The 230,686-nt window shown below is 61.2% G+C and carries 208 protein-coding genes and 1 riboswitch (1 of these 209 cut by a window edge); of the genes, 129 read left to right on the top strand and 79 right to left on the bottom strand.

Going from position 1 to position 230,686, the window contains the following annotated elements; translation table 11 throughout:
• Positions 1–819: the 5' portion of a mechanosensitive ion channel family protein gene (locus JMV15_RS15205; RefSeq protein ID WP_014719419.1), read on the bottom strand. 474 nt of this gene lie to the left of the window's left edge; the window shows 819 of its 1,293 coding nt (coding positions 1–819); the start codon lies at positions 817–819; the stop codon falls past the left edge of the window.
• Positions 820–1,010: 191 nt separating this feature from the next.
• Here JMV15_RS15205 and JMV15_RS15200 point away from each other — a divergent pair, with 191 nt between their 5' ends.
• On the top strand, positions 1,011–2,357 hold the full coding sequence (locus tag JMV15_RS15200; RefSeq protein WP_201491710.1) for a DEAD/DEAH box helicase: 1,347 nt from the start codon (positions 1,011–1,013) through the stop codon (positions 2,355–2,357).
• Positions 2,358–2,421: 64 nt separating this feature from the next.
• Here the strand turns inward: JMV15_RS15200 and JMV15_RS15195 are convergent, their stop codons facing one another.
• A complete protein-coding gene (locus tag JMV15_RS15195; RefSeq protein ID WP_014719417.1) occupies positions 2,422–2,691 on the bottom strand; it encodes a hypothetical protein in 270 nt (89 codons plus the stop codon).
• Between the two features lie 153 nt (positions 2,692–2,844).
• Here JMV15_RS15195 and JMV15_RS15190 point away from each other — a divergent pair, with 153 nt between their 5' ends.
• The 5 genes from JMV15_RS15190 to copD all read left to right on the top strand — a co-directional run bounded on the left by JMV15_RS15190 (position 2,845) and on the right by copD (position 7,229).
• Complete coding sequence (locus tag JMV15_RS15190) at positions 2,845–3,234, top strand: hypothetical protein (RefSeq protein WP_014719416.1); 390 nt, start codon at positions 2,845–2,847, stop codon at positions 3,232–3,234.
• 127 nt (positions 3,235–3,361) lie between these two features.
• Entirely contained in the window at positions 3,362–5,077 is a 1,716-nt protein-coding gene (locus tag JMV15_RS15185) for a copper resistance system multicopper oxidase (protein WP_038451094.1), read from the top strand.
• A gap of 10 nt (positions 5,078–5,087) precedes the next feature.
• On the top strand, positions 5,088–5,915 hold the full coding sequence (locus JMV15_RS15180; RefSeq protein WP_014719414.1) for a copper resistance protein B: 828 nt from the start codon (positions 5,088–5,090) through the stop codon (positions 5,913–5,915).
• 49 nt (positions 5,916–5,964) lie between these two features.
• A complete protein-coding gene (gene copC / locus JMV15_RS15175; protein WP_003193103.1) occupies positions 5,965–6,351 on the top strand; it encodes a copper homeostasis periplasmic binding protein CopC in 387 nt (128 codons plus the stop codon).
• Positions 6,348–7,229, top strand: a complete 882-nt coding sequence (copD, locus tag JMV15_RS15170; RefSeq protein WP_038451092.1) for a copper homeostasis membrane protein CopD — start codon at positions 6,348–6,350, stop codon at positions 7,227–7,229. The genes copC and copD overlap by 4 nt, the downstream gene beginning before the upstream one ends.
• Here copD and JMV15_RS15165 read toward each other — a convergent pair.
• The 3 genes from JMV15_RS15165 to JMV15_RS15155 form a co-directional block, all read right to left on the bottom strand.
• Positions 7,226–8,092, bottom strand: coding sequence for a DUF6279 family lipoprotein (locus tag JMV15_RS15165; protein WP_038451090.1), 867 nt, complete (start codon positions 8,090–8,092; stop codon positions 7,226–7,228). The genes copD and JMV15_RS15165 overlap by 4 nt on opposite strands.
• 66 nt (positions 8,093–8,158) lie before the next feature.
• Positions 8,159–8,881: a TorF family putative porin gene (locus JMV15_RS15160; protein ID WP_019820453.1), complete on the bottom strand. Its 723-nt coding sequence runs from the start codon at positions 8,879–8,881 to the stop codon at positions 8,159–8,161.
• Positions 8,882–9,093: 212 nt separating this feature from the next.
• Positions 9,094–9,273: a hypothetical protein gene (locus JMV15_RS15155; protein ID WP_003193095.1), complete on the bottom strand. Its 180-nt coding sequence runs from the start codon at positions 9,271–9,273 to the stop codon at positions 9,094–9,096.
• Between the two features lie 323 nt (positions 9,274–9,596).
• Here JMV15_RS15155 and JMV15_RS15150 point away from each other — a divergent pair, with 323 nt between their 5' ends.
• Together JMV15_RS15150 and JMV15_RS15145 are read left to right on the top strand one after the other, a co-directional pair.
• The gene (locus tag JMV15_RS15150; RefSeq protein ID WP_019820451.1) at positions 9,597–10,433 is read left to right on the top strand and encodes a CvfB family protein; all 837 of its coding nucleotides are present in this window, start codon (positions 9,597–9,599) and stop codon (positions 10,431–10,433) included.
• 111 nt (positions 10,434–10,544) lie between these two features.
• Entirely contained in the window at positions 10,545–10,943 is a 399-nt protein-coding gene (locus tag JMV15_RS15145) for a DUF2177 family protein (protein ID WP_058410744.1), read from the top strand.
• On the opposite strand, the gene JMV15_RS15140 is transcribed toward JMV15_RS15145, so the two are convergent.
• Positions 10,887–12,065, bottom strand: coding sequence for an MFS transporter (locus JMV15_RS15140; protein ID WP_014719410.1), 1,179 nt, complete (start codon positions 12,063–12,065; stop codon positions 10,887–10,889). The two genes, JMV15_RS15145 and JMV15_RS15140, sit on opposite strands and share 57 nt — an antisense overlap.
• Before the next feature lie 104 nt (positions 12,066–12,169).
• Between JMV15_RS15140 and ptrR the strand changes: the two genes are divergently transcribed.
• Complete coding sequence (ptrR, locus tag JMV15_RS15135) at positions 12,170–13,063, top strand: putrescine utilization regulator PtrR (RefSeq protein WP_032903115.1); 894 nt, start codon at positions 12,170–12,172, stop codon at positions 13,061–13,063.
• Between the two features lie 142 nt (positions 13,064–13,205).
• Positions 13,206–13,328: a PA1414 family protein gene (locus JMV15_RS28610; protein ID WP_003193089.1), complete on the top strand. Its 123-nt coding sequence runs from the start codon at positions 13,206–13,208 to the stop codon at positions 13,326–13,328.
• Positions 13,329–13,505: 177 nt separating this feature from the next.
• On the opposite strand, the gene JMV15_RS15130 is transcribed toward JMV15_RS28610, so the two are convergent.
• Complete coding sequence (locus tag JMV15_RS15130) at positions 13,506–14,888, bottom strand: sodium:solute symporter (protein WP_014719408.1); 1,383 nt, start codon at positions 14,886–14,888, stop codon at positions 13,506–13,508.
• A gap of 162 nt (positions 14,889–15,050) precedes the next feature.
• Entirely contained in the window at positions 15,051–16,001 is a 951-nt protein-coding gene (speB, locus tag JMV15_RS15125) for an agmatinase (protein WP_014719407.1), read from the bottom strand.
• Between the two features lie 186 nt (positions 16,002–16,187).
• Between speB and JMV15_RS15120 the strand changes: the two genes are divergently transcribed.
• The 7 genes from JMV15_RS15120 to JMV15_RS15090 all read left to right on the top strand — a co-directional run bounded on the left by JMV15_RS15120 (position 16,188) and on the right by JMV15_RS15090 (position 23,971).
• Entirely contained in the window at positions 16,188–17,081 is an 894-nt protein-coding gene (locus tag JMV15_RS15120) for a LysR family transcriptional regulator (RefSeq protein WP_014719406.1), read from the top strand.
• 7 nt (positions 17,082–17,088) lie between these two features.
• A complete protein-coding gene (locus JMV15_RS15115) occupies positions 17,089–17,688 on the top strand; it encodes a tRNA-uridine aminocarboxypropyltransferase (RefSeq protein ID WP_014719405.1) in 600 nt (199 codons plus the stop codon).
• A 105-nt stretch (positions 17,689–17,793) separates the two neighbouring features.
• Entirely contained in the window at positions 17,794–18,696 is a 903-nt protein-coding gene (gene cysM, locus JMV15_RS15110) for a cysteine synthase CysM (RefSeq protein WP_003193080.1), read from the top strand.
• Positions 18,696–20,048, top strand: coding sequence for a 23S rRNA (uracil(1939)-C(5))-methyltransferase RlmD (rlmD, locus tag JMV15_RS15105; RefSeq protein ID WP_038451087.1), 1,353 nt, complete (start codon positions 18,696–18,698; stop codon positions 20,046–20,048). Before cysM ends, rlmD begins: the two co-directional genes overlap by 1 nt.
• A gap of 120 nt (positions 20,049–20,168) precedes the next feature.
• A complete protein-coding gene (relA, locus tag JMV15_RS15100) occupies positions 20,169–22,412 on the top strand; it encodes a GTP diphosphokinase (RefSeq protein ID WP_005790193.1) in 2,244 nt (747 codons plus the stop codon).
• A 154-nt stretch (positions 22,413–22,566) separates the two neighbouring features.
• Positions 22,567–23,400 carry a nucleoside triphosphate pyrophosphohydrolase gene (gene mazG / locus JMV15_RS15095; protein ID WP_014719403.1) on the top strand — a complete coding sequence of 278 codons (834 nt, stop codon included), beginning with the start codon at positions 22,567–22,569 and terminating at the stop codon, positions 23,398–23,400.
• A 25-nt stretch (positions 23,401–23,425) separates the two neighbouring features.
• Positions 23,426–23,971 (top strand): DUF2058 domain-containing protein, encoded by a 546-nt coding sequence (locus JMV15_RS15090; protein ID WP_014719402.1) that lies wholly within the window; start codon positions 23,426–23,428, stop codon positions 23,969–23,971.
• A 60-nt stretch (positions 23,972–24,031) separates the two neighbouring features.
• On the opposite strand, the gene JMV15_RS15085 is transcribed toward JMV15_RS15090, so the two are convergent.
• From JMV15_RS15085 to purM, 7 genes are all read right to left on the bottom strand, one after another.
• Positions 24,032–26,152, bottom strand: a complete 2,121-nt coding sequence (locus tag JMV15_RS15085) for a TonB-dependent receptor (protein ID WP_038451083.1) — start codon at positions 26,150–26,152, stop codon at positions 24,032–24,034.
• Complete coding sequence (locus JMV15_RS15080; RefSeq protein WP_019820433.1) at positions 26,149–27,375, bottom strand: MFS transporter; 1,227 nt, start codon at positions 27,373–27,375, stop codon at positions 26,149–26,151. Before JMV15_RS15080 ends, JMV15_RS15085 begins: the two co-directional genes overlap by 4 nt.
• Positions 27,365–29,290 (bottom strand): IucA/IucC family protein, encoded by a 1,926-nt coding sequence (locus JMV15_RS15075; RefSeq protein WP_038451081.1) that lies wholly within the window; start codon positions 29,288–29,290, stop codon positions 27,365–27,367. Before JMV15_RS15075 ends, JMV15_RS15080 begins: the two co-directional genes overlap by 11 nt.
• A 186-nt stretch (positions 29,291–29,476) precedes the next feature.
• Positions 29,477–29,665 (bottom strand): hypothetical protein, encoded by a 189-nt coding sequence (locus JMV15_RS15070; protein ID WP_003193064.1) that lies wholly within the window; start codon positions 29,663–29,665, stop codon positions 29,477–29,479.
• 364 nt (positions 29,666–30,029) lie between these two features.
• Positions 30,030–30,743: a DUF3108 domain-containing protein gene (locus JMV15_RS15065; protein ID WP_014719399.1), complete on the bottom strand. Its 714-nt coding sequence runs from the start codon at positions 30,741–30,743 to the stop codon at positions 30,030–30,032.
• An 8-nt stretch (positions 30,744–30,751) separates the two neighbouring features.
• On the bottom strand, positions 30,752–31,402 hold the full coding sequence (purN, locus tag JMV15_RS15060) for a phosphoribosylglycinamide formyltransferase (protein ID WP_003193061.1): 651 nt from the start codon (positions 31,400–31,402) through the stop codon (positions 30,752–30,754).
• Positions 31,402–32,460 carry a phosphoribosylformylglycinamidine cyclo-ligase gene (purM, locus tag JMV15_RS15055; protein WP_014719398.1) on the bottom strand — a complete coding sequence of 353 codons (1,059 nt, stop codon included), beginning with the start codon at positions 32,458–32,460 and terminating at the stop codon, positions 31,402–31,404. Before purM ends, purN begins: the two co-directional genes overlap by 1 nt.
• Before the next feature lie 341 nt (positions 32,461–32,801).
• On the opposite strand from purM, the gene JMV15_RS15050 reads away from it, so the two are divergent.
• From JMV15_RS15050 to JMV15_RS15030, 5 genes are all read left to right on the top strand, one after another.
• Positions 32,802–33,842, top strand: coding sequence for a DUF2066 domain-containing protein (locus JMV15_RS15050; RefSeq protein ID WP_014719397.1), 1,041 nt, complete (start codon positions 32,802–32,804; stop codon positions 33,840–33,842).
• A 55-nt stretch (positions 33,843–33,897) separates the two neighbouring features.
• A complete protein-coding gene (locus JMV15_RS15045) occupies positions 33,898–34,971 on the top strand; it encodes an AI-2E family transporter (protein WP_014719396.1) in 1,074 nt (357 codons plus the stop codon).
• Between the two features lie 205 nt (positions 34,972–35,176).
• The gene (gene hda / locus JMV15_RS15040) at positions 35,177–35,881 is read left to right on the top strand and encodes a DnaA regulatory inactivator Hda (RefSeq protein WP_014719395.1); all 705 of its coding nucleotides are present in this window, start codon (positions 35,177–35,179) and stop codon (positions 35,879–35,881) included.
• A 209-nt stretch (positions 35,882–36,090) separates the two neighbouring features.
• A complete protein-coding gene (locus JMV15_RS15035; RefSeq protein WP_003193051.1) occupies positions 36,091–36,720 on the top strand; it encodes a C40 family peptidase in 630 nt (209 codons plus the stop codon).
• 144 nt (positions 36,721–36,864) lie between these two features.
• The gene (locus JMV15_RS15030) at positions 36,865–37,404 is read left to right on the top strand and encodes a C40 family peptidase (RefSeq protein ID WP_003193049.1); all 540 of its coding nucleotides are present in this window, start codon (positions 36,865–36,867) and stop codon (positions 37,402–37,404) included.
• A gap of 123 nt (positions 37,405–37,527) precedes the next feature.
• Here JMV15_RS15030 and JMV15_RS15025 read toward each other — a convergent pair whose 3' ends face one another.
• Positions 37,528–38,841 carry a PQQ-dependent sugar dehydrogenase gene (locus JMV15_RS15025; protein ID WP_032903123.1) on the bottom strand — a complete coding sequence of 438 codons (1,314 nt, stop codon included), beginning with the start codon at positions 38,839–38,841 and terminating at the stop codon, positions 37,528–37,530.
• A gap of 99 nt (positions 38,842–38,940) precedes the next feature.
• Positions 38,941–39,187, top strand: a riboswitch (cobalamin riboswitch).
• Positions 39,188–39,266: 79 nt separating this feature from the next.
• Between JMV15_RS15025 and cobO the strand changes: the two genes are divergently transcribed.
• The 13 genes from cobO to JMV15_RS14960 all read left to right on the top strand — a co-directional run bounded on the left by cobO (position 39,267) and on the right by JMV15_RS14960 (position 50,985).
• Complete coding sequence (gene cobO / locus JMV15_RS15020) at positions 39,267–39,878, top strand: cob(I)yrinic acid a,c-diamide adenosyltransferase (RefSeq protein WP_005790169.1); 612 nt, start codon at positions 39,267–39,269, stop codon at positions 39,876–39,878.
• Complete coding sequence (locus JMV15_RS15015) at positions 39,875–41,266, top strand: cobyrinate a,c-diamide synthase (protein ID WP_038451077.1); 1,392 nt, start codon at positions 39,875–39,877, stop codon at positions 41,264–41,266. The genes cobO and JMV15_RS15015 overlap by 4 nt, the downstream gene beginning before the upstream one ends.
• Positions 41,263–41,913 carry a 5,6-dimethylbenzimidazole synthase gene (bluB, locus tag JMV15_RS15010; protein ID WP_014719391.1) on the top strand — a complete coding sequence of 217 codons (651 nt, stop codon included), beginning with the start codon at positions 41,263–41,265 and terminating at the stop codon, positions 41,911–41,913. The genes JMV15_RS15015 and bluB overlap by 4 nt, the downstream gene beginning before the upstream one ends.
• A complete protein-coding gene (gene cbiB, locus JMV15_RS15005; protein WP_038451075.1) occupies positions 41,910–42,818 on the top strand; it encodes an adenosylcobinamide-phosphate synthase CbiB in 909 nt (302 codons plus the stop codon). Before bluB ends, cbiB begins: the two co-directional genes overlap by 4 nt.
• Positions 42,811–43,800, top strand: a complete 990-nt coding sequence (gene cobD, locus JMV15_RS15000) for a threonine-phosphate decarboxylase CobD (RefSeq protein ID WP_032903127.1) — start codon at positions 42,811–42,813, stop codon at positions 43,798–43,800. The genes cbiB and cobD overlap by 8 nt, the downstream gene beginning before the upstream one ends.
• Positions 43,797–45,248: a cobyric acid synthase gene (locus JMV15_RS14995; protein WP_038451074.1), complete on the top strand. Its 1,452-nt coding sequence runs from the start codon at positions 43,797–43,799 to the stop codon at positions 45,246–45,248. The genes cobD and JMV15_RS14995 overlap by 4 nt, the downstream gene beginning before the upstream one ends.
• A gap of 448 nt (positions 45,249–45,696) precedes the next feature.
• Positions 45,697–46,218 carry a bifunctional adenosylcobinamide kinase/adenosylcobinamide-phosphate guanylyltransferase gene (gene cobU, locus JMV15_RS14990; RefSeq protein ID WP_038451072.1) on the top strand — a complete coding sequence of 174 codons (522 nt, stop codon included), beginning with the start codon at positions 45,697–45,699 and terminating at the stop codon, positions 46,216–46,218.
• Positions 46,215–47,270, top strand: coding sequence for a nicotinate-nucleotide--dimethylbenzimidazole phosphoribosyltransferase (cobT, locus tag JMV15_RS14985; RefSeq protein WP_014719386.1), 1,056 nt, complete (start codon positions 46,215–46,217; stop codon positions 47,268–47,270). The genes cobU and cobT overlap by 4 nt, the downstream gene beginning before the upstream one ends.
• Entirely contained in the window at positions 47,267–47,842 is a 576-nt protein-coding gene (gene cobC, locus JMV15_RS14980) for an alpha-ribazole phosphatase family protein (RefSeq protein WP_014719385.1), read from the top strand. Before cobT ends, cobC begins: the two co-directional genes overlap by 4 nt.
• Positions 47,843–47,844: 2 nt before the next feature.
• Positions 47,845–48,573 (top strand): adenosylcobinamide-GDP ribazoletransferase, encoded by a 729-nt coding sequence (locus JMV15_RS14975; protein ID WP_038452232.1) that lies wholly within the window; start codon positions 47,845–47,847, stop codon positions 48,571–48,573.
• A 42-nt stretch (positions 48,574–48,615) separates the two neighbouring features.
• Entirely contained in the window at positions 48,616–49,020 is a 405-nt protein-coding gene (locus JMV15_RS14970; protein ID WP_014719383.1) for a MarR family winged helix-turn-helix transcriptional regulator, read from the top strand.
• 54 nt (positions 49,021–49,074) lie between these two features.
• Positions 49,075–50,283: an MFS transporter gene (locus tag JMV15_RS14965; protein WP_014719382.1), complete on the top strand. Its 1,209-nt coding sequence runs from the start codon at positions 49,075–49,077 to the stop codon at positions 50,281–50,283.
• A 150-nt stretch (positions 50,284–50,433) separates the two neighbouring features.
• Positions 50,434–50,985, top strand: a complete 552-nt coding sequence (locus JMV15_RS14960) for a glutathione peroxidase (protein WP_014719380.1) — start codon at positions 50,434–50,436, stop codon at positions 50,983–50,985.
• A 64-nt stretch (positions 50,986–51,049) separates the two neighbouring features.
• Here JMV15_RS14960 and JMV15_RS14955 read toward each other — a convergent pair whose 3' ends face one another.
• The 4 genes from JMV15_RS14955 to JMV15_RS14940 all read right to left on the bottom strand — a co-directional run bounded on the left by JMV15_RS14955 (position 51,050) and on the right by JMV15_RS14940 (position 54,207).
• Positions 51,050–52,327 (bottom strand): OmpP1/FadL family transporter, encoded by a 1,278-nt coding sequence (locus JMV15_RS14955; protein WP_003193026.1) that lies wholly within the window; start codon positions 52,325–52,327, stop codon positions 51,050–51,052.
• A gap of 145 nt (positions 52,328–52,472) precedes the next feature.
• A complete protein-coding gene (locus JMV15_RS14950) occupies positions 52,473–52,955 on the bottom strand; it encodes a hypothetical protein (protein ID WP_201491701.1) in 483 nt (160 codons plus the stop codon).
• A 278-nt stretch (positions 52,956–53,233) separates the two neighbouring features.
• Positions 53,234–53,458, bottom strand: a complete 225-nt coding sequence (locus JMV15_RS14945) for a hypothetical protein (protein ID WP_003193022.1) — start codon at positions 53,456–53,458, stop codon at positions 53,234–53,236.
• Between the two features lie 443 nt (positions 53,459–53,901).
• On the bottom strand, positions 53,902–54,207 hold the full coding sequence (locus JMV15_RS14940) for a hypothetical protein (protein WP_014719378.1): 306 nt from the start codon (positions 54,205–54,207) through the stop codon (positions 53,902–53,904).
• A 457-nt stretch (positions 54,208–54,664) separates the two neighbouring features.
• Here JMV15_RS14940 and JMV15_RS14935 point away from each other — a divergent pair, with 457 nt between their 5' ends.
• A complete protein-coding gene (locus JMV15_RS14935) occupies positions 54,665–54,988 on the top strand; it encodes an SEL1-like repeat protein (RefSeq protein WP_038451067.1) in 324 nt (107 codons plus the stop codon).
• Positions 54,989–55,163: 175 nt separating this feature from the next.
• Entirely contained in the window at positions 55,164–56,528 is a 1,365-nt protein-coding gene (rmuC, locus tag JMV15_RS14930; RefSeq protein ID WP_169918249.1) for a DNA recombination protein RmuC, read from the top strand.
• Between the two features lie 48 nt (positions 56,529–56,576).
• Here the strand turns inward: rmuC and JMV15_RS14925 are convergent, their stop codons facing one another.
• From JMV15_RS14925 to JMV15_RS14915, 3 genes are all read right to left on the bottom strand, one after another.
• Complete coding sequence (locus JMV15_RS14925; RefSeq protein ID WP_038451065.1) at positions 56,577–60,047, bottom strand: hybrid sensor histidine kinase/response regulator; 3,471 nt, start codon at positions 60,045–60,047, stop codon at positions 56,577–56,579.
• 119 nt (positions 60,048–60,166) lie between these two features.
• Entirely contained in the window at positions 60,167–60,550 is a 384-nt protein-coding gene (locus JMV15_RS14920) for a YbaN family protein (RefSeq protein WP_019818414.1), read from the bottom strand.
• Between the two features lie 20 nt (positions 60,551–60,570).
• A complete protein-coding gene (locus JMV15_RS14915; protein WP_019818413.1) occupies positions 60,571–61,158 on the bottom strand; it encodes a UPF0149 family protein in 588 nt (195 codons plus the stop codon).
• A gap of 277 nt (positions 61,159–61,435) precedes the next feature.
• Here JMV15_RS14915 and recQ point away from each other — a divergent pair, with 277 nt between their 5' ends.
• Together recQ and JMV15_RS14905 are read left to right on the top strand one after the other, a co-directional pair.
• Positions 61,436–63,565, top strand: coding sequence for a DNA helicase RecQ (gene recQ / locus JMV15_RS14910; protein WP_014719373.1), 2,130 nt, complete (start codon positions 61,436–61,438; stop codon positions 63,563–63,565).
• Between the two features lie 121 nt (positions 63,566–63,686).
• Entirely contained in the window at positions 63,687–64,121 is a 435-nt protein-coding gene (locus JMV15_RS14905) for a MarR family transcriptional regulator (RefSeq protein ID WP_003193007.1), read from the top strand.
• Between the two features lie 120 nt (positions 64,122–64,241).
• On the opposite strand, the gene JMV15_RS14900 is transcribed toward JMV15_RS14905, so the two are convergent.
• Positions 64,242–66,431, bottom strand: coding sequence for a patatin-like phospholipase family protein (locus tag JMV15_RS14900; protein WP_032903134.1), 2,190 nt, complete (start codon positions 66,429–66,431; stop codon positions 64,242–64,244).
• Between the two features lie 83 nt (positions 66,432–66,514).
• Between JMV15_RS14900 and JMV15_RS14895 the strand changes: the two genes are divergently transcribed.
• Complete coding sequence (locus JMV15_RS14895) at positions 66,515–66,802, top strand: SelT/SelW/SelH family protein (protein ID WP_014719371.1); 288 nt, start codon at positions 66,515–66,517, stop codon at positions 66,800–66,802.
• Between the two features lie 2 nt (positions 66,803–66,804).
• Here JMV15_RS14895 and JMV15_RS14890 read toward each other — a convergent pair whose 3' ends face one another.
• Both JMV15_RS14890 and JMV15_RS14885 read right to left on the bottom strand, forming a co-directional pair.
• Positions 66,805–67,686: a DMT family transporter gene (locus JMV15_RS14890; RefSeq protein ID WP_019818408.1), complete on the bottom strand. Its 882-nt coding sequence runs from the start codon at positions 67,684–67,686 to the stop codon at positions 66,805–66,807.
• 100 nt (positions 67,687–67,786) lie between these two features.
• Positions 67,787–68,536, bottom strand: coding sequence for an AraC family transcriptional regulator (locus tag JMV15_RS14885; RefSeq protein WP_014719369.1), 750 nt, complete (start codon positions 68,534–68,536; stop codon positions 67,787–67,789).
• A 137-nt stretch (positions 68,537–68,673) separates the two neighbouring features.
• Here JMV15_RS14885 and JMV15_RS14880 point away from each other — a divergent pair, with 137 nt between their 5' ends.
• On the top strand, positions 68,674–69,483 hold the full coding sequence (locus JMV15_RS14880) for a UDP-2,3-diacylglucosamine diphosphatase (protein ID WP_201491698.1): 810 nt from the start codon (positions 68,674–68,676) through the stop codon (positions 69,481–69,483).
• Between the two features lie 176 nt (positions 69,484–69,659).
• Here the strand turns inward: JMV15_RS14880 and JMV15_RS14875 are convergent, their stop codons facing one another.
• The 3 genes from JMV15_RS14875 to phhA all read right to left on the bottom strand — a co-directional run bounded on the left by JMV15_RS14875 (position 69,660) and on the right by phhA (position 72,099).
• A complete protein-coding gene (locus tag JMV15_RS14875) occupies positions 69,660–70,853 on the bottom strand; it encodes an amino acid aminotransferase (RefSeq protein WP_038451061.1) in 1,194 nt (397 codons plus the stop codon).
• Positions 70,853–71,209, bottom strand: coding sequence for a 4a-hydroxytetrahydrobiopterin dehydratase (locus tag JMV15_RS14870; RefSeq protein WP_003192995.1), 357 nt, complete (start codon positions 71,207–71,209; stop codon positions 70,853–70,855). Before JMV15_RS14870 ends, JMV15_RS14875 begins: the two co-directional genes overlap by 1 nt.
• Before the next feature lie 98 nt (positions 71,210–71,307).
• Positions 71,308–72,099 carry a phenylalanine 4-monooxygenase gene (gene phhA, locus JMV15_RS14865; RefSeq protein WP_014719366.1) on the bottom strand — a complete coding sequence of 264 codons (792 nt, stop codon included), beginning with the start codon at positions 72,097–72,099 and terminating at the stop codon, positions 71,308–71,310.
• Between the two features lie 257 nt (positions 72,100–72,356).
• Here phhA and JMV15_RS14860 point away from each other — a divergent pair, with 257 nt between their 5' ends.
• From JMV15_RS14860 to flhB, 35 genes are all read left to right on the top strand, one after another.
• On the top strand, positions 72,357–73,922 hold the full coding sequence (locus tag JMV15_RS14860; RefSeq protein ID WP_014719365.1) for a sigma-54-dependent phenylalanine hydroxylase transcriptional regulator PhhR: 1,566 nt from the start codon (positions 72,357–72,359) through the stop codon (positions 73,920–73,922).
• A 974-nt stretch (positions 73,923–74,896) separates the two neighbouring features.
• The gene (locus JMV15_RS14855) at positions 74,897–75,637 is read left to right on the top strand and encodes a flagellar basal body rod protein FlgF (RefSeq protein WP_003192988.1); all 741 of its coding nucleotides are present in this window, start codon (positions 74,897–74,899) and stop codon (positions 75,635–75,637) included.
• Between the two features lie 62 nt (positions 75,638–75,699).
• Positions 75,700–76,485, top strand: a complete 786-nt coding sequence (flgG, locus tag JMV15_RS14850; protein ID WP_003192986.1) for a flagellar basal-body rod protein FlgG — start codon at positions 75,700–75,702, stop codon at positions 76,483–76,485.
• A 52-nt stretch (positions 76,486–76,537) separates the two neighbouring features.
• On the top strand, positions 76,538–77,233 hold the full coding sequence (gene flgH, locus JMV15_RS14845) for a flagellar basal body L-ring protein FlgH (RefSeq protein ID WP_014719364.1): 696 nt from the start codon (positions 76,538–76,540) through the stop codon (positions 77,231–77,233).
• 6 nt (positions 77,234–77,239) lie between these two features.
• Entirely contained in the window at positions 77,240–78,349 is a 1,110-nt protein-coding gene (locus tag JMV15_RS14840) for a flagellar basal body P-ring protein FlgI (protein ID WP_161981170.1), read from the top strand.
• Between the two features lie 4 nt (positions 78,350–78,353).
• A complete protein-coding gene (gene flgJ / locus JMV15_RS14835; RefSeq protein ID WP_038451059.1) occupies positions 78,354–79,613 on the top strand; it encodes a flagellar assembly peptidoglycan hydrolase FlgJ in 1,260 nt (419 codons plus the stop codon).
• Between the two features lie 10 nt (positions 79,614–79,623).
• Complete coding sequence (flgK, locus tag JMV15_RS14830; RefSeq protein ID WP_032904972.1) at positions 79,624–81,669, top strand: flagellar hook-associated protein FlgK; 2,046 nt, start codon at positions 79,624–79,626, stop codon at positions 81,667–81,669.
• 14 nt (positions 81,670–81,683) lie between these two features.
• Entirely contained in the window at positions 81,684–83,294 is a 1,611-nt protein-coding gene (locus JMV15_RS14825; protein ID WP_014719360.1) for a flagellar hook-associated protein 3, read from the top strand.
• A gap of 276 nt (positions 83,295–83,570) precedes the next feature.
• Complete coding sequence (locus JMV15_RS14820; protein WP_014719359.1) at positions 83,571–84,500, top strand: ketoacyl-ACP synthase III; 930 nt, start codon at positions 83,571–83,573, stop codon at positions 84,498–84,500.
• Positions 84,501–84,764: 264 nt separating this feature from the next.
• Entirely contained in the window at positions 84,765–86,504 is a 1,740-nt protein-coding gene (locus tag JMV15_RS14815) for a flagellin N-terminal helical domain-containing protein (protein WP_019818394.1), read from the top strand.
• 76 nt (positions 86,505–86,580) lie between these two features.
• Positions 86,581–86,928: a flagellar protein FlaG gene (locus tag JMV15_RS14810; protein ID WP_014719357.1), complete on the top strand. Its 348-nt coding sequence runs from the start codon at positions 86,581–86,583 to the stop codon at positions 86,926–86,928.
• An 82-nt stretch (positions 86,929–87,010) separates the two neighbouring features.
• Entirely contained in the window at positions 87,011–88,378 is a 1,368-nt protein-coding gene (gene fliD, locus JMV15_RS14805; protein WP_019818392.1) for a flagellar filament capping protein FliD, read from the top strand.
• Between the two features lie 128 nt (positions 88,379–88,506).
• Entirely contained in the window at positions 88,507–88,896 is a 390-nt protein-coding gene (gene fliS, locus JMV15_RS14800; protein WP_020302689.1) for a flagellar export chaperone FliS, read from the top strand.
• Between the two features lie 25 nt (positions 88,897–88,921).
• The gene (locus tag JMV15_RS14795; protein WP_014719354.1) at positions 88,922–89,218 is read left to right on the top strand and encodes a hypothetical protein; all 297 of its coding nucleotides are present in this window, start codon (positions 88,922–88,924) and stop codon (positions 89,216–89,218) included.
• 169 nt (positions 89,219–89,387) lie between these two features.
• Complete coding sequence (locus JMV15_RS14790; protein WP_038451056.1) at positions 89,388–90,860, top strand: sigma-54 dependent transcriptional regulator; 1,473 nt, start codon at positions 89,388–89,390, stop codon at positions 90,858–90,860.
• 110 nt (positions 90,861–90,970) lie between these two features.
• Positions 90,971–92,182 carry a sensor histidine kinase gene (locus JMV15_RS14785; RefSeq protein ID WP_019818388.1) on the top strand — a complete coding sequence of 404 codons (1,212 nt, stop codon included), beginning with the start codon at positions 90,971–90,973 and terminating at the stop codon, positions 92,180–92,182.
• 7 nt (positions 92,183–92,189) lie between these two features.
• Complete coding sequence (locus JMV15_RS14780) at positions 92,190–93,566, top strand: sigma-54-dependent transcriptional regulator (RefSeq protein WP_019818386.1); 1,377 nt, start codon at positions 92,190–92,192, stop codon at positions 93,564–93,566.
• A 131-nt stretch (positions 93,567–93,697) separates the two neighbouring features.
• Positions 93,698–94,027: a flagellar hook-basal body complex protein FliE gene (fliE, locus tag JMV15_RS14775; protein WP_003192959.1), complete on the top strand. Its 330-nt coding sequence runs from the start codon at positions 93,698–93,700 to the stop codon at positions 94,025–94,027.
• Between the two features lie 16 nt (positions 94,028–94,043).
• Positions 94,044–95,819: a flagellar basal-body MS-ring/collar protein FliF gene (gene fliF, locus JMV15_RS14770; RefSeq protein ID WP_014719351.1), complete on the top strand. Its 1,776-nt coding sequence runs from the start codon at positions 94,044–94,046 to the stop codon at positions 95,817–95,819.
• A complete protein-coding gene (gene fliG / locus JMV15_RS14765; RefSeq protein WP_003192957.1) occupies positions 95,812–96,828 on the top strand; it encodes a flagellar motor switch protein FliG in 1,017 nt (338 codons plus the stop codon). The genes fliF and fliG overlap by 8 nt, the downstream gene beginning before the upstream one ends.
• Before the next feature lie 10 nt (positions 96,829–96,838).
• Positions 96,839–97,603: a flagellar assembly protein FliH gene (gene fliH, locus JMV15_RS14760; protein WP_020302693.1), complete on the top strand. Its 765-nt coding sequence runs from the start codon at positions 96,839–96,841 to the stop codon at positions 97,601–97,603.
• Positions 97,593–98,951: a flagellar protein export ATPase FliI gene (fliI, locus tag JMV15_RS14755; RefSeq protein WP_003192955.1), complete on the top strand. Its 1,359-nt coding sequence runs from the start codon at positions 97,593–97,595 to the stop codon at positions 98,949–98,951. The genes fliH and fliI overlap by 11 nt, the downstream gene beginning before the upstream one ends.
• Before the next feature lie 3 nt (positions 98,952–98,954).
• Complete coding sequence (gene fliJ / locus JMV15_RS14750) at positions 98,955–99,404, top strand: flagellar export protein FliJ (RefSeq protein WP_003192954.1); 450 nt, start codon at positions 98,955–98,957, stop codon at positions 99,402–99,404.
• 183 nt (positions 99,405–99,587) lie between these two features.
• Positions 99,588–99,893 carry an STAS domain-containing protein gene (locus tag JMV15_RS14745; RefSeq protein ID WP_014719349.1) on the top strand — a complete coding sequence of 102 codons (306 nt, stop codon included), beginning with the start codon at positions 99,588–99,590 and terminating at the stop codon, positions 99,891–99,893.
• The gene (locus JMV15_RS14740) at positions 99,890–101,608 is read left to right on the top strand and encodes a fused response regulator/phosphatase (RefSeq protein ID WP_014719348.1); all 1,719 of its coding nucleotides are present in this window, start codon (positions 99,890–99,892) and stop codon (positions 101,606–101,608) included. The genes JMV15_RS14745 and JMV15_RS14740 overlap by 4 nt, the downstream gene beginning before the upstream one ends.
• 30 nt (positions 101,609–101,638) lie before the next feature.
• Positions 101,639–101,986 carry an Hpt domain-containing protein gene (locus JMV15_RS14735; protein WP_014719347.1) on the top strand — a complete coding sequence of 116 codons (348 nt, stop codon included), beginning with the start codon at positions 101,639–101,641 and terminating at the stop codon, positions 101,984–101,986.
• An 84-nt stretch (positions 101,987–102,070) separates the two neighbouring features.
• Positions 102,071–103,375 carry a flagellar hook-length control protein FliK gene (locus tag JMV15_RS14730; RefSeq protein ID WP_038451052.1) on the top strand — a complete coding sequence of 435 codons (1,305 nt, stop codon included), beginning with the start codon at positions 102,071–102,073 and terminating at the stop codon, positions 103,373–103,375.
• Between the two features lie 210 nt (positions 103,376–103,585).
• Positions 103,586–104,086 carry a flagellar basal body-associated protein FliL gene (gene fliL / locus JMV15_RS14725; protein ID WP_014719345.1) on the top strand — a complete coding sequence of 167 codons (501 nt, stop codon included), beginning with the start codon at positions 103,586–103,588 and terminating at the stop codon, positions 104,084–104,086.
• 9 nt (positions 104,087–104,095) lie between these two features.
• Positions 104,096–105,064, top strand: a complete 969-nt coding sequence (gene fliM / locus JMV15_RS14720; RefSeq protein WP_014719344.1) for a flagellar motor switch protein FliM — start codon at positions 104,096–104,098, stop codon at positions 105,062–105,064.
• 43 nt (positions 105,065–105,107) lie between these two features.
• Positions 105,108–105,575, top strand: coding sequence for a flagellar motor switch protein FliN (fliN, locus tag JMV15_RS14715; protein WP_003192941.1), 468 nt, complete (start codon positions 105,108–105,110; stop codon positions 105,573–105,575).
• A 1-nt stretch (position 105,576) separates the two neighbouring features.
• Positions 105,577–106,011, top strand: a complete 435-nt coding sequence (gene fliO, locus JMV15_RS14710; RefSeq protein WP_014719343.1) for a flagellar biosynthetic protein FliO — start codon at positions 105,577–105,579, stop codon at positions 106,009–106,011.
• Positions 106,011–106,754, top strand: a complete 744-nt coding sequence (gene fliP / locus JMV15_RS14705) for a flagellar type III secretion system pore protein FliP (RefSeq protein ID WP_003192937.1) — start codon at positions 106,011–106,013, stop codon at positions 106,752–106,754. The genes fliO and fliP overlap by 1 nt, the downstream gene beginning before the upstream one ends.
• A gap of 4 nt (positions 106,755–106,758) precedes the next feature.
• Entirely contained in the window at positions 106,759–107,028 is a 270-nt protein-coding gene (gene fliQ / locus JMV15_RS14700; protein ID WP_003192936.1) for a flagellar biosynthesis protein FliQ, read from the top strand.
• 4 nt (positions 107,029–107,032) lie between these two features.
• Entirely contained in the window at positions 107,033–107,818 is a 786-nt protein-coding gene (fliR, locus tag JMV15_RS14695) for a flagellar biosynthetic protein FliR (RefSeq protein ID WP_005790062.1), read from the top strand.
• A gap of 3 nt (positions 107,819–107,821) precedes the next feature.
• On the top strand, positions 107,822–108,958 hold the full coding sequence (flhB, locus tag JMV15_RS14690; protein WP_019818363.1) for a flagellar biosynthesis protein FlhB: 1,137 nt from the start codon (positions 107,822–107,824) through the stop codon (positions 108,956–108,958).
• A 33-nt stretch (positions 108,959–108,991) separates the two neighbouring features.
• Here the strand turns inward: flhB and JMV15_RS14685 are convergent, their stop codons facing one another.
• A complete protein-coding gene (locus tag JMV15_RS14685; RefSeq protein ID WP_044483349.1) occupies positions 108,992–110,104 on the bottom strand; it encodes a hypothetical protein in 1,113 nt (370 codons plus the stop codon).
• A gap of 282 nt (positions 110,105–110,386) precedes the next feature.
• Here JMV15_RS14685 and JMV15_RS14680 point away from each other — a divergent pair, with 282 nt between their 5' ends.
• Entirely contained in the window at positions 110,387–110,563 is a 177-nt protein-coding gene (locus JMV15_RS14680) for a cold-shock protein (RefSeq protein ID WP_014719340.1), read from the top strand.
• A 385-nt stretch (positions 110,564–110,948) separates the two neighbouring features.
• Complete coding sequence (locus JMV15_RS14675; RefSeq protein ID WP_014719338.1) at positions 110,949–111,152, top strand: cold-shock protein; 204 nt, start codon at positions 110,949–110,951, stop codon at positions 111,150–111,152.
• Between the two features lie 112 nt (positions 111,153–111,264).
• Here JMV15_RS14675 and JMV15_RS14670 read toward each other — a convergent pair whose 3' ends face one another.
• Positions 111,265–111,519 carry a DUF6124 family protein gene (locus tag JMV15_RS14670; RefSeq protein WP_014719337.1) on the bottom strand — a complete coding sequence of 85 codons (255 nt, stop codon included), beginning with the start codon at positions 111,517–111,519 and terminating at the stop codon, positions 111,265–111,267.
• 402 nt (positions 111,520–111,921) lie between these two features.
• Between JMV15_RS14670 and flhA the strand changes: the two genes are divergently transcribed.
• From flhA to yegS, 15 genes are all read left to right on the top strand, one after another.
• The gene (gene flhA / locus JMV15_RS14665) at positions 111,922–114,036 is read left to right on the top strand and encodes a flagellar biosynthesis protein FlhA (protein ID WP_019818353.1); all 2,115 of its coding nucleotides are present in this window, start codon (positions 111,922–111,924) and stop codon (positions 114,034–114,036) included.
• A gap of 11 nt (positions 114,037–114,047) precedes the next feature.
• Positions 114,048–115,364, top strand: coding sequence for a flagellar biosynthesis protein FlhF (gene flhF / locus JMV15_RS14660; RefSeq protein WP_014719335.1), 1,317 nt, complete (start codon positions 114,048–114,050; stop codon positions 115,362–115,364).
• A gap of 105 nt (positions 115,365–115,469) precedes the next feature.
• The gene (gene fleN, locus JMV15_RS14655) at positions 115,470–116,303 is read left to right on the top strand and encodes a flagellar synthesis regulator FleN (RefSeq protein WP_003192912.1); all 834 of its coding nucleotides are present in this window, start codon (positions 115,470–115,472) and stop codon (positions 116,301–116,303) included.
• Entirely contained in the window at positions 116,300–117,040 is a 741-nt protein-coding gene (gene fliA, locus JMV15_RS14650; RefSeq protein ID WP_003192909.1) for an RNA polymerase sigma factor FliA, read from the top strand. Before fleN ends, fliA begins: the two co-directional genes overlap by 4 nt.
• Positions 117,041–117,207: 167 nt before the next feature.
• Positions 117,208–117,582 (top strand): chemotaxis response regulator CheY, encoded by a 375-nt coding sequence (locus tag JMV15_RS14645; protein WP_003192908.1) that lies wholly within the window; start codon positions 117,208–117,210, stop codon positions 117,580–117,582.
• Between the two features lie 18 nt (positions 117,583–117,600).
• Positions 117,601–118,389, top strand: a complete 789-nt coding sequence (locus tag JMV15_RS14640; protein WP_003192906.1) for a protein phosphatase CheZ — start codon at positions 117,601–117,603, stop codon at positions 118,387–118,389.
• 11 nt (positions 118,390–118,400) lie between these two features.
• Positions 118,401–120,605, top strand: a complete 2,205-nt coding sequence (locus JMV15_RS14635; RefSeq protein WP_014719334.1) for a chemotaxis protein CheA — start codon at positions 118,401–118,403, stop codon at positions 120,603–120,605.
• Positions 120,606–120,653: 48 nt separating this feature from the next.
• Positions 120,654–121,784: a protein-glutamate methylesterase/protein-glutamine glutaminase gene (locus tag JMV15_RS14630; RefSeq protein ID WP_003192904.1), complete on the top strand. Its 1,131-nt coding sequence runs from the start codon at positions 120,654–120,656 to the stop codon at positions 121,782–121,784.
• On the top strand, positions 121,784–122,524 hold the full coding sequence (locus tag JMV15_RS14625; RefSeq protein ID WP_003192902.1) for a flagellar motor protein: 741 nt from the start codon (positions 121,784–121,786) through the stop codon (positions 122,522–122,524). Before JMV15_RS14630 ends, JMV15_RS14625 begins: the two co-directional genes overlap by 1 nt.
• Before the next feature lie 16 nt (positions 122,525–122,540).
• Positions 122,541–123,428, top strand: coding sequence for a flagellar motor protein MotD (gene motD, locus JMV15_RS14620; RefSeq protein ID WP_014719333.1), 888 nt, complete (start codon positions 122,541–122,543; stop codon positions 123,426–123,428).
• A gap of 51 nt (positions 123,429–123,479) precedes the next feature.
• Positions 123,480–124,268 (top strand): ParA family protein, encoded by a 789-nt coding sequence (locus tag JMV15_RS14615; RefSeq protein ID WP_014719332.1) that lies wholly within the window; start codon positions 123,480–123,482, stop codon positions 124,266–124,268.
• Positions 124,268–125,059 (top strand): CheW domain-containing protein, encoded by a 792-nt coding sequence (locus JMV15_RS14610; RefSeq protein ID WP_014719331.1) that lies wholly within the window; start codon positions 124,268–124,270, stop codon positions 125,057–125,059. Before JMV15_RS14615 ends, JMV15_RS14610 begins: the two co-directional genes overlap by 1 nt.
• 79 nt (positions 125,060–125,138) lie before the next feature.
• Positions 125,139–125,621, top strand: a complete 483-nt coding sequence (locus tag JMV15_RS14605) for a chemotaxis protein CheW (protein ID WP_003192896.1) — start codon at positions 125,139–125,141, stop codon at positions 125,619–125,621.
• Positions 125,622–126,014, top strand: coding sequence for a DUF2802 domain-containing protein (locus tag JMV15_RS14600; RefSeq protein WP_014719330.1), 393 nt, complete (start codon positions 125,622–125,624; stop codon positions 126,012–126,014).
• 933 nt (positions 126,015–126,947) lie between these two features.
• Positions 126,948–127,868, top strand: a complete 921-nt coding sequence (yegS, locus tag JMV15_RS14595) for a lipid kinase YegS (RefSeq protein ID WP_014719329.1) — start codon at positions 126,948–126,950, stop codon at positions 127,866–127,868.
• On the opposite strand, the gene JMV15_RS14590 is transcribed toward yegS, so the two are convergent.
• The 3 genes from JMV15_RS14590 to JMV15_RS14580 all read right to left on the bottom strand — a co-directional run bounded on the left by JMV15_RS14590 (position 127,827) and on the right by JMV15_RS14580 (position 130,083).
• Positions 127,827–128,486, bottom strand: a complete 660-nt coding sequence (locus JMV15_RS14590) for a response regulator (RefSeq protein ID WP_014719328.1) — start codon at positions 128,484–128,486, stop codon at positions 127,827–127,829. The genes yegS and JMV15_RS14590 overlap by 42 nt on opposite strands.
• Complete coding sequence (locus JMV15_RS14585; protein ID WP_014719327.1) at positions 128,483–129,376, bottom strand: sensor histidine kinase; 894 nt, start codon at positions 129,374–129,376, stop codon at positions 128,483–128,485. The genes JMV15_RS14590 and JMV15_RS14585 overlap by 4 nt, the downstream gene beginning before the upstream one ends.
• 260 nt (positions 129,377–129,636) lie before the next feature.
• Complete coding sequence (locus JMV15_RS14580; protein WP_014719326.1) at positions 129,637–130,083, bottom strand: hypothetical protein; 447 nt, start codon at positions 130,081–130,083, stop codon at positions 129,637–129,639.
• A gap of 548 nt (positions 130,084–130,631) precedes the next feature.
• On the opposite strand from JMV15_RS14580, the gene JMV15_RS14575 reads away from it, so the two are divergent.
• Together JMV15_RS14575 and JMV15_RS14570 are read left to right on the top strand one after the other, a co-directional pair.
• Positions 130,632–131,567: a chemotaxis protein CheV gene (locus JMV15_RS14575; RefSeq protein ID WP_003192887.1), complete on the top strand. Its 936-nt coding sequence runs from the start codon at positions 130,632–130,634 to the stop codon at positions 131,565–131,567.
• Positions 131,568–131,605: 38 nt separating this feature from the next.
• Positions 131,606–132,412, top strand: a complete 807-nt coding sequence (locus JMV15_RS14570; RefSeq protein WP_014719325.1) for an MOSC domain-containing protein — start codon at positions 131,606–131,608, stop codon at positions 132,410–132,412.
• 49 nt (positions 132,413–132,461) lie between these two features.
• Here JMV15_RS14570 and ppnP read toward each other — a convergent pair whose 3' ends face one another.
• From ppnP to JMV15_RS14530, 8 genes are all read right to left on the bottom strand, one after another.
• A complete protein-coding gene (gene ppnP / locus JMV15_RS14565; RefSeq protein ID WP_014719324.1) occupies positions 132,462–132,746 on the bottom strand; it encodes a pyrimidine/purine nucleoside phosphorylase in 285 nt (94 codons plus the stop codon).
• 222 nt (positions 132,747–132,968) lie between these two features.
• A complete protein-coding gene (locus JMV15_RS14560) occupies positions 132,969–133,511 on the bottom strand; it encodes an exonuclease domain-containing protein (RefSeq protein WP_014719323.1) in 543 nt (180 codons plus the stop codon).
• Between the two features lie 74 nt (positions 133,512–133,585).
• Positions 133,586–135,469, bottom strand: coding sequence for an acetyl-CoA carboxylase biotin carboxylase subunit (locus JMV15_RS14555; RefSeq protein WP_201491696.1), 1,884 nt, complete (start codon positions 135,467–135,469; stop codon positions 133,586–133,588).
• Between the two features lie 109 nt (positions 135,470–135,578).
• Positions 135,579–136,340, bottom strand: coding sequence for an enoyl-CoA hydratase/isomerase family protein (locus JMV15_RS14550; protein WP_102666530.1), 762 nt, complete (start codon positions 136,338–136,340; stop codon positions 135,579–135,581).
• On the bottom strand, positions 136,337–137,494 hold the full coding sequence (gene atuD / locus JMV15_RS14545) for a citronellyl-CoA dehydrogenase (protein WP_073454666.1): 1,158 nt from the start codon (positions 137,492–137,494) through the stop codon (positions 136,337–136,339). The genes JMV15_RS14550 and atuD overlap by 4 nt, the downstream gene beginning before the upstream one ends.
• Before the next feature lie 93 nt (positions 137,495–137,587).
• Complete coding sequence (atuC, locus tag JMV15_RS14540; RefSeq protein WP_014719319.1) at positions 137,588–139,201, bottom strand: geranyl-CoA carboxylase subunit beta; 1,614 nt, start codon at positions 139,199–139,201, stop codon at positions 137,588–137,590.
• A 4-nt stretch (positions 139,202–139,205) separates the two neighbouring features.
• Positions 139,206–140,078, bottom strand: a complete 873-nt coding sequence (locus JMV15_RS14535) for an SDR family oxidoreductase (RefSeq protein ID WP_201491694.1) — start codon at positions 140,076–140,078, stop codon at positions 139,206–139,208.
• A 12-nt stretch (positions 140,079–140,090) separates the two neighbouring features.
• On the bottom strand, positions 140,091–141,869 hold the full coding sequence (locus JMV15_RS14530) for an acyclic terpene utilization AtuA family protein (protein ID WP_014719317.1): 1,779 nt from the start codon (positions 141,867–141,869) through the stop codon (positions 140,091–140,093).
• A 153-nt stretch (positions 141,870–142,022) separates the two neighbouring features.
• On the opposite strand from JMV15_RS14530, the gene JMV15_RS14525 reads away from it, so the two are divergent.
• Together JMV15_RS14525 and JMV15_RS14520 are read left to right on the top strand one after the other, a co-directional pair.
• A complete protein-coding gene (locus JMV15_RS14525; protein WP_014719316.1) occupies positions 142,023–142,646 on the top strand; it encodes a TetR/AcrR family transcriptional regulator in 624 nt (207 codons plus the stop codon).
• A gap of 92 nt (positions 142,647–142,738) precedes the next feature.
• Positions 142,739–143,506 (top strand): substrate-binding periplasmic protein, encoded by a 768-nt coding sequence (locus JMV15_RS14520; protein ID WP_201491692.1) that lies wholly within the window; start codon positions 142,739–142,741, stop codon positions 143,504–143,506.
• Positions 143,507–144,020: 514 nt separating this feature from the next.
• Here the strand turns inward: JMV15_RS14520 and JMV15_RS14515 are convergent.
• Entirely contained in the window at positions 144,021–144,572 is a 552-nt protein-coding gene (locus JMV15_RS14515) for an RNA polymerase factor sigma-70 (protein WP_014719314.1), read from the bottom strand.
• Positions 144,573–144,873: 301 nt separating this feature from the next.
• Here JMV15_RS14515 and JMV15_RS14510 point away from each other — a divergent pair, with 301 nt between their 5' ends.
• The 4 genes from JMV15_RS14510 (at position 144,874) to JMV15_RS14500 (ending at position 161,439) form a co-directional block, all read left to right on the top strand.
• Positions 144,874–145,626, top strand: coding sequence for a thioesterase II family protein (locus JMV15_RS14510; protein ID WP_201491689.1), 753 nt, complete (start codon positions 144,874–144,876; stop codon positions 145,624–145,626).
• Between the two features lie 51 nt (positions 145,627–145,677).
• The gene (locus tag JMV15_RS14505; protein WP_201491687.1) at positions 145,678–158,574 is read left to right on the top strand and encodes a non-ribosomal peptide synthetase; all 12,897 of its coding nucleotides are present in this window, start codon (positions 145,678–145,680) and stop codon (positions 158,572–158,574) included.
• A gap of 151 nt (positions 158,575–158,725) precedes the next feature.
• Positions 158,726–159,436: a hypothetical protein gene (locus tag JMV15_RS28380; protein WP_235991955.1), complete on the top strand. Its 711-nt coding sequence runs from the start codon at positions 158,726–158,728 to the stop codon at positions 159,434–159,436.
• Between the two features lie 20 nt (positions 159,437–159,456).
• Entirely contained in the window at positions 159,457–161,439 is a 1,983-nt protein-coding gene (locus tag JMV15_RS14500; protein WP_235991954.1) for a hypothetical protein, read from the top strand.
• 63 nt (positions 161,440–161,502) lie between these two features.
• On the opposite strand, the gene dsbG is transcribed toward JMV15_RS14500, so the two are convergent.
• From dsbG to dsbD, 3 genes are read right to left on the bottom strand one after another with little or no spacing between them, the layout of a single operon-like run.
• A complete protein-coding gene (dsbG, locus tag JMV15_RS14495) occupies positions 161,503–162,264 on the bottom strand; it encodes a thiol:disulfide interchange protein DsbG (protein WP_201491685.1) in 762 nt (253 codons plus the stop codon).
• Entirely contained in the window at positions 162,240–163,085 is an 846-nt protein-coding gene (locus tag JMV15_RS14490; protein WP_014719309.1) for a TlpA disulfide reductase family protein, read from the bottom strand. The genes dsbG and JMV15_RS14490 overlap by 25 nt, the downstream gene beginning before the upstream one ends.
• Positions 163,085–164,812, bottom strand: coding sequence for a protein-disulfide reductase DsbD (gene dsbD / locus JMV15_RS14485; RefSeq protein WP_103452144.1), 1,728 nt, complete (start codon positions 164,810–164,812; stop codon positions 163,085–163,087). The genes JMV15_RS14490 and dsbD overlap by 1 nt, the downstream gene beginning before the upstream one ends.
• Before the next feature lie 175 nt (positions 164,813–164,987).
• Between dsbD and JMV15_RS14480 the strand changes: the two genes are divergently transcribed.
• From JMV15_RS14480 to JMV15_RS14460, 5 genes are all read left to right on the top strand, one after another.
• A complete protein-coding gene (locus tag JMV15_RS14480; RefSeq protein ID WP_014719307.1) occupies positions 164,988–165,668 on the top strand; it encodes a response regulator in 681 nt (226 codons plus the stop codon).
• Positions 165,668–166,987, top strand: coding sequence for an ATP-binding protein (locus tag JMV15_RS14475; RefSeq protein ID WP_014719306.1), 1,320 nt, complete (start codon positions 165,668–165,670; stop codon positions 166,985–166,987). The genes JMV15_RS14480 and JMV15_RS14475 overlap by 1 nt, the downstream gene beginning before the upstream one ends.
• Positions 166,988–167,110: 123 nt before the next feature.
• The gene (locus JMV15_RS14470) at positions 167,111–167,884 is read left to right on the top strand and encodes an N-acetylmuramoyl-L-alanine amidase (RefSeq protein ID WP_191949366.1); all 774 of its coding nucleotides are present in this window, start codon (positions 167,111–167,113) and stop codon (positions 167,882–167,884) included.
• Between the two features lie 260 nt (positions 167,885–168,144).
• The gene (locus tag JMV15_RS14465) at positions 168,145–169,545 is read left to right on the top strand and encodes an aspartate aminotransferase family protein (RefSeq protein ID WP_102666875.1); all 1,401 of its coding nucleotides are present in this window, start codon (positions 168,145–168,147) and stop codon (positions 169,543–169,545) included.
• An 82-nt stretch (positions 169,546–169,627) separates the two neighbouring features.
• Complete coding sequence (locus tag JMV15_RS14460; RefSeq protein WP_003192847.1) at positions 169,628–169,852, top strand: MbtH family protein; 225 nt, start codon at positions 169,628–169,630, stop codon at positions 169,850–169,852.
• A gap of 51 nt (positions 169,853–169,903) precedes the next feature.
• On the opposite strand, the gene JMV15_RS14455 is transcribed toward JMV15_RS14460, so the two are convergent.
• The 8 genes from JMV15_RS14455 to minC form a co-directional block, all read right to left on the bottom strand.
• Positions 169,904–171,250: an amidohydrolase gene (locus JMV15_RS14455; protein ID WP_201491682.1), complete on the bottom strand. Its 1,347-nt coding sequence runs from the start codon at positions 171,248–171,250 to the stop codon at positions 169,904–169,906.
• Between the two features lie 16 nt (positions 171,251–171,266).
• Entirely contained in the window at positions 171,267–173,432 is a 2,166-nt protein-coding gene (locus JMV15_RS14450; protein WP_191949367.1) for a mechanosensitive ion channel family protein, read from the bottom strand.
• Positions 173,433–173,504: 72 nt separating this feature from the next.
• A complete protein-coding gene (locus JMV15_RS14445) occupies positions 173,505–173,672 on the bottom strand; it encodes a hypothetical protein (protein ID WP_014719301.1) in 168 nt (55 codons plus the stop codon).
• Positions 173,673–173,871: 199 nt separating this feature from the next.
• Positions 173,872–175,161: a M18 family aminopeptidase gene (locus JMV15_RS14440; protein ID WP_014719300.1), complete on the bottom strand. Its 1,290-nt coding sequence runs from the start codon at positions 175,159–175,161 to the stop codon at positions 173,872–173,874.
• Positions 175,162–175,356: 195 nt separating this feature from the next.
• Complete coding sequence (locus JMV15_RS14435) at positions 175,357–175,992, bottom strand: RluA family pseudouridine synthase (RefSeq protein WP_003192838.1); 636 nt, start codon at positions 175,990–175,992, stop codon at positions 175,357–175,359.
• A 106-nt stretch (positions 175,993–176,098) separates the two neighbouring features.
• On the bottom strand, positions 176,099–176,353 hold the full coding sequence (gene minE / locus JMV15_RS14430; RefSeq protein ID WP_003175252.1) for a cell division topological specificity factor MinE: 255 nt from the start codon (positions 176,351–176,353) through the stop codon (positions 176,099–176,101).
• A 3-nt stretch (positions 176,354–176,356) separates the two neighbouring features.
• Positions 176,357–177,169 (bottom strand): septum site-determining protein MinD, encoded by an 813-nt coding sequence (gene minD / locus JMV15_RS14425; protein WP_003192835.1) that lies wholly within the window; start codon positions 177,167–177,169, stop codon positions 176,357–176,359.
• A gap of 199 nt (positions 177,170–177,368) precedes the next feature.
• Positions 177,369–178,106: a septum site-determining protein MinC gene (minC, locus tag JMV15_RS14420; RefSeq protein ID WP_014719299.1), complete on the bottom strand. Its 738-nt coding sequence runs from the start codon at positions 178,104–178,106 to the stop codon at positions 177,369–177,371.
• 119 nt (positions 178,107–178,225) lie between these two features.
• Here minC and JMV15_RS14415 point away from each other — a divergent pair, with 119 nt between their 5' ends.
• The gene (locus JMV15_RS14415) at positions 178,226–179,161 is read left to right on the top strand and encodes a lipid A biosynthesis lauroyl acyltransferase (RefSeq protein WP_019818602.1); all 936 of its coding nucleotides are present in this window, start codon (positions 178,226–178,228) and stop codon (positions 179,159–179,161) included.
• A 30-nt stretch (positions 179,162–179,191) separates the two neighbouring features.
• Positions 179,192–180,340 (top strand): patatin-like phospholipase family protein, encoded by a 1,149-nt coding sequence (locus tag JMV15_RS14410; protein ID WP_073845512.1) that lies wholly within the window; start codon positions 179,192–179,194, stop codon positions 180,338–180,340.
• Between the two features lie 108 nt (positions 180,341–180,448).
• Here the strand turns inward: JMV15_RS14410 and JMV15_RS14405 are convergent, their stop codons facing one another.
• From JMV15_RS14405 to puuE, 8 genes are all read right to left on the bottom strand, one after another.
• Positions 180,449–181,234 carry an outer membrane protein OmpK gene (locus JMV15_RS14405; protein WP_003192827.1) on the bottom strand — a complete coding sequence of 262 codons (786 nt, stop codon included), beginning with the start codon at positions 181,232–181,234 and terminating at the stop codon, positions 180,449–180,451.
• A 23-nt stretch (positions 181,235–181,257) separates the two neighbouring features.
• Positions 181,258–181,626: a hypothetical protein gene (locus JMV15_RS14400; protein ID WP_201491679.1), complete on the bottom strand. Its 369-nt coding sequence runs from the start codon at positions 181,624–181,626 to the stop codon at positions 181,258–181,260.
• A 44-nt stretch (positions 181,627–181,670) separates the two neighbouring features.
• Positions 181,671–183,014 (bottom strand): nucleobase:cation symporter-2 family protein, encoded by a 1,344-nt coding sequence (locus tag JMV15_RS14395; protein ID WP_014719296.1) that lies wholly within the window; start codon positions 183,012–183,014, stop codon positions 181,671–181,673.
• 195 nt (positions 183,015–183,209) lie between these two features.
• The gene (locus JMV15_RS14390; RefSeq protein ID WP_003192825.1) at positions 183,210–184,493 is read right to left on the bottom strand and encodes a urate hydroxylase PuuD; all 1,284 of its coding nucleotides are present in this window, start codon (positions 184,491–184,493) and stop codon (positions 183,210–183,212) included.
• Positions 184,494–184,544: 51 nt separating this feature from the next.
• The gene (locus JMV15_RS14385; protein WP_014719295.1) at positions 184,545–185,048 is read right to left on the bottom strand and encodes an ureidoglycolate lyase; all 504 of its coding nucleotides are present in this window, start codon (positions 185,046–185,048) and stop codon (positions 184,545–184,547) included.
• Positions 185,049–185,183: 135 nt separating this feature from the next.
• Complete coding sequence (gene alc, locus JMV15_RS14380; protein ID WP_014719294.1) at positions 185,184–186,179, bottom strand: allantoicase; 996 nt, start codon at positions 186,177–186,179, stop codon at positions 185,184–185,186.
• A 41-nt stretch (positions 186,180–186,220) separates the two neighbouring features.
• Positions 186,221–186,736, bottom strand: a complete 516-nt coding sequence (gene uraD / locus JMV15_RS14375) for a 2-oxo-4-hydroxy-4-carboxy-5-ureidoimidazoline decarboxylase (protein WP_014719293.1) — start codon at positions 186,734–186,736, stop codon at positions 186,221–186,223.
• Complete coding sequence (gene puuE, locus JMV15_RS14370; protein ID WP_014719292.1) at positions 186,733–187,659, bottom strand: allantoinase PuuE; 927 nt, start codon at positions 187,657–187,659, stop codon at positions 186,733–186,735. The genes uraD and puuE overlap by 4 nt, the downstream gene beginning before the upstream one ends.
• A gap of 441 nt (positions 187,660–188,100) precedes the next feature.
• On the opposite strand from puuE, the gene uraH reads away from it, so the two are divergent.
• Both uraH and JMV15_RS14360 read left to right on the top strand, forming a co-directional pair.
• Positions 188,101–188,454 (top strand): hydroxyisourate hydrolase, encoded by a 354-nt coding sequence (gene uraH / locus JMV15_RS14365; protein WP_014719291.1) that lies wholly within the window; start codon positions 188,101–188,103, stop codon positions 188,452–188,454.
• A 148-nt stretch (positions 188,455–188,602) separates the two neighbouring features.
• A complete protein-coding gene (locus JMV15_RS14360; protein ID WP_235991953.1) occupies positions 188,603–193,888 on the top strand; it encodes a dermonecrotic toxin domain-containing protein in 5,286 nt (1,761 codons plus the stop codon).
• Here JMV15_RS14360 and JMV15_RS14355 read toward each other — a convergent pair.
• The gene (locus JMV15_RS14355; RefSeq protein WP_014719289.1) at positions 193,872–194,510 is read right to left on the bottom strand and encodes a LysE family translocator; all 639 of its coding nucleotides are present in this window, start codon (positions 194,508–194,510) and stop codon (positions 193,872–193,874) included. The two genes, JMV15_RS14360 and JMV15_RS14355, sit on opposite strands and share 17 nt — an antisense overlap.
• A gap of 66 nt (positions 194,511–194,576) precedes the next feature.
• Positions 194,577–195,923: an NCS2 family permease gene (locus tag JMV15_RS14350; RefSeq protein WP_014719288.1), complete on the bottom strand. Its 1,347-nt coding sequence runs from the start codon at positions 195,921–195,923 to the stop codon at positions 194,577–194,579.
• Between the two features lie 290 nt (positions 195,924–196,213).
• Here JMV15_RS14350 and JMV15_RS14345 point away from each other — a divergent pair, with 290 nt between their 5' ends.
• A complete protein-coding gene (locus tag JMV15_RS14345; RefSeq protein ID WP_014719287.1) occupies positions 196,214–196,816 on the top strand; it encodes a glutathione S-transferase family protein in 603 nt (200 codons plus the stop codon).
• A gap of 102 nt (positions 196,817–196,918) precedes the next feature.
• Here JMV15_RS14345 and JMV15_RS14340 read toward each other — a convergent pair whose 3' ends face one another.
• The gene (locus JMV15_RS14340) at positions 196,919–197,815 is read right to left on the bottom strand and encodes a LysR family transcriptional regulator (protein WP_014719286.1); all 897 of its coding nucleotides are present in this window, start codon (positions 197,813–197,815) and stop codon (positions 196,919–196,921) included.
• A gap of 125 nt (positions 197,816–197,940) precedes the next feature.
• Here JMV15_RS14340 and JMV15_RS14335 point away from each other — a divergent pair, with 125 nt between their 5' ends.
• From JMV15_RS14335 to JMV15_RS14325, 3 genes are read left to right on the top strand one after another with little or no spacing between them, the layout of a single operon-like run.
• A complete protein-coding gene (locus JMV15_RS14335) occupies positions 197,941–199,233 on the top strand; it encodes a CitMHS family transporter (protein ID WP_003192804.1) in 1,293 nt (430 codons plus the stop codon).
• Position 199,234: 1 nt separating this feature from the next.
• On the top strand, positions 199,235–200,560 hold the full coding sequence (locus JMV15_RS14330; RefSeq protein WP_201491674.1) for an acyclic terpene utilization AtuA family protein: 1,326 nt from the start codon (positions 199,235–199,237) through the stop codon (positions 200,558–200,560).
• On the top strand, positions 200,557–200,877 hold the full coding sequence (locus JMV15_RS14325) for an AtuA-related protein (protein WP_014719284.1): 321 nt from the start codon (positions 200,557–200,559) through the stop codon (positions 200,875–200,877). Before JMV15_RS14330 ends, JMV15_RS14325 begins: the two co-directional genes overlap by 4 nt.
• Positions 200,878–200,992: 115 nt before the next feature.
• Here JMV15_RS14325 and JMV15_RS14320 read toward each other — a convergent pair whose 3' ends face one another.
• The 5 genes from JMV15_RS14320 to JMV15_RS14300 form a co-directional block, all read right to left on the bottom strand.
• Positions 200,993–201,364 carry a glutathione S-transferase N-terminal domain-containing protein gene (locus tag JMV15_RS14320; RefSeq protein WP_014719283.1) on the bottom strand — a complete coding sequence of 124 codons (372 nt, stop codon included), beginning with the start codon at positions 201,362–201,364 and terminating at the stop codon, positions 200,993–200,995.
• 101 nt (positions 201,365–201,465) lie between these two features.
• Entirely contained in the window at positions 201,466–202,011 is a 546-nt protein-coding gene (gene folE, locus JMV15_RS14315) for a GTP cyclohydrolase I FolE (RefSeq protein WP_014719282.1), read from the bottom strand.
• Positions 202,012–202,089: 78 nt separating this feature from the next.
• On the bottom strand, positions 202,090–202,647 hold the full coding sequence (locus JMV15_RS14310) for a Smr/MutS family protein (protein ID WP_003192796.1): 558 nt from the start codon (positions 202,645–202,647) through the stop codon (positions 202,090–202,092).
• 75 nt (positions 202,648–202,722) lie between these two features.
• Positions 202,723–203,043, bottom strand: coding sequence for a hypothetical protein (locus tag JMV15_RS14305; protein WP_014719281.1), 321 nt, complete (start codon positions 203,041–203,043; stop codon positions 202,723–202,725).
• A gap of 136 nt (positions 203,044–203,179) precedes the next feature.
• Positions 203,180–203,770: a cysteine hydrolase family protein gene (locus tag JMV15_RS14300; protein ID WP_014719280.1), complete on the bottom strand. Its 591-nt coding sequence runs from the start codon at positions 203,768–203,770 to the stop codon at positions 203,180–203,182.
• Between the two features lie 240 nt (positions 203,771–204,010).
• Between JMV15_RS14300 and prmB the strand changes: the two genes are divergently transcribed.
• Entirely contained in the window at positions 204,011–204,919 is a 909-nt protein-coding gene (prmB, locus tag JMV15_RS14295; RefSeq protein WP_014719279.1) for a 50S ribosomal protein L3 N(5)-glutamine methyltransferase, read from the top strand.
• A gap of 128 nt (positions 204,920–205,047) precedes the next feature.
• On the opposite strand, the gene JMV15_RS14290 is transcribed toward prmB, so the two are convergent.
• Positions 205,048–205,851 carry a hypothetical protein gene (locus tag JMV15_RS14290; RefSeq protein WP_019818578.1) on the bottom strand — a complete coding sequence of 268 codons (804 nt, stop codon included), beginning with the start codon at positions 205,849–205,851 and terminating at the stop codon, positions 205,048–205,050.
• 99 nt (positions 205,852–205,950) lie between these two features.
• The gene (locus JMV15_RS14285; RefSeq protein WP_038450997.1) at positions 205,951–206,913 is read right to left on the bottom strand and encodes an alpha/beta hydrolase; all 963 of its coding nucleotides are present in this window, start codon (positions 206,911–206,913) and stop codon (positions 205,951–205,953) included.
• A 143-nt stretch (positions 206,914–207,056) separates the two neighbouring features.
• Between JMV15_RS14285 and aroC the strand changes: the two genes are divergently transcribed.
• The 4 genes from aroC to JMV15_RS14265 all read left to right on the top strand — a co-directional run bounded on the left by aroC (position 207,057) and on the right by JMV15_RS14265 (position 210,394).
• A complete protein-coding gene (gene aroC, locus JMV15_RS14280) occupies positions 207,057–208,148 on the top strand; it encodes a chorismate synthase (RefSeq protein WP_014719276.1) in 1,092 nt (363 codons plus the stop codon).
• A 76-nt stretch (positions 208,149–208,224) separates the two neighbouring features.
• Positions 208,225–209,388 (top strand): MFS transporter, encoded by a 1,164-nt coding sequence (locus tag JMV15_RS14275; protein ID WP_038452229.1) that lies wholly within the window; start codon positions 208,225–208,227, stop codon positions 209,386–209,388.
• Positions 209,385–209,915 (top strand): 1,2-dihydroxy-3-keto-5-methylthiopentene dioxygenase, encoded by a 531-nt coding sequence (locus JMV15_RS14270; protein ID WP_032903740.1) that lies wholly within the window; start codon positions 209,385–209,387, stop codon positions 209,913–209,915. The genes JMV15_RS14275 and JMV15_RS14270 overlap by 4 nt, the downstream gene beginning before the upstream one ends.
• A 209-nt stretch (positions 209,916–210,124) precedes the next feature.
• Positions 210,125–210,394 carry a response regulator transcription factor gene (locus JMV15_RS14265; protein WP_014719273.1) on the top strand — a complete coding sequence of 90 codons (270 nt, stop codon included), beginning with the start codon at positions 210,125–210,127 and terminating at the stop codon, positions 210,392–210,394.
• 59 nt (positions 210,395–210,453) lie between these two features.
• On the opposite strand, the gene JMV15_RS14260 is transcribed toward JMV15_RS14265, so the two are convergent.
• Positions 210,454–210,732 carry a DUF3509 domain-containing protein gene (locus JMV15_RS14260; protein ID WP_003172952.1) on the bottom strand — a complete coding sequence of 93 codons (279 nt, stop codon included), beginning with the start codon at positions 210,730–210,732 and terminating at the stop codon, positions 210,454–210,456.
• 468 nt (positions 210,733–211,200) lie between these two features.
• Here JMV15_RS14260 and JMV15_RS14255 point away from each other — a divergent pair, with 468 nt between their 5' ends.
• From JMV15_RS14255 to JMV15_RS14235, 5 genes are all read left to right on the top strand, one after another.
• On the top strand, positions 211,201–213,027 hold the full coding sequence (locus tag JMV15_RS14255; protein ID WP_014719272.1) for a long-chain-acyl-CoA synthetase: 1,827 nt from the start codon (positions 211,201–211,203) through the stop codon (positions 213,025–213,027).
• 106 nt (positions 213,028–213,133) lie between these two features.
• Positions 213,134–213,649: an ankyrin repeat domain-containing protein gene (locus tag JMV15_RS14250; RefSeq protein WP_014719271.1), complete on the top strand. Its 516-nt coding sequence runs from the start codon at positions 213,134–213,136 to the stop codon at positions 213,647–213,649.
• A 41-nt stretch (positions 213,650–213,690) separates the two neighbouring features.
• Positions 213,691–214,221, top strand: a complete 531-nt coding sequence (locus tag JMV15_RS14245; RefSeq protein ID WP_032903736.1) for a hypothetical protein — start codon at positions 213,691–213,693, stop codon at positions 214,219–214,221.
• Between the two features lie 67 nt (positions 214,222–214,288).
• Positions 214,289–214,480 carry a PLDc N-terminal domain-containing protein gene (locus JMV15_RS14240; RefSeq protein ID WP_003192770.1) on the top strand — a complete coding sequence of 64 codons (192 nt, stop codon included), beginning with the start codon at positions 214,289–214,291 and terminating at the stop codon, positions 214,478–214,480.
• Positions 214,481–214,828: 348 nt separating this feature from the next.
• Complete coding sequence (locus JMV15_RS14235) at positions 214,829–216,916, top strand: LTA synthase family protein (RefSeq protein WP_014719269.1); 2,088 nt, start codon at positions 214,829–214,831, stop codon at positions 216,914–216,916.
• Between the two features lie 99 nt (positions 216,917–217,015).
• Here JMV15_RS14235 and JMV15_RS14230 read toward each other — a convergent pair whose 3' ends face one another.
• A complete protein-coding gene (locus tag JMV15_RS14230) occupies positions 217,016–217,168 on the bottom strand; it encodes a DUF3309 family protein (protein ID WP_003192767.1) in 153 nt (50 codons plus the stop codon).
• A 329-nt stretch (positions 217,169–217,497) separates the two neighbouring features.
• On the opposite strand from JMV15_RS14230, the gene JMV15_RS14225 reads away from it, so the two are divergent.
• Entirely contained in the window at positions 217,498–218,313 is an 816-nt protein-coding gene (locus JMV15_RS14225; protein ID WP_014719268.1) for an SDR family oxidoreductase, read from the top strand.
• A 127-nt stretch (positions 218,314–218,440) separates the two neighbouring features.
• A complete protein-coding gene (csrA, locus tag JMV15_RS14220; RefSeq protein WP_038450996.1) occupies positions 218,441–218,644 on the top strand; it encodes a carbon storage regulator CsrA in 204 nt (67 codons plus the stop codon).
• 7 nt (positions 218,645–218,651) lie between these two features.
• Here csrA and JMV15_RS14215 read toward each other — a convergent pair whose 3' ends face one another.
• From JMV15_RS14215 to mnmC, 5 genes are all read right to left on the bottom strand, one after another.
• Positions 218,652–218,879, bottom strand: coding sequence for a YheU family protein (locus JMV15_RS14215; RefSeq protein ID WP_003192759.1), 228 nt, complete (start codon positions 218,877–218,879; stop codon positions 218,652–218,654).
• Between the two features lie 72 nt (positions 218,880–218,951).
• Positions 218,952–220,136 carry an osmoprotectant NAGGN system M42 family peptidase gene (locus JMV15_RS14210; RefSeq protein ID WP_014719266.1) on the bottom strand — a complete coding sequence of 395 codons (1,185 nt, stop codon included), beginning with the start codon at positions 220,134–220,136 and terminating at the stop codon, positions 218,952–218,954.
• Positions 220,137–220,271: 135 nt separating this feature from the next.
• Positions 220,272–222,017 (bottom strand): N-acetylglutaminylglutamine synthetase, encoded by a 1,746-nt coding sequence (gene ngg, locus JMV15_RS14205; protein ID WP_014719265.1) that lies wholly within the window; start codon positions 222,015–222,017, stop codon positions 220,272–220,274.
• A gap of 3 nt (positions 222,018–222,020) precedes the next feature.
• Positions 222,021–223,793, bottom strand: a complete 1,773-nt coding sequence (locus tag JMV15_RS14200; RefSeq protein ID WP_201491670.1) for an N-acetylglutaminylglutamine amidotransferase — start codon at positions 223,791–223,793, stop codon at positions 222,021–222,023.
• 136 nt (positions 223,794–223,929) lie between these two features.
• Complete coding sequence (gene mnmC, locus JMV15_RS14195; RefSeq protein WP_038450992.1) at positions 223,930–225,930, bottom strand: bifunctional tRNA (5-methylaminomethyl-2-thiouridine)(34)-methyltransferase MnmD/FAD-dependent 5-carboxymethylaminomethyl-2-thiouridine(34) oxidoreductase MnmC; 2,001 nt, start codon at positions 225,928–225,930, stop codon at positions 223,930–223,932.
• A gap of 154 nt (positions 225,931–226,084) precedes the next feature.
• Between mnmC and pap the strand changes: the two genes are divergently transcribed.
• The 3 genes from pap (at position 226,085) to JMV15_RS14180 (ending at position 230,466) form a co-directional block, all read left to right on the top strand.
• Entirely contained in the window at positions 226,085–227,599 is a 1,515-nt protein-coding gene (pap, locus tag JMV15_RS14190; RefSeq protein ID WP_020302249.1) for a polyphosphate:AMP phosphotransferase, read from the top strand.
• A 92-nt stretch (positions 227,600–227,691) separates the two neighbouring features.
• Positions 227,692–228,876, top strand: coding sequence for a thiolase family protein (locus JMV15_RS14185; RefSeq protein ID WP_038450990.1), 1,185 nt, complete (start codon positions 227,692–227,694; stop codon positions 228,874–228,876).
• A gap of 633 nt (positions 228,877–229,509) precedes the next feature.
• On the top strand, positions 229,510–230,466 hold the full coding sequence (locus tag JMV15_RS14180) for a DMT family transporter (protein ID WP_014719260.1): 957 nt from the start codon (positions 229,510–229,512) through the stop codon (positions 230,464–230,466).
• The last annotated feature ends 220 nt before the right edge of the window (positions 230,467–230,686 follow it).

The following is a 230,686-nucleotide window of genomic DNA, read 5'->3' as shown; positions in this document are numbered from 1 at the left end:
GTCGATGTACAGGCTGCGCTTGATACGGCGCCCACCGGAGGCCTGCATGCCACGCCAGTTCTTGAACGACTCGGACATCAGGCGCCAGGTGGGGATGGAGACGATGGTCTTGTCGAAGTTCTGCACCTTCACCGTGTGCAGCGTGATATCCACCACATCGCCATCGGCCCCGACCTGGGGCATTTCGATCCAGTCACCGACGCGCAGCATGTCGTTGCTGGTCAATTGCACACTGGCGACGAACGACAGCAGGGTGTCCTTGTACACCAACAGAATCACCGCCGACATCGCACCCAGGCCTGAGAGCAGCAACAGTGGCGAGCGGTCGATCAGGGTGGCGACGATGATGATCGCGCCGAACACGAACAGCACCATTTTCGCCAATTGCACATAGCCCTTGATCGAGCGGGTGCGTGCGTGTTCGGTGCGTGCGTAGATATCCAGCAGCGCGTTGAGCAGGGCACTCATGGCCAAAACCATGAACAGAATGCTGATCGCCAGGGCGACGTTGCCGATGAACAGGATGGCGGTCTTGCTCAGGTCCGGCACCAGGTACAGACCGAACTGGACCACCAGCGACGGCGTCATTTGCGCCAGGCGATGGAAGACTTTGTTATGCCGCAGGTCGTTCAGCCAGTGCAGGGCCGGCTGCCGGCCGAGCAATTTGACCGCGTGCAGGATGAGGTAACGGGCGACCCGTCCCACCACCAATGCCACCACCAGCAACACCAGCAAGCCGAGGCTGGAATGCAGGACCGGGTGTTCATCTAGGGCGCCCCAAAGGTCTTGGACGTTGAGCCAGAGCTGTTTGATATCCATGCGTGAACCGATTCTTCTGTAAGACAACACGGGGCGATTAGAGCATTTAAGTGCAACAAAGTTGACGCTCTGGACAAAATCGCTGACAAAAAAGCAGCTGATTAGCCCCGTTCGCGTAAAGAAACTCGGTTTGGGCGCCCGAAACCGGTAACCTATGCAGCTGATATTTGTATTTCTTCGAGGTAGCACCCGTGTTTTCCCAATTCGCCCTGCACGAACGCCTGCTTAAAGCCGTGGCCGAGCTTAAATTTGTCGAGCCTACGCCTGTGCAAGCAGCGGCCATCCCGCTCGCGCTGCAAGGGCGTGACCTGCGGGTGACGGCGCAAACCGGCAGCGGCAAGACCGCCGCTTTCGTCCTGCCGGTACTTAACCGCCTGATCGGCCCGGCCAAGGTGCGCGTCAGCATCAAGACCCTGATCCTGCTGCCGACCCGCGAGCTGGCCCAGCAAACCCTGAAGGAAGTCGAACGCTTTTCGCAGTTCACCTTCATCAAGTCCGGCATCATCACCGGTGGCGAAGACTTCAAGGTCCAGGCCGCGATGCTGCGCAAGGTGCCGGACATCCTGATCGGCACCCCAGGGCGCATGATCGAGCAACTCAACGCTGGCAACCTTGATCTCAAGGAAGTCGAAGTGCTGGTGCTCGACGAAGCCGACCGCATGCTCGACATGGGCTTTGCCGATGATGTGCAACGTCTGGTCGGCGAGTGCGTCAACCGCCAGCAGACCATGCTGTTCTCCGCCACCACCGGTGGTTCGACCCTGCGCGACATGGTCGCCAAGGTGCTGAACAACCCTGAGCACTTGCGGGTCAACAACGTCAGCGACCTGAACGCCACCACGCGTCAGCAGATCGTTACCGCTGACCATAACGTGCATAAAGAACAGATCCTGAACTGGTTGCTGGCCAACGAGACCTACCAGAAGGCCATCGTGTTCACCAACACCCGTGCCGCCGCCGACCGTATCTACGGGCGCCTGGTTGCGCAGGAATACAAGGCGTTCGTGCTGCACGGCGAGAAAGACCAGAAGGACCGCAAGCTGGCCATCGACCGTCTCAAGGCGGGCGGCGTGAAGATCCTGGTGGCCACCGACGTTGCCGCGCGCGGCCTCGACGTGGACGGCCTGGACCTGGTGATCAACTTCGACATGCCCCGCAGCGGCGACGAATACGTGCACCGCATCGGCCGTACCGGACGGGCCGGCAACGATGGCCTGGCCATCTCGCTGATCTGCCACGGCGACTGGAACCTGATGTCGAGCATCGAACGCTACCTGAAGCAGTCGTTCGAGCGCCGCACCATCAAGGAAGTCAAAGGCACGTACACCGGGCCGAAGAAGGTCAAGGCGTCGGGCAAGGCCGTTGGCGTGAAGAAGAAAAAGACCGACGCCAAGGGCGACAAGAAAAAAACCGCCGCCAAGTCACCGACCAAGCGCAAGATCGCCAACCGGCCGAAGACCGACAACCTGTCGCTCGTCAGCAAGGACGGCATGGCCCCGCTCAAGCGCCGCAAGCCAGAAGCTCCGGCTGCCGAATAAGCAGGCGGGCCTAAAAAAACCGGACGATGTCCGGTTTTTTTTCGCCATCAGCGTCGCGCTGTGCTCAACGCTTCCCCGCAGCTTCTCTGAGCTCCTTGAGCCGCGCATCGATCAACTGGCACTTGTCGGGAAACTCGGCGCTTTCGGTATCCAGGTCCATCTTCTGTAACTGGTCATTCATCTCCTTGGCCTTGGTCGGGTTCTGCTCGGTGAGCTTGGTCACTTCCTTGGCCAGTTCCTCCCGCTTGGTCGTGGCCTCCTCGGGCGTGCAGCCCCAGGCGGGCAGGGCGCTTATCAGCGTGGCGGCGAGAGTCAGCTTCATCAAGGTTTTCATGGTCGGACTTCCTTGGCAGTGATGTGCAGTTGAGGTGGCAAACCTCTGCAAAGTTCAGAGAAATGACGCCCGTCCGTTTGGTTGAACGGCCCGTGCCGGAACGTGTCACTCCCTAAGACGGGCTAACTCCATCGGCCTGCAGGAGGAATCAGGATGACGACTTACAATTGGGATCTGATCGAACGTCTGCTGCATGAAGTGCAGAACGGCGAGGGCAGCTTTGCCCCGCGCAAATACGCCGAACAGGAAGCGGCCGAGAAGGCGACGGCCGGCGAGGACACTGGCAACCTGGACGCGCTGAAGAAGACCGCTGCCGACTACGAGGCGCTGCTGTTCAAGCGTGGCTTTATTGAGTCGCGGCCTGAGGAAGAGGGCGGCAATGGCGAGAACTTCATCCTGACGGCGCTGGGGGCGCAATTGCTGGCGCTGATCGACAGTTCGATTCCGGGCAATGATCATCCGCGTCAGGTGTTGGATGAACAAGCGGATGCGCTTGATCCGGCAACGTTCGCGGAAGTGGCCTCAAAAGCCCAGATCGCCTGATCCTCTTATGCCCCCGGCGCCCCTGAGGGTGCCGGATGAACCTGTCGAATCGGTAATCTGCCGCTAAGGTTGCTGACAGCCGGCGACTCCTAATCTGCTGCCATTCAACTCACGGACTTGAATCGGCATGCACTCCACAACCTCCAGACGCACATTCGTCAAAGGCCTGGCCGCAGGCGGCCTGTTGGGCGGGCTCGGGCTTTGGCGCCCCCCTGTGTGGGCACTGATCAGCCCCGGCCAGCCCACGGTGCTCGCCGGCAGCGAGTTTGACCTGTTTATTGACCAGACCCCGGTCAACCTGACAGGCCAACCGCGCACCGCGTTGACCGTCAACGGCAGCCTGCCCGGCCCGCTGTTACGCTGGCGGGAGGGCGACACCGTGACCCTGCGCGTGAAAAACCGCCTTGGCGAGCCCACTTCGATCCACTGGCACGGCATCCTGTTGCCATCGACCATGGACGGCGTGCCCGGCCTGAGCTTCAAGGGCATCGAACCGGGCGGCCTTTACGTTTACCAGTTCAAGGTCAAGCAGTACGGCACCTACTGGTACCACAGCCATTCCGGGCTTCAGGAGCAGCAGGGCGTGTACGGTCCGCTGGTTATCGATCCCAAGGAACCCGAGCCTTATAGCTACCAGCGCGATTACGTGGTGATGCTGTCGGACTGGACCGACGAAGACCCCGTCGCCCTGATGAAAACCCTCAAGAAGCAGTCCGATTACTACAACCTGCACAAACCCACCCTGGGCGATTTTATCCGGGATGTGGGCAAGCAGGGCTGGTCGGCCACGGCTGCCGACCGGCTGATGTGGGCGCAAATGAAGATGAACCCCACCGACCTTGCGGACGTCAGCGGCGAGACCTACACCTACTTGCTCAACGGCCAGCCGCCTGGACAGAACTGGACCGGAGTGTTCAAGGCGGGGGAAACGATTCGCCTGCGTTTTATCAATGGCTCGGCGATGACCTATTTTGATGTGCGCATTCCAGGGTTGAAAATGACCGTCATCGCCGCGGATGGTCAGCCGGTAAAGCCGGTAAGTGTCGACGAGTTCCGTATCGCCGTGGCGGAAACCTACGACGTGCTGGTCGAGCCTGTGGCAGAGGCTTACACCCTGTTTGCTCAGTCCATGGACCGCACAGGCTATGCCCGTGGCACCCTCGCCCGGCAGATGGGAGCGACCGCCTCAGTTCCACTGCTTGATCCGCGCCCGTGGCTGACCATGGAGGACATGGGCATGGGCGGCATGGACCACGGTGCCATGGCCGATATGCCGGGCATGGAAGGCATGGATCACAGTGCCATGGGCGCGATGGCCATGCAGAAACACCCCGCCAGCGAGCAGAACAACGCGCTGGTAGACATGCAGGCGATGAACCCGGTGCCCAAGCTGGACGACCCTGGAATCGGCCTGCGCCACAATGGCCGCCGGGTGCTCACCTATGCCGACCTGCGCAGTACCTTCGAAGACCCCGATGGCCGCGACCCCTCCCGCACCGTCGAATTGCATCTCACCGGGCATATGGAAAAGTTCGCCTGGTCGTTCAATGGCGTGAAGTTTTCCGATGCCGAGCCCTTGCAACTGACTTATGGCGAGCGCGTGCGGGTGGTGCTGGTCAACGACACCATGATGGCCCACCCGATTCACCTGCATGGCTTATGGAGCGACCTGGAGGACGAAAACGGCCAGTTCCTGGTGCGCAAACACACCATCGACATGCCACCGGGCTCCCGTCGCAGTTACCGCGTCACCGCCGATGCCTTGGGGCGCTGGGCCTATCACTGCCACCTGCTGTACCACATGGAAATGGGCATGTTCCGCGAGGTGCGCGTGCATGAATAAGGAAGCGAGCATGAACCGTTGCGTCTCGTCCCTTTGCATCGCTTTCGCCACGCTGGGGTTCGCCCCATGGGCGTTGGCGGCCGAGGATGAACTTCAGGGCATGAGCCCGGCGACGCCAGCGCTGGCGCAAAGCCGTACGCCGATTCCGGCGCTGACCGACGCAGACCGTGCAGCGGTCTACAACGCGCCGGGAGGGCATCAGGTGCACGACAGCGGCGTCAACTCGATGCTACTGGTCAACCAGTTGGAATGGCAGGGTGGCGACGGCAACGCGCAGACTTGGGACATCAAGGGTTGGGTCGGCGGTGACATCGACCGGTTGTGGCTACGCAGTGAAGGCGAACGCAGCGCCGGCCGCACTGAAAGCGCCGAAGCCCAAGCGTTATGGGGGCACGCAATCAGCCCGTGGTGGGATGTGGTCGGCGGCGTGCGCCAGGACTTCAAGCCCGGTGCCAGCCAGAGCTGGGCGGCCTTTGGCCTACAAGGCATGGCGCTCTACAACTTCGAGGCCGAAGCCACGTTGTTTGTCGGCGAATCGGGGCATACCGCCGCACGCCTTGAGGGTGACTACGACATTCTGCTCACCAATCGCCTGATCCTGCAGCCGACCGCCGAACTCAACTTCTATGCGCAGAACGATCCGCAACGCGGCGTTGGTTCGGGCTTGGCGGAAAGTGAACTGGGCCTGCGCTTGCGCTACGAAGTTCGCCGCGAGTTTGCGCCTTATGTCGGTCTCAGCTGGAACCGCACTTATGGCCAGACCGCGCAATACGCACGGGACGAAGACGAAGACATCAATCAACTGCGCTGGGTCGTCGGCGTGCGCTTGTGGTTCTGACGGGTTTCCCTTTTTATTATTCGCCGCCTGGCGCGGCCTGGAGTCTTGCATGTCTATGTTGAAAACCACGCTGCTGGGTGCTGCGCTGTGGGTAGGTTTAAGTCTTAGCCTGCCCGCTTCGGCCCACCCCAAGCTGCTGTCATCCATTCCGGCGGCAGGCGCACAGGGCGCCGCTCCCGCAGTGATTGAATTGCATTTCTCAGAAAACCTGCTGACCCAGTTTTCCGGGGCCAAGTTGATCATGACCGACATGCCGGGCATGCCCAATTCGCCGATGCCGGTGAAGGCCAGCGTGTCGGCGAGCAGCGACCCCAAGGTGATGTTGATCAAGCCGGTCTCCGCACTTACCACCGGCAGCTATCGGGTGGATTGGCGTGCCGTGTCGTCCGATACACATCCGATCACCGGTAATGTGGTGTTCAGCGTGCAGCCATGAGTGAGCTGATCTCCATCGCATTGCGCTTCGCGCTCTATCTCGACCTGATGATGCTATTTGGATTGGGACTGTTCGGCGTTTATGGTCTGCACGCTGAGCAACGTAGATGGCTCAATCTAAGGGCATGGATGGGATTGACGGGCGGCTTGGGGCTGGCGTTTTCGGTGGCGTCGCTATTGGTCATGACCCAATCCATGAGCGGCGCCACTGATTGGCAGGCGCTATGGCCGCATGTGCAGATGATGCTGTGGCAGACCGACTTGGGGCTGACGTGGTGGGTGCGTATCGCGGCGCTGGTCCTGGCGGCACTGAGCACTCATCTGGCGCTGGCCACGCTGTCGGCTGGCGTGGCGTTGGCCACCCTGGTGTGGACAGGGCACGGCGTAATGCACGAAGGCGTGCAAGGTGTGTGGCATATCGTCAGCGACAGTGCACACCTGTTGGCAGCGGCGGGTTGGGTGGGGGCGTTGGCGGCATTCGGTTTGTTGTTGATGCCTGCGCCGTTGCCACAGGATGATCGAGTGCAGGTTCTGGCCAGCGCATTGGCAGGCTTTGAGCGCATTGGCGCGGGATTTGTCTTGGTGCTGATCTGCACTGGCGTTGCCAATTATCTGTTTGTTGTCGGGCCGAATCTGGGGGGCATCAACGGCGGAGTCTACGCGGTGCTGCTATGCCTGAAGCTGGGGTTGTTCGGCGTGATGCTGGCCTTGGCGGCGCTCAATCGCTTTCACCTGACGCCGCTTCTGCAACAATCTATCGCGGCGGGCGATTATAACGTGGCGATCCGTGCGTTACGGCGCAGCATGGCCCTGGAGTTTGGCGCTGTGGTGCTCATCCTTGGCCTGGTGGCCTGGCTGGGCACCTTGGCGCCTGACTAAGACTGTGCGCTTTTCAGGCATTTAAGCGCCTGGAAGTCGCTGCGGACCTTGTCGATTTTTTGGGTGAGTTTCAGGCGCTGCGCTGGGGAGCTTTGGGCCATCACGTCCACGAGCAAGCCGCGCGCGGCGGCTTCGGTCTGTGCGTAGGCGGCGCGGTATTGCGGGGTCCACAGGCTTTCGCGATCCACCAGCAGTTGCTGGATTTTCTGCGGGAAATCGGCATTGTGGCGTTGTTGCAGCGCCTCGATAAATTGCGCCTGCCAATGGGCGCGGTTGCCGATCCACGCTTGGTTTTGCGCGCCCAACTCGGCCGACCAGGCCGTGACGCGGTTTTGCTGGCCTGGGCTCAACGGGCCGATCCAGGCGTCCAGGCGCTTGCTCATACGCTCGGCGCGTTCCTTGATTTGTTGAGCCAGTGGTGGCTTGAGGTATTCGTCCTGGCGCTTGCGCAGGTCCTTGGCCAGAGCATCGCTCATGTCTTTGACCTGCTGATCGTCCAGGCCTTGCAGCAATTGCACAGCTGAGGGCGTGATTTCCCGAGCAATCTCGGCAATTGCCTGTTTGGCTTCGACAGTACGGGTTTGCAATGCGGCGTCGGTGACCTGGTTACTGTCGACCATCTGCTGCAGGCGGTCGAGCCAGTCCAGGTAGCCAGGCAATTGCGTGGTGCAGTGCCAGGCCAGGTGTTCCTTGAGGGTGTCGTTGAACCAGCTCTTTTGCCCGGCATTCATGTCCAGGTAGTCGTTGAGGGTCCAGGGGATGATCACGTCGAGGTTACGGTAGGCCAGGCCCACGCGATTGCAGCCGGCGAGCACCAGGCTCAGAGTCAGCAGTACCATCAGGAATTTGAGCCGGCGCAACATGGGCAGGTCCTTGCATGGAGGGCGTTAATGCATGTGAACCTGCGCGGGGTGCGACAGTTCAGCCCATCAATAAAACGACCGCGCGGCCTTCAAGGTCAACAGCCCATCACATTGCGAGTTGTGTCCGGAGTAGGCCGAGCAGTCACTGCCGCTGAGGCTGGAGCCGCTGTAGATCAGGTCCAGGTCAATGCCTTTCCAGGCCCGGGAAAACTGCACCGACCAATCGCTGAAACTGCTGATGGCGCCGTTCTCTACCGAGACCGGTGTGCCCAGTTGATGGGTGGTGTACTTCATGCTGACGCCGATGCCGAAAGGCTGGGTGCCGCCCAGGTCGGCAAACAGGGTACTGTCCTGGCGGTCGGGGTCGTTGCTGAAGGACACGCCAAAGCGGTTGCCCAACAGGTTCAGCCCGCCGTAGAACTCCTGGCTGTCGAGGGGGCTGACCTTGGGGTAGCTGTAGTGGATCAAGCCGACTTCGTAGCCCAGGGTCTGGTCGAACGGACGCTTGAAGCCCATGTAGGAGTCGACTTCAAGGTTATTGGCCGACGACAGGCCCATGTTTGGGGAAAACTGGCCGAAATACAGGCCGCTGTCGTGGGTAAGGTCCAGGCCACCGTGGAACGAGTCGCTGCCAGGGGCGGTCGGCTTGACCAGGCCCTGGGCCATGGTGCGGCTGGGGGTGGTGCCTAATTTCAGGTCGAAGTCACCCAGTTCACGCTGGAAGATATGCGCTTGGGCCAAAGGGCTGGCGACCAGGAGGCTGACCACGAAAATACAGCGTTTAAGCATGCTTCACTCCATGAAAAGCGAGGAGCAGTAACGGAAAGATTCAGGCGGATGCCCGTGCTAGACGTGTGCAAGGATACCGGCGAATGCCTGGCGTTGAGGCCCGTTCGTCGATTAGCTGCGTATTGAAGGTGTGAGGAGGGGGTTGCAACTCTAGTCCTAGCGCCTTGAAGGCAAGACGCTTAGGGACCAGATACAGTGCGAGGGTATGACTATTACTTCTTGCCCAGGCTGATCTGCTTGGACGGGCCGAAAGTCTGGCCGCTCACGCCCTTGGCAATTTGCTGGATTTCGCCGCCGGACTTGAGGAACGCAGCAATCTGGCTATTGATCGATTCGCTGGTTTCAACGGCGGGAGCTGGCTTTGCTTTGCTGTTGGATGCTTTTACACGCATGGCGGCCACTAACCTGTAGAAAATTAACTTGGCCAGGCATCGTACAGGAAATACTTGACAATTGCTTGGCAAATATCCCTCAGGATTAATACGCAGCGCTGGAAATAGCCGAAGTTCAACGCCGAAATAAAGCGCTAACTTACTGTTTTAGCTGGAAACCACAGGCCGGGTGGCCCGCTGGTGGCCTGCTCAAAGTGAACCGAACGATCAGACGAGTGGGGCGCTGCCATTGGAACGCCATGCCAGCCCGCGATTTTTCAGGCGCGCGCGCGTGCAGGGCCCAACTCGGGTAGAATGCCGCCCACGCAATGAGGGTATTGGAAATGGCTTTAGTCGGGCGCTACAACAGCTTGCAAGTGGTCAAGCACACTAACTTTGGTTTGTACCTCGATGGTGCGCAAGATGGGGAAATCCTCTTGCCTAATCGGTATATCCCTAAAGATATTCCCAGTGAAGATGAAGACTGGCTCAACGTTTTCATTTATCTGGACAGCGATGACAAACTTATCGCCACCACCGAAAAACCCAAAGTTCAAGTCGGTGAATTCGCCAGTTTGAAAGTTGTGGAAGTCAACAGCATTGGCGTATTCCTTGATTGGGGTTTGCCCAAGGATCTGCTGCTGCCGTATTCGGAAGAAAAACGCCAGCTGACCGCAGGTGAGTATTGCGTGGTGCACGTCTACCTCGACAAGCACACCAAGCGCATCACCGCCACCGCTCGCCTTGACCGTTACCTGGACAAGACGCCAGCCAACTACCAGGTGGGCCAGGAAGTTGACCTGCTGGTGGCCGAAGCCACCGACATGGGCTTCAAGGCGATCATCAACAACAAGCACTGGGGCCTGATCCACAAGAACGAAGTGTTCAAGTTCCTGCGTCCGGGCAAGGAAGAGAAGGGTTTCATCAAAGAGATCCGCGCCGATGGCAACATCAGCCTGAGCCTGCAACCGGTGGGCCAGGAAGCGGCCTCCAGCCTGAACTCGAAGATCCTCGCCAAGTTGCGTGACAACAACGGCACCCTGCCGGTCAGCGACAAAAGCGACCCGGCGGTGATCAGTAACTTGTTCGGCGTGAGCAAGGGCAACTTCAAGAAGGCCATTGGTGCGCTCTACAAGCAAGGGCAGATCGTGATTCATGCGGACCGCATTGAACTAAGCTGAGTACAGGCTGCTCTCCTGTAGGAGCGAGCTTGCTCGCGAAAATATTCCAGGCGCAGTGTGGCGTCGGATGTACGTTTTTCGCGAGCAAGCTCGCTCCTACAGGGTTGTGTCATGTCGAAAAGAACGGTTTTTGCCTACCTCGGCACCTTGCTCGCCTTCCTGGTCCTCGACGGCCTCTGGCTTGGCGTGCTCATGGGCTCCACCTATAAATCCCTGCTCGGCACGCTGATGCTTGATCAGCCACGCCTGTTGCCTGCGATATTGTTCTATCTCCTGTATGTCCTCGGTTGCGTGGTGTTGGTGATCTTGCCCAGCGCCAGTTGGCAGCGCGCTGCGCGTTTGGGCGCCTTGCTTGGCTTGGTGGCCTATGGCACCTATGACCTGAGCAACTGGGCCACGCTTCAAGGCTGGTCCGCCGGGTTGGCGCTGATGGACATGGCGTGGGGCACGTGCCTAACCGCCATTTGCTGCACCGCTGGCCACTTGTGTGCAAATCGGCTGCGGCGGTAGAGGGCGGTTGATCAGTACTGAACCGGCTAATAACAACCCGGTACCGGCAGCGACCAACGCCGGTTGCAGGCCGCCACTGAGGTGGCTGCTGACCGACGCCAATAGTGGCCCGCTCAATTGGCCGACGGCGAAGCTGGCGGTCAGCAGCCCCGTGCTGCGTTGGTAGCCATGGGGTGCGACCTCCCTTAATCGCGCCATCACCAACTGCATGCAGGCCAAAAATGGCGCACCGCACAGCAACACGCCCAGCGCCAAGCCCCAGCCATTGCCCAGCAGGCAGGCAAATACCCCGGCCGCTTGCAGCCATAAAGTCGCCATCAGCCAGCGACGGGTGGTGTTCGGGTGCTTGCGGCGCAGGCTGGCCACCCCCACTCCCAGCGCGGCCGCCAGGCCAAAGCAGGGCCAGAACAGATCGGCCTGCCAGGCCCCGTTGAATTGAGCGCTGGCCATCTGCGACAGAAAAGTCGCCGGGATGATGTAGCCCAGGCCGTACAGGAAATAAATCCAGCACAGGTGCGCGATGCTGCCGTTGCTCCCCGCGCTGGAGACCTGGGTAACAGTGACGGCCGGCTTGGGTAAAAACGGCAGGATCGCCAGCAGCATCACCAGCGCTACCGTCCCGTAGAGCAACCACAGCGTGGCAGAGCTTTGCCCTAATAGGTTGGAAACCAACGCCAGCAGCCCCGTCAGCACAATCCCCAACCCCGGCCCGGCAAACACCAACGCACCCAGGCGCGGGCGGCCTGCGGCAGTCGCCAGTGGCTGGCTCAGGCTGGTAATCATCACCAGGGCCCAGGCACTGGCGACCCCGGTGCCAAAGCGCAGCAACAAGTGCGGCCAGAACCCGTTAGCCCAGTAGGACGCCAGGGTCAGCAATACGCACAGCCACAACCCGCCGTAGAGGCGCCCGCGCACATGCTGATGGCTACGGGCAAAGATCGAGTCCACCGCGCCGACGAAATAACCCAGGTAATTGGCGGCAGCGAGCAGGCCGGCGCCGGTCAGGTCGATCTGGCCTTCACTGAGCAAATGCGGCATTTGCGGAGTCAGGGCGAAGCGGCCAATGCCCATGGCCATCATCAGGGCGACGGAGCTGGCGAGTAAACGAATCAGCGGGGACATGTTCAGGTTTCCTGCAAAGAAGCGAATGCCTTGCAGGCTAAGACGGATTGACTTTCTGTAAAATTGAATAATAGTGAGTAACTTGTTCAGTTTTGGAGAAAGTAATGGAGTTCAGTCAATTGCGCATTTTCCAGGCTGTGGCGGAAGAGGGCTCCATTACCCGTGCCGCCGAGCGCCTGCACCGCGTGCCGTCCAACCTGTCGACCCGGCTTAAACAAATGGAAGAGCAATTGGGTGTCGACCTGTTCGTGCGCGAGCGCCAGCGTTTGCAGCTTTCTCCGGCGGGCAAGGTACTGCTGGACTACAGCACTCGCCTGCTGGCGCTGCATGATGAAGCACACGGCGCCGTACAAGGCGGGCAACCGGCCGGTGATTTCGTATTGGGCAGCATGTACAGCACCGCCGCAGTTCATTTGCCGAAGCTGCTGGCGCGCTATCACAAGACTTACCCCATGGTGAACCTTCAGGTGCAGTCGGCACCCAGTGGGGAGTTGCTGGAAGGGCTGATTACCGGGCGCCTGGACGCAGCCTTCGTCGACGGCCCGCTGACCATCACCACCCTGGATGGCGTACCGCTGTGCGAAGAGCGCCTGGTGCTGATTTGCGAGGCCGATCATCCGCCGGTGCGTGGCCCCCAGGATGTGGCGGGCCGTGCGGTGTTCACGTTCCGGCGCAGTTGCGCCTACCGCACGCGCCTGGAAACCTGGTTTTCCCATGAGCGAGTGGCGATGGGGCGGGCGATCGAGATCGAGTCCTACCAAGGCATGCTCGCTTGCGTGATCGCAGGTTCCGGCGTGGCGTTGATGTCTGAATCCATGCTCGCAAGCCTTCCCGGCAAGGACAGCGTATCCGTTCATCCGCTGACTGGGCCTTTTGCCACTGCGACCACCTGGCTGATGTGGCGAAAGGGTATGCTCGGCGCTAACCTCAATGCATGGATCGACCTGCAGCAAGACGGCAACCCACTGTGCGTGCAAGACACTCGCGCGATTGCTTGAACGATCCGTCAGGATTCGGATCAATTCAGTAATAGTTCGTTGTGGTTTCCTTCAAGCATTACCTAGGACTTAGGGCTACTATCACTGTAGGAAACGGCGACAGAACTCACGCCGGCCAGCACTACCCTCAAAGGGGGCAATCATGAAAGAGAAAATCCAAAACTGGCTCCACGACCTTGGCGTTGCGTTGGGCTTGATCGAGCCTCCGCTGCAACCGGTGCCGATTCGCACGGATGACGAGCAACGTCGGCCCCGTCGCCGCTAAAAAATGTGGGAGCGGGCTTGCTCGCGAAAGCGGTGTATCAGCCAACGGAAAGGTTGAATGACACACCGCTTTCGCGAGCAAGCCCGCTCCCACAGTTGTATTGCACTAGGCGAAAAAAACGGGCGCGACCTCCGACGTCGCGCCCGCTGAAGAAAATATCCTCGTCCCTGTTATAGCTCAAACCACCGCAGCCGCCACCTTGGCCGGCCGACGCGACAGCAAACTCACCAGTACAAAGCTCACCAGCGCCACTGCCAGGCTGTAGTAGATCGGCGTGTTTGCATCCAGCCCATCCTTGAACATAAACACCAGCGCGGTCACAAAGCCCAGGCTCATGGACGTGATTGCGCCCGAGGTGGTCGCGCGCTTCCAGAAGATCGCGCCGATCAAGGGTACCAACATACCGCCCACCAACAGGTTATAGGCCAGGGTCAGGGCGCTGATCACATCGTTCACCACCAATGCGATACCCAGCACGGCAATGCCGGTCAACAGGGTGAACAGCCGGTTGATGCGCAGGCTCGACGCCTTGCCGCCGCGCAGGCGGGGCAGCAGGTCTTCGGTCAACACAGTGGAGGCGGCGAGCAGGCCGGCGCTGGCGGTGGACATCATGGCGGCCAGCGCGGCGGCGATGACCAGGCCGCGAATGCCGTCCGGCAGCGAAGCTTTGACGATCGCGGCGAAGGCATTGTTGACGTTGTCCAGGTCCGGGATCAGCACATGGGCAGCCATGCCGATCAGCGCACAGGCCAGGCCGTACAGGATGCAATAGAAGCCGGCGAAAGTGCCTGCGTACTGGGCGACCTTTTCGTCACGGGCGGTGAAGACCCGTTGCCAGATATCCTGGCCGATCAGGATGCCAAAGAAGTAGATCATGAAGTAGGTGATGATCGTGTCCCAGCCGATAGCGGTGAAGCTGAAGTTCGACGCCGGCAGTTTGGCCACCAGTTCATCCCAGCCACCGACGCGGTACAGGCAGATCGGCAACAGGATGAACATCAGGCCGACGGTCTTGATCACGAATTGCACAATATCAGTGAGGGTCAGCGACCACATGCCACCGATGGTCGAATACACCACCACCACGCCGCCGCCCACCAGTACCGACATCCAGAACGGCAGGTCAAACAGCACTTGCAGCACGGTGCCAATGGCCAGGATCGAGGTCACGCCGATCATCAGCGCGTAGGCCAGCATGATCACCGCGCTGGCCTGGCGGGCCATGGGGTTGTAGCGTTTTTCCAGGACCTGGGTGACGGTGAAGATTTTCAGCTTCAACAGCGGCTTAGCCAGGAACAGGTTCAGGGCAATGATGCCCGCGCCGAGCGCGGCGCACAGCCAGAAACCCGAAATACCATGCACATACCCCAGGCGCACGGTGCCGACGGTGGAGGCACCGCCCAGCACCGTAGCGGCCATGGTGCCCATGTACAGTGACGGGCCGAGGTTACGGCCGGCGACCAGGTAGTCTTCGTGGGTTTTGGCGCGACGCATGCCGTAGTAGCCGAGCACCAGCATGCCGGCGGCGTAGATGAGTACGACGAATAAATCCAAAGCCATGACGGCGGTTCTCCGATTATATTTTTTATGGGCGATCAGGCGGCAGCTGGCTCGGTAAACACGCGAGCGAAAGTCAGGTACATCGTTGTCGGGGATCTGTGCGATCCCCTTGGTTGTGAGTGTGAAGACGCGGTTTTTATTGTTCTCAGCGCATTCGCCTTATCAGCGATGCGCGACGCCAGGCAGTACGCAGAGCATCTCGTACAGCAAGTTGGCGCCCAGCAACGAGGTATTGCCGGTGGTGTCGTAAGGCGGCGAAACTTCTACCAGGTCGCAACCAATCAGATCGAGGCCCTGGCAGCCACGGATGATTTCGATGGCCTGGATGGTGGTCAGCCCGCCGATTTCAGGGGTGCCGGTGCCGGGCGCCCAGGCGGGGTCGATGCCGTCGATGTCAAAGCTCAGATACACCGGGCCGCCGCCGACTTTTTCCCGCACTTCGGCCATCAGCGGCGCGAGGGAGTGATGCCAGCATTCTTCGGCCTGGACCACACGGAAGCCTTGCTTGCGGCTCCAGTTGAAGTCTTCGGCGGTATACCCCTGGGCGCGCAGGCCGATCTGCACCACGCGGTCGCAATCGAGCAAGCCCTCTTCCACGGCGCGGCGGAAGGTGGTGCCGTGGGCAATTTTCTCGCCGAACATATGGTCGTTGACGTCGGCGTGGGCGTCGATGTGCACCAGCCCGACCTTGCCATGTTTTTTGTGGATCGCCCGCAGGATCGGCAGGGTGATGGTGTGGTCGCCACCCAGGGTCAGGGGGATGACGTTGTGCTCGAGGATCTCGTCGTAGGCTTCTTCGATGATGCGCACCGCGTCGAGCAGGTTAAAGGTATTGATCGCCACGTCGCCGATATCGGCCACCGACAATGAGTCGAAGGGGGCAGCGCCGGTGGCCATGTTATAGGGGCGGATCATCACCGACTCGGCACGGATTTCCCGTGGGCCGAAGCGCGTACCGGCGCGCAGCGAGGTGCCGATATCCAGAGGCACGCCGACGAAGGCGGCGTCCAGGCCCTTGGCGGTTTGCAGGTGGGGAAGACGCATCATGGTGGCGATGCCGGCGAAGCGCGGCATTTCGTTGCCGCCCAGTGGTTGGTGGAAAATCTTGTCCACGGGATTGCCTCATCGTTGTTTTGTTTATTGATGGCCGATTCTGCGAAAAGCCTGGCTTAGGAAGAATCGGCAGCGGCAAATACTTAGTTCAGATTTTTCTAAACTAAAGCCTGGGGTAAACTCCATTCAAATGTGGGAGCAGGCAAGCCAGCGCCCACAATTTAGTGTGCCCCCCCTGGAGCCCCCATGGCCAACGCCTTGCCCGACCTGAAACTCCTGCGCATCTTCGTCAGCGTCGTGCGCCACCAAGGGTTTGCCAACGCCCAGCACGAGCTCAACCTGTCGACGTCGGCCATCAGCACCTACATGAGCCAACTCGAGTCAGCCTTGGGCCTGGTGCTGTGCCATCGTGGCCGTGGCGGCTTCAGCCTGACCAGCAAGGGCGAGCTGTTTCATCAGGAAACCCTGCGCCTGTTGGGCGAACTCGAAGGTTTCGAGCAATACGCCGCTGCGTTGAAAGGCGAATTGCGCGGCACCCTCAAGCTCGGGGTGCTCGACTCCACCGTCAGCGACAAGGCCTTGCCGTTCGCCGAAGTGATTGGCGCCTACAGCCTGGAGCACCCGGCAGTGCATTTACACCTGTCGGTGATGAGCCCCTACGAATTGCAACTGGGGGTCCAGGACAATCGCCTGGACCTGGCCATCGGTGCGTTCTCCAACCGCATGAGCGGGCTGGTCTACATGCCGCTGTACCGCGAACAGCACTGGTTGTATTGCAGCAACCGGCACCCATTGTTCAACGAGCGGCGCATCCCGGAACAAGTGATCACCCAGCAACGCATGGTCGGGCGAGGTTACTGGAGCCAGGCCGAGCTGGCGCGCCACGGCTTCAAGCACAGCGCTGCCACGGTGGAAAGTATGGAGGCGCAACTGATTCTGGTGCTGTCGGGCGCTTATATTGGCTACCTGCCCGAACACTACGCCCAGGCCTGGGCTGACAAGGGCGACCTGCGCGTTTTGCTGCCGGCCACCTTCGGCTACCAGGCGCCGTTTTCGCTGATCATGCGCCGTGGCCGCAGCCGCGAGCCCCTGATCCAGACCTTCCGCGATTTGCTCAAGACCCAGCTCAACCAGGCCTGAACACACCATGTCCCGACCCCATTGCCCGCGCTGCCTGCGCCCGACCACGCACTGCCTGTGTGCGCTGATCCCCCACCTCGACAGCCGCACCCGCGTGTTGGTGTTGCAGCACCCGAGCGAGGTCGGCCATGCGCTCAATACTGCGCGGCTGGCGGCGTTGGGCCTGAACAACGCGCAGTTGGTGGTGGGGGAGGTGTTTGATGACCTGGCGACGCTATTGAACCCGCCTGGCTATCGGGCACGCCTGTTGTTTCCGGCGGATGAAGCCGAGCCGCTGCACGCCTACGCACCTGACGATCAGCCACTGTTGTTGGTGGTTCCCGATGGCACCTGGCGCAAGGCGCGCAAACTGCTGCACCTCAACCCCTTGCTGGCGGCGTTGCCCCGGGTGACATTGGCCGAAGGCGGCGTTTCCCGCTATCGCTTGCGCAAGGCGCCGGGGCCTGGCGCCTTGTCGACGGTCGAAGCAATCACGCAAGCGTTGCAGGTATTGGAAGCGCCGACGTCGTTTGAGCCACTGCTCAAACCCTTTGAAGCGCTGATCGAAGGGCAGATTGCTGCGATGGGCGATGAAGTATTCCAGCGCAACCATGGCGACCCGACATAAACCCGGCTTATGCCTTTAAGCCATAAGCACCACACTTTGCGTGATATGGCCCGCCGGCCTTTCCCGGTATGATGTGCGCCCCGCAGTCTGGATTGCGAATACGCCATGACCTTGCAGTACCCAACAATCGCCGATTGTGTCGGCAACACGCCCCTGGTCCGCTTGCAACGCATGGCGGGTGAAACCAGCAATACCCTGTTGCTCAAACTCGAGGGCAACAACCCGGCCGGCTCCGTCAAAGACCGCCCGGCACTGTCGATGATCGCCCGCGCCGAGTTGCGTGGGCAGATCAAACCCGGCGACACCCTGATCGAAGCCACCTCCGGTAACACCGGGATCGCCCTGGCCATGGCCGCAGCGATCAAGGGTTACAAGATGGTGCTGATCATGCCCGACAACGGCAGTGCCGAGCGCAAGGCGGCGATGACCGCCTATGGTGCCCAACTGATCCTGGTGACTCAGGAAGAAGGCATGGAAGGCGCCCGCGATCTTGCCGAGCGCATGGCCGCCGAAGGCCGTGGCGTGGTGCTCGATCAGTTCGCCAACGGCGACAACCCCGAGGCGCACTACACCAGCACCGGCCCGGAGATCTGGCGCCAGACCCAGGGCACCATCACCCACTTCGTCAGCTCCATGGGCACCACCGGTACCATCATGGGCAACTCGCGCTACCTCAAGGAGCAGAACCCAGCGATTCAGATCGTCGGCCTGCAACCGATGGAAGGCGCGGCCATCCCGGGTATTCGTCGTTGGCCCGAAGAATATTTGCCGAAGATCTACAACGCCACGCGGGTAGACCGCATCATCGACATGGCCCAGCGCGAAGCCGAAGACACCACGCGCCGCCTGGCCCGTGAAGAAGGCATCTTCTGCGGCGTGTCCTCCGGTGGCGCCGTGGCCGGTATGTTGCGCTTGTCCAAAGAAGTGGAAAACGCGGTGATCGTCGCGATCATCTGTGACCGAGGCGACCGTTACCTGTCGACCGGCATTTTCGACGAACCCAACTGATGGCCAAGCACGAGAGAGGCTTGCGCTTCCAGCCAACGGGCGGCAGCCGGGCCCCGCAGATCCCGGTGGGCAAGAAACAACGCCTGACCATCGAGCGCCTGGCCAATGATGGCCGAGGCATCGTGTTCTTTGAAGGCCGCACCTGGTTTGTGACTGGTGCGTTGGCCGGCGAAGAGGTGGAAGCACGGGTGTTGGGCGCCCATGGCAAAGTGGTCGAGGCGCGCACCGAGCGGGTGTTCCAGGCGAGTGAGCTGCGGCGCCCTGCGCCCTGCGCTCATGTTGGCCGCTGTGGCGGCTGCAGCGTGCAGCATCTGCCTCATGACCAGCAACTTGCCCTGAAACAGCGCATGCTCGCCGAGCAACTGTCGCGGGTGGCAGGTGTCGAACCGCAAGAGTGGGCCGCGCCGTTGAGCGGGCCGGAGTTCGGTTATCGGCGCCGCGCCCGCGTAGCCGTGCGTTGGGACGCCAAGGCGAAGCAACTCGAAGTGGGTTTTCGCGCTGTGGCCAGCCAAGACATCGTCGCTATCGATGATTGCCCGGTGCTGGTACAGGCCTTGCAACCGATCATGCAGCGTTTGCCAGCGATGCTGCGTCGCTTGAGCAAACCGCAGGCGTTGGGGCATGTCGAGTTGTTCAGCGGTTCGTCCATCGCCGTGTTGCTGCGGCATATGGCGCCGTTGTCCGAGGCTGACCTGCAGATCCTCAAGGAATTCTGCACCTTCCATGACGCCCAATTGTGGCTGCACGGGGAAGGGCAGCCGGAGCCCGTCGAGCCGGGTCAGGCCCTGGGCTTCCGTTTGGAGGCGTGGGATCTGGAGCTGGCGTACCGTCCGGGCGACTTTGTGCAGGTCAACGCCGGGGTCAACCAGGCGATGGTCGCCCAAGCCCTGCAATGGCTGGCGCCACAAGCCGACGAACGGGTACTGGACCTGTTTTGCGGCCTGGGCAATTTCGCCCTGCCACTGGCTCGCCACGTACGCGAAGTGGTGGCGGTGGAGGGCGTACAGGCCATGGTGGACCGTGCGGCCCTCAATGCCGTCAGCAACCATTTGCATAACGCACAGTTTTTTCAGGCCGATTTGTCCCAGCCTTTGACCGACGCAGAATGGGCCAAACAGGGCTTTTCTGCGGTACTCTTGGACCCACCCCGCGATGGTGCCCTGGAGGTTGTGCGCAAACTCGCCGCCTTGGGGGCCAAGCGCCTGGTGTATGTGTCCTGCAACCCAGCCACGCTGGCGCGGGACACGGTTGAGTTGGTCAAGCAAGGCTACCGGCTAAAGCGTGCCGGGATCCTCGACATGTTTCCGCAGACCGCGCATGTCGAGGCCATGGCGTTATTTGAAGCGGGCTAGGATGCCCGTTTAATCCGACTGGCCTGCGTTCTCCAGGGCCTGAACACTGCCACGGAGCTCGCAGTAAAGTCGGCGATGATTTTGGCGCATCGAAGGTGCGTCGTAGGGAAGGTAAGCAAGATGGTACAGGTGAGAGCACACCAGCCGATCAACACCGACGGCAGTATCAATCTCGAGGCATGGCTGGATCATGCCGTCAGTGTCGACCCGGCACTGGACCGTGAAGCCTTGAAAGCAGCCTGCGAGTTCGCTCGTGAGTCTGAACAGCAAGACAATGCGGCCAAGAACCTGTGGGCCGAAGGCACTTCAAGTTTTCGCACTGGCCTGGAAATCGCCGAGATCCTGGCCGATCTCAAGCTGGACCAGGATTCGCTGATCGCCGCCGTGCTCTATCGCGGCGTACGCGAAGGGCATATTCCGTTGGCCACCGTTGGCCAGCGTTTCGGTTCGGTGGTGGCCAAGCTGATCGACGGCGTGCTGCGCATGGCGGCCATTAGCGCCAGCCTCAGCCCGCGGCAGTCGATGGTGCTGGGCACCCAGGGCCAGGTAGAGAACCTGCGCAAAATGCTGGTAGCGATGGTCGACGACGTACGCGTCGCCCTGATCAAGCTGGCCGAGCGTACCTGCGCGATCCGTGCGGTGAAGACCGCCGATGACGAAAAGCGCAACCGTGTGGCCCGCGAAGTCTTCGACATCTACGCGCCGCTGGCCCATCGCCTGGGCATCGGCCATATCAAGTGGGAGCTGGAGGATTTGTCCTTCCGCTACCTGGAACCTGACCAGTACAAACAGATCGCCACGCTGCTGCATGAGCGGCGCCTGGACCGCGAGCGCTTTATCAGCGACGTGATGGGCCAGTTGCGTTCGGAGCTGCAGGCCACCGGCGTGGACGCGGACATCAGCGGCCGCGCCAAGCACATCTATTCCATCTGGCGCAAAATGCAGCGCAAGGGCCTGGCCTTCAGCCAGATCTACGACGTGCGTGCGGTGCGCGTGCTGGTGCCGGAAATGCGCGACTGCTACACCGCGCTGGGTATCGTCCACACCCTGTGGCGCCACATCCCCAAGGAATTTGACGACTATATCGCCAACCCCAAGGAAAACGGCTACCGCTCGCTGCACACCGCCGTGATCGGCCCTGAAGGCAAGGTGCTGGAAGTGCAGATCCGCACCCACGCCATGCACGAAGAGGCCGAGCTGGGGGTGTGCGCGCACTGGCGCTACAAGGGCACCGACGTCAAGGCCGGGTCCAACCAGTACGAAGAGAAGATCTCCTGGCTGCGCCAAGTGCTGGAATGGCACGAAGAACTCGGCGACATCGGCGGCCTAGCCGAGCAACTGCGGGTGGATATCGAGCCGGACCGGGTCTATATCTTCACGCCTGACGGCCACGCCATCGACTTGCCCAAGGGCGCCACGCCGCTGGACTTTGCCTACCGCGTGCACACCGAAATCGGGCATAACTGCCGCGGCGCCAAGATCAACGGGCGCATCGTGCCGCTCAACTACAGCCTGCAAACCGGTGAACAGGTCGAGATCATCACCAGCAAGCACGGTACGCCGAGCCGCGACTGGCTGAACCCGAACCTGGGTTACATCACCACTTCGCGGGCGCGGGCGAAGATCGTCCACTGGTTCAAGCTACAGGCGCGTGACCAGAACGTCGCCGCCGGCAAGACCTTGCTTGAACGCGAACTGGCGCGCCTGGGCCTGCCTCAGGTGGACTTCGACAAGCTGGCCGAAAAGGCCAACATGAAGATCGCCGAAGACATGTTTGCCGCCCTCGGCGCGGGCGACCTGCGCCTGGCGCAACTGGTCAACCTGGCCCAGCAACTGGTCGAGCCTGAGCGCGGCAACGAACAGCTGGAGCTGATCCCGCGCAAAGCCACTGGCTACAAGCCGGGCAAGCGTGGCGATATCCAGATCCAGGGCGTGGGCAACCTGATGACGCAAATGGCCGGCTGCTGCCAGCCGTTGCCGGGCGACGCCATTGTCGGCTACATCACCCAGGGCCGTGGCGTAAGCATTCACCGCCAGGACTGCGCCTCGGTGCTGCAGCTGGGCGGGCGCGAACCGGAGCGGATCATCCAGGTCAGCTGGGGGCCGGTGCCGGTGCTCACGTATCCGGTGGACATTATCATCCGTGCCTACGACCGTTCCGGCTTGCTGCGTGACGTCTCGCAAGTGCTGCTCAACGAGCGGATCAACGTGCTGGCGGTCAACACCCGTTCGAACAAGGAAGACAACACTGCGTTGATGTCCCTGACCATCGAGATTCCGGGGTTGGACGCACTGGGACGGTTGCTGGGGCGGATTTCCCAGTTGCCGAACATCATCGAAACCCGGCGCAACCGCACCCCATGAATAGCTGGATGGGCGCGAACTGAATTGTGTTAGCTGCTTCATGTGGGAGCTGGCTTGCCTGCGATAGCATCACCTCGGTTTAACTGAAGCACCGAGTCGCGAGCATCGCAGGCAAGCCAGCTCCCACATTGGATTTTCAGCGGAAAGAGATACGATGTATTCACTCGAAGACCTGCTGCACCTGATGAGCCGCCTGCGCGACCCGCAATACGGCTGCCCGTGGGACATCAAGCAAACCTACGCGACCATCGTCCCGCACACGCTGGAGGAGGCCTATGAAGTGGCCGACGCCATCGAGCGCGGCGATTTCGATCACCTGCAAGGTGAGTTGGGCGACCTGCTGTTCCAAGTGGTGTATTACAGCCAACTGGCGCGGGAAGAAGGGCGCTTCGAATTTGCCGGCGTGATCGACGGCATCACCCGTAAGTTGATTCGCCGGCATCCTCACGTGTTCCCAACCGGCGACCTGTACGCACCGCTGGATATCCCGCAGTTGAGCGAAGAACAGGTCAAGGAACGCTGGGAGCAGATCAAAGCTGAGGAGCGCGCAGAAAAGTCCGACGCTCCCGAGCAACTCTCCCTGCTCGATGATGTGCCCACCGCCTTACCGTCGTTATCCCGTGCGGCCAAATTACAAAAGCGCGCCAGCCAGGTCGGTTTCGACTGGCCGTCCGCGTTGCCGGTGGTGGATAACGTGCGCGAAGAGTTGGACGAAGTGCTCGAAGCCATGGCCGATAACGACTCGGCGGCCATCGCCGATGAAGTCGGCGACCTGCTGTTTGCCGCGGTCAACCTGGCCCGTCACCTCAAGGTCGACCCGGAAACCGCCTTGCGCGGTGCCAATGCCAAGTTCGAACGACGTTTCCGATTTATCGAACAGGCATTGCGCGATACGCACCAACCCATAGAAGATTGCACCCTCGAAGAGTTGGACGCCCTGTGGGGCGAAGCCAAACGCCAGGAAAAGAATGTGTCCAGCTGCGGTTGAGCAGCTGCCTAAGTGAGTAAGCACCATGAGCCTTTCCCTTCGCGACCAGTTGCTCAAAGCAGGTCTGGTCAACCAAAAGCAGGCCAAACAGGTCGGCAAAGAGAAGCAGAAACAGCAGCGCCTGGTCCACAAGGGCCAGGCCGAAGTCGATGATACCCAGGCGCGCCTGGCCGCTGAGGCACACGCCGAGAAGGTCAAGCGTGACCAGGAGCTGAACCGTCAGCAGCAGGAAAAAGCCGAGGCCAAGGCGCGTACCGCCCAGGTCAAGCAACTGATCGAGACCTCGCGCCTGCCCAAGCTGACCACCGAGGACTACTACAACTTCGTCGATGACAAGAAGGTCAAGCGCCTGTCGGTCAACACGCTGATGCGCAACAAGCTGAGCAACGGCTCCCTGGCGATCGTGCACCACGGTGGCGGCTACGAGGTGATCCCGCGCGAAGCGGCGCTCAAAATCCAGGAGCGTGCTCCGGAGCGTATCGTGCAGCTCAACATCCTCACCGAAAGCCAGGTGCCGGATGAAGACGATCCGTACGCCGCTTACCAGATCCCTGATGATCTGATGTGGTAAGCCGCTAGAAACGACAAACCCCGCCAAACGGCGGGGTTTGTGTTTTAAGCGTGCAGCCTGTTACCAATCCACTGCGTAACTCAGGCTGAAGGTACGACCTTCGGCATTCGGGTACGGTGCGCGGGCGTTGGCCTGGGCGAACATGTTCTGGTAGTTGCGGTTGGTGAGGTTGTACACCGCACCTTCGAGGCGGCCTACCGGTAGCCTTACCGAGCCCAGCAAGTCGACCAGGGTGTAGCCCTGGATATCGCGGCCGTTGTTGTCTTTGGCCGCCGCGTCATAATTGGCCAGGCGCATACCCTGCAAGCGCAGGCTGTAGTCGTCACGCTCATAGCCGACAAAGGCTGTGGTCTTGGCGGGGGAGATGCGGGTGGCAGGCAGGTCGATCCACTTGCCGTTCTGCTGGGTCTCGCCTTTGGCGTAAGCGTAAGTACCGCCGACGGACCATTGGTCGCTGATGATATAGGTCAGGCCGGTTTCGACGCCACGTACGCGTTCTTTCTGATTGATCAGGCGCAGCACACGATCATTGGCATCATAGAACTGCGTGACATCCGAGGTGTTTTCGTACGCGGTGACACTGGCCTGCCACTTGTCCCAGTCGCCACGCCAGCCCAGCTCGTAACTATCGACTTTCAAGGCCTGGGCATTGAGGTCCTGGATATCGTATTGGCTGTTCACGTCACGCAGGAAGCGCTGGATATCCGGTAGGGAAAAGCCCTGGCTGAAGTTGACGAACACATCCTGGTTGTCGGTCAGGTGGTACACCGCACCGAGGTTATAGAGCGTGTCATCGTATTTGAGCGTGCCACCGGGCAGTGTCGCGCGGTTGCCGGTCTGGACGATTTCGCCATACGCGATGCTGTCGGAGACTTTACTCTCAATCCATTCGCGACGTACGCCACCGCGCAAGGTCCAGTTGTCGATGTCGTAGGAGAGCTGGCCAAAGATGGCTTTGGTGGTGGTCTCGATATCTGGACCCAGTTCGAACGTGGTACCGGTTTTCGTGTAGGTCAGGCCATTGACCCGGTATTGGTCGCCACGCTGGCGTGAGGTTTCATGGTCGTAGTCCGCGCCCCATACCAGGTTGCCCGTTGCCGGGCCGATGTCCGGCATCTGGGTCTCGATCGCCGCACGCAGGCCGTAGACGTCCTGCACGCTGTTGTTATCTGACACGCCTGCCCGGCCTCGGGACAGGTCTGGAAAGAACAGGGCGTCGGCCCGCCGCCAGTAGCTTTCGATCTGCAGGCCCTGGCCGTAGAAATCCTTGTCGGCGTAGTTGAGGTTGACCGCCTGGTTGTGGGTGTAGGGTTGGTCGCCCAGGTCCAGGCCTTTTACGGCGACTGCGTTGCTGGTGATGCGGGGGTTCTTGGTGTAGCGGGTGTCTTGTTCGTCCTTGTAGTCTTGCAGCGACAGGCTGATCTTCTTGTCGTCATCAAGCTCATAGCCGAAGCGACCTTGCAGGTCGTAGGTATCGGTGTCCATGTTGCTGCCCTGGGACGTGTCCTGGGGAATGCGCTTGCCATTACCGTCGAACTGATCGTTGCGCTGCACGGTGTTGCCCGAGAGGTACCAGTCCACCGGGCCCTTGCGCCCGGTGGCGCTTTGGAACGCCTGGTAAGCGAACCCCTTGTGGCTGAGGTTGTTACCGGCGGTCATGCCGATCTTGCTGCTGAACGCCAGGTCTTCACCTTGGTTGCGTTTGGTGATGATGTTGATGATGCCGCCCGATGCGCCTGCGCCGTAGACACTGCTGGCACCGGAGATCACTTCGATACGCTCGATGCTTTCCGGTGCCACGCTGTTGAGCTGGCGGAAGTTATCGCGCGTGGCGTTTTGTGAAACCCCATCGATCAGGATCAGGGTATTACGCCCGCGAAGCGTCTGGCCGAAGTTGCTCATGCCGCCGCTGGAAGGGGCAATGCCAGGCACCAGTTGGCCGAGGATATCGGCGACCCGACGTCCTGCCCCGGTCTGCTGGCGGATTTGCGCTTCATTGATCACCTGCACTGAGCCTGGAATCTGCGCAATGCTGGTTTCGCTGCGCGTGGCCGATACGACTGTTGCCTGTAATTGCAGGCTGGTCGGGGCTGCCTGTGTCTGTTCTGTCTGATCGGCCCAGGCGGGCGCACTCATCGAGCCGAGAAGCGGCAGCAGAACGGCCAATTGCGATTTATTCATGGGTTTGTCTCAGAGTTATTAGAAGTATTGACAGAAAAATCGGGTGTCTCAGGCGCTCGCGTATATGAACGGATCGCGCGGATACTCACTGCGGCCAATGCATAGGTCAGTGCGACCAGCCAGAAGCTGTGCGCCAGGCCCACCCACCCCATGCCGATACCGCCTATCAAGGCGCCGCACAGCGCACCTGCTTTGGCGGCGCTGTTACCCATGCCCAGGGCAAAACCCTGCTGGCTGGACGCGACGGTATTGGCGATCAGCGTGTAGGCCACGGGCAGCAAAGCTCCCTGCCACACGCCCCACAGCAACCGGCTGGCGATGAACCCCAACCATTCACTGGCCAGCGCCGTGCAGGCCAGCGTGAGGGCGCAGGCCCAGGTGACCCATTCGATGATGCGCAGCGTATGTGCTGGCTGATGTCGATCGAACAGGCGGCCCCATAACGGCGCAGACAGTGCCAGGGTCAAGGCGCTGGCGCCATAGCTGGCGCCGATCAGCCACGCGGGCGCCTGCAAAACCTCGGCAACATATAAAGCGTAAAACGGTTGCGGCATCATCCTGGCTGCCTGGATCAATACGATGATTCCCAACATCGCGCCAAGCCAGCCTTTGGGCAGTGCGACAGGCTTCGATGGGCGGGCAGGTCTGGATCGTGGTGAGTCGCTGGGCAAGAACGCGCTGATTATCGCGCACAACAGGCAGACGGCGGTGGCGCTGTAGCACAGCAATGCGAAACCGGATATGTCCATGAGCCAGCCGCCCAATACCGGCCCGGCCAGGGAGCCTACGGCAGTGGCTGATTGCAGCCTGGCAAGAATGTGACCCCGTCCGCCGTCGCCGCAGCAGGCCAGTGCGTAGGCTTGGGCAGCTGCAATGAAGCCGGCCAACGCACCTTGCACCACGCGGATGACCACCAGCCACCACGGATCAGGCGTTATCGCAGCCAGCGCCTGACACACCGCCAGTGCCAGCAACGCGCGGATGATCATGGGCTTATGGCCGGTACGGTCGCCCAGCTTCCCCCACATGGGCGTGAGGATCATCGCTGCCATCATCGGCCCGGCATACACCAGCGAAGACAGCAGGCCGGTGTACTGAGCATTGGCAACGCCCAACAGCGTCTGGATTTGCAGCGGCCAGAACGGTCCGCTCATTTCCATCGCCCCCATCGACACCAACTGAATCACCACCAGCAGCCGCAGCGCTGTGTTGTTAGTCGGCATTGGCGGCCGCGCTCAACGGGTTGGGCAGGCGCCCTACGATATCGGCATGACTCTCCAGCAGACGCATGCGCATGAACGACTTGGCCGGCCACGCGTGCTCCAGCAGTGCTTCGCGCTCGGTGGCCCAGCGCTGCGGATCAACCTGCGAGCGCAGGTCGTCAAAACACTGGCTGACCTGAGCCGACAGTTCATTCCAGAGCAGCGTCTGGGGGATGTCGAAGTGGCGCGCGGCAAGCAGGATGAGCTCGCCCAGATGGCACATGAATACGGTGTGCAGCAGCTTGTCCCTTACGAAACCTGCGTCGTCGTACAGCGTCATCTTCGGGTCGTGCAGTTCAATGTCCAGGCCGTGGGCGTGCAAGGTTTTGCGGTCGATACGGATATCGCCGAAATCGCGTAACAGCAGGCGGCTCAATTGCCCGTCTGCGGCCATGACCATAAAGGAGTTCTGCTGATGGGCCTCGAATGCAACGCCGTAGCGCAAATACATGCCCAGCAGCGCTGGCACACTGATCGCCGCGTACTCATGGAAGAAGGCGAGCATGGCCGCCGCGTCATCCTTGCCTTGGCTCAGGCGCACCCATTGGCGCAGCAGCGGCTGGCCGTGTTGATCAATGGCAAACAGGCTGCCCACCGGCACGGCCATTTCCCCGGGCTGGAGCTGGCTATGGGGATTGTCGCGATAGAGCACCGCCAGGTGGCGGGAGTGCTCGTCATTGGCCGGCTGTGGCTTGAAATGCACACCGATACGCTCGGGAACGATGCTGAGGATTTTCTGAATCGCAGGCTCGCGCTCCAGGATGGCCAGCAGCAAATGGCTGATCCGTGGGCCCATGCGCGCCGAGCGCGGTGAGACGGTGCGCTGCACGCTGGTCAGTCGCAGCGACACGGGCAGTTTGACCATAGGCGCATCGCAACGCCCTTCAGGCAATACGGTTCTGAATGACATGGTGGGGTGGGCGGTAAACGCGACGATATCGGTCAGCACCAGCAGTTTGTCGCCGATTTCGTTGGCGAACAGTTGGGGCAGTTCCTGGCGTGCCTGCCAAGGGTGGGAGGGCAATGGCAGATAATCGCCTGCCTGAAGGCCCTGTGCTTGCAGGACTGCGGTCAATTGCTGTGCCGCTTGCGGGAAGTGCTCGCTCCACCACTGCCAGTAATCGGCGGTACCGGCCAACTTTTCGACATGGGCAAATTGGCGATGCAGCGCGCACAGCAATACCGGAAAGCGTGCTTCGAATTCCGGCGAGTAGTCGATGACTTGCTCGGTATTCAGGCCTAGCTTGGTCTTGTAGTTGGGGTGCCATGGGTGACCCAATGTTCCCCACTGTTCAAGCACGGAAGTCGGGTTGATAACGCTCGGGCTGTTCTTGAGATGACTGAGGAGATTGTCTTGATACACCGGGTCCATGGACGCATGCAGCTTGAGCGTCCATTGCTCATGGAAGGCCAGGCACAAGGTGTCGTTGATGAAGCTGTCGTCGATCTCGACGTTGAGGCGGTTGAGCACTTCCCGGTCAGCAGGCGACTCAAGGCTGGCGTTAAGTAACGTCAACAATTGTGAGGGGAATTGGATTTTCTGTTCGGGCTGGCCTTCGCGCAACAGGATGACTTCGCCGCGCAGGTCCCAGCTTGCCATGCGGCCAGGACGCAAATGTTCGAAACGTAGTCGGGCTTGGCAAGGCAGTGTCAGCGAGCATTGCCCATGTTCGTCATAAATGAGCGTGCTGGAGTCCAGCAGGCTTTCACGAAACAATGCTTGGATCAGGCGTTGGAAGCTACGTTCGGCGGCGGGTGCCAGCGTATTGATCAGGGCTTGGAGGCTGACGTGGCTGGCCTGAAATTGCGCAGTGGCAAGTGCTTCGCTCCAGCGTTCCAGTAACGCGTTTTCTGGCTTGCTGCTATTTCCATGCATCTAATTGATTCCCTGATTCGTGAGCCTGAATGAAAAGCGAACGAATGATATCGAGAATCATTATTTGTGTGTGTTTTTGTTACATTAATTTATGGCGATTATTGACAAAAAAACCGCGCTCCAAAGGCGCGGTTTCTCGTAAACGGCCCGGCTGCGTGGGCCGGGCGTCCACATGATTTCAGAGCTTCAGGAGCTTTTTGCCTGGCGTTGCAGTTCGAGAGTTTCGAGCTCGTTTTTATAGTTGTGGGCGTCGCTCTCGTTGTGAAACATGCCGACCAATACGTCTTGCTGATGGACATCCCAGATGTGAATCCCATGGCCTACTGCTTCATGGGACATATGTTCATCGTCGCGTTCAGTTACTTTTACAGTCATCTGCTTGCTCCAATCTCTGGTTGATCTGCGGCAAGTCGTCGCAGGCCTCTGTTATATGATTTGTTAGCTTGCTAAGTAAACTGATTTTGCGCGCAATAATTCATTGCGGGGAACGCAACAATGCTGCAGGCCTTGTAAACCAAGGCATTGCGTCGCCAGCGCAGCGGCTTTATGACAAAAGTTTCATGTTCAGGTCGGCTAGGTTGACCTCGGCACCGCTATCGCAGGCAAGCCAGCTCCCACCTTGGAATGCATTCCACTGTGGGAGCTGGCTTGCATGCGATAGCGGGAGTGGCGTCCCCTAAAAATCCCAGGCAAAAAAAAGCCCCGCATTCAGCGAGGCTCTTTTCCGGTGCATCAGCAATCAGCTGCCTTTGACAGCCTTACCGTCAACGGTGCCATCCTGCAGCATGATGTTGTATTCCTTGCCGTCAGTCTCGACCTGACGCAGGGCAACCAGGATGCCGCCCTGGTCCTTGGCAAACCACATCTGTGTGATGCGCTTGCTCTGCGACGGGTCGCGCACGCGCTCGACCTTGATCGCGTCGATCGAACCGACCTTGGTCTGGACCTTTTCCGAGCCGATCACGCGGAAGTCGTAGGTATCGGTATCAGTACCCTCAACCACGCGGTAGCTCATGCTCTTCTTGCCGGCGGCAACATCGCGTTGCAGAGCAAGCTGGTAGGTGGACTTGTCGAGCATGCCGCTTTCGAGAGTGACATTGACCGGGTCTTTGTTTTCAAAGCCGGTGACTTTTTTAGCGCTCTGGTCGAAGTCCAGGTTGATCTTCTTCGCCTTGCCCAGGCCGCCGCGTTCGAAGCTGTAGCTCTTGGGTTGCAGGGTGTCCTTGTCGAACAGGATCACGCTGGTTTCGGTCAAGCTGGCAATCATCATCGAGGCCTTGAAATTCAAGGTCCAGGTACCGTCGCCATTCTTGCTCAGGCTGCGTTCAGCCGAACCGCTCATGGGCAGTTGTTTCCAGTCGGCGGTGTAGCTGACGGAGAAGGGGTGAAGGTCTGCCGCTTGTACGGCAGGCAAAGCGAACAGCGCAAAAGCGAAAAGCAGGGCGCGACGCATAAAATCTCCTAGGTTCGAATCAAGTGGCCGCTGGCCGCGAGTAACTGGCCGTCCAATAATGCACCCTGGTCGCCAAGAATCAACCGTCCTTCGGCAAACCAGCGAACAGCCAGCGGGTAAATCCTGTGTTCCTGGGTATGAACCCGTTGCGCAAGCGTCTGCGCCGAGTCGCCTGACTCTACCGGAACCACTGCCTGTACGACCAGAGGCCCGCCATCGAGTTCCTCGGTCACAAAGTGCACGCTGCAGCCATGCTCACTGTCGCCGGCGTCGAGGGCGCGCTGGTGGGTGTGCATGCCTTTGTACTTGGGCAGCAGGGAAGGGTGGATATTGAGCAGGCGCCCTTCGTAGTGCCGGACGAAATCTGCGCTGAGGATGCGCATGAAACCGGCAAGGACCACGAGTTTGGGGTTGAAGGCGTCGATCAGTTCGATCAAGGCGCTGTCGAAGGCCTCGCGACCGTCGAACGCCTTGTGATCCAGGGAGCGAGTATCGATACCCGCGTCACGGGCGCGTTGCAGACCGTAGGCGTCGCTGCGGTTGGAAATCACCGCAGCGATGCGCACCGGGCTGTCGCCGGTGCGCGTGCTGTCGATCAGGGCCTGCAAGTTACTGCCGGTGCCGGAAAGCAGCACCACGACATCACAGGTCTGGGGCATCAGTGAGCCTTGAGGTTCTTCAGTTCAACCTGGGCTGCGCCTTCGGCAGCAGTGGCGATCTGGCCAATCACCCAAGGTTGCTCGCCGGCTTCACGCAGCACGTTCAGTGCGGTTTCAACGTGTTCCTGCGCAACGCAGATCACCATGCCCACGCCGCAGTTGAGCACGCGGTGCATTTCGGTTTCGTTGACGTTGCCTTTTTCCTGCAGCCAATCGAAGACAGCCGGGCGCTGCCAGCTGGCCACGTCGACAATCGCCTGGGCGCCTTTTGGCAGTACGCGCGGGATGTTGTCCAGCAGGCCGCCACCGGTAATGTGGGCCATGGCCTTGACGGCGCCGGTGTCCTTGATCAGCTTGAGCAGTGGCTTGACGTAGATGCGGGTCGGCGCCATCAGCAGGTCGGTCAGTGGCTTGCCGTCGAGCTGGATGTTCTCGATGTCGGCGCCGGACACTTCGATGATCTTGCGGATCAGCGAGTAGCCGTTGGAGTGCGGGCCGGACGATGGCAGGGCGAGCAGGGCGTCACCAGCAGCTACTTTGGAGCCGTCGATGATCTCGGCTTTTTCCACCACACCGACACAGAAGCCGGCCAGGTCGTAGTCTTCGCCTTCGTACATGCCTGGCATTTCAGCGGTTTCACCGCCGACCAGGGAGCAACCCGACAGTTCGCAGCCAGCACCGATGCCGGTTACGACCTGGGTCGCGGTCTCGACATTGAGCTTGCCGGTGGCGTAGTAGTCGAGAAAGAACAGCGGTTCGGCGCCGCACACCACCAGGTCGTTGACGCACATGGCGACCAGATCGATGCCGATGCTGTCGTGCTTGTTCAGGTTCAGAGCCAGACGCAGCTTGGTGCCCACGCCGTCGGTGCCGGACACCAGTACAGGCTGCTTGTAGCCGGCCGGGATTTCGCAGAGGGCGCCAAAACCGCCCAGGCCACCCATGACTTCAGGGCGCGCAGTGCGCTTGGCGACGCTCTTGATGCGTTCGACCAATGCTTCACCGGCGTCGATGTCTACACCGGCGTCCTTGTAGCTCAGGGAGGGTTGCTTGCTCATGATCCAGGCCTTTAGGGGGGATTTCTGGGTAACGACCGGGCGGGCGGGGGCTTTTGGAAAGGGCCCTGCCGTTGACGGTCTGCGAAGGCGCGCGATTTTATCAGGCTTGAGGGGCAGCGGCCATCCTCGGGCCGACGGGCAGGGCATATGAGTTCAAAAAAATGCAAATCGGGCCGGTAATCGTGCGTATTAAGGTATAGCCTTGAGCTCGCTAGCGTTATGACAGTATGAAAACTTACCGGGACCTTGTGAATGTTTTACCGGTCGCTGTGTCACAGCCTTGCCAAGCCGAGATCACGCGGTCTGTTCCAACCGCTAAATTTGTCGTTCGGGAATCTTCCATGCGTCTGTGTAAATTCTTCTTTGTAGGCTGCTTGTCGTTGGTCAGCCTGGCGAGTCATGCCGAAACCCTCAATGGCCTCTATCAAGTACTTGAACCAGTCAGCAGCCAGTCGCCCCAAGAGCGCGACCAAGCCACCCAGCGTGCTGTGCAGACCCTCGTGATCCGCCTGACCGGCGACGCCAAGGCCGCCGATGGCCCTGGCCTGGCGGCGATCCGCAAAGACCCGCAACAAATCATCAGCCAGTACGGCTACGACGCCGGCCCGCCAGAAAGCCTGCAAGTGGACTTCGACCCGGTCAGCACCGACCGCGCCTTGCGGGATGCGGGCCTGTCGATCTGGGGCAGCAACCGGCCATCGATCCTGGGTTGGTGGCTGAACGATTCAACTGAAGGCAGCAGCCTGGTCGGCGATGGCCAGGCCGTTGCCCAGGCCCTGCGCCGGGCCGCGCAACACCGGGGTCTGCCGCTGCGCTTGCCGCTGGGAGACCTGGATGAACAGGTAGTCGCCACCGCGCCGAACCTTGAAAGCCCGGACGCCACGCCTTTGCGCGCAGCCTCCGAGCGTTACGGTGCCGATGCGTTGCTGGCAGTGCATGCGCGTCAGGAGGGTAGCCAGTGGCAGGCAAAATGGCGCTTGTGGCTGGGCGACAAGGCAGAGGAGGGCACCGCCCAAGGCGCTGACACTGCCGCGCTTGCCGACGCGGTATTGCTGGCGGTCAGCCAAAAGCTGGCGCCGCGCTTTGCGGTCAAACCTGGGGTGAGCAGTGAGCAACTGCTTGAAGTGCAAGGCATGAACCTGGAGCGCTACGCCGCCCTGGGCCGTTTGCTGGAGCCCTTTGGCGGCCAGCCGCAGTTAGTGGATGGCACCCGGATCGTGTATCGCGTCAATGGCAGCGCCGAACAACTGCGCACCCAACTGAGCCTGGCCAAGCTGCAGGAAATTCCTGCTGGCGAAGCCCCGGCCCAGCCAGCCGTGATCGATGGCACGCAACCGGCTGTTGCACCTGAGCCCCAGGCGCAACTGCGTTTTCGTTGGTAAATAGTGTTCCTCCTTCTATATAGAAGAAGGGCGTAAAAAACAGATGGAGTGGTTTATGGCGGATACGCGTCGTTGGGTGTGGCTTGGCGGGATTGTCCTGCTGTGCGGTTTTGTGTTCTTGCTGCATTCGATCCTGACGCCGTTCCTGGTGGCGCTACTGCTCGCCTATCTGTTCGATCCCGTAGTGGATCGCCTGGAAAAAGTCGGCATGTCGCGCACCTGGGGCGTGATCACGGTGTTTGCGCTGTTCACGTTGATCATCACGGCGCTGGTGTTGATATTGGTGCCGATGTTGGCCAAGCAGCTGTTTCGCCTCTATGAGCTGGCGCCGCAGATGCTCGACTGGTTGCAGCACACGGCAATGCCGTGGGCCCAGTCCAAGTTCGGGCTGGCCGATGGCTTCTGGAAGTTCGACAAGGTCAAGGCAGCTATCAGCGAGCATATGGACAAGACCACCGATATCGTCACGGTGGTGCTCAGCCAGGCGACTGCGTCGAGCCTGGCGCTGATCGGCTGGTTGACCAACCTGGTGCTGATCCCGGTGGTGGCGTTCTACCTGCTGCGAGACTGGGACATCATGATGGCCAAGATCCGCAGTCTGCTGCCTCGTGACCGCGAAGAGCGTGTTGTTTCCCTGGCAGCGGAGTGTCATGAGGTATTGGGTGCGTTCGTGCGTGGCCAGTTGCTGGTGATGCTGGCCCTGGGGGTGATTTACGCTGCTGGCCTGATGGCGATCGGCCTGGAGCTGGGGCTGTTGATCGGCTTGATCGCGGGCCTGGCTGCCATCGTGCCGTACATGGGCTTTGTGATCGGCATCGGTGCGGCGCTGGTGGCCGGGCTGTTCCAGTTCGGCGGCGACCTGTACCCGATGCTGGGGATTGTCGCAGTGTTCATGGTGGGCCAGGCCTTGGAAGGCATGGTGCTGACGCCACTGCTGGTGGGCGATCGGATCGGCCTGCACCCGGTGGCAGTGATCTTTGCGATTTTGGCGGGTGGCGAGCTGTTCGGCTTTACCGGCATCCTGTTGGCGCTGCCGGTGGCGGCGGTGATCATGGTGTTGGTGCGCCATGTGCACGACCTGTACAAGGATTCGGACGTGTATACCGGGGTGGATGAGCCCGAGTTGTAATCGCGGTGTCACAAACCCGGCCCTGGCCGGGTTTGTTGTTTCTGGCGCCGGGGTGCGTCAAACAAACTGCGTAAAACCCCCGGGTTAACGCAAACCTTTGATTTTGCTTGTGGTCTGCTGCATTGTGCGCCCGGCGTCACGGGTATAAACTTTGCAAACTTTACATAGAGGCCACTAACGGTTCGATGGGAGCCGTTCAGTCAGCATGAAACCGATTCAGCTGCCCCTAGGTGTGCGTCTGCGTGATGACGCTACCTTTATCAACTACTACCCAGGCGCCAATGCCGCTGCACTCGGCTATGTGGAGCGGCTTTGCGAAGCCGACGCCGGGTGGACTGAAAGCCTGATCTATCTGTGGGGCAAGCATGGCGTGGGGCGTACCCACCTGCTGCAGGCCGCATGCCTGCGTTTCGAGCAGACGGGCGAGCCGGCGGTCTACCTGCCCTTGGCCGAATTGATGGACCGCGGGATCGGCATCTTCGATAACCTTGAGCAATATGAACTGGTGTGTCTCGACGACCTGCAGGCAGTGGCCGGCAAGCCGGAGTGGGAAGAGGCGCTGTTTCATCTGTTCAACCGCCTGCGCGACAGCGGCCGGCGTTTGCTGATCGCCGCGTCCACCTCACCGCGTGAACTGCCGGTGAAGCTGGCTGACCTCAAGTCGCGCCTGACCCTGGCGTTGATCTTCCAGATGCGCCCATTATCCGATGAGGACAAGCTGCGTGCGCTGCAACTGCGCGCTTCCCGTCGTGGCCTGCACCTGACCGACGAAGTCGGGCACTTTATCCTCACCCGTGGCACCCGCAGCATGAGCGCGCTGTTCGATTTGCTTGAGCAACTCGACCAGGCTTCCTTGCAGGCACAAAGAAAATTGACGATCCCTTTCCTGAAAGAAACCTTGGGCTGGTAAGGTCTTGATTTTCCGTGTAACGGCATTTTCAAGGCGTCAGAAAACCTGCGTTTGAGCCCGAAGGGCTACGCAACTGAAGCGAGAAATGGAATCACGGCTTAGATGGCATAGTCGAAACGATAAGTCACATAGATCGCGATTGAATTTGCAAATCGATGTGATAGAGGGCATAGTCTCGGCTTCTTTACACATCAGCCACGGTCGTGCCCATGCTAAATCGCTTCGCACCCCTCGTGCCTCTCGCACTCGTTACCCTGTTGTTTGGTTGCGCCTCCCACCCTCAGCAGGTGGCAGAACAGCAAAAACCACAGGTTCAAAATCAGGCAAAGTTCGTTGCTGCACAGTCTGCTTCTGTTTATGAAGAAGAGGTGGCAACCGAAAAAGAACTCGCCGAGTTCTCTGACAGCAAGCCTTACCAACTGCCTCTTCTGGCCGACAGCATCCTTGAGCGCGGCATGTCCTTGATCGGTACCCGTTACCGTTTCGGCGGCACCTCGGAAGCCGGTTTTGATTGCAGTGGGTTCATTGGCTACCTGTTTCGTGAAGAAGCTGGCATGAATCTGCCGCGCTCTACGCGCGAGATGATCAACGTGAATGCACCGTTGGTCGCGCGAAACAACCTCAAGCCCGGTGATCTGCTTTTCTTTAGTACCAGTGGTCGCGGTCGTGTCAGCCACGCCGGTATCTACCTGGGCGATAACCAGTTTATTCACTCCAGCAGCCGCCGCAGTGGTGGTGTTCGGGTCGATAACCTCGGTGACAGCTACTGGAGCAAAACCTTCATCGAAGCCAAGCGTGCACTCGCCATGGCTCCGACTACGGTTACCGCTAGTAAGTAAAGTTAAAGTGATACTTGAAGTTTGACGTGTAAGCGCTAGAATCCCTGGACATTGTTGTCATCCGTTCGCGCGAGCTTTGCTTGCGCGTTCTGGTTTTCAACGTTCGGCAGCGAAAGCCGCATCCAGACCAGGATTGTTCTGCACATGTCGACCTCGGCCCGCCTGATGCTTATTGTTTGCGCCGCGCTGCTCAGCGCCTGCGCCAGTCGTACACCGCCGCCCGCGCCTGTCGCGGTCAAGCCTAAGCCGGTGTTCAACTATGCCACCCAGAATTTCTCGCCTGCTGCCGAAGACGTGCTCTTTCGTGCGCTGGGCCTGGTCGGCACGCCATATCGCTGGGGCGGCAATACACCGGACTCGGGGTTCGATTGCAGTGGCTTGATCGGCTTTGTATTCCGCGACGCTGCCGGCATCTCATTGCCGCGCACCACCCGTGAATTGATCGTGATGCGTGCCCAGGACGTCAGCGAACAAAACCTGCAAACCGGCGATCTGCTGTTCTTCGCCACCGGTGGCGGTTCGCGGGTCAGCCATGCGGGCATCTATGTGGGCGAAGGGCGCTTCGTGCATGCACCGCAGACCGGCGGTACGGTGAAGCTGGATACGCTATCCAAAGCGTATTGGCAGAATGCCTACCTGAGTGCCAAGCGCGTGTTGCCAGGGAATCTGGCGCGTAACCCCTGAATCAATAAAACTCCAAAATGTGGGAGCGGGCTTGCCCGCGAATGCAGTGTGTCAGTCAACGGCTTAGTTGGCTGGGCCACCGTAATCGCGGGCAAGCCCGCTCCCACATGGGTGTGTGGTTATTTACTTAACAGCCGACACCCGCCAAACCTTATTGCCCACATCATCGGCCACCAGCAAATCACCCTGCTGATCTATCACCACGCCGACCGGCCGGCCCATGGCTTTCTCATCGCTATCAAGAAACCCCGTCAGCACATCCACCGGTTGCCCTTTCGGCTGGCCCCCTTCGAAGGGAACGAAAATCACCTTGTAGCCACTGTGCGGCTTGCGGTTCCAGGAACCATGCTGGCCGATAAATGCGCCATTACTGAAGGGAGCGGGCAGTTTGCTGCCCTCGGCGAAGGTCAGCCCCAGCGACGCAGTATGAGGGCCTACCGCATAGTCGGGAGCGATGGCCTTGGCGACCATGTCCAGGTTCTGCGGGGTGACACGCACATCCACATGCTGGCCGTAATAACTGAAAGGCCAGCCGTAGAAGCCGCCATCCTTGACCGAGGTGATGTAATCCGGCACCAGGTCACTGCCGATCTCATCGCGTTCGTTGACCGCCGTCCACAGCTTGCCGCTCTGTGGCTCCCAGGCCATGCCGTTGGGGTTGCGCAGGCCGGAGGCAAAAATGCGGTGTTGGCCGCTGGCGCGGTCGACTTCCCAAATGGCGGCGCGGCCCTGTTCGGCTTCCAGGCCGTTTTCGCCGACGTTGCTGTTGGAGCCGACGCTCACGTACAGCTTGCTGCCGTCCTGGCTGGCCACCACATTTTTGGTCCAGTGGTGGTTCAAGGGGCCACCGGGTAAATCCACCACCTTGGTGCCTGGGGAGGTGATTGTGGTTTCACCTGGCTGATAGGGGAAGCGCAGCAACTTATCCGAATCGGCCACGTACAGGTCGTTGCCCATCAGGGTCATGCCAAACGGCGAATTGAGGTTTTCCAGGAACACCGTACGAGTTTCTGCCACACCGTCATGGTCGGCATCGCGCAGCAAGGTAATGCGGTTCGGGCTCGGCACGCCGGCGCCAGCGCGGTCCATGACTTTTTCCATCACCCAGCCGCGCACGCCTTTGGCATCGTCCGGCTTGGGCGGTGCATTGGTCTCGGCCACCAGAACGTCGCCGTTGGGCAGCACGTAGAGCCAGCGCGGGTGGTCCAGGCCTTCGGCGAATGCGGCCACTTGGGTGCCGGCGGCGGCGACGGGCTTGGCGCCTTCGGGCCAGCCGATGGCCGGGGCGATATTGACGGTGGGGATCAACGTCTTGTTCGGCTCCGGCAGCCGGGGCGAGGGCCCGGTGCCGTCGGCGACCTGCAGGGTCGAGCTTTCGCCGCACGCAGCGAGGCTACCGGCGAACATGATCAGTAGGGCAAGTCGGGTTTTAGGCATGGTTTTCTCCTTGATACCTGTAGGGGTAGAGAAGCACGAACGGCGGATGGTTCAAGTACAAGGCCAGCTTTAATTGACGCTCCACCCCCAACCCACTAACCTTCGCGGCTTGTTCCAGGTGCTCTGTGGCGTACGCGTCGACGGAGTGAAACAGGGAAGCCGGTGAGCGAGCGCACTTGTACACAGTGCTGCCGCGATTCCGGCGCTGCCCCCGCAACGGTAAATGAGTCAAGACGGTGCTGTTTGCCACTGTGTCGCGTGCGATATGGGAAGGCGCGCCCTCGGCTGCTTGCTATCAAAAGCGCCACTCATGAGCCCGGAGACCGGCCTGGATCATCCAACAGCATCACGGTGGGCGATGCTTGGCTGTCTGTTGTTTCTTTTTCCTGCCCGCCGTTTTTGTCCAGCCCCAACGGAGAGCTGCCATGACTGATTCCCCCGACCGCGACGAACGCCACCTGGCGCGCATGCTGCGCAAAAAAGCCGTGATTGACGAGCGCATCGCCAATTCCCCGAACGAGTGCGGCCTGCTGCTGGTGCTGACCGGCAACGGCAAAGGCAAGAGCAGTTCGGCGTTCGGCATGTTGGCCCGGGCCATGGGCCATGGCATGCAGTGCGGTGTGGTGCAGTTCATCAAGGGGCGTAACAGCACCGGCGAAGAATTGTTTTTTCGCCGCTTCCCCGAGCAGGTGCGCTTTCACGTGATGGGCGAAGGTTTCACCTGGGAAACCCAGGATCGCCAGCGCGATATCGCCGCTGCCGAAGCGGCTTGGGCAGTGTCCCGGGCCATGTTGAATGACCCTTCCATCGGCTTGGTGGTGCTGGATGAACTGAACATCGCCCTCAAGCACGGTTATCTTGACCTGGACCAGGTACTCAGCGACCTGCAAGCCCGCCCGCCCATGCAGCATGTGGTGGTCACCGGCCGTGGCGCCAAGCCTGAGCTGATCGAAATGGGCGACACCGTCACCGAAATGGGCATGCTCAAGCACGCGTTCCAGGCCGGTATCAAGGCACAGAAAGGCGTCGAACTTTGAATCAGCCCCGTCATTGCCCGGCCGTACTGATCGCCGCTCCGGCGTCCGGCCAGGGCAAAACCACGGTCACCGCCGCGTTGGCGCGTTTGCACCGCAACCTGGGGCGCAAGGTGCGCGTGTTCAAATGCGGGCCGGACTTTCTCGACCCGATGATCCACGAGCGTGCCAGTGGCGCGCCGGTGTACCAGTTGGACATGTGGATGGTGGGCGAGCAGGAAAGCCGCCGCCTGCTCTGGGAGGCAGCGGGGGAGGCCGACCTGATCCTCATCGAAGGCGTGATGGGCCTGTTCGACGGCACGCCTTCCAGCGCTGACTTGGCGCGGCACTTCGGTGTACCGGTGCTGGGCGTGATCGATGGCACGGCTATGGCCCAGACGTTCGGCGCCCTGGCCCTGGGGCTGGCGCGCTATCAGCCCGACCTGCCGTTCGCCGGCGTGCTGGCCAATCGCGTCGGCACCCTGCGCCATGCGCAATTGCTTGAAGGCAGCCTCACTGAGGGCTTGCGTTGGTACGGTGCATTGTCCCGCGAGACCGGCATCGAACTGCCCAGCCGCCACCTGGGCCTGGTGCAAGCCAGCGAACTGAATGACCTTGATATACGCCTGGATGCCGCCGCCCAGGCGTTGGGCAGCAGTTGCGAAGTGGCCCTGCCGCCGCGGGTGACCTTTGCCGCGCCGCACGTGATCGAAACCGAACCCTTGCTGGCCGGTGTGCGGATTGCCGTGGCCCGTGACGAAGCCTTTGCTTTTACTTACGGCGCCAGCCTGGATCTGTTGCGGGCAATGGGCGCGGAGCTGAAGTTCTTCTCACCGATCCATGATCGCCAATTGCCTGAAGCGGACAGCCTCTATTTGCCCGGCGGGTATCCGGAACTGCACCACCAGGCATTGTCGGCCAATACCTCGATGCTGGACGCCATTCGTGCTCATCACGCCGCTGGCAAACCGCTGCTCGCCGAATGCGGTGGCATGCTCTATCTGCTCGACTCGTTGACCGATGTGGAGGGTGAGCGCGCCGAACTGGTTGGCTTGTTGCAAGGTGATGCGGTGATGCAGAAGAAACTCGCGGCCCTGGCGCTGCAAAGCGTCGAGCTGCCGGAGGGGACCTTGCGTGGGCATACCTATCACCATTCCCTGACCAGTACCGAATGGGCGCCGATTGCCCGTGGCCTGAGCCCTAACGGCGGGCGCGGTGCCGAAGCGGTTTACCGACAGGGTCGTTTGACCGCCTCCTATGTGCACTTTTATTTTCCGTCGAATCCTGGCGCGGTGGCCGCGTTGTTTGCGCCCGACCTTGAGACCGCTATCGCAGGCAAGCCAGCTCCCACAGTTGACCCAGTTGCAAACCAATCCAATGTGGGAGCGGGCTTGCTCGCGAAGAGGCCATGACTGACAACGCATTCCCCCAAGCCGACCGCGAAGCCGTCTACCGCGCCATCGCCGAACGCCGCGACATGCGCCACTTCCGCGGTGGCAGCGTCGCGCCTGAACTGCTGCAGCGCCTGCTCCACGCTGCGCACCAGGCGCCCAGCGTCGGCCTGATGCAGCCGTGGCGTTTTATCCGCATCAGCGATCGCTCGTTGCGCAGCCAGATTCAACAGTTGGTAGAAGAAGAGCGCGTACGCACCGCCGAAGCATTGGGCGAGCGCTCCGATGCGTTCATGAAGCTCAAGGTCGAAGGCATCAACGATTGTGCCGAGGTATTGGTCGCCGCCTTGATGGACGATCGCGAGCGCCACATCTTCGGGCGCCGCACCCTGCCGGAAATGGACATGGCCTCGCTCTCCTGCGCCATCCAGAACCTGTGGCTGGCGGCGCGCGTGGAAGGGTTGGGCATGGGCTGGGTTTCGCTGTTCGACCCCCAGGCCCTGGCCGAGTTGCTGGGTTTGCCACCCGGCGCAAAACCCCTTGCAGTGTTGTGCCTGGGGCCGGTGGCCGAGTTTTACCCGGCACCGATGTTGCAGCTTGAAGGCTGGGCCGATCCGCGACCGCTGAGTGACATGCTGTATGAAAACACGTGGGGAGTGAGTCAATGAGTGTGGCCTTGCTGTGTGTGGCTGCGGTGGCGCTGGATGCGCTGCTCGGTGAGCCCAGGCGCTGGCATCCGCTGGTGGCGTTCGGCAATTTCGCCGGGCGCATCGAGCAACGTTTCAATACTGGCGGGCGTGGCTGGCGCAGCCATGGTGTGACCGCGTGGTTTATTGCGGTGGTGCCGCTGACCCTGCTGGCCACGGCGTTGTCGTGGGCGCCTTATATCGGCTGGCTGCTGGAGATCCTGGCGTTGTACTGCGCCCTGGGCATGCGCAGCCTGGGCGAGCACGTGATACCAGTGGCCCAGGCCCTGCGCCGTGATGACCTGGACGAGGCGCGTACAGGTGTGAGTTACCTGGTCAGCCGTCAGACCAGTGAACTGGACCGTACTGAAGTGGCCCGCGCAGCCACCGAATCGGTGCTGGAGAACGGCAGCGATGCGGTATTCGCCGCGTTGTTCTGGTTTGTGGTGGCCGGTGTGCCGGGCGTGGTGCTCTATCGTCTGAGCAACACCCTGGACGCCATGTGGGGCTATCGCAATGAGCGCTTTGAGCGCTTCGGTTGGGCAGCCGCCAGGATCGATGATGTGCTCAACTATATTCCTGCGCGCTTGGTGGCTTTAACCTACGCGTTATTGGGTAAAACCCGCCTGGCGCTCAAATGCTGGCGCACTCAGGGCCCGACTTGGGACAGCCCCAACGCCGGCCCGGTGATGGCGGCAGGGGCCGGTGCCTTGGGTGTGGAGCTCGGCGGCGCGGCGATTTATCACGGCGAGGTGCATCAGCGCCCGCCATTGGGCGAAGGCCCGCCGGCCGACGCCGATTCCATTGATCGCGGCTGGCAACTGGTGCAGCGCGGCGTATGGCTGTGGCTGCTGGTCCTGTGCGTGGGGGCGCAAATCTATGCTTGAACATGGTGGTCGGCTGCGTAAGGCCGCGATTGAGTACGGCATTGCCGAAGCGGATTGGCTCGACCTGTCCAGCGGCCTGGCGCCCTGGCCGTGGCCGATTCCCGAGATTCCCTTGCGTGCCTGGGCGCGCTTGCCGGAAACCGATGACGGCTTGGAGAAGGCTGCCAGCGAGTACTACGGCGCCGGCCCATTGCTGCCGGTGCCGGGCTCTCAGGCCGCGATCCAACTGCTGCCGCGCTTGCGTCGTTCCGGCAAGGTCGGCGTGCTTTCGCCCTGTTACGCCGAACACGCCGAAGCCTGGCGCCGCGCCGGTTATGTGGTGCGCGAAGTGCAGGAGCAGGAAGTCGACTTCTTTCTCGACAGCCTCGACGTGCTGGTCGTGGTCAACCCCAACAACCCCACGGGCTTGAGCCTGAGCCCGCAACGCCTGCTGGACTGGCATGCGCGGTTGGCCCAGCGCGGTGGCTGGCTGGTGGTGGACGAGGCGTTCATTGACGTGACCCCGGACTTGAGCCTGGCCAGCCATGCCGATCAGGTCGGCTTGATCGTACTGCGCTCATTCGGCAAGTTCTTCGGCTTGGCCGGCGTGCGCCTGGGCTTTGTGCTGGCCGAGCGCAAGTTGCTCAAGCTGTTGGCCGAACAGGTCGGGCCCTGGGCCGTCAGTGGGCCGACGCGGGTGTTGGGCCAAGTGTGCCTGCGCGACACCGACGGGCATGCGCGCCAGCGCAGTCGTTGCATCGCAGCCGGCCAGCGTCTGTTCGAGTTGCTTGAGCGCCGTGGGCTTCAACCGCACGGCGGCTGCGCATTGTTCCAGTGGTTGATTACCCCCCACGCTGAACGGCTGTACGAATTCATGGCCCAACGCGGCATCCTGCTGCGCCTGTTCGTGCACAACAGCAGCGTGCGCTTGGGCCTGCCCGACACCGACGCCGACTGGCTGCGCCTTGATGAAGCCCTGGCCGCCTACAAGGACGCCACATGACCACGTTGATGGTGCAGGGCACCACCTCCGACGCCGGTAAAAGCACCCTGGTGACTGCGCTGTGTCGCTGGCTGGTACGCCAAGGCGTCGCGGTGGCACCGTTCAAACCGCAGAACATGGCGCTCAACAGCGCGGTGACCGCCGAAGGCGGCGAGATCGGCCGCGCCCAGGCGGTGCAGGCCCAGGCTGCCAACCTGGCGCCCCATACCGACATGAACCCGGTATTGCTCAAGCCCAACAGCGACACCGGCTCCCAAGTGATCATCCATGGCCGTGCGGTCACCAGCATGAATGCCGTGGCCTATCACGACTACAAAGCCATTGCGATGCGAGCGGTGCTGGCCTCCCACGCGCGTTTGAGCCAGGCCTACCCGGTGGTGATGGTCGAAGGCGCGGGCTCACCGGCCGAGATCAACCTGCGCGCCAATGACATTGCCAACATGGGCTTCGCCGAGGCGGTGGACTGCCCGGTGCTGTTGATCGCGGACATCAACCGCGGCGGCGTGTTTGCCCATCTGGTTGGCACCCTGGAGCTGCTGTCGCCCAGTGAACAGGCGCGGGTCAAGGGCTTCATCATCAACCGTTTTCGCGGCGATATCGCGTTGCTGCAACCAGGGCTGGACTGGCTCGAAGCGCGCACCGGCAAACCGGTCGTCGGCGTGCTGCCCTACGTGATGGACCTGCACCTGGAGGCGGAAGACGGCATCGACCAGCGCCAGATCGACAAGGCCGCCCAAGTGCTCAAGGTGGTGGTGCCGGTGCTGCCGCGCATCAGCAACCATACCGACTTCGACCCGCTGCGCTTGCACCCCCAGGTGGACTTGCAGTTCGTCGGGCCGGGCCAGGCGATACCTGCCGCTGACCTGATCATCCTGCCGGGCTCGAAAAGCGTGCGCAGTGACTTGGCCTATCTGCGTGCCAATGGCTGGGAAACCGCCGTGGCGCGGCATCTGCGTTATGGCGGCAAGGTACTGGGGATCTGCGGCGGCTTGCAGATGCTCGGCGAGCAGGTCCATGACCCGCTGGGTCTGGAAGGGCTCGCGGGCTCCAGTGCCGGCCTTGGGTTGCTGGCGTTCAGCACCACCCTGGAACAAGAGAAACAACTGCGCAATGTGCGTGGGCGTCTGGTATTGGAAGATGCCGACGTCAGCGGTTATGAAATCCATGCGGGGGTGACCTGCGGCGCTGCCTTGGCAAGCGCTGCGGTCCTGCTGGACGATGGCCGCAGCGATGGCGCGCAGAGCCCTGATGGGCAAATTCTAGGCACCTACCTGCACGGCCTATTCGAGACCCCGGCTGCGTGCAGCGCGTTGCTGCGTTGGGCCGGGTTGCAGGATGTGCAAGAGGTGGATTATCACGGCTTGCGCGAGCGCGATATCGAGCGGTTGGCGGACTTGGTGGAGCACCACTTGGACACCGATTTGTTGCGCAAGCTATGTGGGATCTGACGGTGTTCACACCATCCAACTGTGGGAGCTGGCTTGCCTGCGATAGCCATGTGTATCTACACAACGCTGTAGTGCTCAACGGTAACCACGATGCGAAGCGAGCCGCCCTTGATCTTGATCTGCTTTTGATCTTGATCTTAGGCGGCCCCCCAAATCACTGGCGGATTACGGGCACACCGAGCCTGGGCGAGGTGCCGAGTGGTGGGGCAAGAGCGTTTTGCTTACTTTTGCGCTTTTCAAAAGTGAGCCGCTGTAAAAGCGGAACCCTAAGTGGCCGTTACCGCAGAAATGGATATGTACACGGTCCAACTGTGTTGACTGTCAGGCCGTCTTCGCAGGCAAGCCAGCTCCCACATTTGGGTCGCGGTGCGTCAGCTGGATCAGCGTCGGCTGTCAGGCCGTCACGGGAGCAAGCTCCCTCGCCACATCATTTGCCAGGGGCCTTTGCATGTATCAATTGATCCTCGGCGGTGCCCGTTCGGGTAAGAGCCGCCTGGCCGAAAAGCTTGCCGCAGAGAGCGGGCTTGCCGTCATTTATATCGCCACCAGCCAACCGCTCGACGGTGAGATGAGCGAGCGCGTCGCGCTGCACCGCCAGCGTCGTCCCGACCATTGGGGCCTGGTTGAAGAGCCCATCGACCTGGCGCGTGTGCTACAGGAAAACGCCGCCACTGATCGCTGCCTGCTGGTGGATTGCCTGACCTTATGGCTCACCAATCTTCTGATGCTCGAAGACCCGGCTCGCCTTGCATCCGAGCGTGATCAACTGTTGCAAACCCTGGCTTCGCTGCCGGGGGAAATCATTTTTGTCAGCAACGAGAACGGCCTGGGTGTCGTGCCGCTGGGCGAATTGACTCGCCGTTATGTGGATGAAGCCGGTTGGCTGCATCAAGCCTTGGCCGAGCAATGTCAGCGCGTTGTGCTGACGGTTGCCGGCCTGCCCCTGACTTTGAAAGGTACTGCGTTATGACCGATTCCTGGTGGCTCAACCCCTGCAAGGCGGTGGATACCACGGCCCACGAACAGGCGCTGGCGCGTCAGCAGCAGTTGACCAAGCCCGCCGGTTCCCTCGGCCAGTTGGAAGCCCTGGCGGTGCGGCTGGCGGGTTTGCAGGGCCAGGTCAAACCGACGGTAGATCACCTGTGGATCGCGATTTTTGCCGGCGATCACGGTGTGGTCGCTGAAGGCGTGTCGGCATTTCCCCAAGAGGTCACCGGGCAGATGCTGCAAAACTTCGTCACCGGTGGCGCGGCGATCAGCGTGTTGGCGCGGCAACTGCAAGCGCAATTGGAGGTGATTGACCTCGGCACGGTCACGCCGTCCCTGGATTTGCCCGGCGTTCGTCACCTGAATATCGGTGCGGGCACGGCTAATTTCGTGCATGGCCCGGCGATGACCCAAGCCCAAGGGCAGTTGGCCTTGCAAGCTGGACGAGACAGCGCACGCCGTGCCCTGGAAAGCGGCGCGCAACTCTTTATCGGCGGTGAGATGGGCATCGGCAATACCACTGCCGCCAGTGCCTTGGCCTGCGCATTGCTGGATTGCCAGGTCACTGACCTCACAGGCCCTGGCACCGGTTTGAATGCCGCAGGGGTCAGCCACAAGGTCGCGGTCATCGAGCGCGCCCTGGGGTTGCACGCCGGTCAGCGCAGCGATGCGTTGCAAACCCTGTTCAATCTCGGCGGTTTTGAAATTGCTGCCTTGGTTGGCGCCTACCTGGCCTGCGCCCAGGAAGGCATCGTGGTGCTGGTGGATGGGTTCATCTGCAGCGTGGCCGCGATGGTGGCGGTGCGCTTGAACCCGGCGTGCCGCGAATGGTTGGTGTTCGGCCATCGGGGGGCCGAGCCGGGCCATCGCCATGTGCTGCACAGCCTCGATGCGCAACCGTTGCTGGAACTGGGCCTGCGCCTGGGCGAAGGCAGCGGCGCGGCGTTGGCGGTGCCTTTGTTGCGCCTGGCGTGTGCGCTGCACGGGCAGATGGCGACCTTCGCCGAAGCCGCCGTGGCGGACCGCCCCGCATGACCTTACGCCTGGACCTGCTGCGTCACGGCGAAACCGAACTGGGCGGAGGCCTGCGTGGCAGCCTGGACGATGCGCTGACCGCCAACGGCTGGCGGCAGATGCGCGACGCAGTGGTGGGGCAGGGGCCGTGGGATCGGCTGATCAGCTCACCGCTGCAACGCTGCGCTCTGTTCGCCCAGGAGTTGGGGGCACAGCTCGATGTGCCGGTGACTCTGGAGGCCGATCTGCAAGAGCTGCACTTCGGCGCGTGGGAAGGGCAGAGTGCGGCCGCGTTGATGGACACCGATGCCCAAGGGCTGGGCTTGTTCTGGGCCAACCCCTATGAATTCACGCCGCCGGAAGGCGAGCCGGTCATCCAGTTTTCCGCGCGCGTGCTTGGCGCTGTCAGGCGGCTGCATCAGGCCTATGCTGGCCAGCGCGTGCTGTTGATCAGCCATGGCGGTGTAATGCGCCTGCTGCTGGCCCAGGCGCGAGGGTTGCCCCGTGAGCAACTGCTGAATGTCGAAGTGGGCCACGGTGCCCTGTTCGGCCTGCAGGTTGCGGCCGATGGCGTGTTGAAGGAAGGGCGCTGATGATGCTGCCGTTCTGGATCGCCCTGCAATTTCTCAGCAGCCTGCCCATTCGCTTGCCGGGCATGCCGCAGCCTCAAGAGCTGGGCCGTTCGTTGCTGTTTTATCCGCTGGTAGGGTTGCTGTTCGGCGTGCTGTTATGGGGCCTCAACCAGGTGTTGCAGGGTACCCCGTTGCTGTTGCACGCCGCGTTGCTGCTCACCGCCTGGGTGCTGCTCAGCGGTGGCCTGCACCTGGACGGGCTGGCCGACAGCGCCGATGCCTGGTTGGGCGGTTTTGGCGACCGGGAGCGCACCCTCAGCATCATGAAAGACCCGCGCAGCGGCCCGATTGCGGTGGTCACCCTGGGGCTGGTGCTGCTGCTCAAGTTCAGCGCGTTGGTGGCGTTGATCGAACAACACAATGGCGCCGCTTTGATCCTGGCGCCTTTGATCGGACGTGCTTCGATGCTGGCGCTGTTTCTCACCACGCGCTATGTGCGGGCGGGCGGATTGGGCCAGGCACTGTCAGATCATCTGCCGCGAATTGTCGGCCAACAGGTGCTGATCCTCAGTGGGTTGGCCTGCATCCTGATCGGTGGTTTCAGCGGCGGCATCGCGGTGTTGCTGGCGGCCCTGTGTTTCGTGTGGCTGCGCCAGTTGATGGTCAAGCGTCTGGGCGGTACCACGGGCGACACTGCTGGCGCACTGCTGGAGCTGCTTGAAGTCGCGGTGCTGGTCGGGCTGGCGTTGTAACGCTTTCTTGCAATTGGTTAACTCCGGGTATATACACGCTCTATGCTTGCCTCCCAATGTTTATGCACCAACCTGCGACGTGCCGCCCGTGGCGTCAGCAGGCACTACGACGGCGCTCTCGACGGCTTCGGGATCAACGTTGCCCAGTATTCTCTGTTGTGCAACCTGCAGCGTCTCGACCAGCCGAGCATTTCCAGCCTGGCGGACGCCATGGGCTTGGATCGCAGCACCCTGGGGCGCAACCTGCGCGTCCTGGAAGGCGAAGGACTGGTGCAGTTGGTGGAGGGCGACGATTTGCGCAACCGCCTGGTGGTGTTGACTGACGCCGGCCATGAACGGCTAGGCGCTGCGTTGCCGGCGTGGGAAGCAGCGCAACAGAAACTGATTGATAAGCTCGGCGCCGAAAAGCGCGAAATGTTGTTGGCCTTGCTGGATGAACTTGCCTGAACGGCGGTTTGTTCGACTACAAGCGGGTATATACCCGCGAACGGAGAATAAGAAATGACCTCGATGTGGCGCACCAGTGGTTGGGTCCTTTTAGGCAGTGCGCTGATCCTGGCGTTGTCCTTGGGCGTACGGCATGGCTTTGGCCTGTTCCTGGCGCCGATGAGCAGCGAATTCGGTTGGGGGCGTGAAACCTTTGCCTTTGCTATCGCCTTGCAGAACCTGATCTGGGGCTTGGCGCAGCCATTTACCGGGGCCTTGGCCGACCGTTTCGGCGCGACCAAGGCGGTGTTTGTCGGCGGGGTGTTGTACGCCGTCGGCCTGGTGCTGATGGGCATGTCCGACTCTGCCTGGTCGCTGTCGTTGAGCGCAGGTTTGCTGATTGGTATTGGCCTGTCCGGCACCTCGTTCTCGGTGATTCTCGGCGTGGTTGGCCGCGCCGTAGCGCCGGAAAAACGCAGCATGGCCATGGGCATTGCCAGCGCCGCCGGCTCGTTCGGCCAGTTCGCCATGGTGCCCGGCACCCTGGGCCTGATTGGCTGGCTCGGCTGGTCGGCCGCCTTGCTGGCGCTGGGCTTGATGGTGGCGCTGATCCTGCCGCTGGTCGCCATGCTCAAGGACCGGCCGCTGGCGGTCACGGTGGGCCAGCAAACCCTGGGCGAAGCGCTGAAAGAGGCCTGCTCCCACTCCGGCTTCTGGCTGCTGTCCTTCGGCTTTTTTGTGTGCGGTTTCCAAGTAGTGTTCATCGGTGTGCACTTGCCGGCATACCTGGTCGACCAGCACCTGCCGGCCACGGTGGGCACCACGGTGCTGGCCTTGATTGGCCTGTTCAACGTATTTGGCACCTACACGGCGGGTTGGCTCGGTGGCCGCATGTCCAAGCCGCGTCTGCTCACCGGCTTGTACCTGTTACGGGCGGTAGTGATTGTGTTGTTCCTGTGGGCGCCGGTCACCGAGGTCACGGCGTATCTGTTTGGCATGGCGATGGGATTCTTGTGGCTGTCCACGGTGCCGCTGACCAATGGCACCGTTGCGACCCTGTTTGGGGTGCGCAACCTCTCGATGCTCGGCGGGATTGTGTTCCTGTTCCACCAGCTTGGCTCGTTCCTCGGCGGGTGGCTGGGCGGGGTGGTCTATGATCGAACCGGTAGCTACGATTTGATCTGGCAGGTGGCAATTTTACTCAGCCTGCTCGCCGCCGCGCTGAATTGGCCGGTGCGTGAGCGGCCGGTGGCACGTATTCAGGCGCAGATGGAGGCGGCATGAGCATGACAGCGCGTCTTATGCTGGTGGCTGTGGGGATGGTGTTATTGCTGCTGGCCTGGTGGGGCTGGCAGCAGGGCGGCCTGGCATTGATGCAACTGGGCATGGCGATCTGCTAAGTTGTGGGTCTGAACTGACTCAAGGACTTTTGACATGCAGATGCGCTGGCTCGCTGTACCCGTCCTGATGGCTATTGGCAGCGTGGCGATGGCCGCCAGTTGCCCACCGTTGCTTGCGGGCCAATTGCCCAAGCTGCGGGCCAAGGAATCCATCGACCTGTGCCAGCAATTCGCTGGCAAGCCCTTGGTGATCGTTAACACAGCGAGCTTCTGCGGCTTTGCCCCACAGTTCAAAGGCCTGGAAGCGTTATATCAGCGCTACAAGGGCCAGGGCCTGGAAGTGATCGGCGTGCCGTCCGATGACTTCAAGCAGGAAGCCAAGACCGGGGAGGAAACCGCCAAGGTCTGCTACGTGAACTATGGCGTGACCTTCACCATGACCGAGCCGCAGAAGGTCAAGGGGCCGGATGCGGTGCACCTGTTCAAGGTGCTTGCACAGCAGGCCGACGCGGCGCCGAAGTGGAATTTCTACAAGTATGTGGTGGATCGCCAGGGCAATGTTGTGGCCAGTTTTTCCAGCCTGACCAAGCCGGACAGTCCGGAGCTGATCAAGGCGGTGGAACAGGCATTGGCTTCCAAACCCTGACCGCCAGCCAAACAAAAGCCCCGACTCCTTCACAGGAGAGCGGGGCTTTTTTATACGACTGCGGTTAGAACTTGTAGGTCATGCCCAAGCCGAAACCGTTGGCGCTGTTTTCATACTTGGCGTTGTAGCTGGCCAATTGGTTGGAGCGTGAAATCTTGACGTCCTCTTCCTTCAGGTAGGAGTAGGCCAGGTCGATGGTCATGTTATCCATGACCTGGTAGCCCAGGCCCAGGCTGAAGATGGTACGGTCGCCGGTCGGGATGCGCGGTGAGCGATCCGTGTTGTTGGTAGGCGACTGGTCGAATGTCAGGCCGGTACGCAGTACCACTTGCTTGGTGAGCTGGTACGAAGTACCCACGGCGTAGGCCCAGGTGTCGTGCCAGTTCTGGTCTTCCTTGATTGTGCTGACCAGGCCTGGGGCAAGCGCGCCGCCAGTAGCGCCGCTGACGCCTTCGTTCTTGACGGTGATGTCTTTGAGGCGGCTCCAGCGTGTCCAGGTTGCACCGGCGTAGAGTTTCCACGCGTCGGTCAGGTCTTGAGTGACGGACAGGTCGTAGGACTCAGGTGTGTCGATTTTCAGCGAGGCGTCATAGCGGTTGCTGCGCAGGAACGGCGAGGTCGCGGTCGGTGCGGTGACTTCGGTGTGGCCGTCCAGCTTGTAGCTGACCTTGGAGTGGTAGGTCAGGCCGACACGGGTGGTATCGGTGGCCTGGACCAGTACGCCGATGTTGAAGCCCAGCGCGGTGTCGTCACCCTTGATCTTGATATTGGTGTCTGGCGCGCGAGGGTTCAGCGTCAGGTCCGATTCCAGGGTACCGGCGATGCGGTTGATGGTCGGGCCAAAACCCACGGAAACGCGATCGTTGAAGGCGTAGCTGACAGTCGGTTGCAAGGTGATGACTTTCACTTCGCTCTTGCTGCCAAAGCCACGGCCCTGGAAGCCGCTTTCGTAGTCGGTCACCAGGCCGAACGGCGCATAGACGCCGAAGCCGACAGCCCACTGGTCGTTAAGTTTATTGGTGTAGAAACCGAAAGGAACGGCGGTGAAAGGCACCATATCGCCTTTGTTGCTGCCAGCGGAGCGGCCGCTGACATTGCTGATATCGGTGGAGGCATCAATGGCTGCAACGCCACCGGTGATCTGTTGGCCTTCCAGACGTGCCATACCGGCAGGGTTACCGAACACAGTACTCGCATCATCGGCAGAAGAAGAGCGACCTGCGAAACCGGTACCCATCCCGCTCACGCTCTGTTCGTTGAGCGCAAAGCCGCTGGCGAACAGTTGGGAGGATGCCATGGCAACGGCGAGGCTAAGTGTGGTCTTGAGCATTACTTTTTTCATTATTAGAACTCCGTGTGATCACCGCTGCGGAAAGTATCAATAAATTTCACATCGCGCTATAGGCTGTAATGCGGGAGATAGAGCGTTTTTGTAGGACAATCAGACCAAAATCGCCGTTTTTTGGCGAATCTTGCAATTTGCCCGGTCAGCAAGCTGCCTGTTTCATTGGGATTACACAGGTTTGCCAGGCTTGGGTGAAATCTCGCAGGCGGCCTTGGGGGTGGAATATTTCTTTCCAGATACGCGCCATGGCCAGTACATCGCCGGGCGCGGGAAGGGCAGGACGATGTTGTTCCACCAGCAACCAGGCGATCGCGGTGGCGTAGCGCAGGTTTACCGTCAGCTCCAACTGGGGCGCGCTGAGGAACGCATGTTGGCTGGCCAGCCCGCGCACCAGGCTGGCGCGTTCCGGGTCCAGCGCCAGGTAGTTATCCCAGAGCGCGCGGTGGCGTGGTTCGGTGATGCTGTAGAGGCCGTGGCCGCGGCGGTCATGCGGCGCCGAGCCCAGTTCTGACTGGCTGGCGGCAATGCCCAGCAGCAGGGATTCGGCTGTCGAGCTGTGGCGGCCGAGGTACATCAGCGTCGGCCTGATCACATAACGACACAATTCACTGGCGGCAATACCCATACGAGCCTCAGTCCTTGCAAAGAGTGGACGAGCCTGAGAAGGGGGGCTTGGCAGCGGTGAATCGGATCTCAGGCCCGTCGTAAGCGGATCACGCCGCTTGAGTTGAAGTGTAGTGTCATATTCACGATGTAAAGGACTGTTTTTAAAACATCTTCTGCAACTGGTTATAACGTTTATATCCATTTGTACTTAGCCCGGCGAACTCAGGGCCAAATTCCAGGCAATAAAAAACCCTGTTATTCAAACAGGGTTTTTGAGGTTTCAGCGACGCGGGTCGATCAGGCAGTCAGTGCCTGACGGGTACGATCGATCACGGCCTGCAGCGGTTCTGCGCTGGAGTATTGATCGGGGTACAGGCGTTCGCTGTGACGAGCGATGCCGTGTTCGTTGACCAGGGTGAAGCTGAAGCAGCCTTTGCGAGCGGCCATGATCAGGCAGTTCATTGGGGCAAAAGCGTTGGTGAGGGTGCGAATGGCATCCTGAGTGTGGATTTGAGCGTTCATATTATTGGTGTTCCTACAAATGACACGGATAAGAACCGTGCAACGTTAAAACGTTCCAGTAACGCTGATCACCATTGATCAAACGAAGAACCCGACTGGAACAAAGCAGCCAGTTTGAAGCGCAATTAAATTTGGCGCGCTTGGGCTGGCAGGTAGGTACTTAGGAGGGCAGGCAACACAACAAGGGCAAAGGTTCTGGGCCCAGGGTGGAGATCCTGATCAATTTGCAGGTTGGTTCGGTCAGAGTATTGGAACTTCGCGCCACCCTTTGCTTGTTCAAAGGCAGTGTCGTCGCAAGGAATACCTGGAAACCATCGAGGTGGCCGATCCCATGTGGTTCAGGGGACGTGTTCGACCAGAATTGACTTTCAGCTTGGTACTAACGCCGCGGATAGTAACGGATTGAAACAGGGAAGGGAAGGCCGATTGCAAAAAAACTTCGTTCAGCCGCCGAGTAACTCGCAATAGACCAGCACGGTCATGGATGCGGCCAAGGCACAGCCCAGACCGTAGGCGGCGAGCGTCAGCCGCAAGGACTGGCCGGTCTCGATCATGCGGATCACATCGCCCATGTCGTTAATTCTGCCATCACTGAGTTCGATGCACAGAATCACGGCGGTAAAGGCGGCCGATAGCAGGATAGCAATAGCAAACAGTGCGCCGTCCGGCGAGGGGAGCGCAGCATTGATCCCAAGCGAGGTCGCGCAGATGGCCAGTAGCAGCCCGGCGAATAACAGAATTCCTTTCATCGGCCCTACTGGTTTGCATTGGCGGTGGCGCAGTGTGGCGAGCCGAGGCAGATTTGAAAAGCCCTCGGGTTTGCGCGCTTAGTAACATGTTTAACCGGTGTTGAATCAAAAAACGCCGACGATATAACCAGCCGATCGGGACTTGTGCACATTTGTGGTCAAGGGTGTAACCCTGCTGCCACGGGTGTGCAAGTGCGCCCATTTGCCTGTAATCAAAATTTAAGTCAATGAAAAATCTCGCTTTTTTTTATTGGTGAAAAAATCGTCAGTTTGACCGCGGCCCCCGTTCCATGGGGCTTTGCGCCTGTTCAAGGGGGGTTGTCCACTGAGTTATCCACAGCTTCTGTGGATTGTCCCGAGCGCTTGCTCTAGGACGGGCGTGCACGGTTTTTTCAGCTTTACCTGTACGAAAAAAAGAGTAGAGTGGCGCGCCTTCCGTTCTGCCCCACAGTGCTTTATGAAGTTTCGCTCAGTATCACCTTCTGTTACCGACACGGCCCAAACTGTTACCGCGCCCAAGCGTTTTTCCTTGAAGGTTGCTTTGTGGCTGCTCGACAGCCCGCGCCTGGGGCAGAGCAACAATATCAAGCATCTCGCCGGACGCTTGCTCAAGCAGCCCGCCCGCGAAGGCGTGGTGGCCGCTCAGAGCCGTCTTGGCCAACTGATGTGCCGCGAGTGCGGAAATGCCCGAGACCGGCGTATCGGCCACGATTTGTTGCGTTCGGCTGCTCGCGCCGGCGACCGTCGCGCCCAGCGCGAACTGGGGCAGGTCGAAGACTGAGCTGTCCTCCGGCCTTAGGCTTGGTTACCCTTGATCTTTTTCGGTGATGGCAGAAATGGCTATGGTGTTTGACTGGACCAGTATCGCCTTGGGTCTTGTGGGCGCAGCCGTGCCGCTACTGGCGCTGTGCTGGCAACTCCAGCGGCGCCTGACCGCACGCACCACCGGCTGGGAGTTGCTGGAGGAGCGCCTGGCGACCGCACAACTGGCCCAGGAAGGGCTCGCCGCGCAACTGGACGCCAGTCGCGATGAGATCAGTGACCTCAGCCAGGCCAATGCCGCCAAACAAGCCGACCTGGCGGCGCTGCGCCGTGAAGTCGAGCTGTTGCAGATCGACCGCGATAACGCCCGCGATGCCGCGCACGCCTGGAACCTCGACCGTAGCGCCAAGGAAACCGAACTGCGTCGCCTCGACGCCTTGGCCGCGGCCCTGAGCGCCGAATTGCGTGAGCAGCAAGAGAGTCATCAGCAACGCCTCACCGACCTGCAAGGCTCACGAGACGAACTGCGTGCGCAATTTGCCGAGCTGGCCGGCAAGATCTTCGACGAGCGTGAGCAACGCTTCGCCGAAACCAGTCAGGAGCGCCTGGGCCAACTTCTGGACCCGCTCAAGGAACGTATCCAGTCCTTCGAGAAGCGTGTCGAAGAAAGCTATCAGAACGAAGCCCGTGAGCGCTTTTCCCTCGCCAAAGAGCTTGAGCGCCTACAGCAATTGAACCTGCGTCTGTCGGACGAAGCCACTAACCTGACCCGCGCTCTCAAGGGCCAGAAAACCCAGGGTAACTGGGGTGAGCTGATTCTTGAACGAGTGCTGGAACACGCGGGCCTGGAGAAGGGCCGTGAGTACCAGACCCAGGTCAGCCTCAAAGGCCCGGATGGCGAGCGTTTCCAGCCCGATGTGCTGATCATGTTGCCGGGCGACAAGCAGGTGGTGGTCGACTCCAAGGTCAGCTTGACCGCCTATCAACAGTACGTGGCGGCGGATGACGAGGTGATTGGCCAGGCCGCGTTGAAGCAACACGTGCTGTCCCTGCGTAATCATGTCAAAGGCTTGGCCGGCAAGGACTACAAGCGCCTGGAGGGTTTGCACAGCCTGGATTTCGTCCTGCTGTTCGTACCGATCGAGGCTGCCTTTTCTGCGGCATTGCAGGCCGAGCCCAACCTGTTCCAGGAAGCCTTCGACCGCCATATCGTAATCGTCAGTCCCACGACCTTGCTCGCCACCCTGCGCGTGATCGACAGCCTGTGGAAGCAGGAGCGCCAGAGCCAGAACGCGCGGGAAATTGCCGAGCGTGCCGGCTGGCTGTATGACAAGTTCGTGCTGTTTATCCAGGACCTGGACGAAGTGGGCAACCGGCTACAACAGTTGGACAAGGCCTACAGCGCGGCGCGCAACAAGCTGACGGATGGGCGTGGGAACCTGGTCAGCCGTACCGAGCAGCTAAGGTTGCTCGGCGCCCGCGCCAGTAAGAGCTTGCCGGCGGATCTGCTGGAGCGGGCGATGACCGATTCGGATGGCGTGGCGCATCTCCCGGAATAATAAATAGGAGTCTAAATTGCTCCCACAAATAGCTCGAATACAGCCCCGTTACAGGGGCAAATGCCTGCTTAACAGCGCCCGCAACGCCGCCGGCTTCACCGGTTTGGCCAAGTAATCCAACCCCGCCCCGTGCACCTCGGCCACCATCTCCGGTCGCCCATCGGCACTGATCACCACACCGGGAATCGGCTCGGCCAGTTGCGCACGCAGCCAGCCCATCAACTCGGTACCGGTTTCGCCGTGGTCCAGGTGGTAATCCACCAACGCCAGTTGCGGGCGGATACCGTCGGCTAGCAGTGCCGCGCATTCGGCCTGGTTGGCGGCCGTCCAGACTTCACAGCCCCAGCGCGTTAGCAGGCTGCGCATGCCGATCAGGATGCTGTCTTCGTTATCCACGCATAGCACCCGTGCGCCACTCAAGGGCAGGCCGGTTTCTGTGGGCGGCTTGGGTTGCACGCTGGCCTGGTTGCGGGCCAGCGGCACGCACACGCTGAAGACGCTGCCTTTGCCCGGCCAGGAGCGCACGCTCAGGCGATGGCCCAGCACGCGGCACAGACCGTCGGCAATCGCCAGGCCCAGGCCCAGGCCCTTTTCGGCACGGGTCTGGTGGCTGTCCAGGCGCTTGAACTCTTCGAAGATCACCTTTTGTTTATCCGGCGCAATGCCAGGGCCGCGGTCCCAGACCTCCAGGCAGAGTTCGCCCTTGCGGCGACGTACGCCTAGCAGCACTGGGCCGTCGGCATAACGGAAGGCATTGGTCAGAAAGTTCTGCAAAATTCGCCGTAAAAGTTTGATATCGCTGTCGACCCGCAAACGGCTGCCGCGCCAGCGGAAGCGCAAGTGTTGCTCCTGGGCCAGCGCCTTGAATTCTGCACCCAGGGTGTCGAACAGCTCGTTGAGGACAAAGGGTTGGCGTTGTGGGTTGATCTTGCCGTTTTCCAGGCGCGAAATATCCAGCAAATCACTGATCAAGTCTTCAGCCGAGCGCAGCGAGCTGTCCAGGTGCTGCACCAATTGCCGTGCCTCACTGGACAGGCCATCGGTCTGGTGGGAGAGGGCGGCGGAAAACAGCCGCGCAGCGTTCAGCGGTTGCATCAGGTCATGGCTCACGGCCGCCAGGAACCGCGTCTTCGACTGGCTGGCGGATTCGGCCACGCCCTTGGCGTCGGTGAGGGCCACGTTCAGTTGCGACAGTTCATGGGTGCGCTCGGTCACCCGCTGCTCCAGGCCCTCGTTGGCTTCGGTCAGTGCTTGTTCGGCTTCGCGGAAGGCGGTGATGTCGGTGAAGCTCATGACAAACCCGCCGCCGGGCATCGGGTTGCCGATCAACTCGATCACCCGGCCATTGGGGAACAAGCGCTCGGAGGTGTGCGCACGCCCCTGGCGCATCCAGTGCAGGCGACGCGCCACGTGCACTTGCGCTTCGCCAGGGCCACACAGGCCGCGCTCGGCGTTGTAGCGAATGATGTCTGCAATGGGCCGGCCGACGCTGATCAAGCCGTCCGGGTAGTTGAACAGTTCCAGGTAACGCCGGTTCCAGGCCACCAGCTTGAGCGACTGGTCCACCACGCTGATGCCCTGGGTGATGTTCTCGATGGCGCCTTGCAGTAGGGCGCGGTTGAACTGCAGCACTTCCGAGGCTTCGTCGGCGATACGGACAACGTCCTCCAGTTGCATTTCCCGCCCTTCGATTGCCGCTTTCACCACCGCCCGCGTCGAGGAGGCCCCGAGTACGCCGGCCAGCAAGCGTTCGGTGTGGGCGATCCAATCGTTATCGGCATTCTGGTTGGGGTTGAAGCCTTTGCCTTGGCGGTAGGCGAAGCGAATAAAGCTCTGCTGGGCCCGTTCTTCCCCGACGAAGCGCGCCGCGAGGCTGAGCAGGTCGCTGATCTGCACCGACAGCATGGAGCGCGCACTCGCACGCTGGTTGATTTCCTGGCCGATAAAACGGCCTGCCTGCCAGTGCTCGGAAACCCGTGTGCGCGACAGCATGGACACCCACACGAAGAGGGTGAAATTCCCCGCCAGGGAGAACACGGTGCCCAAGGTCAGCGACGTGACCGACAGCCCGAACGGGTGGGAATGCATCCAGGTCAGGCCGGGGAAAAGGCTGAGCGACCAGCCCAGACTTTTCGCCGTCACTGGCAAGACCAAGGTGTAGAACCACAGGAAGGTACCGGCGGCCAAACCGGCAAACACCCCACGCCGGTTGGCCTGCTTCCAATAGAGTGCGCCGAGCATCGCTGGGGCCAGTTGGGTCACAGCGGCAAAGGCGATCTGGCCGATGGTCGCCAGGCTGGCAGTGGAGCCCAGCAAGCGGTAGCTCACGTACGCCAGCAGCAGGATGATCACAATGCTCACCCGGCGAACCGACAGCATCCAGTGGCGAAAGACTTCGAATGGCCGCTCGGCGCTGGATCGGCGCAACAGCCATGGCAGCAGCATATCGTTGGAGACCATCGTCGACAGTGCAATGCTCGCCACGATCACCATGCCAGTGGCCGCTGATGCACCGCCAATGAATGCCAGCACGGCGAGGGCAGGATGGGCCTCGGCCATTGGCAGGCTGATCACATAGGAGTCCGGCAGCACTGAGCTGGGCAACAGCATCTTGCCGCCCAAGGCGATGGGCACCACGAACAGTGCCGCGAGGATCAAATAAGCCGGGAACACCCACTTGGCCAGGCGCAAATCCTGGGGGTCGATGTTCTCCACCACCGTCACATGAAATTGTCGCGGCAGGCAGATGATCGCCATCATGGCGACGCCGGTCTGTACCACCATCGAAGGCCAGTTGATGGTCTCTTTCCAGTATTCCTCCAGGCGCGGGGCGAGCATGGCCTGGCTGAACAGATCGCCGAAACCGTCGTACAAGCCGTAGGTGACAAAGGCACCGACGGCGAGAAAAGCGAACAGCTTGACCAGCGACTCAAACGCAATCGCCAGCACCATGCCGCGGTGGTGTTCGGTGGCGTCGAGGTTGCGTGTGCCGAACACGATGGTAAACAGCGCCAGCACCAGCGACACGATCAAGGCCGTGTCCTGGGCGCGGGTGCCGGTGGTGTCGGGGCCGGCGCCGATCAGCAGGTTCACGCCCAGTACGATGCCTTTGAGCTGCAGCGCGATATAGGGCAGCACGCCCACCAGGCAAATAAGTGCCACCACCACCGCCAGGGACTGGGACTTGCCGTAGCGGGCAGCGATAAAGTCGGCGATGGAGGTAATGTTTTCCTGCTTGCTGATCAGGATCATCTTCTGCAGCACCCAGGGTGCCAGCACCAGCAACAGCACAGGTCCCAGGTAGATCGGCAAGAATGCCCACAGTTGTTCGGCGGCTTGGCCTACGGCGCCGAAGAAGGTCCAACTGGTGCAGTACACCGCCAGTGACAGGCTATACACCCAGGCACGCACGCGCGGTGGCAGCGGCGCATGGCGGCGGTCACCGTAAAAGGCGATGGCAAACATAGTGGCCATATAGGCCAGGGCAACGGCGGCGATCAGCCCGCTGGACAGCGTCATGGTAACTCCGAGCATAAGAACACCCGGGCATTCCAGGCCCGGTTGGACAGTCTCGCATGATGCCTGGTGTTAGTCAGTGTCGACCAAGGTCGTGTGGGATCGAATGTCGCAGGTGGCGCTCAGCGTGGCGGCAGGGTTTTCTGGCGCAGGATGTAGATCGTCACCAGCACCGCACTGGTCAGCATAAAGCCCCGTGCCCATGGCAGCGGCACCAGGTAGCAGGAAATCGAGATGCTCAACCACATCAAGCCAATGGCGTAGACCTTGCCTTTGAGCGGGATGCCATTGCCGTCCAGGTAATCGCGCACCCATGGCCCCAGGCGCGGGTGTTCCACCAGCCAGTGGTAGAAGCGCGGGGAGCTGCGAGCGAAACAGGCGGCGGCGAGTAACAGGAAGGGCGTGGTCGGCAGCACAGGTAGGAAAATGCCGATGACTCCCAGCGCTACGCTTAGCCAGCCGATGGCCAGCAGCGCGTAGCGCAGGAGCAGTGGACGGTTGCCCATGGGTGCCACGGGCAAGCCACTCAGTGGTGACGTGGCTTGAGGATCGCCGGTTTTTCGTCAGGCGCGTTGCACAGCAGGTACAGCGCGGTGAGGGCTTCCGGGATCTGCACGATCATGTCGTCCATCAGGTTGGCGTCGGCGGCGATGTCGGAGAACTCTGCTTCCTCTTCGAACAGGCCTGAGCCGACCATGATCGGCAGCAGCATTTCGCTGACTTCTTCTTCGGCGGTTTCGAACCAGGCGGCTTCGCGCAGGAACACGCCTTCCATGAAGCCGATGCACCAGCCGCGCAGGTCGGAGTCATCAGGGTCGTCGCCCAGGTCCAGCTCGCACGGCAGCTCGAACTCTTCGTCGGAGGCCAGTTGGCGGGCGATGTGGGCCTTGAGGGCGATCAGGGTGGATTCGATTTCTGCGCGCTGGGCGTCGTCGCTGTAGTGAGGCTCTTCAGCGAACAGCGCGTCGATCCATTCACGGTCCGGGACGGGGTCGGAGCAGATCGACAGGGCGGTCAGGTAGCCGTGGGCGGCCACGTAGTCCAGCGCCTCGTCATGCAGCTCATCGGCGTCGAGGAAGGCTTGCAGGCGGGTTAGTTGCTCAGCGAAGGACATTGAAGGGCTACCTTGGGAATAAACGATGCTGAATTCTAGGCTTTCTTGAGCGCCCAGGCCAGCCGCACGGCATATTTGCCCGGTTTTAGCCTGGTGCGTCTATTCGTCAGTCGCGCCCTTTGGTGGATAACGCTCGGGTATACTGCCGCGTTTTGTGATGCCCCTACAGGCCCAGCGCCAATCCGGGAAAACTTCGCTTACGGATTATTTTTCGTGAACGGGGATTTTTTCGGCCAGCCTGTATAGAGGGGTTTTCGGCACCATTTTGGAGTTTTACATGCTCGAGCAGGCTCAACGCGTCCTCAAGGACATCTTCGGCTACGACAGTTTTCGTGGCCGCCAGGGTGCGATCATTGAGCGCGTGGCCAGTGGCGGCGATGCCCTGGTACTGATGCCTACCGGTGGCGGCAAGTCGCTGTGCTTCCAGGTGCCGGCGCTGTTGCGCAATGGCCTGGCCGTGGTGGTGTCGCCGCTGATTGCGTTGATGGACGATCAGGTCGCCACCCTTGAAGAACTCGGTGTCGCCGCCGCGTCGTTGAACTCCACTCTCAGCGCCGAGCAGCAGCGCGACCTGGCCGCACGCATCAAGCGTGGCGAGGTGAAAATGCTCTACCTGGCGCCGGAGCGCCTGGTGCAGCCACGCATGCTGGCTTTTTTGCAGAGCCTGGAAATCGCCCTGTTCGCCATTGACGAAGCCCACTGTGTGTCGCAATGGGGTCACGATTTCCGTCGCGAATACCTGCAGCTTGGCCAATTGGCCGAACTGTTTCCCGATGTGCCGCGTATCGCGCTGACCGCCACCGCCGACAAGCGGACCCGCGAAGAGATCGTCGAGCGCCTGCATTTGCAGAACGCCGAGCGCTTCCTGTCGAGTTTTGACCGGCCCAATATTTTCTACCGCATCGTGCCCAAGGAGCAGCCACGCAAGCAGTTGCTGGCGTTCCTGTCCGAGCGGCGCAGTGACGCGGGCATCGTGTACTGCCTATCGCGCAAGAAAGTCGACGAGGTCGCGGCGTTCCTCTGTGAACAAGGCTACCCGGCACTGCCTTACCATGCCGGCCTGCCCAATGAAACGCGATCAGCGCACCAGAAGCGCTTCCTGAACGAGGAAGGCCTGATCATGGTGGCAACCATCGCCTTTGGCATGGGCATCGACAAATCCAACGTGCGTTTCGTGGCGCACATGGACCTGCCCAAGTCCCTTGAGGCCTATTACCAGGAAACCGGGCGTGCCGGCCGCGATGGCCTGCCGGCGGATGCCTGGATGGTCTACGGACTGCAAGACGTGGTGATGCTCAAGCAGATGCTGCAGAACTCCGAGGGCGACGAGCGCCACAAACGCCTGGAACAGCACAAGCTCGATGCCATGCTCTCGTTGTGCGAAGAGACCCGCTGCCGCCGCCAGACCCTGCTGGCGTATTTCGACGAAGACATGCCTGAACCCTGCGGCCACTGCGATAACTGCATCGACGGCGTACAAACCTGGGACGCCACCGAGCCGGCGCGCCAGGCGTTGTCGACGATCTATCGCACCGGCCAGCGTTATGGTGTGGGCCATCTGGTGGACGTACTGCTGGGCAAGGACAATGAAAAAATCCGCAGCTTCGGCCACGAGAAACTCTCGGTGTACGGTGTCGGCAAAGCTCGCGCCGAAGGTGAGTGGCGTTCGCTGTTTCGCCAGATGGTTGCCCGTGGGCTGGTCGACATCGATATCGAAGGCTACGGCGGGCTGCGCCTGAATGATAGTTGCCGGCCCTTGCTCAAGGGCGAAGTGAGCCTGGAACTGCGCCGTGACCTCAAGCCGCAGACCACCGCCAAAAGCAGCAGTACTAGCCAGGCCAGCCAACTGGTGCGGGGTGAAGAACGCGAACAGTGGGAAGCCTTGCGCACCCTGCGGCGCAAACTGGCGCAGGAGCACAGCGTGCCACCCTACGTTATCTTTCCCGACTCCACCTTGCTGGAGATGCTCCGCGAGCAGCCCACCACCATGGCCGAGATGGCCCGGGTCAGCGGTGTGGGCGCGCGTAAACTGGAACGCTACGGCCAGGCCTTCCTGGAAGTGCTCGGCGGCCAGGCCGAAGCGCCGAAGGAAATCGCCGATATTCGCCACGAACTGATCAGCCTGGCCCGCGCCGGCATGACCCCGATCCAGATCGCCGGCCAGCTGCAATGCTCGGAAAAAAACGTATACACCTTGCTCGCCGAAGCCATCGGCAAGCAGCAATTGTCCCTGGAGCAGGCCCTTGATTTGCCTGAAGATTTGCTCGGTGAAATCCAGGACGCTTTTCTCGATGGAGAAGGCGAATTGCCAGCTGTCACGGAGATTGCGCCGTTATTTACCGGGCGTGTTCCGGAAGGCGTTTTGTACTGCGTGCGTGCTGCTTTGCAGTCGGAATTCGAAATTTAGTGTGCCAATTACGACAATGTAACGAATCAGTACATAGCGGGCCTTGCCTACTGACAGGGCTCATGCTTAGCTGACTAATAATTAGCCATACTTTATTTTCAGTCTTAAACATGAGTTTTTTATGCCGTTAACCGATCAACACCGTTTTGGCATGCAGTTGGCGCAAATGTCCCGAGGTTGGCGCGCCGAACTGGATCGCCGGCTGGCGGGGCTGGGCTTGTCCCAGGCGCGCTGGCTGGTGCTGTTGCACCTGGCCCGTTTTGTCGAAGCACCCACCCAGCGTGAATTGGCCCAGAGTGTCGGCGTGGAAGGGCCCACCCTGGCTCGTCTGCTCGACAGCCTCGAGGGCCAGGGCCTGGTGCAACGCCAGGCCGTAGTAGAAGACCGTCGTGCCAAACGTATCCTGCTGTGCGACACCGCCCAACCGTTGATCGACCAGATCGAAACCATCGCCACGGCGTTGCGCCATGAGTTGTTCGTGGGCGTGAATGAGGAAGACCTGCGGGTGTGCATGCGGGTGCATGAGCACATCCTGGCGAACCTGGAAAAGTCCTGATCTAAATAATGTGGGAGCTGGCTTGCCTGCGATGACGGACATTCAGTCAAGGGATTAGCTGGCTGACGCACCGCTATCGCAGGCAAGCCAGCTCCCACATTGGGTTTAGTGTTCGGCTTCTTAGAACGTCTGGCCCAGGTTCAAGTACACCGCCTTCTGATTATCATCATTGAACCCATAGCTGAAATTCAGCGGCCCCAAGGGTGTATCAAACCCCAGGAAAATACTCGCCGCGTTGATATAGCCGCTGTCGAACTCGTTATCGTTGTTCCACGCCCGACCCCGTTCCAGGGATGCACCCAGGTACAACGGGAAGTCCAGAGGCAGGTAAGAGCGCGGGGTGAGCCTGCGGTAGTACACCGCGCGCATCAGGCTGATGTTCTGCCCCGAAATCGCATCCTGGCGGAAGCCTGATAATTGCCGTGCGCCTCCTAGCAGGAAGCTGGAAATCACCACATCCGAATCGTCCAGGGTGCGCCCATAGCGGCCGCCCAGTATCAGGGTGTCCGGGCCGTGGCTCATGGCCTTGTCCAGCTTGAATTCCCACTGGCGGTAGCGCTGGTCCGAGCCCAGGCCAGGTTCGAACTCGCGAAAGGCCAGGCCGATGTCTTCGCCGCTGTGGGGGAAGTACACGTTGTCCAGGGAGTCGAAGGAATATTTGAGTTCATAGAAGCCTTCGCTGAAGCTCACGCTTGGCAGATCGCGGTCGCCAATGCGCACGTCCGCCTTGCCCCAGGCTTCGCCCACGCCAAAGCGGATCTCGCCGCTGTTGCCGATCTGCCGGCCCACGTTCAAACCGAAGCCATAGCGTTCCAGGCGGTATTCGGAGATGGGGTCGTTATCCAGGATCAGCTCGACGTTCTGCGCCTCGGCCCTGATGTAGGGGGCCACAAAGTAGCGTGAGCCGGTGTCCATGGGTTGGTAGAACTCACTGTAGAGCTCCTGCCGATCACCGATCTGCACCCGTGTGAGCCATTCCGCGCCGAGGCGGTTGATGCCGTTCACGCGGTAACTGGCGCCGAGGTTGAAGGCGCTGTCGCCGCGCATGTCGTCCGAGAGGTTCAAGCCCAGGCGCAGGTAGTCGGTGCCGCTGCGCTTGCCGCGTGCGCTGATCACCAGGGTGTTGTCCTGGCCTTTTTTTACCACGCGGTATTGCACCTGCTCGAAGTAATCCAGGCCGTACAGGGTGCCCATGTCTGATTGCAGGCGGCCCAGGTTCAACGGTTCTCCCAGCCCCTGGCGAATGTAGTAGCGGATAACGTCATCGCTGACTTTGGAGTCGTTCTCCACCTGGATTGCGGTGATTACCGGGGTGCGTTCGCCCGGTGTGCGGGCGGCTATCAGGTCGGCGTCGATGGGTTCGGCAGGGCGCAGGTGTGCCAGGCGCACGTCGAGGGCACGGGTGGCGCGGTAGCCGGCATCGATCATGTCCTTGGCGCGGCCAAAGTCGGTGACGCCATAAGCGGCCAGCGGCGGTTGGATCAACACGTCCTTGGGGTTCAGGGCCTTGAGTTGTTCCTCGGAGTTACGCCGGGTCATCAGGGTGATGGACTGGTTGAGCACGTCCACCACGGTGGCCAGTTGTTTGCGCGAGCGCAGCGGGGTGCCGATGTCGACCACGATAGCAATATCGACGCCCATCTCCCGCGCCACATCCAACGGGATGTTGTCGGTCATACCGCCGTCCACCAGCAGGCGGCCATCCAGCTCCACCGGGGCGAACACCGCGGGAATCGACATGCTGGCGCGTATCACCTGGGGCAGGTGGCCTTTGCTGAAGACTACTTTTTCGCCGGTGGTGATGTCGGTGGCCACGGCGCGGAATGGGATCGGCAGCTTGTCGAAATTACGCGTGTTGCTGCTGTGGGCGAACATGCTTTCCAGCAGCAACGCCAGGTTCTGGCCCTGGATCACGCCCAGCGGCAGGCCGAGGCTGCCATCGTCGCGGAAACTGAGTTTTTGTTTGACCAGGAAATCCCGGTCGTCCTGTTTGCGCCGAAACGGTACATCTTCACGCGGTGGCGCGTCGGACAGGGCCTGCTGCCAGTCGATCCCCAGCGCCAACTTCTCCAGCTCGTCAATTTTGTAGCCCGACGCATACAACCCGCCAATCACCGCGCCCATACTGGTGCCGGCAATCGCATCGATATGAATACCTTGCTCTTCAAGCGCCTTGAGCACGCCGATATGCGCCAGGCCACGGGCGGCGCCGCCGGACAGCACCAGGCCGATTTTCGGGCGGGGGGCTTCTACCGCGTCGGCAAGTAGGGGGACAAGGCACAGGAACAGGCAAGACAGCAGGCGGCGCATCATCAATCTCGTGGCTGGGCGACAAAGGCCGCTATTATAGCCACCCGATTCGCTGAGCCTGTTACGCCAGGAGCCGCTTAATGATGTCTGCATGCAAACCCGAGATCGTGATCACCTATTGCACCCAGTGCCAGTGGTTGCTGCGCGCCGCGTGGCTGGCCCAGGAGCTACTCAGCACCTTTGCCGATGACTTGGGGCGCGTGGCACTGGAACCGGCCACCGGCGGGGCCTTTCGCATTACCTGCGATGGCGTGCAGATTTGGGAGCGCAAGGCCGATGGCGGTTTTCCCGAGGCCAAGGTGCTCAAGCAGCGAGTGCGCGACCAGATCGACCCGCAGCGCGACCTCGGGCATAACGACCGTACCGTCTGAAGTCAGGCCGGCGCCGGTTGCTTGGCCTGGCTGGCGCTGCCCATCAGGCCGGAGAGCACGATGGCGACGATGATCAAGGCGCCGCCCAGCAGCATGCGCAGGGTCGGGGTTTCGGCAAACAACAGCCAGGCCACGGTGATGCCGTAGACCGGTTCCATCGCAAACACCACCGACGCGGTGCGCGCCTTGATCACCGCAAGGCTGGCGACAAACAGGCTGTGGGCCAGGCCGGTACAAAACACCCCCAGCAGCCCGATCCACAGCCAATCTATCCCTCGCACATCCGCCAACCCCGGCGCGGCCACGGGCAGCAGGAGCGCGGCGACCACGACGTTCTGGCACAGCGCGGCCTGTACCGCAGGAATGCGCCCTGAACTGGCGCGATTGTTCAGCGACAACAACGAGAACAACAGGCCCGAGGCGATGCCCCACAGCAGCCCGCCCGTGGCCTCGCTGGCGAGATTGAAATCCGGGGTCACAAGCACCAGGCCAACGGTGACCAGCACCACCAGCAGCACTTCATTGGCGCGAATGCGCTCGCGGAAAATCAGCCCCTCAAGGATTACGGTAAAGGCCGGAAATGCGGTGAACCCCAGGGTCGCCACGGCCACACCCGCGACTTTGACAGCGATAAAGAACGTCACCCAATGGGCGGCCAGCACGACGCCGCTGACCAGCAGGCGACGCCAGTCACGCATCTCCAGTTTTTTCCAGGGAGCGTTGCTGGCAAAGCGGGCGAATACCGCCAGGGCCAGCACGGCAAACGCGGCCCGGCCGAATACGATGATGGCAGGGGAGGCCGCCGCCAGCTTGCCGAATACGCCGGTGAGGCCAAACATCAGTGCGCCGATATGCAGGGCGCCAAGGGCTGAGCGGGGAGTCATTGCGATCCTTGATCCAACAGGGGGTGACAGCCTCGCAGTCTAGAGGGTTGGAGGATGGGCGTCTGTCGCGGGCCGGGTGATTTTTAGCGCAAGACTCTTGCTAGCCCGCCCGACGCAACGCCCCGGGCGAGGCGCCAAAGGCCCGTAGCATGGCCGCGCAAAATGCACTTTGCGAGGCGTAGCCGACGCGCTCGGCAATCTCGCCGATGGGCAGGGAGGTTTCGCGTAAAAGCCTGAGCGCCATATGCAAGCGACGACTGCGTAGATAGTCCATCGGCGTTTGCCCGCACTCAGCCATAAACCGTGCATGCAGGCGCGGCACGGACAAATCGGCAATCCGTGCCAGGTCGGCCACCTGGAGCGGACGCGCCGCATGGCGCTCGATATGGCTATTGAACGCGGCATAAGGCAGACGCCGGCCAGGCAGCGGTTGACCCTGAGGGTGGTTGAGGCTGGCCAGTAACAACACGGCGCCTTGCTGGACGATCAGCGGGTCGTGCACCGGGCTTTGTGCCAGCCACTGCACCAACTGGTGTTGCCGGGCATCCAGCGCCAGGCGTGCGGGTTGGTCGAGCAAGCGGCGGCTGGCATCGGCATGTTCGCCCAAGGATTGCACCACCCAGTGCTCGGTCGGCACATCCAGCACCAGGCAGCGGCTGCCATCGCGGCTGATGCAGGCGTGGTGGGTGGAGAAGGGCAGCACCATCACGCTGCTTTCGCGCACCTGGCTGCCACGGCCATCGACTTCCAGGTCCAGGTGCCCGGAAAGGCCGAACACCAACTGCGCATGGTCATGGCTGTGGGCAATGGGCGCTTCGAGGTAGTGGCGTAGCGTGAGGGTCGGGCTCATCGCGGTCTCCAGGGCGGCAAGCTGTCAGTCTACAACGCTTGGCGAGCGACGGGCGCTGTCATCAGACTGACGCACGCTTGTCATGGACTATTAATCGCCAAGGCGCAAGCTCGCCAAAACAGCGTCGAGGGATGCCCATGACCCGTGCCGAGTTCACCAAGCCCAGCCGCAAGCAACGGGTGCGAACCCTGTGGATTTCCGACGTGCACCTGGGCACTCGGGATTGCCAGGCCGAACACCTGTCGCACTTTCTCAAGGGCTACCACGCCGACAAGGTCTACCTGGTCGGTGACATCATCGACGGTTGGAAACTGCGCGGTGGCATGTATTGGCCCCAGGCCCACACCAACGTGATCCGCCGCTTGCTGACCATGGCCAAACGTGGCACCGAGGTGATCTATGTCACCGGCAACCATGACGAGTTCCTGCGTCGCTATTCCAAGCTGATCCTGGGCAATATCCAATTGGTCGATGAGGCTGTACACGTCACCGCCGACGGCCGCCACTTGCTGGTGATTCATGGCGACCAGTTTGATGTGATCACGCGCTATCACCGCTGGCTCGCCTTCCTCGGCGACTCGGCCTACGAATTCACCCTGACGCTGAACCGCTGGCTGAACCACTGGCGTGCGCGGTATGGCTACGGTTACTGGTCGCTGTCGGCGTACCTGAAACACAAGGTCAAGACGGCAGTGAGTTTTATCAGCGATTTCGAAGAGGCGATTGCCCACGAGGTGACCAAGCGTGAATTGCACGGGGTGGTGTGCGGGCATATTCACCATGCCGAGATTCGCAAGGTGGGCGAGGTGGATTACCTCAACTGCGGGGATTGGGTGGAGTCGTGCACGGCCTTGATCGAGCACTGGGATGGGCATATCGAGTTGTATCGGTTGGCGGATGCGCAGGCCAAAGAGGTACTGCTAAAGGCCGAAATGGTCGCTGGCTGAAGCCCTGCATGCTTATAAAAGTGGGCGCTGGCTAGGTATCGCACACGGATTCAGCGTCCGGCATCAATCCCCTGTGGGAGCGGGCTTGCCCGCGATGGCGGTGGGCCAGGCAATTAATCTGCAACTGAACCACCGCCATCGCAGGCAAGCCAGCTCCCACACGTAATCCTGTTTCTTCAGTTGGAAACGTCGGCGATGGCTTGAGCCAGCAACGTCAAGCGCGTTGCATCAACCCCGGCCACGTTAGCCCGCCCCGAACTGACCATATACACACTGTGCTTTTCGCGCAGTTGCTTGACCTGCTCGGCACTCAAGCCGGTATAGGAAAACATCCCACGCTGCGTGCCGATATGTGCGAATTTCTCGGCCAGGCCATGGGGCGCAAGCGCTTCCACCAATCCGGAGCGTAACTGAGCGATCCGCGAACGCATGGCCTCGACTTCCTCGCTCCACTGCTTTTTCAGCTGTGCATCACCGAGAATGGTCGCCACCACCGCAGCACCGTGATCCGGCGGTGTCGACCACAGGTTGCGCGCGATATTCGCCAGTTGGCTGCGTACATCGGTGAGCTTTTCGGCATCCGCCGCACAGACGATCAATGCACCCACGCGGTCGCGATACAGGCCGAAGTTCTTCGAGCAGGAGCTGGTGATCAGCACTTCCGGCAGCTCGGCGGCAAACAGGCGCACCGCCCAGGCGTCCTGTTCCAGGCCATCGCCAAAGCCCTGGTAGGCGAAGTCGATCAGCGGCAGCAACTGGCGTTCACGCACGATCTGCAAGACCTGGCGCCAGTCATCCTGGGACAGGTCAAAGCCGGTCGGGTTATGGCAGCACGCGTGCAGCAATACCACGTCGCCCTTGGGCACGCTGGACAGGGTTGCCAGCATCGCCGTCACATCCAGGCGGTTGTCGCTGCCCACGTAAGGGTAATGACTGACCTTGAGCCCGGCTTTGGCAAAAATGGTTTCGTGGATCGGCCAGGTCGGGTTGCTCAGCCACACGCCACGGCCCGGCAGGCTGTGGGCGATAAAGTCGGCACTCAAGCGCAGGGCGCCGGTGCCGCCTGGGGTTTGCGTGGCGCCAGCGCGGCGGTCACGCAGCAAGGCCGAGTCGGCGCCGAGCACCAGTTGGCTGATCAGGCTGCCGAAGGCTGCATCGCCATGCCCACCGATATAGGTCTTGGTCACTTGGGTGTCGACCAGGCGCTGTTCCGCCAGCTTCACCGAGTGGGGAATCGGCGTCAGGCCTTGCTCGTCCTTATAGACACCTACGCCCAGGTCGAACTTGTTCGGGTTGGCGTCCTGGGTATACAGGTCCATCAACCCGAGGATCGGGTCGCCGGGCACGCGGTCGATGGCATCGAAATGCATTATTTGCGACCCTCGGCAGTCTTGGCCACTTCGTCGGTGCGCGCGGCCATGATGAAGTCGTTGCGGTGCAGGCCCTTGATGGAGTGGCTCCACCAGGTCACGGTGACTTTGCCCCACTCGGTGAGCAGGCCAGGGTGATGGCCTTCGGCTTCGGAAATTTCACCCATGGCGTTGGTGAAAGCCAGGGCGAATTTGAAGTTCTTGAACAGGAAAACCTTTTCCAGCTGCATCACCCCATCGCGCACTTCGATGTTCCAGTCAGGGATCTGCTTGATCAGCACCGGCAGTTCTTCATCGCTGACTTGCGGGGCATCGGCGCGGCAGGCTTCGCAGTGGGCTTGGTTCAAGGTGGTCATGGAAGGTGTCCTGAATTCGAATGATTGAAGGTCAGTGGCGTTACCCTAAAGCAACGCGGGGCCAGGGAACAGACTCACCTGGCCTTAAAACGTGAGGTTCACGCGGCTTTGGGTTTGGGCGGAAATTTCGGTGCGTGCAGACCCAACTGCATGCCGCGCTCGACCATGCCCATGATGTCTTCCTGCGCCACGTCGAACAGGCGCTTGAGCTCGGGCAAGACGAAGTACAGCGGTTGCAGGATGTCGATGCGATAGGGGGTGCGCATCGCTTCCAGCGGGTCGAAGGCCTGGTGCTCGGGCTCGTCCGACAGGCAATACACACTTTCTTTAGGCGACGACAAAATGCCGCCACCGTAGATACGCCGGCCCTGAGGCGTGTCCACCAGGCCGAACTCGATGGTCATCCAGTACAGGCGCGCCAGGTACACCCGTTGCTCCTTGGTGGCCGCCAGGCCGAGCTTGCCGTAGGTGTGGGTGAATTCAGCGAACCAGGGGTTGGTTAGCAGCGGGCAGTGGCCAAAGATCTCGTGAAAAATATCCGGCTCTTGCAGGTAGTCCAGTTCTTCACGGGTGCGGATAAAGGTCGCCACCGGAAACTGCTTGCTGGCCAGCAATTCAAAGAAGGTCTGGAAGGGAATCAGCGCCGGCACGCGGGCGACTTGCCAGCCGGTGGTGTCGGCCAGCACCTTGTTGATCTCGCCCAGTTGGGGGATGCGGTCCAGGGGCAGGCCGAGCTTGTCGATGCCGTCCAGGTATTCCTGGCAGGCGCGGCCCTCAATCACCTTCAACTGACGAGTGATCAGGGTATTCCACACCGCGTGTTCTTCTGGCGGGTAGTGGATAAAACCTTGCGCATCGGGCTCGCGGGCCACGTACTGCGTCTGCTTCATACGGCTCTCCTGCTAGGCATTCGTTCTTGTTATGTCCTGGGATGCCTCTATTGATAACCGGATAGGCGTAGGATTCCATCAGCCTTTAGCCAATGCGTGTAGGAAAAATTACCGATATTCGTAAAGAATTCGTTACGATAGGCTCGCTTCTCGCAGCTATGGGCTGGGAATAGCTGCCGTACTGTCACATAATCTTGACGACTATCTGCGCCTAGCGACAAAAAGACGCGGCGCCTACTCCTTTTTCGAGTTTTTCCATGCGTATCAAAGTGCACTGCCAGAACCGCATCGGCATCCTGCGGGACATCCTCAACCTGCTGGTGGAGTACGGCGTCAACGTCGCCAAGGGCGAAGTCGGCGGTGAGCATGGCAATGCCATCTACCTGTTCTGCCCCAACCTGGTGAACATGCAATTCCAGGCGTTGCGCCCGCAGTTCGAGGCGATTGCCGGAGTGTTCGGGGTCAAGCGGGTAGGGCTGATGCCCAGCGAGCGGCGGCATATGGAACTCAATGCGTTGCTCGGTGCCCTGGAATTCCCGGTGCTGTCCATTGATATGGGCGGCTCCATCGTGGCCGCCAACCGGGCGGCGGCGCAGTTGCTTGGCGTGCGGGTAGATGAAGTGCCGGGGATTCCCCTGTCGCGTTATGCCGAGGATTTTGACCTGCCGGAACTGGTGCGCGCCAGCAAGTCGCGAATCAATGGCCTGCGGGTCAAGGTCAAGGGCGACGTATTTCTGGCGGATATCGCGCCCCTGCAATCCTCCGAGCACGACGACAGTGAAGCCATGGCCGGCGCCGTGCTCACCCTGCACCGTGCCGACCGTGTCGGTGAGCGTATCTATAACGTGCGCAAGCAAGAGCTGCGCGGTTTCGACAGCATCTTCCAAAGCTCCAAGGTCATGGCCGCAGTGGTGCGTGAAGCGCGGCGCATGGCGCCGCTGGATGCGCCGCTATTAATAGAAGGCGAAACCGGCACCGGCAAGGAGCTGTTGGCCCGGGCCTGCCACTTGGCCAGCCCGCGGGGGCAGTCGCCGTTGATGGCGCTCAACTGCGCGGGGTTGCCCGAGTCGATGGCCGAGACTGAACTGTTTGGCTATGGTCCCGGCGCATTTGAAGGGGCGCGGGCGGAAGGTAAATTGGGCCTGCTTGAGCTGACGGCGGGCGGTACCTTGTTTCTGGATGGCGTGGGAGAAATGAGCGCGCGCTTGCAGGTCAAGCTGCTGCGCTTTTTGCAGGATGGTTGTTTTCGCCGGGTGGGCAGTGATGAAGAGGTGTACCTGGACGTGCGGGTGATCTGCGCGACCCAGATGGACTTGTCGGAACTCTGCGCCCGGGGGGAGTTTCGTCAGGACCTTTATCACCGGCTGAATGTGCTGTCGTTGCATATCCCGCCGTTGCGCGAATGCCTGGATGGCCTCGCGCCGTTGGTCGAGCACTTTCTCGACCAGGCCAGTCGGCAGATCGGTTGCCCACTGCCCAGGCTGGCCCCTGCGGCCATGGACAAACTCAGCCACTACCACTGGCCAGGCAACGTGCGGCAACTGGAAAACGTGCTGTTCCAGGCGGTGTCGTTGTGCGAAGGCGGCACGGTCAAGGTTGAACATATTCGCTTGCCCGATTATGGCGTGCGTCAGCCGCTGGGCGATTTTTCCCTGGAGGGCAGCCTGGAGGATATCGTCGGGCGCTTTGAGAAGGCGGTGTTGGAAAGCCTGTACGCCGAACACCCGAGCAGCCGCCAGTTAGGCAAGCGCCTGGGAGTTTCCCACACCACCATTGCCAACAAGCTGCGTGATTACGAAGTGCTCAAGGCCGATCGCAGTTAAAACGGTGGGAGCTGGCTTGCCTGCTATAGCGGATTGTCAGTTGGCATATCAGTGCCTGCCCAACCGCTATCGCAGGCAAGCCAGCTCCCACATTGGTTGGGTATTGCCCCCGCAATCAGCGCCCGGCCTCAATCCCCTGTGGGAGCGGGCTTGCCCGCGAAGGCGGCGGGTCAGTCAATGATTCTGTCGCTGAACTAACGCTATCGCAGGCAAGCCAGCTCCCACATTGGTTGGGTATTGCCCCCGCAATCAGCGCCCGGCCTCAATCCCCTGTGGGAGCGGGCTTGCCCGCGAAGGCGGCGTGTCAGTCAATGATTCTGTCGCTGAACTAACGCTATCGCAGGCAAGCCAGCTCCCACATTGGTTGGGTGTTGCCCACGCAATCAGCGCCCGGCCTCAATCCCCTGTGGGAGTGGGCTTGCCCGCGAAGGCGGCGTGTCAGTCAATGATTCTGTCGCTGAACTAACGCTATCGCAGGTAAGCCAGCTCCCACATTGGTTGGGTATTGCCCCCGCAATCAGCGCCCGGCCTCAATCCCCTGTGGGAGCGGGCTTGCCCGCGAAGGCGGCGGGTCAGTCAATGATTCTTTCGCTGAACTAACGCTATCGCAGGCAAGCCAGCTCCCACATTGGTTGGGTATTGCCCCCGCAATCAGCGCCCGGCCTCAATCCCCTGTGGGAGCGGGCTTGCCCGCGATGGCGGCGGGTCAGTCAATTAATCTGCAACTGAATCAGCACGATCGCAGGCAAGCCCGCTCCCCCTTTGATCTCTACCGGTTTGAAGGCCGGTGTTTGCCGCAGGCGGCAGTAGTCCGCCGTTTTTTCGACTGTTTCTTCCCGCGCTATTTCAGCTACCTCTACGAAACCCCCGCCGCGCTTGGACTTTGGTCTCTTTTGAAAAGTTGGTTCGCAAATTGCTTAAGCCTCCTCAGTACAGCGGTGGGCGGCAAGCGTCCGTCAGAAAGAGGATAGAGCGTGGACAAGTACCTTTATGTGGCAATGACCGGCGCCAGCCAGAATGCACTGGCGCAGAAGGCCCATGCCAACAATCTGGCGAACATTTCCACCAACGGTTTCCAGCGCGACCTGGAACAGGCGCGTTCGATGCCGGTGTTCGGTGACAGCTTTCCGGCGCGGGCGTTTGCCATGACCGAACGTCCGGCTACCGACTTTTCACCGGGCGCGATGATCGAAACCGGCCGCGACCTCGACGTGGCCGTCAGCGGCGACGGCTGGATGGCGGTGCAAACCCCGGATGGCGGCGAAGCCTACGTGCGCAGCGCCAGCATGAACGTGGATGCCTTGGGCGTGCTGCGGGCCGGCAACGGTATGCCGATCATGGGCAACGGTGGCCCGATTGCCGTGCCGCCCCAGCAGAAAATCGAAGTGGGTTCGGACGGCACCATCAGCATCCGTGCCATGGGCGAAGGCCCGCGGGTGATGGCGGAAGTGGACCGTATCAAGATGGTCCAGCCTGACCTCAAGAACATGACCAAGGGCCTGGACGGCACCATCCACACCAAGGATGGCCAACCGGCCCAGGCCGACGCGAATGTGCGGCTGACCTCGGGTTTCCTGCAGGCGAGCAACGTCAATGCCGTGGAAGAAATGACCGCGGTGCTGGCGCTGGCCAAGCAGTTCGAGCTGCACATCAAGATGATGAACAGCGCTAAAGAAGACGACCAGGCCATGACGCGCGTCATGCAGATGAGCTGATTCAAGCCCACTAACTAATTTGCAACGCAGCGCCAACCATCCGGCGCACGAAGGAGAACAGCATGCTTCCGGCTCTATGGGTTGCCAAGACAGGCCTGTCCGCCCAGGACACCAACCTGACGACCATTTCCAACAACCTGGCAAACGTGTCGACCACGGGCTTCAAACGTGACCGCGCCGAGTTCCAGGACTTGCTCTATCAGATCAAGAAGCAACCGGGCGCCCAGTCGACCCAGGACAGCGAACTGCCGTCGGGCCTGCAACTGGGTACCGGTGTGCAGATCGTCGGCACCCAGAAAAACTTCAGCGCCGGTAACCTGCAGCAAACCGGCCAGCCCCTGGACATGGCGATCAATGGCCGCGGCTTTTTCCAGGTACTGCAACCGGATGGCACCACCTCTTACACCCGTGACGGCACCTTCCACCTGGACTCCAACGGCCAGATCGTGACCGCCAACGGTTTCGCCCTGGAGCCTGCTGTCGTGGTGCCGCCCGACGCCAAGACCTTCACCGTCGGCAACGACGGCACCGTGTCCATCACCGTTGCTGGCAACCCGGCCTCCCAAGTGATCGGCAACCTGCAAACCGCCGACTTCATCAACCCGGCCGGCCTGCAGGCGATGGGCAACAACCTGTTCCTGGAAACCGCCTCCAGTGGCGCGCCGCAAATCGGCACCCCTGGCTTGAACGGCTTCGGCACCACGCTGCAAAGCACCCTGGAAACCTCCAACGTCAGTACCGTTGAGGAGATGGTCAACATGATCACCACCCAGCGCGCCTACGAGATGAACTCCAAGGTGATTTCCACCGCCGACCAGATGCTTTCGTTCGTTACGCAAAATCTGTAATCAGTCTATGGGGCGCCCTTGAGGGTGCCTGCAACACCGTGAGGTTAGGGTCATGAATCGCTATGTTTGTGTGTTGGCATTGAGTGGGATCGCCGTGCTTGCGGGCTGTGTCGCCCCCACGCCAAAGCCCAATGACCCGTACTACGCGCCGGTGTTGCCACGCACACCGTTGCCGGCGGCGGCCAACAATGGCTCGATCTACCAGGCCGGTTTCGAGCAGAACCTGTACAGCGACCGCAAGGCGTTCCGGGTCGGTGACATCATCACCATTACCCTGAATGAGAAGACCCAGGCCAGCAAGAACGCTAACTCGCAGATCGGCAAGAACAGCAAGACCAGCATCGGCCTGACCTCGCTGTTCGGCGGCGGCCTGAACACCAACAACCCGCTGGGCAGTGGTGACCTGAGCCTGGACGCCGGCTACAGCGGCGACCGCGCCACCAACGGCAAGAGCGCGGCAGGGCAGGGCAACAGCCTGACCGGTTCGATCACCGTGACCGTCGCCGACGTATTGCCCAACGGCATCATTGCCGTGCGTGGTGAGAAGTGGATGACCCTCAACACCGGCGACGAGTTGGTGCGCATCGCCGGCATGGTCCGCGCCGATGACATCTCCACCGACAACACCGTGCCGTCGACGCGCATTGCCGATGCACGCATTACCTACTCGGGCACCGGTTCGTTTGCCGATGCGAGCCAGCCGGGCTGGTTCGACCGCTTCTTCCTCAGCCCGCTGTTCCCTTTCTAGGTGGCCATTTTGAAGTTCAAACAGCTGATGGCGATGACGCTTTTGCTGGCCTTGAGCGCTGTGGCCCATGCCGAGCGCCTGAAGGACATCGCCAGTATTTCCGGCGTGCGCTCCAACCAGTTGATCGGCTATGGCCTGGTCGTGGGGCTTAACGGCACGGGTGACCAGACCACCCAGACGCCGTTCACCCTGCAAACCTTCAACAACATGCTCTCGCAGTTCGGCATCAAAGTGCCGCCAGGCTCGGGCAACGTGCAGTTGAAGAACGTCGCAGCGGTGTCGATCAGCGCCGATCTGCCCGCGTTTGCCAAGCCGGGGCAGGTGGTGGACATCACCGTGTCGTCCATGGGTAACTCCAAGAGCCTGCGCGGTGGCACCTTGCTGATGACGCCGCTCAAAGGTATCGACGGCAACGTCTACGCCATTGCCCAGGGCAACCTGGTGGTCGGCGGTTTTGACGCCGAAGGCCGCGACGGCTCGAAGATCACCGTCAACGTGCCGTCGGCCGGGCGTATCCCCGGTGGCGCTACGGTTGAACGCACCGTGCCGAGTGGTTTCAACCAGGGCAACAGCCTGACCCTGAACCTCAACCGCTCCGACTTCACCACCGCCAAGCGCGTGGTCGACAAGATCAATGACATGCTCGGCCCTGGCGTGGCCCAGGCCATCGACGGCGGCTCGGTTCGCGTCACTGCGCCTCTGGACCCAAGCCAGCGTGTGGACTACCTGTCGATCCTGGAAAACCTTGAGGTGGACCCAGGCCAGGCCGTGGCTAAAGTCATCATCAACTCGCGCACCGGCACCATCGTGATCGGCCAGAACGTCAAGGTTTCGCCAGCGGCGGTGACCCACGGCAGCCTGACGGTGACCATCACCGAAGACCCGATCGTCAGCCAGCCTGGGCCGTTGTCCGGTGGCCAGACGGCCGTGGTCCCGCGCTCGCGCGTCAATGCCCAGCAAGAAGCCAAGCCGATGTTCAAGTTCGGCCCCGGCACCACCCTGGACGAGATTGTCCGTGCGGTGAACCAGGTGGGCGCTGCGCCCGGCGACTTGATGGCGATCCTCGAAGCTTTGAAGCAGGCCGGCGCGTTGCAAGCCGACCTGATCGTGATCTGAGGCCATGGCCATGGATATGCGCAAGAGCGGTATCAGCAGCACGGCGGACTCGGGGTCTTACTCCGACCTGAACCGGCTTAACCAGCTCAAGGTCGGCGACGACAAAAACAGTGAAGGCAACCTGCGCAAAGTGGCGCAGGAATTCGAGTCGCTGTTTTTGAACGAGATGCTCAAGTCCATGCGTTCGGCCACCGAGGCCCTGGGCAAGGACAACCCGCTGAACACCCCGGCCGCCAAGCAATACCAGGAAATGTACGACCAGCAATTGGCGGTGTCGATGTCCCGCGAAGGTGGTGGTATCGGCCTGGCCGATGTGCTGATGCGCCAGATGCAGAAGAACAAGCCGGTGGAGGCCCAGGCCGCCACCTTGCAAGGCCCGGCGGCGGATGCGCCGGTGAAGAAAGTCGATGTGCCGACCGAGATTGCCGCCGGTACCCAGGCCGAAGGCCCGTTGGGCCGCTCCAATGGCCAGCGGCCTTTGTGGGCGTATCGCGTGGCCGTGCCTGAGGGCGCCAGCACCCATGCCAACGACATGGAACTGATGAACCAGCGCCGTATCGCCTTGCCCAGCAAGCTGGCCGACCGACTGCTGGCCGGCATCGTGCCGAACGCTCCGGTCGAAGCCAAAGCCGCGCCCCTGCGTAACAGCGCTGCCGACGACACGGTCATCAACAGCAGCGCGCGTAGCTTTGCCGTGCCGAGCGGGCGCATGCAGGTGTATGGCCGCGCCATTGCGCAGCCACCGCTGGCGCCGGCCAAGAAAGCCTTCAGCTCCCAGGATGAATTCGTCGCCACTATGCTGCCGATGGCCAAGGCCGCCGCCGCACGCATCGGTATCGACCCCAAATATCTCGTGGCCCAGGCCGCGCTGGAAACCGGCTGGGGCAAATCGGTGATGCGCGCCGAGGACGGCAGTAGCAGCCACAACCTGTTCGGCATCAAGGCTGGCCAGAGCTGGCAGGGCGGTCAGGCCCGGGCGATCACCAGCGAGTTTCGCGATGGTGCGATGGTCAAGGAAACGGCGCAGTTCCGTTCCTACAGCTCGTATCAGGACAGCTTCCACGACCTCGTGACTTTGCTGCAAAGCCATGATCGCTATAAAGAAGTTGTGAAATCAGCCGACAACCCGGAACAGTTTGTACGCGAGTTGCAAAAAGCCGGTTATGCAACCGACCCGGATTACGCCAGCAAGATTTCGCAGATCGCAAAAAACATGAACAGTTACCAGAACTACGCTGCCGCTGGCGCAACCACACATTTATAAGGTCTGAACCATGAGTTTGCTCAGTATCGGGATGTCAGGGCTCAATGCCGCTCAAGGATCGTTGTCGGTCTTGAGTAATAACATCGCCAACGTGAATACCCCAGGGTACTCGCGTCAGCAGACCACGCAAAATACCAACGCATCAAACCCGTTCGGCGGCGTGTACATCGGCAGCGGCACCACCCTGGCCGATGTGCGCCGGGTGTACAACGAGTACCTGGACACCGCTTACCAGAACAGTACGGCGCTCAATAACGACGCCAAGGCGTACCTGGACCAGGTGGGGGCCGTCGACAAAGTGCTGTCGGACAAAACCACCGGTCTGTCCTCAGTGCTCAGTTCGTTCTTCGCCACCCTGCAAACCGCCGCGTCCAACCCCAGCGACCTGTCGGCCCGCCAATTGCTGGTGACCAACGCCCAGACCCTGAGCAGCCGTTTCAACTCGATCTCCACGCAGTTGACCCAGCAGAAAGAGACCATCAACAACCAACTGAGCAGCATGAGTGATCAGGTCAACCAATTGACCGCCTCGATTGCCTCGCTTAACCAGCAGATCTCCCAGGCCCAGGGCAGCTCCAATAGCGCCCCAGCCAACCTGCTGGACTCGCGTAACGAGGCAGTACGCTCGCTCAATGAGTTGATCGGTGTCACGGCCACCGAGAAAAACGGCCAGTTCAGCGTGACCACCGGCAGCGGCCAGTCCCTGGTAGAGGGCGGGATCTCCAACAAGATTTCCGCGGCACCAAGCAAAACCGATAACAGCCAGTACACCATCCAGTTGGACATGAACGGCACCAGCCTGGACCTGGGTTCGGTGATCAGCGGCGGCAGCATCGGTGGCCTGTTGCGCTATCGCAGCGATGCCTTGATGCCGGCCATCAATGAGCTGGGGCGTATCGCCATTGCCACCGCGGACACGCTCAACAGCCAGCTGGGCCAGGGCCTGGACCTCAATGGTGACTTTGGCGTTTCGCTGTTCAAAGACATCAACAGCGCGGCCGCCATTGCCTCGCGCAGCCAGGGTGCCTCGGGCAACAGCGCCGGCGCGGGCAACCTGAACGTGACGATCAAGGACAGCAGTCAGTTGTCCACGTTTGACTACACCGTGACCTTCAGCGACAAGACCGATCCTAACAAAATCACGGTGTTGCGCTCGGACGGCAAGGCCATGGGCACCTTTGACATGAGCGCTACACCGCCGCCGACCCTGGATGGTTTCACCCTGGCGCTGGACGGCAAGGGCACCATGGCGTTTGGTGACAGCTTCAAGGTCAGCCCCACCGCCACGGGCGCCAGCGGTATTGGCGTGGCGCTCACCGATGCGAACAAACTGGCGTTTGCCGGCCCGTTGGCAGGTACCAGCAGCAAGACCAACAGTGGCACGGGCACCTTTACCCAGCCGGCCTTGACAGTGCCTTTGGATATCCATGGCGGCACTGACACTGCCCAGTTGCGCGCCGGTATTGAAAACTCGATGCCGGTGAAGATGGTGTTCGGCAAGCCTGCCGCCGACGGAACGCAGTCGTATACGATCAGCGACTCCAAGGGCAACCCGATTGGCACCGGCTCGATCATTCCGGGGCAGGGCAACAAGATCACCGTGGACGTGCCAATGCGCGACGCCAGCGGTGCCGCCATTCCCGGCAAGAGCTTCAAGTTCGACACCACTGTCAACGGCTCCCCGGCAGACGGCGACAGCACCACCTTTGCCTTCAACAGTGGTGGCAAGTCCGACGGCCGCAACGCCCAGGAACTGCTGAACCTGCAAACCAAGGCCACCGTCGGCATGGGCGAGGGCAACGCGGGCACCAGCCTGGTGGGTGCCAACAGCAAGCTGGTCTCGACCGTGGGTGCCAAGGCCAGCCAGGCCGGGGTCGACACCGCCGCCACCGGTGCGTTGCTCAGCGCCAATAAGGAAGCACGCAACTCGGTATCCGGGGTCAACCTGGATGATGAAGCGGGCGACATGATCAAGTTCCAGCAGTACTACACCGCGTCGTCGCAGATCATCAAGGCTGCGCAGGAAACCTTCACCACACTGATGAATGCTCTTTAAGGGAGGCTGGGACGATGCGTATTTCTACACAGCAGTATTTCGAGACCAGCTCTGCCAAGTACCAGAGCAACTATTCCAGCGTGGTCAAGGCCCAGGACCAGGCCAGCTCCGGCGTGCGCGTGCAAACCGCCGCAGATGATCCGGTGGCGGCGGCGCGGTTGTTGATGCTGCAGCAGCAGAAAGACATGCTGGCGCAGTTCAATGGCAACATCGACACCCTGAAAAACTCGCTGACCACCCAGGACGGCGTGCTGGAAAATATCAATATCGCGATTCAACGGGCCAGCGAGTTGGCGCTCAAGGCGGGTAACGTCGGCATCAGCGACGCTGACCGCAAGTCGACGGCCGCCGAGATTGGCGCCATTGAAGACCAGATCCTGGGCCTGCTCAATACCAAGGACGCCAGCGGCAATTACTTGTTCTCCGGCAGCAAGACCGATACGCCGCCCTACGCCCGCAACAATGACGGCACCTACAGTTACCAGGGCGATGACACGCCGTTGAGCCTGCAGATCGCAGAGAACCTGTCGGTTGCCATGGGCAATACCGCCAAGAGCATGCTTGAAAGCTCGGCGAATACGGGCCGTACGCAAACCGCGCCGATCCTCGTGCCGCCAGCGGTCGACGATGGCAAGGTCACCGTCTCTGCCGGGCTGATCGCGGCCAACAGCAGCTATAACAGCAGCTTTTCCGATGGTCAGCCGTATAAGCTGACCTTCACCAGCAGCACCCAATACGTGGTCACGGACAATGCTGGCAAGGACATCACTTCGGAGATTCCAGGCAACGGCACTTTCGATGCCACCAAGGAAGGCGGCTCGACTATCAACCTGCGCGGGGTCAAGTTCGACATTGGCTTGAACCTGGGCAAAGACGCACTGGGCAAAGACATACTGCCAGGCGCGCCGTCGGACGCCATCGTCAAGGATCGCGAGTTCAGCCTGTCGGTCAAGCCGGACACCTTCAGCGTTTCGCGCACCCCGAGCAATCCGTCCACCGCGCAACTGAGCGGCGGCACGGTGAGCGATCCGGCGGCGTACGCCAGCACCTTTCCCAACTCGGGCGTGATCGTGAAGTTCGGTGCCGCCGGCGCCTATGACCTGTATGCCCAGCCGTATAGCGCAGACAGCAAGTCCATCGCCAGTGGCACCCTGGCGGCCGGCGCCACCACCATCACGGCGGCAGGGGTGACCTTTGATGTCACCACCGCACCGGCACCGGCAGCCGGCGACCAGTTTGCGATCAGTGCCACCAGCAACAAGAACGAGAACGTCCTCGACACCCTGAGCCATCTGCGCAAAATTCTGGAAACGCCGTCAGACGGCAACCCAGCGGCGCAGAAGGAGCTCAAGGACGTGGTGGCCAAGTCCATTGGCAACCTGACCAATGCCTACGGCCAGATCGACCAGGCGCGTGGCTCCCTCGGCGCGCGCCTCAATGGCCTGGACATTCAGTCCAAGGAAAACGTCAGCCTGGACCTGGCCAATACCACCACCATGAATGCCCTGGGCAATGTCGACTTCGCCGAAGCCGCCATCAACCTGAGCTTGCAACAAACCATGTTGCAGGCCTCGCAGTTGGCCTTCGTGAAAATCTCGCAGTTGAGCCTGTTCAACAAGATGTAAACCGCGTTCAGTCAAGCGGCCCGCTCTGGAAACAGGGCGGGCCGTTGTCGTTTCGGGGGCTTAATTGTTGAAACGTTTTGCATAAACCACGCAAAATTGAGTGACCTGTGAGTCATAAAGCGCATCTTCACTGTATCGTGTGAAAAGGATAAGTCGTCACAGGGCCTTCATCGGGCGGCTTTCAGCGGGATTTTTATGGGGTTATCCCCTTTATTGTCAGCACTTCCGGCATAGCCCGAGGGGTGTTCTCCAGCTATTTAGTATTGGGAAGCCACAATGATTGGCATAAAAAGCATCGCCAGTTACGTGCCGGCGGACGGGATCGATAACTACGCCCAGGGTGCCAAGTTCGCCAAGGATGAAGAGTTCATCATCGGCAAGATCGGCTCGGCGTTCCTGCCGCGCAAGGAAGCGGCACAGGAAACCTCGGATCTGTGTGTCGAGGCGGTCAACGCCTTGTTTGCCAACAACCCGCAATTGAAGCGCGAATCCATCGACGCGCTGATCGTCGTCACCCAGAACGGCGATGAAGAGGGCTTGCCTCACACTGCCGCCATCGTGCAGGACAAACTGGGCCTGCCAACTCACGTGGCCGCCTTCGACATTTCCCTGGGCTGCTCCGGCTACGTCTACGGCATCTACGCGATGAAAGGCTTCATGGAAGCCGCGGGCCTGAAAAACGGCCTGCTGATCACCGCCGACCCGTATTCCAAGATTGTCGACCCGGAAGACCGCAACACCACCATGCTGTTCGGCGATGCCGCCACTGCCACCTGGATGGGCGAAGACGCGCCGTGGTTGCTCGGCAAATCCAAGTTCGGCACAGACGGTTCCGGCGCACCGCACCTGAAGGTCAGCGACGGCGTGTTCTTCATGAATGGCCGCCAGGTGTTTAACTTCGCTTTGCTCAAGGTGCCTGCGCACTTGCACGAGCTGCTCAAAGAGTCGGACCTCAAGGCCGATGACATCGATGCGTTCTGCATCCACCAGGGCAGCGCGGCCATCGTCGACGCCGTGGCGCGCCGTTTTGAAGAAGCGCCGGTGGACAAGTTCATCAAGGACATGGTCGAGACCGGCAACACCGTGTCGTCGAGCATCCCGCTGCTGCTGGAAAAGCACGTGATGGACGCCACCTGGAAGCGCGTGGCAATCAGCGGCTTTGGCGTGGGCCTGTCGTGGGGCTCGGCGATTCTCTATCGTCCGTGATGCTTTAGCGGCTGCACAAAAAACGCCGATGATCGAATGATCATCGGCGTTTTTTTATTGGCGCCAGAAAAGCCAATGAAACCGGGCTTCTGCGCCTGCATAAGCCCTTGAAATACAAGGGCTGGCACAGGGCTACTAAAAAAAATCAAAAAAATCCTCAAGCAACCGGCTACCACGACGATAACTATTACGTAGGTTCTCTAGGCCACACCCGGCGGTCGCCAGGGCCGGAAGCCGCAGTATCCAAACCACGAGGATTTCGTCATGGCATTATCAGTAAACACCAACATCACCTCCCTGGGTGTCCAGAAGAACCTGAACAAAGCTTCCGACGCTCTGAGCCAGTCGATGAACCGTCTGTCCTCCGGCCTGAAAATCAACAGCGCCAAAGACGACGCTGCCGGCATGCAGATCGCTAACCGTCTGAACAACCAGGTCAAAGGTCTGAACGTTGCCATCGCCAACGCCAACAACGGCGTGTCGATTGCCCAGACCGCTGAAGGCGCGATGCAAGAATCCACCAACACCCTGCAGCGTCTGCGTGAACTCGCCCTGCAAGCGGCCAACGGTGATAAAAGCGACGCTGACCGTGTTTCCCTGCAGCAAGAATTCACCGCTAAAGTGGGCGAGCTGAACCGTATCGCCAGCACCACCACCTTCGGTGGTCGTAACCTGCTCGACGGCTCGTTTCAGAACGTAGCGTTCCAGATTGGCGCAAACGCTAACGAGACTATCTCGTTCGGCATGACCGATATCAGTTCTACCGCGCTGAAAGGCAACTACAGCGAAGCAACCGTTAACAGCACTGCACTGAGCGGTCTGGCCGCAACTACTACTGGCTCGGTACTCACTGACAAAGCGACTGCCACGGGCACCGCTGCTGTCGGCGCAACTGTAGATACCGATACCATAAAGATTAATGGTACAACCATCAGCTTCGGTAACGTCGCTGCTACTGACTTGGGCGTTGCCGCAGTTGCGGCTATCAACAAAGAGACAGCTACTACCGGTGTTACTGCTAGTGCCGATGCTACCGGTGTCCTCACACTGACCTCTGCCAAAGCTATCAAGCTTGAAGCTGGTGATGTTGCCGGCGCGGTCGTTGGCCCACCTGCGGTAGCTGCGAAAACTGACGGCTTGGTCAATCTCAAGCTTGCTGCTAATGCTAACATTGCCCCCACCAGCAATTTGACCGCTGATGGCTCGATCACTGTGAACGGTGCTGCGGTAACTTGGGCGAAAGGCGACGCCATGTCGACCGTTCTCACCAAGCTCACCACTGCTGCTGGCGGCGCTGCAGCTGGTGCTTCCGCTACCTTCACCGATGGTCGTCTCAAGCTGACCTCGGGTAACGGTGCTGACATTAAGCTGGCTAACACCAATAGCGGTTCGCTGTCGCAACTGGGGCTGTCTGCCGGTACCACCCAAGCCAAATTGACCGAAGATACCTCGATCTCGGTCAACGGCGTAGAAGTCAAGTTCAAGAAAGGCGACACTTCTGACGCAGTTGTAGCTTCGATCAACAGCGCCAGCACCGGTGTGCAGGCTAGCAAAAACGCTGACGGCACTCTGAGCCTGTTTGCAGACAAAGATATCACCATCAAAGACGGCAGCGCTGGTACTGGACTGAAAGCCCTGGGTCTGACAACTGTTGCCAATGCGGGCACCAAAACCGCCGTCACTATGGAAACCAGCGTTTCCAACCTGAACATCCTGACTGCCGCTTCTTCGCAGCAGGCCATCCAGGCTCTGGACGATGCCATGCAGCAAATCGACAGCCAGCGTTCGCAGCTGGGTGCCGTACAAAACCGCTTCGCCAGCACCGTGGCCAACCTGCAGAGCATTTCGCAGAACTCCTCCGCTGCCAAAGGCCGCGTAGAAGACGCTGACTTCGCTTCTGAAGCTGCTGAGCTGACTAAGCAACAAACCCTGCAACAGGCTTCCACTGCGATCCTGTCCCAGGCCAACCAACTGCCATCGTCTGTTCTGAAGCTGCTTCAGTAATAGCGCTAGCGGTTAAATAACGGGAGGGTGCGTTTAACAACGTGCCCTTCCGTTTTTTCAGTTTGGAGGTGGTGACATGGACATGAGCATCAAGCTGACCTCGTCTTACCCCGCAGCCACGGCCCCGGCCAACCTTGGCGCAGTGGTGACCCAGGCCAAGCCTGTGGCCAGCAATGAGCCGATCAAAAGTGAAGAGCCGCAGCGCGTGGCGCTGGAAAAGGCTGTTACCGATATGCGTGAGTTTGTGCAGGCTTCACAGCGCAACCTGGATTTTTCCATCGATGACTCTACCGGCAAGGTAGTGGTCAAGGTGATCGCCACTGACAGTGGTGAAGTGATTCGACAGATTCCATCGGAGACCGCGCTGAAATTGGCGCAGAACCTGAGCGATGCCGGCAGCCTGCTGTTTGATAGCAAGGCTTGAGTTGGCACGAAACATGTTTCTGATTGCGGTCTAGGCGTATAAGCGCCAAAAAACGGCCGCTGCAGGACAAGGAGAATGGCAAATGGCTAGTTCAACGATTTCCGGCCCAGGTTCGGGCTACGACACCCAAGCAATCGTCAAGGCGCTGGTAGGTGCCGAGCAGGCGCCCAAGCAGGCTCAGATCACCAACGAGCAGAAGAAGGCCACCGTGCAGTTGTCTGCCGTGGGCTCGGTCAAGACGGCGTTGGAAGCCTACCAGGCGGCGATCACCAAGTTGAACAATGCCTCGGCCTTCAACGGGCTGGCGGCGACTTCTTCGGAAGAGAAAAACGCCAAGGTTACCTTGGGTGACGGCGCATCCAGCGGCAAGTACGTATTGAAGGTCACTAACCTGGCGACGGCTTCGAAAGTCACCACGGCGGTGAATGTCGATGGCGCATCGGGCAAGGCCAACAGCACGGACGAAGACCAGACGCTGACCATCAACCAGTCGGGCAAGAGCTACGACGTGATCATTCCCGGTGGCGCGACGTTGCAGCAGGTGCGCGAATCCATCAACACCCAGCTCTCGTCCCAGGGCATCAGTGCTAACGTGCTGAGCGACTCCAATGGCGCGCGGCTGGTACTGACTTCGACCACCATGGGCGAGGGCACCGACATCACCCTCAGCGGCGATTCGCAGCTGGCTACCGGGTACGACAAAGGCAAGCCGCCGACCAACGCCAAATACTCCATTGATGACATTGAAATGTCATCGAACAGCAACAAGATCACCTCCGCGATCAGCGGCGTGACCCTGGATCTGTTGGACACGGTAGACATCACCAAGCCGACCACCATCACCGTGGCCAGCAACACCGACACCTTGAAAACCTCGGTGCAGTCCTTCGTCAGCGCCTACAACACGCTGATGACGGCGATCAACACCCAAACCAAGGTCACTGCAACCGGTGATGCCTCCACCACCACCGCAGGTGCGTTGACCGGCGATGCGTCGATGCGTCAATTGGTGAACAGCCTGCGTTCCGAGTTGGTCAACGGCTCCGGTGCGGGCACCATGACCAGCCTGGCGCAGATGGGCATCACCACCGACCAGAAAACCGGCCTGCTGAGCCTGGATGACAAAACCTGGGACAAGGCCGTGGTCAAGGGCGCTGGCGACATTGCCAAGCTGTTCACCGGCGACACGGGCTTGATCACCCGCATGAACAAGGCGACCAACAGCTACGTCGGCACTACCGGCACCCTGGCGACACGTGCCACCGATCTCAACAACAAGTTGACCGACTTGACCAAAGAGACCGACGACCTGACGCGGCGCATGGATGCCTTGCAGAAGTCCCTGACCGCCAAGTACACGGCGATGGACACCATGATCGCGCAGATCAACGCCAGCAGCTCCAGCATCCTGACCACCCTCAACTCGCTGAACAATCCTAAGTCGAACTGATGAGCGGTGCGCGCCAGGGCCCTGTCCAGGGGCTCTCGCGCAGGGTGCTGGATTAAAGTTTTTATCGCCGTGGTCGAAAAACTGGTTAAGCAAACCTATTCGATTGTCGCCAGTAACGAGGTAGCAACATGAACCCGATGAGAGCCCTTCGCCAGTACCAGAAGGTCAATGCCCACGCTCAGGTCTCCGAAGCCAGCCCGCACCGCCTGGTGCAGATGCTGATGGAAGGTGGCCTGGATCGCATGGCCCAGGCCAAGGGGGCGTTGAGCCGCGGGGACATCGCGCAAAAGGGCCTGATGCTGGGCAAGGCGATCGAAATCATTTCGGGCCTGCGCGATGGCCTGGAGCCTGAGAAAGCCGAAGATCCGGCCGCGATCCAGCGTCTGGATGCCCTGTACAACTACATGGGCAATCGCTTGGTCGAGGCCAATCGCGTCAACGACGCCGAGATGATCGACGAAGTCGCCCGCCTGCTGATCACCGTCAAGACCGGCTGGGATGCCATCGCTCCACAATAAGGCCGATTGCCTTGAGGTACACATCATGAGCCACGCACTGCAACGCATCGACGAAACCCGCGAAGCCCTTCTCGGCGCGCTGGCTGAGCGCAATTGGGAAGCCGTGGGGGAGTTGGACCTGGGTTGCCGCGCGGTGATTGATGAGGTGCTCAGTGAGGCACCGGTAGACGAGGGCGCATTGCGCGAGAAGCTGGAAAGTTTGTTGGTGGTGTACCAGCAGTTGCTGGAGGTGACGACCGGCGAACGCCAGGCGATTTTCGAAGAGATGTCGCAGATCAACCAAGCGAAAAATGCGTCAAAGGTTTACCATCTGTTCGGTTGAACGGGCGCAGTTAATCCGAACGGCGCGTCATATATTTGACTGTGCCAGCATTTTTGACTTAACTAGTGCTGTTTTCAGATTTCAGACGTCTAGAAGGTAAGAAATCTTACAGACGTCTAGATTGCCCTCATTCCGGGGCAGGAAGTTTTACTAGGGAAGTTGCTATTGCATGTGGCGTGAAACCAAAATTCTGCTGATCGATGACGATAGCGTCCGCCGCCGCGATTTAGCGGTGATTTTAAATTTTCTCGGTGAAGAAAATTTACCCTGCGGCAGCCACGATTGGCAGCAGGCGGTCAGCTCGTTGTCGTCGAGCCGTGAAGTCATTTGCGTATTGATCGGGACGGTATACGCTCCTGGCGCAGTTCTGGGCCTGTTAAAGACACTGTCTACCTGGGATGAGTTCCTTCCGGTGTTGCTAATGGGCGATATTTCTTCCGTGGACCTGCCGGAAGACCAGCGCCGCCGTGTGTTGTCCAACCTGGAAATGCCGCCCAGCTACAGCAAATTGCTCGATTCCCTGCACCGCGCCCAGGTCTATCGCGAGATGTACGACCAGGCCCGCGAGCGCGGCCGTCACCGTGAACCCAACCTGTTTCGCAGCCTCGTCGGCACCAGCCGTGCCATCCAGCACGTGCGCCAGATGATGCAGCAAGTGGCCGACACCGACGCCAGCGTGCTGATCCTCGGCGAGTCGGGCACCGGCAAGGAAGTGGTCGCGCGCAACCTGCACTATCACTCCAAGCGTCGCGACGGGCCCTTTGTGCCGGTCAACTGCGGGGCGATCCCGGCAGAGCTGCTGGAAAGCGAATTGTTCGGCCACGAGAAGGGCGCCTTTACCGGGGCGATCACTAGCCGTGCCGGGCGTTTTGAGCTGGCCAATGGCGGCACCCTGTTCCTCGACGAAATCGGCGACATGCCGTTGCCGATGCAGGTCAAGCTGCTGCGCGTATTGCAGGAGCGCACCTTCGAGCGCGTGGGCAGCAACAAGACCCAGAGCGTGGACGTGCGCATCATTGCCGCCACCCACAAGAACCTCGAAAGCATGATCGAGGTCGGCAGCTTCCGCGAAGACCTGTACTACCGCCTCAACGTATTCCCTATCGAGATGGCCCCGCTGCGCGAGCGCGTGGAAGACATCCCGCTGTTGATGAACGAACTGATCTCGCGCATGGAGCACGAAAAGCGCGGCTCCATTCGCTTCAACTCCGCGGCAATCATGTCCCTGTGCCGCCACGGCTGGCCGGGCAACGTGCGCGAGCTGGCCAACCTAGTGGAGCGCATGGCGATCATGCACCCGTACGGGGTGATCGGCGTGGTCGAACTGCCGAAGAAATTCCGCTACGTCGACGACGAAGACGAACAGATGGACAGCCTGCGCAGCGATATGGAAGAGCGCGTGGCGATCAACGGCCATACTCCGGACTTCGGCGCCACCGCGATGTTGCCGCCCGAAGGCCTAGACCTTAAGGACTACCTCGGCAACCTCGAACAAGGGTTGATCCAGCAGGCCCTGGACGATGCCCATGGCATCGTGGCCCGCGCCGCCGAGCGCCTGCGTATCCGTCGCACCACCCTGGTGGAGAAGATGCGCAAGTACGGTATGAGCCGCAAAGAAGGTGATGAACAGGCGGATGATTGACGCCTGTTTTTCAACTATTTGATTTATAGGTAGATTTTTTTCGGCACGGGTATTGCTACAGCCCTCGCAACGTTCCGTTTAACTGACGGTCAGCCAAGCGAGAGAGCATCATGCCCCACGCCGCCCAACTATCTTCGGCCCCTGCCATCCAGGGGCTGGTTTCGCCTGTAGAACCGCCGACCCGCCAGGGCCTGGAGCACGCGTTCTCGCAGTTCAATCAGATGTCGAGCCAGCTGACCGACTCCTACAGTCTGCTTGAGGCCCGGGTTTCCGAGCTTAAAGGCGAACTGGCGGTGGTCAGCGCCCAGCGCATGCAAGAGCTGGCCGAGAAAGAGCGCCTGGCCAACCGCCTGCAAAACCTGCTGGACCTGTTGCCCGGTGGCGTAATCGTCATCGATGACCAGGGCCGCGTGCGCGAAGCCAACCCGGCAGCCTGTGATCTGCTCGGCCTGCCGCTGGAAGGCGAGCTGTGGCGTGAAGTCATCACCCGCTGTTTCGCCCCCCGCGAAGACGACGGCCACGAAGTCTCCCTCAAGGACGGGCGTCGGCTGTCCATCGCGACCCGTTCCCTGGACGCCGAGCCGGGCCAGCTTGTGCTGCTCAATGACCTGACAGAAACCCGGCACCTGCAAGATCAACTGGCGCGCCATGAGCGGCTGTCGTCCCTGGGGCGTATGGTCGCTTCCTTGGCCCATCAGATTCGTACGCCGTTGTCGGCGGCATTGATCTACGCCAGCCATTTGACTGACGAGCAATTACCGGCGGCCACCCACCAACGCTTTGCCGGGCGCCTCAAGGAGCGCCTGCATGAGTTGGAGCACCAAGTGCGCGACATGCTGGTGTTTGCCCGTGGCGAACTGCCGCTGACCGATCGCGTTACACCTGCCGGCTTGATGCAGTCCCTGCAAGCGGCAGCGGCCATCCATGTGCAGGAGGCCAACCTGCGCTGGCAGTGCGACAGCCATCAGGGCGAATTGCTGTGCAACCGTGACACCCTGGTGGGCGCGCTGCTCAACCTGATCGAAAACGCCACCCAGGCCAGTGGCCCCGGGGCGCGCCTGAAAGTGCACCTGTACACCCGCGGGCAAACCCTGCGCCTGTGCGTCAGCGACAGCGGCAGCGGTATCGCCCCGCAGGTGCTGCAACGTCTGGGCGAGCCGTTTTTTACCACCAAGACCAACGGCACTGGCCTGGGCCTGACTGTGGTCAAGGCAGTGGCCCGCGCCCATCAGGGACAATTGCAGCTGCGTTCCCGCCTGGGGCGTGGCACCTGTGCATTGATGACCTTGCCGCTGTTTTCCAGCGCGGCAAGCGCGGAGTAAGAGGATGATGGCTATCAAGGTTTTATTGGTGGAAGACGATCGCGCCCTGCGTGAAGCATTGGCTGACACGCTGCTGCTGGCGGGCCATGACTACCGTGCGGTCGGCTCTGCCGAGGAAGCCTTGGAGGCGGTCGAGCAGGAGGCCTTCAGTCTGGTGGTCAGCGACGTCAACATGCCCGGCATGGACGGCCACCAGTTGCTCGGCCTGCTGCGGGTGCGCCAGCCGCAACTGCCGGTGCTGCTGATGACCGCCCATGGCGCGGTGGAGCGGGCGGTGGATGCTATGCGTCAGGGCGCGGCGGATTACCTGGTCAAACCGTTCGAGCCCAAGGCGCTGATCGAGCTGGTGGCCCGACATGCTCTGGGCGTAGCGTCGGCGGGCGAGGGCGATGGCCCGATTGCCTTTGAGCCGGCCAGCGCGCAATTGCTGGAACTGGCCGCGCGGGTGGCGCGCAGTGATTCCACTGTGTTGATTTCCGGTGAATCCGGTACCGGTAAAGAAGTGCTGGCGCGCTACATCCACCAGCAGTCCAGCCGCGCCCAGCAACCGTTCATTGCGATCAACTGCGCGGCGATCCCCGACAACATGCTCGAAGCGACCTTGTTTGGTCATGAAAAGGGCTCGTTCACCGGCGCCATCGCGGCCCAGGCCGGCAAGTTCGAACAGGCCGACGGCGGCACCATCCTGCTCGACGAAATTTCGGAAATGCCCCTGGGCCTGCAAGCCAAGTTGCTGCGCGTATTGCAGGAACGTGAGGTGGAGCGCGTGGGCGCGCGCAAGCCGATCCAGCTGGATATTCGCGTGGTTGCCACCACCAACCGCGACCTGGCGGGCGAAGTGGCGGCGGGGCGCTTCCGTGAGGACCTGTTCTACCGGTTGTCGGTGTTCCCGCTGGCCTGGCGCCCATTGCGTGAGCGCCCGGCGGATATCATCCCCTTGGCCGAGCGCCTGCTGAACAACCACGTCAAAAAAATGAAGCATGCCCAGGCGCGGTTGTCGCCCGAGGCCCAGGCGTGCCTGGTCAATTACCCATGGCCGGGCAACGTGCGCGAGTTGGATAATGCCATCCAGCGTGCGCTGATTTTGCAGCAGGGCGGCTTGATCCAGCCGCAGGATTTCTGCCTGGCCATGGGCACTGGCGCTGCGCCGTTGCCGAGCCTGGCTCCGGCTCCAGTGGTCGCCGAGGCGGAATCGGCAGGCGCCCTGGGTGATGACCTGCGCCGCCGTGAATTTCAGATGATCATCGACACCCTGCGCGCTGAGCGCGGCCGTCGCAAAGAAGCGGCTGAGCGCCTGGGCATCAGCCCGCGCACCTTGCGCTACAAGCTGGCGCAGATGCGCGACGCCGGTATGGATGTGGAAGCGTATCTTTTCGCCACATGACCGGTAACAAGTTCGACAAGCTTTGTCGCCTTTTCTTACGAGTTGTCACAGAGCTGGCACCCTTGTTGCTACCACCCCTAGTAACCGCTGCGTAGTGTCAAAAAATTGCGGGTCGTCGGAGAGAGAAGGTCATGAGCCAGGGTATTGAGTTCAATCGGTTGATGTTGGATATGCGCGCCATGCAAATGGACGCCATGGCTCAACCGAAATCCGTCGCGCCAGCGCCGGAATTGGGCCAAAGCAATTTTGCCGACATGCTCGGTCAGGCAATCAATAAAGTCAGTGATACCCAGCAGGCGTCCAGCCAGCTGGCGACGGCCTTCGAGATCGGTAAAAGCGGCGTGGACCTCACCGATGTGATGGTCGCCTCGCAAAAGGCCAGTGTGTCCTTCCAAGCCTTGACCCAAGTGCGTAACAAGCTGGTTCAGGCGTATCAAGACATCATGCAGATGCCGGTTTAAGGACGAGATTTAAGTCATGGCTGAAGCAGTCTCCGACAACCTCCCCGCCAAGGCCGACGGCAAACCGCCGTTGTTTGGCCTGTCGTTCCTGGAAAACCTCTCGGAAATGACCATGCTGCGTCAGGTGGGCCTGATGGTGGGCCTGGCAGCCAGCGTGGCGATTGGTTTTGCCGTGGTGCTGTGGTCGCAGCAACCCGATTACCGCCCCCTGTACGGCAGCCTGTCGGGCATGGATTCCAAGCAGATCATGGAAACCCTCGCCGCCGCCGACATCGCCTACACCGTGGAGCCCAACTCAGGTGCCTTGCTGGTCAAGGCTGACGACGTCGCCCGCGCACGCATGAAATTGGCCGCCGCTGGTGTGGCGCCGTCCGACAGCAACATCGGTTTCGAGATCCTCGACAAAGACCAGGGCCTGGGCACCAGCCAGTTCATGGAAGCCACCCGTTATCGCCGTGGCCTGGAAGGCGAACTGGCGCGCACCATTTCCAGCCTGAATAACGTCAAGGCCGCCCGTGTGCACCTGGCGATTCCGAAAAGCTCGGTGTTCGTGCGTGACGAACGCAAGCCCAGCGCCTCGGTCTTGGTCGAGCTGTTTGCTGGCCGCTCCCTGGAGCCTGGCCAGGTACTGGCGATCGTCAACCTGGTGGCAACCAGCGTTCCCGAATTGAGCAAGTCGCAAATCACCGTGGTGGACCAGAAGGGCAACCTGCTGTCCGACATGGCCGAAAACTCCGCGCTGACCCAGGCCGGCAAGCAGTTCGACTACAGTCGCCGCATGGAAAGCATGCTCACCCAGCGCGTGCACAACATCCTGCAACCGGTACTGGGTAACGACCGCTACAAGGCTGAAGTCTCCGCCGATGTGGATTTCAGCGCTGTCGAGTCCACCTCCGAGCAGTTCAACCCGGACCAGCCAGCGTTGCGCAGCGAGCAGTCCACCAGCGAACAACGCACCGCCAGCAATGGCCCCCAAGGTGTGCCGGGCGCCCTGAGCAACCAGCCACCCGCGCCGGCCTCGGCACCGCAGACCACCGGTGGCGCTGCCGCCACGGCGGGCGCGATCCAGCCTGGCCAGCCATTGCTGGACGCCAACGGCCAGCAGATCATGGACCCGGCCACCGGCCAGCCGATGCTTGCGCCGTACCCTGCGGACAAGCGTAACCAGTCCACCAAGAACTTCGAACTGGACCGTTCCATCAGCCACACCAAGCAGCAACAGGGCAAGATCAATCGTCTGTCGGTGTCGGTGGTGGTCGATGACCAGGTCAAGGTCAACCCTGCGGACGGCGCGGTGACCCGTGCACCCTGGACGGCTGACGAACTGGCCCGTTTCACCCGCCTGGTGCAGGACGCCGTTGGCTTCGACGCCAGCCGTGGCGACAGCGTCAGCGTGATCAACATGCCGTTCTCCGCCGAGCGCGGTGAAGTGATCGCTGACCCTGCGTTCTACACCCAGCCGTGGTTCTGGGACATCGTCAAGCAAGTGCTGGGCGTGTTGTTCATCCTGGTGCTGGTGTTTGGTGTACTGCGCCCGGTGCTCAACAACATCACCGGTGGCGGCAAGAAGCAACTGGCACTGGCCGGTGGCGACGTCGAGTTGGGTGGCATGGGCGGCCTGGACGGCGAACTGGCCAACGACCGCGTCAGCCTTGGCGGCCCGCAAAGCATCCTGTTGCCAAGCCCGAGCGAAGGCTATGACGCTCAGTTGAACGCAATCAAGAGTCTGGTGGCAGAAGACCCGGGCCGTGTGGCTCAGGTCGTGAAAGAGTGGATTAACGCTGATGAATGATCGAGCCGCTGTGGCCAAGCTGTCCCGGGTCGACAAAGCCGCTGTGTTGCTGCTGTCCCTGGGTGAAACCGACGCTGCCCAAGTGCTGCGCCACATGGGCCCCAAAGAGGTCCAGCGTGTCGGCGTGGCCATGGCGCAGATGCGCAATGTGCACCGCGAGCAAGTCGAGCAGGTGATGAGCGAGTTCGTCGAGATCGTCGGCGACCAGACCAGCCTGGGCGTCGGCTCCGACAGCTACATTCGCAAGATGCTCACCTCGGCCCTGGGCGAAGACAAGGCCAACGGCCTGATCGACCGCATCCTGCTGGGTGGCAACACCAGCGGCCTCGACAGCCTCAAGTGGATGGAACCGCGGGCAGTGGCCGACGTGATCCGCTATGAGCACCCGCAGATCCAGGCGATCGTGGTGGCCTATCTGGACCCGGACCAGGCCGGTGAAGTGCTCGGCCACTTCGACCATAAAGTGCGCCTGGACATCATCCTGCGTGTGTCATCGTTGAACACCGTGCAGCCGGCGGCGCTCAAAGAACTCAACACCATTCTGGAGAAGCAGTTCTCCGGCAATTCCAACGCCTCGCGCACCACCCTGGGTGGCATCAAGCGCGCAGCCGACATCATGAACTTCCTCGACAGCTCGGTCGAAGGCCAGTTGATGGACTCGATCCGCGAGATCGACGACACCCTGTCCGGCCAGATCGAAGACCTGATGTTCGTGTTCAACAACCTGGCCGATGTCGACGACCGTGGCATCCAGGCGCTGCTGCGCGAAGTTTCCTCGGACGTGCTGGTGCTGGCGCTCAAGGGCTCGGACGAAAACGTCAAAGAAAAGATCTTCAAGAACATGTCCAAGCGCGCCTCGGAGCTGTTGCGCGACGACCTGGAAGCCAAGGGCCCGGTGCGCGTCAGCGACGTGGAAACCGCCCAGAAGGAAATCCTCACCATTGCCCGCCGTATGGCCGAAGCCGGAGAAATCGTTCTCGGCGGGAAGGGCGGCGAAGAAATGATCTAAGGCGCCTTGCATGTCGAATAAAGATGAGGCGCCCAGCGATCTGATTCGCGCGCGGGATGTCGGTGGTTTCGACATCTGGTCGCTGCCCAGTTTCGACCCCCATGTGCCGGAGCCTGAGCCTGAACCGGTTGAAGAACCTCCGGCAGAAATGGAAGAAGTGCCACTGGATGAAGTCCAGCCACTGACCCTCGAAGAGCTGGAAACCATTCGTCAGGAGGCCTACAACGAAGGCTTCGCGGCGGGGGAAAAAGACGGTTTTCGCAGCACCACCCTCAAGGTTCGCCAGGAGGCCGAAGCGGCGCTGGCCACCAAGTTGGCTAGCCTGGAGCGCCTGATGGGCAACCTGTTCGACCCTATCGCCGAACAGGACTCGCAGCTGGAAAAATCCATGGTTGGCCTGGTGCAGCACATCGCGCGCCAGGTGATCCAGCGCGAACTGGTGCTCGATTCCAGCCAGATCGAAGGCGTGATGCGCGAAGCCCTCAAGCTGCTGCCCCTGGGCGTCGGCAATGTGCGGCTGTACATCAACCCCCAGGATTTCGAACAGGTCAAAGCCCTGCGCGAGCGCCATGAAGAAACCTGGCGCATCGTCGAAGACGCTTCGTTGCAGCCCGGTGGTTGCCGTGTCGAAACCGAGCACAGCCGCATCGATGCAACGGTGGAAACCCGCATCAGCCAGATCATGGCCAAGTTGTTCGATCAACTGCATGAACAAGCCCTGCACCCCGCCGAGCCGGACCTGAGCGTTGACCTGGACGCCACCGATGCGCCTTGATCGCACCAGCTTCGCCAAGCGCCTGGGCAGCTACGCCGAGGCCACCGAGTTGCCCGGCCAGCCGATCCTCGAAGGGCGCCTGTTGCGCATGGTCGGCCTGACCCTCGAAGCCGAGGGCCTGCGCGCCGCCATGGGCAGCCGCTGCCTGGTGATCAACGACGACAGCTACCACCCGGTGCAGGTCGAAGCCGAGGTGATGGGCTTTTCGGGCAGCAAGATTTTTCTGATGCCGGTCGGCAGCCTCGCCGGCATTGCCCCCGGCGCCCGCGTGGTGCCGCTGGCCGACACTGGCCGCCTGCCCATGGGCATGAGCATGCTGGGCCGCGTACTCGACGGGGCCGGCCGTGCGCTGGACGGCAAGGGCGGCATGAAGGCCGAAGACTGGGTGCCGATGGACGGCCCCACCATCAATCCGCTCAAGCGCAACCCCATCAGCGTGCCACTGGACGTGGGTATTCGCAGCATCAACGGTTTATTGACGGTCGGTCGCGGCCAGCGCCTGGGCCTGTTCGCCGGTACTGGCGTGGGTAAGTCGGTGTTGCTGGGCATGATGACGCGCTTTACCGAGGCCGACATCATCGTGGTGGGGCTGATCGGCGAGCGGGGCCGCGAAGTGAAGGAGTTCATCGAGCACAGCCTCGGTGAAGAAGGGCTCAAGCGTTCCGTTGTCGTCGCTTCTCCGGCAGACGATGCACCGCTGATGCGCCTGCGTGCGGCGATGTACTGCACGCGCATCGCCGAATATTTTCGCGACAAGGGCAAGAACGTCCTGTTGCTGATGGACTCGCTCACGCGTTTCGCCCAGGCCCAGCGCGAAATCGCCCTGGCCATCGGTGAACCGCCCGCGACCAAGGGTTACCCGCCATCGGTGTTCGCCAAGCTGCCCAAGCTGGTGGAGCGTGCCGGTAATGCCGAAGCCGGCGGTGGCTCGATCACCGCGTTCTACACCGTGTTGTCCGAAGGCGACGACCAACAGGACCCGATTGCCGACTCGGCGCGAGGTGTGCTCGACGGCCACATCGTGCTGTCGCGCCGCCTGGCCGAAGAAGGGCACTATCCGGCCATCGACATCGAAGCGTCCATCAGCCGGGTGATGCCGGCGGTGGTCACGCCGGAGCATATGGCCCGTGCCCAGCAGTTCAAACAGTTGTGGTCGCGTTACCAGCAAAGTCGCGACCTGATCAGCGTCGGCGCCTATGTGGCCGGTGGTGACCGCGACACCGACCTGGCCATCGCCTTGCAGCCGCAACTGGTGACCTACCTGCGCCAGGGTCTCAACGACAAGATCACCATGGGCGAGAGCCAGTCGCACTTGCAGTCCATCTTCGCCCCGGCGCCGGGCGGCTAAGCCATGGCCAACAGCCGCGCCGCCCGCCTGGCTCCGGTGGTGGACATGGCCGAAAAGGCCGAGAAAGCCGCCGTGCAGCGCCTGGGTTACTTCCAGGGCCAGGTGCGCCTGGCCCAAAGCAAGCTGGGCGACCTGGAGCGCTTTCGGGGCGAGTACCAGCAACAGTGGATCGAGCGCGGCAGCCAGGGTGTATCCGGCCAGTGGCTGATGGGGTACCAGGGCTTTCTCAATCAGCTTGAAACCGCCGTTGGTCAGCAACGCCAGAGCCTGGCCTGGCACGAGGCCAACCTCGACAAAGCGCGCGAGGCCTGGCAACAGGCGTTTGCCCGGGTCGAGGGGCTGCGCAAACTGGTGCAGCGCTACATCGACGAAGCGCGAGCCATCGAAGACAAGCGCGAGCAAAAGCTGCTCGATGAATTGTCCCAACGCCTTCCCCGCCCAGAACAGTTCTAACCGGCACCACAAATCCAGTGTGGGAGCTGGCTTGCCTGCGAACGCGGTGGTTCAGTTAAAGATTCAGTGGCTGACACGCCGCCATCGCAGGCAAGCCAGCTCCCACAGTTGATTCACTGTGTTGCTCAGATGCGGTTCAGCTGCTACACCTTGTGTCTAGTGCAACGACAAGGAAGCAGTCACATGACAGTCGAGTCAGAAGTATCCCTGGACGGGAAGAAGTTGACGATCGCAATCAAGGGTCGGTTCGATTTCGGCAGCCACCAGGCGTTTCGGGAAGCCTACGAGCGTTTCTACAAGGTGCCCGAGACCTATATCGTCGACCTCAAGGATGCCACCTACATGGACAGTTCAGCCCTCGGCATGCTGCTGTTGCTACGGGATCATGCTGGAGGTGATGACGCCGAAGTTCGCGTGACGAACAGCAACTCCGACGTGCGCAAGATCCTCGCCATCTCCAACTTCGACAAACTGTTCGATATCAATTGAGCGCCCTGGCCCCTGTTCTGGAGGCGCTGACCATCCTGATCGCCGAAGACAGCGCCGCCGACCGCCTGTTGCTGGCGAGCATCATCCGCCGTCAGGGCCACCAGGTGCTGACTGTCAGCAACGGCGCCGAAGCGATTGAGGTGTTTGCCCGTGAGCGCCCGCAACTGGTGTTGATGGACGCGCTGATGCCGGTGATGGACGGCTTCGAAGCCGCACGGCAGATCAAGCAACTGGCGGGGGAGGCGCTGGTGCCGATCATCTTCCTCACGTCGCTGCGCGAAAGCGAAGCCCTGGCCCAGTGCCTGGACGCGGGCGGCGATGACTTTCTGCCCAAGCCTTATAACCCCTTGATCCTGGCAGCGAAGATCAACGCCATGGACCGCCTGCGCCGCCTGCAGGCCACGGTTTTGCAACAGCGTGACCTGATCGCCAGGCACCACGAACACCTGATGCATGAGCAGCGGGCGGCCAAGGCGGTGTTCGACAAGGTCGCCCATTCCGGTTGCATCAACGCCGCGCCGAATATCCGCTATCTGCAATCGCCTTATGCGTTGTTCAACGGCGACTTGTTGCTGGCGGCTTACACGCCATCGGGTGACATGCATGTGTTGCTGGGTGATTTCACCGGCCATGGCTTGCCGGCCGCCATCGGCGCCATGCCCCTGGCCGAAGTGTTCTACGGCATGACCGCCAAGGGCTACGGCCTCACGCAGACCCTGCGGGAAATGAACGCCAAGCTCAAGCGCATCCTGCCGGTGGACATGTTCTGCTGCGCCACCTTGCTGTGCCTGAGCGCCCAGCGGCGGGCGGTGGAGGTGTGGAACGGCGGCATGCCCGAAGGCTATGTGCATGAAGTCGCCACGGGCAGGCGCACGCCATTGATGTCGCGGCACCTGCCCCTGGGGGTGTTGTCGGCAGAGGCGTTCGATGACAGCACCGAGGTCTGGCCCATGGCGTTGGGCGACCGGGTGTTTTTGCTTTCCGACGGCGTGCTCGACACCGCTGACGCCAACGATCAACTGTTCGGCGCCGAGCGCTTGCAGCAGGTGTTCGCCGCCAACCGCGAGCCCGACCGCCTGTTCGAGGACATCGAGCAGGCCCTGGCGGCCTTTCGCGGCCAGGCGCGCGATGACGTCAGCATGGTCGAGATCACGTTGCAGGCGGGCCAACCCTTGCGAGCGGCCGAACCGATGTATGCCGACAGCGGCCGGTCTTGCCCGCTGGATTGGTCGGTGAGTTTCGAATTCCGCGCCCAGACGCTCAGGACCTACAACCCGTTGCCGTACCTGCTGCAACTGCTGTTGGAGATCCATGGCCTGCGTGCGCAGAGCGGGGCGCTTTACAGTGTGATGGCCGAGTTGTATTCCAACGCGCTGGAGCATGGCGTGCTGGGCCTGGACTCACGGCTCAAGCGCGATGCTCAGGGGTTTGCGCAGTATTATCGCCAGCGCCATGAGCGCCTGGCGCAGTTGGACAGCGGTTACGTGCGCGTGCATGTGCAGGTGGTACCCACCGACAAGGGCGGCAAACTGACCTTGCGCCTCGAAGACAGCGGGCAGGGTTTTGATGTGGAGCAAGAGCTGGCGCGCCCCGTGGACATCGACCGTCTGTCTGGTCGGGGCCTGAGCCTGGTGCGTCAACTGAGCAGCGCTGTAGGCTGGTCCGATGGCGGGCGCACTGTCTGCGTGGAGTTTTGTTGGGCGGCTCTGGCATAATCCGCCGATTCTTGATCAAGGAGCGAGCAAGTGGCTGAGATTCATATGGACCCCGAGGTGTTGTCGGGTTTGCAGGAAGTCATGGAAAGCGAATACCCCACGCTGCTGGACACCTTTCTGCATGACTCTGAAGAGCGCGTGCAAGCGCTGCGCAAGGCGCGGGACGACGCCAAGACGTTGGGGCGCATCGCACACAGCTTCAAGGGCAGCAGTGGCAACTTGGGGGCGCTGCGCTTGGCAACGTTGTGTGAGCGGTTGGAGACCGAGTCCTTCAAGTCTGCTTCCGACTTGGGGGCGTTGGTGGATCAGATTGATCGTGAGTTTGCGCTGGTTCGGCCGCTTTATGAGCATGAGCGGGAGCGGTTTTCTGGGGTTTGATATTTTATCGGCCTGACTTGGCCCGACTCTTGCTCTACCTCCATAGACTGCATCCCCGACCCCATGCAGTGGAGACCCTAACTTATGCCAGTCGTCCCCAATTCGCTTCTTCAGGCTGCCACTGCGGCGAAGCCTCAAGCGCCGGCCGCCACGCCTGCGGTAGCGCCTGCGGCCCCGCGGGACAAGGGCGCTGGCTTCGCTCAAGTGTTTGCCAAGCAAGCTGCCAAGCCGCAGGCCAAGAGCGACGACGCGCCAGCCAAACCCGTGCGCGACAAGGCTTCTGATCCCAGCGCCAAACCGGCCGCCGGCGACGATAAACCTGCCGCCAGCGCGCCAGCGGTTGCCGATAGCGGCAATCCCTTGCCTGCCAAGCCGGCCAAGAGCGACGACCACGCTGACAGTGAAGGCGAGCCACCTGCCGACCCGTCCCTGGCGCAGCAACCGGTGGCCGACCCGGCGCTGGTCGCCGCCGTGACGCCCGTGGCAGCCCCTGTGTCCGTACAAGCGCCTGCCGTTACTGCCGAAGATGACCAGGCCCAGCCGCTCATTGCTGTGACCGAGGAGCCCAAGCAGCCGGCCTTCGACCCTGAGGCCGACCCGCTGGATTCGATGCCGGCCGTGCGCCTGGCGATGGAGCAGGGCGGTCACGTCTCGGCCAGCAGCCAGGCGCCGCAGAAAGCCGCGCCCGCCCCCCAGGGCCAGCCGACCGCCGCGCAGAGCTTTGCCGCCGGCCTGGCCAGCATGGTCGACCAGCAAGCCACCAAGGACAGCACCGACCAGGGGGGCGACAAGGCCTTCGGCGCGCTGATCGATGACGGCCTCAAGGACCTCAAGAACGCCAGCAGCGACACCCGCGTGGACGACTTCGCCAACCGCCTCGCCGCGCTGACCCAGGCCGCCACGCCCAAAACCGCCAACGCCTTGCCGCCGGTTGCCAACGCGCCGCTTGCCATGCATCAGAGCGGCTGGACCGAAGAGGTGGTCAACCGCGTGATGTACCTGTCCAGCGCCAACCTCAAGTCGGCCGAGATCCAGTTGCAGCCCGCTGAGCTGGGGCGCCTGGATATCAAGGTCAACATGACGGCGGATCAGCAAGCCCAGGTCAACTTCATGAGCGGCCATGCGGTGGTGCGTGAAGCGCTGGAGAGCCAGTCGGGGCGTTTGCGGGAGATGTTTGCCCAGCAGGGCATGGGGCAGGTGGATGTGAACGTGTCCGACCAGTCGCGGGGCCAGGACCAGCAGCAACAGCAGAGCCAGGCGCGAGGCGTCAGTGGCAGCGGCAGGCGTGCTGACAGCGGCGACGCCGGTGGCCCTGTGGACGTGGCCGAAGTGGCGGCGCCAGTGAGTCAGAGCGTGATTGGCTCCAGCGCGGTCGACTACTACGCCTGACTTCCTGTTCAAACCCGGTCAGTGTGGGAGCTGGCTTGCCTGCGATGGCGGTGGGTCAGTGACACACATGTGCACTGACCTACCGCCATCGCAGGCAAGCCAGCTCCCACATTTGATTTAGGTTGTCTTCGCCTCAGCCAACTCTGGCATAACACTTGCTCTTGCCTTGCCATAGATCTACGAATCCCCGAATAGTGACGGATTATTGGCATGGCGAAGAGCGACGACGCAGCAACTCCCCCCGCAGGCAAAGGCAAGCTCAAGCTGATCCTGATGATTGTGCTGGGCCTGCTTCTGGCCATCGGTGCGTCGGTGGGCGGCACTTGGTACATCATGCACAGCAGTGCGAGCAAACCGGCGCCCGCCGCCGAAGCCGCCACGAACGTCAAGCAACCGGCAATCTTCGAACAGATGCTTCCGGCCTTTGTCGCCAACTACAACCAGAATGGTCGTCAACGCTACCTGCAGGTGAGCATCACCTTGCTGGCGCGCAACCAGGCGGACCTGGATGCCCTCAAGGTGCATATGCCGGTGATCCGCAACAACCTGGTGATGCTGTTCTCCGGGCAGAGCTTCGACAGCCTTGCCACGCCAGTCGGCCAGGAAATGCTGCGCCAGAAGGTCACTGCCAGCGTGCAGGAAGTGGCCCAGAAAGAACTCGGCAAAGTTGTGGTCGAGCAGGCGCTCTTCACTAACTTCGTATTGCAGTAGGATCACGACATGGCCGTGCAAGACCTGCTGTCCCAGGATGAAATCGATGCGCTGTTGCATGGCGTGGACGATGGTCTGGTACAGACCGAAATGGCTGCCGAACCCGGCAGCGTCAAAAGTTATGACCTGACCAGCCAGGATCGCATCGTGCGGGGACGCATGCCGACCCTGGAGATGATCAACGAACGCTTTGCCCGCTACACCCGCATCAGCATGTTCAACATGCTGCGCCGCTCGGCGGACGTGGCCGTGGGCGGTGTGCAGGTGATGAAGTTCGGTGAATACGTACACTCGCTGTACGTGCCTACCAGCCTCAACCTGGTCAAGATCAAGCCGTTGCGCGGCACTGCGCTGTTCATCCTCGACGCCAAGCTGGTGTTCAAGCTGGTGGACAACTTCTTCGGCGGCGACGGCCGTCACGCCAAGATCGAAGGGCGTGAATTCACCCCCACCGAACTGCGCGTGGTACGCATGGTGCTGGAGCAGGCCTTCATCGACTTGAAGGAAGCCTGGCAGGCGATCATGGAAGTCAACTTCGAGTACATCAACTCGGAAGTGAACCCGGCCATGGCCAACATCGTCGGGCCGAGCGAGGCCATTGTGGTGTCGACCTTCCACATCGAACTCGATGGCGGTGGCGGCGACCTGCACGTGACCATGCCGTACTCGATGATCGAGCCGGTGCGCGAAATGCTCGACGCCGGCTTCCAGTCCGACCTCGACGACCAGGACGAACGCTGGGTCAAGGCCCTGCGCGAAGACCTGCTGGACGTCGACGTGCCGTTGAGCGCCACCGTGGCCCGCCGTCAGTTGCGCCTGCGCGATATTTTGCACATGGCGCCTGGGGACATCATCCCCGTCGACTTGCCGGAAGAGTTGATCATGCGCGCCAACGGCGTGCCGTCATTCAAGGTCAAGCTCGGTTCCCACAAGGGCAACCTGGCGCTGCAAGTGGTTGAGCCGATCAACCGCCGCTGATTCAACCCCAATTCATGATTGTTTGCTGCGCCGAGGACATGTAATGGCTACCGAACACGAAAATACTTCCGCCGAAGACCAGGCCCTGGCTGACGAGTGGGCTGCGGCCCTGGAAGAAACCGGCGATGTTGGCCAGGACGACATCGACGCGCTGCTGGCCGCCGACGCCGCTACCGCGCCGGCCGGCAACCGCCTGGCCATGGAAGAATTCGGCAGCGTGCCGAAGAACAACGACCCGGTGAGCCTCGACGGCCCGAACCTGGATGTGATCCTCGACATCCCGGTGTCGATTTCCATGGAAGTGGGCAGCACCGAAATCAACATCCGCAACCTGTTGCAGCTCAACCAGGGCTCGGTGATCGAGCTGGACCGCCTGGCCGGCGAGCCGTTGGACGTGCTGGTCAACGGCACCCTGATTGCCCATGGCGAGGTGGTGGTGGTCAACGAGAAGTTCGGCATCCGCCTGACCGACGTGATCAGCCCGAGCGAACGCATCAAGAAGTTGCGCTGAGATGAAGTACTCGATGGCGGGACTGTTGCTGGCGCTGCCATTGAGCGCCCTGGCGGCGGAGCCGGTGGCGCAGGTGGCTGCGACGCCAGCGGTCGGCAGTGTCAGTGGGCAGTTGACGCAACTGGTGCTGGGCCTGTTGCTGGTGATTGGCCTGATCTTCGTGCTGGCCTGGTTGATGCGCCGCGTGCAGCGCATCGGCCCGGGCAACGGCCAAGTGATCGAGCTGGTGGGCTCGCGCGCCCTCGGCCCGCGTGATCGGCTGGTGCTGGTGCAGGTGGGCGAGGAGCAGATCCTGCTCGGCATCACCCCCGGCCGCATCACCCCGCTGCATGTACTCAAGACCCCGGTGGACGCGGTCAAGACCGAAGCCGCCACGCCAGAATTCGCCCAGCGCCTGATGGAGTTGCTGGGCAAGGATCAGAAGGATAAGAAGTAATGCGCGTTTTGTTGACGCTCATGCTGTTGCTGGCCGCACCGATGGCCCTGGGCGCCGACCCGTTGTCGATCCCGGCGATCACCCTGGGCACCAACGCGGCGGGCGCGCAGGAATATTCGGTCAGCCTGCAGATCCTGCTGATCATGACGGCGCTGAGTTTTATCCCGGCGTTCGTCATGCTGATGACCAGCTTTACGCGGATCATCATCGTCTTCTCGATCCTGCGCCAGGCCCTGGGCCTGCAGCAGACGCCATCGAACCAGATCCTCACCGGCATGGCGCTGTTTTTGACGCTGTTCATCATGGCGCCGGTGTTCGACAAGGTGAACCAGCAAGCCCTGCAACCTTATCTGGCGGAAAAGCTCACAGCCCAGGATGCCATCGACAAGGCTCAGGGCCCGATCAAGGACTTCATGCTGTCGCAAACCCGCTCCAGCGACCTTGAGCTGTTCATGCGTCTGTCCAAGCGCACCGACATCGCTACCCCGGACCAGGCGCCGCTGACTATTCTGGTGCCGGCGTTCGTCACCTCCGAACTGAAGACCGCGTTCCAGATTGGCTTCATGATCTTCATCCCGTTCCTGATCATCGACCTGGTGGTGGCGAGCGTGTTGATGGCCATGGGTATGATGATGCTGTCACCGTTGATCATCTCGCTGCCGTTCAAGATCATGCTGTTTGTGCTGGTGGACGGCTGGGCGCTGATTATCGGCACCCTGGCCGGCAGTTTCGGAGGGGTTTAGCGCTATGACGCCAGAAGTCGCCGTTGACCTGTTCCGTGAAGCGCTGTGGCTGACCACCCTGATGGTCGCCGTGCTGGTGGTGCCCAGTCTGTTGGTGGGCCTGCTGGTGGCGATGTTCCAGGCGGCCACCCAGATCAACGAACAAACCCTGAGCTTTCTGCCGCGCCTGCTGGTGATGCTGGTGACCCTGATCGTCGCCGGCCCGTGGCTGGTGCAAACCTTCATGGAATACATCCTGCAGTTGTACGGCAGTATTCCGCAGTTGATCGGCTGAGCCGATGCAATCCTTGCTGGCCTTGACCGACACCCAGATCAGTACCTGGGTGGCCTCGTTCATCCTGCCGCTGTTTCGCGTCACGGCGATGTTGATGGCCATGCCGGTGTTCGGCACCACGTTGGTACCGCGTCGTGTGCGCCTGTATTTCGCTGTGGCGATCACCGTGGTGATCGTGCCGGGCCTGCCGCCGATGCCGCCGGTGAACGCACTGGACCTTAGCGCCTTGTTGCTGATTGCCGAACAGATTCTGATCGGCGCCATGCTGGGGTTTTCCCTGACCCTGTTTTTCCAGGCCTTTGTGGTGGCCGGGCAAATTATTTCGATCCAGATGGGCATGGGCTTCGCGTCCATGGTCGACCCCACCAACGGCGTGTCGGCGGCGGTGATCGGGCAGTTTCTGACCATGCTGGTGACCTTGCTATTCCTGGCCATGAACGGTCACCTGGTGGCGTTCGAGGTGCTGACCGAGAGTTTCACCACCTTGCCGGTGGGCGCAGGCTTGGTGGTCAACCACTTCTGGGAACTGGTGGGGCGCCTCGGTTGGGTGCTGGGCGCGGCGCTGTTGCTGGTGTTGCCGGCGATCACGGCGCTGCTGGTGGTCAATATCGCGTTCGGCGTGATGACCCGCGCGGCGCCGCAACTGAACATCTTCTCGATTGGTTTCCCGCTGACCCTGGTGTTGGGCATGGGGATTTTCTGGGTCGGCCTGGCTGACATTCTCAATCAGTATCAACCGCTGGCCACCGACGCCTTGCAGTTCTTACGTGACCTGGCACGGGCGCGCTGAGCCATGGCCGAGAGCGAGAGTGGTCAGGACAAAACAGAAGACCCCACGGAGAAACGTAAAAAGGACTCCCGGGAAAAGGGCGAGATCGCGCGCTCCAAAGAGCTCAACACCTTCGCCACCATGATCGCCGGTGCAGGCGCCTTGCTGATCTACGGCGGTGGCCTGGCGCTGGACCTGCTGGAGATGATGAAGCACAACTTCAGCTTGCCCCGCGAAGTGCTGCTCAACCCTGACGCCATGGCCCAGTACCTGCTGCACTCAGGCAAAATCGCCCTGTTGGCGGTGCAACCGATCTTGATCACTTTGCTGCTGGCCGCGCTGATCGGCCCGGTCGCCCTCGGCGGCTGGTTGTTTGCCGCGGGCAGCATGGCGCCCAAGTTCAGCCGCATGAACCCGGGGGCGGGGCTCAAGCGCATGTTCTCTGCCAAGGCCCTGATTGAATTGCTCAAGGCCCTGGCCAAGTTTTTCCTGATTCTGTTCGTGGCGTTGGCGGTGTTGTCATCCGACATCGACGACTTGCTGCGCATTGCCCATGAACCGCTGGAATCGGCGATCATCCACAGCGTGCAGGTGGTGGGCTGGAGCGCACTGTGGATGGCCCTCGGGCTGATCCTGATCGCCGCCGTGGATGCGCCGATCCAACTGTGGGAAAGCCACAAGAAACTGCTGATGACCAAGCAGGAAGTGCGCGACGAGCACAAGGACCAGGAAGGCCGCCCCGAGGTCAAGCAACGCATCCGCCAACTGCAGCGGGAAATGTCCCAGCGCAAGATGATGGCCTCGGTGCCCGACGCCGATGTGATCATCACCAACCCGACCCACTACGCCGTGGCGCTCAAATACGACCCGGAGAAGGGTGGCGCACCGATGCTGCTGGCCAAGGGCAGCGACTTCACCGCGTTGAAAATCCGCGAAATCGCCGTGGCCAACGACATTCTGTTGCTGGAATCGCCGGCGTTGGCGCGCTCGATTTTCTATTCCACCGACCTCGACCAGGAAATCCCGGCCGGCTTGTACCTGGCCGTTGCACAGGTACTGGCCTACGTTTACCAAATCCGCCAATACCGCGCCGGCAAGGGCAAGCGGCCTGATCCGCTCAAGGATTTGCCGATTCCGCCGGATTTGCGTCGGGATTCCTGAGGCTCAATGCGCCGCGGCTGTGGTAAACCGTAGTTATTTAAGTCGCTCGGGAGTATCGCTTTGGGGTGCTTCGACTTTCGATAATTGCAGCACGTACACCTGCTCTACAAGTGTAGGGTCTGGTTTACCGCCACGGGTTCCAAATAGCTCTTGCCGGCCATCCACTACCAAAAAATTGTGGCCTGGAGCGCTGGCAACCCCGATTTCACCCGGAGTTTCCAGCTCCTTCAACTTCGCGTTACTATCGCGGCCGGGTTTAATGTGATCCTTTAACCCAAGGAGTTCATACCCTTCCCAGGGAGAAGCTCCATCGTTAAGGCTTTTCACGCCATCAGCGTAGCTCTGTCCAACACGATCATAGCTATTTACCAGTTGTGCTCGCTTGGCAGCCACTGCGAACATAAAGTTAGCGTCGGTGAGCATCACCGGATCATCGCCTTTATACCCTGAATTGCGGGCTGCCAACTGTAACTCGCCTTTTGACAGGTACAGTTTGAAACCGTCGCGCATGGTCACGAAATAACCCTGAGCGACTTCCTTTACCGCTTCAAAGACATCCTTTTGACCAAACAGCGCCATCCCTGCCTTGATCCAGGAAGTAATTACACAGTTATCTTCATAACCTTGGCTGAAACCACTATAGATATTTTCTGGCTTTTTTCCGGGTTCAGACCCACCAGGATGATAGTGATAGAAGCTGTCCGCCTTCATCAGGGGCTTGTCACTGATGACCTCGCCCGCGGGGTAAAGGCTCATGTCGACGTTTTGGGAATTGCTGCCACCATCACCTGGAATCCCGCGCGGGTCAGATGTCCAGCCTCCTCTTACCAAATTAAGATCGTCCTGCAGGCGTTTGAATCGTTCAGGTGACAGGGCTGATTCAAAACGCTGTAGATAGGCTTTCAGATCTTTTTGCGGCATCACCTTGAGTTTTTCGATCAACTTATCGAACGCTGCGGGTGAATCCACTTCATTGCCTAAAATCTCGAATAGCGTTTTTTTCAGATCTGGTACCAGTTTAGTTTCGCCCGTCGACGGGGCTGGCGCCCAAACGTACTCAGCTTTAGGGGGCCCTGATTCAACCGTTTCAGCCTCTGAGGAGGCAAAGCGAAAAAAGGTGTTTAATGCGTTTAAATTTAAGTCCATGGTTTCGCCGCTATTTTTAATCGCTTATCCACCCTAGGGAAGGGTGATTTTAAAGAGCTGATCGCTCAGCGAGTTGAGTGACAAAAAATGTCGTACCGGTTCCACAAAATCTTTATCCCTAGGCCCGATAGCGTTTTCGCAGGCGTCGAAGTACCTATCATGATGACTTCATCAGGATTCAAACCCGGTCTTACCTGTCAACTTTGACAGTAGCCATTACGCCGCCTTCACTGTTTGATACAGCGATGAGGCGCGCAGCCATGCGCGGCTCGGGAGGCGGTGATGGATAGGGGTACGGTCAGGTGGTTCGATGCGGTCAAAGGCATCGGCTTTATTGTGCGGGATCGCGATGGCAACGAGGTTGCCGTCCAATCGACGAATGTCACATGTGCTGAAATCCCGCAAGCGCCTGCCAAGCAGCGCAAACCGCGCAAACGCAAAAAATCAGCGGATGCATGACCCGCAACGTTGCCATGCCTATCACCCATTGAAAGCCCGCGTCTACCTGTCAACTCTGACAGTAGCCAACGGGCGCTGCCCGCTGTTTTATTACCCACCATGCACTGCGCGTATGTAGTAACGAGATGCAGGGAGAGCGGTTGTGAAGGTGGCTACGGGTACGGTCAGGTACTACGTCTGGCTCAGGGGCGATTGGTTGATCAAGCCCGATGGCGGGGGCGAGGATGTGTTTATCAATGGCAGAGACTGGCGTTGCACCGCGTTGTGGTTTGGCAAGCGCATGGAGTTCCAAATGGTCCATCGACCCGAGGGTGTTTATGCGTTGCCTATCAAACGGTGCAACCCAGGTGAACCGGGTCTCAAGTGAAGTGTAGGGAGAACGGCAATGGCAACTGGCACGGTGAAGTGGTTTAACGCGGAGAAGGGGTTTGGTTTTATTACCCAAAATGATGAAGGGCCCGATGTGTTTGCCCATTACTCGGCAATTGCGACGGCTGGGTACAAAAGCCTGGAGGAGAATCAAAAAGTAGAGTTTGACATCACACAAGGTCCGAAAGGCCCGCAGGATGACAATATACGGCCAGTTTAAAAACTGAATCACAGGTGGGAGCTGGCTTGCCTGCGATGGCTGACTCACAGCCAATATCCCAGTGGCTGACACACCGCAATCGCAGGCAAGCCAGCTCCCACCCTTGCCCGTATTATCCGCTGCTTGCTTTGCCCGCCATTGTGGCGCCAAGGTGCAGGCGATCAGCCAGTAACTGCCCCAGTTCGATCAACTGCGCAACGCCGAGCAATTCCTCTCGTTTCGAACCTTCCAGGTCAAAGGCCAAGTCGCAGCTCAGCGCATTGGCCGAAGCAAGTGTTTCACTGAGGTTGACCAGCAGGTCTTCGCTGCTGATGCCGTCGGCTACGGTAAACAGCCGGGTGGGGGAATTTGAGGCGTGTTTGATCACTGTGAAGCTCCTTTTAGAAAGGGAGAGGGTGCTTTTGCTCCTAGGTAATCCGGGCCGCGACGCCCGTCCGCTGCGTTTGCAGCGGTGTACGGAGACTAGAGAGCGAGTTTCCTAGGGGCAACCCCAAATCCTTATCGGAAATTTCCTCGATATCCAAGGTGCACACAAATCCAAATGTGGGAGCTGGCTGGCCTGCGATAGCTGATTTACAGCCAATATCTCAGTGGCTGACACACCGCAATCGCAGGCAAGCCAGCTCCCACACTTGAATCGGCTAGCACTCGAGAATCATCCCAAAACCAAAGTTGGAAGGCTTCTTGCAACCCCGCCTCCAAGTCGCCCTCCAGCGTCAAAACTTTTGCTTCAAGGACCCGAGGAATACCGGTGGTAGATCGCTCTCAAATGCTCAACACGGCCCGTGGCACCCTGACTGACCTGTCGCGGGGCAATCTGGGTGTGCCGTTGTTGTTGCTGGTGATGCTGGCAATGATGATGTTGCCGATGCCGCCCTTCCTGCTCGACGTGTTCTTTACCTTCAACATTGCCCTGTCTGTCGTGGTCTTGCTGGTGTGCGTGTACGCCTTGCGGCCGCTGGATTTCGCGGTGTTCCCGACGATTCTGCTGGTGGCGACCCTGCTACGTCTGGCATTGAACGTCGCCTCCACGCGGGTGGTGATGCTCCACGGCCAGGACGGCCATGCCGCTGCCGGTAAGGTGATCCAGGCCTTCGGTGAGGTGGTGATCGGCGGTAACTACGTGGTCGGTATCGTGGTGTTCGCGATCCTGATGATCATCAACTTTGTGGTGGTGACCAAGGGCGCCGGGCGGATTTCCGAGGTGAGCGCGCGGTTTACCCTCGACGCCATGCCCGGCAAGCAGATGGCCATCGACGCCGACCTCAACGCCGGCTTGATCGACCAGAACCAAGCCAAGTCGCGCCGGGCCGAAGTTGCTCAGGAAGCCGAGTTCTACGGCTCCATGGACGGCGCCAGCAAATTTGTGCGCGGTGACGCCATCGCTGGCCTGTTGATTCTGTTTATCAACCTGATCGGCGGCATGGCGGTCGGTATCTTCCAGCACGGCATGACCTTCGGCGATGCCGGCAAGGTGTACGCCTTGCTGACCATTGGTGACGGTTTAGTGGCGCAATTGCCATCACTGTTGTTATCCACAGCGGCGGCCATCATGGTTACCCGTGCTTCGGGCTCCGAAGACATGGGCAAGCAGATCAGCCGGCAGATGTTCGCTTCGCCCAAGGCCCTGGCCGTGGCGGCGGGCATTATGGCGATCATGGGTATCGTGCCGGGCATGCCGCACTTCTCGTTCCTGAGCATGGCGGCCCTGGCGGGTGGCGCGGCGTACCTGTTCTGGAAGAAGCAGAACCAGGTCAAGGTCCAGGCCGAGCAGGAGATTGCCCGTCAACAGGATCTGCTGCCATCCCCGGCCCGTGCCCAGGAAACCAAGGAACTGGGCTGGGACGACGTCACGCCCATCGACATGATCGGCCTGGAAGTCGGCTACCGCCTGATCCCGCTGGTCGACCGCAACCAGGGTGGGCAACTGCTGGCGCGAATCAAGGGCGTGCGCAAGAAGCTGTCGCAGGACTTGGGCTTCCTGATGCCCACTGTGCATATCCGTGACAACCTCGACCTGGCCCCCAGCGCCTATCGCCTGACCCTGATGGGGGTGATCCTGGCCGAAGCCGAGATCTACCCGGACCGCGAACTGGCGATCAACCCAGGCCAAGTGTTCGGTACGCTCAACGGCATCACCGCCAAAGATCCGGCTTTCGGCCTGGAAGCGGTGTGGATCGAAGTCAGCCAGCGCAGCCAGGCGCAGTCCCTTGGTTACACCGTGGTGGATGCCAGCACCGTGGTCGCCACGCACCTCAACCAGATTCTCTACAAGCACTCCCACGAGCTGATCGGCCACGAGGAAGTCCAGCAATTGATGGGCTTGCTGGCCAAATCGTCGCCAAAACTGGCCGAAGAGCTGGTGCCTGGCGTGCTGTCGTTGTCGCAGTTGCTCAAGGTGTTGCAAGCGCTGTTGGCCGAACAGGTGCCTGTGCGCGACATTCGCAGCATTGCCGAGGCCATCGCCAACAATGCCGCCAAGAGTCAAGATACTGCCGCTCTGGTGGCGGCGGTGCGTGTCGGCGTGTCCCGCGCAATCGTGCAAAGCATTGTAGGGACTGAGTCCGAGCTGCCTGTGATCACCTTGGAACCCAGGTTGGAACAAATATTGCTCAATAGTATTCAGAAGGCAGGGCAAGGCCAGGAAGAGGGCGTTTTACTGGAGCCAAGCATGGCTGAAAAGCTGCAGCGTTCGTTGATCGACGCCGCACAGCGCCAGGAAATGCAGGGCAACCCGGTGATCCTGCTGGTGGCCGGCCCGGTTCGCGCGATGTTGTCGCGGTTTGGACGCCTGGCTGTACCGAATTTGCACGTGTTGGCTTACCAGGAAATTCCTGACAATAAGCAAGTGACTATCGTCGCGACAGTTGGGCCCAATGGCTGAGGTAGTGGGTTATGCAAGTTAAGCGTTTTTTCGCCGCCGATATGCGTCAGGCCATGAAGTTGGTCCGCGATGAGCTGGGCGCCGATGCCGCGATTATCGGTAACCGTCGGATTGCCGGCGGTGTCGAGCTGACGGCTGCCCTGGATTACACGCCCCAGGCGCTGGCCCCGCGCGTGCCGAACATGGAACTCGAAGACGAGCTGCGCAAGACCGCCTCGCGCATTGTATCGGCCCAGGCTGAACTGAGCATGCGCGGTGACAGCGATGCCAGCACCAATCGCCAATTATTCGCCGGCCTGCCGCTGACCGCCGCCGAGCCGCTGGTTGAGCCCACCTTTGTCGAACCGCCGCGTCCTGCAGCGCCTGCCCCGGCCGCCGCAGTTGACCAGCGTGTGATCGACTCGATGCGCTTTGAACTCAGTGGCCTGCGCGAATTGCTCGAAGTGCAGCTGGGCTCGTTGGCCTGGACTCAGTTGCAAGGCAGCAAGCCGCAGCAAGCCAACCTGTGGCGTCGCTTGCAGCGCATCGGCCTGTCCGGCCCGTTGTCCCGCGACCTGCTGGCCTTGACCGCCGAAGTCGAAGAACCTCGTCAGGCCTGGCGCATGTTGCTGGCGCATCTGGCGCGCATGATCGCCACGCCGGAAATCGAACCCCTGGAAGAGGGCGGTGTGATCGCCATGGTCGGCCCCGCCGGCATGGGCAAGACCACCACCCTGGCCAAGCTGGCCGCCCGTTATGTGCTTAAGTACGGCGCACAGAATATCGCGTTGGTGAGCATGGACAGCTACCGCATCGGCGCCCAGGAGCAGCTCAAGACCCTGGGCCGCATTCTCAACGTGCCGGTGACCCATGTCGACCCGGGCCAGTCCCTGGCCAATGCCCTCGAGCCGTTGCTGCGCAAGCGCGTGGTGCTGATCGATACCGCCGGCCTGCAAGCCAGTGATCCAGCGCTGCGCATGCAGCTCGAAAGCCTGGCCGGGCGTGGCATCAAGTCGAAAAATTACCTGGTGCTTGCAACCACCAGCCAGAAACAGGTTCTTACCGCTGCCTATCACAGCTACAAGCGTTGCGGCCTGGCCGGCTGCATCCTCACCAAACTCGACGAAACCGCGAGCCTGGGCGAGGTATTGAGCCTGGCCATCAGCCATGAATTACCGGTTGCCTACCTCACCGACGGGCCGCGGATCCCGGATGATCTGCATCTGCCGCGCCGTCATCAGTTGGTCAGCCGTGCCGTGAGTGTGCAAATGCAAGACGAGCCTAGCGAGGAAGCGATGGCCGATATGTTCGCCGACCTTTACCACCACCCGGCTAAACGGGTGGGTTGAGGCAGGATGAACACCGTGAAATGTACCTACATCGATGGTCTGCAAGCGATTCACGCGGCCAAGCCATGTAGCCTGCGTCTAAGCAAGACAAGGTAAAGAAATAAAATGGGCAGCATGCATCCCGTACAGGTGATCGCGGTGACCGGCGGCAAAGGTGGCGTCGGGAAAACTAACGTGTCAGTGAATTTGTCCCTGGCCCTGGCAGAGCTTGGCCGTCGCGTCATGCTGCTGGATGCTGACCTGGGCTTGGCGAACGTGGACGTTCTCCTGGGGCTGACACCCAAACATACCCTGGCCGATGTGATCGAGGGCCGCTGCGAGCTGCGCGATGTGCTGCTCCAGGGCCCTGGTGGCATTCGCATCGTGCCGGCGGCCTCGGGCACCCAGAGCATGGTGCACCTGAGCCCCGCGCAGCATGCCGGGCTGATCCAGGCGTTCAGCGACATCGGCGACAACCTCGACGTGCTGGTGATCGACACCGCCGCCGGGATCGGCGAGTCGGTGGTCAGCTTTGTGCGCGCAGCGCAGGAAGTGCTGTTGGTGGTGTGCGACGAGCCCACCTCGATCACCGATGCCTACGCGCTGATCAAACTGCTTAACCGTGACTACGGCATGAATCGCTTCCGCGTGCTGGCCAACATGGCCCAGAGCCCGCAGGAAGGGCGCAACCTGTTCGCCAAGTTGACCAAGGTCACGGATCGCTTCCTCGATGTGGCTTTACAATACGTCGGCGCAGTTCCCTATGACGAGTGTGTGCGCAAGGCCGTGCAAAAGCAGCGTGCGGTCTACGAAGCGTTCCCTCGTTCGAAATGCGCACTGGCGTTCAAGGCCATTGCCCAGAAGGTCGATACCTGGCCGTTGCCCGCCAACCCGCGGGGGCATCTGGAGTTTTTCGTCGAGCGTTTGGTGCATCAGACGAGCGCAGGACCGGTGCTATGACATCCAGCGGCTACAACCTTTACAAAAAGTCGGCACGTGACAGCCAGGGCGAATTGATCGAGCGCTATGCGCCGTTGGTCAAGCGCATTGCCTATCACCTGTTGGCGCGCCTGCCCGCGAGTGTGCAGGTTGAAGACTTGATCCAGGCCGGCATGATCGGCCTGCTTGAAGTCTCGACCAAATACGACGCCAGCAAGGGTGCCAGTTTCGAAACGTATGCGGGTATCCGTATCCGTGGCGCGATGCTCGACGAGGTGCGTAAAGGCGATTGGGCGCCGCGTTCGGTACACCGCAATACGCGCATGGTCAGTGATGCAATTCGAGCAATTGAAGCAAAAACCGGTCGTGACGCTAAAGATCATGAAGTTGCGGCCGAACTCCAATTGAGTCTCGACGATTATTACGGGATTTTGAACGATACCTTGGGCAGCCGCCTGTTCAGTTTTGACGACCTTTTACAGGACGGCGAACACGAAGGGCTGCACGAGGACGGCGCGAGCGCGCATACGGAGCCGTCGCGCGACCTGGAAGATGAACGTTTCCAGGGCGCGTTGGCCGATGCAATCGCCAATTTGCCAGAGCGTGAGCGGCTGGTGCTGGCGCTGTACTACGACGAAGAGCTGAACCTCAAGGAAATCGGTGAGGTACTGGGGGTCAGCGAATCGCGTGTCAGCCAGTTGCATAGCCAGTGCGCAGCCCGCTTGCGGGGCCGATTGGCCGAGTGGCGCGCGCGCTGACAGGCAGTGTGGGGGCACTGCAGACGCTGCCGTGAGATCGCAAGGTTTCGCGGCTGTGTGCCGTGGTGCCCTGGGCAGTCCTTTTTGTGTAACGCCTGTTGATTGAAATGGCGCGTCCAGGTGCTGGGCGCGTTTAAGACTGCTTGGAGGTCGAATTGGACAAGAACATGAAAATCCTCATCGTTGATGACTTCTCAACGATGCGGCGGATCATTAAAAACCTGTTGCGTGACCTTGGGTTCACCAACACGGTCGAGGCGGATGACGGCCTGACGGCCATTCCGATCCTCAACAGCGGGAGCATCGACTTTCTGGTAACCGACTGGAACATGCCGGGCATGACCGGTATCGACCTGCTGCGCCATGTGCGCGCCGATGAAAAACTGCGCAGCTTGCCTGTGCTGATGGTGACCGCCGAAGCCAAGCGCGAACAGATCATCGAAGCCGCCCAAGCCGGGGTCAACGGTTATGTGGTCAAACCATTCACGGCACTGGCCTTGAAAGAGAAGATCGAGAAAATCTTCGAACGCATCCACGGCTAATGCCATCGCGGGGGAGCTATGGAGCATAACGAAACGTCACAGGGCGACTTTGAGTCGACCCTGAAAAAACATGCTCACCAGTTGGTCGACAGCCTGGAAAAAGGCCAGTTCGCCGATGCGGTGCAGTTGATCCATGAGCTTAACCAGACCCGTGACCGCGGCCTGTACCAGGAAGTGGGCAAGCTCACACGCGAGCTGCACAGCGCAATCGTCAATTTCCAGATTGACCCGCGCATGCCCCAGGCCGAAGAAATTTCCCAAATTACCGACGCCACCGAGCGCCTGTCCTATGTGGTCAGGCTGACTGAGGCGGCGGCCAACCGCACCATGGACCTGGTGGAAAACGCCACGCCCCTGGTCAACGGCATGGCCACCGAAGCCCAGGCCTTGAGCCAGGACTGGGGCCGCTTCATGCGCCGCGAAGTGGGCGCTGAAGAGTTTCGTGAACTGGCGCGTCGCGTCGACGGGTTCCTGTCGCGCAGCGAACAGGAAAACCGCACGGTGGCCAGCAACCTCAACGACATCCTGCTGGCCCAGGATTACCAGGACCTCACCGGCCAGGTGATCAAGCGCGTGACCCAGTTGGTTACCGAAGTGGAAAGCAACTTGCTCAAATTGGTGCTGATGGCCGGCCAGGTCGATCGTTTTGCCGGCATCGAACATGACCGTGAAGCGATCCTCTCTGAAAAAGATCCACAAAAACATCTCGCCAAGGGTGAAGGTCCGCAGATTCATGCCGATAAACGTGAAGACGTTGTGTCAGGTCAGGATGACGTAGATGACCTGTTATCCAGTTTAGGCTTCTAAGGAGCACCCACATGAGCTTCGGCGCCGATGAAGAAATCCTTCAGGATTTCCTTGTAGAGGCCGGCGAAATTCTAGAGCAACTGTCCGAACAACTGGTCGAGCTGGAAAGCCGACCGGATGATGCGAACCTGCTCAATGCAATTTTTCGCGGTTTTCACACTGTAAAAGGGGGCGCCGGCTTCCTCCAGCTCCATGAGCTGGTGGAGTGCTGTCACATCGCCGAGAACGTTTTCGACATCCTGCGCAAGGGTGAGCGTCACGTCGACTCGGAACTGATGGACGTGATTCTCGAAGCACTGGATGCGGTCAACGGCATGTTCAGCCAAGTGCGTGAACGTGCACCGATCACTGCCGCCACGCCGGAACTGCTGGCCGCCCTGGCGCGCCTGGCCGAACCTGCCGATACCGCGGCTGCGCCGGTGGTCGAGGCCGCACCGGAGCCGGTGGCGCAAGCCGAGCCGGACGTGACCGACAGCGAGTTCGAACAACTGCTCAACTCCCTCAGCGCGGTCAAGGCCGAAGCTGAAGTGCCGGTGCAGCCTGCCGCGACGCCGAGCAGTGAAGACATTACGGACGCCGAGTTCGAGTCGTTGCTCGACCAGTTGCACGGCAAAGGCCAGTTCGCGGCGGATGCCGTGGCACCTCCTGCGGCGACGCCAGAAGCACCCGCTGCCAACACCAGCACTGACATTACCGACGACGAATTCGAGGCACTGCTCGACCAGCTGCATGGCAAAGGCACCTTTGTGGCCGAAGCCCTGCCCGAGGTTGCAGCGACTGCCGCCGCCGCTGCGCCAGCGGCCAGTACCGCACCGGCCGGTGACGGGTTGATCTCCGATCACGAATTCGAAGCCTTGCTCGACGAGCTGCACGGCAAAGGCAAGTTCAGCGAAGTTGCCCCGGCCGCGGCCGCGCAGGTTGCAGCACCAGCCACTGCGGCACCGGTTGCTGCCAAACCTGCGCCGGCAGCCAAGCCAGCACCTGCCGCCGCCCCGGCCCCTGCGCGTGCAGCGGCCCCAGCGGCAGCGGAAAAACCTGCCAGCGAAGCCGAAACCACCGTGCGTGTGGATACCGCGCGCCTGGACGACATCATGAACATGGTGGGCGAACTGGTGCTGGTGCGTAACCGCCTGGTGCGCCTGGGCCTGAACAGCGGCGACGAAGCCATGCAGAAGGCCGTGTCGAACCTCGACGTGGTCACCGCCGACCTGCAAACCGCGGTGATGAAAACGCGGATGCAGCCGATCAAGAAAGTCTTCGGCCGTTTCCCGCGCCTGGTTCGTGACCTGGCGCGCCAGCTCAAGAAAGAAATCAACCTGGAACTGGTGGGCGAAGAAACCGACCTCGACAAAAACCTCGTCGAGGCCCTGGCCGACCCGCTGGTCCACTTGGTGCGCAACGCGGTCGACCACGGCGTAGAAACGCCGGAAGAACGCGAAGCTGCGGGCAAGTCCCGCAACGGCAAAGTGATTTTGGCGGCGGAGCAAGAGGGCGACCACATCCTGCTGTCGATCACCGATGACGGCAAAGGCATGGACCCGACCATCTTGCGCAATATCGCGGTCAAGCGCGGCGTGATGGACAAGGACGCCGCCGACCGCCTGACCGACACCGAGTGCTACAACCTGATCTTTGCCCCGGGCTTTTCGACCAAAACCGAGATCTCCGACGTGTCCGGGCGTGGCGTGGGCATGGACGTGGTGAAGACCAAGATCAGCCAGCTCAACGGCTCGATCAATATCTACTCGACCAAGGGCCAGGGCTCCAAGATCGTCATCAAGGTGCCGTTGACCCTGGCGATCATGCCGACCCTGATGGTGATGCTGGGCAACCAGGCGTTCGCCTTCCCGCTGGTCAACGTCAACGAGATCTTCCACCTCGACCTGTCGCGCACTAACGTGGTGGACGGCCAGGAAGTGGTGATCGTGCGTGACAAGGCGTTGCCGCTGTTCTACCTCAAGCGTTGGCTGGTGGCCTCGGCCGCCCATGAAGAACAACGCGAAGGCCATGTGGTGATTCTGTCCGTGGGTACCCAGCGCATCGGCTTTGTGGTCGACCAACTGGTGGGCCAGGAAGAAGTGGTGATCAAGCCTTTGGGCAAGATGCTGCAGGGAACCCCAGGCATGTCGGGCGCAACCATTACCGGTGACGGTCGCATCGCACTGATTCTCGATGTTCCGAGCATGCTCAAGCGTTACGCCGCACGGCGTATTTGATTCTGGTGGGGCAGGGCGGTCATGCCCGCCCCGCCTAACGGAGTGTTTATGGCAGTCAAGGTCCTGGTGGTGGACGATTCGGGTTTCTTCCGCCGCCGCGTCTCGGAAATTCTTTCCGCTGATCCAACGATCCAGGTGGTCGGCACGGCCACCAACGGCAAAGAGGCGATCGATCAAGCCATTGCCTTGAAGCCGGACGTGATCACCATGGACTACGAGATGCCGATGATGGATGGCATCACGGCCGTGCGCCACATCATGCAACGCTGCCCTACACCGGTATTGATGTTTTCCTCGCTGACTCACGAAGGCGCGCGGGTGACCCTCGACGCTTTGGATGCCGGCGCGGTGGACTTTTTGCCGAAGAATTTCGAAGACATCTCGCGCAACCCCGACAAGGTCAAGCAGATGCTGTGCGAGAAGGTGCACAGCATTTCCCGCAGTAACCGTCGCAGCCTGTTCAGCACACCTGCGCCAGCCCCTACGCCTGCGCCCGCCGCAGCGGCGCCCAGTTCGTCGTTTGCGCGCCCGGCCCCGGCGCCCGTGGCCCGGCCTGCGGTCGCGCCGGTGCGTGCCGCCGCAGCGCCGAGTGCGCATTCGCCGGCACCCAAGCGTAAGGCTTACAAGCTGGTCGCCATCGGCACCTCCACCGGCGGCCCGGTGGCCTTGCAGCGAGTATTGACCCAACTGCCGGCCAACTTCCCTGCGCCGATTGTGCTGGTGCAGCACATGCCGGCGGCATTCACCAAGGCGTTCGCCGAGCGCTTGGACAAGCTGTGCCGTATCACCGTCAAGGAAGCCGAGGATGGCGACATTCTGCGTCCTGGCCTGGCACTGCTGGCGCCGGGCGGCAAGCAGATGATGGTGGATGGGCGTGGCGCGATCAAAATCCTGCCGGGCGATGAGCGCCTGAACTACAAGCCGTGTGTGGATATCACCTTCGGTTCGGCGGCCAAGTCCTATGGCGACAAAGTTCTGGCGGTGGTGCTCACCGGCATGGGCGCCGATGGCCGTGAAGGTGCGCGCCTGCTCAAGCAGGGCGGCAGCGCCATCTGGGCCCAGGATGAAGCCAGTTGCGTGATCTATGGCATGCCCATGGCCATCGTCAAGGCTGACCTGGCCGATGCGGTCTACAGCCTGGACGACATCGGCAAGCACCTGGTGGAGGCCTGCCTCTGATGGATGTGTTGAGCCTGATCGGCATCACCATGGCGTTTGTCGCCATCATTGGTGGCAACTACCTGGAAGGCGGCCACCTCGGCGCCTTGGCCAACGGCCCGGCAGCGCTGATCGTGATCGGTGGCACCGTGGGCGCGGCGTTGTTGCAGTCGCCCCTGAGCTCATTCAAGCGTGCCATGCAGATTCTGGTGTGGATCATTTTTCCGCCACGGGTCGACCTGGCAGGCGGCATCGACCGCGTGGTCAATTGGAGCCTCACCGCCCGCAAGGAAGGCCTGCTGGGCCTGGAAGGCGTGGCCGATGCCGAGCCTGACAGCTACGCGCGCAAAGGCCTGCAACTGTTGGTCGATGGCGCCGAACCGGAAGCGATCCGCAGCATCCTCGAAGTGGACTTCTACACTCAGGAAAGCCGTGACATCAACGCGGCCAAAGTCTTTGAAAGCATGGGCGGCTACGCGCCGACCATTGGCATCATCGGCGCGGTGATGGGCCTGATCCACGTGATGGGCAACCTGGCCGACCCTTCGCAACTGGGCAGCGGCATTGCCGTGGCGTTTGTCGCGACCATCTACGGCGTGGCCAGTGCCAACCTGGTGTTGCTGCCGGTGGCCAGCAAGCTCAAGTCGATTGCCATGCGCCAGTCGCGTTATCGCGAAATGTTGCTCGAAGGCATCCTGTCGATTGCCGAGGGCGAGAACCCGCGCTCCATCGAATTGAAGCTTCAGGGCTTCATGGATTGATGGGGAGGAACTGCCTGTGAGCCGTCGCCGTCGCGAGCCCGAGGAACACGTCAACCACGAACGCTGGTTGGTGTCCTACGCGGACTTCATCACCTTGCTGTTCGCGTTTTTTGTGGTGATGTACTCGATCTCGTCGATCAACGAAGGCAAGTACAAGATCATTTCCCAAGCGCTGGTGGGCGTGTTCAACGATGCCGAGCGGTCGCTCAAGCCGATCCCTATCGGCGAAGAGCGGCCCAAGACCGTGACCCCGGCCAAGCCCCTGGTCAATGACAGTGATGAAACCGCTGCTGGCATCCAAGGCACCAGCGACCCGCTCAAGAGCATCGCCGACGATATCAGTGCCGCCTTTGGCGACCTGATCAGCTCCAACCAGATGACCGTGCGCGGCAATGAGTTGTGGGTGGAGATCGAGCTGAACTCCAGCCTGTTGTTCGCCAGTGCCGATGCATTGCCCAGTGACCAGGCGTTCACCATCATCGACAAGGTCGCGGCGATCCTCAAACCGTTTGAAAACCCGATCCACGTGGAAGGCTTCACCGACAATTTCCCCATCAGCACTGCGCAGTACCCGACCAACTGGGAACTGTCCTCGGCTCGCGCGTCGAGCATCGTGCGCATGTTGGCGATGCAGGGTGTGAACCCCCAGCGCCTGGCGTCGGTGGGCTATGGTGAATTCCAGCCGGTGGCCAATAACGCCACGGTCGAAGGCCGCGCCCGTAACCGCCGGGTGGTGCTGGTGGTCTCGCGCAACCTGGATGTGCGTCGCAGCCTGACCGGAACCGGCACCGCCAATGCCACCCCGGATGCGGCGTTGAAGCGTGCTGGCACACAAACTGCACCGCCCGTTGTCAAACCGCCGGTCCGACCGAGTAACGTCAATTCTCCGTCGCTGGCTCAATAACCGTATGCAATGTCTCGGTCGCGCCTGTGCCCGCCGGGAGGAACCAACCGAATGAGAGTCTGGGCAGTTGCCAATCAAAAGGGTGGAGTCGGCAAGACCACCACTTCCATCGCCTTGGCCGGTTTGCTGGCCGAAGCGGGCAAGCGTGTGGTCGTGGTCGACCTGGACCCCCACGGTTCCATGACCAGCTATTTCGGCTACGACCCGGATGCGCTGGAACATAGCTGCTATGACCTGTTTTTGCACAAGGGCAGCGTGCCGGCGGATCTGCCTGGGCAACTGCTGTTGCCCACCAGCAACGAAAGCATTTCCCTGCTGCCGTCGAGCACCGCCCTGGCCACGCTGGAGCGCCAGTCGCCAGGCCAGAGCGGCCTGGGCCTGGTGATCGCCAAGACCCTGGCGCAGCTGTGGCAGGACTTCGATTACGCGATCATTGACAGCCCGCCGTTGCTCGGCGTGCTGATGGTCAACGCGTTGGCGGCCAGCCAGCAATTGGTGATCCCGGTGCAGACCGAGCACCTGGCGGTCAAGGGCCTGGAGCGTATGGTCAGCACCCTGGCGATGATCAACCGTTCGCGCAAGCAGGCGCTGCCGTTCAGCATCGTGCCGACCTTGTTCGACCGTCGCACCCAGGCGTCCCTCGGCACCTTGCGCGTATTGCGCGATGCCTACCCGGACACTATCTGGAACGGTTACATCCCGGTGGACACGCGCCTGCGTGACGCCAGCCGTGCCGGGCTCACACCGTCGCAGTTCGACGGCAAGAGCCGTGGCGTGCTGGCCTACCGTGCGTTGCTCAAGCACCTGCTGTCGCAACAACTTGTGGCGCAGGTGGCGTGATGAACCGTCCTGTCGAATTCAAGACCCGCCCGCAACTGGCACTGGAATCCTACCTGGATGCCTTGCTGCAGGATGCGACGGCCGAGGAACTGCCAGAACCGATTCTGGTACTTGAGCCTGCTGTCGAACCCGAAAGCCCGCTGGATGAATTCCAGCAGGCGGTGATGGAAGAGCAGGCACGGGATGCGCAGGGGGTGGAGGTGCCCGTGGTGGTGCCAAGCGCCCCCGCGGTGGTGGCGCCCCCGGTGGTCGAACCGCTGGTGGACGTGCACCTGCCGCCCAGCATCACGCCGCCACCGGTGACGGGCGACGGTCGCCCCTCATGGGCTGCCGAGCCGTTCGAGTGCCTGCTGTTCGACGTCGCCGGGTTGACCCTGGCGGTGCCGCTGGTGTGCCTGGGCTCGATCTATTCCCTGGAAGGCCAGGAGCTGACGCCGCTGTTCGGGCAGCCGGAGTGGTTCCTCGGCATCCTGCCCAGCCAGGCCGGCAACCTCAAGGTGCTGGATACGGCGCGCTGGGTGATGCCCGACCGCTACCGCGATGATTTTCGCCAGGGCCTGCAATACGTGATCTCGGTGCAGGGCTACGAGTGGGGGCTGGCGGTGCATCAAGTCAGCCGCTCGTTGCGCCTGGACCCCAATGAAATCAAATGGCGCAGCCACCGCGGCCAGCGGCCGTGGCTGGCGGGCACGGTGATTGAACACATGTGCGCGTTGCTGGATGTTGCCGAGCTGGCCGAGTTGATCGCCAGCGGTGCGGTGAAGGCAATGCCACAGAACAAACGCAGTTGATTGAACAATAAGGGCCGTGCGGTTGCGCGGCCTACGTGCACACACGCCGTCGATAGCGGCATTTGAAGGGGTCAGATGAATGAACAAGTCAGCGTCCGCACAAGGTTTGGATGATCCGATCCTGCAATGGGTGACCTTCAAGCTGGACAACGAAACCTACGGCATTAACGTGATGCGCGTGCAGGAAGTGCTGCGCTACACCGAGATCGCCCCGGTTCCAGGCGCGCCAAGTTACGTGCTGGGCATCATCAACCTGCGTGGCAACGTGGTGACGGTGATCGACACCCGCCAGCGGTTCGGCCTGGACACGGTTGAAGTCAGCGACAACACCCGTATCGTGATCATCGAGGCCGACAAGCAAGTGGTCGGCATCCTGGTCGACAGCGTGGCCGAGGTGGTTTACCTGCGCCAATCGGAAGTGGAAACCGCACCGAACGTCGGTAACGAAGAGTCGGCCAAGTTCATCCAGGGCGTGTGCAACAAGAACGGCGAACTGCTGATTCTGGTTGAGCTGGACAAGATGATGAGCGAAGAAGAGTGGTCGGAACTGGAGAGCATCTGATTGTTCCTTGAGGCAGCGGTGATTGTCCTGGCCCTGTTGTGGGCCGGGACCTTGGCGTTTGTGCTGCGCTATGTGCGCCAGCAGCGGGAGTTGGCCTTGCAACAGGCCGAGCGCGATGCGGTGCGTGACCGGCGCATTCTGGAACTGGTCAAGCGCGTTGATCATTACCAGCAAAGTGCGGTGCGGGTGGGGGATGAGGTGCATGAACTGCGTGCGATTCTTGCGCCGTTGCCGGACAGGTTGGTGCAGTTGGAGCAGCGTGATCCGTCGAACCTGTCGTTTGCCCAGGCGGCCAAGCTGGTTGGCATGGGGGCGACGGTGGATGAGTTGACCCAGTCGTGCGGGCTGACCCAGGCCGAGGCGCAGTTGATGAGCAAGTTGCACAAGGGCTGATTCTCGACGCGGCTTGGCCGCCGCAGCGATCAACTGTGGGAGCTGGCTTGCCTGCGATGACGGCCTACCAGCCGACACCTCTCTACCTGACACCCCCGATCCAACTGTGGGAGCTGGCTTGCCTGCGATGACGACCTATCAGCCGACACTTCTCTACCTGACACCCCCGATCCAACTGTGGGAGCTGGCTTGCCTGCGATGACGGCCTACCAGCCGACACCTCTCTACCTGACACCCCCGATCCAACTGTGGGAGCTGGCTTGCCTGCGATGACGGCCTACCAGCCGACACCTCTCTACCTGACACCCCCGATCCAACTGTGGGAGCTGGCTTGCCTGCGATGACGACCTATCAGCCGACACTTCTCTGCCTGACACCCCACAATCCAACTGTGGGAGCGGGCTTGCTCGCGAAGGCGGCCTGACAGGCGACGCTGTTATAGCGAGTACATATCCATTCCTGCGGTAACGGCCACTTAGGGTTCCGCCCTGACGGCGGCTCACTTTCGAAAAGCGCGAAAGTAAGCAAAGCGCTCTTGCCCCACCACTCGGCACCTCGCTTAGGCTCGGTGTGCCCGAACACAGTCTTGAATCCGTGGGCCGCCGCCACGCGCCATCCATGGCGCGGGGCGGCTAACCCGGCGTCCTGCCGGGTTAGCCACAAATTCAAGCCTGCGTTCGGCCAGCGTGGTTTAACGGGGCGCCTGAGATCAAAAGCAGAGCAAGATCAAGATCAAGAGCGGCTCGCTTCGCATCGTGGTTACCGTTGGGTGGCAGATTTGAGGTCTTTGTCGATTGAACCGCCGCCATCGCAGGCAAGCCAGCTCCCACTTCTTGATCTGTGTACTTCAATCAATTTTCTCCAGCCACAGACTTTTCCTGTTCCCCAAAGGTCAACATCCTTCAAGCACCTTGACCCAGGAGATTCTCCCAAATGACCGCCCCCAAAGCCCTGTTGATCCTCCACGGCAAACAAGCCCTCAACGAGGATGTGCGCGCTGCCGTGCTGGCCCGGCGTGAGCAGGGTGGGGAGCTGGCCGTGCGGGTGACGTGGGAGGGCGGTGATGCCCGGCGACTGGTCAATGAAGCGCTGGCCGCGGGGTACACCCATATCATTGCCGGCGGTGGCGACGGCACCTTGCGCGATGTGGCCGAAGCCATGGCCCATGCCAACACCGACGCCAGCCTGGTGCTGATGCCCCTGGGTACCGCCAATGATTTCGCCAAGGCCGCCGGCGTGCCGTTGGAGCCGGCTGGCGCCCTGGCTTTGCTGGACGTGCCGCCCAAGGCGATTGACCTGGGCCAGGTCGGTGGGCAAATCTTCCTGAACATGGCCACCGGTGGTTTTGGCAGCCAGGTCACGGCCAACACGTCCGAAGACCTGAAGAAGGTCCTGGGCGGTGCCGCGTACCTGTTTACCGGTTTAACCCGCTTCAGTGAATTGAAAGCCGCCTACGGTGAATTGGAAGGCCCGGATTTCCATTGGAAAGGCGAGTTGCTCGCGCTGGGCATCGGTAACGGTCGCCAGGCCGGTGGCGGGCATGTGCTGTGCCCCGGTGCATTGGCTGATGACGGGCTGTTGGATGTCAGCATCTTGCCGGCGCCTCAAGAGGTGGTCGGCACGTTGCGTGAGTTGATGAACAACGGCTGGGGCCTGGACACCATGTTCGTGCGCGCACGCCTGCCCTGGGTGAAGATCAAGGTCGCACAAGGCTTGTACATCAACCTCGACGGCGAGCCGCTGGAAGGCGACGACCTGCACTTCGAGGTGCTGCCCAAGGCCCTGCGCGTGCACTTGCCGCTGGGTTCGCCGTTAGTCGTCCAGGCTGATGATCTGCTCACGCACGGCAAATAACACCAGGCCCGCCACGTCAAAAATCTGCAAGCGCTTCATGATCTGCGAGCGGTGGGCTTCGACAGTCTTGATGCTCAGGCCCAGGCCGTGGGCAATTTCGCGGGTGGATTTGCCGCGCACGATCAAGCGCAGGATTTCCAGTTGCCGCGCCGTCAGGCTGTGGCTGTGGGCGACAGGCGCGCTGGGGGCCTGGCTACGGATCAGCGCCTGGTTGATCACTGTGTGGGCGATGGCGGGGCTCAGGTAGCGTTCGTTGTTACGCAGGGCCAGCAGGGCATGTTCCAGCTCGTTGGCGGTGGTGTCCTTGAGCAGGTAGCCGTGGGCACCGGACTCCAGTGCGCGCATGATCAGGTCCGGCTCGGTGTGCATCGACAGAATCAGCACCTTGCACGTGGGGTAAAAACGCTTGAGTTGCTGCAAGGCATCCAGCCCGCCGGTGTGCTTCATCGACAGGTCGAGCAGCACGATATCTGGCTGCAAGGCACTGTATTGCTCCAGTAGTTGCGCGCCATCGCTGGCTTCGCCGATGACGCTGTAGCCGGGAATATCCAGAATCAGCGCGCGCACGCCGGCGCGAATCAGTGCATGGTCGTCTACCAAGAGTAAATTGCAGGTCACTCGAGAACCTTAGGGGCGCTGGCCCGTTCGAGAGCGCGGGGCGCCCAAGGGAAAAGTGCGTTGATGCGTGTACCTTTGCCGGGCTCGCTGCTGACGGAAAAGGTGCCTCCCAGTTGGTGTGTTCGTTCGCACATACCGGCCATGCCCCGTTGGCCTTCCCGGCCCGGATCGGGGGCAGGCAAGAACCCCTGGCCGTCATCGCAGATTATCAACGACAAGCCTTCAGGCAGGCGTTGCAGACGCACCAGCAGGTTGCGAGCCTTTGCATGGCGAAGCATGTTGGTCACCGCTTCCTGAGTGACGCGAAAGGCCGCCACGGCCATTTCTTCGGGGATGCCGGTGAGCCGTTGCTGGCACTCCAGGCTCCAGCACACCTGGGTGTTTTCCAGGGTCTTGAGCAGGTGCGCGCGCAGGCTGGCTTCCAGGCCCAGGCTGGTCAGTTGGCGCGGGTTGAGGATGGCACAGACGTCACGCACCTTGGCCAGGGTTTCATTGAGCGTATTGCACAGCACCGAACAATGGTTTTGCAGATCCTGGGGCAGGCGGCGCTGCAGCCATTCACTTTGCAGCTTGGCGGCTGTCAGTAGCTGGCCGATGTCGTCATGCAGTTCGCGGCTGAGTCGGTGACGTTCGTTCTCCTGAACTTGCAATAAGCGGGCGGCCAGTTCCTGAGGCTCGAACTTGATGGCTGTGCGCGAACGCCACTGTTGCAGCCCGACCACCATCAGCGTGGCGAGGTTGAGCAGCACGATCAGCAACGGCAGTGGCGCGTCCAGCAGATAGACCCACAGGCTCGCCACCAACGAGCACAGGCATAGCGAAAGGGTAAGGCGGCGTGCGTGGCTGGGGGACACGGACCTGGCGATAAGTGACTTGAAACTGGCGTACATAGCGGATGGAGCCAATGAGGGTTCACTGCGGGGAGGCCGGTTGACCGGGCTCTGTTTGGAGTGCGCTGCCAAATCGTTTTTAAGCCTGTTGAAGTTAAATCACTTCGGGGGGCGCATAGTAACACCCCTATTAGCGTTGGTCGTCTGATTGGGTTTATGGCCCACGCGAATACTCTGGGCAGGCACCCCAGAGTTCAACATGGAAAGTTGTATTAACAAAGTTGGTTTGTATCGTTATTGCATTGATAGCTAATTGATATTTATTGTGCGCGCCGATCATGCTGCGGAGTGTATTGGGGGGCTTTTTGCGGGATCTGCAAGCTGACCGCCTCAATCAGCGACGACTGCTCTTCTTCATCCAGACTAAGCTTGCCAGTACGGATATCGATCAGTTCCAGTTGCCAGGCCAGTAGCGTCAAGCAGTCATGCAAGGCATGCAGCGCCTGGTCATGCAATTGCACCGGGCTCACGGCATTGGCAATCAAGTATTGAATCTGCCGAGAGAACTCGCTAATGGCCTGCAATGCGAGGCAGTCTGCGCTCTCGGCGAGCTTGTTCAGGCTGGCTTTCATGCAGTCGATAGCGTCACTGTCGTTTCGAATCAAATGCAGGTGGTTCAAGCACTCTTCTGACCTGATCAGCAGCTTTTCAGCCTCGTGCAGGAACTCGGGAAGTGCAGATTGCCACTCGTTACCGTCGTTCATCATGCAGGTCTCCGCAACGTAGGGTCGGATGATGAGATGTCGCACCGGGTGAATGACGTAAAACTAGCGCTGAAATACGGCTCGGACTTGTAGGTCGATTCTGATAATCCAGTAGGACGTTTAGCGAAGTGCTCACGAAAGTCGTATGTAGCCCCGGTTGTACGGGATGACACGACTTCAGTTGCCGATACGTGAGTGCCTGAAAGGCCCGTGGGCCAAGGGCTGGGGATGGCAAACAAAAGCCTGACTCCATTCATGCAATGAGAATGGCGTCACATTAATGGCTATTAGATATCGCGAATATCAGGTTGGGCCTGATTGCGCATAGGGGAATCCCCTATGTGGTGGAACTGCACGTCAATTCGACTGTCGCGCAAGGCGGCTTGAAAGAGCATCAGGGGCCTAGGCAGTAAAGCATGATGTCAGTGTGACATCAATGGATTTACATGGCATTTTATTCGGGTCAAGGTCCGGCGCTTGCCGCCGATAACGTGCTTATACAGTTGCACACCCTTTCAACGCGCCTGCGGCGTGTACACCAGGAGCTTTTAATGGCCGGCATTCTCGACACGGTAGATCAACGCACGCAATTGGTGGGTGAGAATCGCCTGGAAATTCTCATGTTCCGCCTCTTCGGGCGGCAGTTGTTCGCGATCAACGTGTTCAAAGTGCAGGAAGTGCTGCAGTTGCCCAAGCTGACCCTGATGCCCCAGCGCCACCCGTTCGTGTGTGGGGTGGTCAACCTGCGTGGCCAGACCCTGCCGGTGATCGACCTGTCCCAGGCCATCGGTATGCGTCCTTTGGTGCCGGGCCCCAACAGCACCATTATCGTCACCGAATATAATCGCTCGGTGCAGGCGTTCCTGGTGGGCGGCGTCGACCGCATCGTCAACATGAACTGGGAAGCCATCCTGCCGCCGCCGACCAGCGCCGGTCGCCAGCACTACCTCACCGCCATCAGCAAGGTCGATGAGCAACTGGTGGAAATCATCGACGTGGAAAAAGTCCTCGCCGAGATCGTGCCCTACAACGCCAAGGTCTCCCGGGACAAACTTGAAGACCCGGTGCTGGAGCGTGCCCGTGGCCGCGAAGTGCTGCTGGTGGATGACTCCAACGTGGCGTTGTCGCAGCTGCGTGACACCCTGGGCCAGTTGGGTGTGAAGATGCACATTGCCAGCGACGGCCTCAAGGCACTGAACATGCTCAAGGCCTGGGCTGACAGTGGCCAAGTCATGACCGACAAACTGCTGATGATCTTTACCGACGCTGAAATGCCCGAGATGGATGGCTACCGCCTCACCACCGAGATCCGCAACGACCCACGCCTGCGCGGTCTGTACGTGGTGATGCACACCTCGCTGTCGGGCAGCTTCAATGATTCGATGGTCAAGAAGGTCGGCTGCGACAATTTCCTCTCCAAATTCCAGCCGGACAAGCTGGTGGACGTGGTGCGCCAGCGACTGATGTTGGACGAAATGCCCGCCTGACTTTAGGATGACACTTTGTTTCCTAGGAAGGCAGGCCCATGCTGCGTCTCAGCGCGTTGTACCGTTACCCCTTGAAGTCCGGCAAGGCCGAAACTTTGCAGCAGATTGGGCTGGATAAACTCGGGTTGGACGGGGATCGACGCTGGATGCTGGTGGATGAAGCCAGCGGGCGGTTCCTGACGCAGCGGGCCGTGGCGAAGATGAGCCAGCTCTCGGCGTTGTGGAACAGCAGCGGGGGCCTGACCCTGAGCTCGCCGGGCTACGCGCCGCTGGATGTGGCATTGCCGGGCAGCGCCAGCGAACTGCGCGGTGTGACCATTTGGCGTGACACTCTGCGCGTGCCGGATGCTGGCGATGAGGCCGCGGCCTGGGTCAGCGCGTTCATTGGCAAGCCGACGCGCCTGGTGCAACTGCCCCTGGAACGTGCGCGCACCACCGAAGCCGGTTATGGCAAGGATGACGACAAGGTCGGCTTCGCTGACGGCTACCCGTTGCTGTTGATCGGCCAGGGCTCCCTCGACGACTTGTGTGTAAAGATCGGCCGCCCGATGGAGATGCTGCGTTTTCGTCCCAACCTGGTCATCGAAGGCGCCGAGGCCTTCGCCGAAGACGGCTGGAAGCGCTTGCGCATCGGCGATATGGAGTTTCGGGTGGTCAAGCCGTGTTCGCGGTGCATCCTCACCACCATCGACCCCCAGACCGGTGAGCGCAGCCCCGATCGCGAGCCCTTCACGACACTGGAAACCTACCGCAAGACCGAAAAGGGCGCGATGTTCGGCCAGAACCTGGTCAACGATGGCATCGGGCGCCTGGAAGTCGGCATGCCGGTAACGGTGTTGGAATAAAAAAAGCCCGTCTGGTGGGAGACGGGCTTTTTTGTGTGCCGGGTACCGCTTAGCCGCGGTATTCACACAGGTAGGCGGTGTCCACCGCAACCTTCAATTGGAACTTGCTGTTGGCCGGTACGTGGAACTGACTGCCGGCGGCGAAGGTTTCCCAGTCGCTGCTGTCAGGCAGCTTCACGGTCAGGGCGCCGGAGACCACGTGCATGATTTCACGTTGGGCGGTGCCGAATTCGTATTCACCCGGAGCCATCACGCCGATGGTCGCCGGCCCTTCTGCGGTGCCGAAAGCGATCGACTTGACGGTGCCGTCGAAGTACTCGTTGACTTTGAACATGGGTGAATCCTCGGAAAAGATGGATGCTTACGCTCATCACTGCAGGCGCGGGCTTCTGTGGCGAGGGAGCTTGCTCCCGTTGACTGCGTAGCAGTCCCCGTTTTTTGGGGGCGCTTCGCACCCCAGCGCAAGCAAGCTTGCTCGCCACAGGATTTCGTTGGTGCAGGTGGGTAGCAACAAAGGAAAATGGCTGGCCAGTATGCCCAAGGCTGCAAGCGCTGCCTAGACCGGCAAAATCAGTGGCAGCAGGCGCGCGGTGTTGCGTGCATCCTCCAGGGCGCGATGCTGCTGGCCATTGAACTGCATTCCGGCCAATTGCAGCGCACCATTGAGCCCCAGCGGCTTGTCCAGGCGCCGGGCCTTGGCAAAGCGTTGCTTGAGGTTCACATGCGGCGTGTCGCCCAAGGCGCTGGAGAGGCCATGGCGCTGCCACTCCAGCTCAAGCTGCACGCGATCATAGTCACCCCAGCTGGCCCAGCCTTCCAGGCGTGGCTGATGTTGGCCCAGCCAGCGCTCGAACAGCGGCCACACCTCGGTGATCGGCGCGGCCATGTCGATATTGGCCTGGGTGATATGGGTGAGTTTGCGGCAAAAGGGTGTCAGCAATGGCCGGCGCAAGGGCCGCACAAAGCGCTGGAAGTGGTCCAGTTCGCGGCCCTGGCGGTTGACCAGGCTGGCACCGATCTCGATGACTTCCATCTCCGTCACGGGCCAGCCGCCGTCATCCGTTGTGGCTTCAAGGTCAATAATCAGCCAATGAGGCATGTGCAGGTTCCCGTACTCGTCCCTTCCTGATGGGGATAGAGCGTAGCCCGGCCCTGTAGTTCCGCCTAGGGGCGTTATTCGATCTCCAGCAAAACCTGACGGTTGCGCACCTGATCGCCCGTCATGACGCGCATCTCCTTGACGGTGCCATCGATGCCGGCCTTCAACGGGTGCTCCATTTTCATCGCTTCGAGCACCAGCAACAGTTGGCCTTTGCTGACGGCCTCACCGACGCACACCCGTATATCGACGATGGCGCCGTCCATGGGCGCCTGGACCGTACCGCTGCTGGCGTCGGCCTGGCGGCTGGCGACTTGCTGGGTGCGGTCGGTGACGGTCAGCCCTGGCAGCCATAGCCGGTTGCCGTCCAGGTGATAGGCGGTGCGGCGGCGGATACCGTTGATGACCAGGCTGGCGTGGCGGCCGTCGGTGGTGAGTTGCAGGTCGTCAACGCTGACACTGTGGAGTTGGCCGTTGACCTCCAGGCGGTACGTGGCGGGGACATTCGCCGTGTTGCGCCAGCGCGCGAGTGTTTGGGGGTGCTGGTTGGCGCTGTGTTGATAAAACAGCGCGGCGGCCAGCGAGAGCTGTTCAGCGGTCGCCGTCTGCTGTGAGATGACGCTGAAGTGTTCGGCGATCAAGCCCGTGCTGAAGTCGCCGTTGATAAAGTCCGGGTGCTTGAGCAGGTCGATGAGCAAGCGCTGATTGGTCGCTACCCCCAGTAATACACTGTCTTCCACGGCCCGCAGCAGTTTTCGCCGGGCTTCTTCGCGGCTGGCGCCGTGGGCGATGATCTTGCCCAGCATTGGGTCGTAGAACGGGCTGACGGTTTGGCCTTCAAGCAATCCATGGTCGATGCGTACGCCGGGGGCTGGTTCCCAACGCAACACGTCACCGGTTTGCGGCAGGAAGCCCTGGGCCGGGTCTTCGGCGTACAGGCGCACTTCCATGGCGTGGCCGGTCAGGGTTACCTGTGATTGGGTGAGTGGCAGCGGTTGGCCGGCGGCGATCTGCAACTGCCAGTCCACCAGGTCGAGGCCGGTAATCATCTCGGTGACGGGGTGTTCGACTTGCAGGCGCGTGTTCATTTCCAGGAAATAGAACTGGCCGTTGCGGTCGAGCAGAAACTCCACGGTGCCGGCACCTACATAGTTCACCGCCCGCCCGGCCTTGAGCGCGGCTTCGCCCATGGCCTGGCGCAGATCGGCCGTCATCACGGGGCAGGGCGCTTCTTCAATGACTTTCTGATGGCGGCGCTGGATCGAACAGTCGCGCTCGCCGAGGTAGATGAGGTTGCCATGGCTGTCGCCGAACAGTTGCACTTCCACGTGGCGCGGGTCGATCAACGCCTGTTCGAGGATCAACTCGTCGCTGCCGAACGCATTCATGGCTTCCGAGCGTGCGGTGCGCAGTTGCTCCAGCAGCTGTTCGCGCTGATGCACCAGACGCATGCCTCGTCCACCGCCACCGGCGCTGGCCTTGATCATCAGCGGGAAGCCGATGCGTTCGGCTTCCTGTTGCAGGGTGGCATCGTCCTGGGCACTGCCTTGGTAGCCGGCGATGCAAGGTACGCCGGCGTCGAGCATGGCGAGTTTGGACAGGCGTTTGCTGCCCATCAGTTCGATCGCTTCGGCGCTGGGGCCGATGAAGGTGAGCGTGGCCTGCAGGCAGGCGCGGGCGAAGTCGGGGTTTTCCGAGAGGAAGCCGTAGCCGGGGTGAATGGCGTCGGCGCCGGTCAGTTGGGCGGCGGCGAGGATGGCCTCTGTGTTCAGGTAGGACTGGTGGACGGGCGCCGGGCCGATGTGTACGGCTTCGTCGGCCATCTGCACGTGCAGGGCGTCGGTATCCGCGTCGCTGTACACGGCCACGGTGCGGTAGCCCAGGGCCTGGGCAGTGCGCTGGATGCGGCAGGCGATTTCGCCGCGGTTGGCGATCAGGATCTTGCTGAATGCGGGCATTGGGTTATCCCTTGATGAATGTGGCGTGTGTTGGGGCCTCTTCGCAGGCAAGCCAGCTCCCACATTTGAAATGTGTTCCCCTGTGGGAGCTGGCTTGCCTGCGATGGCGTCATCGAGACCAACTCGGCTTTCGCTTCTGCACAAACGCCTGCGTCCCCTCAACCCCTTCCTCACTCCTCACCGCCTCGGCAAACCACTGCGCCCCGCGATCCAGCACGGTCTCAAGGGGCTCATCCACACTGGCCAACAACAAGGCTTTGGTTCGTGCATTGGCCCCCGGCGCACACTGCAACACCTGCCCCAACACCTCATCCACCCGCTGCGCCAATGCCTGGGCGTCGTGCTCGACAAAATGCACCACCCCCAACCGCCCAGCCTCAATCCCATCAAACCGCGCCGCCGTCAGCGCCAGGCGCCGCGCCTGGGTCAAGCCAATACGCTTGACCACAAAGGGCGCAATCTGCGCCGGCAACAAGCCCAGGCGGGTTTCCGGCAAGCCGAATTGCGCCTGGCCCTGTGCAATCGCAATATCACTCACGCACGCCAGCCCGAACCCACCGCCCAGCACCGCGCCTTGCAGCACCACGATCACCACCTGCGTCAGCGCCTCCACCTCTTGCAGCAAGGTCCCAAACGCGCGGTTCAACGCTTGCAGTTGATCCCCCGCGCCGACCAGATCCTTCACATCGGCCCCCGCACAAAAATGCCCGCCCGCGCCGCTGATCACCACGGCGCGCACCTGGCTGTCCAACTGCGCCAGTACCGTACGTAGCTCTTTGACCATTTCAAGGCTCATCGCATTGCGGCATTCAGGCCGGTTGAGGGTGACGTGGAGCACGCCGTTGTGGGCTTCGAGCAGCAAGGTGTTCATGGCTTTTTACCGGGCAGGGTGCCCATCAGTTTGCAGATGATGCCCAGCATGATTTCGTCGGCACCGCCGCCAATCGACACCAGGCGCACGTCGCGATAGGCGCGGGCCACCGGGTTGTCCCACATGAAGCCCATGCCGCCCCAATATTGCAGGCAACTGTCGCTGACCTCACGGCCCAGGCGCCCGGCTTTGAGCTTGGCCATGGAGGCCAGTCGCGTGACGTCCTGGCCTTTGATGTATTGCTCGGTGGCCTGGTAGACCAAGGCGCGCAGGCATTCGATTTCGGTGGCCAGTTCCGCCAGGCGGAAGTGGATCACCTGGTTGTCGATCAGCGCCTTGCCGAAGGTCTGGCGCTCCTTGCAGTATTCGATGGTGCTGTCGATGCAGTACTCCAGGCCCTTGATCATATTGGCCGCGCCAAACAGGCGTTCTTCCTGGAACTGCAACATCTGCATCATGAAGCCCGCGCCCTCGTGGCCGATGCGGTTGCGTTGCGGCACGCGCACGTCGTCGAAAAACACCTGGGCGGTCTCGGAGCTGTGCATGCCGAGTTTTTCCAACGGCGGGCTGACACTGATGCCGGGGCTGTTCATCGGCACCATGATCAGGGATTTGTTGATATGCGGCTTGTCGTCCGAGGTGTTGGCGAGCAGGCAGATGAAGTCGGCGCTGGGCGAATTGGTGATCCACATCTTGCTGCCATTGATCACATAGTCGTCGCCATCCTTGCGCGCATGGGTCTTGAGCCCGGCCACGTCGGAGCCGGCACCGGTTTCCGAGACACCGATGCAGCCGACCTGTTCGCCGCTGATGGCCGGGCGCAGGAACTCTTCGCGCAGTTCATCGGAGCCGAAGCGCGCCAGGGCCGGGGTGCACATATCGGTCTGCACACCAATGGACATGGGGATGCCGCCGCAGCGGATGGTGCCGAACTCTTCGGCGGCGATGATGGAATAGCTGTAGTCCAAACCCATGCCGCCGAATTTTTCCGGTTTGGAGATGCCCAGCAGGCCGAGGTCGCCGGCTTTGCGGAAGATCTCGTGAATGGGAAAGCGCCCGGCTTTTTCCCATTCATCCACGTACGGGTTGATCTCGCGGTCGACGAAGGCGCGCACGGTGCGGCGCAGTTCCTGGTGTTCCTGGGTGAAGATCATTTTTATTGTTCTCCCTGTTGGGACGCGGAGCGTCCTGGTTTGCATTCCCACGCGGAGCGTGGGAACGATCACCCACGTGGAGCGTGGGAATGATCAGCGCGCCACGCCGAAGGTGTTCGGTTGCAGTTGCCGCAGTTCGGCTTCGTGACAGATATCCAGCAAAAAACCGAGCAAGGTGCGGGTGTCCCGTGGATCAATCAGCCCGTCGTCCCACAGGTTGGCGCTGCCGTAGAGGGCGGTGGACTGGCTGTCGAGCTTCTGCGCGGTGACCTGTTCGAGCATGTCGAGCACCTTGGGGTCGGGCACCAGGCCATCCTTGAGTTGCTTGGCCTCGGTGACAATGCGCAGCACCTTACCGGCCTGTGCGCCGCCCATCACTGCCGTGCGGCTGTTGGGCCAGGCGAAGATAAAGCGTGGGTCGAGGCCGCGGCCGCACATTGCGTAGTTGCCGGCACCGTAGGAGCCACCGACCACGATGGTGAGTTTAGGCACCCGGGCATTGGCCACCGCCTGGATCATCTTCGCGCCGTGCTTGATTACCCCTTGCTGTTCCGACTCGGTGCCCACCATGAAGCCGGTGGTGTTGTGCAAAAACAGCAGCGGCGTGCGGCTTTGGTCGCACAGCTGGATAAACTGCGCGGCTTTGCTCGCGCCCTTCGGCGTGATGGGGCCGTTATTGCCGATCACTCCCACGGCGCGCCCCTGGATATGCAGATGGGCACAGACGGTGTGGGGGTCGAACTCGCCCTTGAATTCCAGCAGGTTGGAACCGTCAGCCAGGCGCGCCAGGATCTCGCGCACGTCGTAGGGTTTTTTCGGGTCATCGGGGATCAGCCCCAACAGCTCTTCAATCGGATACAGCGGTTCGCGATAAGCGCGTTGTGGTGCGTGCGGCAAGCGATCATTCCAGGGCAGCAGGCCCACAATTTCACGCACGATGCGCACGCCGTCGGCATCGTCTTGGGCCAGGTACTCAGCGGTGCCGGCGGTTTGCGCGTGCATCTGCGCACCCCCCAGTTCTTCATCGGTGGCGACTTCGCCAGTGGCGGCCTTGAGCAACGGTGGCCCGGCGAGGAACAGCTTGGCCTTGCCGCGCACCACCACCACGTAATCCGACAGGCCCGGCTGATACGCACCGCCGGCCGTGGCCGAGCCGTGCACCACGGTAATCTGCGGCAAGCCCATGGCGGACATGCGGGCCTGGTTGGCAAAGCTGCGCGCGCCTTCGACGAAAATCTCGGCGGCGTAGTTGAGGTTGGCGCCGCCGCTTTCGGCGAGGGTCACCACCGGCAGTTTGTTCTCCATGGCGATCTGTTGCAGGCGCAGAGATTTCTTCAGCCCGGAAGGGGAAATGGTGCCGCCTTTGATCGCGCTGTTGTTGGCCACCACCAGCATGCGCACGCCGCTGACATAGCCGATGCCGGCGATCAGCCCGCCACCGGCGGCGCTGCCGTCCTTGTCGTCGTGGAGCTTGTAGCCGGCCAGGCTGGCCAGCTCCAGGAACGGCGCGCCGGGGTCCAGCAGCAGGTTGAGGCGCTCACGGGGCAGCAATTGGCCGCGCTTGTCGAACTTGGGCTTGGCTTCCTGGGCCTTGGCCAGCAGGCCGTGTTCCAGTTGGCGCAGTTGGGCGATGCACGCCAGCATGGCTTCACGGTTTTGCGCGAAGGCTGGGCTGTTGGGGTCGATCAGGGTTTCAATGGTTGGCATGGCGTTATTGCTCCGCCTTGAGCACATCCGGCAGGTAGGCGCGGTGGAACCCGTTGAACGGCTCGCTCGGCGCCTGCGCCTTGTGCAGCGGCCATGCGCGGCTGCCCAGGCTGGCGGCGCCGTCGATGCGCAGGGTGCTACCGCTGATAAAGGCCGCAGCCGGGCTGAGCAAAAAGACGATGGCCGCGCTGACTTCCGACTCGGTGCCGATGCGCTTGAGCGGTACAAGCTCACGCAGGGTGGGAATCACCGCCTTGAACGCGCCTTCGTAGGTGTCCATGCCGCTGGAGGCAATCCAGCCAGGCGCCACGGCGTTGACGCGCACCCCGGCATAGCCCCACTCAAACGCGGCGGTCTTGGTGAAGTTGTCCATGCCGGAGCGCGCCGCGCCGGAGTGGCCCATGCCGGGCATGCCGCCCCACATGTCGGCGAGCATGTTGACGATCGCGCCACCGTGCTTGCTCATCGACTGGTTGAACACTTCCCGCGCCATCAGGAAACCGCCCACCAGGTTGGTGCGCAGTACGGTTTCAAAGCCCTTCTGATTGATCGCCGCCAGTGGCGACGGGTATTGGCCTCCCGCGTTATTCACCAGGCCATGTATGGGGCCGTGGTCGTGCAGGATCTGCGTGACCAGCGCTTTCACCGCCTCTTCCTCACGAATGTCACAGGCATGCCAATGGGCCACGCCGCCATCTTCAGCCATTTCCGCCGCGACCTTCTGCAGTTTTTCTGGCTTGCGCCCCACCAGGATCACGCAGGCACCAAGGGCCGCCAGCTCATGGGCGGTGCAGCGGCCAATGCCACTGCCGCCTCCGGTGACAATCACGGTTTGCCCCTTGAACAGGTCGGCTTTGAAGATCGAGTCGAAGGCCACGGCGACGGTCCTTTAGGTGAGTTGGTCGGCAATGTGTTGCGGCACGGCGATGGGGATTTCCAGCAGTTGCTGAGCGAAGGCTTTGCCTTGCGGGTCGATGCGCAGGCTGGCGATACCGCCGCCGCCCAGGGCATTCTCCAGCAGGAAATTCAGGCTGTGGCTGCCGGGCAAATACCAGCGTTCGACGCGGCCATGGATCGGGTCGAGCACGTGGTCCATCCAGTCGACGATTACCTCCGGGGTCAGGGCTTCGGCGATCCACGGCAGGTAGTCAGGGTGGCGAGCGATCACGCCGATATTGCTGTGGTTGCCCTTGTCACCTGAGCGCGCCACGGCGAGTTTCACCAGCGGCACACTGGCATCGGCACGGCCCTCCGGCTTGGCCGGCTCGATGGGCACAGCCGGCGTGAGCAGAGGCGCGGAGGCGGGCAGCTCGACGGCATGACGTTGGTCTTGGTACTCGATGGCGACGCTACACCGTGATTTGTCGACCAGGAACGAAAACAGCCGAATCAGCGGATACACCGTCGGCCGCCCGCCCACAATGCCGGTCAGCCCCGGTGCCATGCCGGTGGCCGCCTGGGCGATCTCGCGAGCGAACAGTACCAGCGCCTGCTTGTTCGGATGCCGCACCGCCAGCTTCACCACCACTTCGCGGCAATCCGCACGCCGGGCGTGGGCGCCGTAGGTGGCTTCGCTGCCGAGCAGTTCGATGTTGACGTCGGTGTAGGGCGCCCAGCCGCGCTGGCTGAACAGCTCCGAAGTCTTGTTGATGAGCGCCTGGCTGACCCGCTCGGCCTTGGCCACCGCGTCGATGCCAGCGAGCAGGCAACTGGCGGTGCAGCGAAAGCCATCGGGGTAGGTGGCGCTGACCTTGTACTGGTCGGTGGGTGGCAGGCCCTTGGCGCCGTGCAGGCGCACCGCGTGTTTGCCTTGTTGCTGCAGTTTGACCTGGCTGAAATCGCAGATCACGTCCGGCAGCACATAGGCGCGCGGGTCACCGATTTCATACAGCAGTTGTTCGGCCACGCTGAGTTCGCTGATCAGCCCCCCGCTGCCTTCGACCTTGTTGACGGTGAACTGGCCGTCGGCGCTGACTTCGACGATAGGAAAGCCGATGTGTTCGTAGTCGGGCACGTCACGCCAGTCGGTGAAGTTTCCGCCGGTGCATTGGGCGCCGCATTCGATGATATGCCCGGCCAGGGCGGCCTGGGCCAAGTGATCGTAGTCCTGCCATGACCAATTGAGTTCATGCACCAGTGCCGCGCTGACCACTGCGCTGTCGACCACCCGGCCGGTGATGACAATATCAGCGCCGAGCCCCAGGGCCTGGGCAATGCCCGGTGCGCCGAGGTAGGCGTTGGCGGACACGCACAGGGGCGGCAGCGGGGCGCCGTTGTACAGGTCGGTGACAGGTGGCAGCTGTTTGAGTTGAGGGTGCAGGTCATCGCCGAGCAACACGGCGATTTTCAGCGGGATGTGGGCGTTATCGCAGGCCGCTTGCAGGGCGGCGGCGCAGGCTTGGGGGTTGATACCACCGGCATTGCTGATCACCCGGATGCCCTGGCGCTGGATATCCGCCAGCAGGGGTGTCAGCACCTCGACAAAATCCGTGGCGTAACCGGCCTTGGGGTCTTTCAGGCGGGCACCGGCGAGGATCGACATGGTGACTTCCGCCAGGTAATCGAACACCAGGTAATCCAAGGCACCGCCCTGCACCAGTTGGGCGGCGGCGGTGCAGGTGTCGCCCCAGAAGGCGCTGGCGCAGCCGATACGTACCGTCTTGCTCATGAGAAATCCTTCCTCCAAGGGCTGGTGCCGAGACTACCAAGCAAGCGCTTGGTTTGTAAACTCCAGTCACAAGTTTTACCCAAGCGCTTGCTTGGGTGGCAGTCACGGCCTAAATTGCCGGCCAAGACGACAGTAGACGTGAAGGAGAGCAGCATGGATGAGCACAAAGCCCTGGGGGTGATGCGCACCATGGTCGACAGTGGCCAATTGACCGACCCCGAGAGCGCCCGCGGCAAGTTGCTGCAAACCGCAGCTCATCTGTTTCGTAACAAGGGGTTCGAGCGCACCACTGTGCGAGATCTGGCCAGCGCCGTGGGCATCCAGTCCGGCAGCATCTTTCATCACTTCAAGAGCAAGGATGAGATATTGCGTGCGGTGATGGAGGAAACCATCCATTACAACACCGCGATGATGCGCGCTTCACTGGAGGAGGCGAGCACGGTGCGCGAACGCGTGCTGGCGCTGATCCGCTGCGAGTTGCAGTCGATCATGGGTGGCAGTGGCGAGGCCATGGCGGTGCTGGTCTACGAATGGCGCTCGCTGTCGGCCGAAGGCCAGGCGCACGTGCTGGCCCTGCGTGACGTGTATGAGCAGATCTGGTTGCAGGTACTGGGCGAGGCCAAGGCCGCTGGCTACATCCGGGGCGATGTGTTTATCACCCGGCGCTTCCTCACCGGCGCCTTGTCCTGGACCACCACCTGGTTTCGTGCCCAAGGCAGCCTGACCCTTGAGGAGTTGGCCGAAGAGGCCTTGTTGATGGTGCTGAAGTCGGACTGAGGCGCAAGTTATTAATTTGCTGGCGAAAGTTGTCTCCCCCAGTAAAAACGCCTAGCTTATCGGCATTGAACTCTTCAACGGTGTGTGCCTCGATGTTTTCGCCATGGCGGCTGGCTGCAGGACTTACTTTATGGGCACTGGGCACCGCCGCGCAGTTGGTGAGAATCGGCGCGGCGCATTTTCCGCCCTACACCGTACGCCCTGAACAAGGCGCCGACACCGGGTTGCTGCCGCAATTGGTCGAGGCGTTGAACGCTGCGCAAACCGATTACCAGTTTGTGGTGGTGCCTACCTCGATACCTCGGCGTTTTCGTGACTTCGAGCAAGGCCGGGTCGACATGGCGATCTTCGAAAACCCGTCCTGGGGTTGGCAGAATATTGCCCATACCAGTGTTGATATGGGGCTGGAAGATGCGGAGATTTTTGTCGCTCAGCGTCAGCCCGGTCGCGACCAGAGTTATTTTTCCGACCTCACCGGCAAGCGCCTGGCGGTATTCAGCGGGTATCACTATGCCTTTGCTGACTTCAATCCCGATCCCAAGAACATGGCCGAGCGTTTCAACGCGACGTTGACCTATTCCCATGACAGTAATCTGCTGATGGTTGCTCGTGGGCGTGCAGATATTGCGCTGGTTACCCGCTCGTACCTGAGTGATTTCATGGTGCGCAACGCGGACATGGCGGGGCAGTTTTTGGTGTCGGAGCGTATTGACCAGGTGTATCACCACTATGCGTTGTTGCGGCCAAAGACACCGATCACGGGGGAGGCGTTTTCGGCGTTGCTCAAGGGGCTACGCAGCAGTGGGCAGATGCTGAGGATTTTTGAGCCGTATCGTATTGATGTGACGCCACTGCCCTAGATCGCAGTAAATAAGATCCTTTGGGCTCAGTGGGGTCAACTGTGGGAGCTGGCTTGCCTGCGATGACGGCCTGCCAGCCGACACCTATCTACCTGACACCCCACAATCCAACTGTGGGAGCGGGCTTGCTCGCGAAGGCGGCCTGACAGGCGACACAGTTGGATTGTGTACATATCCATTCCTGCGGTAACGGCCACTTAGGGTTCCGCTCTGACAGCGGCTCACTTTTGAAAGGAGCCCAAAAGTAAGCAAAAGGCTCTTGCCCCACCACTCGGCACCTCGCTTAGGCTCGGTGTGCCCGAACACAGGCTTGAATCCGTGGGCCGCCGCCACGCGCCATCCATGGCGCGGGGCGGCTAACCCGGCGTCCTGCCGGGTTACCCACGAATTCAAGCCTGCGTTCGGCCAGCGTGGTTTAACGGGGCGCCTGAGATCAAGATCAAAAGCAGATCAAGAGCGACTCGCTTCGCATCGTGGTTACCGTGGGCCCTTACCCAGAATGTCCTCGCTGTGCTCAAACCCGCCGCGCAAACGTATCGCTATGACTGCCCGACACCTTGCGGCAATGCACCAGCGCATCGCGAATCATGAAGTTCACCAAGGTCGGCGACACCCCAAGCTCCTTGGCGATGTCTTTTTGCGGCACGCCATGCAAGCGGTACATCTCGAACGCGTAGCGGGTACGCTGGGGCAGTTGCGTCAGGGCGTCGGCGATGTTTTCCAGGGTGTTGAAATTGATGTGCGAGGTTTCCGGTGAAGCGCCGTGAATAACCACATTCAAGCCTTCCTCTTCGGTCCCGGAGTATTTGAGCTCCAGGGCCTGCTTGCGGTAATGATCGATCGCCAGGTTGCGCACGATCTGAAACAGATAACTCAGTTGGGCCTTGAACGATGAGGTGATGGTCGGCGCCGACTGCAGCCGGAAGTAGGCGTCCTGCACCACGTCTTCGGCGCGTGAGCGGCACCCGGTGATACGGGCCGCGATCTTCACCAGAATCAGTCGATTGTCGACGAACGCCTGGAGAAGGGGTGAATCGCACCTGCCTGTGGATACTGGTTCCGTCATGGAAATCACCTTGCTGCGAATAGGTTAGGGGAGGGCATCCCTGCTGAGGCCTCCTACATATCGGGCAACAAATTATGCTTAATGATAATGATTGTCAAATGAGAAGACGAACTAATCTTATGCCTTGGGCAAAGGTGTGAACCACGTCTCGCTCCCCCCCGGCGACTAATTATTTGAAGGCTCCGTCCGTTCTCATGGGTGACAGGTTCGTTAGTACAACGGCCAAGGATCAGCACCCGCAGGAGGACCAGATGGGTTTTTATCGTGCATTCAGCGTGTTTCAGTTCGGAGTCCTCGCGGGATGAGTGCGTCCCTGCGGCTGCGCCTGTTTTGCCTGCCCCACTCAGGCGCCAGCGCCTCGGTCTACGCCCGCTGGCGCCGGGTGCTGCCGGACTGGCTGCAAGTGTGCCCGCTGGAATTGCCGGGACGCGGCATGCGCATGGACGAGCCATTGCAGCGCGATATCAAGGCCTTGGCCGCGCAGCTTGCTGAAGAAATCAGCCGTGATCTGGATGGCCCCTATGCCTTGTTCGGCCACAGCCTTGGCGGGCTGTTGGCGTTTGAATTGGCTCACGCTTTGAACGCGCGCAATCTGCCTGCGCCCCTGGCGTTGTTCGCGTCCGGCACGGCGGGCCCGGCGCGTCGTGATGTGAGTGAGTACGCCGTCGAAAAGACCGATGCCCAACTGATTGCCCGCCTGCGCGAATTGCAGGGCACCGCCGAAGAAGCCCTGGCCAACCCCGAGCTGATGCAACTGATGTTGCCGATCCTGCGCGCCGATTTCCTGCTGTGCGGCAGTTTCACCTATGGCGAGCGCCAGCCCCTGGCGCTGCCGATCCATGTGTTCGGTGGCAAGCAAGACAGCGTGCGTGCCGACCAGTTGCTCGACTGGCAACTCGACGCTGCCAGTGGGTTTTCCCTGGACATGTTTGACGGCCATCACTTCTTCCTCGTGCAGCACGAAAGCGCCGTGCTGCGCTGCGTGCGTCGCTATGCCGACGAGCACTTGGCGCGCTGGCGCATTGGCGCGGCGCGGCAGCTCGTCGCCGGCTGAACCCCACCGACTTCCCGAATTTCCCGTAAGCCGATTTCAGGCAGGAACCCCATGATGGACGCCTTCGAACTCCCCCGCACCCTGGTCCAGTCCCTTCAACAGCGTGCTGCGCAGACGCCGGACCACGTGGCGTTGCGCTTCCTCGCCGAGAGCGCCGAGCACAGTGTGGTGCTCAGTTATCGCGACCTCGACCAACGCGCCCGCACCATCGCCGCTGCCCTGCAGGCCAACGCTGGCCTGGGCGAGCGTGCGGTGTTGCTGTTCCCCAGTGGCCCGGACTATGTGGCGGCGTTCTTTGGCTGCCTGTACGCCGGGGTGATCGCGGTGCCGGCGTATCCGCCGGAATCCACGCGTCGTCATCATCAGGAGCGCCTGCTGTCGATCATCAGCGATGCCGAGCCGCGCCTGCTGTTGACCATTGCCAGCCTCAGCGAGGGCCTGGCCCAGATTGAAAATGCGCCGCCGGTATTGAGCGTCGACACCCTGGAGGCGCAGCAGGCCGACCAGTGGGTCGAGCCCGACCTCAAGGCCGACGACATCGCGTTCTTGCAATACACCTCCGGCTCCACCGCATTGCCCAAGGGCGTGCAGGTCAGCCACGGCAATCTGGTGGCCAACGAAGTGCTGATCCGCCGTGGTTTTGGCATCGACCTCAACCCCGACGACGTGATCGTCAGCTGGTTGCCGCTGTACCACGACATGGGCCTGATCGGCGGCCTGCTGCAACCGATCTTCAGCGGCGTGCCCTGCGTGTTGATGTCGCCGGCCTACTTCCTTGGCCGACCTTTGCGCTGGCTGGAGGCGATCAGCGAATACGGCGGCACCATCAGTGGTGGCCCGGATTTCGCCTACCGCCTGTGCAGCGAACGGGTCAGTGAGTCGGCCCTGGAGCGCCTGGATTTGAGCCGCTGGCGCGTGGCCTATTCGGGTTCCGAGCCGATCCGCCTCGACACCCTGGAACGCTTCGCGGAAAAATTCGCGGCCTGTGGTTTCACCCCGAATAATTTCTTCGCCTCCTACGGCCTGGCCGAAGCCACCCTGTTTGTCGCCGGCGGTACCCGTGGCCGTGGCATTCCCGCCCTGCGCCTGGACGAACAGGCGCTGGCCGCCAACCGCGCCGAACCGGGGCAGGGCCCTGCGATCATGAGTTGCGGCACCAGCCAGCCGGACCACGCCGTGCTGATCGCCGACCCGCACACCCTCACCGAGCTGCCCGACCAGTGCGTCGGCGAACTCTGGGCCACGGGCCCGAGCATCGCCCACGGCTACTGGCGCAACCCGCAAGCCAGCGCCAAGACCTTCGTCCAGCATGCTGGCCGCACCTGGTTGCGCACCGGTGACCTGGGTTTTATCCGCGACGGTGAGGTGTACATCACCGGGCGCCTGAAAGACCTGCTGATCGTGCGCGGCCACAACCTTTACCCCCAGGACATCGAACAGACCATCGAGCGCGAAGTGGAAGGGGTGCGCAAGGGCCGAGTCGCCGCGTTTGCGGTCAATGACCAGGGCCTGGAAGGCATCGGCATCGCCGCGGAAATCAGCCGCAGCGTGCAGAAAATCCTGCCGCCCGAAGCGCTGATCAAAGCGATCCGCCAAGCCGTGGCCGAGGCCTGCCAGCAAGCCCCGAGCGTGGTGGTGCTGCTCAACCCCGGCGCCTTGCCGAAGACCTCCAGCGGCAAAGTGCAGCGTGCGGCCTGTGCGATTGGGCATGCCGATGGCAGCCTCGACAGCTACGCGCAGTTCCCCGGGCAGCAGGGGCAGGCGAGCGAAGTGGCGCTGGAATCGGACCTGCAACAGCGGATCGCGGCGATCTGGTGCGAGCAACTGCAACTGGCCCAGGTGGCGGGCGACGATCACTTTTTCCTGCTGGGGGGCAACTCCATCACCGCGACCCAAGTGGTCGCCCGCCTGCGCGAAAGCCTGGGGCTGGAGCTGAACCTGCGCCTGCTGTTCGAAGCGCCGACACTCGCGGCCTTTGCTGCGGCTGTGGCGCAACTGCAACAGGACGGCGGCGTGGCCCAAGGCGCAATGCACGCCTTATCGCGTCAAGAAGACCTGCCCCAATCCCTGGCACAGAACCGCCTGTGGATCACCTGGCAATTGGACCCTCACAGCAGCGCCTACACCATTCCAGGCGCCTTGCACCTGCGCGGCGAGCTGGATGAAGACGCACTGCGCCACAGCTTCCAGCAACTGATCCAGCGTCACGAAGCCCTGCGCACGCGCTTCTACGAGCGCGATGGTCAGGCGTTTCAGCGTGTCGAGGCTACGGCGGATTTCGAACTGCCGGTCATCGACCTCAGCGACTTGCCAAACGCCGTGCGCGAAGCCCGTGCGCAACAGGTTCGCGAAGACCAGGCGCGCAGCCCGTTCGACCTGGAAACAGGCCCGTTGCTGCGGGTTACCCTGGTGCGCCTGGGCGATGAAGAGCACCAACTGCTGGTGACGCTGCACCACATCATTGCTGACGGTTGGTCGCTGAATATCCTGATCGACGAGTTCTCGCGCCTGTACGCCGCTGCCGCCCAAGGCCAGTCCCTGGAGTTGCCGCCGCTGGCCTTGCAATACGCCGACTACGGCAGCTGGCAGCGTCAATGGTTGGCCGAAGGCGAGGGCCAGCGACAGCTGGCGTACTGGATAGCGCAGTTGGGTGACGAGCATCCGGCCCTGAACCTGGCCACCGATCACCCGCGTGCCGCCCAGCATCGGCACAGCGCCTCGCGCCATCGCCAGCGCCTGGATGCGCGCCTCAGTGCGGCGATCCGCCAGACCGCCCAGGCCCATGACTCAACATCGTTCATGCTGTTGTTGGCGACGTTCCAGACCTTGCTCTATCGCTACAGTGGCCAGCGCGATATCCGTATCGGCGTGCCCAATGCCAACCGCCCACGCCATGAAACCCAGGGCCTGATCGGCTTCTTTATCAACACCCTGGTGCTGCGCGCCGAGCTGGACGGGCGCCTGCCGTTCAACCAGCTGTTGGCCGCCACTCGCGAGACCACATTGGCCGCCCAGGCCCATCAGGACCTGCCCTTTGAACAACTGCTGGAAGCCTTCCCCCAGGCCCGCGAACAGGGCCTGTTCCAGGTCATGTTCAACCACCAGCAGCGCGACCTCAGCACCTTGCGCCGCCTGCCGGGCCTGCTGGCCGATGAGTTGCCCTGGCACAGCCGCGAAGCCAAGTTCGACCTGCAACTGCACAGCGAAGAAGACCGCAACGGGCGCTTGAGCCTGTCGTTCGACTACGCCGACGAGCTGTTCGATTGCGCGACCATCCAGCGTCTGGCCGAGCACTTTATCCATCTACTTCACGCTGTGTGCGCGCAACCACAACACGCCATCGGCGACCTGCCGTTGATGCAGGCTGACGAACAGCAACCCTGGAGCGAGGCCCCCTGCGCGCCGGCCCGGCGCTGGCTGCCCGAGCTGCTCAACCAACAGACGTCGGACGCCACCGCATTGGTCTGGCAGGACGGCAGCCTGACATTCGCCCAATTGCACACCCAGGCCAACCGCCTGGCCCATTACCTGCGCGACAAAGGCGTCGGCCCGGACGTGTGCGTGGCTATCGCCGCCGAGCGTTCGCCGCAACTGCTGATCGGCCTGCTCGCCATCATCAAGGCCGGTGGCGCCTACGTGCCGCTGGACCCGGATTACCCCGCCGAACGCCTGGCCTACATGCTCAACGACAGCGGCGTGCAACTGCTGCTCACCCAGACCGCGTTGCTGCCCCAACTGCCTAGCGCCGAAGGCGTGTGCGTGATTGCCATGGACAGCCTGCATCTGGACAGCTGGCCGACCCAGGCGCCAGGCTTGCACCTGCACGGCGATAACCTCGCCTACGTGATTTACACCTCCGGTTCCACCGGCCAACCCAAAGGCGTGGGCAACACCCACGGCGCCCTGGCCGAGCGTTTGCAGTGGATGCAGGCCACCTATCAACTGAACGAAACCGATGTGCTGATGCAAAAGGCGCCGATCAGTTTCGACGTGTCGGTGTGGGAATGCTTCTGGCCACTGATTACCGGCTGCCGCCTGGTATTGGCCGGGCCGGGCGAACATCGCGACCCGCACCGCATCGCGCAGCTTGTGCAGGAACATGGGGTGACCACGCTGCACTTCGTGCCACCGTTGTTACAGCTGTTTATCAATGAACCCCTGGCAGCCGAATGCACCAGCCTGCGTCGCCTGTTCTCCGGTGGCGAAGCCTTGCCCGCCGAGTTGCGTAACCGTGTACTGGCGCGCTTGCCCGCGGTGCAATTGCACAACCGCTATGGCCCGACCGAAACCGCGATCAACGTCACCCACTGGCATTGCGCCGCCTCGGATGGCGAGCGCTCGCCGATTGGCCGGCCATTGGGCAATGTGATCTGCCGCGTACTGGACGAGCAACTCAACCCGCTACCGGCCGGTGTGCCGGGCGAATTGTGCATCGGCGGTATCGGCCTGGCGCGGGGTTACCTGGGCCGTGCCGGGCTGACGGCCGAACGTTTTGTCGCCGACCCGCTGGGCGCGGCGGGCACCCGCTTGTATCGCACCGGTGACCGTGCGCGCTGGAACGCCGATGGTGTGCTCGAATACCTCGGACGCCTCGATCAGCAGGTCAAACTGCGCGGTTTCCGGGTGGAACCGGAAGAAATAGAAGCGCGCCTGCTGGCCCAGGCAGGCATCGCCCAGGCCGTGGTGCTGGTACGTGATGCCCAGTTGATCGGCTACTACACCGCCGACGCCGAACTGGATGAGCAAAGGGTCAAAATCGCCCTGGCTGCCGAGTTGCCGGAGTACATGGTGCCCGCGCTGCTGATGCGCCTGGACGCCATGCCCCTGAGCCCCAGCGGCAAGCTCGACCGGCGTGCCTTGCCAGAGCCGGTATGGCAAACCCGCGAACACGTCGAACCGCATACACCTTTGCAACTGCACATCGCCGCGATCTGGCGCGAGGTGCTTGGCCTGCCACGCATCGGCCTGCGCGATGACTTTTTCGCACTTGGCGGGCACTCGTTGCTGGCCACGCAAATCATCTCCCGCACCCGCCAGGCCTGTGACGTCGAACTGCCGCTGCGCACCCTGTTCGAAGCCAGCGAGCTGGGCGATTTCGCCGAGCAGGTCGGGCTGATCCAGGCGGCGGGCCAGCGCAACCAACAGACGGCCATCGCCAAAGTCGACCGCAGCCAGCCGGTCCCCTTGTCCTATTCCCAGCAGCGCATGTGGTTCCTCTGGCAGATGGAACCGGACAGCCCGGCCTACAACGTCGGCGGCATGGCGCGCCTGCGCGGCGTGCTGGATGTGGGGCGTTTCGAGGCCTCCTTGCAGGCCTTGATCATGCGTCACGAAACCCTGCGCACCACTTTCCCAAGTGTCGATGGTGTGGCCTGTCAAAAGGTCTCGGCGCAAACCAATGTGCGCATGGGCTGGCAGGATTTCTCCGCGCTGAATGAGCCGCAGCGCCAGCAGCGTTTGCAGCAACTGGCCGATGTCGAGGCGCACACGCCGTTCAACCTGGAAACCGGGCCGCTGTTGCGCGCCTGCCTGGTCAAGGCCGGCGAGCAGGAACATTACCTGGTGCTGACCCTGCACCATATCGTCACCGAAGGCTGGGCCATGGACATCTTTGCCCGTGAACTCAGCGCCTTGTATGAAGCCTTTATCGACGAGCGCGACTCACCGCTGCCAACGTTGCCGGTGCAGTACCTCGATTACAGCGTATGGCAACGCCAGTGGATGGAAGCCGGTGAGCGCCAGCGTCAGCTGGACTACTGGACCGCCCAACTGGGCAACGAACACCCATTGTTGGAACTGCCCGGCGACCGTCCGCGGCCACCGGTGCAAAGCCATCGGGGCGAGCTGTACCGGTTTGATTTGAGCGATGAGCTGGCCGCCCGCGTGCGTGCCTTCAACGCCCAGCACGGCCTCACGCTGTTCATGACCATGACCGCGACCCTGGCGGTGTTGCTCTACCGCTACAGCGGCCAGACCGACCTGCGCATCGGCGCGCCAGTGGCCAACCGTATCCGTCCGGAAAGCGAAGGCTTGATTGGCGCGTTCCTCAATACCCAGGTGCTGCGTTGCCAGCTCAACGGGCAGATGCAGGTCAGCGAGCTGTTCGAGCAGGTGCGCCATACCGTGATCGAGGGCCAGTCCCACCAGGACCTGCCGTTCGACCATCTGGTGGAAGCCCTGCAACCGCCGCGCAGCGCGGCGTACAACCCGTTGTTCCAGGTGATGTGCAACGTGCAGCGCTGGGAATTCCAGCAAAGCCGCCAACTGGCTGGCATGACCGTGGAGTACCTGGCCAACGATGCGCGGGCGACCAAGTTCGACCTCAACCTGGAAGTCACCGACCTCGACCATCGCCTGGGTTGCTGCCTGACCTACAGCACCGACCTGTTCGACGAGCCGCGTATTGCGCGTATGGCCGAGCATTGGCGCAACTTGCTTGAAGCGTTGGTCGCCGATCCTGGCCAGCGCCTGAGCGAATTGCCGTTGCTGAGCGCAGATGAACAACGCGCCTTGCAAGACAGCCTGGGGGTGGAGAAGGGCGAGCATCGCCTCGACCAGTGCATCCATCAACTGTTCAGCCAGCAGGCCAGCCAGCGGCCGGAGGCCCCGGCGCTGACCTTTGCCGGTGTGACCCTCTCGTATGCGCAACTGGATGAGCGCGCCAACCGCCTGGCCTGGATGCTGCGCGAGCGTGGCGTGGGCCCGCAGGTGCGCGTGGGCCTGGCGCTGCCGCGTTCGCTGGAAATGGTCATCGGTTTGCTGGCGATCCTCAAGGCCGGCGGTGCCTATGTGCCGTTGGACCCGGAATACCCGCTGGACCGCCTGCATTACATGATCGAAGACAGTGACATCGGTCTGCTGCTCAGTGATGCGGCCCTATTCGAAGCTCTTGGTGAGTTGCCGGCGACGGTGGCGTGCTGGTGCCTGGAGGATGACTCGCCGGTGCTGGCGAATTACCCCGCCGAAGCGCTGCCGTTCGTGAGTCTGGCGCAACACCAGGCGTACCTCATCTACACCTCGGGTTCCACGGGCAAGCCCAAAGGCGTGGTGGTGTCCCACGGTGAGATCGCCATGCATTGCCAGGCGGTGATCGAGCGCTTTGACATGCGCCCGGATGACTGCGAACTGCACTTTTACTCGATCAACTTCGACGCTGCCACCGAACGTTTGCTGGTGCCGCTGCTGTGCGGGGCGCGGGTGGTATTGCGCGCCCAGGGCCAGTGGGATGCCGAAGAGATCTGCGCGCTGATCCGTACCCATCGCATCAATGTGCTCGGTTTCACCCCCAGCTACGGCAGCCAGTTGGCGCAGTGGCTGGCGACCCAGCAACAGACACTGCCGGTGCGTATGTGCATCACCGGTGGCGAAGCCTTGACCGGCGAACACCTGCAACGCATCCGTGCGGCGTTTACGCCCCAGCTGTTCTTCAACGCCTACGGCCCCACCGAAACCGTGGTGATGCCCCTGGCCAGCCAAGCGCCCGAGCAGTTGGAGGAGGGCGCTGGCAGTGTGCCGATCGGTAGCATCGTCGGCGCGCGCGTGGCTTACATTCTCGACGCCGACCTGGCGCTGGTGCCCCAGGGCGCCAGCGGTGAGCTGTATATCGGTGGCGCCGGCCTGGCCCAGGGTTACCACCAGCGGCCGGGGATGACGGCGGAGCGCTTTGTCGCAGACCCGTTTGCTGGCAAGGGCGGGCGCCTGTACCGCACCGGCGACCTGGTACGCCAACGCGCCGATGGCCTGGTGGAGTACCTGGGGCGCATCGACCATCAGGTGAAGATTCGCGGTTTTCGCATCGAACTGGGCGAAATCGAAACGCGCTTGCTCGAACATGACGCTGTGCGCGAAGCGGTGGTGCTGGCACTGGATGCGCCGAGCGGCAAGCAATTGGTGGCGTACCTGGTCAGCGATGCCGAGCACGCCGCTTTGCGCGACGCGTTGAAGGCGCACCTCAAGGCGCAACTGCCGGACTACATGGTGCCCGCGCATCTGATCGTGCTGCAGAGCATGCCGCTGACCGCCAACGGCAAGCTCGACCGCCGTGCCTTGCCTGAGCCGGACCCAGAGGCCAATCGCCAAGCCTACGTCGCGCCGCGCAGCGAGCTGGAACACAGCCTGGCCGCCATCTGGTGCGCGGTGCTGAACGTGGAGCAAGTGGGCCTCGACGATAACTTCTTTGAACTGGGCGGCGACTCGATCCTGTCGATCCAGGTGGTGAGCCGGGCGCGCCAGGCCGGGATTCATTTCAGCCCCCGTGACCTGTTCCAGCACCAGACCGTACAGAGCCTGTCTGCCGTGGCGACTCGCTCGGAGCTCATCATCGCCGAGCAAGGATTGCTGACCGGCCCCTCGGGCCTCACGCCGATCCAGCACTGGTTCTTCGACACCGACATCCCGGCTCGCCAGCACTGGAACCAGGCGTTGGTGCTCAAGCCACTGCAACTGCTCGATGCCCATCGCCTGGAGCAAGCGCTGCTGGCCGTGCTGGAACACCACGACGCGCTGCGCTTGAGCTTTACCCCGCGTGGCGCGCAATGGCATGCCGAGCACTTGGGCGTGCCGGAAGGTGGCGTGCTGCTGCAGGCGCAGGTGCGCGACATGCAGGCGTGCACGGCGTTGTTCACCGACACCCAGCGCAGCCTCGACCTGGCACAGGGGCCGCTGTTGCGCGCCTTGCTGGTGGACGGGCCGCAAGGCCAGCAGCGCTTGCTGATCGCCATCCATCACCTGGTGGTGGACGGCGTGTCGTGGCGCGTCCTGCTGGAAGACCTGCAAAACGTTTATCGCCAACTCAGTGAAGGCCAGTCCGTCAGCCTGCCGGCCAAGACCAGCGCGCTGCGCGATTGGGCTGCGCGCTTGCAAGCCTATGCCCACAGTGAGTCCTTGCGCGAAGAGTTGAGCCTGTGGCAAGCGCAATTGGCTGGCCCGGCCGTGGCCTTGCCGGTGCAGCGTCCCCAAGGCGCACGGCGCAATAGCGATGCCGAAACGGTCAGCGTGCGCCTGGATGCCGAGCGCACCCGGCAGTTGCTGCAACAGGCGCCGAGTGCCTATCGCACCCAGGTCAACGACCTGTTGCTGACCGCCCTGGCCCGCGTACTGTGCCGCTGGAGCGGGCAGGCCTCGGCACTGATCCAGCTGGAAGGCCATGGCCGCGAAACCTTGTTCGATGACATCGACCTGACCCGCAGCGTGGGCTGGTTCACCAGTGCCTATCCGTTGCGCCTGACGCCGCAGGCCGAGCAGGGCGACTCGATCAAGGCGATCAAGGAGCAACTGCGTGGTGTGCCCCATAAAGGCTTGGGTTATGGCGTGCTGCGTTACCTGGCCGATGACCTGTGCAAACAGAGCATGGCCGCATTGCCGAGCGCGCAGGTCACCTTCAACTACCTTGGCCAGTTCGACCAGAGCTTTGGCGCTGACGCGCTGTTCCATCCGCTGGAGGAATCCGCCGGTCAGGCCCATGACCCGGATGCGCCGTTGCCCAACGAACTGAGCATCGACAGCCAGGTGTATGGCGGCGAGCTAGTGCTACGCTGGACCTTCAGCCGTGAGCGGCATGATCAGCAGGTGATTGGCGATCTGGCCGAAGCTTACCTGGCCGAATTGCACAGCCTGATCGCCCATTGCCTGCAGGACGATGCCGGCGGCCTCACGCCGTCCGACTTCCCCCTGGCGCGCCTGACCCAGGTGCAACTGGACGCCTTGCCGGTCCCGGCCAGCGCCATCGAAGACGTCTACCCGCTGACCCCGATGCAGGAGGGCCTGCTGCTGCACACGCTGCTGGAGCCCGGCACCGGCCTGTATTACATGCAGGACCGCTACCGCATCAACAGCGCCCTGGAGCCGGAGCGTTTTGCCCAGGCCTGGCAAGCGGTGATCGCCCGCCACGAAGCCTTGCGCGCCTCGTTCTGCTGGAACGTCGGCGAAGACATGCTGCAAGTGATCCACAAGCCCGGCAGTACGCCGATCGAGTACCTGGACTGGAGCGCCGACCCGCAGGATGAGCAGGAGCCGCGTCTGCAAGCCTTGCTCAAGGCCGAGCGCGAAGCCGGTTTTGACCTGCTCAACCAGGCGCCTTTTCACTTGCGCCTGATTCGCGTGGGCGAGGCGCGCTACTGGTTCATGATGAGCAACCACCACATCCTGATCGATGCCTGGTGCCGCTCGCTGCTGATGAATGACTTCTTCGATATCTACACAGCCCTGGGCGAAGGCCGCGATGCGCAACTGGGGACCCCGCCGCGCTATCGCGACTACATTGCCTGGCTGCAACGCCAGGACCTCAACGAGGCGCGCCAGTGGTGGCAGCAAAACTTGCAAGGCTTCGAGCGCGCTACGCCGATCCCGAGTGACCGCCCGTTCCTGCGCGAACACGCCGGTGGCAGCGGCGGCATGGTGGTGGGCGATTGTTACACCCGCCTGGATGCCCGCGACGGTGCGCAACTGCGCGAACTGGCCCAGGCGCATCAGCTTACCGTCAACACTTTCGCCCAGGCGGCGTGGGCCCTGGTGCTGCGGCGTTTGAGTGGCGATCGCGACGTGCTGTTCGGCGTCACCGTGGCTGGTCGCCCGGTGGACATGCCCGAGATGCAACGCACTGTCGGCCTGTTTATCAACAGCATCGCGTTGCGGGTAAAACTGCCCGAGGACGGCCAGCGCTGCAGCGTGCGCCAGTGGTTGAGCGCCTTGCTCGACAGCAATATGCAACTGCGCGAGTACGAATACCTGCCGTTGGTGACGATCCAGGAACACAGCGAATTGCCCAAGGGCCAGCCGCTGTTCGACAGCCTGTTTGTGTTTGAGAACGCGCCAGTGGAAGTCTCGGTGCTGGACCGTGCACAAAGCCTGAACGCCACCTCGGATTCTGGCCGTACCCACACCAACTTCCCGCTGACGGCCGTGTGCTACCCCGGCGATGACCTCGGTTTGCACCTGTCCTACGACCAGCGTTATTTCGACGAAAGCACCGTGCAAGACATGCTCGCTGAGTTCAAGCGCCTGTTGCTGGCGCTGGTGCAGGGCTTCCATGGTGACATGGACGAGCTGGCGCTGATGGGTGAGCAGGAACGTGAATTCCTCGTGGAAGGCTGTAACCAGAGCGCACATGCCTACCCGCTGGAACGCAGCTATATCGAGTTGTTCGAGGAGCAGGTCGCGCAGCATCCGCAGCGTATCGCCGCCAGTTGTCTTGACCAGCAATGGAGCTACGAGGATCTGAATCGCCGCAGCAATGGCCTCGGCCACGCGCTGATTGCGGCGGGTGTCGGCCTGGACCAACCGGTGGCGTTGTTGGCTGAACGTGGGCTGGATTTGCTCGGTATGATCATCGGCAGCTTCAAGGCCGGCGCCGGCTACCTGCCGTTGGACCCGGGCCTGCCGGGCCAGCGCCTGAGCCGCATCATCGACCTGTGCCGCACGCCGTTGCTGGTGTGCACCGAGGCGTGCCGTGAACAGGCCATCGAGTTGCTCGAAGGTGTCGATTGCCAGTTGCTGGTGTGGGAGGAAATTCCCGCCCGTGGTGAAAACCCAGGTGTCTACAGTGGCCCGGACAACCTTGCTTACGTGATCTACACCTCAGGCTCCACCGGCTTGCCCAAGGGTGTGATGGTGGAACAGCGCGGCATGCTCAACAACCAATTGAGCAAGGTACCGTACCTGAACCTGAGCGATGCCGATGTGATCGCCCAGACCGCGTCGCAAAGCTTCGATATTTCTGTGTGGCAGTTCCTCGCCGCGCCGCTGTTTGGCGCGCGTGTGGACATTGTGCCCAATACCATCGCCCATGATCCGCAAGGGTTGTTGGCCCACGTTCAAGCACAGGGCATCACCGTGCTGGAGAGTGTGCCGTCGCTGATCCAGGGCATGTTGGCCCAGGAGCGTATCCGCCTCGACGGCCTGCGCTGGATGTTGCCGACCGGGGAGGCCATGCCACCTGAGCTGGCCCATCAGTGGCTGCTGCGTTACCCGCAAATTGGCCTGGTGAATGCCTACGGCCCGGCGGAATGCTCCGATGACGTGGCGTTCTTCCGCGTCGATCTGGCGTCGACCCGTGGCACTTACCTGCCGATTGGTACGCCGACCGACAACAACCGTTTGTACCTGCTCGATGGCGCATTGGAACTGGTGCCCCAAGGCGCCGTGGGCGAGTTGTGCGTCGCTGGCACCGGTGTCGGTCGCGGCTACGTCAGCGATCCGCTGCGTACTGCCCAGGTCTTTGTGCCCAACCCATTTGGCGCGCCCGGCGAGCGGCTCTACCGTACCGGCGATCTGGCGCGGCGCCGCAGCGACGGCGTGTTGGAGTACGTCGGTCGGATCGACCATCAAGTGAAGATTCGCGGCTACCGCATTGAACTGGGTGAAATCGAAGCGCGCCTGCACGAACAACCTGACATCCGCGACGCGGCGGTCGGGGTTCAGGAGGGCGTCAATGGTAAGCATCTGGTTGGCTACCTGGTGGCGGCCGATGCAACATTGAACACTGGCGAGCGCCTGGAGCGCATCAAGCAACGCCTGCGTGCCGAACTGCCCGAATACATGGTGCCGCTGCATTGGCTATGGCTTGACCGCCTGCCCCTGAATGCCAACGGTAAACTCGACCGCAAGGCCCTGCCGGCCCTGGAGATTGGTCAGTTGCACAGCCAGGACTATGTGACGCCTCGCACTGAACTGGAAGCCACGTTGGCGGCTATCTGGGCTGAGGTGCTGAGGGTCGAACGGGTCGGGGTGCGGGACAACTTCTTCGAACTGGGCGGGCACTCGCTGCTGGCTACGCAGATCGCTTCACGGGTGCAGAAAACGTTGCAGCGCGACGTGCCGCTGCGGGCGATGTTCGAGTGCAGCACGGTGGCGGAGCTGGCGGAGTATATCGACGGGTTGGCGGCCAATGAGATCAGTGCCGAGAAGGTGGATCGGTTGAGTGATTTGATGGCGGAGTTGGAGGGGTTGTAAGCCAGCCGCTGGTCTGGAATACCCATTTTTTTCGGTAAAACTGTCAAATTTGACAGTAGGCAAGCTTCCTGAACCACGTGTTAGATAACCGCAGTTTCTGGCCCGCTCGGCCAGGCCCGACGGTGATCTAACGCTGGACAGGAGTCTTATCGTGGTTAAAAAAACGCTCTCTGAAAAACCTATTTCCGCTCAGGCCTCTGGCGTGTTGCAAGCGACTGAAGCGGAGTTGCCCTATGCGGTTATCCAGTACGCCACCAATAACAGTGTGCTGTATCCGATCGATGCGATCGATGGCACTACGGCGACACTGACCTTGCCGGCGAATGCCACCCATGTCACGTTCTACCTGGCGATCAAGGATCAAGAGGAGCCCGCCTTCGAGCCTGTTTCTGTCGCAAACGGGGTTGATGTCGTCGATATTCCTGCAAACTGGATCAGTTACTGCATCGGGCACACGGTATTGATCAAGTACACGGCCAATGCAGGTGGCCGAGCGTTGGAGTCCTTGACACTGGAGTTGAAAGTCCAACAGATCCGGGAGGAGCACCTGGTGGTATCAAGGCCGGTGTTTGCGCATTCCAAAGAGGAGGAGCCGAACACCTGGCGGCTGAAGATGCAGAGCTTCACTGGCGATGAAACCGTTCACATTAAGGCATGGCCAATGATTTATGTGGGCCAGCGCCTGTTTGTCACCGTCGCGGGTAATCAGATGTCACGCCGTATCGCTTCAGATGGGTGGCGTTGGATCACGTCGTACAGCTTCATGAGGCTCATGCTGATCACGTTTTCAGGTTCTCTCTGTCGCGAGGCTGGTTATCCAGACTCAACGACTATTCGTCTATCACTGCCCATCTGGGGGTGATTTGGGACAAGACTGCGCCTGTGTTTCCCGAGCCAGGCAACCCGCTTCTGGAAAATCCGCTGCCTTTAAATGCCCAGGATTTTCACCTGCGCACGACCTCGCTCTTGCACGTAGACCCGGCCCAGGATCTGGACCCACCCCATTTGCGCGAATCGGTGGAGCTGCCTCCAGGCCAATGGCAGGTCAATCCCACCAACACGGTCAACGGTGGGCATGCCACTGTCAGTTATGAAGGCATGTATGAAGGTGACCATGTCTGTGCTTACGCGTCCGGGCCAAATTACGGGCCTGTGGCACTCGGTTGCCAGGAGGTGAAGAGCGGCGAAACGAACCTGTCATTCGATGTCGCTCCAGACATCATCGCAGCCCTTTTCAACAAGACCTTGACGCTGAACTACAGCCTTCGATTCAACAGTTACGAGCCCCAGTATTCGCCTGAGCGCTTGATCAAAGTACTTGCGCCACACCTGACCAGACCAGGCATTGAACAGGCAACGGGGAATACCTTGGACCTAAACAACTTTAGCGGGAATGCGACGGGGGTGGTGCCTGCTTGGAATTATGCGGCAGAGAAGCAATGTTGCTGGATGTGGGTAACCGGTACGCTTGAGGATGGCAGCGACTATTGTTTTTATGTGTTGGAGGGCGTGCCGCTTAAAGCTGCCTGGTTACACGATGGGGTCGATACGCCGATGGACAGGACCAAACTGCAAAAGTTGGCGGATTGCAGCGAGTTTGAGCTGCATTTTGCGGCGAACTTCGATGGCCAGTGTGCGTTGGAGCCTGCCGTTGAGTTCCGAGTTCGGACTTTCAGCATCGAGCAAGAGGCTTTGACACTACCCCCTCCAAGGGTGTGCCAAGCGGTGGATGATCAACTGACCATCTGGAATGGGCGGAACGGTGTGACGGTGCGGGTGGAGTATGAGCGGATTAGCTCCCTTCATACGATCGGGGTGAAGTGGGTCAAACCGGACGGTACGAGCCTGCCGTTGGAATCAAAACCGGGCAACAGCGATCCGGGCTATGTGGATTTCGCGATCCCGCGTGAAGCGGTGATCCAGGGTGCAGGTAAAACCATCCTGATCCATTACATAGTGACCAGTACTTGTAAGCTGGCGCCGTCGAAGACGCTTGCGTTGAAGATCAGTGTGCCGACCCGGTTGCCGACACCCGTTGTGCCAGAGGCTACGTCACCTGCTGCCCAAGGTGGGGTCCTGGATCTACGGACGTTCCCCGCAGATGCACATATAGCCGTCAATGACGAAAACTTCGATAGGGCTTGGTGGTTCGCGCTGGAAGGACAGAAAGGCTGGTTGGAATGTACCGGCACTAAGGAGGACGGTTCTTCACACACCGTTCACGTGATGACGGATGAGTTGATTACGCTGTCTGATGTGAACAACGGCCTGAAGCGTGTGTTAGCGCGTTCCGATCTGGAAGGGTTTCGCGATAAGACACCTTTGACCATTGTCTTCAAGGTGAACACTGATGGCAGTACCAGTGTGTCTGATGCGATCGAGTTTCCGGCACTGCTATTGACGCTACGCAAACGATTCAGCGATATAACTGATTTTGACCCTAGTAAAAAAGGCTGGAATGGATGGCAAAAAGGAGCGGGTGCCGCAGACCCCAGGGACATGGTTCCAAAACAAGTGGGCGGTCAACATTATTTGTTTGATTGGGGTTATACCAACACTCGAGACTTGGCTACTCAGAGAGAGAAGTTGTTCAAAGTATTCAGCGACCTGGAGATTGGCCGTACCTACACGTTCAGTGTCGACGTTCGTGATAACAGTGGCGCGCGTCCGTTGCCGATAATTGCTCTAGTCGCTTCGGGAAAAGAAATTGTCACCCCGACGCTATTGGATACACGGATCTGGAGAACGTTAAAAGGTGTGTTTACTCCGTCATCGTCTGTAGTAAGGCTCAGTATTGATAATGTGCAATTGGGGATGGGGGGTAATGATTTTGATGTGACATTGCTGGTTGTTGAGGAAGTTTAATCGGGGCCATGACGAGAATGCCTGCGTTAACACAGGCATTCTTGTTCACGAACTTAGGGCTGATTACTTCGGCCCAAGAATCTTCACCAACTTCTCCGGCGACGGCGCCCCTTGCTGCTGCTGCAACCCACCCTTGTCATCCAGATAGAAGATCGCCGGCGTCGCCGACAACTCCAGTTCATCCATCAGCTTCATATTGGCATCAAGCTTGGCCTCGACCTCGGCCGGGATCTTTTCCAGCGCCTTGAGCTTGCTGCCCTTGCCGGCGGCTTCGTGTTCTTGCAGGGCTTTTTGCGGGTCTTTGGCGGCGAGCAGGGCCGCGGATTTGCCTGGGCTGTCTTCGCGGATGATGCCGACCATGATGTGGCGCAACTGCACCTTGCCGGCCTTCACCCACGGGCGCGCCCGTTCCCAGAACATATTGCAGTACGGGCAGTTGGGGTCGCTGAACAGGTAGACGATGCGCGGGGCATTTTTGTCGCCGTCCTGGATCCAGCTGCTGTTTTCCATCTTGGCCCAGACTTCCTTGGCCATCGGCGCGTACACCAGTTTTTCCAGGGGCGCGGTGCTCAGGTCATTGCCTTGGGCGTCGTACAGGTTGCCCGCGATCACGTGCTTGCCGTCGGCGGTCAGGTACAGGGCCATGCCACGGTTCTGGTACTGGGCGGCGTAGCCGGTGAGGCCGCTGGGGGCATCGAATTTGCCGATGATCTTGGCACCTTTGGCTTCGATCTGTTTGATCGGGGCCGGCAGGTCTTCGGCCTGGGCCAGCGTAGCGGCTAGCGTCAAAGGCAGCAGGGTCAGCAGGTGGCGGAGGCGAGGCATGTCGGTTTCCTTGTTGTGGTGTTGTCGAAGGGTTCCATGGCACGAGCCAGGCTGGCTTCGGAGAGTTCGCCCAGGTGGCTGTTGATCAGGCGCCCATCGGCTTGGTAGAACAGCGTAGTCGGCAAGGCCATGGAACCCACGGCCTGGCCGAGGCGGCCGCTGGCGTCGAACAGCACGTTGTCCAGGGTCAGGCCCTGGGTGGCCAGGTAGGTGCTGACGCTTTGCATGCTTTCGGCCTGGTTGACGAACAGGAAGGTCACGTCGGGGCGCATGCGCTGGGCGTTTTCCAGTACGGGCATTTCGCGCCGGCACGGCGGGCACCAGGTGGCCCACAGGTTGATCACCAAGGGGCCGCCCTGATAATCCGCCAGTTGCACCACCTCGCCATTGGCATTGCGCAGGGTGATGTCCGGCAGGCGTGTGCCTTTTTCGTACAGGCTCAGGGACAGGCTGGTCATGCCCCAGAACAACAGGCCGGTGATCACCCCGGCGCTGAGCGGCTTGCGAAGGGTCGGGCGACGCCAGCCGTACGCCAGCGCGCCGAGGATCAGCGCGATGATCCCGGGCCAGGCGAGAAAGCCGCCGTCACGCAGGTCGACCATTTCCACCCAGTCGTTGCTGTAATAACTCCAGTACATCAGCACAAAGCTGACCCGGGCGGCGAGCAGGCCCAGCAGAAACAGGCTGAACAGCACCGACTCCGGGTTTTCGCCGCCGCGCTTGGCCACGCGCCAGCCCACCAGGGTGGCGAGAATCAGCGCGCTGATCAGCAGCAGGTGATTCAGGGCGATGGCGAAGGTGCCGATGGTAAGGGTCAGCATCAGAGAGCGTCCCGCGTCTGGGTCCAGCGTTGCAGGAAGGCGGCGGCGTCTACTTCCCCGGTGATGCGTTGGGCGCGGCGTTCTTCACCGTCCGGGCCGATCCACACGAAGCTCGGTGGCCCTGGCACTTTGTAGCGGCCCAGCAGCTCGCGGCTGGCGGCGTTGTCGGCGGTGACGTCCAGGCGCAGCAAGCGCACGTTTTTGAGCGCGTCCATCACCTCGGGTTTGCCGAACACCTGTTTTTCCATGATCTTGCACGACACGCACCAGTCGGCGTAATAGTCCAACAGCACCCACTGGCCCTGGGCCTTGGCGCTGTCGAGTTGGCTTTGCAGTACGGCCGGGTCGCTTACCGTGGTGAAGGCATCGTGGGCGCTCGGTGCACCGGCGACCTTTGAGCCGCTGTAAACCTTCAAGGGTTGCCACAGCTCATCGCTGCCACCGGCCGCCCCCACCACCAGCACCGCGCCCCACAGGCCCAGCACCAGGGAACCGGCGCCGAATACCTTGGCCGCCAGGCCGGACTCACGGGCCAGCGCCCAGCCGCAGTACGCCATCACCAGCGCCAAGGCGCCCCACAGGCCGATCCACAGGCTGTCGCCGACTACCGGGCGAATCATCAGCACCGCGGTGCCCAGGAACAGGAAGCCGAAGATGCCCTTGAGCACGTTCATCCAGGTACCCGGCTTGGGCAGGAAGCGGTTGCCCACAGTGACCAACAGCAACAACGGAATGCCGATACCGATGCCCATGGCGAACAGGATCAGGCCGCCGTGCAGCGCATTGCCGCTTTGAGCGATATACAACAGGGCGCCGGCCAGGGGCGCGGTCATGCACGGCCCCACCAGCAGGCCGGACAATGCGCCGAGCACACCGGCACCCACCAGGCTGCCACCGCTTTGCTGGCGGCTGACGTTATCGAGGCGGTCGCGCAGGAAGGCGGGCAGTTGCAGTTCAAAGAAGCCGAACATCGGCAGGGCGAGCAGCACGAACAACGCCGCAAAGCTGCCAAGGATCCACGGGGTTTGCAGCAACGCCGCCAGGTTGGCGCCGAGCAACGCGGCCATCACCCCCAGGGCGGCATACACCAGCGCCATGCACACCACGTAACTGCCGGCCAGGGCAAAGCCACGGCGCGGGCTGGCGCCACTGCCCACCACCAGGCCGGCGAGGATCGGCAGCATCGGCAACGAGCAGGGCGCAAACGCCAACAGCAGGCCCAGGCCGAAGAACACCAGCAGGCTCCACCCCAGGCTGCGCTGTTGCAGGCCGCTGGCCAGGCTTTGGTCCTGGGCTTGCGCGGTCGCGGCGACGGCCGGGTTGCCGCCCAGGTCCACGGTGATCGACTGCGGCGGATAGCACAGACCCGCATCGGCGCAGCCCTGCCAGCCGAGCTTGACCTGGCCGGTGGTGCCGGCGGGGATCTTCACTTCCAGGCCCTGGCGATAGACTTGCTGCTCGCCAAAGAACTCGTCGCTATGGGCTTCACCCTCGGGCAGCACGGGTTTTTCGGCCAGGCCGTCGAACTTCATGCGTTGCTGGTACAGGTAATAACCGTCGGCAATCTGCCAAAACAGCTGGGTTTCGCCGCTCTCAAGACGTTCGGAGGTAAAGGCGAAGGCTTTGCCCACCGGGAGGAAGTCGGGTTTGGTTTCGAAGGGGCTGCCCGGCGCTGCCTGGGCGAATCCCGCGAACAACACCAGCAGAAAGGTAAACAGATGCCGCATGGTCAAGCCTTAGTTCGATGCAAGTGAGGCACACAATGTGTGGCGTTGATTAACCGATGATTAACCGCCGCTATTCTAGAGCGTAGGGATTGTCCGGTGTTGCGAACTTTAGCGGCATAATGCGCGCTTAATCCGTGGCTTTTCTAATCGCGCCATCTTTCATGAAGGGTTAACCATGCACGTACTGGTCTGTGAAGACGACGAACTGATCGCCAGTGGCATCGTGGCCGGCCTGACCGCCCAGGGCTTTACCGTGGAGCGCGTGGCCACGGCCTCGGCGGCGCGGGCGATGCTCAAGGCCGCGGCCTTCGACATTATGGTGCTCGACCTTGGCCTGCCCGACGAAGACGGCCTCAAGCTGCTGCAACAACAGCGCAGCCAGGGGTTGGACATTCCGGTGCTGATCCTCACCGCGCGGGACTCGGTGACCAACCGCGTCGACGGCCTGCAAGCCGGCGCCGACGACTACCTGCTCAAGCCCTTCGACCTGCGTGAACTCGCTGCTCGCCTGCAAACCCTGCTGCGCCGTGTGGCGGGACGCAGCGTCAATCTGATCGAACATGGCCGCCTGGCCTACGACCCCAGCAGCCGCGAGACCTTCCTCGGCGGCCAGCCGGTAGATTTGTCCCGGCGTGAACAGGCGTTGTTGCAGGCGCTTTTGCACAACAAGGGCCGCGTACTGTCCAGTGAACAGCTCAAGGACAGCGTCTACGGCTTCAGCGACGAACTGGAAAGCAACGCCCTCAACGTGCATATCCACCACCTGCGGCGCAAGTTGGGCAATGGCATCGTCGAAACCGTCAGGGGGCTGGGCTATCGCCTGGGCACCGCTGATGGGGGAGAAAACACGCCGTGATGAGCTTGCGCCTGCGCCTGACGTTCAAGCTGGGCGCCGCTTTTGTACTGATCTGGGTGCTGGCGGCCGCCTGGATGCTCAACGATTTGCGCAACCAGATGATGTTTTCCCTCGACCAGCGCCTGGTGGCTTCGGCGCGCATGGTAGCCGGGCTCACCGAGCAGATGCCGGGCCTGGCCAGCGTCAGCGGTGGCGCGCATTTGCGTACCGAACAACTGAATGTGCCGGGCGGCATGGCCTGCCAGGTCAGTTCGTTGCGCGGCGAGATCCTGGCGCGCAGCCATACCACGCCGGAGGAAGGGCTGGAGTCGCGCCGCAGCGGTTTTCGCGACCAGATCATCGACGGCGTGGGCTGGCGCAGCTTTACCCTGTCCCGTGGCGACTTGCTGATCACCACCGCCGACCGCCAGGTGGAGCGTGAAGCCCTCAACCTGTCGATCCTGCTGGCGGCGTCGGTGCCGGTCGGTGTGGCATTGCTGGGCTGCCTGTGCCTGCTATGGCTGGGCATCGGCCAGAGCCTGGTGCCGCTCAACCGTATGCGTGATGCCTTGATGCGGCGCAGTGCCGATTCCCTGGAACCCTTGCAGATTCACCCGCTGCCCAGTGAACTCAAGCCGTTGCTCGACACCCAGAACCAACTGCTGCAGCGCATCGCCAAGACCATCGAGCGCGAACGTCGCCTGACCGGCGACGCCGCCCATGAGCTGCGCAGCCCGTTGACCGCGATCAAGACCCACCTGCAAGTCGCGCGCATGACCGAGGGCGCGGCCCGCGACCAGTCTCTGGCGCACGCCGAGGAGGGCGCCGACCGCTTGCATCGCACCCTGGAGCAACTGTTGTTGCTGGCGCGGGTGGAGGGCAGCCTGTCGTTTGACGATGGCCTGCAATCCAGTGCCGAGGAAGTCGCCCGGTTGGCGATCCAGGATGCCAACGCCGGCGACAATTCACGCATTGATCTGATCCTGGCGCCGGATCTTTCCCCTGTTCCAGTGGCAATGCCCGTTGGCCTTGCCGTCGCGGCCTTGCGTAACCTGCTGGACAACGCCTTGCGCCATACCCCCGCCGATACCCGCGTGGAACTGCAGGTGTTTTCTACCCCGGATAACGTGGTGTTCCGCGTGCGTGACCATGGCCAGCAGATCTCCAGCGAAGACCTGCAATACCTCACCCAACGCTTCTGGCGCAATGGCAGCAGCGAAGGCTGTGGCCTGGGCCTGGCGATTGTCCAGGCGATCGTGCAGCGCTGTTCCTGCTCGTTGCACTTCGACAGCCAGCCCGATGGTATGCGGGTCGACCTGGGCATGCCGTTGCGGCGCTGAGCAGTCCTATTCACGTGGCAAATAATTACCGCCCGCCTGAGGCTCAAGCCTTCAGGATGGCGGTAATTTTTTTGCGCTTGAACGGGCCGAATGAGTCGGCCTGAATTGAAAAGGACTGTTCTTATGTTGGTAATCGACACCAGTTTCCCTGCCAGGGATTTCAACGACCGCCGCGGCGAATCCGTGCAACAGGTGATTGTGCACTACACCGCCGCGCCCTTTTCTTCATCGCTACGCACCCTCACCCAAGATGGCGTCAGCGCTCACTATCTGCTGCCCGATCCCGCTGAACCCAGCTACTGTGCTGCCGGTTATGAAGAGCTGCGGGTGTTTCGCCTGGTGGGCGAGAACCAGCGCGCCTGGCACGCAGGCGTGAGCTATTGGGCGGGGAAGGCCGATCTCAACAGCCGCTCGGTGGGCATTGAAATCGTCAACCTGGCGCGGGATGAAGCGGGGGGCTTTACCTTTCCGGAGTACGCACCGGCACAGATTGACCTACTGATTGAATTGCTTCGCGACCTGCTGGAGCGCTATCCGCAGGTGGGCCCCACTGACTGGCTCGGGCATTCGGACGTGGCCTACTGGCGCAAGAGCGACCCTGGGCCTCGGTTGCCCTGGCGTCTGCTGCATGAAGCCGGCATTGGGGCTTGGTTTGATGAGCAGACGCGGGCGATGTACCAGCGCCGCTTTTGTCTCGGCTTGCCGCCGGAGGTCGAGGTGGAGAGGGCGTTTCAGCGTTATGGGTATAAGCCGGCGCAGAATCGCCGGGCCTTTGAGCAGCGCACCCGGGCGTTCCAGATGCACTTTCGGCCACGGGATTATTGTGGATTCCTGGATGCAGAGACGTGCGCGATTCTTTATGCGCTGAATGAAAAATACCGCGGGCTTCGGAGCTGAGCGCTGTTCAAATGTGGAAGCTGGCTTGCCTGCGAAAGCGGTAGTGCAGTAACCGATGCAGCGACTGACACACTGCCTTCGCGAGCAAGCCCGCTCCCACATTTTAATCTCCCCACAATCGGTAAATATCCGACCAACTTCCTAAATCCCCGTGCACCTGAAGCGTCTCCACAACAGGAAATCCGTGCGCATGCCCTTGGGCCAGACGCCAACGGATCGGCAGTTTGGTCACGATCAACAGCGTATTGAGGGATCCAGAGATGTCAGTCGCTACCAGCCGTATCGAAGACGCCCCGGTGCAGGCCGCGGAAACGCTCTATCAGTTTGACGAAAGCCCGCTGCTGGCCCGCCAGCGCCAGCAGGAATCCAACGCCCGCAGCTACCCTCGGCGCATCCCCTTGGCGCTCAAGCGCGCCAAGGGGATCTACGTGGAGGACGTCGAGGGGCGTCGGTTCATCGATTGCCTGGCCGGCGCCGGAACCCTGGCGCTGGGGCATAACCACCCGGTGGTGATCCAGGCCATCCAGCAAGTGCTGAGCGACGAACTGCCCCTGCACACCCTGGACCTGACCACGCCGGTCAAGGATCAATTCGTGCAGGACCTGTTCGGTTTGCTGCCTTCGGAGCTGGCGCGAGAAGCGAAAATCCAGTTCTGCGGCCCCACCGGCACCGATGCGGTGGAAGCCGCGTTGAAGCTGGTGCGCACCGCCACCGGGCGCAGCACCGTGCTGTCGTTCCAGGGCGGCTATCACGGCATGAGCCAGGGCGCGCTGAGTTTGATGGGCAGCCTGGGACCCAAGAAACCCTTGGGCGCCTTGCTCGGCAATGGCGTGCAGTTCCTGCCATTCCCGTATGACTACCGTTGCCCGTTTGGGCTGGGTGGCGCCGAAGGCGTGCGGGTCAACCTGCATTATCTGGAGAATCTGCTCAACGATCCGGAAGCCGGCGTGTTGCTGCCAGCGGCGGTGATTGTCGAAGTGGTCCAGGGCGAGGGTGGCGTGATCCCGGCGGACCTCGACTGGCTGCGTGGCCTGCGCCGTATCACCGCGCAAGCGGGGGTGGCGCTGATCGTCGATGAAATCCAGAGTGGTTTTGGGCGTACCGGCAAAATGTTTGCCTTCGAACACGCCGGCATCATCCCGGACGTGGTGGTCATGTCCAAGGCGATTGGCGGCAGCCTGCCCCTGGCGGTGGTGGTGTATCGCGACTGGCTCGACACCTGGCTGCCTGGCGCCCATGCCGGGACCTTCCGTGGCAACCAGATGGCGATGGCGGCAGGCTCAGCGGTGATGCGCTACCTCAGGGATCACGACTTGGCGGGCCATGCGGCGGCCATGGGCGAGCGCCTGGGCGAACACCTGCGCATCCTGCAGCGCGACTTCCCGCATCTGGGGGATATCCGTGGGCGTGGGCTGATGCTGGGGGTGGAGCTGGTAGACCCGGCTGGCACGCCGGATAGTCAGGGCCACCCACCGGTGCATCGCCAGTTGGCGCCGCTGGTGCAGCGCGAATGCCTCAAGCGAGGGCTGATCCTGGAACTGGGCGGGCGCCATGGCAGTGTGGTGCGTTTTCTGCCACCGCTGGTGATCACCGCTGGCGAAGTCGACCAGGTGGCCGAGATTTTCGGGCGCGCCTTGGCGGCGGCCGTGGCCAGCGTCTAATTTTCCAGGCCCTTGGTACGTTTCTACAGATATCAGTGCTGCGCGTGGTGCGCAGCCAGCCTTTGAGCGACGGAGAACAGCAATGACCTCAGTATTTGACCGCGACGACATCCTCTTTCAGGTAGTGGTCAACCATGAAGAACAGTATTCGATCTGGCCCGACTACAAGGCCGTGCCGGAAGGCTGGCGCACCGTGGGCAAGAGCGGCATGAAGAAAGAATGCCTGGCCTACATCGAGGAAGTGTGGACCGATATGCGCCCGCTGAGCCTGCGCCAGAAAATGGACGGCGCGGCCCTCGCCAACTGATTCACCTGGGTTCAAATGTGGGAGGGGGCAAGCTCCCTCCCACATCAAGCATTACAGTGATGTGTGGGTATAGAGGTAATCCGTCGCCAACGACGCCAGTGTCCTCACGCCCACCACCAACGCCGACTCATCCACAAAGAACCCAGGGTTGTGATTCGGCGCCGCCTTGCTCATGTCCTGGTCCCTTGGGGTCACCCCCAGGAAGACAAACAGCCCCGGCGCCTCCTTGGCATAGAACGAGAAGTCTTCGGCGCCACCCACCAACGGGCCTTGCACCACATCATCCTGAGCCGCCCAGCGCAGGCTCGGCAGCATTTTCTCGGTCAGCGGCGGATTGTTGATGGTGGGGTCGTACTTCTCGATGATCGTCACTTCGGCCTTGGCGCCACCGCTTTCGGCGATTTTCTCTACGGTCTGGCGCACATCCCCATGCAGCTTCTGGCGAATGCCGTAGTCGTAGGAGCGAATGGTGCCGCTCATGTCCACCGACTCGGGGATGATGTTATAGCGGGTGCCACCGTTGATGGTGCCGATGCTCACCACAGAGGGGAATGACGAAATATCGGTACGGCGGCTGACTACGGTCTGCAAGCCGACAATGGTTTGCGCGCCGACGGTGATCGGGTCGATACCGTCCCAGGGGCGGCCGGCGTGGGTCTGTTTGCCGAGGATCCTGATGCGCAGGTCATCGGAACTGGCCAGGGTCGGGCCCGGGCGATAGGCGATTTGCCCGGCAGGCACACCGGCCCATACGTGCAGGCCAAACACCGCGTCAGGCTTGGGCGCTTTCATTACGCCTTCCTGCACCATCATCTTCGCACCCCAGGTGTTCTTGCCGTCGGGGATAAAGTCGCTGGGGCCTTCTTCGGCCGGTTGGAAATAAAACACCACGGTGCCGGGCAGGCGCTCGCGCATCCCGGTAAGAATCTTCGCAGTGCTCAGCAGGATAGCGGTATGGGCGTCGTGGCCGCAGGCGTGCATCACGTCGACTTCTTTGCCCAGATAGGTGCCCTTGGCTTTGGAGGCGAAGGGCAGGTCGGCGACTTCCTTGACCGGCAGCGCATCCATGTCGGCGCGCAGGGCCACGGTCGGGCCGGGCAGGGCACCTTTCAAGATGGCGACGACGCCAGTGCGGGCCACCCCGGTCTTTACTTCAAGGCCGAGTTCGCGCAACTGTTTGGCGACCAACTCGGCGGTGCGGGTTTCGGTATTGCCCAGTTCGGGATGGGCGTGGATATCGCGGCGGGTTTCCAACAGGCTGGGTTCGAGGATTTTTGCCTGGGCGGCAATGGTTTCCCGAGCACTGTCCTGGCCGCTGCTGGCGGCGATCACTGCACTGCTCGCGACCGCGCCGAGCAGACCCAAAACCCATTGGTGTGTCAGACCGTTCATTCGCATACCAACCTCTCCTTGCCTATTGTTGTGGATCTTTCTCCTGCACGCTGCCGGCGGTCAGCACCTGCACGCTCAAGCGCGGTGTCGCCAGGTCCAGCCCGGCTTCATCCAGGTGCCGCTTGAGCGACAGGTTGAATGCCCGCGACACTTCCCACTGCTTGATCGGCGCGGTCTTGAAGCGTGCGCGCAGGATCGCGCTGCCGGACTCGAAGCTTTCCACGCCCTGGATCTCCAACGGCGACCAGATATTGCGGCGTTGCAATGGGTCGTTACGCATGGCGTGGCCGACCTCGCGCATCAGTTTGATCGCGTCGTCGATTTCCATGTTGTAAGGGATCGCCACCCGGAAGATGGCGTAGCCGAACTCGCGGGAGTAGTTCTTGATGCTCTTGATTTCGCTGAACGGGATGGTGTGCACGATGCCGTCGATATCGCGCAGGCGCACGGTACGGATGGTCAGGCCCTCTACGGTACCGAGGTGGCCGCCGACGTCCACGTAGTCGTCGATGGCCAGGGAGTCTTCGATGATGATGAACAACCCGGTGATCAAGTCGGCTACCAGCGATTGCGCACCAAAACCGATGGCGATACCGATCACGCCCGCACCGGCCAGCAGTGGCGTAACGTTCATGCCCATGTTCGCCAGCGCCACGATGGCGGCGATGATGAAGATGGTCACGAACAGCACGTTGCGGATCAGCGGCATCATGGTTTGCGCGCGGGCGTTGGCCAGGCCTTTGCGCGAGCGGGTCAGGGCGTGGTGAATCGCGGTGTCGCTGAGGATCCAGATCAGCCAGGCGAACAACAAGGTCCCACCGAGGCCGAACAGCTTCACGGCTATTTCATGGCCTTCACCTTCGGTAAAGCGAATCATCGACAGGCCCCAGACCCGCAGCCCCAGTTCGATAAATACCAGCCACACCACCAGGTGCACCAGGGTGTAGACAAAGCCTTTGAGGCGTTCGGAGTACAGCGCATGGCGCTTGTGCCCGCGGTGCGGCTTGAGGGCGTGGCGGCGCACCAGGCCGTTGATCACCATGCACAACACCAGCAACACCGTGCACAGCAGCGACTGGCGCAGGGCGGTGCTGGTGTCGCCGGCCGACAGGAAGGTGGCGAACAGTGAGATGCCCACCAGCAGAAGAGCCGGGATGTACCAGAAGGTGCCGATGATCGACAGAGTATCGGTGAGCGCTCGGCGGTTGAGGCGGCGCGACAGCGGTTGGTTGCGGATCAGGTGCGCAATCGGACGGCGGAACCGCAGGATAAACACCCCGGTGGACAACGCCGCCATGACATTGGCCACGGTCGCGGCGGTGTGGGCCAGATGCTGGCCGAGCGCGGCAACCAGGCGCGGGTCGCTCAAGGCTTCACCGAAGGCGGCAAAGCTGCCGATCCACCACAGCGGGCGGAACGCCTGATGGCGCAGGATATACAGGGCGCGGTGGCGGTGCGGGCCGTCGAGTACGGAGAAGGCAATCACGCAGATGGCCGAGAAACAGGTGCCGACCACCAAGGCATAGGCCAGCACCATGGCCAGGGATTTGCCCAGGGAGGAAGGCAGGGCGTAGCTCAGGTACACCGTGATCACCAGCGCGATCAACCAGGGGCCCAGCTTGCGCAGGGCAAAGCGCAGCATGTCCCAAGTGCGCGGGTGCTGCGGCAGCTCTTCGGGCAGGCCGAAACGCTCGCGCACCCGATGGCTGAGCCAGATCAGCGCAGCGGCCAGCAGGCTCCATACGGCCAGGATCACGGCAAAACCGAAGATGATCGGCAGCCATTCGCTGGCCGGCAACATCAGGGCCGCGAGTTCATCCTTGGCCAGGTCGACTTCATTGGACCAGCGCCCCAACGGGCTGTCGGCGCCGGAAAACTGCTGCTCAAAGCCCGACAGCGTACTGCCGATCAACCCGAGTACGCCGAGTTCGGCGGCGGGCTGGGCCTTTTGCGTGGCGGCGCGCAGCTTCTTCAGGTCGCTGAGCAACTGGGTGCGTTGCTGGTCGTTTTCCAGGGTCTTGATCACGTCGTCCAGCGACTGCCCCAAGGGCACTTCGGCCTGGGGTTGGGTCTTGCTGGAGCCGCCCAGCATCCCGGGCAAGCCCACGGCTTGGGCGGGCATCACTGGCAGCAGCGTGAGCAGGGCGATCAGCAGGTAGCAGGGCAGGGCAAACAGACGGGAAAGCACGAGGCGGTCAACCTTGAAAACGACGAATTGACCGAGTGTACGAGGCCGCTATGCCCAATGCGAGCGCATTTGTCACTGCGCCAGTTTGGCGAGGATCTTGTAGAGCACGGTGCCGAGGATCAACAGCATGCCGATCCACATGCCAAACACGCCCAGAGGCTTGTCGCGAAAGTTGAAGCCGACCGCGAGCATGATCATGCCGATCAGGATGGGGATCAGCATGGCGTGGAATGAGGACATTGAGATCATGGCGAGGGGCGGCCTTGTCGGACTGGAAGTTCTGACAAGTCTAGGCCGGATTGGCAGAAGTGCAGTTGATGTGAGTCAGATAGCCTTATATCTGTTTGGAAACCCATCGCGGGCAAGCCCGCTCCCACACTGAAATGCATTCACAGATCAATGTGGGAGCGGGCTTGCCCGCGATGGGCGCGCCTCGGTCTCAGGGTAAGTCGCGGCTGGCGTAGAACGCCCCCAGCACCTTGACCAGATGCGCCAGGTCATGGCTGCCGCACAGCTCGCGGATCGAGTGCATGGCAAAGGTCGGCAAGCCGATGTCCACCGTGCGCACGCCCAGGTGGCTGGCAGTGATGGGGCCGATGGTCGAACCACAGCCCATGTCGCTGCGCACCACGAAGCTTTGCACCGGCACTTCCTGGGCCATGCACAGGTGGCGGAAGAACCCGGCGGTTTCGCTGTTGGTGGCGTAGCGCTGGTTGCTGTTGACCTTGATCACCGGGCCGGCGTTGAGTTTCGGGCCGTGGTTGGCGTCGTGTTTGTCGGCGTAGTTGGGGTGCACGCCGTGGGCGTTGTCTGCCGACACCAGCAGGGATTTCTGAATGGTGCGTACGAATTCTTCACCTTCGGGCAGCAGGCGACGCAGGGTCTGTTCCAGCATCGGGCCATCGGCACCGCAGGCCGAGCAGGAGCCGACTTCTTCGTGGTCGTTGCACACCAGCACGCAGGTTTCATCGGTGTCGCTGGAGAGCAAGGCTTGCAAGCCGGCGTAGCACGACAGCAGGTTGTCCAGGCGTGCACCGGCAATGAAGTCGCCATTGAGGCCGATCACGGCAGCACTTTGGGTGTCGTAGAAACTCAGCTCGTAGTCGAGCACCACATCGGCATTCAACCCATGCTCGCGAGCCAACTGTTCGGTGAGCACGGCGCGAAAGTCCACGCGTTCGTCACCGGCAAACTGCGCCAGGATCGGCGGCAGCTCGGTCTGGGCATTGATCGCCCAGCCCTGGTTGGCTTCACGGTTGAGGTGAATGGCCAGGTTGGGAATGATAGCGATCGGCAGCTTGAAGTCGATCAGTTGGCTCTCGACCTTGCCATCGCGGCGGAAGGTGACACGCCCGGCCAGGGACAGGTCGCGGTCGAACCAGGGCGCCAGCAGCGCGCCGCCGTAGACTTCCACACCCAGTTGCCAGAAGCCGTGGCGTTGCAGCTCCGGCTGGGGCTTGACCCGCAGGCATGGGCTGTCGGTGTGGGCGCCGACCATGCGGATACCGTCCTGCAGCGGCGATTGGCGGCCGAGCTTGAAGGCGATGATCGAGGAATCGTTGCGGGTCACGTAGTAGCGACCGTTGGCCTCGGTGGCCCAGGTGTCGCGCTCGTCGAGACGCTGGTAGCCGGCGGCTTCCAGGCGCTGGGCCAGGGCGGCAGTGGCATGAAAAGGAGTAGGGGAGGCCTTGAGGAAGTCGATCAGGCCTTGATTCAACGCTTCGCGCATAAATAGCTCCAGACAGCAGTGGCGAGAGTTTACCGTATTGGCCAGATATTTGGAGTGAGCGTGCATGGCCGAGAACCACATCAAACCCTGTGGGAGCTGGCTTGCCTGCGATAGCGGTCTTTCTGTGCCAGATGTATTGGCTGGCACGCCGATATCGCAGGCAAGCCAGCTCCCACATTTGACCGCATCAGCCCTTCAAAAAGGCGCAGGGCACTCGAAGCGCAGGCGCTCGCCGCTTTGCGGATGGGTGAAGCTGAGCATGCTTGCATGCAGGCACAGGCGCGGCCAGGCGGCCAGGGCTTGTTCATGGGCGTACAGACCATCGCCCAGCAACGGATGCCCGATGGACAACATATGCACGCGCAACTGGTGCGAGCGCCCGGTGATGGGTGTCAGCTCTACGCGGCACCAGTCGCCGCAACGCTCCAGGACTTTCCAGAAGGTCAGTGCATGTTTGCCGAACTCATGGTCGACCACATGGCGGGGCTTGGTCGGCGGGTCGTAGCGCAGGGGCAGGTCAATGCTGCCGCTGTCCAGTGCCGGTTGGCCCCAGGCCAGGGCGGTGTAGGCCTTTTCGGTCTCGCGGTCGTGAAACTGGCGGGACAGTTCGCGGTGGGTGTCGGCGTCCCGGGCCAGCAGGATGATCCCCGACGTTTCCCAGTCCAGGCGATGGACGATGCGGGCTTCGGGGTAGCCGTTTTCCTGCAGGCGAGTGATCAGGCAGTCCTTGTTGTCGTCGGCGCGGCCAGGCACCGAGAGCAGCAGGGTCGGCTTGTTCACCACCAGGACAGCGTCGTCCTGATGCAGGATGTGGATATTGGACAGCGGCATTAAACAGCCTCGTAACAAACGCCAACGGCGGCTCCACTGACGGCCCCCTCACCCTGTAGGAGCGAGGGGGCCGTCAGTGGAGCCGCCGTGGCGACCGCCCGTTCGATCAACGATCGGGCAGGGTGATATTGAGTTCCAGAATCGAGCAGCTGCCGTCATTTTCCAAGGCGACATGCACGTCATCGTTGCCGATATTGACGTACTTGCGGATCACCTCGACCAGTTCCTTCTGCAAGGCTGGCAGGTAGTCCGGGGTGCTGCGTTGGCCGCGTTCGTGCGCCACGATGATCTGTAGACGCTCTTTCGCGACCGATGCGGTACTGGGTTTTTTGTTGGCGCGAAAGAAGTCGAGAAATTTCATTGTTTAGTTGCCTCCAAAGATACGCTCGAAGAATCCCTTCTTCTTGACATCGAGGAAGCGGTGTTCCACGGTCTTGCCCAGCAAGCGATCGACGGCATCGCTGTACGCCTGGCCGGCGTCGCTCTGGTCGTCGAGAATCACCGGTACGCCCTGGTTGGATGCCTTCAGCACGGCCTGGGATTCCGGAATCACGCCCAGCAGGGTCACGGCGAGGATTTCCTTCACGTCTTCAACACCCAGCATTTCGCCGTTGTTGACGCGCTCCGGGTTGTAGCGGGTGAGCAGCAGGTGCTCCTTGATCGGGTCCTGGCCTTCTTCGGCGCGCTTGGACTTGCTGGCCAACAGGCCGAGCATGCGGTCCGAGTCACGTACCGAGGAGACTTCCGGGTTGGTCACCACGATGGCTTCGTCGGCGAAGTACATCGCCAGGTGAGCACCGGTTTCGATACCAGCCGGGGAATCGCAGACCACGTATTCGAAGGTTTCCTTGAGCTCGGCGAGCACTTTGCCGACGCCCTCTTTGGTCAGCGCGTCTTTGTCACGGGTCTGGCTGGCAGCCAGCACGTACAGGTTCTCAAGGCGCTTGTCCTTGATCAGGGCCTGTTGCAGGTTGGCTTCGCCGTTCACCACGTTGACGAAGTCATACACCACGCGACGCTCGCAGCCCATGATCAGGTCAAGGTTACGCAGACCGACGTCGAAGTCGACGATGACTGTCTTGTGGCCGCGCAGAGCGAGGCCGGTACCGATAGCGGCGCTGGTGGTGGTCTTACCCACACCACCCTTGCCGGATGTAACCACGAGAATCTTGGCCAAGGTGTTTCACCCCTAAGGAAAAAGGACTTTCGGTCCCTGAAAAACATCTCTTGGAACTCGCCGCAGGCGGACAGCCTTTGCAGGAAAAAGACGGGGTTTCCATGGGGAAACACCAACTTCCAAAAAGTCCTACACAAGTCTTGCCGGTTTCGCTTTGCTATCAGAGTCTAGAGATGCTTGGAAAATGCGGCAGTATCCGTTAAAGACGGATGATGTTCAACACATCGCCCGACAGGTTGACCTGTACCGAAGCGCCCCACAGTGGATCGCGGCGCAAATCTTCGGAAACCTTGTACTGACCCGCGATGGAAACCAGCTCAGCGGTCAACTGCTGGCAAAAAATACGCGCCTTGGTATCACCCTTGATGCCGGCCAGGGCGCGTCCGCGCATCGGGCCGTATACATGGATGTTGCCATCGGCAAGAAGTTCCGCCCCCGGGCTGACCGAGGAGACCACCACAAGGTCGCCGCCTTGGGCGTAAATCTGCTGCCCGCCGCGTACCGGCGAAGTGATGATCTTTGTAGGCCTGATCGCAGGCTCCGGTGGTTTTTCCGGTTTTTTCTTTTCTTCGCCGACCAATGGTTCCAGAGGGCGCTCACGGGCGCCCGACGGTGGCAGTACTGGCAGTTCAATGGCGATGGCGGCGGCAATGTCTTCGATGCGGCTGGCGCGAATCGCCAGGGTGCGCAGGCCATGGGAACGGCATACGCGCATCAGGCCGGGCAAATCAATCACGCCCTGGCCGGCCGGCAGCTTGTCCAGCGCCAGCACCAGCGGGGCGTTGTTGAAGAAGTTTGGCGCCAGGGCGACCTTGGCGGCCAGTTGGCGGTCCAGGGCGTCGAGGTCATTGCGGGCCAGTTCCAGCACGGTAATGGCGAGCATGCTGCCTTTTAGCTGGAACACGGGATCTTGGTCTAGCGGTTCGGTTTGGCTCATGGTCGGCGAAAGCGGCTTGTCACGAAAAGTGTCGAGACTTATAACGAGAACACTCACTCGCCGCAAGCCGAGTCGAACCGTTGTAGAATGCGCGGCCCTTGTCTTTACCGGAATCTGTAATGGATCGCCCGCGTTTTCGAGCTGTATTTCTTCACCCGCGTTTTTGGCTGCTATGGCTGGGGCTCGGCCTGCTGTGGCTGGTCACTCAATTGCCGTATCGGGCGCTGTTGAACATTGGTCGCCTGTTGGGCGCGGGCATGTACCGCGTGGCGGGCGATCGTCGCCGTATTGCGGCGCGCAACCTTGAGCTGTGCTTCCCGGAAAAATCCGCCAAGGAACGTAAACGCCTGCTCAAGGAAAACTTCGCTTCCACCGGCATCGCCTTCTTTGAAATGGCCATGAGCTGGTGGTGGCCCAAGCCGCGCCTGGCGCGCCTGGCCCATGTCGAAGGGTTGGAGCACCTCACGCAGGCGCAGTTGGACGGCAAGGGCGTGATCCTCATGGCGCTGCACTTCACCACCCTGGAAATCGGCGCGGCGCTGCTGGGGCAGAAGCACACCATTGACGGCATGTACCGCGAACACGGCAACCCGCTGTTCGACTTTATCCAGCGCCGTGGTCGTGAACGCCACAACCTCGATTCCCTGGCCGTGGAGCGTGACGACGTGCGCGGCATGCTCAAGCTGCTGCGCGCCGGCCGGGCCATCTGGTACGCGCCAGACCAGGACTACGGCGCCAAGCAAAGCATCTTCGTGCCGTTGTTTGGCATCCAGGCTGCTACCGTCACCGCCACCAGCAAGTTCGCACGCCTGGGCAAGGCGCTGGTGGTGCCGTTTACCCAGGAGCGCCTGGCTGACGGTAGCGGGTACCGCCTGGTGATCCATGCGCCGCTGACCGACTTCCCGGGTGAAACCGACGAAATCGACTGCCTGCGCATCAACCAGTGGGTCGAAGCCTCGGTACGCGCATGCCCCGAGCAATACCTGTGGACCCACCGCCGCTTCAAGAGCCGACCGCCGGGTGAGCCCAAGTTGTACGAAAAGCGCCGTCGATAAGCCCAACCCTTTCTCACATGGAGTGACGCAATGCGCCCAGCTGAACCGGTCACAGGCTTGATTCTTTCCGGCGGCGGGGCGCGAGCGGCGTATCAGGTGGGGGTGCTGGCGGCGGTTGCCGAATTGCTGCCTGCGGGGGCAGCGAATCCTTTTCCGGTGATCGTCGGCACCTCGGCTGGTGCGATCAATGCGGTGAGCCTGGCCAGCGGCGCCAGTGATTTTTCGGCAGCCATCCAACGGCTGACGGCCTTCTGGCAGGGCTTTCGCAGCCATCAGGTGCTGCGCAGTGACTGGCCGGGGGTGATGCGCCAGGCCAGTCGTTTCCTGATCCATAGCCTGTTGGGCCTGGGTAGCCAGGTGCCGGTGGCGTTGCTCAACAGTTCGCCACTGCGCGACTTGTTACAAGAGCGCTTGAACCTGGACGGCATCGACGAGGCTATCCGCCGCAAGCACTTGCAGGCTGTGGCGGTGACGGCCTTTGGCTATGAGTCCGGGCAAGCGGTGACCTTCTATCAGGGCGGCGGCACCATCGATGCCTGGTTGCGTCATCGGCGCATTGGGGTACCGACCCAACTGACGGTAGAGCACCTGCTGGCCAGTTCGGCGATCCCGCTGCTGTTTGCCCCGGTCAAGCTCGGTCAGGAGTATTTCGGCGACGGTGCGGTGCGCCAGTCCGCGCCCATCAGTCCGGCCTTGCACCTGGGCGCCAGTCGCGTGTTGGTGGTGGGGGTAAGCGGCAACCCACGGGGCAATGAACCTTCGGTGCAACGCACCTACACCGGCCAGCAACCAACCCTGGCGCAAATCGGTGGGCATATGCTCAACAGCACGTTCATTGACAGCCTGGAAAGCGATATCGAGCTGCTGGAGCGCTTGAATCAGTTCAGCCGTGTGGTGCCTGTGGATGCGGCGGTGCAGGGCCTGGCACCGGTAGAGGTGCTGGTGATTGCCCCCAGCCAGCCCATCGATGAAATCGCCGCACGACATCGCCAGGAGTTGCCGGCGGCGTTGCGTGTGTTTTTGCGCGGGCCGGGGGCGACCAAGACCAGCGGGGCAGGGGTGTTGAGTTATCTGTTGTTCGAGGCGGGGTATTGCAGCGAGTTGATCGAACTGGGGCGCAAGGATGCGCTGGCCAAGCGCGAAGAAATCACTCGTTTCCTCGGCCTGACGCCAAACTGAATGTGGGAGCTGGCTTGCCTGCGATAGCGGTATGCCAGCCAACACTGCTGGCACAGACACATCGCGATCGCAGGCAAGCCAGCTCCCACAGGGAACCGCGATCAACCTTTAGAAGTGGTACTTGACCAGGAAGCTTGCCGTGTCCTGGGTTGTCTTGAAGGCGCCGCTGTCTTCAATCCCGTACTTGTTCTTCCAGTAGTCGTATTCAAAACCCACATACAACTGCTTGTCGCCCCAATGCAGCGCCTTGCCCAAGTCGTATTTGACCTGCGGGTTGAAGTGCAGGTTGGCGTGATAAGTGCCGCGGGCGTTCTTGTCGTTATCCACCACCCAGTCCATGAAACCGTCGATCAGCACGTCGGAATTACCCACGGGAATGGTGTACGACCAGACCGGAGTGATCTGCCACACGCCGTCACCCGGGCGATTGCCCTCGGTCTGGCGCTGGTAGAAGTTCAACTGGAAGTAGTCGAAACCGGGGATGTTCAAGTCGAACGCCGGACCCAGCAGGTAGGACTCGTTATCGCCCTCGCCGAACTCATAGGTGAAGGCCAGCAGCACGTCCTTGATCGGGCCGAACGACAGGTCCTTGTCCAGGATCTTGCCGAACGACAAACGCGGGCTGAACTCGCCGTAGTAAGTATTCGGGCCGACATTGCCGTCTTCCTTGCCGTTGTAAAAGATACGGTCGAGGAAGAAGAAGTTGTCGCCGTACTTCCATGCGTCGGCATGTTCGAAGGTGACGGTTTGCTGGATCTGCGGGTTGACGGTAAAGCTCTTGCCCCACAGATAAGTCAGGCTGTTGTTTTGCCACTGCAACAAGTCACCGGCTACGGCCTGGCCACCGGCCAACAGTGATCCAGCCAGCATCAGGCCTTTGAACATAGGTTTCATTCGGTTGCTCCCGAGTTAAAATTTTATGGTTTTTCTTCTACGCAGGCGCTCTGGTGTGGCGCCTTTGGGTTCGCTGCAAAAATCGTCTGTTCGGTCAGCTTTGATGCTTTTAGCAAGAGCTGCGCCAAGGTGTTGAAAAAGCCAAAAAATCCCCGTCGGCTGCAGCGGATGCAGTCGAATTCAGGGGACTTTTGTGCACTTTGGCAGCAAACATCAGGCCGGGATAAGTTGGCCTTGAGGTCAGCTTTTACATTCGCTGTTTTTTTTTGAGTCGATTCGAGCGGGCGCGGAGAATACTGGCTCCCAGGCCTGGGCTCAAGTGCGCTGTAACAGAGCGCGAGGGGCAAGAATGGGGCGCGGCGTGTGGCCGGCCCCATGTCAAGGTTGTGCATGTGGGGGTTCCCTGTTTGTTGTTATTTTTGTACTAACAAAGGAATCAATGCGTATGTGCGACTTCGGGGCGCTCAGCGCCGCCGAGAATGTTGAACAGGATGTTCAGCGACAGCGCGCTGAGGGTGGCCATGGCGATGCCGCTGTGGGTAATCGGGCTCATCCACAACGGCAGTTGTGCGAAGAACTCCGGGCGTACCACGGGGATCAGGCCCATGCCGATGCTCACCGCCACCAGCAACTGGTTACGGCGGTCGGCGATGTCGGCTTCCTGCAGAATCTTGATCCCGGTTGCCGCCACCATCCCGAACATCGCAATCGCCGCGCCGCCGAGTACCGCAGGTGGAATCGATGCCACCAGATAGGCCGCCTTGGGTAACAGGCTGAGCACGATCAAGAACGCGCCGGCCATGAGCGTGACCGAGCGGCAGCGCACGCCGGTCATCTGCACCAGGCCGATATTCTGCGCGAAGGAGGAGTGGGTAAAGGTGTTGAAGAAGCCGGCAAAGAACGACGCGCCGGCATCACACAACAGGCCGCGTCGCAGCATCTTCGGCGTGACCTCCTGGCCGGTGATCTTGCCCAGGGCGAGGAACATGCCGGTGGACTCGACAAAAATGATCACCACCACCAGGCACATCGACAGGATCGGTGCCAACTCGAACGTGGGCATGCCAAAGTGCAACGGCGTCACCACCTGCACCCACGGCGCCTGGGCCAGGCCACTGAGGTCGACCATGCCGATCACACCACACAGGGCGTAACCCAGGCCCATGCCGATCAGCACCGAGATGTTCACCCAGAAGCCGCGCATGAAGCGGTTGATCAGCAAGATAGTGCCCAGCACCAGGGCGGCAATCGCCAGGTAGACCGGCGAGCCAAACGTGGCGGCGGCGCTGCCCCCGCCGGCCCAGTTCACCGCCACGGGAAACAGCGAAAGGCCGATGGCGGTGATCACCGTGCCGGTCACCAGCGGCGGGAAAAAGCGCACTACCTTGGACATGAACGGTGCGATAAGCATGCCGAAGAACCCGGCGGCGATGGTCGCGCCGAAGATGCCCTGCAAACCGATGCCGGGCATGCCGGCCATGGCGACCATGCTGCCCACGGCGGCGAAACTGGCGCCCATCATCACCGGCATGCGGATGCCCATGGGGCCGATGCCGAACGACTGCACCATGGTGGCGATACCAGCCACCAGCAGGTCGGCGTTGATCAGAAAGGCGATTTCTTCACGGCTCAAGCCGGCGGCCTGGCCAATGATCAGGGGCACGGCGACGGCACCGCCGTACATCAGCAAGACGTGTTGCAGGCCTACCAGGATCAATTGCAAGAGGGGCAGCCGCACCATGGCGGGCGCGGCAGGAGTCTGCGTTTCTAACTGGGACATGCAACACCTCGAATCTTTTTATTTTTGTGTTGTTTGGCATTCAATTGCCGGATGAAACTTAATCTTCAAACCATCACTGATCTCCCTTGTGGGAGCTGGCTTGCCTGCGATGGCGGTGTGTCTGTCACCGAAAATGTTGGTGATCTGCCGCTATCGCAGGCAAGCCAGCTCCCACATTGGTCCTGTGTGAAACAGTCAGTTGGTGCGGGCCCCCTGATTGATCCAGGTGCCAATCAAATCCCTTTCCTGCTGGGTCATCTGGGTAATGTTGCCCAGCGGCATGATCTGGCTGGCCACGGCCTGCGCTTGAATGCGCGCCGCCTGCTGCTGGATCTGTGCCGGTGTGTCGAACATCACCCCAGCCGGAGCGGTGCTGAACAGCGGGCTGGTGGGCTTGGCCGAGTGGCACACGGTGCAGCGTTGCTCGATCACATGGTGCACCTGGCCGAAGTCCGTGGTGGCCTGGGCCGGTGCCGGTTCAGCGGCGGGTGCGGCAGGCGCGGCCGGTTTCAAGCCACCGCCCAAGGCGGTTTCCGGCAGGGGTTGGTATTCGATGGCCGCCGGTGCCTTGGCAATCGGTTCAGCCGGTTTTGGCCCGGTCACGTAGGCCAGGCTGATCATCGCCAAGGCGCCTACGGGCAAGGTCCACGCATACTTCTGGCTGTCATGCCGGGTGTTGAAGTAATGGCGCACCAGCACCGCTGCCACCGCGATACCGGCCAGGATCAGCCAGTTGTATTGGCTGCCATAGGTGCTCGGGAAGTGGTTGCTGATCATGATGAACAGCACCGGCAAGGTGAAGTAGTTGTTATGCCGTGAGCGCAGCAAACCCTTGGCCGGCAGCGCCGGGTCCGGTGTGCGGTTCTCAGCGATGGCCGCCACCAGCGCACGCTGGGCGGGCATGATGATGCGGAACACGTTACCGACCATGATCGTGCCTATCACCGCGCCCACATGCAGGTAGGCGCCACGGCCGCTGAACACCTTGCTGAAGCCGTAGGCCGCCGCAATCAACAGCACGAACAGGATCAAGCCGAGCAGGGCAGGGCGTTTGCCCAGGGCCGAATCGCACAGGAAGGAGTAGATAAACCAGCCGGCGAACAGTGAACCGATGCCCAGCAATACGCCTTCGGTGCCGCTGAGGCTGCTGCCGGGGGCGAGCAAGTACAGCGTCGGGTTGAGGTAGAACACCACGCACAGCAGCGCGACGCCTGACATCCAGGTGAAATAGGCTTCCCATTTGAACCAGTGCAGGTTGTCCGGCATGGTCGGCGGGGCCAGTTTGTATTTTTCCAGGTGGTAGATACCGCCACCGTGGATCGCCCACAAGTCACCGGCCAGGCCGTTCTTGGGGTTGACGCGATTAAGGTTGTTTTCCAGCCAGACGAAGTAGAAAGAAGCGCCGATCCAGGCGACGCCAGTGATCATGTGAACCCAGCGCACGCTCAGGTTCAGCCATTCCAACAGATGTGCTTCCACAGTCTTTACCTCTCGCCTGTCACCCTTGTTGTCGGGTGATCAGACCTTCTCTTATTGGTGGGGGGCGAGGATCAAACGCTCATCCTCTTTGAAAAAATGCTCATCGCAGTTATTGCCTGTGCCACTGCGATCAACCACCAGGAAGTCATCCCGCTTTTCGATCGTCAGCACCGGGTGGTGCCAGACGCCGCGATGGTAATTAATGCCCTGCCTGCCGTTGGTGACGAAGGCGCGGACCAAGCCCGATACAGGTTCATCGCCAAGTGGCGCGACCACGATCAGAAAGGGGTTGCCGAGCAGCGGAATGAAAGCCTGGCTGCCCAGCGGGTGTCTCTCCAGCATGCACACGGTCAGCGGCATGTCCTGCGCGTCGGCGCGGAAGATGCTGATGATGGCGTGGTCTTCCGGCTTCGCGGTGTCGACCGTGGCCAGTTTGTGAAAGCGCATGGTCGACCCGTTGTTGATCATGAAGTGATCGCTGCCATCGGTTTCGATAACGTCTCCGAAAGGGGCGAAGGCTTCTTTGGTCAGGGGTTCGATCATCAGTGTGCGCATGGCTGTCTTCTTATCTTGTCTATAGATCGTTCCCACGCTCTGCGTGGGAACGCTGCCCTGGACGCTCTGCGTCCGCTGTGTGACGCGGAGCGTCACGGGATGCGTCCCCACGCAGAGCGTGGGGACGATCGGGTGTTATTTCGAGACTTTGCCCAGGACACGCAGGCGACTCACACCACCATCCGGGAACACATTCAGGCGGATGTGGGTAATCGGCCCCAGCGCCTTGATCTGCTCGGCGAAGGTGTGTTCGGCGTGCATTTCCAGCTTCTGCGCCGGCAGCAGTTCGCGCCAGAACAGCGACTGGGTTTCGATCTGGCTGTCGGTGCCGCCTTTCACGAAAGCGCCCTGGATCGAGCAGGTATCCGGGTAGTTGCCCTTGAAGTGCAGGGTGTCGACCACGATTTTCTCGATCTCGCCCGGGTGGCCCAAGGCGACGATCACCCAGTCATTGCCCGGTGTACGACGACGCGCGGTTTCCCAGCCATCGCCCATGTTGATGCCACGGCCCGGGTTGAGGATGTTGCTCATGCGGCCGAAGTGTTCATCGGAGCAGGCCAGGGCACGGCCGCCATTGAGCGCGGCAGCCAGGTCGACCTGTTCGTTGTCGCCCACCGAAGACCAGTCACGGAACGGCACGCCGTACACACGCAGACGGGCCACGCCGCCATCCGGGTAGATGTTGAAGCGCAGGTGGCTGAACGCCTGGTCGTTGTTGATCTCGTGGTAGTGGTGGCTGTTGCCTTGCAGCTCGACGGCTGACAGCACTTCCACCCACTGAGTGTTGGCATCCGGCTCGCCCGAGGCCAGGAAGCAGGCTTCCAGGGAGGCCGACGGCGGGAAGTTGCCGGTGAAGAATGAAGTGTCGATGTCCACGCCTTTGATCGAACCCGGCACGCCCAGGCGGATCACTGCACTGTCGTAGCCTTCGAAGCGCTTGCGGCGTGACTCCCAGCCGTCCATCCACTTGCCGTTGTCATCGAAAACGCCCTCCTTCCACACGGCCGGGGTCGGCTGGAACAGGCGGTTGGCGTCAGCGAACCAGTCATCGGTCACCGAGATGATCTTGGTGCCCAGGCGGGCGTCGGCCAGGTTGACGAACTTTTCGAAAGGTACGGCGTAAGCTTTCATTCTTCTTGTCTGCCTTAGATAGAGTGGCTGGGGATGGACTGCTAGAGGGTCAGTAAACGGAACAACGCGATCTTGTTGATCTCGTCCAGCGCGCACTTGAACTCGGTGTCTGCCGAATTGTGGATGCGCGTTTCGAACGCGGCGAGGATCTGATGCCGGTTGCTGCCTTTTACCGCCATGATGAAGGGAAACTTGAACTTGGCTTTGTAGGCCTCATTCAGCTCGGTGAAGCGAGAAAACTCTTCGGCCGTGCATTGGTGAATACCCGCGCCCGCTTGTTCATCGGTGCTGGCTTGGGTCAGTTGGCCCTGGACGGCAGCTTTTCCGGCCAGGTCCGGGTGAGCATTGATCAGCGCCAGTTGCGAGGCGTGATCAGCACTCAACAGGATATCGCTCATGCGCTGGTGCAGGGTTTCGATCTGGTCGATCGACGCGTCCTGGCCCAGGTCGAAGGCCTTTTCGGCCACCCATGGCGAGTGTTCGTAGATATCGGCAAAGGCCTGGACGAAGGCGTCGCGGCTCAAGGTCGAAGGTTTCAGGGTCTGGAACGCAGTCATTTCGCCGCTCCCGGGAAAGGGTGGGTTTGGTGCCAGTGACGGGCGATGTCCACGCGGCGGGTGAACCACACCTGGTCATGGCCTTTGACGTATTCAATGAAGCGCTTGAGCGAGGCCAGGCGTGCCGGGCGGCCGATCAGGCGGCAATGCAGGCCGATGGACAGCATCTTTGGCGCTTCGGCACCTTCGGCATACAGCACGTCGAAGGCGTCCTTGAGGTATTCGAAAAAGTCGTCGCCCTTGTTGAAGCCCTGCACCTGGGTGAAGCGCATGTCGTTGGTGTCCAGGGTATAGGGGATCACCAGGTGCGGCTTGCCGTTGGGGGTGTTGGGTTCCCAGTAGGGCAGGTCGTCGTCGTAGGTGTCGCAGTCGTACAGAAAGCCACCTTCCTCCATCACCAGGCGACGGGTGTTGGGGCCGGTGCGGCCGGTGTACCAGCCCAGTGGGCGTTCACCGGTGAGTTCGGTGAGGATGCGGATGGCTTCGAGCATGTGCTCGCGCTCCTGAGCCTCGTCCATGTACTGGTAGTCGATCCAGCGGTAGCCGTGGCTGCAAATCTCGTGGCCGGCGGCGACCATGGCGCGGATCACGTCCGGATGCCGCTGGGCGGCCATGGCCACGGCGAAGATGGTCAGCGGGATGTCGAACTCTTTGAACAACTTGAGGATGCGCCACACACCGGCACGGCTGCCGTACTCATACAGCGACTCCATGCTCATGTTGCGCTCGCCTTGCAGCGGTTGGGCCGAGACCATTTCCGAAAGGAAGGCTTCGGACTCTTTGTCGCCATGCAGGATATTGCGCTCGCCGCCTTCTTCGTAGTTGAGTACGAACGACAGCGCAATGCGTGCCTTGCCCGGCCAGTGGGGGTGAGGAGGGTTACTGCCGTAACCGATCAGGTCGCGTGGGTAGTCAGCGCTCACTGCAGTCTTCCTTCTTGTTCGTGGTAGCAGGTGTGTGTGGCGTCCGGGCAGTGGAATGACTGAGTGGCGTCACAGCGATGAGTGATTGTATACAACTTATCGCGAACTTTGTAAGCCTGCATTTCTGCATTTTTTCTGAACGGGCTCTCTACGGGTCTCTGCAAGAAACTTGCCTGAATGGTCAGATTAAAATGAAAAAGCCCACTGTAGGAGCGAGCTTGCTCGCGAAAAACCCGAGCGCGCCACTTTTCATCCTGGAAGCCCGTGTCATCGTTGACGTTTTTCGCGAGCAAGCTCGCTCCTACAGGGGATTGGAAGGCTGTGGAATTTATTGTGTACAATTTTTATAAAAAGTGTCTTAATCAGTCATCGCCGGCTTTTTCAACGCTCTGAAAAGGTGCGGGTTTCTCAATCACTGACTTCCGGAGGCGCATAGAAGCCATGGGACGTTTGACCACACACGTTTTGGACGCCGCACACGGCTGCCCTGGCAGCGCAATCAAGGTTGAGCTCTACCGTGTCGAAGGCACGCAGCTTGAGCTCGTCGCTACCGCCACTACCAACGGAGACGGTCGTTGCGACGCGCCGCTGCTGCAAGGCGACGACTACCGCAGCGGCGTGTACCAACTGCAGTTCAGCGCCGGTGATTACTACCGTGCCCGCGGTGTGCAATTGCCTGAACCTGCCTTCCTCGACGTGGTGGTGTTGCGCTTTGGTATCAGTGCCGAGCAAGACCACTACCACGTGCCTCTGCTGATTTCGCCTTACAGCTACTCCACTTATCGCGGTAGCTGAGTCGTCACCTCGCTTCACACCCCCAAATGCTCTTCGTTGGTTTCGCCCGCGCACACTGCGGGCTTTTTTTCGCTCAACTATCTAGCCCCTCTTGCTCATTGATGGGCCCTAGGCTGGTTTTTCCTCAGTGCATAGAGAAGAAAACACCATGACCTTGCCCCCTGATCAGCTCGGCGTTACAGCGCCCACCAGTGACCCTGACGACACCCTTGAGGAGGACGCGCCGCCCTTTTTCGTCGATGCCGATTTACAGGCCCTACGCACTCCGTTGCGAGAACGGATCAACGCCTATCCCCATCCCAGCCGCCTGATCAATCAGATCGGGCTGGCCGACGCGAGATGCCGCGAGTCGACACGGGCGCTCACACGCCTGATAGGGCGCTCACCCAGGATCTTGAAGGTGATCCGCGCCCAGTTGCAGAAGGCGTTCGAGATTGACCCGGACAGTCTGCTCTTCACCGAACCCATGCCTCCGCGTTTACCGCAGAAAGTCGACACCTTGACTGATCGTGCGTTGTTGCTGCTGGTCCGCCCTTCGGTGCCTTTCAATATCAATCAATACACCCTCCTCAGCGTCAAGGGCGCGCCTGACCGTCGGTTGCCCTATACACCGCTGGAAGCGCTGCGGCGGGTTATCGCGTTGGGGCTGTTTGAGCGGTTGGGTCGCGCAGCCAATGAATATTGGGACGCGCTGGAGTACGGCTCCTGGCTCACACGCCGGGAGCGTTGGATCGAGCTGCACCAGGCGCTTTTTGCTGACCGGGCCTTTATTGCCAGGCAACTGAACGAGCTATCACGGGCTGGATTGGCCATGGTTCAGGCCGTGATCGATGCACCAACCGCTGAAGCACGCCTGCGTGCGGGCGGACAGTGGGCCGATGTGCGAGTAGGCCCGTTGATGTGGCCGGGTAACCCTGCGGTGGCTATTGCGGGCGCGTTGCATTTCTATCGTGAGGGCGATCCCGATGATGTGCCTCATGTTGTCTATTTACCGGGTGTGGCTCGCAATTTTTACGAGTACCCGTCTTTCGTCGCCCTGGCGTGCGGCGTGCAGGCGCTGGGCAGGTCTCGTCTACACGAGCTATGGCAATGTTTGCCATTAAGTCGTCGCTCTGTGTTGCATCCACCTGCAACGTTCTCCTCGGTATCCACTGTCTCTCGAGGCGTGGAGCTTATGGAGGATGCGCTGGCGTCAAGCGCGCAGGCGTTGTTGGAAGGGCAATGGGCCAATGAATTGGCGTGTACGGTAAAAAGCAACCACGCCCATGTGTTTGCCGCCGGAACGTCACAGCCTCTGGAGTCAGCAGTTGTTCTCGCACGAGTGGAGCGTAACCGGCAGCAGTTGATTGGCGGGGCCCGACTTGGCCCGCTTCGAGAGCAGTTGCTCAAATGGGACCAGCAACGACGACACGCCGAAATAATCTTTGGCAGCACTGCGCCAGGCTTGGCCGAATACACCGTAGAACACCGGATCAAACGCTACGAAAAAGGGCTGGTTGCGTTGCTCGATCCCGAAGATTTGAGTAACGATACGCCCGCATACCAGGCATTTGTATCGCTGGTATCCCAGCTCAACGCCCATGCCCAAACGATGGACAGGTGGGTGCAGGATGCCCAGCAACGGCTGTTCGAGGTGGCATTTTGGGCTGAGCGCCCTGGTGGAAAGGGTACGCTCAGGCGCGGCACGTTGTTTCTTGACGCCCAGACTGAGGCGCTACGCTGTGAGGTGCAATTGCAGCATCGACTCAAGTTGATAAGCACCGCGCATCGGGACCTGATCATCGAAGTGCTCGATCAGCCTTTGCCGTCAAAACGTCCAGACAGTCAAACCCGAGTGCTGTCAATTGCGATTGGCAATGACCCGGATGCCTTCTATCCGCTCCATAACATGTGGGTGGTGACTACGGCGGCGGCGGTACGGGTGCCGCGGCGCCAGCATGCGGTAGTCCTGTGCGGTTTCGGAGCGGAAGGTGGGGTGCAGGGGTTTTCCGGACTGGACGCCCTGACCCGAAGTATCAAAGCCAGCCTTGATAGTTGGGATCGCAGCGCGCTGTGGGACTATGTCGAGCACGACAAGCGTAACGACTTGCGCTCACACGCGGCGCGTGGAACGCTGGCTGTGCGCTACGTACCGATTAATGGCAAGCCCGCCCTGGCTGCGATCAAGACATTGCTTGGGTGTTATCAGCGCCTGCACAACAGCACAGAAGACATCACGCGCATATTCAACGGCGTGAAAGATGCGCAAATAAGTCGCGCCTTGCTGCTGGCAGAACTGCAAGAGCAGCTCAAGGCACCTGTCAGTGACGCCCAGAGCCGCGCCCAGGCCAATGTCGAGTTGTTGCGCAAAACCGCACTGCAAGCGAAGAAACTGCCAGCTTGGCTGGAGCACGCATCCCGTTACCAGCGTAAGAAGTTCAGGCGATCGCAGCGCTTTTACCTGAGCAGTACTTTTGCATTCAAGACAAGGCTTGAAGACCAGTTGCCCGGTCTGGAAACCTTCGCTCGCCGTGCCCTGATCGATCGCTTGCGGTTGGACGGCATACCTGCGCAGTTTGATATCGACCAGCCCTTCATTGATATGCCCGATGATGTTCAAGGCAGTTATTGTGGATGGACAAGCGGTTGTGCCATTGGCGACCGCGCCATAAAACTTACCCCGACCCTGAAGCGCACCACCTACAGCCTGTTACAACTGGCGCAGCATAACCTGGACCCACTGGCGCCCTGGACGCAGTGGCGACTCAATCGCGCCCGCTATTTGCAACCTGAATGGAAAAATCAACTGAATGCCGCTTACTTGATCCGTACGATTTCCTCGCTGGATGTCGGCGGTCAGTACGACGCGTTGATCAACCAGGTTTTTTACCCGCCTGGCGATACCCTCCACACGCTCAGCAAAGGGCGCATTCCCGAGTTACTGAACCGGACGTTGCTTGCCGGCACTGAGCAACATCTGTTGTTGGCCACGCAACAAGGCTTGACGGCAACCGCGCAAAGTATCTTCACCACGGCGATGGCCGCACGAACGCCGCAAGACTTGTTGAAAAACCAACATGAGCTGCAACTGCATGTGCTTCATTTAGTGGGCCACACGATGCAGCATGACCGCTATATCGCGGGCCTGGTGATCGTGCGAGACCTGCGGTCGGGGCATTGCGTGATCTATTGGCCGAATGCTTCGCCCGCGTTGGTTCTCACCGAGTACTGCAGTTTGCAACAAGCCCAGGATGCATTGAACCGCCTTGGCGCACGGCCTGAAAACACCCAGATGCTGGCGAGGCAGATCGCACCCGGCTGGGCATTTCAGGCAATTACCCATCACCCGGTCAGGGTCGATAGGCTCGGTGCTGCCGTCAGTTACCTGGACGCTATACCTGCGTTTGCCATGGTCAAAGGGATATGGCAAGCGGTTGAGTTTGTTCGCTCCTTCGGTATCAAGCACTTGGAGCCGACGGTGCTGCCGGATGAGGTTGAGCAGGTAATCCTTGAGCAGATTGCCAGTGAACCTGAGGCTTGGCTGGCAATTGTCCCCACGTCCCACAGTGATGCCCAGGCATTGCTTTACGACGCCCCGGTGCTGGAGTTGAAACGTCAGACCCAGGCAGCCAGCCATTCCGGCAAAGCGCTGGATGAGTATCGCACCCGTCGGCTGGGCGAGCAGGGCGAGACACGCAGGCGCCGGTTGATCGCTTTTTTCTCTCCGTTATTCGGGATGTTCAATGATGCCTACGAGTTGCTGCTTGTGGCGCGGCGCTTTCATCGCTATGGGGACCCTCATGATGCCGTTGACGTGGGTTTTATGAGTGCGTTTATGGCGGCTGACCTGCTGACAAACTTTATACCGGGGCCCAAGGGGCGCGGCAGTGCTGTGGCCAAGGTGACGCGTCCTGCGCCGAGGGCTTTACTGGCACGCATACACCGCATGCGCATGGCCGTGCGCGATAGCCTTTCGCGCGTGAAGGTGCCCGTTGTAACTCAGCTCAAGGTGTTCGACCGGTTCAAAATCAAGGCGATTGCTGACGACGCCGTGGCGCTGAAAGGCCCGGGCAAAAAGGGGATCCATGTCAAAAAGGGTGAGCTGTTTCTGACAGACGATACGCACCATTACCCGATTTACCAGCGCGAAAACGAACAGGTATTTCGACTCAAAAATACCCGGCAGCCGGGCGAAGACGAGTTGATCTTGCACATCGATCAGCCCGGTGAACGCTTGTTGGGCTCGGGCGACCCTCAACCGGGGCCCAGCTCGGGGGTGCTCAACCCCTGGCGCGTAGAAGTAGAGGCGCTACGGGATTGGTTCCCACCGACTGTGCGTTCTGCTACACAAAGCACCATTGTCCAGTCCTCAACGGTCGCCACCCACTGGTTCGATTGGCGTATCCGAGCCCAGGCCATTGAGCTGTCGGACTCATCGATACCTGGCGTTTTACGTGTGCAATCGACTCCTCAAGGAGCCTTCTACAATGCCATCTATATCGGCGCGAGGTATGACACACCGAGCGCTGGATCGGGAATCGGATATTACAGGCTACTGGACACGGGGGATCAGGCGCCATTGACCGACATTGCGTTTATTACCAGGGATACGCAGCAGGTTTCATTGGCTCGCACTGATATTGAGCGCTGGACAAGTACGGCAATCAACGATCAGCCCATTCCGGTATCACGCACTTCGGCGGGCGAGTGGCAGCTGCATGCGCCGCTGTTCGACAGGCCACTGGAGCGCTATGTGGGCAGTGCTTTTCCCACCCTCACAAATACAAGCCAAGCGCTGGCAGTCGCCAGGCTGATTGAGTTATCGGGGCCGCCACAACTGGCAACGGCCAGTCATTTACTGAATATTCGCGCCACGCTCGACAAGTGGTTGCTTGCTGTAAATGGCCGTGTTGGCCAGACGGATGATTTGCTACAGATGTTGCGGCCCAATGAGCGGCGCAAAGAAATGGTGTACATCGGGTACGATGGCAAGGCGCCAGGCTTCACGCGTGTTGACTTCACGCCGCCTCACCCGTTGGATCCGCGCCTTCAATTTGGTGTCACACCGGTCAGGACGCAGCGGCTCGAGGCAGAGCGCTCTGCCGTCAGAACCGTGCTGGAGCAGCAGGGCTTCGCCGTCCAGGATTTGTCTTTGCGGCGGCAGGGGACAACCGCTGGAGAGTTCAGCCACGAATCAGTTGTGACGCATCGCCATTCGAACAAAATTTACTATGTCGCCTATCAATGGCTTGAGACGGGGCGAATGACATTGAGAACCAAGCTGACGGACAAGTGGATTCGGTTCGCAATTAAATTACACCCCGACTCTCTTCTATTGAAAGCGGTCGACAGCGCGCTGCAAGAACAGCGCTTGGTGCGGATCGTGGCGGGTATCCAATGGGCGACGAAGGGCAATCTGAACCCCAGCGTCTACTTCGTCAAATTGGCCCCCTAGCGTTGACGAGTGCCGCTGCTGCGGCGCCACCAAACAGTGCGGCACTGATCCGATTGAACCAGCTCTGGCCCGAGCCGCTGCGCAAATAGCGCGCAGCGCCATGGGCGCCCAAGCCGTAAGCCAACTTGCACAGCAGATCAAGCAGCGTCCAGGTGACGATCATGACCAGCAACTGCGGCAGGAACGGTTGCTGGCTGCTGAGAAATTGTGGCAGGAAGGCAGCGAAAAACAGGATGTCCTTGGGGTTGCTGGCGCCCAGTACAAAAGCCCGGCCAAACAATGCACGAAAGCGTGGTACTGGCGCAGCGTGCGGAACTTCAGCGCCTGCATTGGGCAGACGCGATTGCTGCCAGCTCTGCCACGCCAGGTAGAACAGGTAGAGTGCGCCGACAATTTTGAGCGCGCTGAACAGTTGTTCGGACGCCAGTAACAGCGCGCCCAGGCCCAGGGCCGAGGCGCTCAACAGGCAGATCGAGGCAAACACACCACCGAGAAACGCCGGGTACGAGCGGCGCAGGCCATAGTTAAGGCTGTTGCTGATCATCAGCAATGAGAGCGGGCCGGGGATCAGGATCACCACCAGCGCAGCGCCGCTGAACAGCAGCCAGGTTTCCAAGGTCATTTACATTCCTCCCTTTCATGCAAAAGCCCCACCCGAAGGTGAGGCGGTTTTTCAGCCCTTCCCGAACTACAGAAAGATGAACTTGGCGATAAAGATCGCGCACAGCACCCAAAGGCTGATGGAAATCTCGCGGTACTTGCCGGTGCCGGCTTTCAACGCCACGTAAGTGATAAAACCCAGGGCGATTCCGTCGGCGACCGAAAACGTCAACGGCATCATGATCGCGGTGACGATTGCAGGAATGCTGTCGGTGGCTTCATCCCAGTTGATATGGGCCATGCTCGCCATCATCAGCATCGCAACGTAAATCAACGCGCCCGCGGTGGCGTAGGCGGGAATCATGCCGGCCAGCGGCGCAAAAAACATCGCCGCCACGAACAATATGCCCACGGTCACCGCGGTCAAACCCGTACGGCCGCCAGCAGCCACACCGGCGGCACTTTCTACATAGCTGGTCACCGGCGGTACACCGACCATGGCGCCGAACACGCTGGACGCACTGTCAGCCTTCAAGGCGCGAGACAGGTTGTCGATCTTGCCATCGGCATTCACAAGTCCTGCGCGTTGCGCAACGCCCATCAGTGTACCGGCAGTGTCGAACATGTGTACAAAAAGAAAGGCAAATACCACGCTGATCATGCTCACATTGAACACACCCATCACGTCCATGGCCATCCAGGTCGGTGCCAGGCTCGGTGGGGTGGCGAGAATGCCGTTGTAGTGCACCAGGCCCAGGCCCCAGCCGGCCAGGGTCACGGCGATGATGCTGATGAGAATTGCGCCGAATACGCGGTGATAACTGAGGATAGCAATCAGCAGGAAGCACACCGCCGCCAGCAACGGCGCGGGCTCATGCAGGGAGCCGAGCTTGATCAGCGTAGCCGGGCTGTCGACAATGATGCCGGCGGTTTTCAGGCCGATCACCCCCAGGAACAAACCCACGCCGGCGCCCATGGCATGGCGCAGGCTGACCGGAATACTGTTGAGCAGCCATTCGCGGATGCGCGACAGCGTCAGGATCATGAACAGCACGCCGGAAATAAACACCGCGCCGAGGGCGGTTTCCCAGGTGTAACCCATGGTGCCGACCACGGTGTAGGTGAAAAACGCGTTCAAGCCCATGCCCGGCGCTAGGCCCACTGGCCAGTTGGCGTACAGGCCCATCAGCAGGCAACCCAGCGCCGCGGCGATGCAGGTGGCGACGAAAGCCGCGCCGTGGTCGATACCGGCATCGGCCATGATATTGGGGTTGACGAAAATGATGTAGGCCATGGTGATAAAGGTGGTGAGGCCGGCGATCAGCTCGGTCTTCACTGTGGTGCCATGCAAGCGCAGTTTGAACAGGCGTTCCAGCCAACCGCCTCGGGGCGCGGCCAGGTCCAACGTAGGGGCTTCGGTTTTACGGCTATCCACAGCGAGTACTCCTCAATCGTTTTATTGTTATGTCCAGCGCCGGTCACATGAGTGGGCGACAGCGCTTTGAGGTACCGGCGGGTTTGTTGACCAAAAGGTCAGGAACTCGCACGAAGCGAATTATGCTTTTGTATACAAATAAAGCAAATAATGTTTTCGATTATCTCGGCGAAAAGGGATGAAAGGCCCAGGCCAAGGGATTTATTCTGCGCAACGCCTTGAAACAAGCCTTCGATACCCGCACCTTGTGGGCGCAAGCATTCGGTCAGCGCGGCGAAAAGGGGAGCCCCATGTACAAGGTTTATGGCGATTACAAGTCGGGCAATTGCTACAAGGTCAAATTGATGCTCAATCTGTTGGGCATCCCGTATGAATGGATCGATATCGATATCCTCAAAGGCGATACCCAGACCCCTGAGTTCCTGGCCAAGAACCCCAATGGCAAGGTCCCGGTATTGGAGCTTGAAGACGGCACCTGCCTGTGGGAGTCCAATGCGATTCTCAACTTCCTCGCCGATGGCAGTGAATTCCTGCCGACCGAACCGCGCCTGCGTACCCAGGTATTGCAGTGGCAGTTTTTCGAGCAGTACAGCCATGAGCCTTACATTGCGGTGGCGCGGTTTATTCAGTTCTACCTGAACATGCCCGAGGATCGGCTGGAAGAATACAAGACCACCCACAAAGGCGGTTACAAGGCCTTGAGAGTGATGGAGCGTCAGCTTCAAGCCACGCCTTATTTAGTGGGCGAGCAGTTTTCCATTGCCGATATTGCGTTGTATGCCTACACCCATGTGGCCCATGAAGGCGGCTTTGACCTGGCGCCGTATCCGGCGGTGCAGGCGTGGTTGCAGCGCGTGGCCAGTCATCCCAAGTACGTGGCGATGCTCGACTGACTCCCTCGGTCCAATGTGGGAGCTGGCTTGCCTGCGAGAGCGTCACCCTGGCGCCCCGGCTAAACCGAGGTGTCTGCATCGCATGCAAGCCAGCTCCCACATTTAGCGCGGCGGCGTGTCAGGCAGTGCTTTGTTGAGCAGTTCAAAGCAGCGCTGCGCCGCCGGGCTCAAGCCCATCCCGCTACGGCTGATCAACCCGATCTCTCGATTCACCCCGGGATGATCGATGCTGATCCGCTTCAAACCTTCCAGGCTATCGGCCGCTGACTCCGGCAACACACTGATGCCCAGGCCCTGGCGCACCAAGGCCAATACGGTCGACATGTAGTTGGCCTCCATGCCGGCGTTCAGCGTCAGCCGTGTCTCATCGAACAGCGTGTCCACTTGCTCGCGCACACTGCTGTCGCGGCCGGTCAGGATGATCGGCTGGTCCGCCAATTGTTCCAGAGTCAGTTGGCGATGGCGGGCGAGCGCATGGCCCGATGGCACAAATGCGCACAGCCGATCATTGAGCACCGGCACGAAGTCCAGCCCGTGGCTCAGGCGGGCGCGCACGCCGATGCCGAAATCCACTTCGCCGTTGCGAACCTTTGCATGAATGCGCTGGGCCACCAGGTCATGCAGGCGCACTTCGATGCCGGCGAAGCGTTGGCGAAACAGGCGCAAGGCCGGGGGCAGAGCGCCTGCGCAGACTGAGGGCAGGGCGGCAATGGTCACCACGCCGCGGCGCAAGGCGGCGAGGTCGCGGGAGCCGGTGACGATGTTGTCCAGGTCCAGCAGCAGTTTTTCCATGGGCCCGCGCGCCTCCTGGCCCGCAGCGGTAATGCTCACGTGGCGCGGGCTGCGGTCGAGCAGGGCGACGCCGAGCCAGTCTTCCAGTTGTTGCACCTGCACGGTGAGGGCCGACGGCGACAGATGCAGTTCGTTGGCCGCCTTGGTGAAGCTGCCTGTGCGGGCAACCGCAAGGAAAGCTTGAATGTGCTGGATGCTGTTTTTCATGCGCGTCGCTTCATTTTGTTTTTCCGAACGCTGGTGGCTGAATATTGCAATTTACAAAGCCTAGCGCGATTCCAATACTCCAGGGAAAACAATAACCGGCCAACCAGGCCGCCCTGGAGTAACCCATGCTCGCAACCCTGGGTGTCATCACCATCCTGTGCCTGCTCGCTGCCGTCATGAGCAAGCGCCTCTCGCCGCTGGTGGCCTTGATCGCCTTGCCGATCATTGCCGCGCTGATCGGTGGATTTGGCCTGCAAACCAGCGCCTTCATCATTACCGGTATCAAGAACGTCGCCCCTGTGGTGGGCATGTTTGTGTTCGCGATCCTGTTTTTCGGGATCATGACCGACGCGGGCATGCTCGATCCCATCATTGATCGCATCCTGCGCACGGTCGGGACGCGTCCTACACGAATTGTGGTGGGTACTGCGACCCTGGCGTTGCTGGTACACCTGGACGGCTCTGGCGCGGTGACTTTCCTGGTGACGGTGCCGGCGATGCTGCCGCTGTATACGCGCCTCGGCATTGATAAACGCATCCTCGCCTGCGTATGTGCGATGGCCGCCGGGGTCAACTTCCTGCCCTGGACCGGCCCGGTGCTGCGTTCGTCGGCGGCGCTGCATGTGCCGGTGGCCGACCTGTTCCAACCATTGATCCCGGTGCAGATCGTCGGGCTGATCTTTGTCTTCGCCTGCGCCTGGTGGCTGGGCCATCGCGAAGAAAAGCGCCTCGGCCTGGGTGCCGGTTCCAGCGTGGAGGCGGTGCCGCAACGAGTGCTCAGCGATGACGACATCACGCTGCGTCGTCCACGGTTGTTCTGGGTCAACCTGATGCTGACCGTGCTGGTGATGGTGGTGATGATCGCCGGCTGGGTCGACCCGGTGGTGATGTTCATGCTCGGCACCGTGGTTGCCTTGTGCATCAACTATCCCAACGTGGACGCCCAGCGTGCGCGCATCGACGCCCATGCGAAAACCGCCCTGACCATGGCCAGTATCCTGCTCGCCGCCGGGGTATTTACCGGCATCATGCAAGGCACCGGCATGCTCAAGGCCATCGCCGAAGTGGCGGTGGCGCAGATACCGGCGGGCCACGGCAAGTTGATCCCGGCCGTCGTGGGCTTTTTGTCCATGCCCCTGAGCATGTTGTTTGACCCCGATTCCTACTATTTCGGCGTGATGCCGGTGATCGCCGAAGTCGGCAAGGCGCTTGGCGTCGACCCCCTGCAAGTGGCCCAGGCCTCGTTGTTGGGCGTGCACACCACCGGTTTTCCGGTCAGCCCGCTGACGCCTGCGACCTTCCTGCTGGTGGGCCTGTGCAAGATCGAACTGGCCGATCACCAGCGCTTCACCATTCCTTTCCTGTTTGCCGCCTCGGTGTTGATGACCCTGACGGCGTTGCTCCTGGGAGTAATTTGAGATGAACACCTTGCGCATCGGCTCCGGCGCCGGCTACTCCGGCGACCGTATAGAACCTGCGGTGGAACTGGCCGAACACGGCGACCTGGATTACCTGGTCTTCGAATGCCTGGCCGAACGCACCATCGCCCTGGCGCAACAGGCGCGCATCAGCGACCCGCAGGGCGGTTATGACCCGCTGCTGGCTGAGCGCATGCGCGGTGTCTTGCCCTTTGTGGGGCAGCGGGCAGGGCGTCGACGCCTGCGGGTGATCACCAACATGGGGGCGGCAAACCCGTTGGCGGCGGCCGGGGAAGTGCGGCGCATTGCCGGCGAGCTGGGCCTGGGCCTCAAGGTTGTGGCGGTGGTCGGGGATGACGTGCTGCATACCTTGTCTGCCGAGCAGTTGCTGGATAATGGCCAGACCGTAGGCGCATTGGGCGAGCGGCTGATTTCCGCGAATGCCTACTTGGGTGTGGAGGGCATTCTTAACGCGTTGCACGCCGACGCCGATGTGGTGATCACCGGGCGCGTGGCCGACCCTTCGCTATTCCTGGCGCCGCAGATGTTCGAGTTCGGCTGGGCCTTCGATGATTGGCCGCGACTGGGCCGGGGCACGTTGGTGGGGCATTTGCTTGAGTGCGCGGGGCAGGTCAGTGGCGGTTATTTCGCCGATCCAGGCTTCAAGGATGTGGAGGATCTGGCGCGCCTGGGCTTTCCCCTGGCCGAGGTCGACGCCGACGGCAATGCAGTGATCACCAAGGTGGCAGGCTCCGGTGGGCGGGTCAGCCGCGCGACCTGCGCCGAACAACTGATTTATGAAGTTCACGACCCGGCAGCCTACTTGACCCCGGATGTGACGGCCGACTTTTCTCAGGTCGGGTTTGTCGAGGAGGGCGTGGACCGGGTGCGTGCCCAAGGTGCCAGTGGGCGTGCCCGGCCTGATCAACTGAAGGTCAGCGTCGGTTACCTGGACGGTTGGATCGGTGAAGGGCAGATGTCTTACGGCGGTCCCGGTGCTGTCGCACGGGCTGAGTTGGCGCGAGAAGTGGTGCTCAAACGTCTGGCGTTGATCGGCGTCAACATGCAGGACCTGCGCGCCGAGTTGATCGGCATGGATTCATTGCACGGCCTGCGCAGCAGCGTCGAGCCTTGGGAAGTGCGCCTGCGGGTCGCTGCCCGGTGTGACGAGCGCAGCGACGCCGTGCGGATCGGCAATGAAGTGGAGACCCTCTACACCAACGGCCCGGCCGGCGGCGGTGGGGCGAGCAAGAGCGTGCGTCAGGTGGTGGCGGTGGCGTCGTTGCTGTTGCCCCGTGAAGCGGTCAAACCGAGGATTGAAGAATGAAACTGCACAGGCTGGCCCATTCCCGCACCGGGGATAAGGGCGACACGTCGAACATCTCGATCATTGCCTATCGCGCCGAGGATTATCCGTTGCTGTGTGAACAACTGACGGCTGAGCGCGTGGCCGAGTTCTTTGCCGATTTACGCGATCCCGATGCGGCACCGGTTCAGCGTCATGAGTTGCCGAACGTGCAGGCGCTGAACTTCGTCCTGCCGGGAATCCTGCGCGGCGGCGTAACCCGGTCGCTGGCCCTGGACGCCCACGGCAAGTGCCTGGGTTCGGCACTGTTGAATCTCGACCTGACAATACCGAATTAAGAACACAGCAGAGCAAATGTGGGAGCTGGCTTGCCTGCGATTGCATCACCTCGGTACATCTGCTGCACCGCGGTGCCCGCATCGCAGGCAAGCCCCACATTGACCGCAGTGGGCTTCAGAGCGCAGCGAAGCGCTTGTCCAGGTAGTCAATGATGACCTTGGAGTCATACATCCAGGTAGTCTGGCCGTTCTCTTCGATGCGCAGGCACGGCACTTTGATCTTGCCGCCTTGCTCCAGCAGGGTCTGACGGTCCTGCTCGTTGTTCTTCGCGTCCTTGAGCGCCACCGGCACATTCAGGCGGTGCAGGGTGCGACGGGTCTTCACGCAGAACGGGCAGGCGTGGAACTGATACAGGGTCAGGTCCTTGGCTGCAGCATTGACCTTGGCCTGTTGCTCCGCCGGGCGTTGTTTTTTACGTGGGCGGGTAAGAAAGTCGCCCGCGATGATGACGTGGCCGAGGCCCACTCGAAGTGCTTTGACGAACATGGCTGAAACCTCTTGCCCATGACTGAGGGGGCGCAGCTTACCTGATTTCTGCAGGCGAAAAAAAACCGGCGATGAACGCCGGTTTTTTCCTGCCTGGCCGGTTACTTGATCAGGCTGAGAAATTCGCTGCGGGTGGCCGCGTTCTCGCGGAACTCACCCAGCATCACCGAGGTGATCATCGACGAATTCTGTTTCTCGACACCGCGCATCATCATGCACATGTGCTTGGCCTCGATCACCACGGCCACGCCCAGGGCGCCTGTGACTTCCAACACGGCGTCGGCGATCTGGCGGCTGAGGTTTTCCTGGATCTGCAGGCGGCGCGCATACATGTCGACAATACGCGCGACCTTCGACAGGCCCAGCACTTTGCCGCTCGGGATATAGGCCACGTGGGCCTTGCCGATAAACGGCAGCAGGTGATGCTCGCACAACGAGTACAGCTCGATGTCCTTGACCAGCACCATTTCGCTGTTGTCAGAGCTGAACAAGGCACCGTTGGTGACTTCTTCGAGTGTCTGTTCATAACCGCGGCAGAGGTACTGCATTGCCTTGGCGGCACGCTTTGGCGTGTCGAGCAGGCCCTCGCGGGACACGTCCTCGCCGAGTTGGCCGAGGATCGCGGTGTAATTCTGTTCCAGGGACATGAAACTACCTGTGGGATTTTCGCAAAGCGCAAGGTTACGGTGGCGGACACATCGCTGCAAGCCTGACGATGGCACTTGTTACTCGTCGCGCCCTTCCATCATGGTGCGCTTGAGCATCACATACACCGCGCCGGCGCCGCCGTGACGAGCCTGGCAGGAGGTAAAGCCGAGCACCTGGGCATGCTGGCGCAGCCAGGTATTGACGTGGCTTTTGATCATCGGCCGCTTCCCGTCCAACCGCACCGCCTTGCCGTGGGTGACGCGCACGCAGCGGATTTCGAATTTGGTCGCTTCGGCCAGGAAGGCCCAGAGGGTTTCCCGGGCTTTTTCCACGGTCATGCCGTGCAGGTCGAGGCTGCCTTCGAACGGGATCTGGCCAGCCTTGAGCTTGCGCATCTGGCTTTCCTGCACGCCGTCGCGGGCCCACATCAGTTCATCTTCGGGGCCGACGTCGATCACGAACTGGTCCGACAGGCCATCCACGGTGGTGGCATCGGTGCGCACGGTCGCGGCCTGGCGCAGCTTGGCGATCTGCGCCCGGTCAGTCTTGGGTTTGCCGGTGTCGGCGCGGTCGTGCTTGATCGGCTTGACGCCGCGCAGCTCGTTTTTGAACAGGGAAAAATCGTCGTCTTGCATGTCAGCCTCCGCGAAGGGCGGGCAGTTTACCTAAATCGCGGCGGCCAGGGCGCAGGAAACGCTATCCAAGCGCCATCAGTCGTGCTTTTTCATCAGGTGAGAGGCGATATTCAACGACAGCGGCTGGCGCATTTTCCGACGGCTGCGACGCCATAGCCACACGCCCAACCACAGCACCAGCAAGCCGATCCCCAGCAGAAGTGCCGAGCCGCCCGGGCTGGCATTCAGTTCGCCCAGAGCGGGCGAATGCCCAAACAGGCCGGCGCCACCAGCGCCCGCCAACAACAAGCCTACTATCGCCAGCAACGCGGCCATGCACGCTACCAGGCGCAGACGCCAATTGCTCGGGCCCTTGGGGCGCAAGCGACGAGCATCAAAACCATCGGATATCTTCATTCCGACCTTTCCTCCAGGGTATCGGCCCTTCGACCGGAAGATACACAGGTTGTTCCGGGGGGAGAGGTAAATGCGCCAAATGAAAGGGCTTTGCGGATGAGCGGAGCAATAAACACGCCGCTCACCGCCAGCAGGATCAGATCAAGTCTTTGGCCAGCGCCAGGGTGGCGAAGTTGTCTGCCATGATGGCCATTTCGGTTTGCTGCACATGCTCGGCGCTCAGGATACCGCCCTTGTAGGGCAGGTCGCGGGTGGCGCAGGCGTCTTCCACCAGGGTGCAGCGAAAGCCCAGGTTCTTGGCCGCGCGCACGGTGGTGCTGACGCTGGAGTGGCTCATGAAACCGCAGACGATCAGGTCCAGGGAGCCGAGGTCTTGCAGGTGCTTTTCCAGGCCGGTGCCATGGAAGGCGCTGGGCAGCAGTTTGCCGATGATGGTTTCGTCACCCTCAGGCTCAAGGCCCGGAATGAATTCGCCGCGCTCGCCCTGGGGGTCAAACAGGCCGCCCACGGTACCCAGGTGGCGCACATGCACAATCGGGCGCCCGGCACTGCGCGCTGCGGTCACAAGCTGCTTGATGTTCTCTACCGCCGCGTCCATGCCCGAGAGGGCGAGCGGGCCGCTGAGGTATTCTTTCTGGGCGTCGATGATCACCAGGGTCGCATGATTGAGGTTGGCTGCTGCGTAACCGCGACCGCTGAGTTGAAACATCGTCTTTGGAACGGACATTCTGGGGCTCCTGTGAGTGGGGCTTTTGCGACATTGTCCACTGGCTGAGCGCTTCTGTGAATCGCTACTATCGTAAGGTACGCCGTTGCTGGCGTGCAGCCATGTCAAGAGGCAGGCCTGTTTAACACAATGCGGGCAAATTGGATGAAATCCGACGTACGGCGCCAGGTTTTTCGTACATCGTCGGTACAGGTGAAGGCTGTTAGAATCGCCAGTCGTTTTTTCCAGGAGCTTGCCCCCGTGATCACTTCCCGCCTGCGCACCTTGCGCGACCATATCCGTTGGGCTGTCAGCCGTTTCCATGGGGAAGAGCTGTTTTTTGGCCATGGCACCGACAATGCCTGGGACGAAGCCCGACAGTTGGTGCTGGGCGCCTTGCACCTGCCGTGGGAAATCGCCGACAGCTATTTGGATTGCAACCTGGAAGAAGAGGAAATCTCCCACGTGCAGCGCTTGCTGCATCGGCGTATCCATGAGCGAGTGCCGACGGCCTACCTGTTGAACGAAGCCTGGTTTTGCGGCATGTCGTTTATCGTCGATGAGCGCGTATTGATCCCGCGTTCACCCATAGGCGAGCTGATTGAAGACCGCTTCGAACCCTGGCTGGCCCAGCCGCCGGCACGCATCCTCGACCTGTGCACCGGCTCCGGTTGCATCGGCATCGCCTGTGCCTATGAGTTCCCCGAGGCCGAAGTGGTGCTGGGAGACTTGTCCTTCGAAGCCCTGGAAGTGGCGAACCAGAACATCGAGCGCCATGGCGTCGACGAGCGCGTCTACACCGTGCAGGGCGATGGTTTTGACGGGTTACCCGGCCAGCGTTTCGACCTCATCGTGTCGAACCCGCCCTACGTGGATGCCGAAGATTTCGCCGACATGCCCGATGAATACCAGCACGAACCGGAACTGGGCCTGGCCTGCGGTGAAGACGGCCTGAACCTGGTACGCCGGATGCTGGCCGAAGCGGCGGACCACCTGACCGAGAAGGGCTTGCTGATTGTCGAAGTGGGCAACAGCCAGGTGCATGTCGAGGCGCTGTACCCGGAAGTGGACTTCGCCTGGCTGGACTTCAAGCGCGGTGGGCATGGGGTGTTTATGTTGACGGCTGAGCAGTGCCGCCAACACCAGGCCGTTTTCGCTGCCCGGATATAACTGCAGAAACTCGGTCAATGTGGGAGCTGGCTTGCCTGCGATAGCGGTGGGTCAGCTTGCACTTGTGCTACTGATACATCGCTATCGCAGGCAAGCCAGCTCCCACATTTTGATTGCATTTCAATCTATCAGCGGTGTGTGGCAATCCAGATCAACAACCCCGCCTGGAACACCGTAAACGCCACCAGACAAGTGATGGTAAAGCGCAGCCCGCTGTCCTCACGCTTGAACTTGGTGACTTTCTCCTCTTCCTTGCGCAGCTTCACTTCCTGCTCCGCCAGGTTCTGCTCGGCCTGTTGCAGCATCTGTGCGGCTTCAAGGATCTCCACGAACTGCACTTTCTCGGTGTTCCAGCTGTCCAGCACCTCGCTGACCTTGCCGGGCTGCACATTGCCTTTGAGGTGCTGCACATCGGCGTAGGCCACATCGAAACCCTGGATACGCAGGAAATGATCGCGGCGCAGGCGCGTGGCTTCGTTGAGGGCGTCCTTGTTGGCCAGGTCCACGCCGTCGACGCGGTAGTGGGACCACTTCTTCTTCGCCCAGGCGGCGCCTTGAGCCACCAGGAAACGCCCGATACCGCGGTTGGCCGGCTCGATTTCCAGACTGTTGCCGGGCCCGAAGTGCACGCGGTGTTTATCGTGATCGACCCAGATATCCAGGTGGTTCTGCTCGCGCCGTACTCGCTGGCCCGGTAACTGGATGACCATGCGCAACAGGCTGTGGTGTTTATCATGGCGCTCGGCATAGCCGAACTGCACAAAGCGCAACGGCCGTGCGCCGGTCGCGCGGTCGGTGGCCAGCGGGGCCAGGCGCAGCATCTTGAAATGTTCGGCGTGAACGTCGGCCCACGGCAGGGCCGCTGCGGCGCCAGCTTCGGTTGCGGCCGGGGTCTCGGCGGTCGATTCGGGTGTTGTTTCGGTGGTTGTCATGCGGCGCGATCCTGTCCAAGCCCTGCGAGCCGACAGTCTTTTTACTGTCGACTCTGGACTTATCGGCCGTTTTTCCCAGGACTGGAGGCCAATTGCCGCTTAACGGGGTTGAAGTCCTTCGATAAAGCTGACGATACGTTGGCCCAGCTCCGCAGCCAGCGGCAGTTTCGGGTCGTTGTAGGAGGCCAGTTGCTGCTTCACGTTATTGGGCACGATGCGCATCACGTGGTTCATGCCTTCGATCACCGTCAACTGCGCGTCGGGCTTGGCCTGCTTCAGTTGCCGGGCATCACCTACGCCAACCTGGATATCGTTGGTGCCTTGGATAATCAGCGCCGGCATGTCCAAGCGCGCAAAGGCGGCCGACGGATCGGCGCGGAACAGGCTGATCAGATACGGCTGCACGCTGGGTCGGAAAATGCCCTCCAATGGGCGCGGCACGTCGGCGTCCACCTGGCCGGCCTTGAGGTGATCGAGTATTTCATTGCTGCGCAGCAACAGGGCAGGGGGCAAGTGATCGGCCAGTTGCTGACGGATCACCTGGTCCACCGGGCGGGCGCTGCCAGACAAGGAAATGACCCCGGCCGGTTCAAGTTGCGGCGCGGCGAGGGCGGCGACCAGCGCGCCCTCGCTGTGGCCCAGCACAATCAGCGGGCCCATGCGCTTGTCGGCCTTGAGTAACTTGCCCCAGGCCACGGCGTCGGCCACATACGCCGCCAGGGTCAGGTTGCGCTCATCCGGCGTGGCCGCCAGGCTTGCAGCCACGCCGCGCTTGTCGTAGCGCACGCTGGCGATCTTATGCCGGGCCAGTACCCAGGCCAGGCGCTTGAGGCTGTCGTTGCGCGCGCCGTCGGCGCTGTTGCCGTTGCGGTCGGTGGGGCCGGAGCCGGCGATGATCAGCACCACCGGCACCGGTTTATCCGATTGCGGCAAGAGCAGCGAGCCAAAGAGTTGGCCGCTGCCGGTGTCCAGGCTGATCGGGCGTTGCAAGACGACAGGGGAGGCGGCCTGGGCCACGGCGGTGAACAGGGTGAGGGTGAACAGCAGAACTCGCAGCATCATAGCGCCATCATTGGAGAGGTGCCGGTTGGACCAACGTCTACCGGTAAGGTTTCGAGGATGAACTAGTCGGTTAGCCTGCGTATACTGGCCGCCTTAAGTTATTACGGTTGACTTGATTCAACTGATTTCACGGAGCGCCCTGCATGTCCGGCAATACCTTCGGCAAGCTGTTCACTGTCACCACCGCGGGCGAAAGCCATGGCCCGGCGTTGGTCGCCATTGTCGACGGCTGCCCGCCAGGCCTGGAGCTGAGCCTGGACGACCTGCAGCGTGATCTCGACCGCCGCAAGCCCGGCACCAGCCGCCACACCACCCAGCGCCAGGAGCCGGACGAAGTCGAAATCCTTTCCGGGGTGTTCGAGGGCCGCACTACCGGCTGCGCCATTGGCCTGTTGATTCGCAACACCGACCAGAAGTCCAAGGACTACTCGGCGATCAAGGACCTGTTCCGCCCGGCCCATGCCGACTACACCTACCACCACAAATACGGCGAACGCGACTACCGTGGCGGTGGCCGCAGCTCGGCGCGTGAAACCGCCATGCGCGTGGCCGCCGGCGCCATCGCCAAGAAATACCTGGCCACCCAGGGCATCGTCATCCGTGGCTACATGAGCCAGTTGGGGCCGATTGAAATCCCGTTCAAGACCTGGGACAGCGTCGAAGACAACGCCTTCTTCTGCCCCGACCCGGACAAGGTGCCGGAACTGGAAGCCTACATGGACCAGTTGCGCCGCGACCAGGACTCGGTCGGCGCGAAGATCACCGTGGTGGCCGAAGGCGTGAAGCCGGGCCTGGGCGAGCCGATCTTTGATCGCCTCGACGCCGAACTGGCCCATGCGCTGATGAGCATCAACGCGGTGAAAGGTGTGGAAATCGGCGCCGGCTTCGCCTGCGTATCCCAGCGCGGTACCGAGCATCGCGATGAGATGACCCCTGAAGGTTTCCTCAGCAACAACGCGGGCGGCATCCTCGGCGGTATTTCTTCCGGCCAGCCGATCGTGGCGCACCTGGCGCTCAAGGCCACGTCGAGCATTACCACGCCTGGCCGTTCGATCGATGTGCACGGCAACCCGGTGGACGTGATCACCAAAGGCCGCCACGACCCGTGCGTCGGCATCCGCGCCACACCGATTGCCGAAGCCATGATGGCCATCGTGCTGATGGACCACCTGCTGCGCAACCGCGGGCAGAATGCCGATGTGCGCGTGAGTACCCCGGTACTGGGCCAACTGTGATCGCCTGGGGCAATGAGCGCGCTTATTGTGGTGAGCGAGCTTGCTCGCGCTGGGCTGCAAAGCAGCCCTGAATAAAATGAACCCAGCCCTCCCATACTGGCGCCTCTCCAGCTTCTACCTGTTCTATTTCGCCCTGCTGGGGGCGACAGCGCCGTTCCTGGCGCTGTACTTCGATCACCTCGGTTTCTCCAGCGCGCGCATCGGCGAACTGGTGGCGATTCCCATGCTGATGCGCTGCGTGGCCCCCAACCTGTGGGGCTGGATCGGCGACTACACCGGCCGGCGCCTGGCCATTGTGCGATTCGGCGCGGTGTGCACCCTGGCCAGCTTCTGCCTGATTTTTGTCAGCAAGACCTACGCCTGGCTGGCGATGGTCATGGCCCTGCACGCTTTCTTCTGGCACGCGGTGCTGCCGCAGTTTGAAGTCATCACCCTGGCCCACCTGCACAAGCAAACCTCGCGCTACAGCCAGATCCGTCTGTGGGGCTCCATTGGTTTTATCCTCACCGTGGTGATCATGGGGCGCCTGTTCGATTGGCTGAGCCTGGATATCTACCCGGTGGCGGTCGTGGTGATCATGGCCGGCATCATCGGCGCCAGCCTTTGGGTACCGAACGCGCAGCCGGCCAGCCACGGCAACCGCATGGCCGGCGATGGCTTTCTCAAACAATTGCGCAGCCCCGGCGTGCTGGCGTTTTATGCCTGCGTGGCGCTGATGCAAATGAGCCATGGCCCGTATTACACCTTCCTGACCCTGCACCTGGAGCATTTGGGCTACAGCCGCGGCGTAATCGGCCTACTGTGGGCGCTGGGGGTGGTGGCGGAAGTACTGATGTTCCTGGCCATGAGCCGTATTCTTGCGCGCTTTTCGGTGCGCCGGGTGCTGCTCGCCAGTTTCCTGCTGGCCGCGCTGCGCTGGTGGCTGCTGGGTTCATTTGCCGAAGTTTTCTGGCTGCTGCTGGTGGCGCAGTTGATGCACGCCGCCACGTTCGGCAGCTTTCACGCGGCGGCAATTGCCTTTGTGCAACGCAGCTTCGGTGACCGCCAGCAAGGCCAGGGTCAGGCCCTTTATGCCGCGCTGGCCGGCACCGGCGGCGCGCTCGGCGCCCTCTATTCCGGTTACAGCTGGAACCTGCTGGGGCCCACCTTCACGTTCAGTATCGCCAGCCTCGCGGCCGTGGCCGCCGCCATTATCATTGGCCTTCGATTGCAAGAGCCGAACCAAGGAACCGTGCAATGAGCTATGTAGCCGTCTACTCCATCGCCTCCCCGGACACCCCGAACAAAGTGTTGACCCATGCCGACGACATCCAGTCGACCCTGGCCGAGCACGGCGTGCGTTTTGAGCGCTGGCAGCCCAGCCCGATAGAAAAGGGCGCCACTGATGCTGAAATGATTGCAGCCTACCAGGCTCAGATCGAAGCCCTCGGCTACGCCGCTGTGGAAGTGGTCAGCGTGACCCAAGACCATCCGCAGAAGGACGTGGTACGTGCGCAGTTCCTGGGCGAACGTACCTACAGTGAAGACGAGGTGCGTTTCTTCATCGCAGGCCAGGGGCTGTTTACGCTGCACATAGGCGACTATGTGTACAGCTTGCGCTGTGAGAAGAATGACTTGCTGATCATCCCGGCCGGTGTGCCGCACTGGTTCGACATGGGCGAGAACCCGCACTGTGTGACACTGCGTTTGTTCAACACGGCCCAAGGCGTTGTGCCCTCGTTGACCTGTGATGCGATTGCCACTCGCTTTCCAGGACTGGATGACTAAGCGTAGATAACTGAATGTTCAACCCTGGCAAGTTGGAAGTCGCTGTGGGAAGAAACTTAATTATTTGTAGGGTAAAGCTGTTTGTTCTCTGCCGTGCGCTTTGATTCCACTCGTTATGTAACTCTCTGTTCAGCGTAAATGTTTATGCCATCTGTCAATAGGAGGAATCCGAAAGATGGCAGCGCATCAGCAGACATAAGGAGAGAACAATGAGTGGCCCCGAGGAGACGTATCGCCCGTCGGTTATTGTGCCCACGGCTATCAGAAAACGCCGGAGCTTGTCCGGCAAGCCCCTGACTCCCACGGAGCTGGAAATCCTGCGATGGGCCTCCGAGGGCAAGACTGTCTGGGAAATCAGCCAGATTCGCGCCACCTCTGAAGCCACGGTGAAATTTCATCTGCGCAACATCTACGGCAAGTTGGATGTCACCAACCGTGTGCAGGCAAAGAATGAGGCGGTTCGGCAGGGCTTATGTTAATGGCATGAAAAAGGGCCGCGACGCTGAGTAGCGTCGCGGCCCTTTTTCAGAGGTGTAGATTAGGCCGAGTGATAGGTCGGCAGCGCAAAGCGGTTCTGGCTTTGCAACATCGAAATCTGCGGCAGTTCGCTGGCTTGTTCGGCCAAGTCACGGCGAATAGCGCTAATCACCCAAGTCAGTTGGTCGGCAGTGTGCAGCTGCTGATAAGAGATCGAGCGCTTGACCTGCTTACCTTCGCTGTTGCGCAGGGTCAACAGGATACCGCCGTCCGGACGTGGCTGGGTGGTGACGTCGTAGTTGGAGAATACTGAAGCGAATTTATCTTGGATCAGGCTCATGTCTATCAGCTCCATTGGCTCAAGTTGGCAAGCATGGAGTGATAGGTGCAGTGATTGTGCCAGTATTGGTTATTCTAAAAAATCGTTATAAATCAGCAAGTTATAAATTTATAGGATTTTCGTTTTCGTGCAATTTGCATGAAGGGCCATCGTGCATCCTGCATTTTGCGCTATCTGCCCGGTGATTTTTCCGGCTGGAAGGGGGAGGGCTGTAATGATACTGACCGTCTTTTGCTCGGAAAAATCCCGGTCGGCTAGGAGGTCGTCATCGCAGCGATGCGCCGACCCGACAAGCCAGCTCCTACATTTTGAGGGTGGGGTGTCAGGGAGATAAGCATCGGCCGGCCGCCACGAGATACAAAACTTTTCAAATCCCGCGTGTACAGCCAAAGAACCGCTGACGTATTTTCCGCTACACCAGTCGATGTACCTGGACCAGACCAAGAATAAGAAAAGGGACGTCCCTCCATGACTCATCAGCAAGTCGACATGATCACCTGGCGCATGATGCTGCGTAAGGTGCCTGCCATTGTTCGGGCGCTCCCACGGGTGGTGCGCGGCATGCGTGCGGCCAACGTCACCGACCCCAACCAACCCTGCGGCCTGGGCTGGCATTTCGAACAAGCCACCTTGCGTAACCCTGACGGTGCTGCCCTGCTGTATGGGGACAGCGTGATCAGCTACCGCGACGCCAATCAGTGCGCCAATCGCATTGCCCATCACTTGCAGGCCCAGGGCATCCGCAAGGGCGATGTGGTAGCGCTGTTTATCGAGAATCGCCCCGAGTTGCTGCTCAACGTGCTGGCCGTGGCCAAGCTGGGCGGCATCTGCGCCATGCTCAACACGGCGCAAACTCAAGGGGCGCTGGTACACAGCCTGACCCTGGTCAAGCCGGTTGCCATTGTGGTCGGTGCCGAATTGCTGAGCCCTTACGCAGCAGTGCGCGATCAAGTCCAGATCCCGGCCGAGCGCACTTGGTTCGTGGCCGATCAGCCGGGCAGTAGGGTGCCCGACGGCTACATCGACCTGATGGCCGCCAGTGCCGAAAGCCCGGTGGACAACCCGGCGAGTTCCGCGCAGGTGTTCTTCCACGATCCCTGCTTCTATATCTACACCTCCGGCACCACCGGCTTGCCCAAGGCCGGCATCATGAAGCACGGGCGCTGGACCAAAACCGCCGTGAGCTTCGGCAGTATCGCCCTGGACATGGGGCCACAGGACGTCCTCTATTGCACCTTGCCGCTGTACCACGCCACCGGCCTGTGCGTGTGCTGGGGGGCGGCGATTATCGGTGCGTCCGGCTTTGCCATTCGGCGCAAATTCAGCGCCAGCCAGTTCTGGGACGATGCACGCAAGTTCAAGGCGACCACCCTGGGCTATGTCGGTGAGCTGTGCCGCTATCTGCTCGACCAGCCCGCGAGTGCGCAGGACCGTGATAACCAGGTGACCAAGATGGTCGGCAACGGCCTGCGCCCCGGTGTGTGGGCGCAGTTCAAGCAGCGCTATGGTGTGGAGCATATCTGCGAACTGTATGCCGCCAGCGACGGCAATATCGGCTTTACCAACGTGCTGAACTTTGACAACACCATCGGCTTTTGCCTGCAGCATTGGGCGCTGGTGGACTACGCCCATGACACTGGTGAACCGCTGCGCGGCAGCAACGGGTTCATGGTCAAGGTGCCCACCGGCGGGCAGGGCCTGTTATTGGCGCGCATTGATGATAAGTCGCCCTTCGACGGTTACACCGACCCGGAAAAGAACCGCAAGGTGGTACTGACAGACGTATTCGAAAAAGGCGACCGCTATTTCAACACCGGCGACCTGGTGCGCAGCATCGGTTTCGGGCATGCGCAATTTGTCGATCGCCTGGGGGATACCTATCGCTGGAAGGGCGAAAACGTCTCGACCACCGAGGTGGAAAACGTCCTGCTGAAACACCCGCAGATCGCTGAAGTGGTGGCCTATGGCGTCGAAATCGACAACACCAACGGCCGCGCCGGCATGGTCGCCATCACCCCCAGCGAATCCCTGGCCAGCCTGGACATGCGCGAACTGCTGCAATTCGCCCACGGCCAGTTGCCCCCTTATGCGGTGCCGTTGTTTTTGCGGATCAAGGTGAAGATGGAAACCACCGGCACGTTCAAGTACCAGAAAGTGAAGCTCAAGGAGCAAGGGTTCGACCCGGACAAGGCTGGCAATGACCCGGTCTACGCCTGGTTGCCGGGTTCGGACAGCTATGTGCCGGTGACCGGGCAATTGCTGGCGCAGATCCAGGGCGGCCAATTCCGTTATTGATTCTGGCTATGGCGGCTTTTGACAAAAAAGCCATGACACCGGGGAACTCCATCGCGACACTGGGCGCCTTAAACAGTTATGTCAGTCGCCTCAGCAAGGAGCCCCCATGTCAGATCAGCCTAAACAAATGACCGAAGACGAAGCCGCCGAGTTTGCCGAGCAAGTCTTCGACGTCGCCCGGCGCGGCGACGCCGCCATGCTTGCCGCACTGTTGGCGAAAGGCCTGCCGGCCAACTTTCGTAATCACAATGGCGACACCTTGTTGATGCTCGCGGCGTACCACGGCCATGCCGAGGCGGTCAAAGTGCTGCTGGAGTTCAAGGCCGACCCCCTGATCGCCAACGACAAGAACCAGTTGCCGATTGCCGGCGCGGCGTTCAAAGGCAACCTGCCGGTGGTGCAGGCGTTGATCGAGGGCGGCACGCCGATTGACGCGGCCTCCTCGGACGGGCGTACGGCCTTGATGATGGCGGCGATGTTCAACCGCGTTGACATGGTTGATTACCTGCTCGGTAAAGGCGCAAACCCCAAGGCCACCGATGCACAAGGCGCGACGGCACTGGCCGCGGCGCAGACCATGGGCGCGGTGGATACGGCGGCGCAGTTGCAGAAACTGGTGTAGGCTACGCGCCCTTCAAAACTTGCCCGTTACAGGATCGCCCCATGAAAACCGCCCTCGTCGAACTCATCAGCAAAATCAGCGCCGGCGTCATGGGGGAGGATGAAGTCGCGCGTATTGCCGACGAAGCGGCCCAGGCCTACGCGGACCCGGCGGCGTTCCTGGCGGCCAATCCGGATATCAACTACGACGACAGTTTCCCGATTCCGCTGGGAGAGTGGGTGGTGGTCGGTAGCCTGCCAGACACGGTGTTGTTCCAGGCCGATACCTATGGCGACCTGTTTGCCCAGATCGTCGCGTCGTTCGGTCCGGGCGTGGCGTTCAACCTCAAGCCCAAGCAATTGGCCAAGACCGAAGACCTGACCGCGCTCAACCGCATCCAGATCCAGATGAGCGCCCTGAGCCCGGAAGACGGCGGTTATGTGCTGATGAACTTCAGCCAGTTGCTGGACGACGAGATCCAGGCGGTGCTGGTGTTCGGCAACGACCTGGCGCGGGTACTGGAACTGTGTGCCGAAGTCGGCATCAAGGCCGAACCATCATTGGAAGCCTTGAAGATTGCCGTACACGTCTGAAATAAAACGGAACCCGCGCCAAGGCTGACTATCCTACAAGTGCATGCCCTCACTTAGGAGCGACACCATGGGTTCCACGTTTAATAGTCTGATTGGCCTGATCATCCTCGCGCTGGATATCTGGGCAATCATCAACGTGTTCAAAAGCGGCGCCAGCACCGGCGCTAAAGTGCTGTGGATCCTGTTGATCCTGCTGTTGCCAGTGCTGGGCCTGATCATCTGGGCTATCGCCGGGCCGCGTGGTAACGTGCGGATCTGACGACCCACTCGATTTGGAGCGGGCACAGTCAATGTGGGAGCTGGCTTGCCTGCTCCCACAGTGGGGTTTACGGCGTTAATTAAATTTGTGTGTCGAAACTATTCGCCGCACGAAATTTTCACATCCCATCCAAGACAATTCGCCGGCTTTATCCGGCTGCCAGGGCTCTATCTCCAGTGCCCTTAAAGGCAGGGCCGTGCCTTACGTTCAGTAATTAATAGCCTTGCCGGCCTCGATCGGGCACCATTTGTGCCACCGCGTTAACCGCCTACCCCAGCCAGCCTGGGCGAGGGACGGACGCCACTGCATTATTTCGCAACTTAAACTTCCAATGGGTCCTAAAACGACATGGCAAACCCGGACGCCCTGAATCAGCAGCGAGCTTCAAATCGCCTGCTGCAACCGACCGTCAAATCCCATCTGGCGTACACGCTGCTCTGCGCATTGGTCATGATGGTGATGTTTTCCCTGCTGCGCCTGGCGTTGCTGGTCTACAACCGCGAGATGATCCTCGATACGCCGGCCTCGACGTTCCTTGAAGCGTTCGCCAACGGCTTGCGCCTGGACATTCGCCTGGTGATGTACCTGCTGATTCCGCTGCTGTTGGCGCTGTTCAGCGTGCGGGCCATGGCGGCGCGCGGGTTCTTCCGTTTGTGGCTGACCGTCGCGTCCAGCATCGCCTTGTTCCTGGGCTTGATGGAGATGGACTTCTACCGCGAATTCCACCAGCGCCTCAACGGCCTGGTCTTCCAGTATGTGAAGGAAGACCCGAAAACCGTGATGAGCATGCTCTGGTACGGTTTCCCGGTGGTGCGTTACCTGCTGGCCTGGGCCGTGGGCACGCTGATCCTGAGCATGGCCTTCAAGGGCGCTGACCGCGCAACGCGCCCACGGGGCCCGTTCAGCGGCGGCACTGTCAGCACGCGCCAGGTGGCGCCGTGGTACAGCCGCATCGCAGTGTTCATGGTTTGCCTGCTGGTTGCCGTGGTTGCCATCCGTGGCACCCTGCGCCAAGGGCCACCGCTGCGTTGGGGTGACGTCTACACCACTGACTCGAACTTCGCCAACCAGTTAGGCCTCAATGGCACCTTGTCGCTGATCGCGGCGGCCAAGGCGCGCTTCGGTGAAGACCGCGCCAACATCTGGAAGGCGACGCTGGAACAACCACTGGCCACCCAGACCGTGCGCGACATGCTGGTGCTGCCGCAAGAGAAGCTGGTAGACACCGACACCGCTGCCGTGCGCCGTGACTTCACGCCACCGGCCGAGAAAACCCTGCCGATCAAGAACGTCGTGGTGATCCTGATGGAAAGCTTCGCCGGTCATTCGGTGGGCGCATTGGGACGTCCGGGCAATATCACCCCGTACTTCGACAAGTTGACCCACGAGGGCTTGCTGTTCGACCGCTTCTTCTCCAACGGCACCCACACCCACCAGGGTATGTTCGCCACCATGGCCTGCTTCCCGAACCTGCCGGGTTTCGAATACCTGATGCAGACCCCGGAAGGCAGCCACAAGCTGTCGGGCCTGCCGCAGTTGCTCAGTGCGCGTGATTTCGACGATGTGTATGTCTACAACGGCGATTTCGCCTGGGACAACCAGTCGGGCTTCTTCAGCAACCAGGGCATGACCAACTTCATCGGCCGCAATGACTTCGTCGACCCGGTATTCTCCGACCCGACCTGGGGCGTGTCCGACCAGGACATGTTCAACCGTGGCCTGGAAGAACTGAAGGCGCGCGAAGGCGGCAAGCCGTTCTACGCACTGCTGCAAACCCTGTCCAACCACACGCCGTACGCATTGCCGACCCCATTGCCGGTTGAGAAGGTCACCGACCGTGGCAGCCTCAACGAGCATTTGACGGCCATGCGTTACTCCGACTGGGCCTTGGGCCAGTTCTTTGAAAAGGCCCGCAAAGAGCCGTACTTCAAGGAAACCCTGTTTGTGATCGTCGGTGACCACGGCTTTGGCAATGAGCAGCAGATCACCGAGATGGACCTGGGTCGCTTCAACGTGCCGATGCTGATGATTGCACCGGGCATGCGCGAGAAGTTCGGTGAGCGTGACCACACTGTGGGCACCCAGATCGACATCGTGCCGACCATCATGGGCCGCCTGGGCGGCGATACCTTGCACCAGTGCTGGGGCCGCGACCTGCTGAACCTGCCCGAAGGTGACAAGGGTTTCGGCGTGATCAAGCCATCGGGCAGCGACCAGACCGTGGCCTTGCTCACCGGCGACCGCGTACTGGTATTGCCCAAGGAAATGCCACCCAAGTTGTGGGAATACACACTGGGCGCCGAGCCGACTGGCAAGGTGATTCCGGAGTCGCCGGACGAAGCTGCACTCAAGCAGAAACTCGAGTCGTTCCTGCAGACCGCGACCAAGAGCTTGTTGGATAACACCGCAGGTGTCGTGGACGGTAAGCCGGACTAACTGACCGACAATAAAAAAGAGGCCTTCTAGAAGGCCTCTTTTTTTGCTTCTCAATTGTAGGAGCGCTTGCTCGCTCCGACAAACACCGTAGCGCGGTGTTTATATCTTGCCGAGCAACAACAGCACCAGCAGAACAACCAGTACCACACCCAGGATACCCGACGGTCCATAACCCCAGTTACGCGAGTGCGGGAACACCGGCAGACCACCGACCAGCAGCAGGATCAGGATAATAATCAGAATGAGGCTCATGGTTTTATTCCTTATAGGTTCTTTGCAAAAACCGGCTGTTTAACCGTTGGTTCGTCCATGTACAGTGGGACGCCTTACCCATTCCGACTCTGCCACTTCGTAAAAAATTCATTGTTTTTATAAAACATTTTGATGGGTCGCTTATTTCTTTTAACGCGTGCGCAACTTGAACTAATCAGTTGAAAAAAATTGAACTTAATCTATAGGCACGCCTGCGACCGAGCCCACGGTTTGCCCGGGGCATTCATCACCCTGATGGTGCGTGGGTAGAGCAAAAACCTTCGCTACACTGCCGGTCACTTCTTTCGTGAACCACAAGGCTACTTCCTATGCAAAACCGCATGATGATCACTGGCGCCGGGTCTGGCCTGGGTCGCGAAATCGCTCTGCGCTGGGCCCGTGAAGGCTGGCAGTTGGCGTTGTCTGATGTCAGCGAGCCCGGTTTGCAGGAAACCCTCAAGCAGGTTCGCGAAGCCGGGGGGGATGGCTTTACCCAGCGCTGCGACGTGCGTGACTATAGCCAGCTAACGGCCTTTGCCCAGGCCTGTGAGGTGAAGCTCGGGGGCATCGATGTGATCGTCAACAACGCCGGCGTGGCCTCGGGCGGGTTCTTCGCTGAACTGTCCCTGGAGGATTGGGACTGGCAGATCGCAATCAACCTGATGGGCGTCGTCAAAGGCTGCAAGGCGTTCCTGCCTCTGTTGGAAAAGAGCAAGGGGCGCATCATCAACATCGCGTCAATGGCAGCGCTGATGCAGGGCCCGGCCATGAGCAACTACAACGTCGCCAAGGCGGGCGTGGTGGCGTTATCCGAGAGCCTGTTGGTGGAACTCAAGCAACAGGAAGTGGGCGTGCATGTGGTGTGCCCGTCGTTTTTCCAGACCAACCTGCTCGACTCGTTCCGTGGGCCAACCCCAGCCATGAAGGCTCAAGTGGGCAAGTTGCTTGAGAGTTCGCCCATCTCGGCGGCGGATATTGCCGACTACATTTACCAGCGCGTGGCCGAAGGCGAATTCATGATCCTGCCCCACGAGCAAGGCCGGATGGCTTGGGCGTTGAAGCAAAAAAATCCGCAACTGCTGTATGACGAAATGACCCTGATGGCCGACAAGATGCGCGCCAAGGCGCAGGCTGTTAAGGCCTGATTTGACTGGGGTCTGTCAGGCAAATTACCTACCTGTGTAGGAGATGCCTGATTTGCCGGCAAGCCATTGTCGGTCCAGTGCGAAGGGGGCATGGTCGAGGTCCTGTTACTGGAAAAGGACTACCGCCATGCTGGTCTTAAGCCGTGCCATAGACGAAGCCATCGCCATTGGCGATGACATCACCGTGCATATCCTTGAAGTGAACGGTACTCACGTGAAATTCGGCATCGAGGCGCCGGTGGGCGTCAACGTGTACCGTGCCGAGGTGTACCGCAAGATTCTCAAAGGCGAGGGCCAGGCTACCCACCCCGTGCCGGTGCCCAACCCTTAGGCGGGCTTCAGTCGAACAGGTGCTTGGGCACATCGTGCTTGAGCATCAACTGGCATTGCTCGCTCTCGGGATCGAAGACGATCAGCGCCTGGCCTTTGGTCAGCGCCTGGCGCACGCGCAGCACGCGGGTTTCCAGGGGCGTGTCGTCGCCATTGTCGGTGCCGTCGCGGGTGACGAAGTCTTCGATGAGGCGGGTCAGGGTGTCGACTTCAAGTGCATCGTAGGGAATCAGCATACAAGCCTCAGGTGTCAGGTCCCGGCGATGCTACTGCGCCGGGACCTTTGTTGCCAGTATCAACTCACCGCGTCAGGACTTCTGGCCGACCAGGCTGTCCACCGACGGCACGCGGGTGTCGCTCTCCATTTGCGTTTCATGCTCGATCTGATGACTGAACCGATCCAGTGAGCCCTGGGCCGGTTGCGCATCGCTGGCAAACACCGGCGGGCTGAGGATATAGGCGCCCAATAAGCGGCTCAGGGCGGCGAGGCTGTCGATATGGGTACGCTCGTAACCATGGGTGGCGTCACAACCGAAGGCCAGTAATGCAGTGCGAATGTCATGACCGGCGGTGACCGCCGAGTGCGCATCGCTGAAGTAATAGCGGAACAGATCGCGGCGTACCGGCAGGTCGTTGTCCGACGCCAGGCGCAGCAAGTGGCGGGACAGGTGATAGTCATAGGGCCCGCCGGAGTCCTGCATGGCCACGCTCACCGCATGTTCGCTGGAGTGCTGGCCGGGGGCGACCGGGGCGATATCGATGCCGACAAACTCACTCACATCCCAGGGAAGGGCGGCCGCTGCGCCACTGCCGGTTTCCTCGGTAATGGTGAACAGCGGGTGGCAGTCGATCAGCAAGGGTTCGCCACTGTCGACGATGGCCTTGAGCGCGGCGAGCAGGGCGGCGACGCCGGCCTTGTCGTCCAGGTGGCGAGCGCTGATATGCCCGCTCTCGGTGAACTCGGGCAGTGGGTCGAACGCCACGTAGTCACCCACACTGATGCCCAGGGAGTCGCAGTCGGCACGCGTGGCGCAGTAGGCGTCCAGGCGCAGCTCGACATGGTCCCAGCTCACCGGCATTTCATCCACGGCGGTGTTGAATGCGTGCCCGGAGGCCATCAGCGGTAATACGCTGCCGCGAATCACGCCGTTGTCGGTGAACAGGCTGACCCGGCTACCTTCGGCAAAGCGGCTCGACCAGCAGCCCACCGGCGCCAGGGTCAGGCGCCCGTTGTCCTTGATCGCACGCACGGCGGCGCCGATGGTGTCCAGGTGGGCGGAGACGGCGCGGTCAGGGCTGTTTTTCTGGCCCTTGAGGGTGGCGCGAATGGTGCCGCGCCGGGTCATTTCAAACGGGATGCCGAGTTCTTCCAGGCGCTCGGCGACGTAGCGCACGATGGTGTCGGTAAAACCGGTGGGGCTGGGAATGGCGAGCATTTCCAGCAGCACTTTTTGCAGGTACGCGAGATCGGGTTCGGGAATGGTTCGGGTCATGGAAACTCCTGATGAGTTGAGGGCGATCGTTCCCACGCTCTGCGTGGGAACGCCTCAGGGACGCTTTGCGTCCGCTGTGGTGACGCAGAGCGTCACAGGCTGCATTCCCACGCGGAGCGTGGGAACGATCGGTAGTCAGGTAGCCGGCTGACTGTGTGGGAACAACAAATCCACAAACTTCTCAGCCGTGGGTTGCGGTTCATGGTTGGCCAGGCCGGCCCGTTCGTTGGCTTCGATAAACACATACTCTGGCTGGTCGGCCGCAGGCACCATCAGGTCCAGGCCGACCATGGGGATATCCAGGGCACGGGCCGCACGCACGGCTGCATCCACCAGTGTCGGGTGCAGGATCGCCGTGACATCTTCCAGGCAACCCCCGGTGTGCAGGTTGGCGGTGCGTCGCACGGCCAGTTGCACGCCACGGGGCAGGATGCTGTTGTAGTCGTAACCTGCGGCTTTGAGGGTGCGCTCGGTTTCTGCATCCAGCGGGATTTTGCTCTCGCCGTCGGTGGCCGCCTGGCGACGACGGCTTTGCGCCTGGATCAACGCGCGAATCGAATGCTGGCCGTCGCCGATCACTTCGGCAGGGCGACGAATCGCAGCCGCGACCACTTCAAAACCGATCACCAGAATGCGCAGGTCCAGGCCTTCGTGGAAGCTTTCCAGCAACACGCGGCTGTCGAACTGGCGCGCCGCTTCGATCGCCTGCTGCACCTCTTCGATGCTGCGCAGATCCACGGCGACGCCATGGCCTTGCTCGCCATCCAGCGGCTTGACCACGATGCGCTGGTGTTCGTCGAGAAACTCCAGGTTGTCGTCGGCACTGCCCGCCAACTGTTGCACCGGCACCTGCAGGCCCGCCGCCTTGAGCACCTTGTGGGTGAGGCTCTTGTCCTGGCACAGGGTCATGCTGATGGCGCTGGTCAGGTCGCTCAGGGACTCACGGCAACGCACGCGACGCCCGCCGTGGCTAAGGGTGAACAAACCCGCATCGGCGTCGTCAACGTGCACATCAATACCGCGTCGGTGGGCTTCTTCGACAATGATGCGCGCGTAAGGGTTGAACTCCGCCTGAGGCCCCGGGCCCAGAAACAGCGGTTGATTGATGCCGTTCTTGCGCTTGATTGCAAAGGTGGTCAACGCCCGAAAGCCGAGCTTGGCGTAAAGGCTCTTGGCCTGGCGGTTATCGTGCAGCACCGACAAGTCCAGGTAGCTCAAGCCTCGGCTCATGAAGTGCTCCACCAAGTGGCGCACCAACACTTCACCGACGCCAGGGCGGGTGCATTGAGGGTCGACGGCCAAACACCAGAGGCTGCAACCGTTCTCCGGGTCGTGGAAGGCCTTGTGATGGTTGAGGCCCATCACGCTGCCAATCACCGCGCCGCTGTCTTCATCTTCGGCCAGCCAGTACACCGGGCCGCCTTGATGACGTGGGGTGAGGCGTTCCGGGTCGATGGGCAGCATCCCGCGGCCCTGGTACAAGTGGTTGACCGCTTGCCAGTCGGCCTCGCTCTGTACCCGGCGAATACGAAAGCCGCGAAACACCCGGGTGGCCGGGCGGTAGTCGGTGAACCACAGGCGCAGGGTGTCGGACGGGTCGAGGAACAGTTGCTGCGGGTCAATGCCCAGGATTTGCTGGGGCGCTGCCACGTACAGGGCGATATCGCGCTCGCCAGGCTGCTCGTTGAGCAGTTCCTGGGCCAGGCTTGCCGGGTCGGGAAAGGTGTGGCCAATCAACAACCGGCCCCAGCCGCAATGCACGGCAATCGGGTCGGCGGCCAGTGCGCTGCCATCTTCGGCCAGGCGCGCTTGCAGGCGCTCGTAGGTCGGCGCCTGGCCCTTGAGTAAGCGTTGGCTGTAAGCCGCGGCATTCGGTTTCATGGATCAGATTCCTTGTTCGCTCAGCCACAGGTTCAGCGCCGCCAGCTGCCACAGCTTGGAGCCGCGCAGCGGGGTCAATTGGCCTTGCGGGTCGGTGAGCAAGCGGTCGAGCATGGCCGGGTTGAACAGCCCGCGGTCCTGGCTCGGGTCCAGCAGCAACTCGCGCGCCCAATTCAAGGTATCGCCCTGCAGGTGCTTGAGGCCGGGCACGGGGAAGTAGCCTTTCTTGCGGTCGATGACTTCGCTGGGGATCACCCGACGCGCCGCTTCCTTGAGCACCTGTTTGCCGCCGTCGGGCAGCTTGAACTGGGCCGGCACACGGGCCGACAGTTCTACCAGGCGGTAGTCGAGGAACGGTGTGCGCGCTTCCAGGCCCCAGGCCATGGTCATGTTGTCGACGCGTTTGACCGGGTCGTCCACCAGCATCACCGTGCTGTCCAGACGCAGGGCCTTGTCCACCGCCGCGTCGGCGCCCGGCATCGCGAAATGCTCGCGCACGAAGTCGCCGGCAGCGTCGTTGGCGGTCAGCCATTGGGGCGCGACGGTCGCCGCGTAGTCGTCGTAGCTGCGGTCGAAAAACGCCTCGCGGTAGGCCGCGTACGGGTCGCTGGCACCGTCCACTTGTGGGTACCAGTGGTAACCGGCGAACAGTTCATCGGCGCCCTGGCCGCTCTGCACCACTTTGCAATGCTTGGCCACTTCCCGCGACAGCAGGTAGAAGGCGATGCAGTCATGGCTGACCATCGGCTCGCTCATGGCGCGGAAGGCGGCCGGCAGTTGCTCGATGATCTCGCTTTCGGCGATGCGCAGTTGGTGGTGATGGGTGCCGTAGTGTTTGGCGATCAGGTCTGAGTACTGGAACTCATCGCCACGTTCGCCGCCGGCGTCTTCAAAGCCGATGGAGAAGGTCGACAAATCCTCCACGCCCACTTCACGCAGCAGGCCGACGAGCATGCTCGAATCGACGCCGCCTGACAGCAGCACACCCACATCCACCGCCGCACGTTGGCGGATGGCCACGGCTTCGCGGGTGCTGTCGAGCACGCGGTCGGTCCAGTCTTCCAGGGTCAGGTGTTTTTCGTCCTCATGGGGGCCGTAGGGCAGGGTCCACCAGGTTTTCTGTTCGGTCTTGCCGCTGGCGTCGATGCGCATCCAGCTGGCGGGCGGCAGCTTTTCGATGCCGGCCAGCAGCGTGCGCGGCGCGGGGACCACGGCGTGGAAATTCAGGTAATGGTTGAGCGCCACCGGATCGAGGATCGGGTTGATGTCGCCGCCCTTGAGCAACGCGGGTAGCGCCGAGGCAAAGCGCAGGCGTTGGCCGGTGCGCGACAAGTACAGAGGTTTGACCCCCAGACGGTCGCGGGCGATGAACAGGCGCTGCGCATCACGCTCCCAAATGGCAAAGGCGAACATCCCGTTGAGCTTGGGCAGCAGCGCTTCGCCCCAGGCGTGGTAGCCCTTGAGCAACACTTCGGTGTCGCCGCCGGAATAGAAGGCGTAACCCAGGGCTTCCAGCTCTTGGCGCAGCTCCGGGAAATTATAGATAGCGCCATTGAACGCCAGGGACAGCCCCAGATGGGCGTCGACCATCGGTTGGGCAGAGCCGTCCGACAGGTCCATGATCTTCAGGCGGCGGTGGCCCAGGGCAATCGGCCCTTGGGCATGAAAGCCCCAGGCGTCGGGGCCTCGGGGGGCGAGGTGGTGGGTGATGCGTTCTACGGCTGCCAGGTCGGCAGGTTGATGATCAAAGCGTAACTCGCCAGCTAATCCACACATAAGTTCCTTACCGGTTTTTCCGTTGGGGAGGGGTCAACACTCAATACGCCCAAAAGGGCGCGTACCCAGAAACTGACCCAGTGCTATGCGTGGAGTTTTAGACCGATAAGTTATAAGCCAGATCGCCGCCTTGCCTTTAATCCGGCTTTTTTTGTGCAGCGCCCTGGCCTCGCACCAGCGCGCGCAGGGCAAATCGATTGGGGTGGCAAGCCTCGGCCACGCTGGTGGGCACGGGCAGGGGCTCATCACTCAGCCACGCAGCCAATAGTTCGCCGCACAACGGCGCGGTGATCAATCCACGCGAGCCATGGCCGCTGTTGAGAAACAGCCCAGGCAGCCACGGACATGGCGTTTGCGGCACTTGCCGCGCGTCTTTGCCCAGTACCGCATAAGCCTGCTCAAACGCCGCATGGTCAGCCAGTGGCCCAACGATGGGCAGGTAGTCGGGGCTGGTACAACGAAACGCGGCACGGCCCTCCAGCTGTTCGGGTGTCAAGCGATCAGCACCCAGGCGTTGCAGCAGGTCGGTAGAAATCTCACCCAGCATCTGCAGGTTGCCATGGTGTTCGGCGGGCGTGGGCGTGAGGTCTTGATTGTTGAAGTCGAAACTCGCGCCCAAGGTGTGTTCGCCAAGCCGGGCCGGCGCGACGTAGCCTTCGGCACAGACCACCGTGGCCAGCGCTTTACTCGCGCAGGTTTGCGCCAGCCGAGTGATCTGCCCACGGATGCGCTTGAGCGGTATGTCTGCACTGAAGGGGAAACGCTTGATCTCCGCAGCCCCGGCGAGCACCACGACACTGGCGCTGGCCAATACGCGGTCACCGGCGCGGGCTTGCCATTGGTCGTCGAGCCGGCGCAGTTCCAGGGCCTCGTGGTGGGTGAGCACTTCAATCAGTGGATGTTTCGCCTGCCACTGGCACAGCGCGGGTGGATGCACCCAACCGCCCTGTGGAAAAAACAACCCGCCGTGGGCCAGTTCGATTCCCGCCTTTTGCTGCGCCTGGTCGCGGTCCAGCAGCTGCAGCAGATCCGGAGCAAAGGCGTTTGCCAATTGAGCCTGACGCTGGGTTTCTTTAGCGTCAAACGCCAGTTGCAACACGCCACAGCCGTCCCAATCGACACCTCGGTGCAAGTGTTCCAGCAGGCGTCGGGTGTGGCCAAAACCGCTGAGGATCAACTGGGACAAAGCCGTGCCATGGGCCGAAAGCTTGAGGTACAACACACCCTGTGGGTTGCCCGAAGCTTCCTGTGCCAGGCCGGCGTGGCGCTCCAGAAGACTGACACGCCAACCCCGGGCGGCCAGGCTGGCGGCAGTCGCGCAACCGGCCAGGCCACCGCCGATGACCAGGGCGTGGCGTTCATCCTTGATGGCGGGTGGTCGGGCGAACCAGGGTTTACGTGGGGCCAGCGCGGGTAAGTCGGCGGGCCAACCGACAAACTCCCCACGCAGGATCTCCCATTTATGGCCGATGCCCGGCGTGCGTTTCATCTTGAACCCGGCGGCATTGATCAGCCGCCTTACCCAGCCGGTGCTGGTGAAGGTGCTGATGGTCGAGCCCGGTGCCGCCAGGCGCGCCAGTTGGGCGAACAGCTCAGCGGTCCACATGTCGGGGTTTTTCGCCGGGGCGAACCCGTCGAGAAACCATGCATCGACCTGGGCGTCCAGTTGCGGCAACTGTTCCAGCGCATCGCCGATCAACAGGGTCAGGGTCACGCGGCCATTGTCCAGTACCAGGCGCTGGAAACCCTGGTGGATGGCAATGTATTGCGTCAGCAGTTGCTCGGCCAAGGGTTGCAGTTCGGGCCAGAGGGCGAGGGCGCGTTGCAGGTCGGCATGGCTGAGGGGGTACTTTTCCACGCTGACAAAGTGCAGCCGCGCACCGGCGACTGCGTGCTGTTCGAACAACTGCCAGGCGCAGAGGAAGTTCAAACCGGTGCCGAAGCCAGTTTCACCAATCACCAGGCGCCCACCTGTGGGCAAGGCGGCGAAGCGTTCCTGCAAGCGGTTCTGCTCCAGGAACACGTAGCGGGTTTCTTCCAGGCCCGACTGGTCGGAGAAATACACGTCGTCGAATACCCGCGAATGCGGGCGGCCTTGGTCATCCCAGTCGAGCTGGGCGTGGGTGATGGGGTTCATGGCGGCTCATAAAATGAAAGCGGGCAAAGGCAAGGCGGCCATTCTAGCCGATCAACAGGCGTTGAATTGATCCATGGCAAGGCTGGGTTGTATTTCCTTGCGCGTGTCTTGGCCCAATCCGCTAGTCTTGAGCCATCTTGAAACGGAGCTGCCCATGTTCGAATCCGCCGAAATCGGTCACGCCATCGACAAAGACACCTACGACGCCGAGGTGCCAGCCCTGCGTGAAGCCTTGCTGGAAGTTCAGTACGAGCTGCAACAGCAGAAGCGCTTCCCGGTGATCATCCTCATCAACGGCATCGAGGGCGCGGGCAAGGGTGAAACCGTCAAGCTGCTCAATGAATGGATGGACCCGCGCCTGATCGAAGTGCGCACCTTCGACCAGCAAACCGACGAAGAACTGGCGCGCCCACCGGCCTGGCGCTACTGGCGGCAACTGCCGGCCAAGGGCCGCATGGGCATTTTCTTCGGCAACTGGTACAGCCAGATGCTCCAAGGCCGCGTGCATGGGCAGATCAAGGATGCGCGGCTGGACCAGGCCATTGCCGGCGCCGAACGCCTGGAAAAGATGCTCTGCGATGAAGGTGCGCTGATCTTCAAGTTCTGGTTCCATCTGTCCAAAAAACAGATGAAGGCGCGCCTCAAGGCTTTGGCCGACGACCCGCTGCACAGCTGGCGTATCAGCCCATTGGACTGGCAGCAGTCCAGGACCTACGACAAGTTCGTACATTTCGGTGAGCGGGTGCTGCGCCGCACCAGCCGCGATTACGCGCCGTGGCATGTGATCGAAGGCGTCGACCCCCATTACCGGGGGCTGACCGTGGGCAAGATCCTGCTCGATGGGCTGCAAAGTGCCCTGAAGCAGGCCAAGGTCAAGGCCAGCGGCATGAACCCGGCGCCGTTGCTTGCCTCGGTGGACCAAAAGAGCCTGCTCGACAGCCTCGACATGACCCTGCGCCTGGACAAGGATGATTACGAAGAACAACTGATTACCGAGCAGGCGCGCTTCTCTGGGCTGATGCGCGACAAACGCATGCGCAAGCACGCGTTGGTGAGTGTATTCGAGGGCAACGACGCGGCAGGCAAGGGCGGGGCGATCCGCCGTGTGGCGGCAGCACTGGACCCACGCCAGTACCACATCGTGCCGATTGCCGCGCCCAGCGAAGACGAACGGGCCCAGCCTTATCTGTGGCGGTTCTGGCAGAAGATCCCGGCGCGCGGCATGTTCACCGTGTTTGACCGCTCCTGGTACGGTCGCGTGCTGGTGGAGCGCATCGAAGGCTTCTGTACCCCAGCGGACTGGATGCGCGCCTATGGCGAGATCAATGACTTCGAAGAGCAACTGCGCGATGCGGGCGTGATCGTGGTCAAGTTCTGGCTGGCCATCGACAAGGAGACGCAGCTGGAACGCTTCCAGGCCCGTGAAGAAATCCCCTTCAAGCGCTTCAAGATTACTGAAGACGACTGGCGCAATCGCGACAAGTGGGACGACTACCGCGCGGCGGTGGGCGATATGGTTGACCGCACCAGCACCGAGGTGGCGCCTTGGACCCTGGTAGAAGCCAACGACAAACGCTGGGCGCGGGTCAAGGTGCTGCGCACCATCAACCGTGCGCTGGAAGAGGCGTTTGATAAAAGCGACAAGCACGACAAAAAGAAAAAGAAATAGCCCATGCTTTTGCATCCACGCAGTGAATGATCATCGCGGTCGGCCTGGCCCGGCTCTATCCTCGATCAACAACCACAAGATCGAGGTAGCCCATGCGTGAAGTAGTGATCGTCGACAGCGTGCGAACCGGCCTGGCCAAGTCCTTTCGCGGCAAGTTCAACCAGACCCGCCCCGATGACATGGCGGCCCATTGTGTCAATGCGCTGCTGGCCCGCAACGGTATCGACCCTGCGACGGTAGAAGACTGCATCGTCGGTGCCGGCTCCAACGAAGGCGCCCAGGGCTATAACATCGGGCGTAACGTGGCGGTGCTCTCGCAACTGGGCACCGGTACGGCGGGCATGACCCTCAACCGTTTCTGTTCGTCGGGCTTGCAGGCGATTGCCATTGCCGCCAACCAGATCGCTTCGGGCTGCAGCGACATCATTGTTGCCGGTGGCGTGGAGTCCATCAGCCTGACCATGAAGAGCGTCAACACCGATAACCTGATCAACCCGCTGCTTAAGGAACAGGTGCCGGGCATTTACTTGCCCATGGGCCAGACCGCCGAAATCGTTGCGCGCCGCTATCACGTCAGCCGCGAAGACCAGGATCTTTACGCGCTGCAAAGCCAGCAGCGCACCGCCCAGGCCCAGGCTGATGGCTTGTTCAACGATGAAATCGTGCCGATGGCGGTCAAGTACAAGGTCGAGGACAAGAACACTGGCACGGTGCAGATCCTGGATGGCGTGGTCGACCGTGACGACTGCAACCGCCCGGACACCACCCTGGCCAGCCTCAGCGGCCTGAAGCCGGTATTTGCCGAGGATGGCTCGGTAACGGCAGGTAACTCCTCGCAGCTTTCCGACGGTGCGTCGATGACCCTGGTGATGAGCCTGGAAAAAGCTCTGGAACTGGGGCTCAAGCCCAAGGCGTTCTTCCGGGGCTTTACCGTGGCCGGTTGCGAGCCGGATGAAATGGGCATTGGCCCGGTGTTCTCGGTGCCCAAGTTGCTCAAGGCCAAGGGCTTGCAGGTGGCGGACATCGACGTGTGGGAACTCAATGAGGCCTTTGCTTCCCAGTGCCTTTACGCACGCAATCGCCTGGAGATCGATAATGCCAAATACAATGTCAACGGCGGCTCGATTTCCATCGGGCACCCGTTCGGCATGACCGGCTCGCGGCAGGTGGGGCACCTGGTGCGCGAGCTGCAACGGCGCAACCTGCGTTACGGGATTGTCACCATGTGCGTGGGGGGTGGGATGGGCGCCACCGGACTCTTCGAAGCCGTACGCTGATTGCGGTTGGAACAGCGCCAGTGTGGGAGGGCTAATGTGGGAGCTGGCTTGCCTGCGATGACGGCCTACTAGCCGATACTTCTCTCCCTGACACCCCACAACCCAACTGTGGGAGCGGGCCTGCTCGCGAAGGCGGCCTGGCAGGCGACACTGTAATAGCGAGTACATATCCATTTCTGCGGTAACGGCCACCTAGGGTTCCGCCTGACGGCGGGTCACTTTGGAAAAGCCCCAAAGTAACCAAAGGGCTCTTGCCCCACCACTCGGCACCTCGCCTAGGCTCGGTGTGCCCGAACGCAGGCTTGAATCCGTGGGCCGCCGCCACGCGCCATCCATGGCGCGGGGCGGCTAACCCGGCGTCCTGCCGGGTTACCCACGAATTCAAACCTGCGTTCGGCCAGCGTGGTTTAACGGGGCGCTTAAGATCAAAATCAAAAGCAGATCAAGAGCCAGATCAAGAGCGGCTCGCTTCGCATCGTGGTTACCGTTGGCTGCAACAACCTATGAAATTTATATAGATGCCTATGGCCATCGCTTGCAAGCCAGCTCCCCCATTCAAGACTGTGACGTATCCGAACTCAGTGACTTGCCCCTAGAATGCCTGCTCCACTTCCTCTGGCATCTGGGGCACTCATGCACATCTCTTCCGGCCGCTGGGTCTACGGTTTCTTCCTGACCCTGCTGACCGCGTTTCTGTGGGGCATTCTCCCGATCAAGCTCAAGCAAGTGTTGCAGGTGATGGACCCGATCACTGTGACTTGGTTTCGCCTCATGGTAGCGGGCACGTGCCTGTTCGTTTACCTGGCCGCCACCAAACGCCTGCCCAGCCGCAAAGTGCTTGGCCCCAAGGGTGGGTGGCTGGTGGGCATGGCGGTGTGTGGCCTGGTGGGCAACTACGTGTTGTACCTGGTGGGCCTGAAAATGCTCAGCCCGGGCACGGCGCAGTTGGTGGTGCAGATGGGGCCGATCTTTCTGATGGTAGCCAGTGTGTTTGTGTTCAAGGAGCGCTTCAGCCTGGGGCAGGGAGTGGGGTTGTTGGTGCTGATCGCAGGCTTTGGTTTGTTCTTCAACCAACGTCTGGTGGAATTGCTGACGTCCATGGGCACCTACACCGCCGGTGTGCTGACGATCCTGCTCGCCACCACCATCTGGGTGTTCTATGCACTGGGTCAGAAGCAGTTGCTGACGGTGTGGAATTCGCTGCAGGTGATGATGGTGATCTATCTGTCGTGCGCGCTGTTGCTCACCCCTTGGGCACATCCGCTGGAGGCGTTGCAGTTGAGCCCGCTGCAAGGCTGGCTGCTGCTGGCGTGCTGCATGAATACGCTGGTGGCCTACGGCGCATTTGCCGAAGCCCTGGCGCATTGGGAAGCTTCGCGGGTCAGTGCAACCCTGGCGTTGACGCCCCTGGTGACCTTCGTAGCCGTGGCGGTAGCGGCGTGGCTATGGCCGGACTATGTGCAAGCCGAAGAGATCAATGCCTTGGGGTATGTGGGGGCGCTAGTGGTGGTGACGGGCTCGGCGATGGTGGCGCTGGCGCCTTCGCTGCTCGCCGGGCTCAGGGCCCGGCGGCTGCGGATGTCGGTTTAAGCGCCAGCCCTTTCAAGGTCTTCTGTAAAATCCCCTGAAATTCATTCAGGGGGTACCTAAACGATGTGGGCGGAAGTTCTAGCGCGTTTCGAGAAAAAAGCACCTGCCAGTGTCATGGCCAAACTGGCGCTGCAGCAGGCTATTGCCCCCGAGTGGATTGATCAGGTTTTCGAAGAACACCGGCAACGGCAGTATTCTCGTGAGCTATTGTTCTCGACCA

It is taken from the genome of Pseudomonas paracarnis (assembly GCF_904063055.1).
Lineage (GTDB): Bacteria > Pseudomonadota > Gammaproteobacteria > Pseudomonadales > Pseudomonadaceae > Aquipseudomonas > Aquipseudomonas paracarnis.
This window is presented reverse-complemented; position numbering and strand designations above follow the sequence as displayed.

Excerpts from the sequence above, each read along its gene's own strand:
- JMV15_RS15195 (WP_014719417.1), bottom strand. The coding sequence starts at position 2,691 with ATGAAAACCTTGATGAAGCTGACTCTCGCCGCCACGCTGATAAGCGCC.
- JMV15_RS15190 (WP_014719416.1), top strand. The coding sequence starts at position 2,845 with ATGACGACTTACAATTGGGATCTGATCGAACGTCTGCTGCATGAAGTG.
- JMV15_RS15185 (WP_038451094.1), top strand. The coding sequence starts at position 3,362 with ATGCACTCCACAACCTCCAGACGCACATTCGTCAAAGGCCTGGCCGCA.
- JMV15_RS15180 (WP_014719414.1), top strand. The coding sequence starts at position 5,088 with ATGAACCGTTGCGTCTCGTCCCTTTGCATCGCTTTCGCCACGCTGGGG.
- copC (WP_003193103.1), top strand. The coding sequence starts at position 5,965 with ATGTCTATGTTGAAAACCACGCTGCTGGGTGCTGCGCTGTGGGTAGGT.
- copD (WP_038451092.1), top strand. The coding sequence starts at position 6,348 with ATGAGTGAGCTGATCTCCATCGCATTGCGCTTCGCGCTCTATCTCGAC.
- JMV15_RS15165 (WP_038451090.1), bottom strand. The coding sequence starts at position 8,092 with ATGTTGCGCCGGCTCAAATTCCTGATGGTACTGCTGACTCTGAGCCTG.
- JMV15_RS15160 (WP_019820453.1), bottom strand. The coding sequence starts at position 8,881 with ATGCTTAAACGCTGTATTTTCGTGGTCAGCCTCCTGGTCGCCAGCCCT.
- JMV15_RS15155 (WP_003193095.1), bottom strand. The coding sequence starts at position 9,273 with ATGCGTGTAAAAGCATCCAACAGCAAAGCAAAGCCAGCTCCCGCCGTT.
- JMV15_RS15150 (WP_019820451.1), top strand. The coding sequence starts at position 9,597 with ATGGCTTTAGTCGGGCGCTACAACAGCTTGCAAGTGGTCAAGCACACT.
- JMV15_RS15145 (WP_058410744.1), top strand. The coding sequence starts at position 10,545 with ATGTCGAAAAGAACGGTTTTTGCCTACCTCGGCACCTTGCTCGCCTTC.
- JMV15_RS15140 (WP_014719410.1), bottom strand. The coding sequence starts at position 12,065 with ATGTCCCCGCTGATTCGTTTACTCGCCAGCTCCGTCGCCCTGATGATG.
- ptrR (WP_032903115.1), top strand. The coding sequence starts at position 12,170 with ATGGAGTTCAGTCAATTGCGCATTTTCCAGGCTGTGGCGGAAGAGGGC.
- JMV15_RS28610 (WP_003193089.1), top strand. The coding sequence starts at position 13,206 with ATGAAAGAGAAAATCCAAAACTGGCTCCACGACCTTGGCGTTGCGTTG.
- JMV15_RS15130 (WP_014719408.1), bottom strand. The coding sequence starts at position 14,888 with ATGGCTTTGGATTTATTCGTCGTACTCATCTACGCCGCCGGCATGCTG.
- JMV15_RS15120 (WP_014719406.1), top strand. The coding sequence starts at position 16,188 with ATGGCCAACGCCTTGCCCGACCTGAAACTCCTGCGCATCTTCGTCAGC.
- JMV15_RS15115 (WP_014719405.1), top strand. The coding sequence starts at position 17,089 with ATGTCCCGACCCCATTGCCCGCGCTGCCTGCGCCCGACCACGCACTGC.
- cysM (WP_003193080.1), top strand. The coding sequence starts at position 17,794 with ATGACCTTGCAGTACCCAACAATCGCCGATTGTGTCGGCAACACGCCC.
- rlmD (WP_038451087.1), top strand. The coding sequence starts at position 18,696 with ATGGCCAAGCACGAGAGAGGCTTGCGCTTCCAGCCAACGGGCGGCAGC.
- relA (WP_005790193.1), top strand. The coding sequence starts at position 20,169 with ATGGTACAGGTGAGAGCACACCAGCCGATCAACACCGACGGCAGTATC.
- mazG (WP_014719403.1), top strand. The coding sequence starts at position 22,567 with ATGTATTCACTCGAAGACCTGCTGCACCTGATGAGCCGCCTGCGCGAC.
- JMV15_RS15090 (WP_014719402.1), top strand. The coding sequence starts at position 23,426 with ATGAGCCTTTCCCTTCGCGACCAGTTGCTCAAAGCAGGTCTGGTCAAC.
- JMV15_RS15085 (WP_038451083.1), bottom strand. The coding sequence starts at position 26,152 with ATGAATAAATCGCAATTGGCCGTTCTGCTGCCGCTTCTCGGCTCGATG.
- JMV15_RS15080 (WP_019820433.1), bottom strand. The coding sequence starts at position 27,375 with ATGCCGACTAACAACACAGCGCTGCGGCTGCTGGTGGTGATTCAGTTG.
- JMV15_RS15075 (WP_038451081.1), bottom strand. The coding sequence starts at position 29,290 with ATGCATGGAAATAGCAGCAAGCCAGAAAACGCGTTACTGGAACGCTGG.
- JMV15_RS15070 (WP_003193064.1), bottom strand. The coding sequence starts at position 29,665 with ATGACTGTAAAAGTAACTGAACGCGACGATGAACATATGTCCCATGAA.
- JMV15_RS15065 (WP_014719399.1), bottom strand. The coding sequence starts at position 30,743 with ATGCGTCGCGCCCTGCTTTTCGCTTTTGCGCTGTTCGCTTTGCCTGCC.
- purN (WP_003193061.1), bottom strand. The coding sequence starts at position 31,402 with ATGCCCCAGACCTGTGATGTCGTGGTGCTGCTTTCCGGCACCGGCAGT.
- purM (WP_014719398.1), bottom strand. The coding sequence starts at position 32,460 with ATGAGCAAGCAACCCTCCCTGAGCTACAAGGACGCCGGTGTAGACATC.
- JMV15_RS15050 (WP_014719397.1), top strand. The coding sequence starts at position 32,802 with ATGCGTCTGTGTAAATTCTTCTTTGTAGGCTGCTTGTCGTTGGTCAGC.
- JMV15_RS15045 (WP_014719396.1), top strand. The coding sequence starts at position 33,898 with ATGGCGGATACGCGTCGTTGGGTGTGGCTTGGCGGGATTGTCCTGCTG.
- hda (WP_014719395.1), top strand. The coding sequence starts at position 35,177 with ATGAAACCGATTCAGCTGCCCCTAGGTGTGCGTCTGCGTGATGACGCT.
- JMV15_RS15035 (WP_003193051.1), top strand. The coding sequence starts at position 36,091 with ATGCTAAATCGCTTCGCACCCCTCGTGCCTCTCGCACTCGTTACCCTG.
- JMV15_RS15030 (WP_003193049.1), top strand. The coding sequence starts at position 36,865 with ATGTCGACCTCGGCCCGCCTGATGCTTATTGTTTGCGCCGCGCTGCTC.
- JMV15_RS15025 (WP_032903123.1), bottom strand. The coding sequence starts at position 38,841 with ATGCCTAAAACCCGACTTGCCCTACTGATCATGTTCGCCGGTAGCCTC.
- cobO (WP_005790169.1), top strand. The coding sequence starts at position 39,267 with ATGACTGATTCCCCCGACCGCGACGAACGCCACCTGGCGCGCATGCTG.
- bluB (WP_014719391.1), top strand. The coding sequence starts at position 41,263 with ATGACTGACAACGCATTCCCCCAAGCCGACCGCGAAGCCGTCTACCGC.
- cbiB (WP_038451075.1), top strand. The coding sequence starts at position 41,910 with ATGAGTGTGGCCTTGCTGTGTGTGGCTGCGGTGGCGCTGGATGCGCTG.
- cobD (WP_032903127.1), top strand. The coding sequence starts at position 42,811 with ATGCTTGAACATGGTGGTCGGCTGCGTAAGGCCGCGATTGAGTACGGC.
- JMV15_RS14995 (WP_038451074.1), top strand. The coding sequence starts at position 43,797 with ATGACCACGTTGATGGTGCAGGGCACCACCTCCGACGCCGGTAAAAGC.
- cobU (WP_038451072.1), top strand. The coding sequence starts at position 45,697 with ATGTATCAATTGATCCTCGGCGGTGCCCGTTCGGGTAAGAGCCGCCTG.
- cobT (WP_014719386.1), top strand. The coding sequence starts at position 46,215 with ATGACCGATTCCTGGTGGCTCAACCCCTGCAAGGCGGTGGATACCACG.
- cobC (WP_014719385.1), top strand. The coding sequence starts at position 47,267 with ATGACCTTACGCCTGGACCTGCTGCGTCACGGCGAAACCGAACTGGGC.
- JMV15_RS14975 (WP_038452232.1), top strand. The coding sequence starts at position 47,845 with ATGCTGCCGTTCTGGATCGCCCTGCAATTTCTCAGCAGCCTGCCCATT.
- JMV15_RS14970 (WP_014719383.1), top strand. The coding sequence starts at position 48,616 with ATGCTTGCCTCCCAATGTTTATGCACCAACCTGCGACGTGCCGCCCGT.
- JMV15_RS14965 (WP_014719382.1), top strand. The coding sequence starts at position 49,075 with ATGACCTCGATGTGGCGCACCAGTGGTTGGGTCCTTTTAGGCAGTGCG.
- JMV15_RS14960 (WP_014719380.1), top strand. The coding sequence starts at position 50,434 with ATGCAGATGCGCTGGCTCGCTGTACCCGTCCTGATGGCTATTGGCAGC.
- JMV15_RS14955 (WP_003193026.1), bottom strand. The coding sequence starts at position 52,327 with ATGAAAAAAGTAATGCTCAAGACCACACTTAGCCTCGCCGTTGCCATG.
- JMV15_RS14950 (WP_201491701.1), bottom strand. The coding sequence starts at position 52,955 with ATGGGTATTGCCGCCAGTGAATTGTGTCGTTATGTGATCAGGCCGACG.
- JMV15_RS14945 (WP_003193022.1), bottom strand. The coding sequence starts at position 53,458 with ATGAACGCTCAAATCCACACTCAGGATGCCATTCGCACCCTCACCAAC.
- JMV15_RS14940 (WP_014719378.1), bottom strand. The coding sequence starts at position 54,207 with ATGAAAGGAATTCTGTTATTCGCCGGGCTGCTACTGGCCATCTGCGCG.
- JMV15_RS14935 (WP_038451067.1), top strand. The coding sequence starts at position 54,665 with ATGAAGTTTCGCTCAGTATCACCTTCTGTTACCGACACGGCCCAAACT.
- JMV15_RS14925 (WP_038451065.1), bottom strand. The coding sequence starts at position 60,047 with ATGACGCTGTCCAGCGGGCTGATCGCCGCCGTTGCCCTGGCCTATATG.
- JMV15_RS14920 (WP_019818414.1), bottom strand. The coding sequence starts at position 60,550 with ATGGGCAACCGTCCACTGCTCCTGCGCTACGCGCTGCTGGCCATCGGC.
- JMV15_RS14915 (WP_019818413.1), bottom strand. The coding sequence starts at position 61,158 with ATGTCCTTCGCTGAGCAACTAACCCGCCTGCAAGCCTTCCTCGACGCC.
- recQ (WP_014719373.1), top strand. The coding sequence starts at position 61,436 with ATGCTCGAGCAGGCTCAACGCGTCCTCAAGGACATCTTCGGCTACGAC.
- JMV15_RS14905 (WP_003193007.1), top strand. The coding sequence starts at position 63,687 with ATGCCGTTAACCGATCAACACCGTTTTGGCATGCAGTTGGCGCAAATG.
- JMV15_RS14900 (WP_032903134.1), bottom strand. The coding sequence starts at position 66,431 with ATGCGCCGCCTGCTGTCTTGCCTGTTCCTGTGCCTTGTCCCCCTACTT.
- JMV15_RS14895 (WP_014719371.1), top strand. The coding sequence starts at position 66,515 with ATGTCTGCATGCAAACCCGAGATCGTGATCACCTATTGCACCCAGTGC.
- JMV15_RS14890 (WP_019818408.1), bottom strand. The coding sequence starts at position 67,686 with ATGACTCCCCGCTCAGCCCTTGGCGCCCTGCATATCGGCGCACTGATG.
- JMV15_RS14885 (WP_014719369.1), bottom strand. The coding sequence starts at position 68,536 with ATGAGCCCGACCCTCACGCTACGCCACTACCTCGAAGCGCCCATTGCC.
- JMV15_RS14880 (WP_201491698.1), top strand. The coding sequence starts at position 68,674 with ATGACCCGTGCCGAGTTCACCAAGCCCAGCCGCAAGCAACGGGTGCGA.
- JMV15_RS14875 (WP_038451061.1), bottom strand. The coding sequence starts at position 70,853 with ATGCATTTCGATGCCATCGACCGCGTGCCCGGCGACCCGATCCTCGGG.
- JMV15_RS14870 (WP_003192995.1), bottom strand. The coding sequence starts at position 71,209 with ATGACCACCTTGAACCAAGCCCACTGCGAAGCCTGCCGCGCCGATGCC.
- phhA (WP_014719366.1), bottom strand. The coding sequence starts at position 72,099 with ATGAAGCAGACGCAGTACGTGGCCCGCGAGCCCGATGCGCAAGGTTTT.
- JMV15_RS14860 (WP_014719365.1), top strand. The coding sequence starts at position 72,357 with ATGCGTATCAAAGTGCACTGCCAGAACCGCATCGGCATCCTGCGGGAC.
- flgG (WP_003192986.1), top strand. The coding sequence starts at position 75,700 with ATGCTTCCGGCTCTATGGGTTGCCAAGACAGGCCTGTCCGCCCAGGAC.
- flgH (WP_014719364.1), top strand. The coding sequence starts at position 76,538 with ATGAATCGCTATGTTTGTGTGTTGGCATTGAGTGGGATCGCCGTGCTT.
- flgJ (WP_038451059.1), top strand. The coding sequence starts at position 78,354 with ATGGCCATGGATATGCGCAAGAGCGGTATCAGCAGCACGGCGGACTCG.
- flgK (WP_032904972.1), top strand. The coding sequence starts at position 79,624 with ATGAGTTTGCTCAGTATCGGGATGTCAGGGCTCAATGCCGCTCAAGGA.
- JMV15_RS14825 (WP_014719360.1), top strand. The coding sequence starts at position 81,684 with ATGCGTATTTCTACACAGCAGTATTTCGAGACCAGCTCTGCCAAGTAC.
- JMV15_RS14820 (WP_014719359.1), top strand. The coding sequence starts at position 83,571 with ATGATTGGCATAAAAAGCATCGCCAGTTACGTGCCGGCGGACGGGATC.
- JMV15_RS14815 (WP_019818394.1), top strand. The coding sequence starts at position 84,765 with ATGGCATTATCAGTAAACACCAACATCACCTCCCTGGGTGTCCAGAAG.
- JMV15_RS14810 (WP_014719357.1), top strand. The coding sequence starts at position 86,581 with ATGGACATGAGCATCAAGCTGACCTCGTCTTACCCCGCAGCCACGGCC.
- fliD (WP_019818392.1), top strand. The coding sequence starts at position 87,011 with ATGGCTAGTTCAACGATTTCCGGCCCAGGTTCGGGCTACGACACCCAA.
- fliS (WP_020302689.1), top strand. The coding sequence starts at position 88,507 with ATGAACCCGATGAGAGCCCTTCGCCAGTACCAGAAGGTCAATGCCCAC.
- JMV15_RS14795 (WP_014719354.1), top strand. The coding sequence starts at position 88,922 with ATGAGCCACGCACTGCAACGCATCGACGAAACCCGCGAAGCCCTTCTC.
- JMV15_RS14790 (WP_038451056.1), top strand. The coding sequence starts at position 89,388 with ATGTGGCGTGAAACCAAAATTCTGCTGATCGATGACGATAGCGTCCGC.
- JMV15_RS14785 (WP_019818388.1), top strand. The coding sequence starts at position 90,971 with ATGCCCCACGCCGCCCAACTATCTTCGGCCCCTGCCATCCAGGGGCTG.
- JMV15_RS14780 (WP_019818386.1), top strand. The coding sequence starts at position 92,190 with ATGGCTATCAAGGTTTTATTGGTGGAAGACGATCGCGCCCTGCGTGAA.
- fliE (WP_003192959.1), top strand. The coding sequence starts at position 93,698 with ATGAGCCAGGGTATTGAGTTCAATCGGTTGATGTTGGATATGCGCGCC.
- fliF (WP_014719351.1), top strand. The coding sequence starts at position 94,044 with ATGGCTGAAGCAGTCTCCGACAACCTCCCCGCCAAGGCCGACGGCAAA.
- fliG (WP_003192957.1), top strand. The coding sequence starts at position 95,812 with ATGAATGATCGAGCCGCTGTGGCCAAGCTGTCCCGGGTCGACAAAGCC.
- fliH (WP_020302693.1), top strand. The coding sequence starts at position 96,839 with ATGTCGAATAAAGATGAGGCGCCCAGCGATCTGATTCGCGCGCGGGAT.
- fliI (WP_003192955.1), top strand. The coding sequence starts at position 97,593 with ATGCGCCTTGATCGCACCAGCTTCGCCAAGCGCCTGGGCAGCTACGCC.
- fliJ (WP_003192954.1), top strand. The coding sequence starts at position 98,955 with ATGGCCAACAGCCGCGCCGCCCGCCTGGCTCCGGTGGTGGACATGGCC.
- JMV15_RS14745 (WP_014719349.1), top strand. The coding sequence starts at position 99,588 with ATGACAGTCGAGTCAGAAGTATCCCTGGACGGGAAGAAGTTGACGATC.
- JMV15_RS14730 (WP_038451052.1), top strand. The coding sequence starts at position 102,071 with ATGCCAGTCGTCCCCAATTCGCTTCTTCAGGCTGCCACTGCGGCGAAG.
- fliL (WP_014719345.1), top strand. The coding sequence starts at position 103,586 with ATGGCGAAGAGCGACGACGCAGCAACTCCCCCCGCAGGCAAAGGCAAG.
- fliM (WP_014719344.1), top strand. The coding sequence starts at position 104,096 with ATGGCCGTGCAAGACCTGCTGTCCCAGGATGAAATCGATGCGCTGTTG.
- fliN (WP_003192941.1), top strand. The coding sequence starts at position 105,108 with ATGGCTACCGAACACGAAAATACTTCCGCCGAAGACCAGGCCCTGGCT.
- fliO (WP_014719343.1), top strand. The coding sequence starts at position 105,577 with ATGAAGTACTCGATGGCGGGACTGTTGCTGGCGCTGCCATTGAGCGCC.
- fliP (WP_003192937.1), top strand. The coding sequence starts at position 106,011 with ATGCGCGTTTTGTTGACGCTCATGCTGTTGCTGGCCGCACCGATGGCC.
- fliQ (WP_003192936.1), top strand. The coding sequence starts at position 106,759 with ATGACGCCAGAAGTCGCCGTTGACCTGTTCCGTGAAGCGCTGTGGCTG.
- fliR (WP_005790062.1), top strand. The coding sequence starts at position 107,033 with ATGCAATCCTTGCTGGCCTTGACCGACACCCAGATCAGTACCTGGGTG.
- flhB (WP_019818363.1), top strand. The coding sequence starts at position 107,822 with ATGGCCGAGAGCGAGAGTGGTCAGGACAAAACAGAAGACCCCACGGAG.
- JMV15_RS14685 (WP_044483349.1), bottom strand. The coding sequence starts at position 110,104 with ATGGACTTAAATTTAAACGCATTAAACACCTTTTTTCGCTTTGCCTCC.
- JMV15_RS14680 (WP_014719340.1), top strand. The coding sequence starts at position 110,387 with ATGGATAGGGGTACGGTCAGGTGGTTCGATGCGGTCAAAGGCATCGGC.
- JMV15_RS14675 (WP_014719338.1), top strand. The coding sequence starts at position 110,949 with ATGGCAACTGGCACGGTGAAGTGGTTTAACGCGGAGAAGGGGTTTGGT.
- flhA (WP_019818353.1), top strand. The coding sequence starts at position 111,922 with ATGCTCAACACGGCCCGTGGCACCCTGACTGACCTGTCGCGGGGCAAT.
- flhF (WP_014719335.1), top strand. The coding sequence starts at position 114,048 with ATGCAAGTTAAGCGTTTTTTCGCCGCCGATATGCGTCAGGCCATGAAG.
- fleN (WP_003192912.1), top strand. The coding sequence starts at position 115,470 with ATGGGCAGCATGCATCCCGTACAGGTGATCGCGGTGACCGGCGGCAAA.
- fliA (WP_003192909.1), top strand. The coding sequence starts at position 116,300 with ATGACATCCAGCGGCTACAACCTTTACAAAAAGTCGGCACGTGACAGC.
- JMV15_RS14645 (WP_003192908.1), top strand. The coding sequence starts at position 117,208 with ATGAAAATCCTCATCGTTGATGACTTCTCAACGATGCGGCGGATCATT.
- JMV15_RS14640 (WP_003192906.1), top strand. The coding sequence starts at position 117,601 with ATGGAGCATAACGAAACGTCACAGGGCGACTTTGAGTCGACCCTGAAA.
- JMV15_RS14635 (WP_014719334.1), top strand. The coding sequence starts at position 118,401 with ATGAGCTTCGGCGCCGATGAAGAAATCCTTCAGGATTTCCTTGTAGAG.
- JMV15_RS14630 (WP_003192904.1), top strand. The coding sequence starts at position 120,654 with ATGGCAGTCAAGGTCCTGGTGGTGGACGATTCGGGTTTCTTCCGCCGC.
- JMV15_RS14625 (WP_003192902.1), top strand. The coding sequence starts at position 121,784 with ATGGATGTGTTGAGCCTGATCGGCATCACCATGGCGTTTGTCGCCATC.
- JMV15_RS14615 (WP_014719332.1), top strand. The coding sequence starts at position 123,480 with ATGAGAGTCTGGGCAGTTGCCAATCAAAAGGGTGGAGTCGGCAAGACC.
- JMV15_RS14610 (WP_014719331.1), top strand. The coding sequence starts at position 124,268 with ATGAACCGTCCTGTCGAATTCAAGACCCGCCCGCAACTGGCACTGGAA.
- JMV15_RS14605 (WP_003192896.1), top strand. The coding sequence starts at position 125,139 with ATGAACAAGTCAGCGTCCGCACAAGGTTTGGATGATCCGATCCTGCAA.
- yegS (WP_014719329.1), top strand. The coding sequence starts at position 126,948 with ATGACCGCCCCCAAAGCCCTGTTGATCCTCCACGGCAAACAAGCCCTC.
- JMV15_RS14585 (WP_014719327.1), bottom strand. The coding sequence starts at position 129,376 with ATGTACGCCAGTTTCAAGTCACTTATCGCCAGGTCCGTGTCCCCCAGC.
- JMV15_RS14580 (WP_014719326.1), bottom strand. The coding sequence starts at position 130,083 with ATGATGAACGACGGTAACGAGTGGCAATCTGCACTTCCCGAGTTCCTG.
- JMV15_RS14575 (WP_003192887.1), top strand. The coding sequence starts at position 130,632 with ATGGCCGGCATTCTCGACACGGTAGATCAACGCACGCAATTGGTGGGT.
- JMV15_RS14570 (WP_014719325.1), top strand. The coding sequence starts at position 131,606 with ATGCTGCGTCTCAGCGCGTTGTACCGTTACCCCTTGAAGTCCGGCAAG.
- ppnP (WP_014719324.1), bottom strand. The coding sequence starts at position 132,746 with ATGTTCAAAGTCAACGAGTACTTCGACGGCACCGTCAAGTCGATCGCT.
- JMV15_RS14560 (WP_014719323.1), bottom strand. The coding sequence starts at position 133,511 with ATGCCTCATTGGCTGATTATTGACCTTGAAGCCACAACGGATGACGGC.
- JMV15_RS14555 (WP_201491696.1), bottom strand. The coding sequence starts at position 135,469 with ATGCCCGCATTCAGCAAGATCCTGATCGCCAACCGCGGCGAAATCGCC.
- JMV15_RS14550 (WP_102666530.1), bottom strand. The coding sequence starts at position 136,340 with ATGAACACCTTGCTGCTCGAAGCCCACAACGGCGTGCTCCACGTCACC.
- atuD (WP_073454666.1), bottom strand. The coding sequence starts at position 137,494 with ATGATCTTCACCCAGGAACACCAGGAACTGCGCCGCACCGTGCGCGCC.
- atuC (WP_014719319.1), bottom strand. The coding sequence starts at position 139,201 with ATGCCAACCATTGAAACCCTGATCGACCCCAACAGCCCAGCCTTCGCG.
- JMV15_RS14530 (WP_014719317.1), bottom strand. The coding sequence starts at position 141,869 with ATGAGCAAGACGGTACGTATCGGCTGCGCCAGCGCCTTCTGGGGCGAC.
- JMV15_RS14525 (WP_014719316.1), top strand. The coding sequence starts at position 142,023 with ATGGATGAGCACAAAGCCCTGGGGGTGATGCGCACCATGGTCGACAGT.
- JMV15_RS14520 (WP_201491692.1), top strand. The coding sequence starts at position 142,739 with ATGTTTTCGCCATGGCGGCTGGCTGCAGGACTTACTTTATGGGCACTG.
- JMV15_RS14515 (WP_014719314.1), bottom strand. The coding sequence starts at position 144,572 with ATGACGGAACCAGTATCCACAGGCAGGTGCGATTCACCCCTTCTCCAG.
- JMV15_RS14510 (WP_201491689.1), top strand. The coding sequence starts at position 144,874 with ATGAGTGCGTCCCTGCGGCTGCGCCTGTTTTGCCTGCCCCACTCAGGC.
- JMV15_RS14505 (WP_201491687.1), top strand. The coding sequence starts at position 145,678 with ATGATGGACGCCTTCGAACTCCCCCGCACCCTGGTCCAGTCCCTTCAA.
- dsbG (WP_201491685.1), bottom strand. The coding sequence starts at position 162,264 with ATGCCTCGCCTCCGCCACCTGCTGACCCTGCTGCCTTTGACGCTAGCC.
- JMV15_RS14490 (WP_014719309.1), bottom strand. The coding sequence starts at position 163,085 with ATGCTGACCCTTACCATCGGCACCTTCGCCATCGCCCTGAATCACCTG.
- dsbD (WP_103452144.1), bottom strand. The coding sequence starts at position 164,812 with ATGCGGCATCTGTTTACCTTTCTGCTGGTGTTGTTCGCGGGATTCGCC.
- JMV15_RS14480 (WP_014719307.1), top strand. The coding sequence starts at position 164,988 with ATGCACGTACTGGTCTGTGAAGACGACGAACTGATCGCCAGTGGCATC.
- JMV15_RS14475 (WP_014719306.1), top strand. The coding sequence starts at position 165,668 with ATGAGCTTGCGCCTGCGCCTGACGTTCAAGCTGGGCGCCGCTTTTGTA.
- JMV15_RS14470 (WP_191949366.1), top strand. The coding sequence starts at position 167,111 with ATGTTGGTAATCGACACCAGTTTCCCTGCCAGGGATTTCAACGACCGC.
- JMV15_RS14465 (WP_102666875.1), top strand. The coding sequence starts at position 168,145 with ATGTCAGTCGCTACCAGCCGTATCGAAGACGCCCCGGTGCAGGCCGCG.
- JMV15_RS14460 (WP_003192847.1), top strand. The coding sequence starts at position 169,628 with ATGACCTCAGTATTTGACCGCGACGACATCCTCTTTCAGGTAGTGGTC.
- JMV15_RS14455 (WP_201491682.1), bottom strand. The coding sequence starts at position 171,250 with ATGCGAATGAACGGTCTGACACACCAATGGGTTTTGGGTCTGCTCGGC.
- JMV15_RS14445 (WP_014719301.1), bottom strand. The coding sequence starts at position 173,672 with ATGTCCTCATTCCACGCCATGCTGATCCCCATCCTGATCGGCATGATC.
- JMV15_RS14440 (WP_014719300.1), bottom strand. The coding sequence starts at position 175,161 with ATGCGCGAAGCGTTGAATCAAGGCCTGATCGACTTCCTCAAGGCCTCC.
- JMV15_RS14435 (WP_003192838.1), bottom strand. The coding sequence starts at position 175,992 with ATGCCGCTGTCCAATATCCACATCCTGCATCAGGACGACGCTGTCCTG.
- minE (WP_003175252.1), bottom strand. The coding sequence starts at position 176,353 with ATGAAATTTCTCGACTTCTTTCGCGCCAACAAAAAACCCAGTACCGCA.
- minC (WP_014719299.1), bottom strand. The coding sequence starts at position 178,106 with ATGAGCCAAACCGAACCGCTAGACCAAGATCCCGTGTTCCAGCTAAAA.
- JMV15_RS14415 (WP_019818602.1), top strand. The coding sequence starts at position 178,226 with ATGGATCGCCCGCGTTTTCGAGCTGTATTTCTTCACCCGCGTTTTTGG.
- JMV15_RS14410 (WP_073845512.1), top strand. The coding sequence starts at position 179,192 with ATGCGCCCAGCTGAACCGGTCACAGGCTTGATTCTTTCCGGCGGCGGG.
- JMV15_RS14405 (WP_003192827.1), bottom strand. The coding sequence starts at position 181,234 with ATGAAACCTATGTTCAAAGGCCTGATGCTGGCTGGATCACTGTTGGCC.
- JMV15_RS14400 (WP_201491679.1), bottom strand. The coding sequence starts at position 181,626 with ATGCACAACCTTGACATGGGGCCGGCCACACGCCGCGCCCCATTCTTG.
- JMV15_RS14395 (WP_014719296.1), bottom strand. The coding sequence starts at position 183,014 with ATGTCCCAGTTAGAAACGCAGACTCCTGCCGCGCCCGCCATGGTGCGG.
- JMV15_RS14385 (WP_014719295.1), bottom strand. The coding sequence starts at position 185,048 with ATGCGCACACTGATGATCGAACCCCTGACCAAAGAAGCCTTCGCCCCT.
- alc (WP_014719294.1), bottom strand. The coding sequence starts at position 186,179 with ATGAAAGCTTACGCCGTACCTTTCGAAAAGTTCGTCAACCTGGCCGAC.
- uraD (WP_014719293.1), bottom strand. The coding sequence starts at position 186,736 with ATGACTGCGTTCCAGACCCTGAAACCTTCGACCTTGAGCCGCGACGCC.
- uraH (WP_014719291.1), top strand. The coding sequence starts at position 188,101 with ATGGGACGTTTGACCACACACGTTTTGGACGCCGCACACGGCTGCCCT.
- JMV15_RS14360 (WP_235991953.1), top strand. The coding sequence starts at position 188,603 with ATGACCTTGCCCCCTGATCAGCTCGGCGTTACAGCGCCCACCAGTGAC.
- JMV15_RS14355 (WP_014719289.1), bottom strand. The coding sequence starts at position 194,510 with ATGACCTTGGAAACCTGGCTGCTGTTCAGCGGCGCTGCGCTGGTGGTG.
- JMV15_RS14345 (WP_014719287.1), top strand. The coding sequence starts at position 196,214 with ATGTACAAGGTTTATGGCGATTACAAGTCGGGCAATTGCTACAAGGTC.
- JMV15_RS14340 (WP_014719286.1), bottom strand. The coding sequence starts at position 197,815 with ATGAAAAACAGCATCCAGCACATTCAAGCTTTCCTTGCGGTTGCCCGC.
- JMV15_RS14335 (WP_003192804.1), top strand. The coding sequence starts at position 197,941 with ATGCTCGCAACCCTGGGTGTCATCACCATCCTGTGCCTGCTCGCTGCC.
- JMV15_RS14330 (WP_201491674.1), top strand. The coding sequence starts at position 199,235 with ATGAACACCTTGCGCATCGGCTCCGGCGCCGGCTACTCCGGCGACCGT.
- JMV15_RS14325 (WP_014719284.1), top strand. The coding sequence starts at position 200,557 with ATGAAACTGCACAGGCTGGCCCATTCCCGCACCGGGGATAAGGGCGAC.
- JMV15_RS14320 (WP_014719283.1), bottom strand. The coding sequence starts at position 201,364 with ATGTTCGTCAAAGCACTTCGAGTGGGCCTCGGCCACGTCATCATCGCG.
- folE (WP_014719282.1), bottom strand. The coding sequence starts at position 202,011 with ATGTCCCTGGAACAGAATTACACCGCGATCCTCGGCCAACTCGGCGAG.
- JMV15_RS14310 (WP_003192796.1), bottom strand. The coding sequence starts at position 202,647 with ATGCAAGACGACGATTTTTCCCTGTTCAAAAACGAGCTGCGCGGCGTC.
- JMV15_RS14305 (WP_014719281.1), bottom strand. The coding sequence starts at position 203,043 with ATGAAGATATCCGATGGTTTTGATGCTCGTCGCTTGCGCCCCAAGGGC.
- JMV15_RS14300 (WP_014719280.1), bottom strand. The coding sequence starts at position 203,770 with ATGTCCGTTCCAAAGACGATGTTTCAACTCAGCGGTCGCGGTTACGCA.
- JMV15_RS14290 (WP_019818578.1), bottom strand. The coding sequence starts at position 205,851 with ATGACAACCACCGAAACAACACCCGAATCGACCGCCGAGACCCCGGCC.
- JMV15_RS14285 (WP_038450997.1), bottom strand. The coding sequence starts at position 206,913 with ATGATGCTGCGAGTTCTGCTGTTCACCCTCACCCTGTTCACCGCCGTG.
- aroC (WP_014719276.1), top strand. The coding sequence starts at position 207,057 with ATGTCCGGCAATACCTTCGGCAAGCTGTTCACTGTCACCACCGCGGGC.
- JMV15_RS14275 (WP_038452229.1), top strand. The coding sequence starts at position 208,225 with ATGAACCCAGCCCTCCCATACTGGCGCCTCTCCAGCTTCTACCTGTTC.
- JMV15_RS14270 (WP_032903740.1), top strand. The coding sequence starts at position 209,385 with ATGAGCTATGTAGCCGTCTACTCCATCGCCTCCCCGGACACCCCGAAC.
- JMV15_RS14265 (WP_014719273.1), top strand. The coding sequence starts at position 210,125 with ATGAGTGGCCCCGAGGAGACGTATCGCCCGTCGGTTATTGTGCCCACG.
- JMV15_RS14260 (WP_003172952.1), bottom strand. The coding sequence starts at position 210,732 with ATGAGCCTGATCCAAGATAAATTCGCTTCAGTATTCTCCAACTACGAC.
- JMV15_RS14255 (WP_014719272.1), top strand. The coding sequence starts at position 211,201 with ATGACTCATCAGCAAGTCGACATGATCACCTGGCGCATGATGCTGCGT.
- JMV15_RS14250 (WP_014719271.1), top strand. The coding sequence starts at position 213,134 with ATGTCAGATCAGCCTAAACAAATGACCGAAGACGAAGCCGCCGAGTTT.
- JMV15_RS14245 (WP_032903736.1), top strand. The coding sequence starts at position 213,691 with ATGAAAACCGCCCTCGTCGAACTCATCAGCAAAATCAGCGCCGGCGTC.
- JMV15_RS14240 (WP_003192770.1), top strand. The coding sequence starts at position 214,289 with ATGGGTTCCACGTTTAATAGTCTGATTGGCCTGATCATCCTCGCGCTG.
- JMV15_RS14235 (WP_014719269.1), top strand. The coding sequence starts at position 214,829 with ATGGCAAACCCGGACGCCCTGAATCAGCAGCGAGCTTCAAATCGCCTG.
- JMV15_RS14230 (WP_003192767.1), bottom strand. The coding sequence starts at position 217,168 with ATGAGCCTCATTCTGATTATTATCCTGATCCTGCTGCTGGTCGGTGGT.
- JMV15_RS14225 (WP_014719268.1), top strand. The coding sequence starts at position 217,498 with ATGCAAAACCGCATGATGATCACTGGCGCCGGGTCTGGCCTGGGTCGC.
- csrA (WP_038450996.1), top strand. The coding sequence starts at position 218,441 with ATGCTGGTCTTAAGCCGTGCCATAGACGAAGCCATCGCCATTGGCGAT.
- JMV15_RS14215 (WP_003192759.1), bottom strand. The coding sequence starts at position 218,879 with ATGCTGATTCCCTACGATGCACTTGAAGTCGACACCCTGACCCGCCTC.
- JMV15_RS14210 (WP_014719266.1), bottom strand. The coding sequence starts at position 220,136 with ATGACCCGAACCATTCCCGAACCCGATCTCGCGTACCTGCAAAAAGTG.
- ngg (WP_014719265.1), bottom strand. The coding sequence starts at position 222,017 with ATGAAACCGAATGCCGCGGCTTACAGCCAACGCTTACTCAAGGGCCAG.
- JMV15_RS14200 (WP_201491670.1), bottom strand. The coding sequence starts at position 223,793 with ATGTGTGGATTAGCTGGCGAGTTACGCTTTGATCATCAACCTGCCGAC.
- mnmC (WP_038450992.1), bottom strand. The coding sequence starts at position 225,930 with ATGAACCCCATCACCCACGCCCAGCTCGACTGGGATGACCAAGGCCGC.
- pap (WP_020302249.1), top strand. The coding sequence starts at position 226,085 with ATGTTCGAATCCGCCGAAATCGGTCACGCCATCGACAAAGACACCTAC.
- JMV15_RS14185 (WP_038450990.1), top strand. The coding sequence starts at position 227,692 with ATGCGTGAAGTAGTGATCGTCGACAGCGTGCGAACCGGCCTGGCCAAG.
- JMV15_RS14180 (WP_014719260.1), top strand. The coding sequence starts at position 229,510 with ATGCACATCTCTTCCGGCCGCTGGGTCTACGGTTTCTTCCTGACCCTG.